The 230,686-nt window shown below is 69.3% G+C and carries 171 protein-coding genes and 22 pseudogenes (1 of these 193 cut by a window edge); 100 read left to right on the top strand and 93 right to left on the bottom strand.

Features of this window, described 5'->3' with window-relative positions; genetic code table 11:
* A protein-coding gene (locus tag OG245_RS00965; protein ID WP_371627769.1) for a hypothetical protein crosses the window boundary here: on the top strand, positions 1-2,414 show its 3' portion. It extends 16,741 nt beyond the left edge of the window; only the last 2,414 of its 19,155 coding nucleotides appear in the window; its start codon lies beyond the left edge, outside the window; the stop codon is at positions 2,412-2,414.
* Positions 2,415-2,626: 212 nt separating this feature from the next.
* Here the strand turns inward: OG245_RS00965 and OG245_RS00960 are convergent, their stop codons facing one another.
* From OG245_RS00960 to OG245_RS00910, 11 genes are all read right to left on the bottom strand, one after another.
* Entirely contained in the window at positions 2,627-4,066 is a 1,440-nt protein-coding gene (locus OG245_RS00960) for an amino acid permease (RefSeq protein WP_371621622.1), read from the bottom strand.
* Between the two features lie 48 nt (positions 4,067-4,114).
* Complete coding sequence (locus OG245_RS00955; protein ID WP_371621621.1) at positions 4,115-5,893, bottom strand: hypothetical protein; 1,779 nt, start codon at positions 5,891-5,893, stop codon at positions 4,115-4,117.
* Positions 5,894-5,964: 71 nt separating this feature from the next.
* Positions 5,965-7,200 carry a kynureninase gene (gene kynU, locus OG245_RS00950; RefSeq protein WP_371621620.1) on the bottom strand — a complete coding sequence of 412 codons (1,236 nt, stop codon included), beginning with the start codon at positions 7,198-7,200 and terminating at the stop codon, positions 5,965-5,967.
* Positions 7,194-8,258 carry a 4-hydroxy-2-oxovalerate aldolase gene (gene dmpG / locus OG245_RS00945; RefSeq protein ID WP_371621619.1) on the bottom strand — a complete coding sequence of 355 codons (1,065 nt, stop codon included), beginning with the start codon at positions 8,256-8,258 and terminating at the stop codon, positions 7,194-7,196. The genes kynU and dmpG overlap by 7 nt, the downstream gene beginning before the upstream one ends.
* Positions 8,255-9,172 (bottom strand): acetaldehyde dehydrogenase (acetylating), encoded by a 918-nt coding sequence (locus OG245_RS00940; RefSeq protein WP_371621618.1) that lies wholly within the window; start codon positions 9,170-9,172, stop codon positions 8,255-8,257. Before OG245_RS00940 ends, dmpG begins: the two co-directional genes overlap by 4 nt.
* Positions 9,169-10,191, bottom strand: a complete 1,023-nt coding sequence (locus tag OG245_RS00935; RefSeq protein ID WP_371621617.1) for an amidohydrolase family protein — start codon at positions 10,189-10,191, stop codon at positions 9,169-9,171. The genes OG245_RS00940 and OG245_RS00935 overlap by 4 nt, the downstream gene beginning before the upstream one ends.
* A complete protein-coding gene (locus OG245_RS00930) occupies positions 10,188-10,760 on the bottom strand; it encodes a 3-hydroxyanthranilate 3,4-dioxygenase (protein ID WP_371621616.1) in 573 nt (190 codons plus the stop codon). Before OG245_RS00930 ends, OG245_RS00935 begins: the two co-directional genes overlap by 4 nt.
* Complete coding sequence (locus OG245_RS00925; RefSeq protein ID WP_371621615.1) at positions 10,757-11,194, bottom strand: RidA family protein; 438 nt, start codon at positions 11,192-11,194, stop codon at positions 10,757-10,759. Before OG245_RS00925 ends, OG245_RS00930 begins: the two co-directional genes overlap by 4 nt.
* Positions 11,191-11,964, bottom strand: a complete 774-nt coding sequence (locus OG245_RS00920) for a 2-keto-4-pentenoate hydratase (protein ID WP_371621614.1) — start codon at positions 11,962-11,964, stop codon at positions 11,191-11,193. The genes OG245_RS00925 and OG245_RS00920 overlap by 4 nt, the downstream gene beginning before the upstream one ends.
* Positions 11,961-12,806, bottom strand: coding sequence for a 2-keto-4-pentenoate hydratase (locus OG245_RS00915; RefSeq protein ID WP_371621613.1), 846 nt, complete (start codon positions 12,804-12,806; stop codon positions 11,961-11,963). Before OG245_RS00915 ends, OG245_RS00920 begins: the two co-directional genes overlap by 4 nt.
* Positions 12,803-14,230: a 2-hydroxymuconic semialdehyde dehydrogenase gene (locus tag OG245_RS00910; RefSeq protein ID WP_371621612.1), complete on the bottom strand. Its 1,428-nt coding sequence runs from the start codon at positions 14,228-14,230 to the stop codon at positions 12,803-12,805. The genes OG245_RS00915 and OG245_RS00910 overlap by 4 nt, the downstream gene beginning before the upstream one ends.
* Positions 14,231-14,401: 171 nt before the next feature.
* On the opposite strand from OG245_RS00910, the gene OG245_RS00905 reads away from it, so the two are divergent.
* Positions 14,402-15,349 (top strand): LysR substrate-binding domain-containing protein, encoded by a 948-nt coding sequence (locus OG245_RS00905; RefSeq protein WP_371621611.1) that lies wholly within the window; start codon positions 14,402-14,404, stop codon positions 15,347-15,349.
* A 189-nt stretch (positions 15,350-15,538) separates the two neighbouring features.
* Here the strand turns inward: OG245_RS00905 and OG245_RS00900 are convergent, their stop codons facing one another.
* The 3 genes from OG245_RS00900 to OG245_RS00890 all read right to left on the bottom strand — a co-directional run bounded on the left by OG245_RS00900 (position 15,539) and on the right by OG245_RS00890 (position 21,346).
* Entirely contained in the window at positions 15,539-18,865 is a 3,327-nt protein-coding gene (locus OG245_RS00900) for a BTAD domain-containing putative transcriptional regulator (protein ID WP_371621610.1), read from the bottom strand.
* Between the two features lie 214 nt (positions 18,866-19,079).
* Positions 19,080-20,663 carry an MFS transporter gene (locus OG245_RS00895; protein ID WP_371621609.1) on the bottom strand — a complete coding sequence of 528 codons (1,584 nt, stop codon included), beginning with the start codon at positions 20,661-20,663 and terminating at the stop codon, positions 19,080-19,082.
* A gap of 98 nt (positions 20,664-20,761) precedes the next feature.
* Positions 20,762-21,346: an NADPH-dependent FMN reductase gene (locus OG245_RS00890; protein ID WP_371621608.1), complete on the bottom strand. Its 585-nt coding sequence runs from the start codon at positions 21,344-21,346 to the stop codon at positions 20,762-20,764.
* A gap of 652 nt (positions 21,347-21,998) precedes the next feature.
* On the opposite strand from OG245_RS00890, the gene OG245_RS00885 reads away from it, so the two are divergent.
* On the top strand, positions 21,999-22,409 hold the full coding sequence (locus tag OG245_RS00885; RefSeq protein WP_371627768.1) for an SsgA family sporulation/cell division regulator: 411 nt from the start codon (positions 21,999-22,001) through the stop codon (positions 22,407-22,409).
* 199 nt (positions 22,410-22,608) lie between these two features.
* On the opposite strand, the gene OG245_RS00880 is transcribed toward OG245_RS00885, so the two are convergent.
* Positions 22,609-22,917, bottom strand: a complete 309-nt coding sequence (locus OG245_RS00880) for a glycosyltransferase (protein WP_371621607.1) — start codon at positions 22,915-22,917, stop codon at positions 22,609-22,611.
* Between the two features lie 411 nt (positions 22,918-23,328).
* Here OG245_RS00880 and OG245_RS00875 point away from each other — a divergent pair, with 411 nt between their 5' ends.
* Together OG245_RS00875 and OG245_RS00870 are read left to right on the top strand one after the other, a co-directional pair.
* Positions 23,329-23,628, top strand: a complete 300-nt coding sequence (locus tag OG245_RS00875) for a hypothetical protein (RefSeq protein ID WP_371621606.1) — start codon at positions 23,329-23,331, stop codon at positions 23,626-23,628.
* Between the two features lie 221 nt (positions 23,629-23,849).
* Positions 23,850-24,194, top strand: a complete 345-nt coding sequence (locus OG245_RS00870; protein WP_371621605.1) for an SflA family class IV lanthipeptide — start codon at positions 23,850-23,852, stop codon at positions 24,192-24,194.
* 52 nt (positions 24,195-24,246) lie between these two features.
* Here the strand turns inward: OG245_RS00870 and OG245_RS00865 are convergent, their stop codons facing one another.
* Positions 24,247-24,411: a hypothetical protein gene (locus OG245_RS00865; RefSeq protein WP_371628099.1), complete on the bottom strand. Its 165-nt coding sequence runs from the start codon at positions 24,409-24,411 to the stop codon at positions 24,247-24,249.
* On the opposite strand from OG245_RS00865, the gene lanL reads away from it, so the two are divergent.
* Entirely contained in the window at positions 24,334-26,865 is a 2,532-nt protein-coding gene (lanL, locus tag OG245_RS00860; protein WP_371627767.1) for a class IV lanthionine synthetase LanL, read from the top strand. The two genes, OG245_RS00865 and lanL, sit on opposite strands and share 78 nt — an antisense overlap.
* Positions 26,866-27,042: 177 nt before the next feature.
* Here lanL and OG245_RS00855 read toward each other — a convergent pair whose 3' ends face one another.
* Positions 27,043-28,668 carry an ISAzo13 family transposase gene (locus tag OG245_RS00855; RefSeq protein WP_371621604.1) on the bottom strand — a complete coding sequence of 542 codons (1,626 nt, stop codon included), beginning with the start codon at positions 28,666-28,668 and terminating at the stop codon, positions 27,043-27,045.
* A gap of 1,479 nt (positions 28,669-30,147) precedes the next feature.
* Between OG245_RS00855 and OG245_RS00850 the strand changes: the two genes are divergently transcribed.
* Positions 30,148-30,543 carry a contact-dependent growth inhibition system immunity protein gene (locus tag OG245_RS00850; RefSeq protein ID WP_371621603.1) on the top strand — a complete coding sequence of 132 codons (396 nt, stop codon included), beginning with the start codon at positions 30,148-30,150 and terminating at the stop codon, positions 30,541-30,543.
* A gap of 47 nt (positions 30,544-30,590) precedes the next feature.
* Here OG245_RS00850 and OG245_RS00845 read toward each other — a convergent pair whose 3' ends face one another.
* On the bottom strand, positions 30,591-31,445 hold the full coding sequence (locus tag OG245_RS00845) for an IS5 family transposase (RefSeq protein WP_371621602.1): 855 nt from the start codon (positions 31,443-31,445) through the stop codon (positions 30,591-30,593).
* Between the two features lie 54 nt (positions 31,446-31,499).
* On the bottom strand, positions 31,500-32,267 hold the full coding sequence (locus OG245_RS00840; RefSeq protein WP_371621601.1) for an SDR family NAD(P)-dependent oxidoreductase: 768 nt from the start codon (positions 32,265-32,267) through the stop codon (positions 31,500-31,502).
* 1,199 nt (positions 32,268-33,466) lie between these two features.
* Between OG245_RS00840 and OG245_RS00835 the strand changes: the two genes are divergently transcribed.
* The gene (locus OG245_RS00835) at positions 33,467-34,348 is read left to right on the top strand and encodes a SigB/SigF/SigG family RNA polymerase sigma factor (RefSeq protein WP_371621600.1); all 882 of its coding nucleotides are present in this window, start codon (positions 33,467-33,469) and stop codon (positions 34,346-34,348) included.
* A 1,273-nt stretch (positions 34,349-35,621) separates the two neighbouring features.
* Here OG245_RS00835 and OG245_RS00830 read toward each other — a convergent pair.
* The 3 genes and pseudogenes from OG245_RS00830 to OG245_RS00820 all read right to left on the bottom strand — a co-directional run bounded on the left by OG245_RS00830 (position 35,622) and on the right by OG245_RS00820 (position 37,393).
* Positions 35,622-36,068 carry a hypothetical protein gene (locus OG245_RS00830; RefSeq protein WP_371621599.1) on the bottom strand — a complete coding sequence of 149 codons (447 nt, stop codon included), beginning with the start codon at positions 36,066-36,068 and terminating at the stop codon, positions 35,622-35,624.
* 253 nt (positions 36,069-36,321) lie between these two features.
* Positions 36,322-36,584 (bottom strand): annotated as a pseudogene (locus tag OG245_RS00825) (amino acid permease); the annotation flags it as partial.
* A 20-nt stretch (positions 36,585-36,604) separates the two neighbouring features.
* Positions 36,605-37,393: pseudogene (locus OG245_RS00820) on the bottom strand (IS5 family transposase).
* A 252-nt stretch (positions 37,394-37,645) separates the two neighbouring features.
* On the opposite strand from OG245_RS00820, the gene OG245_RS00815 reads away from it, so the two are divergent.
* Positions 37,646-38,227: a hypothetical protein gene (locus OG245_RS00815; RefSeq protein ID WP_371621598.1), complete on the top strand. Its 582-nt coding sequence runs from the start codon at positions 37,646-37,648 to the stop codon at positions 38,225-38,227.
* Between the two features lie 219 nt (positions 38,228-38,446).
* Positions 38,447-38,806, top strand: coding sequence for a hypothetical protein (locus tag OG245_RS00810; protein ID WP_371621597.1), 360 nt, complete (start codon positions 38,447-38,449; stop codon positions 38,804-38,806).
* A gap of 75 nt (positions 38,807-38,881) precedes the next feature.
* On the opposite strand, the gene OG245_RS00805 is transcribed toward OG245_RS00810, so the two are convergent.
* Positions 38,882-39,679: a relaxase domain-containing protein gene (locus OG245_RS00805; protein ID WP_371621596.1), complete on the bottom strand. Its 798-nt coding sequence runs from the start codon at positions 39,677-39,679 to the stop codon at positions 38,882-38,884.
* A gap of 499 nt (positions 39,680-40,178) precedes the next feature.
* Here OG245_RS00805 and OG245_RS00800 point away from each other — a divergent pair.
* The 3 genes and pseudogenes from OG245_RS00800 to OG245_RS00790 form a co-directional block, all read left to right on the top strand.
* A pseudogene (locus OG245_RS00800) lies at positions 40,179-40,540 on the top strand (transposase); the annotation flags it as partial.
* Positions 40,533-41,188, top strand: a pseudogene (locus OG245_RS00795) (transposase); the annotation flags it as partial. The pseudogenes OG245_RS00800 and OG245_RS00795, both read left to right, overlap by 8 nt.
* A 427-nt stretch (positions 41,189-41,615) precedes the next feature.
* A complete protein-coding gene (locus OG245_RS00790) occupies positions 41,616-42,770 on the top strand; it encodes an oxygenase MpaB family protein (RefSeq protein ID WP_371621595.1) in 1,155 nt (384 codons plus the stop codon).
* 492 nt (positions 42,771-43,262) lie between these two features.
* On the opposite strand, the gene OG245_RS00785 is transcribed toward OG245_RS00790, so the two are convergent.
* A complete protein-coding gene (locus tag OG245_RS00785; protein WP_371621594.1) occupies positions 43,263-43,406 on the bottom strand; it encodes a hypothetical protein in 144 nt (47 codons plus the stop codon).
* Positions 43,373-43,855, bottom strand: a complete 483-nt coding sequence (locus OG245_RS00780; protein WP_371621593.1) for a hypothetical protein — start codon at positions 43,853-43,855, stop codon at positions 43,373-43,375. Before OG245_RS00780 ends, OG245_RS00785 begins: the two co-directional genes overlap by 34 nt.
* Before the next feature lie 1,614 nt (positions 43,856-45,469).
* Here OG245_RS00780 and OG245_RS00775 point away from each other — a divergent pair.
* Together OG245_RS00775 and OG245_RS00770 are read left to right on the top strand one after the other, a co-directional pair.
* Entirely contained in the window at positions 45,470-45,967 is a 498-nt protein-coding gene (locus OG245_RS00775; RefSeq protein ID WP_371621592.1) for a transposase, read from the top strand.
* A 43-nt stretch (positions 45,968-46,010) separates the two neighbouring features.
* The gene (locus OG245_RS00770; RefSeq protein ID WP_371621591.1) at positions 46,011-46,514 is read left to right on the top strand and encodes an SMI1/KNR4 family protein; all 504 of its coding nucleotides are present in this window, start codon (positions 46,011-46,013) and stop codon (positions 46,512-46,514) included.
* A 549-nt stretch (positions 46,515-47,063) separates the two neighbouring features.
* On the opposite strand, the gene OG245_RS00765 is transcribed toward OG245_RS00770, so the two are convergent.
* Entirely contained in the window at positions 47,064-47,453 is a 390-nt protein-coding gene (locus tag OG245_RS00765; protein WP_371621590.1) for a hypothetical protein, read from the bottom strand.
* A gap of 544 nt (positions 47,454-47,997) precedes the next feature.
* Here OG245_RS00765 and OG245_RS00760 point away from each other — a divergent pair.
* Positions 47,998-49,179, top strand: coding sequence for an alpha/beta hydrolase family protein (locus OG245_RS00760; protein WP_371621589.1), 1,182 nt, complete (start codon positions 47,998-48,000; stop codon positions 49,177-49,179).
* A gap of 322 nt (positions 49,180-49,501) precedes the next feature.
* Here OG245_RS00760 and OG245_RS00755 read toward each other — a convergent pair whose 3' ends face one another.
* Together OG245_RS00755 and OG245_RS00750 are read right to left on the bottom strand one after the other, a co-directional pair.
* On the bottom strand, positions 49,502-49,798 hold the full coding sequence (locus OG245_RS00755; protein ID WP_371621588.1) for a hypothetical protein: 297 nt from the start codon (positions 49,796-49,798) through the stop codon (positions 49,502-49,504).
* A gap of 1,492 nt (positions 49,799-51,290) precedes the next feature.
* Positions 51,291-51,807 (bottom strand): annotated as a pseudogene (locus tag OG245_RS00750) (transposase family protein); the annotation flags it as partial.
* On the opposite strand from OG245_RS00750, the gene OG245_RS00745 reads away from it, so the two are divergent.
* Positions 51,746-52,465 (top strand): DNA glycosylase AlkZ-like family protein, encoded by a 720-nt coding sequence (locus OG245_RS00745; protein ID WP_371621587.1) that lies wholly within the window; start codon positions 51,746-51,748, stop codon positions 52,463-52,465. The pseudogene OG245_RS00750 and the gene OG245_RS00745 overlap by 62 nt on opposite strands.
* 228 nt (positions 52,466-52,693) lie before the next feature.
* Here OG245_RS00745 and OG245_RS00740 read toward each other — a convergent pair whose 3' ends face one another.
* Both OG245_RS00740 and OG245_RS00735 read right to left on the bottom strand, forming a co-directional pair.
* The gene (locus OG245_RS00740; RefSeq protein WP_371621586.1) at positions 52,694-52,987 is read right to left on the bottom strand and encodes an STAS domain-containing protein; all 294 of its coding nucleotides are present in this window, start codon (positions 52,985-52,987) and stop codon (positions 52,694-52,696) included.
* Complete coding sequence (locus OG245_RS00735; RefSeq protein WP_371621585.1) at positions 52,987-57,141, bottom strand: SpoIIE family protein phosphatase; 4,155 nt, start codon at positions 57,139-57,141, stop codon at positions 52,987-52,989. The genes OG245_RS00740 and OG245_RS00735 overlap by 1 nt, the downstream gene beginning before the upstream one ends.
* Before the next feature lie 245 nt (positions 57,142-57,386).
* On the opposite strand from OG245_RS00735, the gene OG245_RS00730 reads away from it, so the two are divergent.
* The gene (locus OG245_RS00730) at positions 57,387-58,709 is read left to right on the top strand and encodes a PP2C family protein-serine/threonine phosphatase (RefSeq protein ID WP_371621584.1); all 1,323 of its coding nucleotides are present in this window, start codon (positions 57,387-57,389) and stop codon (positions 58,707-58,709) included.
* Positions 58,706-59,062: an STAS domain-containing protein gene (locus OG245_RS00725; RefSeq protein WP_371621583.1), complete on the top strand. Its 357-nt coding sequence runs from the start codon at positions 58,706-58,708 to the stop codon at positions 59,060-59,062. Before OG245_RS00730 ends, OG245_RS00725 begins: the two co-directional genes overlap by 4 nt.
* Positions 59,063-59,229: 167 nt before the next feature.
* On the opposite strand, the gene OG245_RS00720 is transcribed toward OG245_RS00725, so the two are convergent.
* The gene (locus OG245_RS00720; RefSeq protein ID WP_371621582.1) at positions 59,230-59,802 is read right to left on the bottom strand and encodes a MarR family winged helix-turn-helix transcriptional regulator; all 573 of its coding nucleotides are present in this window, start codon (positions 59,800-59,802) and stop codon (positions 59,230-59,232) included.
* Positions 59,803-59,869: 67 nt separating this feature from the next.
* Here OG245_RS00720 and OG245_RS00715 point away from each other — a divergent pair, with 67 nt between their 5' ends.
* Entirely contained in the window at positions 59,870-60,589 is a 720-nt protein-coding gene (locus OG245_RS00715; protein WP_371621581.1) for an SDR family NAD(P)-dependent oxidoreductase, read from the top strand.
* Positions 60,590-61,929: 1,340 nt separating this feature from the next.
* Here the strand turns inward: OG245_RS00715 and OG245_RS00710 are convergent.
* The 3 genes from OG245_RS00710 to OG245_RS00700 form a co-directional block, all read right to left on the bottom strand.
* Entirely contained in the window at positions 61,930-63,045 is a 1,116-nt protein-coding gene (locus OG245_RS00710; protein WP_371621580.1) for a hypothetical protein, read from the bottom strand.
* Between the two features lie 10 nt (positions 63,046-63,055).
* On the bottom strand, positions 63,056-63,280 hold the full coding sequence (locus OG245_RS00705) for a hypothetical protein (protein WP_371621579.1): 225 nt from the start codon (positions 63,278-63,280) through the stop codon (positions 63,056-63,058).
* A gap of 208 nt (positions 63,281-63,488) precedes the next feature.
* Complete coding sequence (locus OG245_RS00700) at positions 63,489-66,743, bottom strand: glycoside hydrolase (RefSeq protein ID WP_371621578.1); 3,255 nt, start codon at positions 66,741-66,743, stop codon at positions 63,489-63,491.
* Positions 66,744-68,123: 1,380 nt separating this feature from the next.
* Between OG245_RS00700 and OG245_RS00695 the strand changes: the two genes are divergently transcribed.
* On the top strand, positions 68,124-68,729 hold the full coding sequence (locus OG245_RS00695) for a hypothetical protein (RefSeq protein ID WP_371621577.1): 606 nt from the start codon (positions 68,124-68,126) through the stop codon (positions 68,727-68,729).
* Between the two features lie 135 nt (positions 68,730-68,864).
* On the opposite strand, the gene OG245_RS00690 is transcribed toward OG245_RS00695, so the two are convergent.
* The 10 genes and pseudogenes from OG245_RS00690 to OG245_RS00645 form a co-directional block, all read right to left on the bottom strand.
* Complete coding sequence (locus tag OG245_RS00690) at positions 68,865-69,632, bottom strand: helicase associated domain-containing protein (protein ID WP_371621576.1); 768 nt, start codon at positions 69,630-69,632, stop codon at positions 68,865-68,867.
* 85 nt (positions 69,633-69,717) lie between these two features.
* Positions 69,718-70,011 carry a hypothetical protein gene (locus tag OG245_RS00685; protein ID WP_371621575.1) on the bottom strand — a complete coding sequence of 98 codons (294 nt, stop codon included), beginning with the start codon at positions 70,009-70,011 and terminating at the stop codon, positions 69,718-69,720.
* 170 nt (positions 70,012-70,181) lie between these two features.
* Positions 70,182-70,280: pseudogene (locus OG245_RS00680) on the bottom strand (extradiol dioxygenase); the annotation flags it as partial.
* An 836-nt stretch (positions 70,281-71,116) separates the two neighbouring features.
* Positions 71,117-73,096 carry a PA14 domain-containing protein gene (locus OG245_RS00675; RefSeq protein WP_371621574.1) on the bottom strand — a complete coding sequence of 660 codons (1,980 nt, stop codon included), beginning with the start codon at positions 73,094-73,096 and terminating at the stop codon, positions 71,117-71,119.
* 434 nt (positions 73,097-73,530) lie between these two features.
* Positions 73,531-74,358, bottom strand: coding sequence for an aldo/keto reductase (locus OG245_RS00670; RefSeq protein WP_371621573.1), 828 nt, complete (start codon positions 74,356-74,358; stop codon positions 73,531-73,533).
* Between the two features lie 138 nt (positions 74,359-74,496).
* The gene (locus OG245_RS00665) at positions 74,497-74,775 is read right to left on the bottom strand and encodes a ferredoxin (protein ID WP_371621572.1); all 279 of its coding nucleotides are present in this window, start codon (positions 74,773-74,775) and stop codon (positions 74,497-74,499) included.
* 8 nt (positions 74,776-74,783) lie between these two features.
* Positions 74,784-75,986: a cytochrome P450 gene (locus OG245_RS00660; RefSeq protein WP_371621571.1), complete on the bottom strand. Its 1,203-nt coding sequence runs from the start codon at positions 75,984-75,986 to the stop codon at positions 74,784-74,786.
* 75 nt (positions 75,987-76,061) lie between these two features.
* Entirely contained in the window at positions 76,062-76,826 is a 765-nt protein-coding gene (locus tag OG245_RS00655) for a class I SAM-dependent methyltransferase (RefSeq protein ID WP_371621570.1), read from the bottom strand.
* 94 nt (positions 76,827-76,920) lie between these two features.
* Positions 76,921-78,111 (bottom strand): YcaO-like family protein, encoded by a 1,191-nt coding sequence (locus OG245_RS00650; protein ID WP_371621569.1) that lies wholly within the window; start codon positions 78,109-78,111, stop codon positions 76,921-76,923.
* Positions 78,111-79,085, bottom strand: a complete 975-nt coding sequence (locus OG245_RS00645; protein ID WP_371621568.1) for an HEXXH motif-containing putative peptide modification protein — start codon at positions 79,083-79,085, stop codon at positions 78,111-78,113. Before OG245_RS00645 ends, OG245_RS00650 begins: the two co-directional genes overlap by 1 nt.
* Before the next feature lie 820 nt (positions 79,086-79,905).
* On the opposite strand from OG245_RS00645, the gene OG245_RS00640 reads away from it, so the two are divergent.
* The 5 genes from OG245_RS00640 (at position 79,906) to OG245_RS00620 (ending at position 86,325) form a co-directional block, all read left to right on the top strand.
* Positions 79,906-81,054: a glycosyltransferase family 4 protein gene (locus OG245_RS00640; RefSeq protein WP_371621567.1), complete on the top strand. Its 1,149-nt coding sequence runs from the start codon at positions 79,906-79,908 to the stop codon at positions 81,052-81,054.
* Entirely contained in the window at positions 81,051-82,445 is a 1,395-nt protein-coding gene (locus OG245_RS00635; RefSeq protein WP_371621566.1) for a N,N-dimethylformamidase beta subunit family domain-containing protein, read from the top strand. The genes OG245_RS00640 and OG245_RS00635 overlap by 4 nt, the downstream gene beginning before the upstream one ends.
* Before the next feature lie 305 nt (positions 82,446-82,750).
* Complete coding sequence (locus OG245_RS00630) at positions 82,751-84,067, top strand: nucleotide sugar dehydrogenase (protein ID WP_371627766.1); 1,317 nt, start codon at positions 82,751-82,753, stop codon at positions 84,065-84,067.
* A 21-nt stretch (positions 84,068-84,088) separates the two neighbouring features.
* Complete coding sequence (locus tag OG245_RS00625; protein ID WP_371621565.1) at positions 84,089-85,030, top strand: NAD-dependent epimerase/dehydratase family protein; 942 nt, start codon at positions 84,089-84,091, stop codon at positions 85,028-85,030.
* A gap of 77 nt (positions 85,031-85,107) precedes the next feature.
* Positions 85,108-86,325 (top strand): glycosyltransferase family 4 protein, encoded by a 1,218-nt coding sequence (locus OG245_RS00620; protein ID WP_371621564.1) that lies wholly within the window; start codon positions 85,108-85,110, stop codon positions 86,323-86,325.
* A gap of 15 nt (positions 86,326-86,340) precedes the next feature.
* Here the strand turns inward: OG245_RS00620 and OG245_RS00615 are convergent, their stop codons facing one another.
* Positions 86,341-86,685, bottom strand: a complete 345-nt coding sequence (locus OG245_RS00615; protein WP_371621563.1) for a hypothetical protein — start codon at positions 86,683-86,685, stop codon at positions 86,341-86,343.
* Positions 86,686-86,852: 167 nt separating this feature from the next.
* Here OG245_RS00615 and OG245_RS00610 point away from each other — a divergent pair.
* A pseudogene (locus tag OG245_RS00610) lies at positions 86,853-87,017 on the top strand (LLM class F420-dependent oxidoreductase); the annotation flags it as partial.
* Between the two features lie 713 nt (positions 87,018-87,730).
* Here OG245_RS00610 and OG245_RS00605 read toward each other — a convergent pair.
* The gene (locus OG245_RS00605) at positions 87,731-88,594 is read right to left on the bottom strand and encodes an LLM class flavin-dependent oxidoreductase (RefSeq protein WP_371621562.1); all 864 of its coding nucleotides are present in this window, start codon (positions 88,592-88,594) and stop codon (positions 87,731-87,733) included.
* A 507-nt stretch (positions 88,595-89,101) separates the two neighbouring features.
* Between OG245_RS00605 and OG245_RS00600 the strand changes: the two genes are divergently transcribed.
* The 11 genes and pseudogenes from OG245_RS00600 to OG245_RS00550 form a co-directional block, all read left to right on the top strand.
* Positions 89,102-89,299, top strand: a complete 198-nt coding sequence (locus OG245_RS00600) for a hypothetical protein (RefSeq protein ID WP_371621561.1) — start codon at positions 89,102-89,104, stop codon at positions 89,297-89,299.
* Positions 89,300-89,970: 671 nt separating this feature from the next.
* Positions 89,971-96,165, top strand: a complete 6,195-nt coding sequence (locus OG245_RS00595; RefSeq protein WP_371621560.1) for an amino acid adenylation domain-containing protein — start codon at positions 89,971-89,973, stop codon at positions 96,163-96,165.
* Entirely contained in the window at positions 96,165-99,101 is a 2,937-nt protein-coding gene (locus tag OG245_RS00590; protein WP_371621559.1) for a type I polyketide synthase, read from the top strand. Before OG245_RS00595 ends, OG245_RS00590 begins: the two co-directional genes overlap by 1 nt.
* The gene (locus tag OG245_RS00585; protein WP_371621558.1) at positions 99,098-103,543 is read left to right on the top strand and encodes an amino acid adenylation domain-containing protein; all 4,446 of its coding nucleotides are present in this window, start codon (positions 99,098-99,100) and stop codon (positions 103,541-103,543) included. Before OG245_RS00590 ends, OG245_RS00585 begins: the two co-directional genes overlap by 4 nt.
* Positions 103,540-104,421 (top strand): phytanoyl-CoA dioxygenase family protein, encoded by an 882-nt coding sequence (locus OG245_RS00580; protein ID WP_371621557.1) that lies wholly within the window; start codon positions 103,540-103,542, stop codon positions 104,419-104,421. Before OG245_RS00585 ends, OG245_RS00580 begins: the two co-directional genes overlap by 4 nt.
* 5 nt (positions 104,422-104,426) lie before the next feature.
* Positions 104,427-105,785, top strand: coding sequence for a cytochrome P450 (locus OG245_RS00575; RefSeq protein WP_371621556.1), 1,359 nt, complete (start codon positions 104,427-104,429; stop codon positions 105,783-105,785).
* Positions 105,782-108,349 (top strand): non-ribosomal peptide synthetase, encoded by a 2,568-nt coding sequence (locus tag OG245_RS00570; protein WP_371621555.1) that lies wholly within the window; start codon positions 105,782-105,784, stop codon positions 108,347-108,349. The genes OG245_RS00575 and OG245_RS00570 overlap by 4 nt, the downstream gene beginning before the upstream one ends.
* On the top strand, positions 108,346-108,567 hold the full coding sequence (locus OG245_RS00565; protein ID WP_371621554.1) for an MbtH family protein: 222 nt from the start codon (positions 108,346-108,348) through the stop codon (positions 108,565-108,567). The genes OG245_RS00570 and OG245_RS00565 overlap by 4 nt, the downstream gene beginning before the upstream one ends.
* 113 nt (positions 108,568-108,680) lie before the next feature.
* The gene (locus OG245_RS00560; protein ID WP_371621553.1) at positions 108,681-109,934 is read left to right on the top strand and encodes an ATP-grasp domain-containing protein; all 1,254 of its coding nucleotides are present in this window, start codon (positions 108,681-108,683) and stop codon (positions 109,932-109,934) included.
* A gap of 114 nt (positions 109,935-110,048) precedes the next feature.
* A complete protein-coding gene (locus OG245_RS00555) occupies positions 110,049-111,329 on the top strand; it encodes an MFS transporter (protein ID WP_371621552.1) in 1,281 nt (426 codons plus the stop codon).
* 345 nt (positions 111,330-111,674) lie between these two features.
* Positions 111,675-111,839, top strand: a pseudogene (locus tag OG245_RS00550) (IS5/IS1182 family transposase); the annotation flags it as partial.
* A 280-nt stretch (positions 111,840-112,119) separates the two neighbouring features.
* Here OG245_RS00550 and OG245_RS00545 read toward each other — a convergent pair.
* Positions 112,120-112,389 carry a hypothetical protein gene (locus tag OG245_RS00545; RefSeq protein ID WP_371628098.1) on the bottom strand — a complete coding sequence of 90 codons (270 nt, stop codon included), beginning with the start codon at positions 112,387-112,389 and terminating at the stop codon, positions 112,120-112,122.
* A gap of 12 nt (positions 112,390-112,401) precedes the next feature.
* On the opposite strand from OG245_RS00545, the pseudogene OG245_RS00540 reads away from it, so the two are divergent.
* The 9 genes and pseudogenes from OG245_RS00540 to OG245_RS00500 form a co-directional block, all read left to right on the top strand.
* Positions 112,402-112,905 (top strand): annotated as a pseudogene (locus tag OG245_RS00540) (transposase); the annotation flags it as partial.
* 525 nt (positions 112,906-113,430) lie between these two features.
* The gene (locus tag OG245_RS00535; RefSeq protein ID WP_371621551.1) at positions 113,431-114,288 is read left to right on the top strand and encodes an RNA polymerase sigma factor SigF; all 858 of its coding nucleotides are present in this window, start codon (positions 113,431-113,433) and stop codon (positions 114,286-114,288) included.
* 111 nt (positions 114,289-114,399) lie between these two features.
* Complete coding sequence (locus OG245_RS00530; RefSeq protein ID WP_371621550.1) at positions 114,400-114,843, top strand: DUF2267 domain-containing protein; 444 nt, start codon at positions 114,400-114,402, stop codon at positions 114,841-114,843.
* A 635-nt stretch (positions 114,844-115,478) separates the two neighbouring features.
* Positions 115,479-115,994 (top strand): hypothetical protein, encoded by a 516-nt coding sequence (locus tag OG245_RS00525; protein WP_371621549.1) that lies wholly within the window; start codon positions 115,479-115,481, stop codon positions 115,992-115,994.
* Between the two features lie 198 nt (positions 115,995-116,192).
* Positions 116,193-116,357 (top strand): hypothetical protein, encoded by a 165-nt coding sequence (locus tag OG245_RS00520; protein ID WP_371621548.1) that lies wholly within the window; start codon positions 116,193-116,195, stop codon positions 116,355-116,357.
* A 130-nt stretch (positions 116,358-116,487) separates the two neighbouring features.
* A pseudogene (locus OG245_RS00515) lies at positions 116,488-116,816 on the top strand (plasmid stabilization protein).
* Between the two features lie 56 nt (positions 116,817-116,872).
* Positions 116,873-117,541: an HAD family hydrolase gene (locus OG245_RS00510; RefSeq protein WP_371621547.1), complete on the top strand. Its 669-nt coding sequence runs from the start codon at positions 116,873-116,875 to the stop codon at positions 117,539-117,541.
* Between the two features lie 195 nt (positions 117,542-117,736).
* Positions 117,737-118,717, top strand: coding sequence for a TIGR03557 family F420-dependent LLM class oxidoreductase (locus OG245_RS00505; protein ID WP_371621546.1), 981 nt, complete (start codon positions 117,737-117,739; stop codon positions 118,715-118,717).
* A 225-nt stretch (positions 118,718-118,942) separates the two neighbouring features.
* On the top strand, positions 118,943-119,338 hold the full coding sequence (locus OG245_RS00500; RefSeq protein WP_371621545.1) for a VOC family protein: 396 nt from the start codon (positions 118,943-118,945) through the stop codon (positions 119,336-119,338).
* Between the two features lie 104 nt (positions 119,339-119,442).
* Here OG245_RS00500 and OG245_RS00495 read toward each other — a convergent pair.
* Positions 119,443-119,948, bottom strand: a pseudogene (locus tag OG245_RS00495) (isochorismatase family cysteine hydrolase).
* Between the two features lie 154 nt (positions 119,949-120,102).
* On the opposite strand from OG245_RS00495, the gene OG245_RS00490 reads away from it, so the two are divergent.
* From OG245_RS00490 to OG245_RS00465, 6 genes are all read left to right on the top strand, one after another.
* Complete coding sequence (locus OG245_RS00490; protein ID WP_371621544.1) at positions 120,103-121,287, top strand: alcohol dehydrogenase catalytic domain-containing protein; 1,185 nt, start codon at positions 120,103-120,105, stop codon at positions 121,285-121,287.
* Between the two features lie 48 nt (positions 121,288-121,335).
* Positions 121,336-122,382, top strand: a complete 1,047-nt coding sequence (locus OG245_RS00485) for an SDR family oxidoreductase (protein WP_371621543.1) — start codon at positions 121,336-121,338, stop codon at positions 122,380-122,382.
* 114 nt (positions 122,383-122,496) lie between these two features.
* The gene (locus tag OG245_RS00480; protein WP_371621542.1) at positions 122,497-123,384 is read left to right on the top strand and encodes an SDR family oxidoreductase; all 888 of its coding nucleotides are present in this window, start codon (positions 122,497-122,499) and stop codon (positions 123,382-123,384) included.
* Positions 123,385-123,435: 51 nt separating this feature from the next.
* A complete protein-coding gene (locus OG245_RS00475; RefSeq protein ID WP_371621541.1) occupies positions 123,436-124,911 on the top strand; it encodes an aminotransferase class I/II-fold pyridoxal phosphate-dependent enzyme in 1,476 nt (491 codons plus the stop codon).
* Positions 124,912-125,006: 95 nt separating this feature from the next.
* Positions 125,007-125,606 carry a flavodoxin family protein gene (locus tag OG245_RS00470; protein WP_371621540.1) on the top strand — a complete coding sequence of 200 codons (600 nt, stop codon included), beginning with the start codon at positions 125,007-125,009 and terminating at the stop codon, positions 125,604-125,606.
* A 70-nt stretch (positions 125,607-125,676) separates the two neighbouring features.
* A complete protein-coding gene (locus tag OG245_RS00465) occupies positions 125,677-126,075 on the top strand; it encodes a VOC family protein (protein WP_371621539.1) in 399 nt (132 codons plus the stop codon).
* 107 nt (positions 126,076-126,182) lie between these two features.
* Here the strand turns inward: OG245_RS00465 and OG245_RS00460 are convergent, their stop codons facing one another.
* A complete protein-coding gene (locus tag OG245_RS00460; RefSeq protein ID WP_371621538.1) occupies positions 126,183-127,268 on the bottom strand; it encodes an FUSC family protein in 1,086 nt (361 codons plus the stop codon).
* A 284-nt stretch (positions 127,269-127,552) separates the two neighbouring features.
* On the opposite strand from OG245_RS00460, the gene OG245_RS00455 reads away from it, so the two are divergent.
* A complete protein-coding gene (locus tag OG245_RS00455; RefSeq protein WP_371627765.1) occupies positions 127,553-128,326 on the top strand; it encodes a SigB/SigF/SigG family RNA polymerase sigma factor in 774 nt (257 codons plus the stop codon).
* Positions 128,327-128,555: 229 nt separating this feature from the next.
* Here the strand turns inward: OG245_RS00455 and OG245_RS00450 are convergent, their stop codons facing one another.
* Positions 128,556-129,344 (bottom strand): VOC family protein, encoded by a 789-nt coding sequence (locus tag OG245_RS00450; RefSeq protein ID WP_371621537.1) that lies wholly within the window; start codon positions 129,342-129,344, stop codon positions 128,556-128,558.
* Positions 129,345-129,660: 316 nt separating this feature from the next.
* On the opposite strand from OG245_RS00450, the gene OG245_RS00445 reads away from it, so the two are divergent.
* A complete protein-coding gene (locus OG245_RS00445; RefSeq protein WP_371621536.1) occupies positions 129,661-130,548 on the top strand; it encodes an RNA polymerase sigma factor SigF in 888 nt (295 codons plus the stop codon).
* Positions 130,549-130,790: 242 nt separating this feature from the next.
* On the opposite strand, the gene OG245_RS00440 is transcribed toward OG245_RS00445, so the two are convergent.
* On the bottom strand, positions 130,791-131,132 hold the full coding sequence (locus tag OG245_RS00440; RefSeq protein ID WP_371621535.1) for a hypothetical protein: 342 nt from the start codon (positions 131,130-131,132) through the stop codon (positions 130,791-130,793).
* Positions 131,133-131,229: 97 nt separating this feature from the next.
* Positions 131,230-131,628: an ATP-binding protein gene (locus OG245_RS00435; RefSeq protein ID WP_371621534.1), complete on the bottom strand. Its 399-nt coding sequence runs from the start codon at positions 131,626-131,628 to the stop codon at positions 131,230-131,232.
* A 787-nt stretch (positions 131,629-132,415) separates the two neighbouring features.
* Here OG245_RS00435 and OG245_RS00430 point away from each other — a divergent pair.
* The 3 genes and pseudogenes from OG245_RS00430 to OG245_RS00420 all read left to right on the top strand — a co-directional run bounded on the left by OG245_RS00430 (position 132,416) and on the right by OG245_RS00420 (position 135,461).
* On the top strand, positions 132,416-132,742 hold the full coding sequence (locus OG245_RS00430) for a MerR family transcriptional regulator (RefSeq protein WP_371621533.1): 327 nt from the start codon (positions 132,416-132,418) through the stop codon (positions 132,740-132,742).
* 557 nt (positions 132,743-133,299) lie between these two features.
* Positions 133,300-134,376: a PP2C family protein-serine/threonine phosphatase gene (locus tag OG245_RS00425; RefSeq protein ID WP_371621532.1), complete on the top strand. Its 1,077-nt coding sequence runs from the start codon at positions 133,300-133,302 to the stop codon at positions 134,374-134,376.
* Between the two features lie 243 nt (positions 134,377-134,619).
* Positions 134,620-135,461: pseudogene (locus OG245_RS00420) on the top strand (IS5 family transposase).
* Between the two features lie 26 nt (positions 135,462-135,487).
* Here OG245_RS00420 and OG245_RS00415 read toward each other — a convergent pair.
* A complete protein-coding gene (locus OG245_RS00415) occupies positions 135,488-135,889 on the bottom strand; it encodes a hypothetical protein (protein WP_371621531.1) in 402 nt (133 codons plus the stop codon).
* 438 nt (positions 135,890-136,327) lie between these two features.
* Between OG245_RS00415 and OG245_RS00410 the strand changes: the two genes are divergently transcribed.
* From OG245_RS00410 to OG245_RS00400, 3 genes are all read left to right on the top strand, one after another.
* Positions 136,328-136,939 carry a TetR/AcrR family transcriptional regulator gene (locus OG245_RS00410; RefSeq protein ID WP_371621530.1) on the top strand — a complete coding sequence of 204 codons (612 nt, stop codon included), beginning with the start codon at positions 136,328-136,330 and terminating at the stop codon, positions 136,937-136,939.
* Between the two features lie 183 nt (positions 136,940-137,122).
* A complete protein-coding gene (locus tag OG245_RS00405) occupies positions 137,123-139,339 on the top strand; it encodes an MMPL family transporter (RefSeq protein WP_371621529.1) in 2,217 nt (738 codons plus the stop codon).
* A 70-nt stretch (positions 139,340-139,409) separates the two neighbouring features.
* Positions 139,410-140,120, top strand: coding sequence for a response regulator transcription factor (locus OG245_RS00400; protein WP_371621528.1), 711 nt, complete (start codon positions 139,410-139,412; stop codon positions 140,118-140,120).
* 325 nt (positions 140,121-140,445) lie between these two features.
* On the opposite strand, the gene OG245_RS00395 is transcribed toward OG245_RS00400, so the two are convergent.
* The 5 genes from OG245_RS00395 to OG245_RS00375 all read right to left on the bottom strand — a co-directional run bounded on the left by OG245_RS00395 (position 140,446) and on the right by OG245_RS00375 (position 147,630).
* Positions 140,446-140,892, bottom strand: a complete 447-nt coding sequence (locus tag OG245_RS00395; RefSeq protein ID WP_371621527.1) for a hypothetical protein — start codon at positions 140,890-140,892, stop codon at positions 140,446-140,448.
* A 188-nt stretch (positions 140,893-141,080) separates the two neighbouring features.
* The gene (gene tsrT, locus OG245_RS00390) at positions 141,081-142,781 is read right to left on the bottom strand and encodes a tryptophan 2-C-methyltransferase (protein ID WP_371621526.1); all 1,701 of its coding nucleotides are present in this window, start codon (positions 142,779-142,781) and stop codon (positions 141,081-141,083) included.
* Positions 142,778-144,142: a tryptophanase gene (locus OG245_RS00385; protein ID WP_371621525.1), complete on the bottom strand. Its 1,365-nt coding sequence runs from the start codon at positions 144,140-144,142 to the stop codon at positions 142,778-142,780. The genes tsrT and OG245_RS00385 overlap by 4 nt, the downstream gene beginning before the upstream one ends.
* Positions 144,143-144,584: 442 nt before the next feature.
* Positions 144,585-145,904, bottom strand: coding sequence for an APC family permease (locus OG245_RS00380; RefSeq protein ID WP_371621524.1), 1,320 nt, complete (start codon positions 145,902-145,904; stop codon positions 144,585-144,587).
* Positions 145,905-147,126: 1,222 nt separating this feature from the next.
* Positions 147,127-147,630 carry a hypothetical protein gene (locus OG245_RS00375; protein WP_371621523.1) on the bottom strand — a complete coding sequence of 168 codons (504 nt, stop codon included), beginning with the start codon at positions 147,628-147,630 and terminating at the stop codon, positions 147,127-147,129.
* Between the two features lie 119 nt (positions 147,631-147,749).
* Between OG245_RS00375 and OG245_RS00370 the strand changes: the two genes are divergently transcribed.
* The 4 genes from OG245_RS00370 (at position 147,750) to OG245_RS00355 (ending at position 151,573) form a co-directional block, all read left to right on the top strand.
* Positions 147,750-148,970, top strand: coding sequence for a hypothetical protein (locus OG245_RS00370; RefSeq protein WP_371621522.1), 1,221 nt, complete (start codon positions 147,750-147,752; stop codon positions 148,968-148,970).
* Positions 148,967-149,566, top strand: coding sequence for an N-acetyltransferase family protein (locus tag OG245_RS00365; RefSeq protein WP_371621521.1), 600 nt, complete (start codon positions 148,967-148,969; stop codon positions 149,564-149,566). The genes OG245_RS00370 and OG245_RS00365 overlap by 4 nt, the downstream gene beginning before the upstream one ends.
* A gap of 554 nt (positions 149,567-150,120) precedes the next feature.
* The gene (locus OG245_RS00360; protein WP_371627764.1) at positions 150,121-150,522 is read left to right on the top strand and encodes a cyclic nucleotide-binding domain-containing protein; all 402 of its coding nucleotides are present in this window, start codon (positions 150,121-150,123) and stop codon (positions 150,520-150,522) included.
* A 532-nt stretch (positions 150,523-151,054) separates the two neighbouring features.
* Entirely contained in the window at positions 151,055-151,573 is a 519-nt protein-coding gene (locus OG245_RS00355) for an SET domain-containing protein-lysine N-methyltransferase (RefSeq protein ID WP_371621520.1), read from the top strand.
* A gap of 75 nt (positions 151,574-151,648) precedes the next feature.
* Here OG245_RS00355 and OG245_RS00350 read toward each other — a convergent pair.
* The 5 genes and pseudogenes from OG245_RS00350 to OG245_RS00330 form a co-directional block, all read right to left on the bottom strand.
* Positions 151,649-151,814: pseudogene (locus OG245_RS00350) on the bottom strand (ISL3 family transposase); the annotation flags it as partial.
* Between the two features lie 128 nt (positions 151,815-151,942).
* Positions 151,943-153,130 carry a PP2C family protein-serine/threonine phosphatase gene (locus tag OG245_RS00345; RefSeq protein WP_371621519.1) on the bottom strand — a complete coding sequence of 396 codons (1,188 nt, stop codon included), beginning with the start codon at positions 153,128-153,130 and terminating at the stop codon, positions 151,943-151,945.
* A 141-nt stretch (positions 153,131-153,271) separates the two neighbouring features.
* Positions 153,272-153,595 carry an STAS domain-containing protein gene (locus tag OG245_RS00340; protein WP_371621518.1) on the bottom strand — a complete coding sequence of 108 codons (324 nt, stop codon included), beginning with the start codon at positions 153,593-153,595 and terminating at the stop codon, positions 153,272-153,274.
* Between the two features lie 819 nt (positions 153,596-154,414).
* Complete coding sequence (locus tag OG245_RS00335) at positions 154,415-154,648, bottom strand: hypothetical protein (protein ID WP_371621517.1); 234 nt, start codon at positions 154,646-154,648, stop codon at positions 154,415-154,417.
* A gap of 1,521 nt (positions 154,649-156,169) precedes the next feature.
* Positions 156,170-156,934, bottom strand: a complete 765-nt coding sequence (locus tag OG245_RS00330; RefSeq protein ID WP_371621516.1) for a hypothetical protein — start codon at positions 156,932-156,934, stop codon at positions 156,170-156,172.
* Positions 156,935-157,042: 108 nt separating this feature from the next.
* On the opposite strand from OG245_RS00330, the gene OG245_RS00325 reads away from it, so the two are divergent.
* The 4 genes from OG245_RS00325 (at position 157,043) to uvrA (ending at position 162,838) form a co-directional block, all read left to right on the top strand.
* A complete protein-coding gene (locus tag OG245_RS00325) occupies positions 157,043-157,825 on the top strand; it encodes an IS5 family transposase (protein ID WP_371621515.1) in 783 nt (260 codons plus the stop codon).
* Positions 157,826-158,445: 620 nt separating this feature from the next.
* Positions 158,446-159,579: an erythromycin esterase family protein gene (locus OG245_RS00320; protein ID WP_371621514.1), complete on the top strand. Its 1,134-nt coding sequence runs from the start codon at positions 158,446-158,448 to the stop codon at positions 159,577-159,579.
* A gap of 52 nt (positions 159,580-159,631) precedes the next feature.
* Positions 159,632-159,913 (top strand): hypothetical protein, encoded by a 282-nt coding sequence (locus OG245_RS00315; protein ID WP_371621513.1) that lies wholly within the window; start codon positions 159,632-159,634, stop codon positions 159,911-159,913.
* A 456-nt stretch (positions 159,914-160,369) separates the two neighbouring features.
* Positions 160,370-162,838, top strand: coding sequence for an excinuclease ABC subunit UvrA (uvrA, locus tag OG245_RS00310; RefSeq protein ID WP_371621512.1), 2,469 nt, complete (start codon positions 160,370-160,372; stop codon positions 162,836-162,838).
* A 542-nt stretch (positions 162,839-163,380) separates the two neighbouring features.
* On the opposite strand, the gene OG245_RS00305 is transcribed toward uvrA, so the two are convergent.
* Positions 163,381-165,249: a glycosyl hydrolase family 18 protein gene (locus OG245_RS00305; protein WP_371621511.1), complete on the bottom strand. Its 1,869-nt coding sequence runs from the start codon at positions 165,247-165,249 to the stop codon at positions 163,381-163,383.
* Between the two features lie 643 nt (positions 165,250-165,892).
* A complete protein-coding gene (locus OG245_RS00300) occupies positions 165,893-166,345 on the bottom strand; it encodes a GyrI-like domain-containing protein (protein ID WP_371621510.1) in 453 nt (150 codons plus the stop codon).
* Positions 166,346-166,825: 480 nt separating this feature from the next.
* Here OG245_RS00300 and OG245_RS00295 point away from each other — a divergent pair, with 480 nt between their 5' ends.
* Both OG245_RS00295 and OG245_RS00290 read left to right on the top strand, forming a co-directional pair.
* The gene (locus tag OG245_RS00295; protein WP_371621509.1) at positions 166,826-167,140 is read left to right on the top strand and encodes a hypothetical protein; all 315 of its coding nucleotides are present in this window, start codon (positions 166,826-166,828) and stop codon (positions 167,138-167,140) included.
* 338 nt (positions 167,141-167,478) lie between these two features.
* Positions 167,479-168,150 (top strand): annotated as a pseudogene (locus tag OG245_RS00290) (IS5 family transposase); the annotation flags it as partial.
* Positions 168,151-168,462: 312 nt separating this feature from the next.
* On the opposite strand, the gene OG245_RS00285 reads toward OG245_RS00290, so the two are convergent.
* Positions 168,463-168,708, bottom strand: a complete 246-nt coding sequence (locus OG245_RS00285) for a hypothetical protein (protein WP_371621508.1) — start codon at positions 168,706-168,708, stop codon at positions 168,463-168,465.
* Between the two features lie 686 nt (positions 168,709-169,394).
* Here OG245_RS00285 and OG245_RS00280 point away from each other — a divergent pair.
* The 7 genes and pseudogenes from OG245_RS00280 (at position 169,395) to OG245_RS00250 (ending at position 173,094) form a co-directional block, all read left to right on the top strand.
* Positions 169,395-169,811: a phage holin family protein gene (locus tag OG245_RS00280; RefSeq protein WP_371621507.1), complete on the top strand. Its 417-nt coding sequence runs from the start codon at positions 169,395-169,397 to the stop codon at positions 169,809-169,811.
* Positions 169,808-170,263, top strand: coding sequence for a DUF3618 domain-containing protein (locus tag OG245_RS00275; protein WP_371621506.1), 456 nt, complete (start codon positions 169,808-169,810; stop codon positions 170,261-170,263). Before OG245_RS00280 ends, OG245_RS00275 begins: the two co-directional genes overlap by 4 nt.
* Positions 170,260-170,526 (top strand): DUF4235 domain-containing protein, encoded by a 267-nt coding sequence (locus OG245_RS00270; RefSeq protein WP_371621505.1) that lies wholly within the window; start codon positions 170,260-170,262, stop codon positions 170,524-170,526. Before OG245_RS00275 ends, OG245_RS00270 begins: the two co-directional genes overlap by 4 nt.
* A gap of 218 nt (positions 170,527-170,744) precedes the next feature.
* Positions 170,745-170,861: pseudogene (locus tag OG245_RS00265) on the top strand (HNH endonuclease); the annotation flags it as partial.
* 383 nt (positions 170,862-171,244) lie between these two features.
* Positions 171,245-171,469: a hypothetical protein gene (locus tag OG245_RS00260; RefSeq protein ID WP_371621504.1), complete on the top strand. Its 225-nt coding sequence runs from the start codon at positions 171,245-171,247 to the stop codon at positions 171,467-171,469.
* Between the two features lie 305 nt (positions 171,470-171,774).
* On the top strand, positions 171,775-172,473 hold the full coding sequence (locus OG245_RS00255) for a GAF and ANTAR domain-containing protein (RefSeq protein WP_371621503.1): 699 nt from the start codon (positions 171,775-171,777) through the stop codon (positions 172,471-172,473).
* 408 nt (positions 172,474-172,881) lie between these two features.
* A complete protein-coding gene (locus OG245_RS00250) occupies positions 172,882-173,094 on the top strand; it encodes a hypothetical protein (protein ID WP_371621502.1) in 213 nt (70 codons plus the stop codon).
* Between the two features lie 673 nt (positions 173,095-173,767).
* Here the strand turns inward: OG245_RS00250 and OG245_RS00245 are convergent.
* The 4 genes and pseudogenes from OG245_RS00245 to OG245_RS00230 all read right to left on the bottom strand — a co-directional run bounded on the left by OG245_RS00245 (position 173,768) and on the right by OG245_RS00230 (position 177,082).
* Positions 173,768-174,409, bottom strand: a complete 642-nt coding sequence (locus OG245_RS00245) for a hypothetical protein (protein WP_371621501.1) — start codon at positions 174,407-174,409, stop codon at positions 173,768-173,770.
* 411 nt (positions 174,410-174,820) lie between these two features.
* The gene (locus tag OG245_RS00240; protein ID WP_371621500.1) at positions 174,821-175,528 is read right to left on the bottom strand and encodes a B3/4 domain-containing protein; all 708 of its coding nucleotides are present in this window, start codon (positions 175,526-175,528) and stop codon (positions 174,821-174,823) included.
* A gap of 43 nt (positions 175,529-175,571) precedes the next feature.
* The gene (locus OG245_RS00235; protein ID WP_371621499.1) at positions 175,572-176,216 is read right to left on the bottom strand and encodes an FMN-binding negative transcriptional regulator; all 645 of its coding nucleotides are present in this window, start codon (positions 176,214-176,216) and stop codon (positions 175,572-175,574) included.
* A gap of 28 nt (positions 176,217-176,244) precedes the next feature.
* Positions 176,245-177,082 (bottom strand): annotated as a pseudogene (locus OG245_RS00230) (EamA family transporter).
* A gap of 122 nt (positions 177,083-177,204) precedes the next feature.
* Between OG245_RS00230 and OG245_RS00225 the strand changes: the two are divergent.
* Positions 177,205-177,789: a helix-turn-helix domain-containing protein gene (locus OG245_RS00225; RefSeq protein WP_371621498.1), complete on the top strand. Its 585-nt coding sequence runs from the start codon at positions 177,205-177,207 to the stop codon at positions 177,787-177,789.
* Positions 177,790-178,342: 553 nt separating this feature from the next.
* On the opposite strand, the pseudogene OG245_RS00220 reads toward OG245_RS00225, so the two are convergent.
* A pseudogene (locus OG245_RS00220) lies at positions 178,343-178,805 on the bottom strand (transposase); the annotation flags it as partial.
* A 655-nt stretch (positions 178,806-179,460) separates the two neighbouring features.
* On the opposite strand from OG245_RS00220, the pseudogene OG245_RS00215 reads away from it, so the two are divergent.
* Positions 179,461-179,796 (top strand): annotated as a pseudogene (locus tag OG245_RS00215) (transposase); the annotation flags it as partial.
* Here the strand turns inward: OG245_RS00215 and OG245_RS00210 are convergent.
* Positions 179,790-180,386 carry a hypothetical protein gene (locus tag OG245_RS00210; RefSeq protein WP_371627763.1) on the bottom strand — a complete coding sequence of 199 codons (597 nt, stop codon included), beginning with the start codon at positions 180,384-180,386 and terminating at the stop codon, positions 179,790-179,792. The pseudogene OG245_RS00215 and the gene OG245_RS00210 overlap by 7 nt on opposite strands.
* Before the next feature lie 125 nt (positions 180,387-180,511).
* On the opposite strand from OG245_RS00210, the gene OG245_RS00205 reads away from it, so the two are divergent.
* The 3 genes from OG245_RS00205 to OG245_RS00195 all read left to right on the top strand — a co-directional run bounded on the left by OG245_RS00205 (position 180,512) and on the right by OG245_RS00195 (position 181,692).
* Positions 180,512-180,706: a hypothetical protein gene (locus tag OG245_RS00205; RefSeq protein ID WP_371621497.1), complete on the top strand. Its 195-nt coding sequence runs from the start codon at positions 180,512-180,514 to the stop codon at positions 180,704-180,706.
* Positions 180,703-181,413 carry a hypothetical protein gene (locus OG245_RS00200; RefSeq protein ID WP_371621496.1) on the top strand — a complete coding sequence of 237 codons (711 nt, stop codon included), beginning with the start codon at positions 180,703-180,705 and terminating at the stop codon, positions 181,411-181,413. The genes OG245_RS00205 and OG245_RS00200 overlap by 4 nt, the downstream gene beginning before the upstream one ends.
* A gap of 84 nt (positions 181,414-181,497) precedes the next feature.
* Positions 181,498-181,692, top strand: a complete 195-nt coding sequence (locus tag OG245_RS00195; protein ID WP_371621495.1) for a hypothetical protein — start codon at positions 181,498-181,500, stop codon at positions 181,690-181,692.
* 280 nt (positions 181,693-181,972) lie between these two features.
* Here the strand turns inward: OG245_RS00195 and OG245_RS00190 are convergent, their stop codons facing one another.
* The 3 genes from OG245_RS00190 to OG245_RS00180 all read right to left on the bottom strand — a co-directional run bounded on the left by OG245_RS00190 (position 181,973) and on the right by OG245_RS00180 (position 184,626).
* Positions 181,973-183,277: a hypothetical protein gene (locus OG245_RS00190; protein ID WP_371621494.1), complete on the bottom strand. Its 1,305-nt coding sequence runs from the start codon at positions 183,275-183,277 to the stop codon at positions 181,973-181,975.
* Positions 183,278-183,604: 327 nt separating this feature from the next.
* Positions 183,605-183,919 carry a hypothetical protein gene (locus OG245_RS00185; protein ID WP_371621493.1) on the bottom strand — a complete coding sequence of 105 codons (315 nt, stop codon included), beginning with the start codon at positions 183,917-183,919 and terminating at the stop codon, positions 183,605-183,607.
* Between the two features lie 473 nt (positions 183,920-184,392).
* The gene (locus OG245_RS00180; protein WP_371621492.1) at positions 184,393-184,626 is read right to left on the bottom strand and encodes a hypothetical protein; all 234 of its coding nucleotides are present in this window, start codon (positions 184,624-184,626) and stop codon (positions 184,393-184,395) included.
* A 454-nt stretch (positions 184,627-185,080) separates the two neighbouring features.
* Between OG245_RS00180 and OG245_RS00175 the strand changes: the two genes are divergently transcribed.
* From OG245_RS00175 to OG245_RS00145, 7 genes and pseudogenes are all read left to right on the top strand, one after another.
* Positions 185,081-187,354, top strand: a complete 2,274-nt coding sequence (locus OG245_RS00175; RefSeq protein ID WP_371621491.1) for a hypothetical protein — start codon at positions 185,081-185,083, stop codon at positions 187,352-187,354.
* A 133-nt stretch (positions 187,355-187,487) separates the two neighbouring features.
* A complete protein-coding gene (locus tag OG245_RS00170) occupies positions 187,488-187,898 on the top strand; it encodes a hypothetical protein (RefSeq protein ID WP_371621490.1) in 411 nt (136 codons plus the stop codon).
* 119 nt (positions 187,899-188,017) lie between these two features.
* Complete coding sequence (locus tag OG245_RS00165) at positions 188,018-188,404, top strand: hypothetical protein (protein WP_371621489.1); 387 nt, start codon at positions 188,018-188,020, stop codon at positions 188,402-188,404.
* Positions 188,405-188,443: 39 nt separating this feature from the next.
* Positions 188,444-188,950, top strand: coding sequence for a hypothetical protein (locus tag OG245_RS00160; protein WP_371621488.1), 507 nt, complete (start codon positions 188,444-188,446; stop codon positions 188,948-188,950).
* The gene (locus OG245_RS00155; protein WP_371621487.1) at positions 188,947-189,939 is read left to right on the top strand and encodes a hypothetical protein; all 993 of its coding nucleotides are present in this window, start codon (positions 188,947-188,949) and stop codon (positions 189,937-189,939) included. The genes OG245_RS00160 and OG245_RS00155 overlap by 4 nt, the downstream gene beginning before the upstream one ends.
* Before the next feature lie 384 nt (positions 189,940-190,323).
* Positions 190,324-190,709, top strand: a pseudogene (locus OG245_RS00150) (Ku protein); the annotation flags it as partial.
* A gap of 61 nt (positions 190,710-190,770) precedes the next feature.
* Entirely contained in the window at positions 190,771-190,998 is a 228-nt protein-coding gene (locus tag OG245_RS00145; protein WP_371621486.1) for a hypothetical protein, read from the top strand.
* A 280-nt stretch (positions 190,999-191,278) separates the two neighbouring features.
* Here OG245_RS00145 and OG245_RS00140 read toward each other — a convergent pair whose 3' ends face one another.
* The gene (locus OG245_RS00140) at positions 191,279-191,686 is read right to left on the bottom strand and encodes a hypothetical protein (RefSeq protein ID WP_371621485.1); all 408 of its coding nucleotides are present in this window, start codon (positions 191,684-191,686) and stop codon (positions 191,279-191,281) included.
* Between OG245_RS00140 and OG245_RS00135 the strand changes: the two genes are divergently transcribed.
* On the top strand, positions 191,681-192,094 hold the full coding sequence (locus tag OG245_RS00135) for a hypothetical protein (protein ID WP_371621484.1): 414 nt from the start codon (positions 191,681-191,683) through the stop codon (positions 192,092-192,094). The genes OG245_RS00140 and OG245_RS00135 overlap by 6 nt on opposite strands.
* 38 nt (positions 192,095-192,132) lie before the next feature.
* Here OG245_RS00135 and OG245_RS00130 read toward each other — a convergent pair whose 3' ends face one another.
* Entirely contained in the window at positions 192,133-193,020 is an 888-nt protein-coding gene (locus OG245_RS00130; protein ID WP_371621483.1) for a pentapeptide repeat-containing protein, read from the bottom strand.
* Positions 193,021-193,672: 652 nt separating this feature from the next.
* Positions 193,673-194,020 (bottom strand): hypothetical protein, encoded by a 348-nt coding sequence (locus tag OG245_RS00125; protein ID WP_371621482.1) that lies wholly within the window; start codon positions 194,018-194,020, stop codon positions 193,673-193,675.
* 441 nt (positions 194,021-194,461) lie between these two features.
* On the opposite strand from OG245_RS00125, the gene OG245_RS00120 reads away from it, so the two are divergent.
* From OG245_RS00120 to OG245_RS00105, 4 genes are all read left to right on the top strand, one after another.
* Positions 194,462-195,025 carry a papain-like cysteine protease family protein gene (locus OG245_RS00120; RefSeq protein WP_371621481.1) on the top strand — a complete coding sequence of 188 codons (564 nt, stop codon included), beginning with the start codon at positions 194,462-194,464 and terminating at the stop codon, positions 195,023-195,025.
* Positions 195,026-195,035: 10 nt separating this feature from the next.
* Entirely contained in the window at positions 195,036-195,917 is an 882-nt protein-coding gene (locus OG245_RS00115; RefSeq protein ID WP_371621480.1) for a hypothetical protein, read from the top strand.
* Between the two features lie 583 nt (positions 195,918-196,500).
* A complete protein-coding gene (locus OG245_RS00110) occupies positions 196,501-197,052 on the top strand; it encodes an EF-hand domain-containing protein (protein ID WP_371621479.1) in 552 nt (183 codons plus the stop codon).
* A gap of 294 nt (positions 197,053-197,346) precedes the next feature.
* Positions 197,347-197,523, top strand: a complete 177-nt coding sequence (locus OG245_RS00105; RefSeq protein ID WP_371621478.1) for a hypothetical protein — start codon at positions 197,347-197,349, stop codon at positions 197,521-197,523.
* Between the two features lie 786 nt (positions 197,524-198,309).
* On the opposite strand, the gene OG245_RS00100 is transcribed toward OG245_RS00105, so the two are convergent.
* The 7 genes and pseudogenes from OG245_RS00100 to OG245_RS00070 form a co-directional block, all read right to left on the bottom strand.
* Entirely contained in the window at positions 198,310-198,483 is a 174-nt protein-coding gene (locus tag OG245_RS00100) for a hypothetical protein (protein ID WP_371621477.1), read from the bottom strand.
* A 74-nt stretch (positions 198,484-198,557) separates the two neighbouring features.
* Positions 198,558-199,142 (bottom strand): TniQ family protein, encoded by a 585-nt coding sequence (locus OG245_RS00095; protein WP_371621476.1) that lies wholly within the window; start codon positions 199,140-199,142, stop codon positions 198,558-198,560.
* Positions 199,143-199,243: 101 nt separating this feature from the next.
* A pseudogene (locus OG245_RS00090) lies at positions 199,244-199,531 on the bottom strand (ATP/GTP-binding protein); the annotation flags it as partial.
* Positions 199,532-199,759: 228 nt separating this feature from the next.
* The gene (locus OG245_RS00085; protein WP_371621475.1) at positions 199,760-200,803 is read right to left on the bottom strand and encodes a TniB family NTP-binding protein; all 1,044 of its coding nucleotides are present in this window, start codon (positions 200,801-200,803) and stop codon (positions 199,760-199,762) included.
* Positions 200,797-202,911, bottom strand: coding sequence for a Mu transposase C-terminal domain-containing protein (locus tag OG245_RS00080; protein ID WP_371621474.1), 2,115 nt, complete (start codon positions 202,909-202,911; stop codon positions 200,797-200,799). Before OG245_RS00080 ends, OG245_RS00085 begins: the two co-directional genes overlap by 7 nt.
* The gene (locus OG245_RS00075) at positions 202,908-203,645 is read right to left on the bottom strand and encodes a TnsA-like heteromeric transposase endonuclease subunit (RefSeq protein ID WP_371627762.1); all 738 of its coding nucleotides are present in this window, start codon (positions 203,643-203,645) and stop codon (positions 202,908-202,910) included. Before OG245_RS00075 ends, OG245_RS00080 begins: the two co-directional genes overlap by 4 nt.
* Before the next feature lie 190 nt (positions 203,646-203,835).
* Positions 203,836-205,233 carry a DNA-binding protein gene (locus OG245_RS00070; protein WP_371621473.1) on the bottom strand — a complete coding sequence of 466 codons (1,398 nt, stop codon included), beginning with the start codon at positions 205,231-205,233 and terminating at the stop codon, positions 203,836-203,838.
* Positions 205,234-205,421: 188 nt separating this feature from the next.
* Here OG245_RS00070 and OG245_RS00065 point away from each other — a divergent pair, with 188 nt between their 5' ends.
* Positions 205,422-206,030, top strand: coding sequence for a hypothetical protein (locus OG245_RS00065; protein WP_358728159.1), 609 nt, complete (start codon positions 205,422-205,424; stop codon positions 206,028-206,030).
* Positions 206,024-206,794 carry a hypothetical protein gene (locus tag OG245_RS00060; RefSeq protein ID WP_371621472.1) on the top strand — a complete coding sequence of 257 codons (771 nt, stop codon included), beginning with the start codon at positions 206,024-206,026 and terminating at the stop codon, positions 206,792-206,794. Before OG245_RS00065 ends, OG245_RS00060 begins: the two co-directional genes overlap by 7 nt.
* On the opposite strand, the gene OG245_RS00055 is transcribed toward OG245_RS00060, so the two are convergent.
* The 7 genes from OG245_RS00055 to OG245_RS00025 all read right to left on the bottom strand — a co-directional run bounded on the left by OG245_RS00055 (position 206,765) and on the right by OG245_RS00025 (position 215,417).
* Positions 206,765-210,283 carry a Helicase associated domain protein gene (locus tag OG245_RS00055; protein WP_371627761.1) on the bottom strand — a complete coding sequence of 1,173 codons (3,519 nt, stop codon included), beginning with the start codon at positions 210,281-210,283 and terminating at the stop codon, positions 206,765-206,767. The two genes, OG245_RS00060 and OG245_RS00055, sit on opposite strands and share 30 nt — an antisense overlap.
* A 132-nt stretch (positions 210,284-210,415) precedes the next feature.
* The gene (locus OG245_RS00050; protein WP_371621471.1) at positions 210,416-210,973 is read right to left on the bottom strand and encodes an XRE family transcriptional regulator; all 558 of its coding nucleotides are present in this window, start codon (positions 210,971-210,973) and stop codon (positions 210,416-210,418) included.
* A gap of 3 nt (positions 210,974-210,976) precedes the next feature.
* Complete coding sequence (locus OG245_RS00045; RefSeq protein ID WP_371621470.1) at positions 210,977-213,088, bottom strand: helix-turn-helix domain-containing protein; 2,112 nt, start codon at positions 213,086-213,088, stop codon at positions 210,977-210,979.
* A gap of 287 nt (positions 213,089-213,375) precedes the next feature.
* Complete coding sequence (locus OG245_RS00040) at positions 213,376-213,864, bottom strand: hypothetical protein (protein ID WP_371621469.1); 489 nt, start codon at positions 213,862-213,864, stop codon at positions 213,376-213,378.
* A gap of 125 nt (positions 213,865-213,989) precedes the next feature.
* On the bottom strand, positions 213,990-214,427 hold the full coding sequence (locus OG245_RS00035) for a hypothetical protein (RefSeq protein ID WP_371621468.1): 438 nt from the start codon (positions 214,425-214,427) through the stop codon (positions 213,990-213,992).
* 301 nt (positions 214,428-214,728) lie between these two features.
* Positions 214,729-215,058 (bottom strand): DUF6233 domain-containing protein, encoded by a 330-nt coding sequence (locus OG245_RS00030; protein ID WP_371621467.1) that lies wholly within the window; start codon positions 215,056-215,058, stop codon positions 214,729-214,731.
* A gap of 2 nt (positions 215,059-215,060) precedes the next feature.
* Positions 215,061-215,417, bottom strand: a complete 357-nt coding sequence (locus OG245_RS00025; protein ID WP_371621466.1) for a hypothetical protein — start codon at positions 215,415-215,417, stop codon at positions 215,061-215,063.
* A 174-nt stretch (positions 215,418-215,591) separates the two neighbouring features.
* Here OG245_RS00025 and OG245_RS00020 point away from each other — a divergent pair, with 174 nt between their 5' ends.
* Both OG245_RS00020 and OG245_RS00015 read left to right on the top strand, forming a co-directional pair.
* Positions 215,592-215,957, top strand: coding sequence for a DUF4440 domain-containing protein (locus tag OG245_RS00020; protein WP_371621465.1), 366 nt, complete (start codon positions 215,592-215,594; stop codon positions 215,955-215,957).
* A gap of 40 nt (positions 215,958-215,997) precedes the next feature.
* Positions 215,998-216,759 carry a transposase gene (locus OG245_RS00015; protein WP_371627760.1) on the top strand — a complete coding sequence of 254 codons (762 nt, stop codon included), beginning with the start codon at positions 215,998-216,000 and terminating at the stop codon, positions 216,757-216,759.
* 1,053 nt (positions 216,760-217,812) lie between these two features.
* Here the strand turns inward: OG245_RS00015 and OG245_RS00010 are convergent.
* Positions 217,813-223,976: pseudogene (locus OG245_RS00010) on the bottom strand (RHS repeat-associated core domain-containing protein).
* 895 nt (positions 223,977-224,871) lie between these two features.
* On the opposite strand from OG245_RS00010, the pseudogene OG245_RS00005 reads away from it, so the two are divergent.
* Positions 224,872-230,686: pseudogene (locus OG245_RS00005) on the top strand (RHS repeat-associated core domain-containing protein); the annotation flags it as partial.

Genomic DNA, 230,686 nt, shown 5'->3' with positions numbered 1-230,686 from the left:
CGGGCCGGGACCCGCGCTTCACCGGCGGAGTGGTGGGCGCGCCCACCCCGGGCGAGGCATACGGTCGAGCACTCAGCCACACCCAGGACAACGCGCGGCGCGGACCGTTGACACAGGCCGCCGCCCGTGCCGGGGTCAACCAGTTCGCCTGGGCGGAGGTCGGCGAGGGCTATCTGATCCAGTCGGTCAGCACCACGAACGACGGCGGCGCCCAGCTGTTCACCCACAACCACGCCAAGCCCGGCGACCCGGTCGGTCCGCACGCCCCGTACCACTTCGCCCAGGTGGTGCTGGCCGCCGAGGACGGTACCCACCAGATCACTCTGGAGAACGAGACCCACTCCCGCACACCGATCCCGGCCGACCAGCTCGACGCGGTCGTCGACGAGAACCTCGACCGCTACGACGAGGCCCGACTGAACCGACTGGCACAGGAGTCGGAAGGCCGCGCCGCGACCGCCCGGCGTGACGGGGCGGCCCCGGCGGAGGTCGCCCGCCTGGAATCGTTCGCGCGCACGGCCCGGGCCCTGGCCGCCGTCCACGAGGCCGAGCACGTGCGGTGGTACTTCACCGAGGACCGTCCCGAACACGCCCTGGCCCAGCGTGAGGTGGACCAGGCCCGCGCCCGCGCCCGGGACGCCGTGCGGTCCGCCGCACCGGTAGGGGAAGACAAGGACCAGTGGTTCTTCCGGGCCTACAGCAAGCGCCCCGGCGAGTCGGCCCACGAGGTCAACGCGGCGCTGCTGTCGGAGCGTTCACCCGCCGTCTCCAATCCGCTCACCACGGTCGCCCTGCACGGCCACGCGCTCCGCCCGGACCAGCGGACCGTACGGTTCGCCGAGCAGCAGCACACACCGTCGCCGGACGCCGACGAGAACCTGGACGCCCTGGCCCTGTCCCTGGCCCGCACCGGCCTGTGGAACCACGCCAACGGCCTGCCCCTGCCCGCGGTCACCGTCACCGGACACGGCAACCGCTCCCGGGTCGGCGGCCAGAAGCGGGCCGAGGCGGTCGGCAAGGCGCTCGCGGACCGGCTGGGCCGACTGCTGAGGACCTTCCAGGAAGGCACCCCGGGCCCGCACGTCCGGCTCGCCGACTTCACACTCACCCTGGACGCCCGGCGGGTCCGTCGCGCCACCGACCCGGACCGGGGACGGCTGGTGACCGTCGACATCGATGACCACCGGCACACCTCGCCACCCGCACCGGGCCGCCCCGCGCCCGCCGGAGAGCCGCCCCGCACCGAACCGCCCGCGCCGCCCCGACCGACCGCGGAGCCCGCCCCCGGGGTCCCGCGGCCCGCCGGTACGGACCCGGCCACCGGGACCCCGCCCACGCGCCCCGACACCACCGCCTCCGTTGCCACCCCTTCCGGCCGGGACTCCTCCCGCCCCGCCCGCCGCTCCGCGACGCCCAGCCCCGACCGGGGTGTGCCGGTCCCCGCATGGGTCCGGGCGCGCATCCGGTACGCCGAGGAATCCGTCGCCTTCGAGCGCCGACTGGCCGAACACCTCGCCGAGAACGAGGCGGTGACGGAGGAGTTCCGGAAGATGGCGCGCGCCGCGTGGGACCGGGCGCGGCAGCAGTACCCGCGCGCCCTCGACACCTTCGGCAGCGAGAACCCGAGCATGCCCGGAACGGTCGGAACCAGCAGGCCCGTCCTCCAGCAGATGCTGCGGACCGGCAACCTGAGGGAGCTGACGACCTTCCTGTTCCAGGGCATCTCCAGCGACCTGGTGCCGGAGATGCTCGGGGGCAGGGAGGACCCGAACCCGGTGATCGAGGAGGAGCGGCCCAGCCGCCGCCAGGCGGAGGGCCGCGCCGAACTGGAGCGGCTGGCGGCGGAGTTGAATCTGGACGACACCCTCTCCGTACCGGAGAAGCAGGCGGCGCTCGCCCGCGCCACCCGTCGGCACGCGGTCCAGACCGACCCCGACGACGTACGCCCGCCGCTGAGCCGGGCCGAGCGCCCCTACGCGGTGAACGAGCTCGGGCTCACCTGGATGCCCGCCTCCTCCGTGTACGACCTCGCGATGGCGTCCGGCCTCCAAGGGACGTCCGAGGACACGGGGGGCCTGGTCCTGACGGGCACGGCGGGTTCGACGTACCGCTTCCTGGTGCACGCCGCCCGGATGCGGGACCGGTGGGGGATCGACCTGGACCTCGGCCTGATCCGGGCCGGCATGATCGCCACCTCGCTGTCGGCCGGTCACCACTCGTTCCACGAGGTCATGCGCGGCGCCCAGTTGGCGCTGGACTCCCTTCCCGGCCACGACCCGGCGCTGGACTACCAGGACAACTGGGGCCGGTACTGGAACGTCCACCCGCTCACCGAACGGGAGCTGCGCGACCACGTCGCCCGGGACGGCCTCTTCCCCGACGAGCACGCCCGAGCCGCGCTCGACCTGGGGTGATCTTCCGCCACGCAGGGACGATCCGTGTGTCCGGTCGACCCGGGCGAGGGTCGGGAAGGGGGCGCGCCCACGGAACCGACGATCCGGGACCTCGTGGTCGGGACGTCCCGCGGGGCGCCGCCGGTGATGGCGACGCCCCGCGGGGTGTGAGAGGTGAGGCGTTCAGCTGTCGGGGGTCGGACGAGCAGGGGAGTGCCGTTCGGGCGGCCCCTCTACTCCTGCCGTGTCCGGCGGTAGGTGAGCAGGCCGTGGCAGGCGAAGAGCACCGCGGTGAAGGCAAGGCCGATACCGGCGGCCTGGCGCATGTCGGGAACCTTCACCGCCGTGGCGGCGACGGCCAGCACCCCGGCCACGGCCACGACCGCCAGCTTGCCACCGCCCGGAACGCTGAATCCGGTGAACTCCTCGGGGTTCGCCCTGCGGTGGCGTCGGAAGGCGATGTACGAGGCGACGATCAGCAGCCACACCAGGAGGACGGCGAAGATGGCGATCGACATCATGATGGTGAAGAGGCCGCTGACGTCGTAGAAGGCCAGCAAGGCGGCGGCGGCGATGCCCAGGGACGAGACGGCCAGGGCGATCGCGGGGACGCCGCGCCTGCTCAGCTTGGCCGTCGGCGCCGGGGCCAGGCCGTCGTCTCCGAGCGAGTGCAGCAGCCGGGACGCGCCGTACAGGTGGGCGTTGGCGGCCGACATGGCCGCGATGAGCACGACCGCGTTGGTGAGGGTCGCCGCGGCCGGCACCCCGACCTCGGAGAAGACCCGCACGAAGGGGCTCGCCTCGACGCTCCCGTCGCCCTCCGCCAGCTTGCGCCACGGGATCAGCGAGAGGACCAGGGTGATGGCGAGAAGGTAGAAGAAGCTCAGCCGCCAGGCCAGCTGGCGCATCGCGGTACGGATGGTGCGCTGCGGGTCGACCGCTTCCGCGGCGGCGATGGCGACGACCTCGAACCCGGCGTACGCGAACATCACCACGGACATGGCCAGCCAGATGGATTCCACGCCGTGCGGCATGAAGCCACCGTCGTCGGAGAGGTTGGCGAAGCCGGAGGCCTCCGTGTCGGGCAGGCCGAAGAAGACCAGCAGCGCGGCGCAGAGGATGAACGCGCAGAGAGCGACCACCTTGACGCTGGAGAGCCAGAACTCCGTGGTGCCGAAGGACTTCACACTGATGATGTTGACCGCGAGGACGATCGCGGCGATCACCAGGATCGCCGCGGACATCGGCACCTCGGGCCACCACCAGCGGATGTAGAGCGCGGAGGCGACGACCTCCGTCCCGATGACGACGACGGCGCTGAACCAGTACAGGTAGCGGCTGAGGAACCCGGCCCACGGGCCGAGGTAGCGGTGCGCGATGGTGCCGAAGGAGCCCTGGACCGGGTGGGCGGCGGACATCTCGCCGAGCAGGACGGCGATGATGGCGACCAGGACCGCGCCGATCGCATACGCGATGATCACGGCGGGGCCGGCCACGGATATCGCGGTGCTGGAGCCGAGGAAGAGTCCGGTGCCGAGCGCGGAGCCCAGCCCGATCATGGTGGTCTGCCGGTGGGTGAGGGAGCGGACCAGCCCTCCACCGGCGGGCGACGGTCTGGCGCCGTCGGCTTCGGAGGGAGGGGCGAGCGGTGTGGAGTCGCTGGGTGCGGCCATGGCGGTGGGGCCCTTCTGGAAGGTGACGGGGGTGGGAGGGGAAGCGACTCAGAACTCGCTGGTGCGGAACGGCTTCGCCGGGGCGTTCAGGTCCGGCTTGCCCAGGACCTTCGGCGAGGACAGTGCGTAGATGCCGTGGTTGGTCAGCGTCCATGCGATGTTGCGGTCCCACTCCACGTACACGCCGTGGGTCTGGTTGCCGTACGCGTAGTCCGCGGTGGAGGGGCCGTACGCCTTCGGGACGAAGTACGCCGATATCTCCGGCGAAGCGGGCTTGGAGACGTCGAAGAACTGCACGCCCGCGTTGTAGAAGCCGTAGCTCAGGACACCGGAGGTGTGTCGGCCCGGGTTGGTGTAGTAGCCGGTGCGCTTGGGGCCGAAGCTGCCGCGGCGCTGGCAGTAGTCGTCGATGCCGGCGGCCTTCGGCGGGGTCGGGCGGGGGAGGACGCCGACGACGCGGGGCTTCTTCGGGTCCCGTGCGTCGATCTGGTAGATGTCCTTGTAGGGCTCGTAGCAGTCCTCGGTGAGCGGGTAGCCCGAGTAGTAGATCATGCCGGTCTTCTCGTACTGGGAGACGTCGATGTTGTCCCCCTCGGTGCCCGCGACGGAGGCAGGGAGGTCCAGGTGGCTGACGGTCCTCATGTCCGAGGGGTTCGAGACGTCCAGTACCGTCAGGCCGTAGCCGCCCATGGCGGCGAAGGCGTAGCGTCCGCCCCGCTCGACGGGCTTGGGGAGGAAGAGCGGCATCCGGGCGCCCATCCAACTGGTGCGGTTCCCGCAGCGCGGGTTGTTCCGGTACGCGGCCTCCTCGCCGGTGCGCTGGCCCGGCAGGTGCCAGGTGTCGAGGAGCTTCGGGCGGGCCGGGTCGGACATGTCCCAGGACTGGTAGCCCGCCGAGTGCAGATTGGTGGGGTACTCGGTGCCGGAGTAGGTGTCGTTCGGTGCCGCGGCGATGAACATGTACTTCTCGCCGGTCCAGTGCGGCACGTCGATCGAGCCGGAGCCCTGCTGTGCCGTGGCCGGGTCGGTGTTCAGGGGGTTTGCCTGGGTGGAGTCGGTGGAAACCGTCGTCAGCAGCTTCCAGTCCTTCTTGCGGGGGCCGTCCAGGCGGAACACCTTGAACCCCTTGAGCCCCGGCTTGGCCCGCAACTTCGCGACGCCCTCCGGGTTGTTGAACTTGTCCTTGGGCGGGTGGTCGGAGAGTTCCGAGATCTGGCGTCTGCTCTCGAAGCTCTGGACCATGACGTACGCGTTCAGCTTCTTGTTCCACTGGATGGTGGACGCGCCCCAGTAGTCGTGCGCCGCCCAGTCGCCGTTCGCCCGGGTCTCGTCGCCGCCCACGTCCCCGCGGCTCATCCTCTCGACCACCTTGACCTTTCTGACGTCGGTGATGTCGTAGACGCGGCCGTCGGAGCGGCTGTACTGGAAGAGGTAGCGGCGGCCGTCGAAGTCGACGATGTTCTGCCAGGTGTGGAAGTAGTCGGGGGTGAAGTCGGCGCCCTCGTAGGCGGCTTCGACCTTCATGTTCTTGATGTACGAACGGGTGTCGTACTTCTTGTTGCGGCCCGGGAAGGAGTGCTCGTTCTGTTCGTCGACCGGGGTGAGCGCGGGATGCCGGAAGCTGCCGTCCAGTTGCATGCCGTACGAGCCGGGGTCGGCCGGCCCGGGGCGGCGGTCCTCGCACGCGTCGAGGATGTCGGGGTCGGTGGCGGCGACGGTCGTGGCACCGGTGGTGTCCGCGCCGGAGACACCGGGAGCGAGGAGTGTGGCCGTGGTGGCGGCGGCGACCACCGCGGCGAGGGCGGCTTTTCTGCGGAGGGGACGCATCTGACGGTCCAATCGGAGCTGGAGGGGAGCGGGACGTGCCGTGTGCCCCTGGGGCGGGCGCGCGGGCCGAATCAGGTGACGGTGGGGCGCTGCCGGAATTCGGGGCTGTGGTGGTCGCCGTCGGTCACGACGGAGAGCAGTTCGCGGACGGCGTGCAGGACGTCCGCGTGGGTGACGTAGAGGGCGTTGAATCCGAACCGGAGCAGGTCCGGGGCACGCATGTCGCCGATCACACCGCGGGCGGTGAGCGCGGCCACCAGCGGGTACGCCTCCGGGTGGCGCAGGGCGACCTGGCTGCCGCGGCGGGCCGGGTCGCGCGGGGTGGCCATGGTGAAGCCGAGGCCGTCGAGGAGTTCGTCGGCGCACTCCTGGAAGAACCCGGTCAGGGAGAGGTTCTTCTCCCGTACGGCCGTCATGTCGACTCCGTCGAAGGCGGTCAGCGCGGCTTCGAGGGCGAGGAGCGACAGGAGCGGCGGAGTGCTGATCCGGGCCCGGCTGATGTCCGCCCCAGGCGTGTACGTGTCTGCCATGGCGAACGGCTTCGCGTGTCCGTGCCAGCCGGTGAGGGGGTGGTCGAAGTCCGGCTGGTGCCGCCGGGCGACATAGGCGAACGCGGGCGCCCCGGGGCCGCCGGAGAGGTACTTGTAGCCGCAGCCGACCGCGAAGTCCGCCTCGATGGCGTCGAGTTCGACGGGGAGGGCGCCCGCCGCGTGGCACAGGTCCCAGTGCACCAGGGCACCGGCTGCGTGCGCGGCGGCGGTGAGCGCGGTCATGTCGTACAGCTCGCCGGTGCGGTAGTCCACCGGGGCGTAGGCCGCCACGGCGACGTTCCCGGCCTCGGCGGCCAGCACCGCGGCGGCCTCGCGGGCCGGTATGCGGCGGACGTCGAGCCCGAGGAGCCGGCCCACCGAGTCGGCGATGTACTGGTCGGTGGGGAAGTGGTCGGGATCGGTCAGGAGCAGTCGGCGTCCGGGGCGCATCCGGGCGGCGGCCAGCAGGGTGTTGAAGAGCTGGACGCTGGTGGAGTCGCCGACGACCGTCTGTCCGGGGGCCGCGCCGATCAGCCGGCCGAGTGCGTCGCCGGTCCGGGTCGGCGCCTCCCACCAGCCGTTGCCGTTCCAGGAACGGATCAGGTCGGTGCCCCACTGGCGGTGCACGGCGTCCTCGACGACCGCCGGGACGGCGGCGGGGAGGGCGCCCAGGGAGTTGCCGTCGAGGTAGACGACGCCTTCGGGGAGGAGGAAGCGGGCGCGGACGTGGGCGAGGGGGTCGGCGGCGTCGAGTGCGGTGGCGCGTTCGGTCAGCATGGAGTGTCTCCGTCGTCGTGTGAGGGGGCGCGCCCGGGGGCGGGGGAGGAATCGCGGTGCCCGGCGAGATCGAGCGCGATGTCCGTGAGCAGGTCCTCCTGCCCGCCGACCAGCCGCCGCCGTCCGGCCTCGACCAGCAGGTCGCGGGTGTCGAGCCGGTGGCGGAGGGCCGTGTTCTCGGCGTGCCGCAGGAAGCTGGAGTACACCCCGGCGTACCCGAGGGTGAGGGTCTCCCGGTCGACGCGCACGGGTCGGTCCTGCGTCGGTCGTACGAGCTCCTCGGCGGCGTCCATGAGCGGGAACAGCGTGCAGCCGTGTTCCCAGCCCATCAGGTCGAACACCGCCACCGTCGGCTCCAACGGCGCGTTGCCGGCGCCGGCGCCCTGCCCGGCGAGGGAGGCGTCGACGCGGTACGCCCCCGCTTCCACCGCCACGATGCTGTTGGCCACGCCCAGGCCGAGGTTGTGGTGGGCGTGGATGCCGATCTCGGTGGCCGGGTCGAGGGCGTCGCGGTAGGCGAGGACCCGGTCCCGTACGCCGTCCATGGTCAACCGGCCGCCGGAGTCGGTGACGTAGACGCAGTGTGCGCCGTACGACTCCATGAGGCGGGCCTGTGCTGCCAGTTCGGCGGGCGGGGCCAGGTGGGACATCATCAGGAAGCCCGACACGTCCATGCCCAGTTCGCGGGCCAGGCCGATGTGCTGGGCGGAGATGTCCGCCTCGGTGCAGTGGGTGGCGACGCGCACGGAGGTGACGCCGAGGGAGTGGGCACGGCGCAGATCGTCGGCGGTGCCGATGCCGGGCAGCAGCAGGGTGGTGAGCCTGGCGCGGTCGAGCACGTCGGCCGCGGCTTCCAGCCACTCCGCGTCGGTGTGTGCGCCGGGGCCGTAGGTGACGGACGAGCCGGACAGGCCGTCGCCGTGGGCGACTTCGATCGCGTCGACACCGGCTGCTTCGAGAGCGGCGGCGATCGCCCGGACCTGTTCGAGGGTGTAGCGGTGCGACACGGCGTGCATGCCGTCCCGCAGGGTGACGTCCTGGACGTAGACCTTGGTCATCGGGGGGCCCGGTTCCGTTCGGCCAGGCGCTCGGCGGTGCGCAGCGCGGCGGAGGTCATGATGTCGAGGTTTCCGGCGTAGGCCGGGAGGTGGTGGGCGGCGCCCTCGACCTCCAGGTAGACGGAGACGAGGAGCCGCCCGCCGGGGCCGAGTGCCGTCAGCGGATCGCCGGACGCCAGGGCGCGGAACTGGGGCTCCTGCTTGAGCCGGTAGCCGGGTACGTAGGCGGCGACGGAGTCGACCATCGCGTGGATGGAGGCGGCCACCTGCTGGGGATCGCAGTCGTTGACGACGCAGTGGACGGTGTCGCGCATCAACAGCGGTGGTTCGGCGGGGTTGAGCACGATGATCGCCTTGCCACGGGTCGCGCCGCCCACCTGTTCGAGGGCGCGGGAGGTGGTCTCGGTGAACTCGTCGATGTTGGCGCGGGTGCCCGGGCCGGCCGACCGGGAGGAGATCGAGGCGACGATCTCCGCGTAGTGGACCGGTGCCACCGCCGATACGGCGGCGACGATGGGAACGGTGGCCTGGCCGCCGCAGGTGACCATGTTGACGTTGGGTGCGTCGAGGTGCTCGTCGAGGTTGACGGACGGTACGACGTACGGGCCGATCGCCGCGGGGGTCAGGTCGACGATCGTCTTGCCGTACGGCGCGAGGGCCGCGGCGTTGCGGTGGTGGGCGGCGGCGGACGTGGCGTCGAAGATCACGTCGATCTCGTCGAATCCGTCGAGGGCCAGGAGCCCGGCCACTCCGTCCGCGCTGGTGGGCACGGAGAGGCGGCGGGCCCGTGCGAGCCCTTCCGACTCCGGGTCGATGCCGATCATCGCGGCGGCGGTGACGTTCCCCGACCCTCTGATGATCTTGATGAGGAGATCGGTGCCGATGTTGCCCGATCCGATCACGGCTGCCTTCATCGGACGGTCTCCTTCGCCTGGGGGGCCAGACCGAAGAAGCGGACGGCGTTGCCGCCGAGGACGGCGGTCCGCTCCGCCGGGGAGAGTTCGCTCTCCCGCACGAGCCGGCCGATCTCCTCCTCACCGAGCGGGAAGGGGTGGTCGGAGCCGAGCATCACCTGCTCCCCTCCCATCACGTCCACGAGGAGCCGTAGTGCGCCCGGGTCGAAGACGGCCGAGTCCACGGAGAAGCGGTCGGTGTAGTACGAGGGCGGGTGCGGACTGTCGGCGCGTACGAGGTCCCGGCGGCGCCAGGCGTTGTCGGCCCGTCCCAGGAGGTACGGGAAGCTGCCGCCGCCGTGGGCGAACATCAGCCGGAGCGAGGCCGGGAGGCGTTCGAAGGCGCCGGAGAGGATCAGCGAGAGGATGGTCAGATGGGTCTCGCCGGCCATGCCCGCGAGCCAGGCCAGCATGTACCGGGAGAACCTCGGCCCGGACGGCAGGTCCCAGGGGTGGACCAGGACGGCCGCGTCCTCTTCGGCGCAGTGGGCGAGGAACTCGATCAGCGCGCCGTGGTCGAGGTCCTGATCGCCGAGGTGGTTGCCGATGTGGACACCGCGGAAGCCCTGCCCCATGGCATCGCTGACCATCGCGCAGGCGGCTTCGGTGTCCTGGAGGGGCACCTGGCAGAGCGGGGCCAGCCGGTCCGGGGCGTGTGCGGCGTACCGCAGCAGATGTGCGTTGACCGTCCGGCACCACTCGACGGCGCGCCCGGGTTCGAGGTCGTAGCCGAACAGCATGGGGGTACTGGACAGCACCTGGACGTCCACGCCGAGCCGGTCCAGGTCGGCGACGCGCTCCGCCGGGTCCCACAGGGTGCGGCTCACCGGCCGGTACTCGGTGGGACCGGCCATCATCATCCCGGTGCCGGGTCCGTCCGTGGTGCGCAGCCAGGGGCCCTCGTCGGAGCCGGTGAGCTGCCGGGATTCGGCGCGGCCGATCTCCGGGAAGACGTGGGCGTGCACGTCGACGACGGTCACGCTCCTGCCTCCTCGTCGCGGCGGGTGCGTGGACGCAGCCGTTCCGGCCAGTCCCGGCCGGGGTGCACGGCGGCGCAGCGGGGGCAGGCGCGCGCGGCCGTGTCGGCGTAGAAGGTGTCGAACACCGGGGGAAGGTCGTCGACGATCGAGGTGAGCTGGAGCTCGCTGCGGTGCACCAGGTGGTGGCACTCCATGCAGTACCACTCGAATGCGTCGCGGTGTCCTTGCGGTCGGGCGAACTCGACGACGAGGCCGATGCTGTCCTCCTCCGGCCGCTGCGGCGAGTGCCGCAGGTGTGCCGGGGCCAGGAAAACGTCTCCCTCGCGGATGTGGATGTCGCGCGGCGGCCGGCCGGCCTCCTCCATGACGCGGAGCATCATGTCGCCCTTGAGCTGGTAGAAGAACTCCTCGATGGGGTCGTCGTGGAAGTCGGTGCGCCGGTTGGGGCCGCCCACGACCGTCACCATCAGATCGGCGTCCTGCCAGATCTGGACATTGCCCACCGGCGGCTTGAGCAGGTGCCGGTTCTCCTCGATCCAGGACTGGAGGTTGAACGGTCTCATGGTCATCGGTGCTGTTCCTTGCTCTGGTGGTGGTGGCCGCTTCGGGGAAGGTGGGCCACGCCGCTGATCTCGATCAGGAGGTGGGGATGGGGCAGCTGGTGGACGGCGACGGTGGTGCGGGTCGGCCCGTGCTCGTCGAAGTACTCGGCGTAGACGTCGTTGTAGCCTCCGAAGTCGTTCATGCTGACGAGGTACGTGGTGACCGACACCAGGTCGTCGAGGCCGCCGCCGGCCGCGGCGAGCAACGCCGCGATGTTGTCGAGCACGGCCCTGGTCTGGGCCCGGACGTCGAGGTCACTCACGCCCATCGGGTCGACGTTCGCGCCGACGAAGGTGCCGTCGGGGCGCCGGGAGCTGGTGCCGGAGACGAAGACGAAGTCGCCCGCGCGCCTCAGATGCGGGAAACGGCCGCGGGGCGGCGCGGCGCCGGGGACGATCACGCGTCCTCCTCGGTGACGGCCGGGGCGGTGGTGGCGGTGAACTGGACGGCACCGAGTCCCGTGACCGACGCCCGTACATGCGCACCGGGTCGCAGCGGTACGGCGGCGGTCGCCGCGCCGGCGAGGATCACGGTGCCCGGCTCCAGCGAACCGGCGAGCCGGGCCGCCGCCGCGAGGGCGCGCAGCGGATGTCCGAGGATCGCCGCGGTGGAACCGGTCTCCACCGGGCGTCCGTCGAGTTCCAGCAGGACGCCCAGGTTTCCCAGCGCGCTCGGGGGGCCCGGTTCGCTCCACGGGCCCACGGCGTAGGCCGCGGCCGAGGTGTTGTCGGCGATCACCTCGGGCAGGGAGAACCGGAAGCCGTCGTACCGGGAGTCGATGACCTCCAGCGCGGGCGCCACCGCCGCGACGGCCGCCGACGGATCGGCACCCGGACGCAGGGTGTCGCCCAGGAGGAACGCCACTTCCGGCTCGACCCGCGGATGGATCAGCCCCGAGATGTCGCACTGCCCCCCGTCGGGGATCTCCATCCGATCCGTGAGCCGTCCGTGGATCAGGTCCGCAACGCCCATCTGCCGCATCTTGGCGAGACTGGTGAAACCGAGCTTGAAGCCGGTGAGCCGGTCGCCGCGGTCCAGGCGCCGCACGATCAGGGCGTTCTGCACTGCGTACGCCTCGGCGGTGTCGGCCAGTCCGGTGGCACCGCCCGGCAGCGGACGTGCGTCCAACGCCGCACGGTCGATGGACTCGGCCAGGGCTGTGATGTTCATCGGAGCGCTCCTTCCGCGTCGGTGCGCCCGAATGCCGCGCGCACCGATCCGAGGCCGTCGATCCGGGCCTCGAACACATCACCCGGCTCGACGGCGGCCATGGGACCGAGCGCGCCGGTGAGCACCGTGTCCCCGGCCCGCAGCGGACTGCCGAGCCGGACGAGCGTGTCCGCCAGCCAGACGGCCGCGTGCAGTGGGTTTCCGAGGCAGGCGACACCCACACCGGTGGAGACGGGCTCGCCGCGGCGCTCCAACACCATGCCGGCGGACCGCAGATCGAGGTCCCGCAGGAGTACGGGCCGCGTGCCCAGCACATACGCACCGCTGGAGGCGTTGTCGGCGACGGTGTCCACGGCGGAGATGTCCCAGTCGCGGATCCGGCTGCCGACCACCTCGATGGCGGGCAGCACGAAAGCGGTCGCGCGGATCACGTCGGCCACCGTGTGCCGCTCGTGCACGAGGTCACTTTCGAGGACCAGGGCGACCTCGGCCTCCGCCCTGGGCTGGAGCACCGAGCCCCAGGGGACCTCGGCGCCGTCCGGTACGGCGGTGTCGTCGAGGAGGGCACCGAAGTCCGGTGTTTCGACTCCGAGTTGCCGCTGTACCGCGGTTGAGGTGAGGCCGATCTTCCACCCCGTGACGCGCCGGCCCAGGGCGAGGCGCCTTTCGGTCAGGAGGGACTGGACGGCGTAGGCGGCCTCCAGGTCACCGGGCGGCAGGAGGTCGCGGACCGGTGCACACGGAACGCCCGTGCGGTGCGCCTCGTGGAGCCGCTCGGCGGCATCCGCCACCGGGTCGCGTGGGGTGCCCGTCCCGGGCACGGTGTCGTCCGTCGTACTCACAGCTTCACGCACACATTCATCGGTTCGGAGAAGAAGTCGAGGGAGTGGTCGCCGCCCTCACGGCCGATCCCGGAAGCCTTCACGCCGCCGAAGGGCGTACGGAGGTCTCGCAGGTTCCAGGTGTTGACCCAGGCTGTGCCGACCTCCAGGGCGGGGGCGACGCGGTGGGCACGGCTCACGTCACCGGTCCACACCGTGGCGGCCAGTCCGTACGGGCCGGCGTTGGCGAGGGCCAACGCCTCGTCCTCGGTGTCGAACGGCGCGAGGTGTACCACCGGGCCGAAGATCTCGTCCCGTACCGCCGGGTGGTCCTCCGGTAGTCCGGCCAGCACGGTGGGTTCCACCCAGAAGCCGCCGTCCCGCTCGTCCCCGAAGCGCGGCACGCCGCCGCCCGCCAGGACCTCCCCGTCGGCGGCGGCCCTCTCCAGGTGGCCCAGGACCTTGTCCCGGTGGGCGGCGGAGACCATCGGGCCGTAGCCGGAAAGTTCCTTCGCGCCCGCGGCGAGCGCAGCGGCGAACGCGTCGAAGACGGGCCGCTGCACGTACAACCGCTCGGTGCACAGACAGACCTGCCCGCTGTGGGTGAAGGCCGAGCGGAGGGTGCCCGCGACCGCCTGCTCAAGATCCGCGTCGGCGAAGACGAGTCCGGCGTTCTTGCCGCCCAGTTCGAAGGAGACCGGCGCCAATCGGTCCGCGGCCGCCCGCATGATCATCGATCCGGTGCGCGACTCGCCCGTGAAGGCGACGGCGTCCACCCCGGGATGCTCGGTGAGCCACTGGCCGGCCGCGTCCGCGCCCGGGCCGTGCACGAGGTTGAAGACGCCCGGCGGAACCTCCGCCTCGGCCAGCACCTCGGCCAGCAGACAGGCCGTGCCGGGGGTGAGTTCGGACGGCTTGGCCACCACCGTGTTGCCGGTCGCGAGGGCGGGCGCGACCTTCCAACTGAGCAGGAGCAGCGGCAGGTTCCACGGCGAGATCACCGCGACGACGCCGAGCGGCTTGTGGACGGTGTAGTTCAGCGCGCCGCGGCCGTCCGGGGTGGCGGTGTGCCAGGACCGCTCGCCCCGCCCGGTCAGGAGCCCCGCGTAGGAGCGAAAGTTGGCCACGGCCCGGGGGATGTCGACCGTCGAGGCCAGAGCGCGCGGCTTGCCGGTGTCGGCGCACTCGGCCGCGACGAACTCATCGAAGCGCCGCTCGATCCCGTCGGCGATCCGGTGCAGCAACTGCGACCGCTCGGCCGGGCTCCATACCGCCCAGGGCCCGCGCAGCGCCTCCCGGGCCGCGCGAACCGCCCGGTCGACCACCTCCCGGGACGCCTGCGGTACCTCGCCGGCAACACGCCCGGTGACCGGGTCGACGAGCGGGAGCGGCACGCCGGACGCGTCGAATCCGCCTCCTACGTAATGCCGCACGGGTGAACTCACGCTGTGGACCTCCGTCATCGAGCCAGGGCATGTCCGAAAATTGCCCCCGGGTGTGCCGGTATAGTGCACCCGCCCAGCTATGCCGATCCAATGCCAATCGGCGCGTCAGCTATAACAATCCTGGTATGGCACGGTGGAACCGCCCTCCGTACCCGGAAGGAGCCCGCTGCGATGGACCTCCTGGACGGCCGGTTGAAGTTCCGGCACCTGATCCTGCTCATCGCCGTGTACGAGCACGGGAGCGTCGTACGGGCCGCGGAATCGCTGCACCTCACCCAGCCGGCCGCGACCCGCACCCTCCACGAACTGGAGGTCATCGCGGACCTGCCGCTCTTCGTCCGTGTACCGCGCGGGATGCGGCCCACCGTCTACGGCGAAGCCCTGACGGAACACGCCCGCGCCGTGGTCGCCGAGATCCGCCGGGCCGGGGACCACCTCACCGGACTCCGTCAGGGACTGGACGGCACCGTGACCGTGGGCACCTTGCTGGCCGGAGCCAATGTGCTCCTGCCCCGGGCGGTCGCAGGGCTCAAACGGGAACGACCCCGGCTCACCGTCGTCGTACGGGAGGGGACCCCGGACGTCCTCCACCCGGCACTGCTGGCAGGTGAACTGGACGTCATCGTGGGACGAGTGGGATCGACCCCCACGGAAGGGGACGGGCTGCGCCAACGGAAGCTCTACCGGGAGCCGATCAGGCTCGCCGTCCGCTCGGGCCACCCGCTCCTCGACGCCGTGGTCCTCACACTCGCGGACACCCTCGGATTCCCCTGGATCCTGCCCGTCGAGCAGACCGCCCTGCGCCAGGAACTCGGCGCCGTCTTCGTCGACCGGGGCCTCACACCGCCCGCGGACCGCGTCGAGTGCACCTCCATCCTCACCATGCGGGCGCTGCTGCTCCAGACCGACATGGTGGCGCTCCTGCCCGAACTGGTCCTGCGCGAGGACGAGCACCTCGCCGCGCTCCCGGTCGAACTCCCCTCGGTGGGCCGTACGGTGGGCACCACCGAAGCAGCACACCGGACACGCACCCCCGCCCTCCAGGCGCTGCTCCACCACCTCGACCAGGAGGCGGTTCTGCTGCGCGAGACACTCGACGGGACCCCGGTGGACCGTTGAAGAGGGTCAGTCCTGGCGGGAGCGTCCGGGAAAGCGGTGCTGTGGTGGATGGTTGCGCGGCTCGGGCGCTGCTCCGGAGTCTTCGAGTGCTGACCCTCGCGGTGATCTGTTCTCGTACCCCGCCTGGCGCAGAGCGAGAGCAACACGTTCCGGGGATCCCGGACGAGCTGACCGGGGCGGTTCGCACCGTCACCAGGGCGTTCGCTGACCAGTCGTCGGCGGGTGCTCCCGTATCCGCGCAGCGTGAGGCGGGAGCCCGGGAGGGTCCGTCGGATGCTTCTCCGGGGCCGGTGCGCTGCCCCGCTCGAACTCGGCCTGGTAGCCGGCCTCGCCCAGCGCGTCCCTGACCCGGGTGGTGATGCGGTCCACGTCGAAGCGCTCGCCGCCCCGCAGGGGTGCCTGGACCGACTGCCTGGCCGCCGTGGCCGCCCCGAGCAGGCGGGCCGCGTGCTCGAAGTGACCGGCCAGCGACCGGGCCCCGGCCAGGCCCTCCATCGCCAGCGCCACCGCCCGCGGGTTCCCGGTGTCGCGGGCGGCGGCGTGGGCGTCCAGTTGCAGGGCCAGGGCGGCCGGGGCGTCGCCCCGGGCCTCCGCGACGAAGCCCAGCTCGGCCAGGATCACCGAGGGCCTGGCCGGCTCGTAACCCATCTGGCGGTGCAGGTCGAGTACCCGGGTCAGATGCCGCTCGGCCGCGTCGAGGTCTCCCGCCCGGCGCGCCCCGAGAGCGAGGCCGATCTCGGCGTACTGCTCCCCGAAGCCGTCCGACTGCCCGGCGGCGAGCCGTGCCGCGCGCTCATGGAACTCCTCGGCCCGAGACAGGTCCCCGGTCAACAGCGCGACCCGGCCGAGGCCCGAGAGCTGGAAGGACGCCTGCGGCCAGAGCCCCAGGTCCTCCGCCATCCGCAGGCCCTCCCGGTACAACCGTCCGGCCCGCTGGTAGTCGCCCACGGTCTCGGCCAGCGTTCCGAGCGGCACCGATGCCTGGAGCTGCCCCCACTGGTCGCCCAGCTCACGGAAGAGCGCGAGGCTCTGCTCGCCGTCCCGCCGCAACGCGTTGAGGTCGCCCCGCTGATGCGCGTGGAAGGTCCTGCTGCCCAGGGCCGCCGCCATACCCCAGCGGTCGCCGAGCGACCGGAAGGTGGCCAGCGCCCGGTGGACCAGCTCCTCGCTCGGCCCCACGTCGCCGATCCCGTAGAGGCTGGACCCGAGGAACCACTCGGCCCGCGCCCGCCCGCCCGGATCGTCCAGCTCCTCGTACGGCCGCAGCGCCGTGCGGTACTCCGCCACCGGGTCGGCGACGCCGCCGAGCACCAGCTCGAAGCCCCCCAGCAGGGCCGTGGCCTTGGCCACCGCGGTCGGCGCCGCCCCACCGAGGGACAGCGCCACGGTCAGGGACCGCTTCGCCTCGTTGCTCCGGCCGCGCAGGTACCAGTACCAGCTGAGGGCGTTGGCGAGACGCAGCGCGCAGTCGGCGTCGCCGAGCTGAGCCGCGTAGTCGAACGCGGTCCGCAGATTCGCGGTCTCGGCGTCCAGGCGACGCAGCCACTGTCGCTGGCCGTGGCCCCGCAGATGCGGCTCGGCGCGCTCGGCGAGACCGGTGTAGTAGTCGCAGTGCCTGCGCCGGAGGTCCTCGAACTCGCCCTTTTCCACGAGGCGTTCGACGCAGTATGCGGTGACCGATTCGAGCAGTTGGTACCGGGGTCCGTCCGTCCCGACGGTCATGACGACCAGCGACCAGTCCACCAGCCGGGCGACGACGTCGAGCACCTCCGTACGGTCCAGGTCGTCCGCCGCGCAGATCTCCTCGGCGGCGTCGAGGGTGCAGCCGTCGGCGTGTACGGCCAGCCGCCCGAGCGCCACCCGCTCCTGGTCGCCGAGCAGCTCCCAACTCCAGTCGATCACGGCCCTCAAGGTGCGCTGCCGCGCCGGAGCGCTGCGCGCGCCCACCGCGAGCAGGCGGAACCGGTCGTCCAGGCGCGCCGCCAGCTCGCGTACCCCCAGCGCCCGCACCCGGGTGGCGGCCATCTCCAGGGCCAGCGGAATGCCGTCGAGGCGCCGGCAGATCGAGACGACCGCCTCGACGTTGCTCGCGGTGAGTACGAAATTCGGGGCCGCCGCGGTCGCCCGCGCCACGAACAGCTCCACCGCGCTGTACCGGCGTACGGACTCGGGGTCGAGCTCCGCCGCGGGCTCGGGCCCTCGCAGCGGCGGCACCTCCTGGAGGTATTCGCCGGTGATGCCCAGGGGTATCTGGCTGGTGGCCATGATCCTCAAGGCGGGCGCGGCCTTGAGGAGTTGGTCGGTCAGCTCGGCGACCGGGCCGACCACATGCTCGCAGTTGTCGAACACCAGCAGGGCCGGCCGCTCGCCCAGCGCCTGGGCGGCACGGATGGTCATCGAGAGCGCCGCGCCCCCGGACCCCGGCCCCGAGGCCGTGTCGTCCCGGACCCGGAGAACCGACCCGAGCAACTCGTGCACCGCGACCTGCGTGACTGCGGCACCCTTCCCCCGGTCGGCACTCGACGGGGAGGGTTCGAGCGCACCGAACTCGACCAGCCGTACGCCACCGGGGAACTCGGCCCCGACCTGCGCGGCGGTCGAGAGCGCCAGCTGCGTCTTGCCCACCCCGCCCGGACCGATGAGCGTGACCAGCCTGTTCGCGCCCAGCAGCTCCCGTAGCTCGCCGAGCGCCTCGGCCCTGCCGATCAGGCCGGTGAGGGCGGTCGGCAGGTTCGTCGGCGGGCCGGCCGCGGCACTGTCGGGGGCGGCCGTCAGCGCCGCATCCTGGGTGAGAATCGACCGGTGCAGGGCTGCCAGCTCGGGGCTGGGGTCCAGACCCAGGGTTTCGGCCAGGTGTTCACGCAGGTCGGCGTAGCTGCTGAGGGCCGCACTCTGCCGACCCGCACGGTAGAGCGCCCGCACATGAGCGGCGCGCAGCCGTTCCCTGAGGGGGTGCAGGTCCACCACATCACCGAGTTCGTCGGCCACCAGCGCGTTCTCACCGAGGTTCAGCCGGGCCTCGGCCTGCTCCTCCAGCGCGGTCAGCCGCTCCTCCTCCAGCCGGTCCCGCGCCGACCGGGTGAACTCCTCGTCCGCGAAATCGGCGAAGGCGGGCCCCCGCCACAGCGCCAGCGCGTCCGCCAGCAGGGCGGCGCGCACCCGGAAGTCCTCGGTCGCCCGCGACCGTGTCATCAGGTCGCGGAACCGGTCCGCGTCCACCGCGTCGGCGCCCGCCCGCAGCTGGTATCCCGGCGAGTGGGACACCACGAGGTCCCGGCCGCCCGGCTCGGCGTCCTCGAGCGCCCGCCGCAGCTGCCACACCTTGTTCTGGAGCACGCCTGCCGGGTTGGACGGCCGGGTGGTCCATAGGCAGTCGATCAGCCTGTCCGCGGAGACCGCTCGTCCCTGGTGGGCCAGAAGGCAGGCCAGCAGGGCGCGGACTTTGAGCTCCGGGATCCGGACCGGTCGTCCGTCCCCCGTCCACACCGCCAACGAACCGAGAACCCCGAATTGCATGTGATCACGCTAACTCAGTGCGGCGGGCCACGAACAACAGGGCGATACCGGTTCGGCGGGCGGCCGGGACCGGCCCGTGAGCGCCGACGCCCGGCGCCGCCGAGGTGCCGCTGGCGAGGAGGCGGCGGACCGCGTGCATGTACGGGAGGGCTCCGGCCCGGACCATGGGGTCCCGGGCCGGAGCCCTCTGGTTCCCTGTTCCCGCCGGAGGGGCTCAGGTGGTCGGGAGCGATTCCCCGGCCTCCTCCTGCTCCTTCGTAGCGTCGCCGGACGGGACGGCCCCGCGGCTCTTGCGCAGCAGCGTGAACGCGAAGGTCGCGCTGATCGCGGTGACGACGGCGCAGGCGACGCCGATCGCGTTCAGCCCGCTGGCGTAGGCGTCCGATGCGGCGGCCAGCAGGCTGTCGGCGGCATCGGACGGCAGTTCGCGAGCGGCCTTGAGCGCGCCCTCCATGCTTCCCTCGGCGGAGTCGGCCGCGCCGGGCGGTGTGCCGTCGGGCGCGTCGAGCGAGCTGCGGTAGACGGCGGTGCCCAGGCTGCCGAGCGTGGCGATGCCGAGTGCGGTGCCCAGGTCACCGCTGATGGAGGAGAGCGCCGCCGCGGAGCCGCCCCGCTCCGGCGGGACCGACCCGACGACCAGGTTGGTGCCGAGCGCCCCGAAGGTGCCGACGCCGATGAAAGTGATCACGAAGCCGGTGATCAGCAGGGGCATCCCGCCGACCGGGCCGACGAAGATGAGGAGCACGTAGCCGATCATGCCGATCAGCAGGCTCACCCCGATGACGGTGCTGAGAGGGTGCTGCTTGGCGAAGATCGGCGCCAACTGCGCCGCGAGGATCGATGCGATGGCCGCGGGCACCATCCACAGGCCCGCCTCCAGCGGCGAATAGCCCTCCACCATCTGGACGAACCCGGTGATGAACAGGTAGCCGCCGCCGGTGCCCAGCATGGAGACCATGAGGATCAGCAGTGCGGCGGTGAACGCGCCGATCTTGAAGAGCTTCAGGTCGAGCAGCGGATCGTCGAGCTTGCCCTGACGCGACAGGAACACCGCGCCGACCGTCAGGCCGAGGACGATCGAGATGACCGGCACCAGGGCGAAGCCGTAACGCGCGAGTTCCTTCAGCCCGTAGATGATCGCCAGGATCGACACCAGCGACAGCAGGACGCTGAGCAGGTCGATCCTGCCCGCGTCGGGATTCTTGTACTCCGGCAGGACGAAGGGGGCGACGATCAGCAGCACCACCATGACGGGCACCCCGATGAGGAACACCGAGCCCCACCAGAAGTACTCCAGCATCGCGCCGCCGACGACCGGCCCGAGCGCGGTGCCGCCCATGAAGCAGCTGGCCCACACCGCGATGGCGCGGCCACGCTGGTACGGGTCCTCGAACATGTTGCTGATGAGGGCGAGAGTGGACGGCATCAGGGTGGCGGCGGCGATGCCGAGCAGGGCGCGGGTGGCGATCAGCCCTTCCGCGCTGGTGGAGTAGGCGGCGGCGACCGAGGTGATGCCGACGGCCGTCGCACCGATCAGCAGCAGCTTGCGGCGGCCGATCCGGTCGCCCAGCGTGCCCATGGTGATCAGGAAGCCGGCGATCAGGAAGCCGTAGATGTCCATGATCCACAGGGTCTGGGTACCGGTGGGGTTCAGACCCTCGGCGAGGTGGGGCAGGGCCAGGTACAGCACGCTCTGGTCGAGGGAGATCAGCAGGGTGGGCAGGGCCAGCGCCGCCAGTCCCACCCATTCCCGCGTCCCGGCCTTCCGGACCGGGGCCTCGGGGGCATTCGATGACATGGCTTTCCTTTCTTGCCTGGAACGTGATCAGGCCTGGTTGCTTACGTGCACGGCCGCGAGGGCCCGGGTGCGTCCGGCGGACCAGGACCGGACAGGCCCTAGCCCGGATACGGCTGCCGGGCGCGGGCGTCGCTCAGGACGTAGCCCCACCAGGCGAGTTGGTCGAACATGGTCGTGGCCGCCGTTGCACAGCCCTCGGGGTCCACGGGCCGGCCCTCGGCGTCGAAGTGCTCCTGGTAGTTCGGGAAGCAGACGGAGTCCCGGACGGTGACGCTGTGCAGCCCGGGGAAGACGCCCCGCAGGTCGGCCACCGCGCGCAGCCCGCCGGCCATGCCGCCGTAGGAGACGAAGGCGACCGGCTTCGCCTTCCACGCGTCGACGTACCAGTCGATGGCGTTCTTCAGGGAGGCGGGGAAGCTGTGGTTGTACTCCGGTGTGACGATCACGAACGCGTCCGCCCCGTCCAACCAGGAGGCGAGGTCGATCACGGCCTGCGGCAGCGGGCGGTCGAGGCTCTCTGGCAGCACGTCGGGCAGCCACACTTGGGCCAGGTCGATCACATCGACGTCGAAGTCGTCGCGCTTGGCCGCCTCGGCGGCGATCCACTGGGCGGGGACGGGGCCGAAGCGGCCGGCGCGGGTGCTGCCGATGAGTACGGCCAGGTTCAGTCTGCGTTCCCGCATCACGGTTCCTTCTCGGGCTCGGTGCCTGCACCTCGTACAGTGCGCGGCGCCCCTCGTGATGCGCTCTCGGTCCGCTCTCGGTTTCCTTTCGGCCTGGATATCGCTGTGTCGCGCAAGTGGAACGGGGGGCGGGGGCGCGGGATTGCGGGACAGCCCTTAGGCCCCGGCCTTGTCCTGTCGACGTGGAAGCCGGGCGCCCGTGATCTTTCTCAGGCAGAGAAGCAAGCGGCGCAGGCTTGAAGCCTTGTTCTCCCCGCATTCCCACGGCAGGAGCACGATGCCCACCGCGTCCATCCACGGTTGCCACTTCAGAAGAGGCGTGCCGGTCGGTCGGCCGGCCTGGACGGTGAGACGGCACACATGCACGACAGCCTGGGTTACTTCCTCGCCTCGATCGCCTTGGCCCAAGACGTCCCGATCGGCGAGCTGTCACGTCGGCTGGGCCACCGATCGGTCAAGACCACGATCGACATCCACGGGCATCCGCCGCCGAGCGCGTGGGGCCGCTGTCCTACGGTCCTGCGGACCAGTGCGCCACGTCCGTAGCCGACGCCGAAGACGACCACGGCGACCGCACCCCGACTCAACTCGTGCACCGCACGAATGACCCCTACGCGGTCACGGCTGTCCTTACGCGGCAGCGGAAGCGGAGCTGGAGTGGATCTTCGTACGCGAGCTCCGGGTCGACGGACTGCACACCGGCATCTGTCTGGGCGATGCCATCGTCTGGCCCGGGCCCGAAGGACCCGGCGACACCCAGCGCATCGTCATCCGGCTGCGCCCGCCGGGCAACACCGCACTGCTGTCCCTGGCCCGCGATGACACCCTGGAGTTCCTTGCAGCCACTCGCCCGCTCCCACAGAAGCCCAGCACCAACGCACGAACAGCCGCCCTCGCCTCATGGGAACTGGAACAGCGAGACCTCACCTGCCCAGCCCCGGCGAGTAGAACACGATGCCCCCGCTGCCGCGCCGAGGCAGCACCGTCGAAGCAGCCCGCCCCCGCCGTGCCCGCTCACCGGCAGCAGACTGCCCTCGCTCCCCGGCACGACCGTGGGCGGTGAGAGGCGGGTCCCTTGGCCCCGTCGTGGCGGATCAGCTCGGAGGGCGGGACCGGCAGGCATCGTTGTTGCGGCACCCAGCTGCCGCCCGTTCCTCGGCGCGGGTAAGTCCGGACACCCCGCCGCCCTCCACGATGACCGCACCCAGCTGCGACGGGCCGCTCCGAGGCAAGGGGTCTCGGCCCGGAGCCGTGCGGGTGCGTCAGATCTGAACCACGGCCTCTTCGCGCATCCAGCCCCGGCCGTCGGCTGCCGCGTCGGTGGTGACAAGAACGTAGCCGTACTCGTTGTAGCCGGCACCCTCGCAGGTCGAGGCGCCGACTATGTCACCGGCGTGCTTGGTCTTGACGACCACGCTGTTCGGGTTCGGGTTTTCGTACACACCAGCGGTCGGCCACACGACTTTGTACTGGCATCCCACTGGGGCGGAAGCGCCGGCCGCGGGGCCTGCGGCGAGGGCACCGGCGCAACCGAGCGCGGCGGTCAGGACGATGGTGATGGGACGGTTCATGCGCATGGTGGTGATGCCCTTCAGGAGCCGACGATCTGTCAGCGAACAGAATCGCAGGACCGCCGCGGGACTGTCGCGCGCCCTCACACGTCTTCACCGGTTGCGCACCACCGGGCGGACTCGCCGCGCTCGATGCCCGAGCAACTGGGCGCGGTCGCCGTATTCCGGGCCGGTCCGGCCTCGCTGCCACGATGGGCCGGGCCCACAGAAGAGAGCACTGACCGTCCTCCCGGAGCCCACGTGCCGCACAGTGGACAAGGCATCGACGCGGGAAAGAAGATCGCCGGTCGTGAGCGCGGACGTGCAGGGGGACCGGTGAGGCAGGGACGAGTACGTCGCCGCGGCTCGTCTGGCGAGGACCGACACGAGCCGGCTGAACGTGGCCGACGGGCTCGGGCACGTGCTTTCGACGTGATCGATGTCGTCGGCGACAACGAGATCGGCCAGGAGGAGTGCATCCGTTTCCTGACTGACGCGTGGGGCCTTGAGGAGGCCGACGGCCTGCAGGCGTTCAGGAGACTGGACACCGACGGCGCCGACGACATGGTCTCCCGCCCGGAGTTCCTCCGGACGATTTGCCAGCACTTCCTGCACAACGACCCGGACAGCCCCGGGCAGCCACTTCTTCGGCCCAGCCTGACCACCACTGCCCCGGCCGCCCGATGGCACTCTGACCAGCCCGCCGGGGCGCTGCTGGGTTCCGGATCATGAGCCGCTCACCCGCCCCACATCGGTCCGCCGCCGCCCGCCCCACACCGGGCGCGGCCAGCTGCTTGCGCTGCGCCGCACATGGTTCTTCGGCTGGTATCAGCGGTTGTGCGGGTCGGTAGTGATCGTTCTGGGTGGGGTGTAGCGGATCAGGCCAGCAGGGGTTCCTGGGGTCAGTGCCGCCGGGACGGCGCATGCCGATACCCCGGATACCAACCGTGAACATGAGCGCCCTCAGTGCGCGGGCCGAGGAACTGGAGAAGAGGATCGCCGCGGCAACGGCGAGTGTCACCCAAATGGCGGAGTCGGAAGTGTCGGCCCAGTTCTACGCTGATGGGTCGTGGTGGGGGTTCGGCACTCGCCGACTGGCATGCCCACCTTCCTTCTTCGCAGAGGAAAGGACCGTCATGAGCTCCCTGGCAGTGCAGATCCGCGACGCCGGCCCACTCGACGTGGCCGTGGAGGAAGAAGAGATCCCGTTCGAGGACCAGTCCGACCCCGGCCGCGGTATCGAGGCGTGTCTGCCTGAGCCGTTCCCGACGGCGACTACCCGCGTTGGCTGCGACTAGGCGAGGACAGCGCACGTCGGCCCCGGCCGGGGCCGACGTGCGCACGGTCTCGTCACATGGTGCTGTCGAGCCCGGCGGCGACCGCGGTATCGGGCAGCGGATCGAGACGCTGCTCGCCGACCGCGACCGGCGTCTCGTCATGGACGGTCAGTGGCTCTGCCTGTTCGCCCCGCGCCCTCTCGGGGGCGAGCTCCCGGATCACGGCTGGAAGCTGCATGTCTCCGCCCGCCCGGATGACCTGTCGCCACTCGTGGATCTGGTTGTTCCCGTGCTGCTGCGTTACCTCTGCGACGCCAAGTTCGCCCGTGACGCCGAGGTGCTGGGCGTCATGAACAGCGGTGATCGGGATCCGGCGCTCGTCGGGAAGGCGATCACCGTCTATCCGCGTGCTGAGGATGTGACGGCACTCGGCGGTGAACTCGCCGATCTGCTGTCCGGGCGGCCGGGCCCCCGAGTGCTCAGTGACCGGCGCATCCGGCCCGACGCTCCCGTCTACTACCGCTACGGCCCGTTCAGGGCCACGGGTGTCGACGATGCCGCGCTCGCCATGACCGGTCCTGACGGAGTGCGTTTCCCCGGGCGCGCCGGTACCCGCTACCGTCAGCCGCCGTGGGCCGCCGACCCGTTCCGGCCTGCCGATCCGCCCACCGGCCGCCCCACCCGTCTGATCGGCGGTCGATACTGCCTCACCAAGGGCATCACCCGCTCTGCCCACGGCGACGTCTACCGCGCGGTGGACAGCGCGACCGGCGAGCATCTGATCGTCAAACAGGCCAGGGCCCACGCCGGTGTGGACGCCAACGGTGTCGATGCCCGCGACCGCCTGCGCCACGAGCACACGGTCCTCGCGGCGCTGACCGGCGTCGACGGCGTTCCCCGGGTTCGCGAACGCATCCGGCACGGGGACGACGAGTACTTGGTCACCACCGACTGCGGTCCCCGCGACCTGCGCCGTGACGTACTCGCCCACGGCCCTTTCCAGCCCGTTGCCGCGGCCGTGCCTGCGGGCTCAGGCACGGCCGGCGGGATCGCGACCGGCCGCGGAGTCGCCGAGCTGGCACGCCGTCTGCTCGCCGTACTCGACAGCGTGCACGCCCGAGGCGTCGTGGTCGGCGATCTCAAACCCTCCAACATAGTGCTCGGCGACGACGGTGCCGCGCACCTCGTGGACTTCGGCGTCAGCGCACTGCACGGCGACCGGCCTTCCGGTGCGACACCGGGCTACTCGATGCCGGTGTACCGCGCCGGGCGGCCGTCCGGACCCGCCGACGACCTGTACGCGCTCGGAGCGACCCTCCACTTCGCTCTGACCGGCATGGACCCTGTCGTCGTCGACCGCGACGACGAGGTCAACCGCGACCGCACTCTCGCATGTCTGGCCGCCGTACTCCCGGGTGCCGCGCACCGGCCGGTACGCGAACTCATCGCCGGGCTCATGCACCCCGACCCGGTACAGCGCGCAGCCTGTGTGCGACGGGGCCGTGCGCAGACCTCTCCCTTGGCTTCTGAGCGCGGGACTCCACCCCCGAGGGTCACTCCAGGCATGCTGGAAGACCTGATCGCGCACACCGTGGCGACCTGTGTGAGCGCCGCCGCCCAACTCCCGACAGGACCAGCGTCGCGAGCTGGGCAGCAAGGCTTCGGCCTGACGCTCTACGACGGATCCGCAGGCGTGGGCCTGGAACTCCTGCACCACACGCAACAGCCCGGCGTGCCCCAGGCTGTGGCCGGCCTTGCCCACCGGACCGCACACCACCCCGCGCTGGCGACATTGACCGCCGCGCTCCACACAGGCCGTACCGGAGTCGACCTCTTCCTCGACTTCGCCACCAAGCTGAACGGCGCACCGGCATCTGCCACCCCGCACAGCGTGCCCTCCTACGACGACACCGGTGACCAGATCAGCGGCGCGGCCGGCGTCGGGACCGGACTGCTGACGCTGGCCCAGCGCGCCCGGACGGCGGGGCGCGAAGAAGAGGCTCGCGCGCGACTGGCCGCAGCGGAAGAGTGCGTCCATGGACTGCTGGCCGCACGGGCCGTGAGGGAGCGCGCCGAACCGCAGAGCTCGGCGGCGGACTCCGAGGCGGCGTTCACGTTGGGTTTCGCGCACGGCCGTGCGGGTGTGATCCACTTCCTGCACGCCTACCACCGCTTCACCGGCCATCCGGCTGCCGGTGCGGCCGCACGCGAGGATCTGGCCGAACTGATCTCGCACGCACCGAGGTTGCTGGCACTGGCGGCCCGTCCCGAAGCCCACCGGCGCTACGGATCCTGGTGTCGCGGACTCGCCGGGATCGGCGCCCTCCTGATCGAGACGGGCAGGTATGAGGGGGACCCGCCCACAACGGATCTGGGCGTACAGTGCGCCTGGGCGTGCCGTGATCTCGCGCCCCGGATGAGCCCTGTCTCCCAGTGCTGCGGACTGTCCGGCGTCGGTGAACTGCTCATCGACGCTGCGGCTGCCACCGGCGACGAACGGTTGCACCGAGCCGCCGAGGACGTGGCAGGACTGATTATGGCCCGCAGTGGTGGCACCATGCGGAAGCCGCTGTTCCCCGACAACACCCTTGCAGCATCAGGACCGGGCTGGGCGACCGGAAGCGCAGGCGTTCTGTCCTTCCTGCGCCGCCTGCGCGATCGGGGCGGCCCGCGGCTGTGGAACGACACCTAAGGGCTGTCCCGTCATCCCTGGCGGGTGCGCGACGTCAGCTACGGCGTCTCGCCGCGTTGTCGGAACGTCCTCATACATCCAGTATGCGGACGTCCCTCCGCCTTGCGATGCACCGCATCCGACGCCGCACGCTGATCCACCAGTGATTACGGGACAGCCCTTAGGGCTTGCAGATCATTAACACGTCGTCTTGATCTTGTTGTCCTCGCTGGTCTGTGCCTGGGCCCGGGCCTGAAGGGCGGCGAGGGCCGTTGGTGGGGTTGTCGCCGGTGGGATGGTGATGCCGTGTGCATCGAGCAGTCGCCGGTTCTTCAAGAGGGTGCGGTGCATCGCGGTGCGGCTCGTACCGAACAGCACGGCGAGGGGTTCCGCGGCCAGGGCGGCCCGTAGGTGGAGCACGGTGGCCAGGACCTGGTCGGGGAAGGCCATCCGGGGCGGGCGGCCGCGCCGGATATCCCCGTCCGGGGCCAGGGTCTCGGTGAGGTCGTTCAGTTGTTGGAGGGTCATCCCGGTCAGTGCGGGATCAGAGAGCAAGGCCTGGTTCCACTCCGGATCCGGCGTCTGCGGGGCCCGGGCCGCCGGGATCACAGGTGATGGCTGAGGGTGCAGTGCATAGTTCCAGGCGCCCTGGAACGCGTGCCGGGTCAGTGGCAGGGCGGCCATCTCCGCGTCTTTGATGCGGACTCCGGTCGGGTAGGTGTTGGTGTCGAGTTCGGCCCTCACGCGCAGTCCGGTGCGGGTGGTGGTCGCGGCGATCGGCTGAACGATGACTTCGTGGCTGGTCAGCGGGCGGCCGCTCCAGTTCATGGTGATGTGCGAGAAGAGCCGGTGCTCGATCTTGTTCCACTTCGATGTGCCCGGTGGTAGGTGGCACACGGTGATCGTCAGCCCGGTTTCAGCGGCGAGTTGAGCCAGCTTGAGCTTCCATGCCCGGGTGCGGTATCCGTTGGATCCGCCGGCGTCGGCGGTGATCAGGAGCCGTGTCGCTCGCGAGTAGGCAGCCTGGCCCTGGCCGTGCCACCAGCGGCGGATCGATGCCACTGCGAACGCGGCGGTGTCGTGATCGGTGCCGACGTTGACCCAGCCGGTGTTCGCGGTCAGATCGTAGATCCCGTAGGGGACGGCCTTGCCCAGCTGCGGATCGGCGAAATCATGGACGCTGACCGGGACAGGCTCGCCGACGGGACGCCACTGGCGGCCGCTGTTCTTGAAGTCGCCGACGAGCTCCTTCTTCTTGGTGTCCACGCTGATGACCGGCTGGCCGGCGTCCCGGTAGTTGCGGGCCTGCTCGTTGAGGTAGCGGAACTGGGCGTCCCGGTCCGGATGCTGACTGCCCTCGAGCGTCTTCGCGTTGGCCTGAAGGCTGAAGCCTTCCTCCCGCAGCAGGTCGCCCACGGTATCGGCGCTGATCCGGTGCCCGGCCCGGGCCAGCTCCGCCGCGAGCGTACGGGTCGATTTCACCGTCCACCGCAGCGGCGACATCGGGTCGCCTCTCTCGTCGGGCTCGACCAGGGCCAGTAGTGCCGGCCGCAGCCCCGGATCCAGATCGGCAACCCGTTTGCGTCCTCCGCCGGGACGCCGGACCCGCCCCAACGGCTCCTCTCCGGATTCCAGCTCGAACACACCATTGCGGACCGTCGTCTCGCTGACCTGGGCCGCCCAGGCGACAGCGCGGATGCCACCATGCCCCAGCAACCGGGCCTCGGTTCCCATCAGCAGCCGTCGCTGCCGCTCGTCCAGATGCGGGAACAACACCGCGAACTTGGCGGAGAGTTGGTTAAGGGTCTCGTCCGGGATGCGCATACCAGACCAACGAGTCCCAGATCGGGAAGCAACACCTTGATGATCTGCAATCCCTAAGGCGGAAGCGCCCTCCCAGCCCGGCGGCGGCGCGCCAGACCGGCACCCTTTCGGACGCTACCCTGCCCCACCTCACCGCACATGGAACCGTCGCGACGCGGGCTGCGGGCGGTAACACTGGGAGGGGGGTTCGTTGGTGTACGACGAGGGGGTTGGCCTGTGGTGTTGCTGGTTCGCTGAGAGGTGAAATCGGCGGTCTGGGCAACCAGATGGGGGCTTCTGATCTGGCGCTATGTGCTGTGCGTCGAGTGGGGCTGGGTGTGTTGTAGGTAGTTCTGGCGCGTAAAGGACCGATTGGTGTTTGTGCTGGTCAGGTCCTGTTGCCTGTCTGGTGGGTGGGCTTAGCGGGCGCGGGTGCGGGGGCGGTGGTGGGTTTCGGCAAGGGTGGTCGAGTCGTACCGCGTCGAAGGGGGCTTGGTGAAGCGCTCGTGCCGTCGAAGATGGCGGCTCGGCAGACGAGTCCGGTGAGGGATCCGATACGGCCTGTGGTGCGCTGGTGGAGGGAGGGGGCGTACCGGAATCCTTGCGAAGGACGGACACGCCAAGGCCCGCGCCTGGGCCGACCTGTCCCTCCAGGCCCGCGCCGGAGGCCGCCACCGCGAAGCCCCGACCATCAACCGCCCCGCCCTTCAGACCCGCCACGCCCGCCAGGACCCCCGTATCGCGGCGCTGCCTCACTCCCGGCTCGCCATTGGCCACGCCCGTCTCGGCGACCACGGCGCCTGCGCACGCGCCCTCCTCGCCGCGCAGAAGGCCCATGACCGCTTCGATACCACCGCACCTCCACCACCGTGGATGCAGACCCCCCGTGCGGGGGATCTGCCCCAGCTGGCGGGGAGGCCGAGGACTCGGTGCAGGCTGTTTCCTCGTGCCGGCCACAAGGGCTGCACACCGCTCCACGGAGCGATCGTCACTTTGCGTGCCGCTGGGGTAGTCCCGGGTGGTCACGGGTCCATGGGGCCGGCAGCGGGGGGTACTCGTCGCGGCTTCGCATCACCACCCTGAAGGTGTGGGCACAGGACACCCCGAACGGTGAACCCTTCGACATGTACGTCCAGATCCAGGTCGACCTGGGCGTGGGCCGTACGCCGCAAGGACACGGATGTGCGTCCTGAAGCCCACGTCGTTCGGGGCGGGCCTGCGGCGAACCGACCCGGATGCGGCCAATGCCACCGTCCTCATTGTGCGCATCGGCCGAAGAAGAAGTACGGGTCCCGGTTCTCTGCGGCGAACAGGTCCTTGATGATCCAACCTGGACGGCCGTGCACAGGCCGCGGCACATGAGCCTGGAAGACCGGACAGAGGTACGTGGGGGCCAGTTCGCCCTGATTGCCTGTCTGGATTCCTTTGGCCTCGTGCTGCCCATCGCGTGAGGAGTTGTCTTAGACCGCGTTTGAGATCTGCTCGTAGGACAATCGACCGGTGACGCACCCCTTGAATCGTGACCGCTCGCTTGAAGAGCTTGAACGCGACCGCTGGCCAGCCCCGACAGCCGACGACACCCGTCTTGTCTCTACCGCACACGCCTTGCGGCGTCGGCCGATCGGCGAGCTGACCGTCGAGGACAGGCGCTTGTTGATCGGGCAGGACATCGGCCTGCCCTACCTCCTGCCACTGGCAGTGGAGGTACTGCGGGAGAACCCGATGGCAGAGGGGCACATGTACGAAGGTGATCTGCTGTCTGCAGTCCTCACCAGGAACCCATCGGTCTGGGTCGAGTTCCCCGAACTCGGCAGAGAGCTTCGCGGGATGGTCTCGAAGTTGACTGGCCTGGACACTGACCTGCAGCAGAAGGTTGAGCGCTTCCTGGATCCATAGAGCACCGACGAAGGAGGTTCCCCCTCGAAGGGACGGTCGGCGCATTTTTACGTAACGTTTCGCAGGAGCGAGCGCGCGCTGGGACGCGTCGCCGGTCCGCCACGGGTGAGTCGGCGGACCATGATGCCGATCATTGCCCAGCGGATCATGGTCTCTGAGCGGGCCGGGCTGGTCTCGTAGTCACGTGCGAGGCGGCGGTGGGCAGTGAGCCATGAGAAGGTGCGCTCGATCGCCCATCTCTTGGGCTGGACCTGGAATCCGCGCTGGTCCGGGGCCTTGCGCACGATCTCCAGCTCGCGGCCGAGGATCGTGCGTGACCACTCCACGAGGCGGCCGGCGAAGCCTTGGTCCGCCCAGATCCTCTGCACGCCCGGATGGTCCAGGCGTGTCCACAGCAACGAACGCTTCGCGCCGTCGCGGTCCTGGATGTTCGCCGCGACTACGTGAACCGCCAGCAGCAGGCCCAGGGTGTCCGTGACAATGAACCGCTTGCGACCCTTCACTTTCTTACCCGCGTCGAAGCCCCGAGTGCCCGCCGGGACCGTATCGGCCGTGCGTACGGATTGTGAGTCGATCAGCCCGGCGCTCGGCTCCGCGGTACGGCCATCAGTCTCACGGACCCGGCCGCGCAACGTGTCGTGGACCCGCTCGACGGTGCCATCGTCGTGCCACCAGGTGAAGTACCAGTACACAGTGGGCCAGGGCGGGAAGTCCTTCGGCAGCTGGCGCCAAGCGCACCCGGTCTGCACCACATAGAAGATCGCGTCCACGATCCGCCGGCGTGGGTGCTTCTCCCTCCGCCCGCCCTTCGGCCCGACCCTCGCCGCCGGCAGCAACGATTCGACCAGCTCCCACTGCTCCTCCGTCAGATCCGACGGGTACCCACCCCCAGAGTCACTCACGCAAGGCTCAACGCCCCCTCCCGCACCGGGACACGACAGATCTCAAACGCGGTCTTAGAGCCAGTGCCCGCCTGCTACCTGGATGATTTGACCGGTGATCCACCGTGCCTGACGTGAGGCGAGAAAAACGCAGGCGTCCGCGATGTCGGTCGGATGTCCCACTCGGTTCATGGGAATGCTGGGGACAACCTTGTTGACGAGTTCGTCGTCCATCCAGCCAGTCTGGATCGGTCCGGGGGCGACGGCATTAACCCGGATTCGAGGCCCGAGGTCGACTGCCGCGCCCCTGGTCAGGGATTCGAGGGCTGCTTTCGACATCCCATAGGAAACCTGGTTGGGGAAGCCTCGGGCTGCGTCGGTAGAGATGTTGACGACGTTGGCAGAGTTGGCCGGAGCGTGCTCTGGTAGGCGCCTGGACAGTTCCGCGATGAGCAGGGCGGGGGCCAGAGTGTTGACGCGGAGGGTCTGCTCTATGGCGGTGTCGTCGATGGCGCTGAAGGTATCGGCGTCGTTGGCCAGCGCGGCATTGTTGATCAGTACGTCCACGGGGCCGATTTGATTCTCCACCGTGTCCATCAGCTTGGCTGCGGCTCCGGGTGTAAGGAAATCCTCTGAAATGCCGATCGCGTCAGGGAGTGAGGAGACGAAGGCAAGGGGATCGGTGGCCGCGCGTCCGTGATGTCCCCAGGCTGTCTCGCCGGGTGCGTAGTGGACTACGACGCGTGCGCCTTGTTCGGCGAAAGCTCGCGAGATGGCTGCACCGATGTTGGCTGCACCGCCGGTGACGAGAACGGTTTTCTGCGAGAGTCCTGGATCGATCATAGTCCGGCATTTTAGGTGCTGGTTCGTTCTCTCAACTCCCGGCCCGACCTGCTGGTGTAGCAGCCGAGAAGACGAGTAGCGGATGCGGGTCGAGAGGCATAGCCCTTTCGTCCATCGTGCCTGATGACTTCCGCGGGTGATTCTGCGGATCATGAGGGTGATGAGTGTCCAGGCAAGATGGGCTTCCGAGGGTTGCGGAAGGCGTTCGTATTCGCGGACGTTGCGCCGGGCTTTCATGATCCAGCCCAGGGCCCGTTCGACTTTCCAGCGCCGGGGCAGGATGACGAAGCCTTTCGGTCCGCGGGGGGCGGGACACCGTTTTGAGGGTCATGTTGAGGAAGCTGCCGGACCAGTTGATGTGCTGGCCGCCGTAGGCGGAATCGACCCATACCTGCGCGATCTGCGGTTGCATGACCCGCAGTCTCCAGAGGAGTTGTACGACTCCTCGACTGTGAACAGGTCGTCCGTCTCCCTGGGCACTGATCCTCCCCCGGTCGCATCGGTTCGATGAGCAGGGCCTTATCGCCCAGTGCGAACTGCGCCTTCGTGACCTGAGCGATCAGCTCGCGTGCTTCCGCGACGAGATCTTCGTAACGCGTCCGTGAGACGCTCCCGACCCGATCCGACATGACGTCACCGCCCTCCTGCCCCGGACCGGGCCGGCCACCGGTGGTGGCCGGCTCAACGCTGCGGGGCGCGTCGTCAACCCGTCGTACCCCTCTGCGAAAGGGCTGTGGCAGGCGGTTCACGTGCGGCGTTCGGTTATAGCGGCACCGTGACGGACTCCGGTGACGCCTTCGACCGCCAGGCCCGCGTCCGGCACCGCGAGGAGCAGAACACCGCTGATCTACGCAGTTCGACCCCGACCGTCCACCCACGACCGCACACCGGACAGTGTGCTCTTTGGCCCCGCTGGAATCTCCGTCACCCGCCGACGGGCATGCTGCACGGCTCGCCACCGTCCTGACCTGCACCTACCCGAACAGAACTCCGCTGCCGTACTCCACACTCCGGGCAAGACCGCCGCACCATCCCACCCGAGCCCATACCGCCGGCATCACGACTCCGAAGCCCTACGACCAGGGACTCCCATCAGGCTCTGAGACCAGAGCGGTCGCTCTCGTACGTGTGATGTCCCGTCGGCAGGGTACGCGCGCCCGTGCACGGGGGCTGACGGTATCTACGGAGAGGGCAGTGTCATGTCGATACCCACGGGAACAGCGGTCGCCACCGCTACCGCTACTCGTGCCGCCGGTGCTGCTGTCCCGGCGAGCCTCCCGCAGATCGACGATCCTCAGAAGGTGGCTCCGAAGGATGCGCGAGCCCTGGGGGCTCTGTTCTTCGAGCAGTTGCAGTTTCTGGAGGAGGGCACGCACGAGTATCAGTACGCGCGGAACACGTTGATCGAGATGAACCTGTCGTTGGTGCATTTCGCGGCGAAGCGGTTCCGCAACCGTGGCAGCGGTGAGATGGAGGACATCGTCCAGGTCGGGACGATCGGTCTGATCAAGGCGATCGACCGGTTCGAGCTGAGCCGCGAGGTCGAGTTCACCTCCTTCGCGATCCCCTACATCGTGGGCGAGATCAAGCGGTTCTTCCGCGATTCCACCTGGGCCGTCCACGTGCCCCGTCGACTCCAGGAACTCAGGGTCACCCTGGCCAAGGCGAAGGAAGAGCTCTCCGGCCGCCTCGACCGCGACCCCACGGTCACCGAACTCGCCGCACACCTAAACCTCGGCGAGGACGAGGTCGTTGAGGGCCTCATTGCCTCCAACGGCTACACCGCCGGCTCCCTGGACCTGCCCGTCGGCGCCGACCAGCACAGCTCCGAGACCGTCACCTACGGAGACATCAAGGGTGATCTCGACCCCGCCATGGAACTGTTCGAGGACCTCCACGCCCTGGCCCCGCTCCTGGAGGACCTCGGCGACCGGGACCGCGAGATCGTGGCCATGCGCTTCGGGCAGGAAATGACCCAGGCCCAGATCGGTGAACGTCTCGGCCTGTCCCAGATGCACGTCTCCCGGCTCCTGAACCGCCTGCTCACCCGGCTCCGCGAGAACATGCTCACCGAGCACTGACCACGGCACCGGACCCTCAGGCATTCCGGGCGGACGATCCGGTAGGAGCATGTGCAGGCCTTGCACGGCTGACTGCTCCAACCGGATTTTCACAGGGGCCGGAACCGGTTGTCAGTGTCCCCGGCGCCCTGTGCACGTTCCATTCGTACGACTGAGCGAACCCGCCTGTACGGGCGGCGTGCCCACCACTGCGGCACAGCACGGTGCGCAACGCTCTTCACCAGTCTCTCCGAACGGCCAACCCGTCCTGTGCAGCACGGGTTGGCCGTTCGGCGGGAGCGGCCGGGAATCCGCAGAAGGCTCCGTCGCCGGCGGGGAGTGTCGGCCCGGCCGTGCGGTTGGTGGCAATGGAGGGTCCCCTACTCGTTCCGGCCGGCGTTTCCCGACATCGGCCATGCTTGGACCGACTGGCTGGACTTCCTGCCCGGGCGGCGGGCCGGGCGGAGGGTGGGCTATCCCCGCCCGGCGAGCTGTCGGCCTGTCGGAGGCCGGAAGAAGCCGTAGGCGCACCTGGGTCTTGCACGTCGGGCCTTCTCTCGCAGTCAAAGAACGGTGCATTCGAAGGCTCGTACTCGACCCTGCACCGCAGGGTCACCGACGTGATCGCCTTATACCAGACACCGAACCTTTTTAGGTCCGGCCGATCCACCCAGGAGTTTCTGGGCCAGCCACCCTTCTCCATCTGATGACCGAGACGTCCAGGTCCCCGACACGAGCCGACTCGCCTCACCACAGCAGGGCGTAGCGCGAGCAGGGAATATCGCGAGCATGGCCGCTATGCCCTGCTCGCGCTCGGTGGTGGGTGAGGGCTGTCGGCTGGTGGCTGCGGGTCCCGAGAACGGTAGAGGGTCGGGCGGTGGTCAGCGCTCTGGAAGCCGCCCGACCAACCTGACACTCCCGTGGAAGGACCGGCCGGGCCAGCAGGTGGGCCTTGACCTGCCGGGGCGGCTGTCCGTCGGGTCCTCACGGTGGCCGCGTCGCCCGCCCAGCCCACGAGTCGGGGTGCATACTGTCCCGTCGCAGGAGGCGGACTCCGGCACCTGGCCACCGGCCACACAGGAGCGCTGTCCTCCGATGCGGGCCCGAGACCGCGCAGACCGTCGCGCCCGCGCCGACACCGTGGCAACCCGGCCGCCGCGCGTTTCGCTTTCCGTGACAGTGCCGTCCCGCGGGCTCTTGCCCAGCTGCTCGTGTCGGCCTCCAGACCGTGCCGAGCACGGACGGTTCGGCTGCAGTGCCCGCCCGGAGAGCGTACGCACGCCACTGCTCCTCATCATGCCCTCAGGTCCAGTTCGATGGGGTTGGTGGCGACGACGAACAATCGGTGCTTCAGCAGCCAGGCTTGCTCGCGGTCCGAGTCGGCCGCACGGTAGGCGATATGCGTGAGAGAGGGGACCACCACCCCTTGGATGAGCGTGCCGGTTGCCAGCGCCCGCACCCGGTTCCACCCCCTGCGGCCATCGAGGTCCTGGGTGAGTGCCCCGGTGTCGGCGACGGCACACCCGGTCGGCACGATCCAGCCCCGGTCCTGGGCGTACGCAGCAAGGTCGTCGAGGGTCAGGTGCGCGACTTCCTGTAGCGGCACCACGGCGTACAGAGCCACTGCGGGGCACGGCCCGATGGCCGGTGCGGCTTCGGCCGCCGGAGCGCTGCGGTTGCGTCTGGTCAGCGGATTCAGCAGTGAGTGCCAGGTGGTGCGCTTGCTCGGTAAGGGCGGCATAGGGCTCTCTCCATCGCGGTGTGCTGGGTCTGCTCCCGGACAACTGCTGTTGCCGCAGGCGGGACAGCGTGGAAACAGGTCAACTCTCGTCAGAAAAGCGGTCAGTTGAACTGCGGAAGACCGGAGGTTCTCGGGCGAGGCCGCGACGCCTCGCTTCGGTGAGGATGGCGTCGCGTCCTCGCCATTTCGCGCAGAACGTGCCGCGGGTCCGGGGCCGGGGCCGGGGTGGAGGAGTGTGTCACCCTCCCGTTCCCGTGACGAAGATACGGCGGTAGTCCCCACCGAACCCGCGAGCCAGTCCAGCTGTGGATACGATGCCTGCAGCCAGCATGCAGAAACCCGTGAAGAACCCCACAAAGGTATGGAAAGCCAACAAAGTTGGTGCGAGGCTCCACCAGCCCGCGGATACTTCGTGGCGAGTTCCGCATAGGACGAGGCCGTCAACAGAGCCAGGCCAAGGGCCACCACCAGGGGGACCCACACCGCGCCCCCGGACTTCGCTGCCACCTGTCCCACCGAGGGCTGTCGTCAAAGTGTCACGCCCACATCAGGAGTGAGGCGATGGCGACGGCGGTTCGGTAGGACTCGACGGTCTTGTCGTACCGGGTGGCGATTCCGCGCCACTGCTTGAATCGGTTGAAGCACCGTTCCACGACGTTGCGCCGCTTGTGTAGATCTGCTTGTCGAAGGTCGGCGGGCGGCCGCCTCGGCTGCCACGCCGGGCCCGGTTGCCGGCCTGGTCGGCCCTTTTCGGAATGGTGTGCGGGATGCTTCGACGCCGCAGCCACGTACGGATCGCCTTCGAGCTGTAGCCTTTGTCGCCGACGACGTGGCCGGGCCGGATACGTGGCCGTCCCGGCCCGAGCCGGGGTACACGTATCGCCTCCATCACGGCGGCGAACTGGGTGCAGTCATTGGGGTTGCCACCCGTGACCACCAGAGCGAGAGGGCGACCCAGGCCGTCGCCTGATGAATCCTGCTGGTCGGACCACCTCTGGAGCGACCGAGCGCCGGGCTGCGGTGCCTCCTTATCGGGCCCCAGCCGCGTGCTGGTGTGCCTGGACGATGCTGGAGTCGACCGACACCAGCCAGTCGAGGTCCCCGGCCGCGTCCGCCCGGGCCTGCGCGCTCTGCAGCATCCGGTCAAACGTGCCGTCCGCTGCCCAGCGGCGGAAGCGGGTATGCAGGCTGGCCCAGGATCCGGACCGCTCGGGCACGTCCCGCCAGGGCACCCCGGCCCGGAACTTCCCCACGATCCCGTTGAGCATCGTCCGGTCATCCAGCCGAGGGCTCCCCTTTGATGTCCCAGGCAGCAATGGCCGCACGAAACCTCACTCGGCAGCCGTCAGTTCATGACGACGCATCACCCGATCATGATCCACCAGCCGAGATCGTATAGACGACAGAACCTAGCAACCCGCCTCGGTACCGCTGTTCACGTACGAGTCGGTGCCGACCGAGTAGCTGGCCCCGGTGGTGAGGTCGGGGCGGCTTCCGTGACTGTCCTCAAGTGGCCGGAATCCTATGAGTACCATCATCGCCACACGCTCCCCATCGCATCGAGAGCTGAGGACCACATGACTGGAACCCTTCCCGCCCCAAGTGTCACGGACGACTATGCCCAGCGGGTCACCAAGGACTTGTCGGAGAACAGGGGCGAGCAAGAGCGCGTACGCGCTGAACTGGCGCGCCTGCAGAGCGAGCTCGCTCGGCTCGAGGACAGCGAGGTGCTCCTGACGAAGATGCAGGAGGTGCTTGGCGGTGCGCCGAAGCCACCGACGAAGAAGAGGAAGAGCAAGGCCGCCGCCGTTCCCGCAGCACGCTCCACCAGCGAGACCCCACCGGTGAAGGGGCGGAACAGCGGACGTAAGGCAGGCGCCCAGAAGAAGGCCTCGCCGAGGAAACCCGGAGAGCCGACATGGCTCGATCGCACTACCGCCTATCTCGCTGACCAGAGTGAGCCCAAGTCCGCGGCGGAAGTGACATCTGCGCTTGCCGAGGCACACCCGGAACGCACGGTACCCGCTGCCCTCGTACGCAATTCTCTGGAGCAGGGGGTTGCGCAAGGGCGGGTCGAGCGCAGCAAGCAGGGGCGGTCGGTCTTCTACTCCTCCATTGCCGCCGCGGCCCCGCAGAGCCCCGATCCCGCGCAGTCGTAGACGGCCTTCGGGCCGGGGTGGTGGCAGAGCTGAGTACCCGGAAGGGCAACAAGGGGCCTGCCAGGGGGCGTCGCTCGTAGCAACCCGACCACATCCCCGAGCGCCCCACCGTCCCGGCGAGTAGATCGACTTCACCGGTCGGCCTGCGCGGTAGCCCTTGGCACGGTCAACGGCCCCGACTGCAGCGCCCTCCTCGATCTCGGCGCCGAGGTGGGTGAGTTGAGACAGCAGGTTGCCGTTGCGGCCGGGGTGATGCCGTCGCCGAACGGGTACCGGCAGGGGCGGCATGAGGGCCAAAAGCATCAGCGACGGATCGAAGCCGGCGTCCAGGCCATCCGGCAGATGGTCGGCGACCTGGACCTCCGGACCGAACAGGGTGACCGCACGAAAGCCCTGCTGGTCATGGTGGGCGAGGCGAACTGCCCCGAGCCAGAGCCCGAGCCCGAGAAGGAGGTGAGCCGGGGACAGTCGGAGAAGATCTGTACGACGTTCCTGATCACCCGGGACGACGAACCGGCGGCAGTTGAGCTCATCCAGGGCTGGCACAGTGATCTACCGGAGTGGCCGCTCAAGAAGTGACAAGCTCCAGCAGCCCCGCCGCCACTTGGCGGTGACACCTCTGGTAAATGCGGGCGAGGCCAAGGAACTTCGCCGTCACCGCACGTAGTCCCACGGGTCGCGGTCGGTCTCCTCGCCCAAGCCCGCACAGCCCTCGTCCGCTGACCCGGCCGCTTGCAACAAGCCCTCCGGTACTCCCGTGACCTCGAACCCGCGCCTATCGGGGCCGGTGCCGGGAGTGATGTCGAACCCAAGGTCCCGCAGATCGCTCGCGAGCGCGGCCCGGCCCACTGCACCACCCTCGCGGGTCAGGGTCGGCTCGTGCAGCTCACCGTAGTGCGGACTGCGCAGCGCACCGGCACCGTCGAGCACACCGACGAGATAGGCGTGCTCGTGCAGCAGAGGTGGCGGAGGCTGTGACCAGGGCGCTGGTGTGCCAACGGCGTGGAGTGTCAATGCGGCGGCGTATCCCCGGCCGGGTTCAACGCCGTCGACCAGCGGCCGGGTCTGAACGAGGTGGTCGACACACCGGCCGGCGGCGGCCAGGACCGCTCGTTCCAGGTCCGCGCGCAGCTCGGAATTCCCCTGGGCCCATACCCAGGACACTGAATCCGGAGCGCGGAAAGCCAGGTCGTACGCATCACCGTCCGTACGAACCCGCACCCGTCTCTGTACGTGCCGCCCGGCTATCGCCGCTTTGAGGCAGTGGGCCGTCACCTCGCCTCCCGGCCGAAGCCCCAGGGGCTCCAGCGCGTCGGCCGAGCCGGCCCAAAGGGCGTGCTGCCTCTGATCCGGCGGGTCCTGCGCCCGTGTGAATGCCGCCGGGAATACCGAAGGCTCCACGACACGGTCGGCTTCGTGTCCTGCCACGTCGAGCACGCGGATCGTCAGCATGCGACATCCTTTCGCCGGTTAGGAAGCGGTCAATGTTATCGAACACGCTGAACGTGTTGGGGGTGGCTGCCGATTTCGCCGCATCACCTCGCCCAGTCAAAGGCGTCGTCGAGGCCGACGACACCCCTTCCTTACCGAGCGGTTGAAAGATGACGAGTGCAGCACGTACGCACCTCGCCCGCGGTCCACCAGCCACCTCGGTCAGGTCGCCGAACGCCCGGCGGATGCAGAGTGGAGAACACGCCCCGCCGCTTCCGCGGCCGTCTCGGCGTCCGTGGTGGTTCCGTGGTTTCGTCTCACTTCCCGGCATGCCTGGCCGTCACGGCCACCGGGCCTTGAGATCCGGTACATCCGGCCCCACACGGCCGTGTCCCAGCCGGGGTCCGCCGCTGTATGCGATGGCGCGACCGACCGGCGCGTCACCGCGTGCGGCGACGCGACCAAGTGAGTTGAGCTGCGAGCCTTGTGTTCGGCGATCTTGGTCGGCAAGGTGTCCGGGGTGCTTGCTGATCTTGTTTCTGACGATCTGTGGGAGCGGGCGGCCTCACTGCTGCCACCCGCTCCCGAGCGACGTCACCACTATCCCGGACGGCTGCGCGTTCCTGACCGAGTGGCACTCGCCGCCGTCCTGTTCGTGCTGCGGACAGGTGTCGCGTGGCGTGATGTTCCCGCGGAGACGGGGGGATCACGTCGGCCCCTCACCCGTCGACCGCGCCCGCCCCGGCTCCAAGCACCACCTGATCGTCGACCGACACGGACCCCCCCTCGCCGTCACCCTCACCGGTGGCAACCGGGGACGACGTCACCCAGCTCCTGCCGCTACTCGACGCCGTCCCGCCGGTCCGGGGTCTGCGGGGACGCTGACCGGACCATCCGTCGAGGCGTCAAAGAATGGGCTGAGCAGGGGATATCCGCAGTGGTGCACGTTCTCCCGCTGGAAGCGTACGACCGGATGATCGGCCTGGAACTGTCCGAGATATCCGCGGGCGATGGCATCATCAAGGCGCCATGTGGCGACCAGAGAGCGGGCCGGTCCCCGGTGGGCCGCTGGAAGCAGGGCCTGAAACGCTCGGTCGCCACTGACGCCCGAGGCGTCCCTCTCGGCTTGGTCGCGGCGGGGGCCACCGCCACGATTCGCCCCTGCTCGGACCGACTTTCCATGCAGCCCTGGACCAGGTCGGGCCACTGCCGGACGCGGTGAATGTCAACCTCGACCGGGGCTATGACAGCAACGCGTCCCGCGCTCTGCTTCGGGAGCCGGGCTTCACCGCTGAGATCGCCCGCAAGGGCGTGCCCGCCCCGATCCAGGTCGGCAAGCGGTAGGCCGTGGAGCGAACGCACTCGTGGATGAGCAGCTACGGCAAGTTACGACGCTGCACCGAGAAGAACAGCACCGTCGACGAGTTCTACCTCCACCTGGCTGCAGCACTCGTCACTCTCCGCATGCTGATCCGCCACGCCACCCACTACCGCTGGGATCGGCATCCCACGACACGCCGCCTCAATTGATTCATTTGCTGGTCGGCCTTAGGCGCAGGGGCCTGCTGGGTCAGGCCTGTTCGCCGCCAGCGCTTTGACGACCCCGTTGGACCGGCGCAGCCCCGTAGGCGCGCTGCCCAGTCCGCCTGGCTCGCATCTGGGGGCCAGAGGTGCGGCCTGAGCGCACTCCCTGATTCACGCGGGGGCGCACGCCTCCGTACTCCTATTGGGTGACCATTTCGGGGCACCGTCTGCGACAAGATCGAGATCGGTGATCTTGCCCCACACGAGCATCTCCCGCTGGTGCCGTCGGCCGGAATTCCGCGATCCGCTCAGTACGAGGTAGCCGGATTTCAGGGTCGTCCCGCGGAGCCTGGCGGGATTCCAGCGGGAACCCGTGTGTGCGCAAGCCACACCTATTTCACGTAGTCAGAGCGACGAAACGAGGAGTACTGACATGGCGTTGACATCGGCAACGGTCGCGGCTGAGTTGGAGGCTGCGAGCAAGGTCGGGGATCCTGCGGCTGACACGCTCGTCTCGGATCTCCTTGAGAGCGGGGAGGTCGACGGGGTCAACGCGCTGTTCCGGACGATCGGAACGCTCAAGCCCGACACGGATATGTCGCGGCTTCCCGATCGGCTGGCTCAATTCCTGCGGGAGGCAGCCGCCCCGCCGCCGGACTGGAGCGAGGCAGACGTCAAGGCCGCCGAGGGCTTCTTCGGCCACCACCACGGCACCGTGTCGATGCTGCAGGGCACCGTCGGCCTCATCGGCACCTACCTCGCACCCACCGGGGCGTTCACCCTGCGCTCCACCGGCCGCCTGGGAGGTGTCGAGGGACCGGGCCGACGGTTGTCCCAATCCTCCCGGCTGTTCCTCGACATGGGTAACAAGAACGCCATGCGCGACGGGACCCTGTCCGCCACCGTGACAAAGGTGCGCCTCGTGCACGCCTCGGTCAGGCAACTGCACAAGCGGAGCGGCCAGTGGGACTACGACAAGTGGGGCGAGCCGGTCTCCCAGAAGTACACCACCGGCGCCGCCTGCGTTTTCAGCACCCAGATTCTCCAGGGCATGAGGAACCTCGGCATCGATGTCTCCGCCGACGACGCCCGCGGCTTCATCTGCGCCTGGCACTACGTCAACCACTACCTTGGATCGCCGGAGAAATGGCAGCTTCCCAAGGACGCCGACGAGACCGAGCGGCTGTGGAACCAGGAGCGGGACAAGGAATGGAAGAAGACCGACGACGGAGTCTTCATGACCGCCCAGGCCATCAAGTTCTACCGCGACCTCCTCAAGCCCGGAGCCAGTGACGCCTACATCGCGCTGACCCGCGTCGCGCTCACCGACAAGTACGCCGACATGGCCGGCTTGCCCAAGAGCCCCCTCGACCTCGCGGGCAAACCGCTCGCCGCAGGCCACAGCCTCGTCAGCGGAACGGCCGGCGGCCTCTTCGGCGGAGCCGCCCAGCGGACCGTCGGCGTCAACCCCTACAAGGACCTCCTGGGAGTCGCCTCCAAGGCCTTCAACGAGATCGAGAAGTACGCACTGACCCACGACCAGGACGACCAGCCCCAGATGCACCAGGAACTCAACGACAACCGCTGAAACCCGGCCCCACCGCCCCAACGGAACTGCCAAGCGCACGTGAACACCGTGCGCTTGGCGCCTGCGGCTCCTCACCCGGTTCCGGGGCGGAGATATCTGAACACCCAACCCAGCTCAACACGCTGAACTCGACGGAGAAATCGTCGTTGACGGCCACGCCCAGCACGTCCAGGAACAGGACCTGGGAGGAGGGCCAGGTACGCGCGATCGTGGACCTCCCGGCGCCGGAGGCGCCGATGAGGACCACCAGGCTGTGCTCGGGCATCTCCTAATAGACGAGCTCGGTCATGCGGATCGCCTTTGAAGACAGGGGCGCCGGGCAGCGCGGATCAGGGCGCTGCCCGGCGTGATGGGGGAGTGGGACGGCAGCGTCGTGCAGCGCCCTCAGCGGACGATCATGTGGTGGGGGTGGCCGTTCTTCATGTGGTCCACGCACTGCGGACCTGCGTGCGCTCGCCGCGGGGCGGGCTCATCGCCCTCTCGTTCGTCATGTCAGCGGGCTCCGGGGCGGGTGGTGAGCCAGGTGGTGACGGCGGCCGCGCCGATCCCGACAGTGCGGTGGAGCACCGCATCGAGCTCCATCCACGCGGTGCCCGGCCCGTTCACCTCGCGGGCGAGTGTGCCCTCGTCGTCCATGCGGACCGTCTGGCAGTGCTCGATGTAGCCGGCCTTTCCGGTCCTCTTCGCCAGCCACAGCCACAGCCACAGCAGCAGCAGCGCACGCGGTCGATCGCGGCGGGCGTACCGGCGTTGATGGCCGATCCGGCGAGCAGGGCTGCCGGGGTGACCCGGTAGCCGAGCGCCCGGGTGATCGCGATGGTCGCCCCGAGCTGCGTGGCGGTGTACGAGGCGACGTGGCGGGCGACGGCTCGCCGGCCGAGGGTGCTGGTGGTCATGGCCGGGCGGGTGGAGTTCGGAGTTGCGGGGGTGCCGTCGGTGTGGACCAGGTCCTCGCCGTACAGCCGCTTCCGCGCGGCGGTCTTCGAGGCCTGGGCCCAGTGGTCACAGTCGGGATGCAGCTCGCCGAACGTGGCCAGAAAGGTGACGAAGAGGGCCAGGCGCTCGATCGTGTGGCGGTGGGGCATGCTGGTGGGTCTCCTGATCTCGAAATTGCGGGCGAAATGAGGTTGGGTGGCCGGCCCTTTGCCGATGCGCGGCCACCCGGCAGCCCTCGCTCCGGCCCCGTGCGGCCGGGGCGAGGGCTGTGTCCGTTCGTCGGGTCACGGCCGGCTCAGACCGTCGGGCGCTCGCGCAGTACGGGCCGCCGGTGTCGCCGCTGTGCACCGCGCGCCCGCCGGCGGAGCGCAGTTCCCGGAGGAGCTCCAGGAGGTCGTTCTCGTCGTCGAGGAGCGAGGGGACGTAGCTGTGGCCGCAGTCGCAGGGCATGAGCAAGGTGAGGACGTCGCGGTAGTCGGCGAGGCCGGGAATGGTGTGGTGGAGCCACAGCCCGCCGTCGGGGTGGGCCGCCCCGACGGGCTACAGGCCATGGCCACGCAGGGCCGGGAAACCGGTCAACCCGTCGTGGTCGATCGCCCGACCCAGCGTGTTCGGGTAGGCGGTGTAGACGTGGTCGGCGGCCGCGGTCGCCGCCATGTCGCGCTCTTCGTCCTGGATGATGCGGGAGGTCTGCTGTGCGGCGGTGGTGATGTCGAACAGCAGCGCCAGCGGGAGCCGGCGGCGGGCGTGCGAGGGTCTCGGTCATCGTGTGCTGCTCCTTCGATAAGTGGTTGTTCAGGCGGCGAGCCGGTGCGTGACCGGCGTGGTCGTGGACGTAGGCGCCGGGGGTGGGTTCGTATCCCTGGGCGCAGGGGTCGCAGGAGCCCACGGTGCGTAGGGGGAGGCAGTAGTAGTACCGGCGCGAGCATCAGGAGCAGGTGCTTCGGGCGGCCATCGCGCGCTCCAGCGCCAGTTCCTGAGCGAGCGTCGGGACGCGCTTCTGGCGTGCCAGGTCGATGCGGATGGCATTGTCCACGAGATCGGGTTCTGGCTCACTTTCCGTGGATCACCATGCTGAGTGACGTTCGTCGGGCGGGCGGGTTTCTGGGAAGCTGCCTGAAAATGATCCGTCGCCAATGCTGCGTGGCTGACAGTTCGGCCCGTGGAAGAAGCAGTGCTCCAATTGGAGGAGTTACTGTTCCCGTCGATCGCGGACGTGGCTGTGCTGTCGGTCGACGGGAACGACGAGGCGGTACGCATCAAGGCCAAGAGCCCGGTGGCCGGGTCCGATCGCCTCTGCTGTGGAGGCTGGTCGCGGCGAATTCACAGCTCCTGCCTGCGGTTTCCCGCTGATGTGCCCAGCGGTGGCGGACGGGTCGTCCTCTGCCTGTGTGTCCGCAGGTTCCTCTGCCCGGTCGTCTCGTGCGGGCGCCGGACCTTCGTCGAGTAGATGCCGGGGTTGACTCGTCGATACGTTGGAGAAGTTCAAAGACCCGTCCGGCTCGCCCTGGCCAAGGGACACCGCTTCGCCGACCGAACCCGAGCCAACCAGGCGACTGTCCACGAACTGCTGACCGCCGGACTCAGCCGGAGGGCGATTGGCCGCCAACTCCGCATGATCTCTCGTACCGTCAAACTCTTCGCCGACGCATCCACCCCGGAGGACCTCTTCCGCGGGCAGTGGCAGGGCCGGCCGTCCAAGCTGGACGCGTTAAAGCCCTCTGGATGATCGCTGGAACCAAGACTGCACGAACGCCTGGACCGTGGGGGAGGAGATCGTGCCGCTCGGCTATCAGGGCGGCTACCAGAGGGTTCGCGCCTACTTCCGGGAGAAGCGGACCTCTCCCAACCCGATCACAGCCCGGCCACCATCACCTCGCGTCGTCGCCGGCTGGATTCTCCGGCGCCCCGAGACCCTCTCAGAGACCGACGACCCTCGGCTCAAGGCCGTCTTGGTCCACTGCCCCGAACTCGACGCCCGCACCACTCACGTCCGGTCCTTCGCCCAGATGCTCACCGAGTGCCAAAGCGAAAGGCTGGCGGAGTGGATCGACGCCGTCCGGCACGACGACCTCCCCAACCTCCACACCCTGGCCGCAGGCATCGAACGTGACCGTGATGCCGTCATCGCCGGGCTCACCCTGCCCTGGAAATCCGGCGTCGTCGAAGGACACGCCAACCGGATCAAGACGCTCAAACGCCAGAAGCTCGGCCGCGCCGGCTTCGCTCTCCTGAGGAAGAGGGTTCCTCTGGCCAGTTGACCACAGCCACCCATAAGGTGATGGGGACGAGAGAAGATGCACCATGGATCCCCGCATACCCCGCCTGCGTCGCAAGCTGGCCGCGATCCCGTTCCAACCCCTGCGCAGCCACTCCTTCGGAGAAGAGCAACACAAGTTCCGCCTCGGTCCGAAGCTGGCAGAAGCACGCGTCACTGAGTTCGAGGCCGAGCACGACCTCGCCCTGCCCGACGCCTACCGGCAGTTCCTCACACTCGTCGGCGGCTCAGGCGCGGCGCCGTTCTACGGCATCCTGCCGCTGGAGCAGTGTTCCCTGCTGGTCATGAACCCGCGTGAGGAACCGGGGACACCCCGCGGATTCGACGACGCAGAACCCGGGGGTCAGGGACGCGACCTTTTTCTCCACGTCATCGAAATGGGCTGCACCGACGTATGCGTCATCGCGGTAACCGGTCCCCTCACCGGCCGCGTCCTCATCGGCAACAGCGACGGGTTCTGTGCGTCGATCTGCATGACCAGCACCATCACCGCTCACAACGATCCACAGCAGCGGCAGGCAGACACCTGAGGGAGCGTCAATTCCGATCGTCGGACAACAAGGCGTACGCGGTCTCGCGCGAGCCTGCCTCCCCGCAATCGAACGCCGTGGTCACGCTCCGCAACGACTCCCCAAGATCTGTGCCAGAACCCACAACTCGTGAACAAAGCCAATGCGGAGCAGGTAGCCCCGGGCGGGGTGGCGGCAGGACCAGTTCGGGCGGGTGGGGCACAGGCGGCACCGCAGGATCGCGACCGGGTCCCGGTTATCGGCCGCCGTCGATAAACTGGTGCGAGGCCTGGTCGTGTAGTTGGCCCACTGGCGGCAGCCGATCGGCGAGCTGGGCCGCGCGCACACCACGGCAACTGAAGGCCGACCGCTACCCGGCTGGCCCACCGACGCCGACCGCACCGAGAACATGTGGGTGGCGCCAGGCCCGCACCGCGCGGCTCGAGGCCGTCGCACGCCACCACCACGCTCACATGCTCGCCGCCAACGCCGAGCTCGGCGATGAACCGGAGCTCCTAACCACCCGGAACGGGCGCTTCGGGGGCGCGGCCATCCCAGAAGGCTGCGCGGTCAGCGCCGGCCGCCGCCGATCCGGCGGTCGTCGGCCAGTCCGGTCAGCGGGCCGAACTCCCGGGCGAGCTCGTTCCACGTCAGAACCTCGCCACAGCGGGCAGGGAACTCCTTCGGGGCGAACTCGGGCATGGTCCAGGTGCCAGTGCCCCGGTCCCGCAGCCACAGGTCCCCGTCACCGTCGACCACAGTCGGCGGGACCGGTACGGGCTCGGCCTGATCGGTGGGCTCCCAGGTGACCCGGCCCGGGTGGGAAACGCGGCGCAGCTCGGTGGTGGCCAGCCGCGCGGCCAGGTCACGGGTGGACTCTTCGGCGTCCTTGACCGACGCCAGTCGGAATGCGTCGTCAAGTACGGGCAGGGCTGGATTCTTGCTGCGCTTTGAACTCATACGCTGACTACCTCCGGTAGGGGGCGTCACATCCGTTGTGGCGCCCCGCAGAGGAACACGGTATCCGAGGCAGGGGCCGGGCCGGCTACGACCAATGTGTCCAGGTGGAGGCACACCGGGCGGTGGGGCTGGGCGGTGAGCTGGTCCTGGACCTGGTGCAACCCGTCGTGGCAGCGCTCAGGTATGGCGGTCCGTGTGGTTATGACTTTCCAAAGGGCCACCCAAGCACAGCTGGTGCCCCTTCGCTCACCCCGCCGCCTGCCCAAGGGTCTGTCTGGCCGTTCCAGGCCGCGTGACCCCGACGGAGAGGTGCCCTGCCCGGCAGAGGCAATGTGACCTCGCTGAGTTACCGATGCTTCCGGAAGCGGTGGACGTGCTCGGTGTCGTTCGGCTCACCTCCACGCGAGCGGAGGTGAGCCGAACGACTGATCGTGCCCTCGGGCGGATCGGCAAGCGCGCGACGGAACCCCTCCCGCTATTGGTCCAGACCAAATATGGTGTGGCTGGATTCCTCCCCCGATCGCCCTCCTCCGAGGAGATACCGGTGTTCACCCGACGCGCAGCGCTCACCGTCGCCCTCGCGGCCCTCGGCTCCGGCGCACTGCCGACCGCCGCCGCCGCTCTCCCTAGCTCCCCGGCCACCACCCCGCCGGTCACGCGCGCCGTGCTGCCGCGTCCCACCGGCAGGCACTCCGTCTCCACCCGCTCCCTGCCGCTCACCGATCTCGGGCGCACTGACCCGTTCGGCTCGCGTCCCGGCCCCCGCAGGCTCATGGTGCAGCTCTGGTACCCCGCCGGCTCCCGGGCTCCCTCGCCCCACCGCCGTAACCCCGTCGCCCCCTACACCGACCCGGGCACCGCCGCGGCGCTGGAGGGTGACTGGGGAATGCGGCCGGGCGTGCTGAAGGACGTCGGCACGCACGCCCGTTCCGGAGGCCGCCCGGCCCCCGGGACCCGTTCGGCCGTTGTGCTGAGCCACGGACGCGGCGCCTCGCGCATCCTCACCAGCGGCCTGGCCGAGGAACTCGCCTCCCACGGTCACCTCGTCGCGGCCGTCGACCACACCTACGATGCCGCCGCCGTCCGCTTCCCCGACGGCCGCTTGGTGCTCGGCGCCCTGCCGGCCGAACCGGAGGACTGGGATGCCCAGGACCAGTTGGAAGTCGCCGTGCGCGCCGCGGACCTGCGCTGCGTCGCGGATGCGCTGTGCCGTCGCACCCGCCCCCTCGCCGGGGTCGCCGTCCGGCGCATCGGACTGCTCGGCCACTCCCTGGGGGGTGCGGCCGCAGCCGAGGCCATGCGGACCGACCGCCGCTTCGTCGCCGGGCTCGACCTGGACGGCGGCCTGTTCGGCACCACGGTGGCCGCGACCGGGCTCGACCGGCCCTTCCTGCTGCTGACCTCCTCACCGGACCACGAGACATGGGCGCGGTGGCGGGACCACCATCGAAGTTGGGGCCGTCACTTGCATCTGGCGGGCGGCGGCCACCTCTCGGCCACCGATGTGCCCGCCCTCGCGGCCGCCGCCGGGCTCCGGGAGCGGTGGCCCGAGCCGCTGTTCAGCGACTACCTCGGCACGATCGCACCGCACCGCGCAGCGACGGTCACCCGCGCCTGTGCCACCGCTTTCTTCGACCGGTTCCTGATCGGGCTCCACCGACCGCTGCTCGACGCCCCCACCCACCGCTATCCCGAACTCCGGTTCCTCTGGGCGCAGGAAGCGTGAACCGGCCGGGAGGCCGTGTCCAGGAGCACAGCTCCGGGGCTTGAAGGGGCGCGAGGGGATTCCTGGCCGATCCCGGTCGGCGGGTCGCGCTCGGATGCCGTCGTCGCCGAACGGGAGGAAGGCACCACCTGGGTCCAGCCGGCCGACGCTGTCGGCATCAGCAAGCAGGCCGCCCACGAGCGCTGGACTGTAACCGTGAGCACCTGGGCCGCCAACAGCCGAGCCGTGTACCCGTCGGACAATGAGGACTCCGTCCTGACAGCCGCCCACGGGCTGGACCGGCTGCACGCTGACCGACATTCCGGTTACCGTCGGGACGGGGTCATTTCCGGCCTGGACGCCGTGCGTTTCCCGGGCGGCCTCGGCGGCCGCCGAGGCCGCCCGCCGGGAACGCGCTGCTGGCGCCGCTCCAAGAGCAGCTCGCCCCCTGGACGACGAACTGCGACTGTTCTCCGAAGGAGGCGCCCGCCCGGATGCCCGCCCGGATGCCCGCGCGGCGGTGCCGGTGCGGCAGGCCGATCTGGACGACGAGACCGCCGCGCTGTACGAGGAACTCACCGGTGCCGAGCCGCAACTTGCCGAGGAGCACCGCTACAGCGCCGAGCGCGCCCGTGCCCACGCCGCGGCTGAGCGGGAGTACGCCGAACCGCTCGCCACCCGGGCTCCGCCGACGTCGGCCGCTGCAGCGCGGGGTGCTCGGCCTGCTCGGCACTCACGCCGGCGGCGCGGGCGTGCATCATCGCCGACCTCTCGTCACCACCGAGGTCATGGCAGGCCTTGGCCACGTGCCAGGACAGCAACGTGGCCAGGATGTGTGCGGCGGGGGATGCGAAGGGTGTCCTTCGCGCTGGGCGTACTGGGCGACCGCGGCAATGCCCCGCCAGCACACATCCTGGCCCCCATCCGGGCCGGGGCGCTCTCGGTCCGGGCTTGAGCCCGAGTGCTTCCAGGTGTGTGTGCTGCTCGGGGTCCCGCGACGCCCGTGCAGGTCGCCACCTTTCTGCCGCGGATCATCGAGGAGGTAGTACGGCGCATCCAGGCCGGCCTGAACGCTGAGGGCGCAAAGATCGCCTTGGTGGGCGACGGCGGCGCTCCGCCTGGGGTCGAGGGCTGCGTCACCCCAGCGTGACCGACGTGTACAACCGCGTGTTCAATTCGAATCAGCAGAAGAGCGATGACCTTTTGCCCATGGACACGGGCCGGACTGGCGGTTGGTGAGCTGGCGCAAGGCACGGAAGAGGGGGAGGGATTCGGTGATCTGGCCGATGGGGCCGATGGCGTCGCGCAGGGCGACAGTGCCGAAGGCTGCGTCCTCGATCAGCGGGGCGGTGGGTGTGGGTGTGGTCGATGACCTTGTTCCGCTTGATGGTCCAGGCATAGGCGGCCGGTAAGAAACGGCTCTTGTCGGCAGGCCCTCAATAATTGGTCTGTACCTATCGGGGCAGAAGAGCGGCATGAGCGACAACATCATCTCGATAGCGGTCGAACTGCACGGCGGACCAGTGGATGGGCCACCTCCGTGACCCTCACGGATGATGAGGACCCCTGGGTTGCGCTTCCCGACGACGGCTGCACCTTCCCGGGCGGCAGCGGCATCTATGCGCCCGACGTCGACGGCCGCTGGTGTGGCAGGACGACCAGCCAGCGATACCCCGTGACTCCGCCCGCATACCCCCGGCACCACGTCAGCACCCGGAGGAAAAGTGGTGAACCGCATTCGCATGACAGCTGCGTGGCTGACTGGCCTCGCGGCAGCTTTGCTGCGCAGGGATGAGGAGGTACTCCTCGGAGTCCTTCAGCAACCTGACTACCCCGCGCTCGTGTCATGTCCGATCTGTGACGAGCGCCCGGAAAGCGTCGTGTCATGTGTCGAGGACCCCACTATCGACGGGCGCTCTGCGGTTCTCGTGGACTTCAGGCCCTGTCGGCATGGCATTTGGGTGCCCACCGACCACTAGCGGACCGCCTGAGCGCTCCACCAGGGCGTCGTGTTCCAACTCGGGGCCCAGAGCGACCAGGCCCCCGCTTAGCACACAGCGCGGCGGCAGCCGACTAGCGAGCTGGTGCGTGATTGCGTTGGAGAACATGGGGTGCCTGACCTGGGGTTTTTGTCAGCCGGTGGTGGTGCGGTCGGAGACGAGGCCTGCGATGGCCCGGTAGGTGGCGGGCAGGTTCTCTCGGCGGTGGGTTCAGCGGGTCAGTTGCTTCCAGTGTTTGTGGTCGGCGAGGGCGTGTTCGACGGGTTGATCTTGTTTCCCGTCCTGGGCGGGGTCACCGCTTGGCCGGGTTGATCGCGACGGAGCCCGAGGTAGCTGTCGTCCAGGAGCACCTCCACGTCGGAGAAGTGTTGGAAACAGGTACCGATGCCTTCGTTGCGTGCGACGGTCGCGTCATGCATCCGCCCTGGTCGCAGGGCATCGGTCCAGAGTGTGCGGCCCACATCGTGCGCGACGACAGTGGCCTTCATCGTGTTCTGCTTCTCCTTCCCCGAGACGAAAGCCCGGCGTCCGCCGCGGCTGGCCGGGGACGGCGGACCTGGACCTCGGTGGCGCCCAGCCGCAGCTCTATGCCTTCGGCCTGGGCGTGTGCGAACACATCCGTCAAGGTTCGCAGCCGCAGGCCAGGCCGACGAGAATCCGACCGTGCGTGCCTGACCCAGCTCGTGGGCCACGCCGGAGCAGCGCTCGGCGCCGCCACCGTCGACGACCTGGCCGACTGCTTCCGCATCCCCGTCACGGTCGCCGCCCCGATCCTGCCGGACACCGGCCTCGTCCCCGTCCGGGTCCAGGGCTGGGGTCCTGCCTGGGCGGCCCCGGACGCCCTCCCCCGCACGCCGCGGCCGCACCACGCACCTGTGATGCTCGGCCCGTTCGACAACCTCATCTGGTACCGGCCCCGCGTCCAGCGCCTCTTCGACTTCAACCAGGTCTTCGAGGCCTACAAACCCGCCCACCGCCGCCTGCACGGCTACTACGTCTGCCCCCTCGCCAACGGCCGCCTCCTCGGCCGCGCCGACCTTGCCCGCCGCGGCGACACCCTCACCATCCGCAGCACCAGCCAGGAACCACACGCCGGACCCGACACCACACACCACTTCGCCCCCGCCATCACGGAACTCGCCCGGACCACAGGACTGACCCGCCCGAAACTCACCGGGGAATCAATGGATCCAGCATCACGTGCGCTGAGCGCGAGCCAGCTCGGGCGCCCCCGCGCTGCTCGCCTCTGTTGCAGCCGTCCAACGGCCTTGGCGCCGCGGCACGGCGGCGCTTGTGTGACCCTCTGAGCACGCCCGCGCCCGGCCTCAATCAGAGTGGGATGCCGCCTAAGGGCTGTCCCGCAATTCCCGGCGGGCGCGCGGCGACAGCTACGGCACCTCGCCGCGTTGTCGGAACGTCCCCATACGTCCAGTATGCGGACGTCCCTCCGCCGTGCGATGCACCGCATCTGACGCCGCACGCTGATCCACCGGGATTTGCGGGACAGCCCTTAGCCATGATCCGAAAGAGACGCCCTAATCGCCCGGGCCGTGAGTGGTGGTGAGATCCGCGAGTCCGGAGACCGTCAGGACAGGCGTCAGGAGGGGGCCCGCGATGAGTTCGAGGCGGTCGGCGTGAGCGAACAAGACGCTCAGTCCGGCGCTGTCGAGGTACTCGACTTCGGTGAGGTCGATGATGAGTGGGCCTGTGGTGGCATCGAGAGCGGCGGTCAGCGCGTCGGTGTTGCTCATGTCGATCTCGCCGACGGCCTTCAGCAACGGTGTCCCGTCGGATCGATTGCGGGCTGTGAGGGTGAGCGGTGTGGTCATCAGGCGATCCTCGTATGCATGCCGACGGTGGTGCCGTTGGGGCTTGGGGTGATGGTGACCTGCTGCATGAGTGCGCGCATCAGCGTGACGCCTCGGCCGCGGTGGGTGTTGAGTTCGGGCTGCGGGGGTTTCCAGTTGCCGCTGTCCACTACGGACAGATGTAGATCGTCCACGAGCGCTTCAACCCGGAGGCGGATCGTCTCTCCCGGGCTGTGGCGGTGGCCGTGCTCGATGGCGTTGGCACACGCTTCACCGGCGGCGACCAGGACGTTCTGTACGGTGTGGGGCGGCAGGTCGCACTGGTCCAGCCAGGTGCGCAGCGCCTTGCGGACCGGGGCAAGCTGTTCCGACTCGGCGGGAAAGGTCACTTCCAGCGGGGCTGGGTGCCGGTACAGCAACAGGGCGACGTCGTCGTCATAGCCTCCGGTCGGAGCAAGGCGTTCCATGACCTGCGTGGCGAGGTCGTCGACGGCGCTCTCGCGGCCTGCCTGGACGGCTTCGCCAGCTTGGTGGATGCCGGTCGTCAGCGGACGCCTTCGGCGTTCGACGAGACCGTCGGTGTACAGCAGCAGCGTGGCCCGGGCGGGGACGTCGCATTCTGCCTCCGGGCGGGCGGTACCGGGTCGGACGGCGAGAGGGGCGTACCTGCCGCCCTCCAGCAGTGATGTTGTGCCGTCGGGGAGAGCAAGGATGCCCGGTGGGTGGCCGGCGCTCGAGTACGTCAGATGGCCGGTGTTGGGGTCGAGGACACCGCAGAAAACGGTCGTGCACAACGCGCCGGGGACGCCGGCCGCGAAGTGGTCCAGCGCCATGAGGGCTCGGGCGGGGCTTCCGTCCTGGAGCAGCAGCGCGCGGCAGGCGCTGCGCAGCTGGCCCATCACGGTGGCCGCGCCCAGCCCGCGGCCTACGCAGTCGCCCACGACGATGCCTATGCGCCCGTCAGGCAGGGACACCGTGTCGTACCAGTCCCCACCGACCTCCAAGGGGCGGGTGGCCGGTTCGTAGCGAACGGCGAAGCCTTCGGGAAGTTGGGAGGGGCCGAGGATCGCGCGCTGCAGTACGAGGGCGATCTCGCGCTGCTGGTCGATCTGGTGAGCTCGGGTCAGGCCCTGGGCGAGGTGTCCGGCCAGCAGCGACAGCAGCAGCTCGTCCTCACTGGTGAAGGGCCGCTCGTTGCCGAGGTCGACCCACAGTGCCATCGGGCCGTCGGGGTGCTCCAGGATGATACCGGCCCCTGTGCTGTCCACGGTGGGGGTGAGAAGAGGGCGCTCACGCAGAACGGTGAGGGCTTGGCGGCGGTCCGCAGACAGCTGTTGCCAGTGCAGGCCCTGTTCGGTGGTGGTCAGGGTGGGTGTGTCGCCGCGGTCGAAGACTGCGGCCAGCACGGACGAGGCGTGCCACAGTTCCTTCAGTTCGGCCAAGGCGGTGCTCAGCGCTTCTGGCAGGTCCTCGGCCTGGGTCAGACAGGTACTGAGGGATGCGAGGGCGGTTTCGCGCTGGATGGCGTAGTGGTCCGCGGTGGCATCGCGGAAGGTTCCGACGGTGACGGTGCGCCCGCTGTCGGGGTCCTGGGCCGGATTGAATGTGGCACTGATCCACAGGCGGTGTCCGTCGCGGTGTGTGACGGGGATGGTGTGGTTGCCCTGGCTCTGGTCGAGGAGGCCCGCGAAGGCGTCGGCGACCTGTTGGTGGGCTTCCGGTTCGGTTTCGGTGTCCGGCCACCAAGGGTGCGTCGGGGCGTAGGGGAGGTTTTCGGGGCCGTACCCGAGGATGTCGGTGAAGGCGGTGTTGATTTCGATGACCGCGCCGTCCTCGTCGCAGACGAAGAACGCTTCCTGCAGGGAGTCGACGAGCGCGGTGCGCCAGCGGGCGTGGTGGTTGCGCAGGCGCGCCAGTTCGACGTTGGCCCGGACCCTGGCGAGGAGTTCGGCGGCGGCGAACGGTTTGACGAGGTAGTCGTCGGCTCCGGCTTGGAGTCCCTCGATCGATGCTTCCTGCCCGGCCCGGGCGGACAGCAGCAGCACGGGGACGGCTGCGGTGCGAGGGTCGGTCCGCAGGGCCGCGACCAGGGACAGGCCGTCCAGGCGCGGCATCATCACGTCGCTGACCACCATGTCGGGGGCTTGGGTGCGAATCGCGTCGAGTGCTTCCATCCCGTCGGTGACAGCCCGGACGTCGTAACCCGCTCCTGACAGCAACCGGGACAGGTACTCACGCATGTCGGCGTTGTCGTCGGCGACGAGCACCTGGGCAGGGATGCCAGGTCCGGTGACCGGTTCGGTGACGGTGTCGCCGCTACCGGCCGTTGCGCGGGCGCGTTCCTCTCCCGGTAGCCATCGCATGGCCTCCTGCACGTACGGGGCGGCGGCGGAGGGCGACGCAATGGTGCCGGCCGGGGGAGTGAAAGCGTCGGCGGGCAGGTGGGTGGTCCCGAACGGAAGACGGATAGTGAAGCTGGTGCCTTCGCCCTCGGTGCTGTCGGCAGTGATTGTGCCGCCGTGCAGGCCCACGAGCTCCTGGACGAGGGCGAGGCCGATGCCACTGCCCTCGTTGGAGCGGGAGCGGACGTTCTCGATACGGTGGAAGCGTTCGAACAGCCGGGGCATCTCCTGCGCCGGGACGCCGATGCCGGTGTCCTTGACGGTCACCACCGCCTGTCCGTTCGCCGCTCGGACCGACACGGCGATCGAGCCTTCGAAGGTGAACTTCAGCGCGTTGCTGAGAAGGTTGAGCACCACCTTCTCCCACATGCCGCGGTCGATGTACACCGGCTCGTCGAGGGCAGGGCAGTCGACGGTGAAACCGAGCCCGGCTCGGTCGATGGCGGAGCGGAAGACACTGGCCAGTTCGGAGGTGACGGCGGCAAGGTCAGCGGGCTCGTAGGTCGCCTGCATCCGCCCGGCTTCGATGCGGGAGAAGTCCAGCAAGGTGTTGACGAGCTTGCCCATCCGAAGTCCGTTGCGGTGGATCGTCTCGAGTTCCTGACGCACCTCCGGACCCTCCTGCGCCAGCAGGCCGCGCAACTCCTCGAGTGGGCCCATGATCAGGGTGAGCGGAGTGCGGAACTCGTGGCTGATGTTGGAGAAGAAGGTGGTCTTCGCCCTGTCCAGCTCGGCAAGTTCCTCGGCGCGCTGCTGCTGAGCCCGGTAGCTGCGGGCGCTCGCGATTCCTGCGGCGATATGGCCCGCTACCAGTTCGACGAAGCCTCGGTAGACTTCGTCGAGCGGCCGGTGCCGGTTGAGTCCGGCGACGAGGAATCCGTAGGGCGCGCCGCCTTGTTGCAACAGCGGCACCACAAGCGCGTGGGTGGGCGGTTCGGCCCAGACCCCCGTTGGGAGCCCGGCGAAAGGCTTCGCCTCGAGTGCGACGAGCGTCGATTCTCCCTGGGAGAGCGCGGCTACGGGCCACGGTCCATCGGTCCCGCCCGCCGGCAGACTCGCCGGGGCAGCCGGGTGCCCGGCCGCGATGCCGACGGTGTTCGCCAGCCGGGCGCTGCCGTCGTCGTCGTAGAGGTAGGTCAGCGCGAAGGGGAGGTCGGCCTGGTTACGGCTGAGCTGTCGTCCGGAGAAGGCCAGCATCTCTTCTTCGGTGCGTACCACGCTGGGGTCCGAACCCAGGTCCCGCAGCGTGGCCATCCGCCGCTCACTGATGACCCGTTCGGTGTCCTCACTGACCACGCACAGCATCCCGACCACATGGCCGGTGTCGTCGCGCAGGGGACTGTAGGAGAAGGTGTGGTAGGACTCCTCCGGGTAGCCCGACCGCTGGACGAAGAGCAGCAGGGCCTGATCCCAGGTGGCGTCGCCCGTGCCCAGCACAGTGTCGATTCGCGGGCCGATATCGTCCCAGATCTCCGCCCACACCTCGCTCGCCGGCCGTCCCAGCGCCCAGGGGTACTTGCTGCCCAGCGTGTCCCGCCGGTAGGCGGAATTGCAGAAGAACGTCAGTTCCGGCCCCCACGCCATCCACATGGAGAAACGTGACGAGAGCAGAATGCTTACCGCGGTCCGCAGACTCTGCGGCCAGAGAGCCGGCAGTCCAAGAGGGTGCGTCGCCCAGTCCACCGCGCCAAGGTCCTTCCCGACTTCGACGTCCGCGGAGAACACATCGTCCCCGGCCGCCGCCCGGCCCCCGGAGCCTTCCGATACCGCCACTCTGCACCCCTTCCTCCAGTAGGCGGCTACCCGAAGCCCCCATACGTACTCGACGCGCTCACAACCAGGTCACCAGCACCCGTGGTCCTCGCGGCCCGGGGCGGAGCGGGAAATCCGTTCGCCTCCGGCGACGCGACGCCCCCATCCCGGCGGAGCCGTCACCTCTACCGAGTCACGTGGCCGGATCAGTAGGATAAGACAGTCGCCCTGAAAGTGGGCACGCACAGTGACTTGAGAGGGCGACGGTGACACAGACCGGCACTGCCTTGCGCCCGGACCCGGCACCCCGGCCCACCGACGAGACGCGGCGCCTTGCCGCAGTACACCGCTATCACGTACTGGACACCCCGCCCGACGGATCGTTCGACAGAATCGCCACCCTCGCCGCCCAGATCTTCCACGCGCCCGCCGCCGCCATCACCATCGTCGACAGCGACCGCGTGTGGTTCAAAGCCACTGACGGACTGGGCAACGTCACCGAGACCGGCCGCACCCCCGGGCTGTGCTCCTCCGCCATCCTGCACGGCGCCCCCTACGTCGTCACGGACACACTCACCGACCCCCGCACCACCACCGCCACCACCCTCGGAGAACTGGACGTGCGGTTCTATGCCGCCGCTCCCATTACCACCCCCGACGGCTACCACCTGGGCACCGTCAACGTGCTCGACAGCCAGCCCCGCCAGCCGACCGAAGAGCAACTCGCAGCCCTGGCGAACCTCGCAGCCCTGGTGATGGACCAGCTGGAGATGCGTCTGTCGGCCATACTCACGGTCGCCGCCGAACGGCAGATGCGCGCCGCCGCCGAACGCCTCGCGCGCACACTCCAGCGAACCCTCCTGCCCTCCGCGCTGCCCAAGGTCCCCGGCCTCCACGCGGCCGCCGCCTACCACACCGCTTCGGCCGACGAGGTCGGCGGCGACTTCTACGACCTGTTCCCCCTCGACGACGGCCGCTGGGCCTTCTTCCTCGGCGACGTCTGTGGCAAAGGCGCCGGAGCAGCAGCCCTCACCTCACTCACCCGCTACACGCTGCGCGCCGCCGCGATCTACGACCCCGACCCCTGCACGGTCCTGTCCAACCTCGACAGCGTCCTGAAAGGCGAGTACCAGGGAACCGACCCCCGCTACTGCACTGCGATCTTCGGCATCCTGCAGCCGGCGGAAGACGGCTCCTTCACGCTCACGCTCGCCGGCGGAGGCCACCCCCCGGCCCTGGCTGTACGCGCCGACGGCAGCATCAACCCCATATCCACCGTCGGCGGCCAACTCATCGGCATGCTGCCCGAACCCCGCTTCACCCAGACCTCAACACGCCTCGGCCCGGGGGACGCCCTGCTGCTGTACACCGACGGTCTCACCGAAGCCCGCACACCGAGCGGGGACAGACTCGAGGACGAGGGTCTGGCCGCGCATCTGGCAGCCGGCACCTGGCACGACGCGGACGATCTGCTTGCAGGAATCCAAAGACTCCTGGACCACTTGGGTCCGGGCGTCAACGATGACACGGCCCTACTGGCCCTGTCCGTCCCCATACCCCGTACCGCACCCGCACAGGAGACCCGGTGAGCGACCAGACCCTGACTTTGACCACCCACCATCACCCCGCCGGTGTCTTCGTCCTGACCGTCTCCGGCGAACTCGACCACCACACCTCTCCCAGCTTCCGGGAAGCCCTCAACGAGATCGCTCTCACTCCCGACACCGGCCTGGTACTCGATCTATCCGGCTTGACCTACTGCGATTCCACCGGCATCACCGTGCTGGTGACCGCCTACCAGCGCGCCCAGGCAAGCGGCACCCAACTGAACGTCGCGGGGGCGAGCACCCATCTGCTGCGCGTCTTCAGCATCGTCGGTCTGGACCAAGTCTTCACCCTGAAGCCAACCACCGAGGATGCCATTACCGCTCTGCGCACCTGATGTCCTTTCCAACCCCACGGACTCGGTGATTCGGGCGATGCCCAGAACCGGGCCGGTGACCAGATCGCGCCAGTCCTGTCCGGCCGCTCCCTCATCGGCCTGCTCATCGAGCTGTGGGACACCCGCTTCGCCGTAGCGGGTACCGTTCCCAACGGCCCGAGCGCTCGTCACTCCTCGCCACCCACCTGAGTGATGCGGTCGTCGCCGATGCGCTGCTGTACATCCGTCAGCAGGAGATGGAGCAGCTCTGTCAGCCTGTTCCGCTGGTCGGGCGTGAGCCCTCCGATCAATTCGGCCTCACGCAGCAGCACTTGGTCCACAGTGACCTCGACAAGGTCGTGCCCGGCCGTGGTCAGGGTGACCTGGACAGTACGGGGGCGGCCGGTGCCGGACTGCCGGGTCACCAGGCCTTCCCGCTCGGCACGGGCCACCCGTTGGGAAATGGCTCCCGCCGTGACCAGGGCGCGCCGCGCGAGTTCGCGGGTACTCAGGGTGTACGGGTGGCCGCTGCGGCGCAGCACGCTGAGCAGGTCGAGGGTCGCGGAGTCCACCTCGGCGCGTGCCAGTACCCGGCGCCGGTCGTCGCCGAAGAGCTTGGCGAGCTGCCAGATGGGCGTGACGATCCCGATCGAGTCGGACGGAGTGCCAGGGCGCTCGCGTTCCCATGCGGCGGCGATGTCCAGCGCTGAAGCGCGCTCCGCCCCGTCCTCGCCGTTCGCCGTCCGGGGCTCCTTTGCCACAGTCCCACCCCTGCCTGTACGTTTAGATCTAAATTTAGACCTCAATGAAAAGTATCGGAGTCAGCATATGACACGCACCATCGTGGTCACCGGCGGCGGAACGGGCATCGGCCGGGCGACTGCCCGGCTCTTCGCGGAGCAGGGCGAGACGGTGATCGTCACTGGTCGCCGCCCCGGTCCGCTCCACGAACTGGCAGAGAAGTCCGGCGTGCGCGCGCTGGTGTGCGACCACACCGATCCCCGGGCGCTCACCACCCTCCTGTCGGAGCTGCCGGACCGGATCGACGTCCTTGTGAACAACGCGGGCGGAAACACCGACCTCGACAGCGACGGAGCCACGGACCTGGCCGCCTACGCCCGGGACTTCCGCGCCAACCTGGACACGAACCTGGTGAGTGCCGCACTGACCACGAAGGCGCTGGACGACCGCCTCGCCGCCGGCGGCGCGGTCGTCCACATCGGCTCGATCGCCGCCGACCAGGGCGCCGGCTCCTACGGGGCCGCCAAGGCGGGGCTCGCCGCCTGGAACCTTGATCTGGCCCGCGAGCTCGGCCCACGCGGCATCACCGCGAACGTCGTCTCGCCCGGCTACATCGCCGACACGGAGTTCTTCCGCGACCGCCTCCCGGAAGCCCGCCGCACCTCCCTCGTCGCCGCCACGGCGACGGGCCGCGCCGGCACCCCCGCCGACGTCGCCACCACGGCCGCCTTCCTCGCCTCTTCCGGAGCCCGTCACATCACGGGACAGGTGCTGCACGTGAACGGGGGCACTTACAGAACCCGCTGAGCTGAGCGGGATGCACGAGGAGGGCATAGTGTCGATGACGACGGGCACCGGCGCGGACCAGCGTGCAAGGCCTGCAGGCGTTGCTTCGGGGTGAGCGGACGCCCGTAGCCGCCGCGCCGGCCGTGCCCACCTCACGGCCGGGCGCCGGGACGAAGCCCGGCAGCAGTTCCAGGCAGCGCTCACCCTGCCAGACGCCAGCGCATACGATCTCGAACGCGCCCAGGCCATCCACGGCCTCCAGGCACGTGCAGCCCACAACGAAATGGCCGCTGAATCTGCGGATCCCCGCAGTGAAATGCTGTGCCGCCATGGGCTCTGTGCCGAACTGGTCCGTTGGAACATGACGGTCCGGTCGACGAGGAGCACTGGGTTCGTGCGTCGTGGGTCAGATCGAGACTTCGGTGTCGACGCCCTGGAGGTGGCCCACGTGGAAGGTGCTCACCTCGTCACCGGTATGGGTCCCTGCGTACGGATACGGCGGACGGCGCGCCGAGAAGACAACTCCAACTGGTGGGCGTCGCGGAGGAGGACCTGCTCGTGAGGGAAAGCCGTGGGACCGGCTGGTCAGCGCCGGCCGAGAGGACGACCTCGGCTGCCACGCCGGGCGGCCTCCACGGTCGGCGCGACGACCCACTGGGAGGAACATTTCCCCTCAGCAGCGTGCAGCGCACCCTGCATAACGCCTTGGGCGAGCGGGTCGCGGAGCGTACGGCCCTTCTCGTTGCCCAGCTGAACAGTGCCGACGTGCGGGTGGACGGCTTGACGTTGAAGGCGTTCGTTCGGATCCGGGCGCTCAGCAGCCGGTCCATCCTCAGGCTCATCGGGGTGTTGAGCAGCGGAAGGGTGGCGTGGGTGGCCATCCGGTGCAGGTCGTAGGCGGATCGCTCCCGCGCGCTCATCGCCCGCCGGTGCCCGAGCGACCGCAGCGGCGCTGGTACGAAGGCGTGCCGTGCCCGCCGCCACGTGTCCCAGCCTGCGGCCTGGTCTCGCGCCGCGGGTGTCACCAGCCTGAGGCCGGTGCCGATTCGCGTCATGACCGATCCTCCGCCCGGTCCGGGCCTACCTCCCGTGGCATGTCTTGCCGCTTCGTCGGGCAGCGGGAAGAGGTTGTTGGCCCTGATGGAATCGGCCAGGAGCGGCGGGGGAACGGGGACCGCGGCCATACGGCGGCGGCGCCGGTCTGCCTCCACGCAGGCGGTCGCCTGCCGGTGCAAAGCTCGTGCCTCTTGCGGTGACGGCCCTGGTGGCGGAACCGGTGCAGGCCGGTCAAGGGCGGCGGCACTCGCCCGGGCGAGTGCTCGCGCACGGTCGGTCTTCTGCTGCCGGGTCATCTGGGTCGGTCAGGTATCCACCGGCGTCTTGGCGGCCACCAAGCCGAGGAGCGCCGGCAGCAGTTCGGCATCGCTGCGAGGCTTGAGCCCGGCCTTGGCCGCCTGCCGAAGGCCATCCCCGACGCGGGCGTCGGAAAACGCCGGCACCTCCTCGCCGGGCGGGAGCCCATTCCAAAGCCGCTCCTGCCGGGCCCCGTCCAGCTCGACAAGGATCTGCCGGCAGTCCCGGGGATCGCGGTGCACGGCCCACTTCCCCGCGTGCCGCCCGCCCCGGCCCGACAGACGGCCCCGATACGGTTCGAGGACCGGGCTGCGGGCGCCGTACCAGAGGCCGCCGATCTTCACGCCTCGCCGAGTGTCGATCCGTACGAAGTGCACGGGCAGCAGCTCGTAGTAGAGCTCCGGCGGCGGGATCTCCAGGCAGATCCCCCCATCCCGCGCGGCAGCGGCGGCGAAGAGCGTGCTCGGGCTGTGCCGCCCGCCCGGATCGCAGGCTGGCGCGTACTGGTCGATACGTCGGTTCTGCCAGACCTTCACGTTCCAAGTGGCCAGCAGGTGCTCCGTCTCCGACAGCGTCCAGGTCGCGTCGCCCTCCGGGTCGGCGCCGCGGTAGCCGAGGAGGAGCTCCAGCAGCAGCCGCTGGATTCCGGCGAAGGTCCGCTCGCAGGCGGCTTTGTCCTGCGGCCGCATCGCCCGCGCCGGCAGCAAATCGATCCCCAGCCTCGCCGCAGCCTGGACGAAGTGGTGGCTTTTGTAGACGGCGCCGTGGTCGCTGGTCACCGTCTCCGGAGCGAAGAACGGCAGCCCGGCGACCGGGTGCCCGGCCAGCTCGGCCACCAGCGCCGCCGGGGCGCCGGGGTAGGGCCGTTCCGTCTCCGGGCCCCAGTCCGGCCGCATCGGCAGCAGCACGTCCCGCAGCGGCATTGCCACCTCCACCGACGACTCCGCCACCGCCGCTGCGACGAAGGCCGCCGACACCGCCCGGGAGCGCGCTGCCGAGTACCTGCTGTCGACGTGGCTGAGGCAGCTGTTCGGGCAGGCCGCCGCCCGGACCGAGCAGGCCGTGGCCGCGCTGTGGACGGAGCGGCTGCCCGAGCTTGCCGCCTGCCCGCTGGATGTCGGCATGTCCGGGCGGTCATCGCATGACCACCGAGCCGAGCGGCGTCGATCTCGCGCGCCAGGCACTGCTCGCGGCCCGGGAAGCGGCGAGGAAGAACGGTGCCACCAGCAAGAAGCCGAAGCGGCGCACCACCACCGTGGTACGCCGTGACGGGTGCGAGCCGCTCGGGCTCGACACCCCGCTCGGCCGGCGGACCTTCACCGTCCCCGGAACCACCGGCACGCCCGGCGTCTGGTTCACCGACGACCAGGCCCTCGCCCACTGCCCTGACCTGCACCGGACCATCGGCGGTCCGATGCAGCCGCCCCCGGGTGCGGACGCATCCGTGTCGGGAGGCACCCGCGGCGGGAGGCACCCGCGGCGGGACGCACCCGTGCCGGGACGCGCCCGTATCGAACGCGACGGCCCGGACACGGACTGCCCGGGCCGCGCGTTCAGCGGGTTGCCGCTACCCCGCGTTTCTGAGGAACACGGAGGTGAGCGGTGCGGTGTGGGTGGAGTCCACGCCCGCGCCCGCCGTGAAGTCGGCCTTCTCGCGGCCGTTCCAGTCGGCGATCGGGCTGCCGCCCTGAGTCAGGTGCTGGAAGCGGGACGGGTCGCCCGGCGCGGAGCCGAACTGGTAGACCGGCTGGGCGCCCGCGCCAGTCCTCCCGTACGGCAGGTAGTCCGTGTACGGGCCGCCCGGGGTGAGCTGCTTGGACAGGGTGTTGTTGTGGAAGACGTTCTGCGGGCCGGAGGAGCCGGACCACTTGAGCGCCTTGGCCCCGGCGGCCCACCAGATCGGGTACCAGGTCCCGGCCTCGACGTCGCCGCCCTCGCCGCCGCAGCGGGCGGTGCAGTTGCCCGAGTAGTGCTCGTACGGCACGCGGACGGTGTTGTTCTCGAAGAGGTTGCGGCGTTCCCAGCCGCCGTGGAGGTTCAGGTCGGAGTCGAAGTCGTTGCCGTAGACCACGTTGCCCGAGGCCGACCACTGGAGGGTGAAGTGGCGCAGGTTGCGGGTGGTGTTGAGGGCGTAGAGGGAGTCCCAGACGCGGCTGCCGCGGAAGTAGCCGTTGCCGCCCTTGCCCTTGTTCCATGCGCCGTCGAGGTGGTTGCGCTCGAACTGGAGGTTCTTGGCGACCTCGGTGACGATCGGGTGCGATCCGGTCATCTCCGCGCGGACACCGCGGGCCCAGGAGTCGGCGGCCCACTTGAAGACCAGGCCGTGCATGGCGTAAGCGGGGGCCAGGTTGCCGTAGTTGTGCCGGGCCTGCTCGGGGGGCATCCCGGGCATGTCCTGAGTGAAGGAGAAGTTCTCGAACCCGACGCCGACCACCATCTTCAGCGGGGTGACCTTGCTGGGGTAGACGGTGCCGTCGATCGCGGCGGAGCCGTCCGAGGTGGAGTCCACCGGGAGGTCGAATTCCAGCGGCTTGTCCAGGGTCAGCGTACGGTTCGCCACATCGACGGAGCTGATGCGGAAGACCTGCTGGCGCATGTGCAGGTTCTCGTACCGGCCCTCGTCCGTGGCGCTCTGGAGAGCGTAGAACTTCCGGCTGTTAGCAGCGCCCACCCACACGTGCCCGCCGACCGGGAAGCGGGCCGGGTCGGCCTTGGCGTCGAGGTGGACGACCCGGTCGCCCTCCTTTGCGGAGAAGCCCGGCGCGGCCGCGGAGGTCCGCAGCTTCACGCCAGAGGCCCAGTGCTGGTTGACCGAGCCCTCGAAGAGGTCCTTGCGGTTGGCGGGGGCGGCGGCCAGCTCGTCCGCGTACCGGGGGGCGACCTCGCGGGTCGAGACGCGGAACAGGCCGCGGCCGGGCCACATCCAGCCGCCCTTGCCGGTGTCCGCGCCCGACCCGTAGGACATGGCGTCCTGGTCCCAGCGGCTGCCGTCCGAGGTCAGGGTGTCGTACTTGGTGCTGTCGTCGGGGCGGAACACGATCCGGGTGCCCCCGGGCCGGGCCGGGTCGCTGCCCTGACCGCGGATGGTCAGGTAGCTGGCGTCCACGGAGATCTGGCGGCTGACGTTCAGGTTGCCGGCGGGCAGGGTGATCAGCGACAGACGCTCGAACTGCGCGGCGCCCCCGCACCGGGTGCGGATGTCGTCGATGGCCCGCTGGAGGCCGACGGAGTCGTCGGCCTCGTCGTCCGGCTTGACGCCGTAGGTGCCGTCGAGCTCTTCCGGGGTGATGCGGCATGCCTCGTCACCGGTGTGCTGCGCCTCGCCGGGCAGCGGGCTGCCGCCGCGGTAGCCGGCGGCCGACCAGTTCGGCATGCCGGGCAGCTGCGCCTTGCGGTTGTAGGCGCTCAGCAGCTGGGAGGGCGGGTTCGGGTTCGCGGCGGCCTCGGAGGTGTACCGGTGGCGGCCGATGGTCTCGATGGCGCGGTGGGTGGAGCCGCCGAGGGGCAGCTCGTAGAAGTCGACGGCGACGTAGTTGGGCGTCTTGCGGGCGGCCGGGCCGCAGATGTTCAGCGCCCGGTCGACCAGGGAGCCGCCGTTGTCGATGGCGGCGGTGATGACGGTGGGGGCGTCGCGGAACTGGTTCATCACGAACAGCCGGGTGAAGCCGGGCTCCTGCCGCGTGAGCGGGATCTCGTCCCAGCGGGTGTAGCAGTCCTTGTTGCCCGCGAGGCCGCCCATGCTCCAGAAGTTCTCGACCGTCCAGTTGCGCTGGAGGCGGACCCCGACCTCGGGGACGTCACTGTGGTCCGAGAAGATCAGTAGCCGCTTGTCCAAGCCCTTCATTTGCGACAGGGTCGGCCAGCCGTGGGTGGCCACCCCCTGCACCTCGGGGTCGAAGACCAGCTCCTTCAGGCCGGGTATGGCGGCCATCTCGCCGGCCATCTTCGCCCGGTCGGCGACCCTGTCCTCGATGAAGACGGTGACTACAGCGTCGGCGTCCTTCTGCAGGAACGTCACGATGTCGGCCAGTCCGTCCTGGAAGACGCGGTTGCCGCCGACCACGCAGGTGCCGTGGCACATGCGCAATGGATCCTCGGGTTCACTGCCGTCGTAGACGTCCAGCATCATGCCGCGGACACCCTCGTCCAGCTGGGTGGCCATGCTGCGGGACTGGTTGGGGAAGACGAAGCCGTCCCCGTAGGAGTTGAAGGCGTTGTGCGTGGTGAGGAACGTCGCCTGGTCGAGCCGCGGGTCGGCCGGCGGGGTGTACTCCTCCAGCACCAGGTCGGTCAGGTGCCAGTGGCCGCGGCCGGTGTCGGCTTCGGCGCGGCCCCCGAGGGCGAGCTGGACGCCGCTGTTGGACTTGCCGCCCGCCGTGGTGGGGGACGTGAGGTACTGCTCGCCGCCGGGAGTCTTCAGCAGGTAGGTATCGGCCTGGACCTGGTCGAATTCCCAGGTCGTACCGTCGCCGCCGCACAGCTTCAGGACGGCGAGCGTGCCGTCGAGGCCGATGCAGTAGGCGCCGTTGACGTTGCTCTTGAGGTAGTACGAGGAGCCGGTCGCGGCCTCGAACCACCACTGCTGCCCGTGCCGACCGCCGTACGTGAACTGGAGGATCTTGCGACCCTCCTCCATGTCCCCGGCCTCGGCGTCCACGGCGAGGCCGTTCAAGGCGTTCTGCATCTGGACCGGTCCGAGCCGGTTGGGCGGTCCCGGCGCGGCGACGGCCGCCCCTGGGAGGACGGAGGCGACGAGCGCGGCCGTGAGCGCGGCCACGGCTGCGAAGACCAGCCGCATGCTGCGGCGATCTCTGTTGAACATGGAAGGAGGCACTCTCTCTCGGAACGGCAGGTGGGACCCCGGCCTGCCGCCCGGGCCGCGGGCCCGGCTCGGCGCGAGCACACCGGCTGGCCAGGCGGTCCCGCACCTGAACCGGACGGAAATCCTCAAACCTGGGAACGAGCACTCTAGCGCCGTAAAGTGACCGGGTTTTACCCCGAGGTGAACGAAAAGTGATCAAGCCGCCTATAGCCGCCGTTCGGCCGTCACGCGGTTCGGCCGTCATCCCGCCGCGGGGTCAGTGACGGTGATGAAGCGGGCGGTGCTGGGCACCCCTGGGCGTCCAGGGCGAAGAGCATGTACGTGCCCGGCAGGACCAGACCCATGTCGGCCGGGAGGACACCGTGTACGCGCCGGTGCCCGCGGGCGCTCAGGTCAGCGGGACGCGCCGCTGATCGTTGTCCGTGGAGTGGGTCGCGGCCGCGGCCCGATTGTCGCGTCATTGCGTGGCTGTCGGGCGACGACAGCGACGGTTCGCCGGACGGTCCGGGGTAGTCCGTGCCGTATGAGTGTGCGGGTCAGGGCGGGTCTTTCGGAGTACGACCTGAATCGACGGTGCCGGTGACGTTTCGTCACCGGCACCGGGCCCCGACCTGTGTGCGGGTCAGGTCGACGCTGCTCCACCCCAAGCGTGGCGAGTTGCTCAGCGCTTGGGTCTGCCCCGAGTCCTCGTCGTGCCACCGAGCTGCGCCGCCGTCTGGTCCTGCGATCGGTCCGGATCGAGTGGCATCCGTTCTGGTCCACTCCGGCCGGTTGGACGCCTGCGGCCCGGTTGAGGCGGTGGGCCAGGGTGGGGGTGCCGGTGGGCCGCGTGATTGGCGCGGCCGGGTAGGTGCGCGAGGCTGCGGTGGCACTGCTCGCGAGAGCCCGCGGAGCTTGGGGGCGGCGCTGTCCATCGGTGGGTGGGGCGGTCGAGCGCCAGGAGGTTGAGGCCGGTGAGCAAGTCGGGCGTCATGAGGGCAGGCCGTCCGTCAGCAAGTGGCGGGAAGCTGTTGCCCGGTGTCCTGAATTCTTCTAAGAATTCATTGTAGATGAAATGGCGACCATTGAGAATTGAAATTCTTCCCGCAGTCGGGGTGTGCTGGTCAAATCATTCCCGGTCATCATCCCTTCGGGTGCTTACCTGCCCTGAGCTGCGTGTACCGGCAGGTGCGGGTGGCGGGAGCGGTCCGGTTCGGGGTAGAAATAGTCCCGTATTTCGCAGGTCCTTTTTCCGTTGCAAAACAATACGGTTCAGCCGAAGCCGGGCCGGTAATTCGTTCGGACTTCCAGAGGGAGAAGTCCTGGAAGTCCGACGCTGCCTCTGCCCCGGGGCCAGCCGTGCCCTCAGCAGCTGAACAGCCATCAAGAGACAGGTGAGTCATGACCGCTCAGACCTCCGCTGCCACGCAGCTGACCAACGATGAGTTCGACGACCTCATCGACCGGATCAACGCGCACCACCAGGCATCTCTCGCCGCGCTCACGGCCGGCGGGCCGAAGCCGGCACCCTTCGTCTGGCCCGAGGGGTTCGACGGCGGCAGCAACGACGACTACACCGACCTGCCCCAGGACTCCATCGACGCGTTCGCCACCTCCCGCCAGGCCAACTCCGATCAGGCCGACGGACAGACTGACCACATCGCCAGCATCTCGGAGGACTACAAGAACGAGAAGCTCAGCGGGGACGCGTTCGACGACCTGATCGACAAGCAGAAGCAAGACAACATCGACAAGTTCACCCAGGACCAGAACGACACAGCCAACAAGCTCAAGGCATCCGGCCACGCGCACCCGGGGAAGCAGAGCAGGATCGCTCAGGCCTTCTACGACGCCGGTGACTGGATCGTCAACAACCTCTGGGGCGCGGTGAAGGACTTCTTCACCAAGCTCGCCGAGCAGATCAAGGAGTGGTGGGACAGCGTCGTCAGCTGGTTCGGCAAGGCGGTGGACAGCCTGAAGACCTGGTGGAACAGCCTCTTCGGCTAAACCCTGCCGGATAGGGTTCGGAGTAGTCCGTGCCGTATGAGTGTGCGGGTCAGGGCGGGTCTTTCGGAGTACGGCCCGAACCGACGGTGCCGGTGGCGGAAGCCACCGGCACCGGACCCTGCCCCTGCGGGTGTGTCAGGTCGCGGTCGCCCAGTCGACGTCGAGCGCGGCGAGCTGCTCGCTGGTCAGCTTCTCCCGCCGGCTGCGGGTGTTGCTCATCCAGGTGCCGAGCCGGACGGGTCCGTGGGGTGTCTCCTCGATGTGCGCCCTCGATACGACGACCCGCCCCTCCGGCGCCGCGTACTGGGTGAGCGCGGCGATACCCCGCTCGAACGCCCCGGCCCCCTTCCCGGCCGGGGCGGCCGGGGCACTCCGGAGGGTGAGCCCGAGTGCGGTGAGGCGCTCGGACTGCTCGGGAAGCAGGGTGTTCCAGACGTCGGGGTCGGTCTGCCGGTGGATCCAGGTGCCGATGTCGAGTCCGTTGACGGTGACGCCGGGCAGGACTTCGGCCGGGCCCTGCTCCTCACCGAGGAGGACGCGGGCGGCGGCGTAGTGGCGCCGCCATTCGACGGGCCACCGCGGGTTCCAGTCCGGGTCGATCGCTTCCAGGGCCCGGCGCCGGGTGTCGGCCCGTACGGGGTCGCTGCCGAGCCCGCCGGCCTTGCGGAGATTGGCGATCCACTGGCCCACCGCCACCCCGTCCCACACCGCGCCCCTGGGGCAGGCGAGGCTGCCGTGCGCCGCGTAGTAGTCGCGGGCCGCGGTGAGGTTCTTCCAGAACGAGGCGTCCGCGACCGGCCAGATCGTCCCCACCTCGTTGAGCAGGTCGGCGCGCCACGGCTTGAGGGTCCCGGCCTTGAATGCGCGGCGCTGCTCGGTGACCCAACTGCCCAGCCCATACACGCCGCCGTCGCCGTCGCCCGGCTCGATGGTGGTGGCTGCGCGCCGCCACTGGTGGTGGCGGAACCGGACGCGCCCCTGACGTTCGTCAGGATCCGCCGGTGGACACGCTGCGCAGCCCGAGGGGGAAGCCGGCCAGCTCCTGCTGATCGTCCGTGATGATCCGCAGAACGCTGTCGGCGAGCTGCTGCGGGTGGGCGGTCTTGAGGTTGACGCTCAGGGCCTCGTGAGCGTCGTAGACCGCAGAGCCGTCACCGAGGTCGCGCCCGTCGGAGTCCTTGACGATCGACCACGCGCAGTCGCCCCGGTAGAAGGTGTACCCCCCTCGGCGGCGTGGAGCGTGATGTCGCAGTCGCAGTCGCAGTCGCAGTCGCAGTCGCACCCGCACCCGCACCCGCACCCGCAGCCGTCCTCCGGGTCCTCGTGCGCACCACGGTCCCCGAGGAAGACCCCTCCGACGTTCTAGAAGCCGCCTTCAGGCGGAATCCTGACGGCACCACCATGAACCACCCGTAAACGTCCCATCCTGTAGACAGTCAGGGAGACAGGCCCTAGCCCGAGGCCGGTGTTGCCGATGCGCAGGCCGAGGTAGAAGGCGGCGCCTTCCTTCGGCACCCGGAAGATCTCCTCAGCGCCGAACGGGTCTGTCAAAAGAGCGGTGTAACTAGGGTTGTTGAGGGCTACTGACGGGCTGCGGAGAGGCGGCCGTCGAAGGTGATATCGAAGGCGTTCAGGGCCGGTCTTCCAGGACTCGGACCGCGGTCGTGGACCGAGGCCGATTGTCCTACGGGTCGGACCGAGGAGCGGAGCGGGAGGCCCGGTAGGAGTTCCAGTCGGCGTGCCCTCCGGTGCCCAGGACGGCGCCGCGGGAAGACCTCGCCCCGCCGGAGTGGGCCCGTAGGTCGCGGCGGGTGGTGCGGGCGACGAGTGCCGGCAACAGGGGCCGGAGGGGCTGGCACCAGCGTAGCCAAGGCGAGGCGTAGGGGTGACGGCTGCTGAAGATCCAGACCACGGCCTTCGCGCTGATCCTCTACCTCTGTGACGGAGCACAGGGATCAGTCGAAGGCCGCCGTCCGCTGAACTGCGAAAACGCCGATCAGGTTCGAGCCGCTTTCGACGCCGGACCTCAAGCGACAAGCCGATCTTGTCCTACGAAGCGATCAAGTTGCGTATCCCAATCAGCGTTCGAGTCGTCGCGGGGCTCCTGGCGGCCAAGTTCTTTGAGCTAAGGGCTGTCCCGCAATTCCCGGTGGATCAGCGTGCGGCGTCAGATGCGGTGCATCGCAAGGCGGAGGGACGTCCGCATACTGGACGTATGGGGACGTTCCGACAACGCGGCGAGGTGCCGTAGCTGTCGCCGCGCGCCCGCCGGGAATTGCGGGACAGCCCTTAGCAAGCGGCGACAAGCTCACAGCCACGCCCGGAACTCCTGGGCTCCCCGATCCTACGAATGATCAGATCCGACGCGCTTCAAGGGTAGGACAAGCTCAGACGCGGTCCTGGAAGACGGTGTACCACGGGTATGTCCCCACGACGGTGCCGTCGGCCGTCACCGCCTCAAGCGTGTAGAAGTACGTGTTCCCCTTCGTCGCCGTGGCGTCCTGCCACGTCCGGGAGCCCGTTGGGAGCAGTCCGTCGTGCTGGGGTTCGTATGTCTTGGCCGCCGGGTTCCACCGGCTTACACGGTAACCGGTGACCGTGGGGCAGCGGGTCGTGTCGGTGCACTGCCAGTCGACGGACGGACGAGTGGCCGTACGGTTGTGGCCCAGAGTGCCGAGGCTCCAGTCCCGGGTGACGGTCACGGAGGGCCGGACGTCGAGTTCGCTGACCTCGGCCACGGTGACCTTCGGGTCGCGCGGGTGCAGCGTGTTGCCCCAGTGGTCCTTGGCCACCACCGCGTACACGTGCGTCTCACCGTCCGGCAGGTTGCCGCAGAGGATCGCGAGCCAGTTGCTCGTACCCTCCGAGCAGGTGTCGGGGCCGAGCCACTTGACCGTACCGTCGGCCTGCCGGACGCCCTTCCACACCACGTACTCGTCGATGTCGTCCTCGGGTGAGGCGGCCCAGCCCACCAGCATGCCGTCGTTGCGCGGGGTGACCGTCACGCCGGTGACCGGTCCGGGTGCCACGGTGTCGCCGGTGCGGACGACGAGCGGGGCGGAGTACGCCGACTCGTTGCCGTACGGGTCCACCGCCGTGACGGCGTACGCCACGTACGTGTTCGCGGGCATGCCCATGTCGTAGCAGTTGCCGCCATTGCCGGCGTCGTCGCTCTGCTCCGCGACGCAGGTTACCTGGGTGCGCGCTGCCGGGTCGAACGTCTTGCCGGGCGAGCGGTACACGCGGTAGTCCCCGCCGTTGTCGTAGTCCTCGGAGAAGCTGTCGGGCTGGTGCCAGTGCAGGTCGGTGTAGCCGGGGCGGGTGACGACGTTGAGACCGGTCGGGGACTGCGGGGGCATCCGGTCGACGCCGTCGCTGGTGACCGACGCGTACGCCCCCGGGTTGCCGGCCGCATCGAGGGCCCGGACCCGGTAGTACGTGTTCTTGTTCACGGCGCCATCGGTCCGGTACGACGTCGCGGTCGTCGTACCGCGCAGCTCGAACGGTCCGGTGGGCACGAGCGAGGCGTACACCTCGTACTTCGCCGTGTCGGCGGCCTTCCGCCAGTTCAGGGTGTCGTACCACCCGTCGCCGGTGGTGACCACGAGTCCGGTGGGGGCGGCCGGCCCGGTGCGGTCGATGGTCGTCGCCGTCACGTCCGGGCTGCCGGTGGACTCGCGGCCCGCCTTGTCGACGGCGCGGACCTCGTACAGAAAGGTCTGGCCGGTGGCGGGCGGGGCGTCGGCGAAGGACCGGGTGGTCAGCAGGGACGTCCCGCTGACCTTGGCCCAGCTGGTGGTGCTCAGTCGGCGGTACACGCGGTACCCCGCGAGGTCCATCTCCTTGTTCGCGCTCCAGCGCAGGGTGGTCCTGGTCGTCGCCCCGTCGTACGCGGCGGTGAGGCCGGTCGGGGCGAGCGGCTTGACCGTGTCGACGGCGGCCTCGGTGCGCGGGGTGTACGTGAAGGCGGCGTTGGCGACGCCGGTCCAGGCGACGTAGTCCACGCGGATCGTGTGCTTGCCTGCCGGGATGGTCAGGTCGACGGTCCTGCGGGCGGTGGTGGAGACGTTCTTCCACAGGTCGATCTTCCGCACACCGTCGACGTAGACGCGCATGCCGTCCTGTGTGGCGGCGGAGAGCCGGAAGGGTCCGCCCGAGCCGAAGTCACGTTCGAGGGACCAACGGACGGAGAAGTTGTCCTTGGGTAGCGTGACGCCGGCCGGGTCGCCGCGCCCGTAGCTTTCGCTGATGGCGGTGTCGCAGGCGGTGCGCTTCGGCGTGCCGCTGAAGGTGGAGTTGCCGAAGTACTGCGCCTTCCAGACGGGAGAGATGCAGGTGACCGCCGCGGTGGCGGGGGCGGCAGTCATCAGGCCGGCGGTAGTAGCGAGCGCGGCTACCGCGGCCAACGCGGACAGCCGGGTACGAGTCATCACAGAGAAGAGGCCCCTTTCGGACCGAGGCAGATCACAAGAAGAGTGAGACGACTGTGTGACTCGCAAGCCGGAGGCAGGGTTGTCCAGACTCACGCACGTATTTTCGGGCAACGTGCCAGCGTGGCGTCGCCACACAGGCCGGAAGCCACCCGCACTTCCGGCTGGCTGGTAGACCGCGAGAGCGGACTCGTTTACACCCTTGCCGCCTGACCCGCCCGCCCGCTCCGCATGGCCACCCTCCACTTCATCGAGTGCAGCACGATCGCCCCTTCCCGGACCCGCAGCAGGCCCAGGCGCTCACGCCCCGCAGGGCGGTCACCCGCGAACCCGACCAGACCACGTCGGCGGCGACAAGGCGGCTTGGCTGGTCAGCCGCGTCGGTTGAACGTGTCCGGGTCGGGGCCGATCCGGCCGCCGTTGTCGAAGGCGGCGATCGCGCTCATCTGTTCATGGCTGAGCCGGAAGTCAAAGACCGTGATGTTCTCGGTGATTCGGGAAGGGTTCATGGACCGGGGGGTCACCACGTGGCCGAGCTGAAGGTGCCAGCGGATGACGACCTGGGCGGGTGATTTCCCGTGTTGCTCGGCGATTTGCATCAGCGCGGGCTCGTCGAGGAGCGCTCCGCCCTGTGCCAGAGGGCTCCACGCGCCGGTGGCGATGGACTGCCTGGCGGAGAGCTCTCGCATGCGGCGTTGCTGGAAGTAGGGGTGAAGCTCGATCTGGTTGAGGGCGGGCAAGATGTCGGTCCGGGACAGCAGGCGGTCCAAGGTCGAGGCGGTGAAGTTGGAGACGCCGATCGCGCGAACGCGTCCGTCGAGGTGGAGTCGTTCCAGCGCCTGGTACGACTCGACGTACAGCTGCTGCTCGGGCACGGGCCAGTGGATCAGGTAGAGGTCGAGGTAGTCCGTGCCGAGTCTTTGGAGGCAGGCGTCGAACGCGCGCAGCGCGGCCTCGTATCCCTGGTCGGCGTTCCAGAGTTTGGTGGTGAGGAAGATGTCCTGCCGGGGGATCCCGGCATCGCGGATCGCGCGGCCGACGCCCGCCTCGTTGTCGTACACCTGGGCGGTGTCGATGTGCCGGTAGCCGGCTGCCAGAGCGTGCGAGACGGCGTCGTACGCCTGCGCGTCGGTCAGCGGCCAGACGCCTAGGCCGAGCTGGGGAACGGGGACTCCGTTGTTGAGGGTCAGGCTCCGCATGCGCGAACCTTCCAGGTGCGGGTATTTCGGCCTGCTGCGGGGACGGGCAGCCGTAGGCGGGCTCGACGAAGCGTCCGCACTCCGGCCGGGGGAGCCGGGCCCGGCCGTGCGGACCGTGGGCGGAGATCGCACGTCTCGTCAGGGGCCGGGTGGTGCCGGGGGCGGCGCGGGCGGTCTTGAGGTGAGGAGGCCGATCGCCTCCATGGGGCACAGGGCGACCGCGTCGTCGGCGGACTCGTCCGCAACCGGGGCTTCGGGCCTCGCGCGGGAGCGGTGGTCCCCGGCGGACTCGAAGTGCCGCGGCGCGGTGGCGAGGCAGATGCCGGAGCCGATGCAGAGGTCCGGGTCGACGACGACCCGTGAACCTGTTTCCGGGTCCTCCGCGTGAGTCGTACGGGCCTTGTCGTCATGAGACACGCCTCGGTTCACCAGGCCACGGGCAGGCTGCGGGGGGCCCTGGTCTTGAGGCCGGTCTTCCACTGGGGCGGTGCGGCGGCATGCAGTCCGGGGAACCGGCGTACGAGAGCGGAGACCGCCTCCTGGAGCTGGACGCGCGCGATCGGGGCCCCGACGCAATGATGGACACCGTGCCCGAACCCCAGGTGCGGATTGTGGTCTCGCGCGAGGTCGAGGATGTCCGGGGTGTCGAAGACGGTCTCGTCGTGGTTGGCCGACGAGTTGACCGCCATGACGGCCTCGCCCGCGGAGACCCGGACGCCGCCGATCCGCACGTCCTCGGTGGCCACCCGGAGGTTGGCCTGGACGTTGGTCTGTGCGTAACGCAGCAGCTCCTCGACGGCACGGGGAATCATCGCCGGTTCGCGGAGCAGCCGCCCCCACCGCTCCGGGTCCTCCAGCAGGAGGTGTACCGAGCCGGCCAGCCGGTCGGCGGTGGTGCCGTAGCCTCCGGCGAGCAGGACGAGAGCGAAGGAGACGAGCTCGTCCTGGCTGAGCCGGTCACCCTCGTCCCGTGCGGCGATCAGCGTGCTCAGAACGTCCTCACCCGGCCGTCGGCGCTTGGCCGTGACCAGTTCGGTCAGGTACCCGGTCATCTCCGCTACGGCCGTCATGACCTCGGCGTCGGCGGTGGCGGTGAGATTGCGCAGGGCGTCGCACCAGGCGTCGAGACGATCGCCGTCCGCTCGCGGAACGCCGAGCAGATCGCAGATCACGGCCAGCGGGAGCGGCCGGGCGAGCAGCGGAACGAGGTCGGCCGGCCGGTCGTGTGCCGCGAGCCGGTCGAGCAGCCCGTCCACGAGCCGGGCCACGTCACACCGCATGGCTTCGGCGCGCCGGGCGGTGAAAGCGGGCGCGACCAGCTTGCGCAGCCGGCTGTGTTCCGGCGGGTCCGCTGCCAGGATCGAGTCCGGCAGGGTCGTGACGCGCGCCATGCGGGGACCCGCGCCCCTGGTGGCACGCGTACGGCTGAAGCGCGGATCGGCCAGCACGGTGCGCACGTCTCGGTAGCGGGTGACCAGCCACGCCGGGTCGCCGCTGGGCAGGACGATCCGGGCACACGGCGCGTCCCGCCGCAGGGCCGCCAGCTCCGGGAGCGGACCCAGCCCGTCGTGGTGCGGGAAGGGGAAGTCGGCGCTGGGGGCCGGGCCACCGGCATCTGAGTCTGTCACTGCTGCTCCAACGGGTTCTCGGTGGTGAGGACGCAGGGCGTCGGCGACCGTGAAGTGTGGGGAGAGGAGGTGCCGTCAGCGGCGTTCGTAGACGGAGACGTGATATGCGCTGTCGCGCGTGAACGGGCCTTCGGCCCAGGAGCCCAGGCGCGTACGGAGCCGCAGCCCTGCCCGCTCCGCCATCAGGTCCAGCTCTCCCGGTGACGCGTAGTGGAAGCGGACCCGCAGGTGGTGAGTGCGATTTGCCTCGTGAACGAGATAGTGGGACTGGTAGGTCGCGGTGGACGGGTCGATCCGGCGGTGGCAGAGGATCAGGTGCTCGTCCGTCTCGGAGACGACCTCGGGCACCCCCGATGCGGCGGCGACGGCCAGGGCTTCGGGCACGTGAGCGTCGAGAACGAGGACCCCCGCCGGTTCGAGGTGGTCCGCCACGGCGATCAGGCAGCTCTGGAGGTCTTCGCGGGACGCGAGCTCGAACAGAGTGCCCCCCACGACAAGGATGAGGGAGAACATTCCCTCGACGGGCACCTCGGCGAAGTCGCCGAGGGTTATCCGGACGCGGTCCCCGCCAGGTTTCGCGCGGAGCCGGGCCGCCATTGCCGCCGACGCCTCCACGCCGTGGACGTCGAAGCCGCGTCGGGCCAGTGGCAGCGCGACCCTGCCGGTGCCCACCCCGAGTTCGAGCACCCGCCCCTCACCGGCGAGCTTCATCAGGGTGTCCACGGTCGCCGCGGTGATGCCGGGTTTGGCGAACCACCGGTCGTAGTCGGCCGCGTGGTCGTCGGCGTACCGGGCCGCCGGGGCGGCCGCGGGGGCCGGACGGTCGTGGGAGATGGTCATGCCGGGGCTCCTCGGCCTGCGGTCGGTCCGGTCGCCGTACTGAGCGGGCGGCGACGCGGACATGGCTGTGGGGCGGGCGGTACGGGTCGCAGGGTCATCCGAAAGGGTGTGGGCCCGGCGTGGCCGGGAGGCCGCGTTCGCCGTCCGGGCCCGTCGGCAGGGCACGGGCCCCGGGAGCCACGACCCGTACGACGGTCCAGCCCAGGGACGTCGCCGGTCCGCAGGTGGTGTCCACGACGATGAGGTCCCCGCCGGTGTGCTCGGACAGCGCGACCGCTCCGGGTGTGCCGGCCACCCCGGCAGCCGGTGCCCGGCGGACACCGCTCCGCGGGGGGTGTGACGTCCACAGCCGGAGGCTGTCCTGCCGGTGGAAGGTCCACAGCGCGTGCTCGACGGCGGAGCCCGGCGGGCCCTTGCCCCGCCAGCGCGTCCACGCATCCTTCGCCACCGCCGTGTTCATGCTCCAGCGCACCATGAGCGCCTCGTAGGCGGCCTTCTCGGTCAGCGGGCCGACGTCACCCGTGTCCGGGCCGCAACGCGCTCCGAAGGTCTGCCGCGTTCCGTCAGCGGCGTGCAGAGCCACGACGACGCAGCGTGCGCCGGCGGGGGCCGGCAGGTCGAGCGCGGTCGCCGTCGTCCCGGTGCCGTCCAGCAGTTCTGCCAAGGCCTCGGGCAGCCGGGCCGACGCCACCACCTGAGGGCCCGGAAGGAGGCCGTACCAGCTTCTGCGGACGAGGTCGCGTTCCAGCACTTCCCAGGCGGCGTGTTGCGTGGCCGCCTCCGGATCGGGATGGGCGGCGAGACCGGTGGAGCCGGCGCGCGGCCCGGGGGCGCATCCGGTCGGGGCCCGGTGGTGGAGGAAGACGGCCCCCGCGGGTACGTGCACGTCGGCCCCGGAGCGCAGGGAGCGCCCGAGCACCCAGAGGCGGCGGGTCCCCCGCACGTCCTCCAGCGCCGTCGCTCCGCCGTCCGTCGTGAGTTCGGCGGGATCGACGGCGGGGATCTTCTTGCGGCGTAGCTCTCCGTGGGTCGCGACCACCACCGCGGCCGACTCGGCCGCGCGACCCGCCAGGACGTTGCCCACGCGTTCGAGGAGTTCGCCGCGCGCGCTCGCAGCGACGCGTTCCGTGTCGTGTCCGGCCGCGCTCCCCACGATGACGGGGCGGTCGCCGGCGGCGCAGACGGCGTCGAACTGCGGTGAGCGCGCCGCGACCCGGGCGAAGACGACCCGCGGCCAGGAGGCGTACGGGGTGAAGACCTGGGGTGCCCATGCCGACGCACCCATCAGACGCGCACCTGCGCCGCCACCTGCGCGGCGTCCTCCAGAACCGCCGTCCCATGGTCGGTGAGGGCGTCACGGTGCCGCGTCATGGTGCTGACCGCCTCGACGGCGGAGCGGGCGAGCCGGTCGTGGCGGGCCTGCACGGCGGGGTCCGTGCCGAGCGCGCCCGTGTCCTCGGCGAGCAGGCGCCGGTACAGCAGGACACTGCGCGCCAGGACCACCATCTGCTGGAACAGCCCGGTGAGCGGCCTCGGGTCGAGCCTGAGAGGGGTGGTGACCATCGGGCCGCCGCCCTCCACGGGCCGCAGAAAGGGCGGGGCCGCCACGGATGCGGCGTTGCACCGGGTGTGGGCGCCCTCGTGGACGAGGGCTTCGGCGAACCGGACGGGGCCGGGCAGCCCGTCGGCATCCGGTGTGAGGCGGTCGCGCCGGATGAAGACGGCGCCGTGGACGGTGAAGTCGGTGAAGCCGTCGATGGCGGGTCCGTCCAGCAGGGCGATCTGGACGAGGACGGCGCGCAACTCGGCCGCCGCACCGGGCCAGGCCGACTCCAGCAGGGTGACCGCTCGGCGCGCGGCATCCTTCTCGGCCGCGCGCCATCCGGCCACCCCGGACCCGTGCGGGACGCCGGATGCGCTGTCCTGATCGGGTACGGATTTCAGCGCGCGGGCGACGCTGCGCTCCAGATGGGGCCCCGGCACAGCGAGGTCGGTGGGCCAGGGAAGTCCAGGCGCGGGAGTTGCCGCTCTGTCGGCCCGGGCGCGGTCGAGCATGCCGGTCAGACGGGCAAGACGCTCGGGCGCGGGCGGGCCGGACCGCAGGACGTGCTGGGCGACGTGCGCCGCCTCGACGACCGCTGGATGCGCGGCCTCCTGCGGGGAGACCTCCAGCCCCGCCCGCTCCAGGGCCGTCCGGGCGATGAGCGCCAGGGCGGAGCGCTCCTCGGCGCTCTCACGCGCGTCGGGTTCCACTCGCACCGTGCGTACCTCCGTGCTGCCGTAGGAGCGGGGAGCCGTGAGCGAGCGGGCGGCGGGCCGGGTCGGCCCGCCGCCCTGGGTGGTGCCGGTCAGCTGGGGACGTCGACCATCAGCGCCAGCTCGGGAAGCTCTTCCTCGGGAACCTGCTCGATCTCCTCGTTCATGTCGATCTCCCTTCGACGACCGCCTCCTCCGATATTGACGGGGAGTCACGGCGCAACCACGGTAGGCACGGGCCGGAAGCGCGCACAAGGTGCGGCCCGTTCGCCATGACGTACGCACGGTGGCCGCTCGACAGAGGTGGACCAGTGCCGCAACCGCACCGCCGCCAGAGGCGCCGGACGATCGGTGCCGACGCCCGTGCGGCTCCCCGGCCTGCGGGTTCCGGTCCGCCGGTCGCACCCGCCCGGCCCGCAGGGGCCACCCGCCGCCGGTCCGGGGCGACACATCCGCGCCTACCGTGGCCCGCTGTGTCACCCGCTTCCTCTCGGACACATTTCTGTCCGGAACATGCCGAGAGGTCGGGCCCCGCCGGCGTCGGACCGAAAGTTCGGGCTTCCGGCGTCGGACCGACGTTCCAGGCTTCAGACATCGGCCGCCGACGTGCGCCCGGCGTGGGCGAACGCAACAGAAACAGGACAGTCGAATGGGCCGAAAAGCCATTCTTGGAAAGCCCGTCACCACCGCCCAGGATGATGCTTCGTCAGCTGCCCGCCCCGAGGAGACGCCTGTGAATCCGACGCAACCCACGTCTCACCGACCTCCCGCCGCCCTCCACCGGCGCGCGCCCCGCACCACGGTCGCGCGGGGCTAGCCCGGCATGCGCATCGCCTACCTGCACGGGGGCGGCATGCCCTCCCCGTTCGCCAACGGTGTACATGTCATGCGTATGTGCGACGCGTTCGCCGCCGCCGGGCACGACGTGACCCTCTACTCCATGCCGGGCTCGGACGAAGACCCGTACACCTACTACGGGGTGCGCCACCGCTTCCCGATCCGCCTCGTCGCCTGTCCCGACTACACGCCCGCCGGCTACCGGAAGCGCGCCGAGGACGTCCGGACACTCATGGCGGACGGCCCGACCCCGGATCTCGTCTACGGGCGAGACCCCTACGCCCTGGCCGCCCTCAGGGACGTGGCGCCCCTGGTGTACGAGATCCACCAACTCCGCGAGGACCTCTTGCCCGCCGACACCGAGGAGGAACTGCTCGGCGCGCCCCGACTGGCGCGCGTCGTCGTGATCACCCACGCCCTCGCCCGCGATCTGCGGGACAAGTACGCGGCCCTGGGCCCGCTGCCCATCGTGGTCGCACCGGACTGCGCGGACCCGCCCGGCCCCGCCACGATGGCAGGGCTGCCGCTGCCGGGCCGCCCGGACGCCCTGCGCGTCGGCTACGTCGGCCACCTCTACGACGGGCGGGGCATCGGACTCGTCCTGGAGCTCGCCGAACGATTCCCCTCACTCGACTTCCACCTGGTCGGCGGCACGGACGAGGACCGCACCCGGTGGCAGCGGGCGTGCCGGTCTCCTCATGTGTACTTCCACGGCCATCGGCCACCGGCCGCTCTGGGGGAGTACTACACCCGCTTCGATGTCGTCCTCGCCCCGTACGAGCGCAAGGTGTACACGTGGGGAAGGCTGGGGGAGACCGGGCGCTGGGCCTCGCCCATGAAGGTGTTCGAGTACATGTCCCACAGCTGCCCGATGATCGCCTCCGACCTGCCGGTCCTGAGGGAAGTCCTCCAGGACCGGGTCAACTGTCTCCTCCGCCCGCCCGAGGACCCGGACGCCTGGGCCGGAGCACTGGACGAACTGATCACCGACTCCGCCCTGCGCCGCAGGATCGGCGCAGAAGGGCGGCGGCAGGTCCTGGAGCGCTACACCTGGCGCCGGCGGGCCGATGCCGTCCTCGCGGGGCTCGCGGGGCTCGGCGCCCCGGAGACCTCCCGAACCGGGCCCATGGCATGACGGAGGCCGTGCCCCCGCACCGGATGGTGGACGGCTATCCCGGTCGGGCGAGTGTGCGGGCCGGGGAGGCCCTGCGACTGCACGTCTCGACGCGGGCCGACCGGTTCCGGGCCGACTTCTATCGCTGCGGCACGCTTCCGCGGCTGATGGGCCACATGGTTGGTCGGGGCGCGTACGCGGAGCCGGGCAGCCACGACGAGGACTGGAACTGGCCCGCACACGAGTTCACGATCCCCGCGGACTGGCCCTCGGGCGTGTACGTCGCGGTGCTCGGCCCCGGCACCGGACCCCCGGACGTCCGAGCGCCGGCGGATGCCGCTGTGCTGGACGCCCGGCACGCGCGGCTGCTGTTCGTGGTGACGGCCCGCGACCCCGGCCGGACCGCCCGGATCCTGTACAAGCTGCCGCTCTTCACCTACCACGCCTACAACCGCAGCGGTGGAGCGAGCCTGTACGGCGCGCTTTCCCGCGCGGAGGACCGCCGCACCGTCACGCTCCGGCGCCCCGGGGGCGGGACCGGCGGCCCGGTGAAGGGCAAGCCCGACGCGCATGACCCCCGAACTCCCCGCCAGACCTTCGCGCACTGGGACGCGCCGTTCATCGCGTGGCTGGAGGCATCGGGATTCACCGCCGACTACTGCACCGACCTCGACCTGGACGAGACCCCTGAACTCGCCCACCACTACCGGCTGCTGCTGTCCGCGGGACACGACGAGTACTGGAGCGAGCGCGTCCGCCGACACGTCACCGCCTACCGCGACCAGGGGGGCAACATGGCGATCTTCGGAGCCAACACCTGCTGGTGGCGAGTGACACCGAACGCGGCCGGCACCGCTATCAGCTGCGACAAGTACCCGCCCGGAGTGCCCCAGGGCGCCGACACCGACCAGATGCGCGGCGCCCCCGACCACTGGTGGGAGACCGAACCGGAGAACCTGCTCATCGGTGTCAGCTATCGCAACGGCGGCGGACACTGGGACGGGCCGCGCGAGCCTCTGGGCTTCACCGTTCAGCACACCGGGCACCCGGTTTTCGCGGACACCGGCCTGCGCGAAGGCGACGTCCTCGGGGCCGGGCACCACCTCGTGGGGTACGAATGCGACGGAGCTGCCTACCGGCGCGACCAGAACGGCCGGGCGGTGGCGACGGGGGAGGACGGGTCTCCCGACGGCTTCACGATTCTGGGCGTCGCGGATCTCCCCACGGCCCCCGGGTCCGGTTGGCACACTGCCGCACGCGAGAACGACGACCCGCGGCGGGCCGCCACCTTCGGGCTCTGCACGCGGGGCGGAACTGTCTTCAACGCGGCCACCACCGACTGGCCGCGGCTCCTGTCCCTGGACCCCCGCATACGGACCATCACCCGCAATGTGATCACCCTGCTCAGCTGAGGCAGCCGCGGCCGTACCGCTTCGGGCGCCCGACACCCACACCCACCCGCCCACCACCGCCGACGCACCGGCCCCGCGCAGGACGAACGGCCCGCGCCACTCGCAGGCGGGTGAACAGCCCAGAGGGGACCACTTATGCCTGTACGGCCGTGCACGACCGGTCGCACCGCTCTCGCGGCGACCCCACGCACCAGAACCCGAAGGGGGCGCTGCCACGTGCCGGGCAGACCGCGGCCGGGGACGAACGGCGCGTGGCCGTACGTGTCCGGAGAGAAGAGATGAACCCGGCCGCCCCGGGCGGGGCGATGCCGCGCGACACCGCGACTCCCACTCCGAAACCCCGCCCGGTCCGGGGCCGCGCGGTCGTCGTCGGACAGGGCTACGTCGGTCTGTCGCTGGCCGTACGGGCCGCCGAGAGCGGATACCAGGTCGTCGGCTACGACGTGGACAAAGAGCGGGTGAGCCGCCTGGAGGCCGGCGACTCCTACGTGGAGGACGTGTCCGACGCGCAGCTCCTCCCGCTGCTGGCCTCCGGCGCCTACCGCGCCAGCCGTGACCCGGCCGACTGCGACGGCTTCGACATCGCGCTCATCACCGTGCCCACGCCGCTGAAAGACGGGCTGCCCGACCTGTCGCACATCGTCGAATCGGCCCGGATGCTGGGCGAACACCTCCGGACGGGAACCACTGTCGTGCTGGAGTCGACCACCTACCCGGGAACGACCGAGGAGCTCGTCGCACCCCTCCTGGAGCAGGTATCCGGACTCGTCGCCGGCCGCGACTTCCAACTCGGATACAGTCCCGAGCGCATCGACCCCGGCAACACCCGCTGGCGGCTGGACAACACGCCCAAGGTGGTCTCCGGTGTGAACACGGTCTCCCTGGAGCGGGTCACAGATTTCTACCGGTCCATCGTGGACACCACGGTGCAGGTCAGAAGCTGCCGGACCGCCGAGATGGCCAAACTGCTGGAGAACACCTTCCGCCACGTCAACATAGCCCTGGTCAATGAGCTCGCCACCTTCGCCCACGACCTGGACGTCGACGTGTGGGAGGCGATCGACGCGGCGGCGACCAAACCTCACGGCTTCCTCCGCTTCGTCCCGGGACCGGGAGTCGGAGGGCACTGCCTGCCGATCGACCCTTCCTACCTGTCCTGGTGGGCCGAGCGCACCGCGGGCCGCACGCTCCGCTTCGTCGAACTCGCCAACGATGTCAACGGCCACATGCCCGACTACGTGGTGCGGCGGCTCACCGACGGGCTGCGGCAGCGCGGCAAGACGGTGGAGGGCTCCCGCGTTCTGCTGCTGGGCCTCGCCTACAAGGCCAACACCAGCGACGCCCGGGAGACCCCGGCCGCCCGCGTCGCCGAACTCCTGCTCGCCCTGGGCGCGGACGTCAGGGCCGCGGACCCGCACGTCACCCGGTCGGTGCCGTCGGCCTCCGGGGTACTGGACGGGGTCCTGCGGGTGACGGCAGGGGAGCAGGAGCTGTCGGCAGCCGACGCGGTCGTCCTGCTCGCGGACCACGACGCCTTCGACTACGGGCTCATCGCCGGGAGTTCCGCCTACGTCCTGGACTGCCGTCGACGGCTCGGCGGCGACAACATCGACGTCCTCTGACCGCGACCTCTACCAGGAGTGATGAGCGTGAAGATCATGATCACCGGTGGCGCCGGCTTCATCGGCAGCAATCTCGCACACGCCCTCACCCACTGCGGCGAAGTGTCCGGGATCCGGGTCCTTGACGATCTCTCCACCGGCTCCAAGGACAACCTCGCCGGAGCCGACGTCCACCTCGTCGAAGGCAGCATCCTCGACGGCCCGCTCCTGGACCGGGCGTTCCGAGGCGTGGACACCGTCATCCACCTCGCCGCCCTGCCCTCCGTGGCCCGGTCGGTGACCGACCCCCTCGCCAGCCACCACGCCAACGCCACCGGAACGCTCATGGTCCTGGAGGCCGCCCGACGCGCGGGCGTTCCCCACGTGATCGCCGCCTCCTCGTCCTCCGTGTACGGCTCCAACCCCCATCTCCCCAAGCACGAGGACCTGCGCCCCGCCCCCCTCAGCCCCTACGCGGTCAGCAAACTGGCCACCGAGTCCTACCTGGCCGCCTACCACCACTGCTACGACCTACCGGTCCTGCCCTTGCGCTTCTTCAACGTCTACGGGCCCCGGCAACCGGCGGGACACGCCTACGCCGCGGTCGTACCCGCCTGGATCGACGCCGTGACGACCGGTCAGCGGGTCCTCGTCCACGGAGACGGCCTCCAGAGCCGCGACTTCACCTACGTGGAGACCGTCTGCCGCGTCCTCACCCGGGCGGCACTGCGCCAGGTCGTCTGCGCCGACCCCGTGAACCTCGCCTACGGAACACGCACCTCGCTCGCAGAGCTGATCACGGAGCTCGAAGCGGTGCTGGGAACCCCCCTCGACCCGCTGCACCTGCCGTCCCGCCCGGGCGACGTACGCCACTCGCACGCCGAGAACTCCCGACTGCTGAGCCTCTTCCCCGACGTCGTTCCGGTCCCGCTGCGCGAGGGACTGGAACGGACCGTCGAGTGGTTCCGGGCGCATGCCCGGTAGGACACCTCACACCACAGGAGCCGGCCCGGGGAGGCCCGCGACCGAACCACCCGCCCCGCACACGATCGGAGCCGGACATGACGGAACCCTGCCCCGCCCCGGCGGACAGGCCGCCCGAAGAGGAACAGCCGCACCCACCGGGGCCCCGGGCGGGGGCAGGGGTACGCATCGCGTATCTGCACCCCGGGAGTGTCCCCTCGGTCTACGCCAACAGCGTCCACGCCATGCGGATGTGCGACGCGTTCGCCCGGGCCGGACACGAGGTCACGTTGTACACGGCACCGGGCACGTACACCGTCGACGACCCGCACGCCTACTACGGAGTACGCCACCGCTTCTCCGTAACGCCGGTTCCGAGCCCCGACTACTCACCGGCCGGGTACCGGGCACGGGCCGAACGCGTCCGCTCCCTGCTGACGCGCAACCCGCCTGACCTGATCTACGGTCACGACCTCTACGCTCTCACCGCAGCGGCGGGGGTAGCACCGCTCATCTACGAAACCCACCGCCTGCGGGACGACCCCAACACCCTGCGCATCGAGGAGGACCTGCTCCGGGACGCTCAGCCGGCCCGCATCGTCGTGATCACCCACGCGCTCGGGCGGGACTACCGGCGCGCCTACGGCCGCCTGGGCACCCTTCCCATCGTCGTAGCCCCGGAGGCCGCCGAGGAACCCCGCCCGCCCACCCGTCCACAGTCCCCGATGCCGGGGAGGCCGGACGTGCCGAACATCGGATACGTCGGGCACCTCTACGAAGGGCGCGGCATCGACCTGGTCCTGACGCTGGCCGACCGCCTCCCCGCCTTCGACTTCCACCTGGTCGGCGGCGCTTCCGAGGATCTCGCCCGGTGGCGGAAGCGGGGCGGGCCCCCGAACGCGTACTTCCACGGTCACCGGCCGCCCGGTGCCGTTCACGCCTACTACCCGCTGTTCGACGTCGTTCTCGCGCCGTACCAGGCGAAGGTCTACACCGCCGGCGGGCATTGCGAAACGAGCCGCTGGGCGTCCCCAATGAAACTCTTTGAGTACATGGCACACGGGCGGGCCATCATCGCCTCCGACCTGCCCGTTCTGCGTGAAATCCTCCGGGATCGGGTCAACTGCCTCCTGTGCCCGCCCGACGATCCGAACTCCTGGGCCGACGCCGTCACACACCTTGTCGCCGACGCGGTCCTCGGACGCTCGCTCGGCGACGCGGCCCGTCAGCAGTTCCTCCAGCGCCATACCTGGCGCCACCGGGCCAACCTGGTACTCGCGGGCCTCGACACGACCGGCGTCGCCGAGACGCGGTAAATGCCCCAGCAGGTCTCACATTGGCCATACAGCATCCGTGAGAGCGCTTCTCTGCGGCACTGCTTGCATGAGGCGGTGGTGCGTAGAACGCCGTACGGTTCCCGTGATCACTGGATCGAGCGGTGCCCAGCCGGACCGAAGCAGGTGGCTAGGTCTCAGCAAGGCCGACGAGATCGAGGCGTCAGCCTGCCGCGCCGCCTCGATCTCGTCGGTGGGCTGGTCACGGCGGGAGTCCTGCATGATCCGCTCCAGGGCGTAGATACCGCCGAGCCGCACGTCCATCTTGTCCTCGCCGAGGTTCCCCACCGCCGCCGTGTACCGGTCGGTGATCTGCCCCTCCTTGCGCCAGCGCCCGGTCATCCCGCGCCTGGGCGTTGGCCTCCCGGGCCTGCTCATCGGCCTGCCGGGCCTGGATGTTCGAGTACCAGAGAGCCACCACCGCCACCACAGCGGCGACCACGACGGTGACCAGCTCGATCCGCCGCGCCCAGTCCATGCCCTCCCCGCGTTCACCGTGAGCAGGAAGAGCGTCCGCCGGCCGCCCGTGCTACGGCGAGGTTCCGATGGCCCGGGCGCCCAACGCGCACACCGCCGCCCGCGCCGCTCTCGAGACGTCGCGGTGGGCGCTGACCGGGTGGAAGGTGATGAGTGAGCTGCCTAATCCGGTCAACGTTCGGATTGCACCCGGCACCCAAGTCGCGCCCGGCGGCGGCCGTTCCTCCGGCGCCGACGGGCGTTTCCCGGACCTGGCCGCGGATAGGCGTAGCTCCAGTCGCCGTGGAAGCGGTGCCCGGTGATGGGCAGGACGCCGCTTCCTGCCGGTGCCCCGGGGCCGCCCGGGTCGTCAAGCAGGTGGCCGGGGCGCGCTGGCAGCTCACCCAGCGCGGGTTGGGCCAGGGTGTACCGCAAGACGCGGGGGCGGGAGCGGTGCTGTCCGCGCCGGACCACTTCCACGCCTCGGTTCGACCAGTGCCGCGATGATGATGCTCGTCTCGACGGCTCCCGCGCGGGCGTCCCGGCGGCGCAGCGGCCGAGACTCGGTGATGGCCTCCAGGGCACATCGCGTCCCAGGACGAACAGGGTCGACACAGTGGGGCCCGCCGAACCTCCACGCGGGCCGAGGTGCACGTACCCGGCTTCACAGAGCGCGTGCACCTCTACATGCACCTGCCGTGCGGGCGGCTTGGCCGACCGCGCGCAACAACTTGCGCCGGGGCAGCAGGGCGGGGGTGTCGTAAGCGGGTAGGAGACGGAAGCTCAGCGTGCGCGAGCCGCGCTGTTGCGCCGGAGGCTGCGGCGGCGGCCACGACACGCCGGGCGCGCTGTAGCCAGTGTCCGTTGACGACGCTCGCGTCACTCGTAAGTTCCTTCTCGTGGAAGGTCCCGACGATCGCTGCACCGTGGTTCAAGGGCGGGCGGCCGGAGCACTCCGGAAACGATTGATCACTTCGTCCTTGAGGCCGATGATCTCGGCCTTCCAGTCCGGCACCGGGCGGGCGGGCACGAGAATGACATGTTCGACGCCCGTCTCCACGAACTCGGCCACTCTGGCCCGCACCGCCTGGTATCCGCCGATGGCGTACAAGTCCCGGATGGTGGCTCCAGGTCTGTGGGCGGCGACCTCGGCGTCCAGTTCGGCGCGGACCCGGGGGGTGTCGATGGACGACGGCAGATAGACCACCTGGACGGCCAGGGTGACGGACGTCCGTCGCCCCAGCCGCTCCAGTTCCCCGAGCAGGACGCCCACGCGGCGGCGGTACTCGGCGGGGGTGATGAACGCCGGCACCCAGCCGTCGGCCAGAGCGGCGACCCGCTTCACCGTCCGGTCCCGGTTTCCGCCCAGCCAGACCGGGTACGGCCGGGGCACTCCGGTGGGGTCGGTGGCGATTTCGCGCAGGATGCACTCCAGTTCGGCCGCGGCCCCGCGCTGATCGTCCATCAGCAGTTCCCGGGCTCCGCCGATGCCTAGCTGGGCGACGAACCTCCCGCCGGAGATCTGGTGCAGCCTGGACAGCTCACGGGCGAGCGCGGTCCTCTCCAGCAGCCCCGGGGCCACCAGCGCGTGCGGGCCGAACCGCAGGGACGACGTCCTGTGGGCCACCTCCTTCGCCAGTTCGAGCGCCGGAGGCATGGCGTCCCCGTTGTCGTTGTAGAACCAGAACGAGTCGTACTGGCACCGCTCCACCGTCTCGAGGAGCGGCCACAGCTCGTCCTGGGTGACATGGCTGCGCAGCGCGGTGCCGAAGCAGAACCCGAAGTGAAGCGACATGATCTCTCCCAGTGCGTTGGGGTCCTTCGCCGGCCGGCCCGGCCAGGATGTGCCGTGCCGTTCGCGGTCTTCGCCCTCATGCGTCCGACACGATGGCGTGCCGTGTCGGAGGGACGGATGCACGGATGTGACTTTGTCCCGCCGGTCTCCATGCGCCGCTGAGAACAGGTGCCGGCGGTTGACGTCGTGGATGAGGGGCAAGGGGGCGCGGAAGGCTGTTCGATCGGCAATTCTCGGTCTGCCGATATTTCGCGGGCGACGCCTCAGGTAAGGAACTGCCAGGAGGAACCTTTGGCGCGAATTTGCCAGCACTGCTGCAAAAGTTTCCTCGTAAGAGTGAAGCCCTGCGAATCGGCGATCCATGATCTCCTGCTTGTTCGGCTATAGATCACCGCACGATTCCCGCAGGGGCGCCGCGCGGCTGCCGCAGACCGCACGGAAAATATCACAGATGCGGTCGTGCTGAGAAGCGCTACCCGTGTTCGGCGGATACGGAGGCCGACTCCGATGTTCTGGGAGCTGTCGTACGCCGAGGAGGCGCTTCGTCCTGCGCAATCTCTCCGCTGCGGCCACCCGTTCATTCCGGAAATCTGTCCGAAAGAAGTCACCGAATGTGGCGGAAAGCGGATCGCCTCGCCCGGCGGCCACGACATCCGAGGAAAACGGGTTCTCGCGGAACCCGTCAGTCTCGTGCGAATGCGTTGACCGGAAACCGTGCACGGTGGCGGGGTGTGGCCCGCTGCTCTCCGGTACGCCTGGGGAGAGTTCGGCGCTCACGCCGGGACTTGGTCCCGATCGGCGGCGCATGCCCCGCTCCCGTCCCTGTTGAGCGGCGTTTTCTCGGAATCCTGAGCATGTCCTTGCCCTGCTTGCCCGCAAGGCGCCGACCGTGCCCCGCACGGCGGGACGGTCGAGTTTCCTCGCCCGGCCCAAGGGCGGCCTGGCTATATTCAGTCATTCTCGAAAGAGACACTGCCGGGATGCCGGGAGCACATGCACACTTGTGTCCGGCGGCCGCCCTTGGAACGCCAGTACCCCGACACTGGATAGAAAATATCCAGCGGATCAGTGCTGCCCAGTACCGACGCATACTGCGATCAACGGGGAGGGTGAGTGAAAACTCGCACCGCTAGCGGTCGCATCCACCTTTTCTGCTTCAAACGTCACCGTGAAGCTTTCTCCTGACTGCCCGTCAGTTCTGCCTCCCTCAGTCGATCCTTTCGGTGTCACATTCCTCCGTGACGTGGCCTACGCCTCCACGGTGGACCGTCGTGAAGAACGAACGACGCGCGGCGATCTCCGTCGGTCTTTCGCCATCCTCGCCCTTCGGAGTCATTGATCACGCGGTATCAGGAAGTCGAGAAAGGGCGACCGAAGTGAACAGAACCGAGCAGATTGCGGCAGCGGAGTCAACTTTCCGTACTGGGCTCCGGCAGGCCCTCACGGCCCCCGAGTTCGGTATCTGGCTCACCAGTCGTGCCCAGCCGGAGGCCTTCAATGTCCACCGGGTCTGGGAGCTCCGTGGCCCGCTCGACGAGCGGGCCCTCAGGGAAGCGGTGCGTGATGCCGCAGCCCGCCATCCCGTCTTCGCCCGCCGCCTCGACAGCGGCGGCGAGGTGCCGTCCTGGGCTCCGGGACCTGCCGAGCCGCAATGGGCAGTGGACGACCCGGGCACCGCCGACGTCGACCAGTGGCAGGCGGTGGGCGGGCACGCATTCGACCTCGCCCACGACTGCCCCCTGCGCGTGAGCCTGTTCCGACAGGGCCCGGAGCGTCGTCTCCTCTCGCTGCTGGTGCACCACATCGCCTGCGACGGCGCTTCCCTGGACGTCCTGCTCGCGGACATCTCCACCGCCTACCGCGCCCGCACCGTCACTGGTGCGCCCCGTCTGGCCCCGCCAGCGTTCTCCGCCCCGCCGTCCGAGTCCGTGGCGCCGACCGGCTACTGGCCCCGTGTGCTCGCCGACGCCTCCTGGCCGGACACTCTGCCGCGCAACCCGCAGCCGCGCACACCGTACGGGGAGACCCTCCGCCTCCCGCTCTCCGAAGCCGAGGTGCGGCTCATCCGCGCCGGGGCCCGCGCGCTGCGCAGCACTCCTTTCCTGCTCGGCCTCAGCGCCCTCTACGCGTCTTTCGCCACCTACGGCAACGCGACCGATCTGATGATCGCCACCCCCTTCGCCGCACGGACGCCGGCGAACCTGTCCACGGTCGGTTCCCTGGCGCGCATGGTGCTGCTGCGCCAGTTCTGGCGGGCGGGTGCCTCGGGCACCGAACTCGCCGACGCCGTCCGGGGAACCGTGGCCGAGGCGCTGACCCACCTGGCCGAGCCCCTCCGGGAGAACTCCGACCTCTTCGACACGGCGACCTCCGGACTCACGACCAGTTTCCAGGTCCACGGCTCCCCTCCCGTCCCCGTGCTCGACGGCGTCGAGGTGATCCCGGTGGAGACGGGCAACGGCCTCACCCGCTTCGACCTCGAATTCGATCTCCATCTGGACCAGGGCGGCGGTTCGCTGTCGGTGATCCGCCGTACCCGGGGAGGCACCACCCACGAGGCCGCTACCGAACTGCTCGATCTCGTCCGCCGCACCCTGCTTGCTCTGGCCAGGGAACCGGGCATCCTGTTGCCCCGGTCGCCGGGCGCGTCCACCGCATCCCTGATCCCTCCGCCGCCGCAATCCCGCCCGTCGATCCCTCTCATGGAGCGGTTCACCGCACAGGTCGCCGCTACGCCGGACCGGCCCGCAGTTGTCCGCGGCACGGACGTCACGACCTTCGCCGCCCTCGACCGCGAAGTCCGGGCGCTCGCCACCGCGCTGCGGGCGGCCGGAGCGGGCCCGGGCTCCCCGGTCGGCGTCCTCTGCGAGCGCGACGCCTCCCTGGTGGTATCGGTGCTCGCGGTCTGGCGGACGGGGGGCCACGTTGTCGCGCTCGACCCCGCGCAGCCCCCTTCCCGCCTGACGTACGTCCTGGCCGATGCCCGAGTCGGCACCGTGATCTGCGCTCCCGGACTGCGCGAACGGCTCAGCGGGACGTTCACCCTGGTGGCTCCGGGCGGCTCCGGCTCGGCCGGGCCGGAGCCGGACACTCGCCCCGGCCATCCGGCGGCCCCCCACGACCTGGCGTACGTCCTGCACACCTCGGGAACCACCGGCAGCCCCAAGGGGGTGATGGTCGAGCACCGGGGCCTGGAGATCCTCGTGGACGTGCAGCCCGCGGGCGCCGGGGCGGCCAGGGTGGGCGTGACCGCAGCCGTCTCCTTCGACGTCTTCTTCCAACAACTCCTGTACCTGTTCCGGGGAAGCTGCCTGGTGATCGCCGAGGAGGAGGTCTACCGCAACCCCCAGGCCGCTGTCGCCTGGCTGGAACGGCACGACGTGCGGCTGTTGAGCACCTCGCCGTCGATGTTCGCCGCGATGCGTCGGTTCGGCCTGGACGACGTGCTGCGGCGTACCGATCTGGAGCTGGACCTCGGCGGCGAGGCCGTCGACCCGACGACCTGGCGAGACCTGCGTGCGCTCGGCGTCCGCGGCTCCAATGGCTACGGACCCACCGAGGCCACGATCCAGACCACCTGGTGCGGGTTCGACGAGCACGAGACCCCGAGCATCGGTCGGCCCGTCGGTGGGACCGCTGCCCATGTTCTCGGTCCCGATCTGCGGCCCGTACCCGTCGGCGCTGCGGGCGAGCTGTACCTCTCCGGCCCCCAGGTCGCCCGCGGCTACGCCTCCGCCCCCGCCCTGACTGCTGAACGCTTCCTCCCCGACCCCTTCGCCACCGCCCCCGGAGCCCGGATGTACGCCACCGGAGACCGGGTGCGGCTCACCGCCGCCGGACACCTGCTCTACCTCGGCCGCACCGACCACCAGATGAAGGTACGTGGCCAGCGGGTCGACCCGTACGAGGTCGAAGAGGTCCTGCGGCGCGCCCCGGGCGTCCGGGACGCCTATGTAGCGCGTAGCGGCCGGGCCGGGGCCGAGGGACTGCGCGCCTACGTCGTGCCCGAGCCGTCCGGCCCCCGTCCCGAACCCCGGCGGGTGCGGGCCGCCGCAGCGGGCGAACTCGCCTCCGCCGCTGTGCCCGCGCACGTTCTGCTGGTGGACGTCTTCCCCCTCACCCCCAGCGGCAAGGTGGACGAGCACGCCCTGCCGCTTCCCGCGCGGACGAGCGGCCCCGTCGGCTCCGCCGACCCGGTCGGCGCCCTGTGGGCGCAGACTCTCGGCGGCCCGCCCCCCGCCGGGGACGACAACTTCTTCGCCTGCGGCGGCAGCTCCCTGGACGCGGCCCGGTTCATCGCCGAGCTGAACCAGCTCCACGGCGCCGCCGTCGACCTCGCTGCTTTCTTCGGGGACCCCACGCCGGACGGTGCACGCGCGCGGTTCGAGGCCGCGCGGCCGGGAACTTCGCCGGAGGCGGGCACGCCACCGGACGCCGGGAAAGCGGAGTTGTCGGCCGCCCAGAGCCGGTTGTGGCTGTTGCACCGCGCGGAACCGGACAGCCATGAGTTCACCGTGTACTGGGCGCTGCGCCACCGGGGTCCGCTCGACCGGGCGCGGCTCGGCGCCGCCTGGCACGAGGTGCTCGCCGCCCATCCCGAACTGCGGCTCCGCGTCGTCGACGGCGACCGCGGCCCGGCTCGCGCCGAGTGGCCGCTTGACGCCTTCACCGTGTCGGTGGACACGGCCGCCGAGGAGGGGCTCACGGCCCGGCTCCAGCGGGCGGCCCGCCGGGCGTTCGACCTCTTCGGTGAACCCCTCGCCGCCCTGGCGGAGTTCCGGATCGCCGAGGACGAACGCGTTCTGCTCTTCACCGCGCACCACATCGTCCTCGACAGGCACTCCACCGAGCTGATCACTCGACAACTGCTGGACAGGCTGGCAGGCGGACCGGCGCCGTCCGCTCCACCCCACCGCGCCTTCGACGCGCCCGCGCCGGCACCCGAGGAGACCGAACGGCTACAGAAGTTCTGGGCCGGGGAACTGCGCCACGTCTCCACGGAACCGCCGATCGCCCTCGGCGACGAGCCCGTCCACCGCCACTGGGCCGGTGACGCCGTCTCCGAGCCGATCGACGCCGCCGACTGGGCCCGACTGACCGAGGCCGCCCGCACCCACCGCACCACCCCGCTGGTCCTCGCCCTGGCCGCCTTCGCACTCACCGCCGACCGGTACGGGGCCGGAGGCGATGTCCTGGCCGGCACCACTATGGACGTCCGGCCGCCGGGCTTCAGCGAGGTCGTCGGCCTCTTCGTCAACCCGGTGCCGGTCCGGCTGCGCCCCCGGCCCGACTTCACCGGCCGCGAACTGATCGCCCACACGCACCGGGCGCTGCTGCGCTCCCACGCCCACCGGGCCCATCCCTTCGACGCCCTCGTCCAACAGCTCGGTGTCCGCTCCGAACCCGGCCGTGCCCCCCTCTTCCACGTCCTGGTCGACCACGAACCGCTGCTTCGGACCGCATCCGAGCACCTGGGGCAAGCCGCGAGCCTCCCGGTCGAGATTCCCGCCGACGTGGCCAAGTACGACCTGGAGATCATCCTGAGGGAGACCTCCGACGGCGGCCGGCTGGACGTCGTTCACCGTACCGACCGATGGCCGACGGCACGGGCAGGGCAGTTCGCCGAACACCTCCTCGGCGCTCTGCTGGCACTCGTGTCCCGCCCCGCCGCCCGCGCCGCCCTGCCCGAGGACCAGGACCCCGCCCGGCCCACCCTGGACTGGACGTACCGCCCCGCCCCGGGCGGCCCTCCCGACCCGGTGAGCCGGCGGATCGACCGGGTCGCCCGACGCGTCCCCGACCGGGTGGCCGTGTCGGCAGTCGACGGCGAACTGACCTACGGGATGCTGCGGGAACGGGCGCTCGCGATCGCCGCTCGGCTCACCGCCCTGGGCGCGGGGCCCGGCACCCGGGTCGCGGTCCTGGTGGAACGCTCCACGGCGATGCCCGCCGCACTGCTCGGTGTGCACTTCGCCGGAGCGGCCCAGGTTCCCCTCGACCCCGGACACCCCGACACCCGCATCCACGCCGCACTCGCCGACTGCACAGCCGCCGCGGTCCTCACCAGCGGCCCGACCGCCGGCCGGATCAGTGCGTCGGGCCCGCCGATCCTCGACATCGACCGGATCGACCCGCCCGCCGCACCGTTCGCCCCGGTCGTGCCGGGCCCCGGCGACCCCGCATACGTGATCTACACCTCCGGGACGACCGGGCGCCCCAAAGGAGTGGTGATCGAGCACGGCGCGCTCGCCGCCTCGACCGCCGCCCGCCGCGCGGTCTACTCACGGGAGCCGGTGTTCCTGCTGCTCTCGCCGCCCGCCTTCGACTCCTCGGCGGCCGGGATCTGGGGCACGCTCTCAGCGGGCGGACGGCTCGTCGTCGCCGACGCCGACGACGTCCGCGACCCCGAGCGGCTCATCGCTCTGATCACCCGCCACCAGGTGACGCACCTGCTCTGCGTGCCCTCGCTCTACCGGGTGCTGCTGGCCGCCGCCGAGCGGGCGGGCGGCCCGGCAACGGCGAGCCTGACCGAAGTGATCACCGCCGGCGAGCCGCTGCCGCAGGATCTGCTCCGGGACCACTTCGCCCTGTTGCCCGAAGTGGCGCTGGTCAACGAGTACGGTCCCACCGAGACGGCCGTCTGGGCGAGCTACCGCCGCTACCGCGCCCCCGGGCCCGTCGACATCGGTGGCCCGGTGCCCGGCTACCGCCTCCACGTCCTCGACCACGCGCTGCGCCCCGTCCCGCCGGGAGTCGAGGGCGAACTCTACGTGGGCGGCCCCGGCGTCGCCCGCGGCTATCTGGGCCGCCGCGCCGAGACGGCGGCCGCCTTCCTGCCCGATCCCTTCTCCGGCGCACCGGGGGCAAGGATGTACCGCACCGGCGACCGGGTGCGCTGGCGGGGCGAGGGCGCACTGGTCTTCGCCGGCCGGACGGACGACCAGGTGAAGATCCGCGGCCACCGGGTCCAGCCCGCCGAGATCGAGGCGGTGCTGCGGAACGCCGACGGGGTCCGGAACAGCGCCGTCGTGGTCGACGACGCCGGCCTGGTGGCCTTCGTCACCGGAACTGCTGAACCCGACAGCCTCCGTGGGGACATCGCCGAACGGCTGCCGGGCTACTTGGTCCCGCGCGAGATCCACCGCGTAGAGAGGCTGCCGCTCACCCCCAACGGCAAGGTCGACCGGCGCGCACTGGAGCGCGAGGCCGTCGAACGCCGAACCGCGTCCGCGGCGCGGCCCGCCGGGCCCGTGCCGCCCCGGTACGCCGACGTCGTCGCCGCCTGGCGCGAGGTGCTCGGCCTCGCCGACGTCCCCACCGGGGTGAACTTCTTCGACGCCGGCGGCCACTCCCTGCTCGTCCCGGCGCTCCAGGAGGCGCTGCACCGGCACACCGGAGTGCGGCTGCCGATCCTCGACCTGTTCCGGCACAGCACGGTCGCCGACATCTCGGCCCGGCTGGAAGTGCGGGACCGCGACCCAGTCGCCGGCCCCGCGGCCGACGAGACCCGCAACCGCCGCGATCAAGCGGCCCGACGGCTGCGTGAACGCCGTGCCCAGGAGGCCGAGTGATGACCCGTGACCGATCCCTCGACATCGCCGTCACCGGAGTGTCGGGCCGCTTCGCCGCAGCCCGCGATGTGGGCGAACTGTGGGCCGCAGTCCGTGAGGGCCGGGTCCTCACCCGCCGCCTCGACCGGGCGGAGGTTCTCGCCGCCGGGGTCCCGGCCGAACTCGCCGACGATCCGTCCTATGTGCCCGTGCACGGCTCGCTGCCGGACCAGGACCGGTTCGACCACGCCTTCTTCGGAGTCAGCCCCCGCGAGGCCCGACTGCTCGACCCTCAGCACCGGCTGCTCCTCGAATGCTCCTGGTCCGCGCTGGAGGACGCCGGGCATCCGCTCGGCGCCGACCGCTCCCCGCGCACCGGGGTGTACGCCGCGGCCAGCGGCAGCGGCCACCTGCGGACGCTGCTGGCAGCGGGAGCGCTGGAGCCGCCGGAGTTCGAGGAGGCGATCCTTGCCAACGAGCGTGACTTCCTCGCCACCCGGATCGCCTACAAACTCGGGCTGACCGGCCCCGCGCTCACCGTGCTGACCGCGTGTTCGTCCTCGCTGGCCGCCGCCCACACGGCGATCCAGGCGCTGAACAACGGCGAGTGCGACCAGGCCCTCGTCGTCGCCGCCTCCGCCAACGCCCCCCAGGCCGGCCATCTGCACCTGGCGGGCGGGGTGATGTCGCGCAGCGGACGCTGCCGCCCCTTCGACGCGGAGGCCGACGGCACGCTGGCGGGCTCCGGCGCGATCGGCATCGTCCTGCGCCGTTACGAGGACGTGGAGGACGCGTCACCGCCGCTGTACGGGGTACTGCTGGGCTCCGCGCTCACCAACGACGGCTCCGCCAAGGCAGGCTTCCTCGCACCCTCCGCAGAGGGCCAGGAACAGGCGATCCGCGCGGCCCTCGCCACCGCCGGTGTCGGCGCCTCAACCGTCGGCTATCTGGAGAGTCACGGCACGGGCACGTCCCTGGGCGATCCCATCGAATGGTCGGCCGCCACAGCGGCGTACGGCTCCCTCGGCGCACAGCCCGGCACGATCCACGTCGGGGCGCTCAAGGGCACCATCGGCCACCTCGACGCCGCCGCCGGTCTCGCCGGACTGGTCAAGGCGTTGCTGGTGGTCGAATACGGCCTGATCCCGCCCGTGCCGGGCCTGAGCGACCCCAACCCTCTGCTGGAACAGCACGACACCCCCCTGCGCCTGCCCCGCCGGGCCGAGCACTGGACGCGCCCAGGCCCCCGCCGGGCCGCGGTCAGCTCCTTCGGCGTCGGCGGAACCAACGTCCACCTGTTGGTCGAACAGGCCCCCCGGACGACGGCCCCGGCACCGCCCGGCCGCAGCCCGCACCTCATGGTGCTCTCCGCCAAGGACCACGCGGCCGCCGACCGCATGCGGACCCGGCTCGCCGACCACCTGGATCACACCACCCCCGCCCTGGCGGACGTCGGCCACACCCTGGCGGGCCGGCCGGAACTCCCGTACCGCTCCGTCGCCGTGGCCGGCACCGTCGAGGAACTTACGCGCGAACTGCGCACGCCCGCCCCGAAGTCCAGTCCCGTCGGGGCCCACCCCGTGCCACTCGTCCTTCTCTTCCCAGGGCAGGGGACCCAGGTCCCCGGCATGGCCCGCCCCTTCGGTGCCATCCTGCCCGGATTCGCCGACGCGCTCGACCGCTGTCTGCGATCCTTCACCCCCGACCTCGCTGCGGAAGTCGAACGTGCCCTGCACGACGGGGACTTCTCCGCCGCTCGGCTGGCCGAGACCCGGCTCGCGCAACCCGCGCTCTTCGCCGTCGAGTACGCGGCCGGAACCGCGCTGCGCGCTCTCGGCCCGGAGCCGAGTGCCCTGGTCGGCCACAGTCTCGGCGAGATCAGCGCGGCAGCCGTGGCCGGCTCGCTGCGGCTCTCTGCCGCCGCCCGTCTCGTCGAACACCGCGGCCTGCTGATGCAGCGGTGCGCCGCCGGCGCGATGCTCTCGTTGAGCTGCGGCGAGAGCCAGGCGCGGGCCCTCATCGAGGAGCACGGTGCGGAACTGGCCGTCGCCGCGGTCAACACCGCCGCCGACACCGTGGTCGCGGGAACGCCCGGAGCCGTAGCCGCCTTCCAGGCGAAGACCGCCGGACTGCTCAGGACCCGCGCGCTGCGCGCCGACCGAGCCTTCCATTCCCCGCTGATCGAGCCGGCCGCCGCCGCGCTGCGCGAAGCGCTGACCGTGGACGATGTCCAGCGCGCGGAACTCGCCTGGGTGGAGAGCGTGAACGGCCGGCTGTTCGCCGGGGGCTCCCTGGTCGACGCCGGACACTTCGCCCGAGCCGCACGGGCGCCCGTGCGGTTCGCCGCCGCGCTGGAGACGGTGAAGGCGACATTCCCCGGAGCCCACGCCGTGGAGGCAGGGCCGGGCCGGGTGCTCAGCGCGCTCGCCGAGTCGGCCGGGCTGTCCGCCACACCGCTGCTCGCCTCACCCGCCGGACCCTCCGGCGACCGAGCGGTGCTCGCCGCACTCGGCGCTCTGTGGGTCGCCGGTCTCCCGGTGGACCTCGACCGCCTGCGCCCGTCCGGCCGCCCCGTACGACTGCCGACCTATCCGTTCGCCGGGCCGCGCTGGAGCGTTCCCGCCGCCCCGCCGCCCCCCACCCCGGGCCCGCGAGAGACCCCCGTGGTTCCGGCGCAGACCGCCTCAACGGCCCCCGAGGCCAACCCCGACCACATCATCGAGCGGTTCTGGCACGAGCAGCTCGGCGTCAGCGACCTTCCCGTCGGCGCGGACTTCTTCCAGCTCGGCGGGGACTCCCTGACCGTGGCACGGCTCGCCCGCGGGATGAGCCGGGTGTTCGGAGTCGACATCCCCGTCCGCGATCTCCTGGCAGTCCGGACCGTATCCGGACAGACCGCTCTCGTGGAGCGCCTGCTCGTCCAACAGATCCTCGACGAGGCGGGGGAGGGGCGATGACAGGATCCCGGCTCGACCGGCTCACCCCGCAGCAGCGCGCGGAGCTGGCCCTACGGCTCGCGGGCCGCGGCCGCGTCACCTCCCTGCCCGCTCGGTCCGTCGAACCCGCCCCGCCGTCCGCCCCGTCCGGCAGCCACCCCCTATCGGTCACCCAGTACCGCATGTGGCTCGCCGAACAGGTCGCCCCCGCCGCCTCCCCGGCGTACACCGTGCCTCTCGCCCTCCAGCTCACCGGCCCGCTGGACCGTTCGCGGCTCCGGACCTGCCTGAACCTCCTCGCCGAACGCCACCCCGCACTGCGCACCCGGTTCGTGCGGGAATCCGGTGTGCCCCGGCAATGCGTCGAAGCCCTGGCGAGCATTGCGTGGGAGACACGGACCGTGTCCGGCGGCGAAGCCGCGCTCGCGTCCGCGCTCGCGGATGAGACGGCCCACGTCTTCGACCTCGCCGGACCACCCCCCGTCCGGGCCGCGCTCCTCGTATCGGGACCGCACCACCACGTCCTGGTGCTGACCCTGCACCACGCGCTCTGCGACGGATGGTCCCTGGGCATCCTCGTCGAAGAACTCCTCCATGCCTACGCCGCGCCCGGCGCGCCCGTCCTTCCCGGACCGGCGCCCACCGCATCCCACCTCGACTACGCCCGCTGGGAGCACTCCACCGAGGGACGGGCCCAACTCACCGCCCATGCCCGGTACTGGGCCGAGCAGCACGTCGGCCACCCCGCCGAAGCCGCCGAGCTGCCGTTCTCCCAGGAAGCGGCTCCCGGCGACGGGGAGCACATCGCCCCGGAGACCGCAACGGTCCTCCCGCCGCGCCTGATCCAGCGGGCCGGCACACTGGCGGGCCGCCACCGGGCCACCGTCCACGCCGTCTGGCTCGCCGGCTTCGCGGCCACCTGGCATCTGATCACCGGCGCCCGCCGCGTCCCGCTGGACGTCCCGGCGGCCAACCGGGCCTCGGAGCGCTACGACCGCACGGTCGGGGCCTTCGTCGCCGCCATGCCGCTCGACATCCCCGTCCACCCCGCGACGACCTTCGCCGCCCTGGTGGAGCAGACCACCGAGCAACTGCTCGCGGGAGACCGGCACGCCGTCGTCCCCACGGACTCCATCGCCCTCCCCGACGCGCCGCGGCCCGCCGCGTTCGTCCTGACCAGCGAGGACAACCGGCCCCGGCCTTGCGGACAGCTCACCGCCACACCGCTCCCCGTCCGCGTCCAGGGCAGCCAGAGCGACCTCACCGTCCAACTGGCGGCGGACGGCGAACGGACCGTCCTGAGACTTACCGGCTCCCCGCAGCGGTACACCGAGGCGGGCCTGCACCGACTCGCCCAGGCATTCCTGCGCTGCCTGGAGGCTGTGCTCAGCGATCCCGGCGCGGTCCTCGCCACGGTGGACGTACGCGATCCCGGCGACCGAACCCGGATCGGGACCGTCGCCGCAGGCCCCGTCGCGCCCGCCCCACCGCTGCCGTACGACGCCTTCGCGCATTGGGCGGAACGGACCCCCGACGCCTTCGCCGTCCGCGACGCGACCGGCGACCTCGACTACCGGGCCCTGCGCGCCAGAGTCCGCGACTTCGCCGCTTTCCTGCACACGGCCGGAGTGCGCCACGGATCGGCCGTCGCGCTGGTGCTTCCCGCGAGCGCCGACTACCTCGCCCTGACCCTCGCGGTCTGGCACCTCGGCGGCTGGACCGTGCCGCTGCGCCCCGACGACCCCTGGCAGCGCAGGCGTGCACTGCTGCTCGGGGCTCGTGTCCGCTTCCTGGTGCACGAGCCCGGCGACGCACCGCCCGAGACCCTCGCCGGACTCATCCCGCTCTGCGTCGCGAGTCTCCGCGCCGCGCCCGACGCGCCGCCCGCTGCCCGCACCCGCCCGGCGGACCTCGCCTACGCGGTGTTCACCTCCGGGACCACCGGCGCCCCCAAATGCGTGGCCGTGCCCCAGGGAGCGCTCGCCAACGAACTCGCCTGGCGGCGGCGGGAGATCGGCCTCGCCGCCCCCGACCGGGTGCTCCAGACGATTCCCCTCTCGTTCGACCCGTCCTTCTGGCAGTGCTTCGGCCCGCTCGTCGCCGGGGCGGGCGTCGTCTTCCCCGGCCTCGACCTGGGTGCCCGTCCGGCCGCCTTGGTGGACGCTGCCCGGGAGCACGCGGCCACGGTCGTCGACGTCGTCCCCTCCCTGCTGGCCTCGCTCACCGACGACGACCTGCGCCGCCTTCCCGCACGCGTGCTCTTCTGCGGCGGCGAGGCGCTGCTCGCGACCCAGGCCGAACGCTATGCGCGCACGGGAATCGGAACGCTCTACAACCAGTACGGCCCCTCCGAAATCTGCATCGACGCCACCTCCCACCCGTACACGCCCGGCCGGGCCGAGGGAGTCGTCCCCGTGGGCCGCCCCCTGCCCGGCGTCCGACTCCACGTCCTCGACCCGTCACTGCGGCCCGTCCCGTACGGCACGGCGGGAGAGCTTTACGTGGGTGGGGCCGGGGTGGCCCGGGGCTACGTGGGACGCCCCGCCGCGACGGCGGACCGCTTCCTGCCCGAACCGGGCGGCCCGGTGGGCGCCCGGATGTACCGCACCGGAGACCGGGTGCGGTGGAACCCGGACGGGCGCCTGGCCTTCCTGGGCCGCAGCGACCACCAGGTCAAGATCCGCGGCCACCGGGTGGAACTGGAGGAGGTCGACCGGCACCTGGCGGACGTCCCCGGCGTGCGCGAGGCGGGGACGGTCGTGGTCGGCGAACGGCTCGCACGGCTCGCCGCCTTCGTCACCGGCGACCCGGGACCCGACCCGGCGGCCGTACGCGCCGCGCTCGCCCTGACGCTGCCTCCCCACATGATCCCCGCCGAGATCCGAGTCCTGTCCGCACTGCCCGTAACCGCCAACGGCAAGGTGGACCGTCGCGCACTCACCGGACTCGTCCACCGCTTCCGTACCGCGTCCGCCCCGTCCCGGGACCGGGTGACTGCGGCGGTGCTGGACGCCTTCGCCGCCGAACTCGATCTGCCGTCGGCCGGGCCGGACGACCACCTCTACGACCTGGGCGGCGCGTCCCTGGGCGCGGCTCGGATCGCCGCCGCGTTGAGCACTGCTCTGGAAGTCGACGTCCCCGTCCGTACCGTCCTCACCCGGCCGCGCGCCGCCGACCTGGCCCACGCGGTCGCCGAACTGCTCGACGCCGCCCCGGCGTCGGACGCCGCACCGGCCCACGACGACGGCCCTGCCCTCACCGCCGAACAGCGTCAGGTTCTGACGCTGGAGCGGCTCATCGGACACCCCGCGCCACCGATCCCGCTGCTGCTCCGGCTCGACGCCCCCGCCCGTCAGGCCGACGTCGAGCACGCAGTGCGCGCTCTGGTGGCACGTCACGGCGCCCTCGGCCCCCTGCCGGGGGCCGCACCCGAGCCCACCCCGTGGCAGCCGTGCGTCCTTGCCTCGCTGCCCGCCGACCCCGCCGCGGTCCACCGGCGGAACGACCTGGTGGAGCAACCCCTGCCCGACGGATCACCGGGCCTGGCCACGACCCTCCTGGCACCCGACGGGGCGCGGTCCGGCCGCCATGTGCTGCTGAGACTGGCCCGCAACCGTGGCGACGGCCCGTCCGCGGGCATCCTCGCGGACGAACTCCTCACCCTGCTCGCGGGCGGCCGGCCGACGAGCCCCGCCGCCGACTACGGCGTGTACGCCCGCGTCCGCCGCGGGCGAGCGGACGCGCGCCGCGACACGCTGGAGCAGTGGTGGCGGGAGACCCTCCGCACCATCCCCAAGGACCCTTTCGCCGCCCGCCGCGGCGCTCCGCGCGGCTTCCGCGCCCACGGCGCCCTGACCGTGCTCCCGGCCGCCGCCCACGAGCTGCTGACGGCCCGCGGCCGGGCGTCGGGAACGACTACGACCGCTGTCCTGCTCAGCGCGTTCGCGAACGCCATCGACCCCCACGGGTACGGCGTCATCATCGGCCTGCCCGTCTCGCACCGCTCGGCCGCCGAGGGTTCCTCACTGGTCGGCCGCGCCGTCGATCTGCTCCCGGTAGCCGTGACGGCGGCCGGCCCCGGAGAAATCCGACGGGCGCTGACGGCCGCGCTGGACCACGCGGATCTGCCCCTGTCGCGGATCGCCGAACTGGTCGATCCGGTGGACCCCGCCGTCCGGCCGCCGGTCTGCGCGGCCGGGCTGATCGTCCATGAGGGCAATGGACACCGGGCCGCGGTGCCGGACACGCCCCCCGGGGACTCTCTGTCCGAACACTGGTCCGATCTCGACCTGGTGCTCCACGCGGCACCGGCCGGGCACGGCGGACTCCGGCTGGCCCTCACCGGCGCCACCCGCCTCTTCGCCCTGCCCGAACTGCGCGCCCGGCTGGAGGCGATCCGCGTCGCCCTCGGAGCCGAACCAAGCCCCCTCGCCCCACAACCGGACACGATGGGAAGGTCATGAACGAAGAGGAAAAATACCTGTTCGACCTGCGCGGATATCTCGTCGTCGAGGACGTCCTCAGTCCCCGGCAACTCGCCGACGCCAACGCCGCTCTCGACCACCACGGCCTCTGGGAGGGCGAGAACAAGCTCGACTACCGACTCCTGAAGCAGTACAACCCCTACATCGCCAACGCGGGCCCCCTCCACACCACACCGCGCCCGGTCCGGAGCCTGATCGGCCATGACCGGGTGCTGCCCTACCTGGAGGAGATCCTCGGCTCGGATCTACGGTACGACGAGGGCCAGGTGCTCTACGCGCGCAAAGGAGCGGGCGCGTTGATCCTCCACAACGGGAACACACCCTGGGAGTACCCTCCCCTCTCCTACCAGGTACGGGACGGCCGTATCTACGGCGGTCACCTGATCGCCGCCTTCTGCCTCACCGACGCCCTGGCGGAGCACGGCGGGTTCGCCGTCGTCCCCGGCAGCCACAAGTCTGCCTTCGACCTTCCGGACGCTTTCCAGAGCTGGGAGAAAACCGGGGACTGGGTCACCCGGGTCCCCGTCCGGGCAGGTTCGGTCGTCCTCTTCGCGGACACCGCCACCCACGGGAGTTGGCCCTGGGCCGCCGACTTCGAACGCCGGGTCGTCTTCTGCCGGTACACCGCGGGCATGGTGCAGCACACCTCACCCGCGCCCGTCCCCGAAGACCTCCCGGACGGCGACTGGACGCCGGTCGAACGCCGCCTGCTGCGCCCGCCGTTCGCCTGGCACTTCCAGCAGGACGCCGACGGCTACGCGGAACGGCAGCGGACCTCGGTGCGCTCGGCCGAGGGATGGGTCATGACCGATCATTCAGGCCAGATCATCCCGCGCGCCGACGACGGTACGGAGTGATGTCCATGGCGACCGTCACGCCCAGTTCCCTCGACTACGCGACCTTCGACAAGGAGATCGGCGACGACCCCCTCGGGCTGATGATCCGGATGCGCGAGGAGGGCACGGTCTGCGCCGTCCCTGTCGACGACGGACAGCGCCTTCTGGTCGTCGCCGAACCCGCAGTGGCCGCCGCCGCCCTGGCCCACGGCACCCGTAACCACCGCGGCCTGCTGCGCGAACTGGTCGGCAGCGGACTCTTCGTGGTGGCCTCCGGAGAACGGTGGCGGCAGCGGCGCGGCCTGCTCCGCCCCCTGTTCGCACCGCGCGCCGTCGCTGAACTGCACACCCTGGTCCTGGACGCCGCCGAGGACTTCGTCCAGCGCGAACTGCTTCCCCGCGCCGGTGCGGAGTTCGACCTCGCCGACACCCTCCAGCGCCTGAGCATCGAGATCATCCTCCGCCTGGTGGACCCGACCATGAGCGGCGCCGAACTGCACCGCCTCACCGGGACGGTGCACCTGGCAGTGACCCATCTGGACCGTCGGCTCTTCGCCCCCGACCGGGTCCAGGAAGGAGAGGACCTCGCGTTCGCCGACAGCAAGCGGACGCTGGAGGAGTTCATCGCCCGCAGGGCCGGGGAACAGCGCTGCCCCGTCGCCGAGCCGGGGCTGCTCCCCGCCCTGGTCTCCGCTCTACGGGAGCAGAGTGAGCCCGAGGACACCGAACTGGTTCTGCGCGAGGAGCTGCTCTCCATCTTCGTCGCCGGAGTCGAGACCATGGGCACGCTGCTGACCTGGATCTTCTTCAATCTGACCGGGGATCGGGAAGCCTACGACCACACCTGCCGGGAGGTGCGGGAGACCGATCTCCAAGCCCTGGGCGCGGCCGGGCCGATGCCGCCCGGTCTCCTGCCGTACACCCTGGCCGTGGTCGAGGAGTCCCTGCGGTTCCACCCGCCGGCCTGGGCGCTGTTCCGCCGGATCGAAGCACCGCTGGAGGTGGCGGGCGTCCGGCTCGACGCGGGCGATCTCGTCCTGGCCAGCACCTACGCCATCCACCGCTCGCCCGCCCTGTGGGAGGAGCCCGAGGCGTTCCGGCCCGAACGGTTCCTCTCCGGCCGTCCGCCCGTGGCGCAGTACTTCCCCTTCGGGGCGGGCCCCCATCAGTGCTTAGGGCGGCAGTTCTCCCTCTTGGAAGCCCAACTGGTCACCGCCGTGATCTCCGGCCACGGACGGTTGGAGCTGACCGAGGACCGCGCGGCCACCCGGCTGCGACCCGCCATCGCGCTCGCGCCCGACCCCGCCCCCCTCGCGGTGTTCGTCCCCCACGGCCGGCCTGCGGCGTACCCCCTGGAAACCGTGCACCGTGGCGGCGCGGCATGAACGACGCACCGTACACACCGAAGACGCCGACCACCCGGATCGAGGCACGGTTCACCGAGGTCGCCGAGGCGTTCCCCCGGCGCATCGCCCTCACCGATCCGGAGGGGGACGTGCTGTACGGAGAGCTGCTGGCCGGGGCCCGCGCTGTGGCGCACGCCCTGCGGGGCCTGGGCGTCACGCCCGGCGACGCCGTGCTCCTGGTGGGCCACGGCGGCCGGGACACCGTCCTGGGTATGCTCGGCGTGCTGCTGGCGGGAGGGTGCTACGTACCGGTGGACCCCGGCTATCCGGCGGAGCGGGTACGTACGATGGCGGAACGCGCCCGCGCCGTGCTCACCCTCCACACCGGCGAGACGTCTCCGAGCGGCCTTCGCATTCCCAGGTTCGAGCCCCGCGCTCTCGCAGAGGCCGCAACCGCCCCTGGCCACGTCGGTATGCCGCCCGCGCCCTCCGGACCGGATGACCTTGCTTACATCATGTTCACCTCCGGCACCACGGGAGAGCCGAAGCCGGTCGGGGTCACCCACCGCGGAGTGGTCTCCCTGGCCCTCGACCAGGAACTCCTGAAGCTCTCCCCGGAGGACGGGATACTGCTTCACTCCACCTTGGCGTTCGACGCGTCGACCTATGAGATCTGGGCCCCGCTGCTGGCCGGAGCGAGGATCACGGCGGCCGGCCGCCACCCCCTCGCCCTGCACGAACTCGCCGCACTGCTCTCAGCGCCCGAGGTGACCACGGCGTGGCTGACCGCCCCGCTCTTCCCTCTGATGACCCACCACCACGGAGCGGCTCTGGGCACCCTGCGCACCCTGATCACCGGAGGGGACACCGTCCCTGCGGTCGCGGCGGCCGACTTCCACACCGCGTACCCCGGCACCCGGCTGATCAACGGATACGGCCCCACCGAGAACACCACCTTCAGCACACTCGGCCCGGCCTCCGCCTGGCAGGGCCCCCGCAGAACCGCGTTCCCCATCGGCACGCCGCTGCGGGGTACGTCGTGCTACATCCTCGACGAACGGCTCGCCCCCGTCCCTCGGGGGACTTCCGGAGAACTCTTCCTGGGCGGCGACCGGTTGGCCCGTGGCTACCTCGGCCTGCCCGCCGCGACAGCCGAACGCTTCCTCCCCGACCCCTTCGCCTCCGGCCCAGGTGCGCGCATGTACCGCACCGGCGACCGGGTACGGCAACTCCCCGACGGCGCCCTGGACTTCCGCGGCCGCACGGACGACGAGGCGAAGGTCCGGGGCCACCGCGTCCATCTGGCCGAAGCGTCGGCGATCCTCGCGGCCGACCCCGCCGTCCACGGTGCCGCGGTACTGGCGCATCCCGGCCCCGACGGCACCGCCCTCGCGGGCTTCGTGACCCCAGCGGCCCTGGATACCGCGGCCCTGCGCGCCCGCGCCCGGCGACGGGCCCCCAGCCATCTTGTCGCCGACCGGATCACCGCCCTGGACGCCCTCCCACTCGCCACCAACGGCAAAGTGGACCGCGACGCCCTGCGCGCCCTCCTCGCCGCCGTCCCACCGCCGGACGCACCCGGTGCCGATGCTGCGACGAACGCCCCCACCGTGGGCGAGCCTGCCTTGGCGGAGGCGTGGGAGGCGCACGCCGGACTTCCCGCCGGCCCCGACGCCGACTTCTTCGCCGGCGGAGGCACATCGATCGGGTTGATGCGCCTGGTCGAGGAGGTGCGGACGCGCCTGGGCGTCACCCTCGACTTCGCATCCGTCTACGCCGATCCCACGTTCGCGGGCCTGATGGGTCAGCTCCGCGCGCTGCGCGCCGCTGCGGCCCCGGCCCCGGACAAGGCCGCGTCCCAGGATACCGACCGGACGCCTGCCGCCCAGCCGACGGGCAACAGCCTCGAACGGATCGACGGCCTGTGGATTCGCGTCGTGGCCGCGCCCTCACAGGACCGCGTGGACCGGGACTTCACCGAGGTCGACACCTGGCTGCGGGGGTACGTGGGCCGTGCCCACCCCGAGCTGGGCCGTACCGGGCCCGTCTGCCCGTTCGTACCGCCCGCTCTCAACGGCAAGACCGCCCAATTCAGCCTCCGGTACGACACCGACGGGCGCTCTGCGGACGAACTGCGCACCCTGCTGAAGGCCGAGATGGCCGACTTCGCCATCGTCACCGACGCCCGCCCCACCACCGGCGCGCCTCTGGAATGCCGTGTCGTGGTGCTGCCGGGCACCGGGTCCGAGGGCTGGCGCAACCTGGACAAGATGTACCCGGGGCTGAAGAGCGCCGCAGTGACCGACGGACTGATGATCAGCCAATTCCACCCACACTGCGACCAGCGAGCCGTGCGCAACTCCGCCTTCCCCGTCTCCGTCGCCCCCCTCGGCATGTTCGCGATACGCCGCATGGCCCCGCACGACGTGCTGTTCCTGCACACCGACCACGTCTGGATGAAGACCTACGACCGGCTCTTCCGGGCGCACTACGAACGGGGCAGGATTCGCGACCCTCTGCTGCGCAAGCTCTATCTGACGGCCCTCGACCGCCATGGACTGGGCCCCCTCACCCTCACGACGAAGGAGAACGCCACCCCATGAACGAGGATCTCTATCACGTGGTCGTCAACCACGAAGAGCAGTATTCGATCTGGCCCACCTACCATGACGTTCCAGCCGGTTGGCGCATCACGGGCGAGCCCTCGACACGCGAGGAGTGCCTGCGCCGCATCGAGGAGGAGTGGACCGACATGACCCCCAAGTCCGCGCGGACCGCCCCGGCGGACGGCGCGCGGGTCGCCACCGGCACGGCTGGCTGAGAGGCTTCCATGAACACCGACCAGCGATCCGCCCGTCCGTCAGCGCCGGTCGGCTCCACCAGTGCCGCGCACCCCGTTCCTCCGAGCGTTTCGGACGCGGCGGAGGTACGCGGATGAACGCGCTTCCCGCGTCGGATCTTCCGACGGTCGCCGTCGTCTACGGACTGGGTTCCGCCGGCCCCGCCGCCGTCCTGCGCGCGGCCCGCGCCCTGTGCGAGATCGTTTTCGTCTGCGACACCGCTGTCCCCGGGGTCGCGCCGCTGCTCCCCGGAATCCGACGGCAGGCACGTGTCTGCGAAATCAGCGGGATGGACATCCGAGAGGCGGCGGAGGTCCTGCGGGCCGAGCGGCCCGACGCCGTCGTCACCTTCAGCGAGTTCTGTCTCGGGGTCACCGCCCAACTCGCCGAAATCCTCGGACTGCCCGGCCATCGCCCCGAGACGGTACGGCTGCTCACCGACAAGACGGCTCAGCGCGCGGCGCTCGCTGCCGCGGGGGTCGACGACACCTCGACGTTGGAGGCGTCCTCCGCCGCCGGAGTGTTGGCCGCCGTGGAGCTCCTGGGCCATCCGGTGGTGGTCAAACCGCGAGTGGGGGCGGGCAGTCGGGACACCTTGCGTCTGGACGGCACGGAGCAGCACGGCCGACTCGCGGAGATCATGTCCGACGGCGACGAGCGGGTCTTCGTGGTGGAGAAGTATCTGCCGGGGGACCCCTCGGCGGCGGGTGAACGCTGGGGCGACTACGTCTCCGTCGAAGCCGTGGTCGTCCGTGGCGAGGTGCGGACGATCTGTGTGACGGGTAAGTTCGCCCTGGCCGACCCGCTCCGGGAGACGGGGCTCTTTCTGCCCTCGACCCTGTCTTCCGGGGCCGAGCGAGATGTCGCCGCCCTCGCGGCAGCCGCCGTACGGGCGCTGGGCGTGCGCACCGGGGTCACGCACACGGAGGTGAAGCTGACGCCGGACGGACCGCGTGTCATCGAGGTCAACGGCCGGGTCGGCGGCCGGGCCGCCGACCTGCTCCGGCGGGCCCATGGGGTGGACCTCCTTGCGACCGCCTGCGAACTGGCCCTAGGGAGAGACGTCGAACCGGCTCCCTCCCCGAGCGGGGCGGTCGTCTTCGAGTACTTCATCGTGCCGCCGCGCCTCGTCGGCGAACTCCGGTCGATCGACGGCGCCGACGCGGTGCGGGCGATGCCCGGAGTGCGCGAAGTCGATGTGGTAGCCGCGCCCGGGCAGCCAGTCGACTGGAGATTTCCCGCACAACGCCTCGGCTTCGTCCGTGGAGAAGTGAAGAACCATGACAGCCTGCACGGGCTCATCATGGAATTAAACAAGAAATTCCATCTGGAGTATGCGGTTCAGTGAATAGTGCGACTGACAGCAAAGACGCCTCCCTCGCCCGGTTACACCAAAGAAAGCGAGTAATCACCCTCAACCACCCGACCTCCGACCGAGCAGGGGCAGACCATGCTGGATAAAGTGCGCCAGCCGCTTCTCCACCGCCCTTTCCGCCGGGTCTGGCTGGGTGAGACCCTGTCCCTGGTCGGGGACTACAGTTTCGAAGTCGCGTTCATCTGGCTGATCCTCCAGGAGACCGGGTCCGTCGCCACCCTCGCGGCGGTGTTGCTGGTGCAGGCGGTGCCGCGTGGCGTGCTGCTCCTGGTCGGCGGTGCCGTGACCGACCGCATGTCACCCCGTACCGTCATGTTCCTCTCGCACCTGACCAGGGGCTCCGCGGTCACTCTGCTCGGCCTCATCGCCTTTGCGGACGGCGTCCAGGTCTGGCATCTGTACGCACTCGGCGCGCTGACCGGAGCCGCCGAGGCGTTCTTCTGGCCGGCCACCGCGAGCATCATGCCCTCGCTCCTTCCCTCCGAGCACCTGGCCCGCGGAAATGCGCTGGTGGGATTCGGCGAGCAGGGATCCCGGCTCCTCGGCCCCGTCCTCGGCGGCGCAATGGTCACCCTCTTCGGTTCGCCGACGGCCATTCTGCTGAACGCCGGTACCTTCTTCCTCGCCGCGCTGACCGTACTCGCCGCGCCGCGGAAACAGCCGTCCGGAACCGCGGGGGAAACCGCCAAATCGATCGCCGCGATCCGTACCGAGATCGTCGACGGGCTCCGCTACGCCGCCCGGAGCCGGGAGATCCGTATCGTTCTCATGCTGATCGGCGCCGCCGCGCTCAGCTACAGCGGGCTCTTCAGCGTAGGGCTTCCCGCACTCGCCGGCAGCTTCCCGGAAGGCTCACTCGCCCTCGGGGCTCTGCTGTCCGCCTGGGGACTTGGCCAGTTGCTCGGCACCATCGGTGCCGTCTTCACGGGCCTACCACGACGCTGGGGCATGTTGATCATCGGGATGACGCTCTGCGAGGGTATCGCCTTCATGCTCCTGGGTTTCCTGCCCAGCCTCTGGCTGGCGGTGACGGTGCTGGTACTGCTCGGCATCGGCGTTGCGTACTCCAGCGACGTTGCCCTGCCCACCTTTATCCAGACCAGGGCCCCCGCCGAGGCGCTCGGCCGGATCAGCAGCGTGATGGACCTGCCCCGGGTCACGCTGGAGCCGCTCTCGATCGCGGCCATGGGCCTGCTGGTCGGGTGGGACATGCGTTGGGGGTTCGCCCTGGCGGCGGTCCCGATGCTCCTGGTCGGCATCACCCTGGTCCTCGACCGGGAGGCCCGCTCCCTGAGCACCGCGCCTCCCCACCCTCAGCCCCAGCCGGAACCGAAGCCCGACCCGGCAACCAGAAGCACCTCCGCCTGACCGTCGTGCCGGCGCCTGGACTCGGCCGCCTTGCGTACCTCCGCCGACCGGGCCCCACTGGACGGCAGTAGCCCGTCGCCTCCGAGCGCGCCAGGAGGCGACGGGGCTCACTCGTCCCGGTCGATCGGCGAACAGCCCCTCGCGCAAAGCGCGTCGACGCTCGAACGACTGGGTGCGAACCGGCTGCCGCTCGACTTGGAGGACGTCGAACGCCACGAGTTCCCTGTTGGATCTGCGTGTTGAAGCGGATCCGACAGGGATGGGCACATCTGGTCCTCGAGGCCGCTCCCTCGCCGGGGCGGCGAGGGAGCGGGGAGTGCCAGTCGGTGAAGACCTGTTCGGCATCGGCCCCTCCTGACCGAGCGGGGGCGCGCGGTCCCCGACCGTGCTGCCCTTCGCCGTCGGATACTGGCGGACGTGTTCGCCCGTGCCCAGGCCGAGGACGTCGTGCTGCGGCTGGATACCACCGAGATCCAGGTCCGCAGGCCACCGGCCGGCCGCGGAGGACGGCACTTTTCCGACCGGATCACTTCCTGCGAGGCGGCGATGGTCATCGCGTACCCAGCGACAGGGCCCGCCCGCGATCTGGTCCGGGGTGGGCCACGCGGACACGTAGGCGGCGTCGTGCCCGCGCTCCTGGGTGCGCCACGTGACCTCGACCCGCCCGTTGTCGGCGAGCTGGCTGACGACGGCCCGGTACCCGTTGAGGAGGTCCGGCCCTTCTCCGCGGCTGGACCGGTAGTCGTTGGCGCGGCTCCGTACGGCGTCGCCCTCGGCGAGGGTGACCCGGTCACCGCTGGGAAGCGCGTACGTCCGCTCGGTGCCGAGGTCGTCGGCGGCGCGGCGGATCTGCTGCGCCCCAGTTCTTTTGGGCGTCCACGTCCGAGTTCCTCGCGGCGAGGACGACCCAGTCGTCGAGGAGGTCGTGGGTGTCGGGCCGGCGGCCGCGCCGGAGCTCGCCCCACGTCGTGAGGATCTGGAAGCGCGCCTCGTTGGGGTGGACGCGGCCCCGATCGGCGAGGAGCCGGAGCGCCTGGTCGTGGTCCTCGGTGCGCCACACCTCCCTCCTCGACTTTTCGGTGTGTCGAAGTCAGCCGCAGACCGGATCATCGACCATCTCGGGCCGATGATCGCGCTCCGCCCCCGCAAGTGTTTCGCCAACGACACCGTACTGATCGTGGACGGAACGCTCGCGCCCCCCCGGTGACCACACCAACGCCGAGCGGTCCAAGAACTATCGATCCTCCACCAACCACCAGGTCGTCATCGACGCTGATACCCGCCATGTCGTCCTGGCGGGCCGCCCGGAACCCGGTAACCGCAATGACTGCGAGGCATGGGAGGAGTCAGGAGCCGAGGCTGCCGTCGGCACGACCACCACCCTCGCCGACGGCGGCTGTCCGGGCATCGGACTCGTATGCCTTACCGGCGCCGCAAAGCCGAGGAACTGCCCGGTCGGAGGCAGGCCCGCAACAAATCCCACAAGCAGGTTCGCACCCGCGTCGAGCACGTCTTTGCCCGCATGAAGACCTGCAAGATCCTCCGCGACTGCCGCCTCGAACGCGATGGTGTCTAAGGGCTGTCCCGCAATTCCCGGCGGGCGCGCGGCGACAGCTACGGCACCTCGCCGCGTTGTCGGAACGTCCCATACGTCCAGTATGCGGACGTCCCTCCGCCTTGCGATGCACCGCATCTGACGCCGCACGCTGATCCACCGGGAATTGCGGGACAGCCCTTACCACGCCATGCTCGGCATCGTACGCATGCACAACCTCAACCTCGCCGGATGGACGAGGTCAAGACCCGACGCCAGATGTGAGCACGGGCAGGTTTGAGTACGCCGATCAGGGACACACGAAGAATCAGCGTGCTTAGGCAGACAGGCACACTCACGGGAGCGTCGTATAGAGCCGCCCTGAGGTGTGTCTGGTCATGGCCTCCCGTGCTGTAAACAATTTGCAGTAGTTGGGAGACGTGCATGCGTGGCGCATCGCAATACCCTCGGTTTTCCGAAGACGCAGCGGAACAAGAGGGGCGGACTCTGCCCGCTACGCAGTACGCGCAACTGCCTGCGCGAGGTGGTGACGTCAGGGGACGTGGCATGCCGATAACCTCAACAAAATCGGGCGTGGTTGATAGCACTCCTCCCTGGCTTCCGTGGATCGAGGATCCGTGGAAGGTCGCTCCCAAGGACGCGCGGGAGCTGAGCTCCCTATTCTTCGAGCGATTGCAGATGCTCGAAGAGGGCACGCCCGATCACCAGTACGCCCGGAACACTTTGATCGAGATGAACCTGTCGCTGGTGCACTTCTCAGCCAAGCGCTTCCGCAACCGCGGCAGCGGTGAGATGGAGGACATCATCCAGGTCGGCACCGTCGGCCTGATCAAGGCGATCGACCGCTTCGAACTCAGCCGCGAAGTCGAGTTCACCTCCTTCGCCATCCCCTACATCGTCGGGGAGATCAAACGGTTCTTCCGCGACTCGACATGGGCCGTCCACGTGCCTCGCCGCCTGCAGGAACTGCGGGTCACCCTTGCCAAGACCCGCGAAGAGCTCTCCGGCCGGCTCGATCGCGACCCCACCGTCGCGGAACTTGCCAAACACCTGGACCTCGTGGAGGAAGAGGTGATCGAAGGCCTCATCGCCGCCAACGGCTACACCGCCGGCTCCCTCGACCTTCCCATCGGCACCGAACCGAACAGCGCCGAGACCGTCACCTACGGCGACATCAAGGGCGACATCGACCCCGCCATGGAACTGGTCGAGGACCTCCACGCCCTGGCCCCGCTCCTGGCGGAACTCGACGACCGGGACCGCGAGATCGTGACCATGCGCTTCGGACAGGAGATGACCCAGGCACAGATCGGCGAGCACCTCGGCATATCTCAGATGCACGTCTCCCGACTTCTCAAACGCCTGCTCACCCAGCTACGCGTGGCCATGCTCACCCAGCACTGAACACGGTCAGCTCACCGCCCACCCCACCCGAAGCGGGCCGGCGAATCCCCCGCCTGGTGCTCGCTGAACTCGGGCACCCTGCACTCCCACAACTGAAAGGCATGTACCGCAGTGATCACCGAAGCGCGCGGACCGCGAGAGCACCAGCAGCCGTACTCGACCGGGTACGAGCAGCTGCTGGAGATGATTCGCTACGAAGGCGCCTACCCAACCCGTGAGCGGGCCGACGAAGCCGTTCGCCTGGTGCTCGCCGGACTCGGGCGCCAACTGACCGGTGACGAACGCGTCGATCTGGCACGCTGCCTGCCCCATGAGGCGGCACGCGTACTGACCTCTCAGATTCCCGGCCCCCAGCCGCTCACCGGATGGGACTTCGCCAAGGACGTCGCCACCCGCTCCGGCGCGTCCCTGGCCACCACCCGCTGGGACATCGGCGCCGTCTTCACCGCAGTTTCCGCTCAGGCCGGCCCCTTGTTGATCACCCGCATCCTCCACCAGCTCCCCACAGGCTGGGCACTGCTGTTCGGCCAAGCCGATCTCACCCCAGCCGCGTAGACACCAAGAACACGGCAGGAGAGCATCCGGAAGTACTCAAGCACCACGGTTGTCCTTCCGCCTCGCCCTTGGTGGCGGGGTCGCGGAGAGCGGCTACCTGACCACCCGGGATCTGGACGCCACCCGCGAGAATGAGGGAGCTGACGGAGCTGTGGGGGAACCGGGAGGCGGCGCTCGCCGCGCTGGAGCCCGCCGGGATCGGCGCCGCCTCGGTCCTCACGGTGGGCACCGCGACGTACATGGTCCTCACCCGTGAGCGCCGGGAGCTGATGCGCGAGTGGGTGGGCCCGCTGCACGAGGCCTGCATCAGCCGCTCGGGCTGGCGGAGCAGACCGACCCGCGCCGCTACCTCCACATCCCGAAGAACTTCTCCGACGACGACGCACAGATACGCATCGACCTGCCCGCCCGGCTCGGGTTCTTCCGCGACGTGGTGGCCGACCTCATCACCCAGGAACTCGCCCTCCAGGGCGTCACGTTCTCCTGGCACCCGGAGGGCCGCAAGCCGTACGTGCTGGTGAAGAAGACCCGCAAGCCCCCGGCCACAGCCCTCTTCAAGGACCCCAAGACGCGGGAGCTGGTCGCCAAGGCGAAGGAGTCCGCCCCGCTCATCGGGTTCGGGACCGGCGGGCGGATTGTCTCCGTCGACCTGGACGCCGCACATCCTCGTCAACGCCTCCACCGGCGGCGGCAAGTCGGTGATCCTGCGGTGCATCGCCTGCCAGATGCTCCACCACGGCTCACGCGTCTTCGTCCTGGACACCAAGCGGATCTCCCACCTCTGGGCGCGCGGCCTGCCCCGCGTCACCTGCTGCGCCGACGTCGCCGACATCCATGACCAGCTCATCGCCCTCGGCATCGAAGGGCGGCGCCGTACGCGGGTCGCTGACGAGCTCGGTATCGGCGCCGATCCGAAGGCCATCGGCCCACGGTTGTTGATCCTCCTCGAAGAGGTCAACGCGACGATGAAGCAGCTGGCCCGCTACTGGGAGAGGATCCGCGAGGCCGGCGACCCGAAGGTCTCCCCGGCCGGCTTGCCGCCCAGCGCGGTTCGGCCGAACCGTCAGCCGCCTCCGCCTCCGTCGCTGGTGTGGTCCGGACCGAGGTCTTGTTTCCGGCTCCGGTTCGCGCCGGATCCCCAGTGCTCGTAGCAGATGAGCCCCGCCCCGGCGAGCAGGACGATCCCCGTAGCTATCAGCGATATCCATGCGCCGGCATCCATGCTTGCGGATGTACCCACCGCTGTCGGTGCGAAGCCTCACACGGGACTTCCATCGATCCGGAGCGGTTCAGTGCGCGGTGTCAACTTGGCTGACATGCCGGGTGCCTGAGAAAACCCTCTCCACCTCGTGCGGACGGACCACGGCAACGAGGCGGCAGCGGCCGGTGCTTTTGAGCGCGGCGAGCTGGGTGCGGCAGATAACGAGTTCGGCGATCAGGCTGCTCCGGCGCTCGACGAGAGCGCTGCGGAGCTGACCGTCGCCCTGCTGGCTTCAGGGAGTGACACTTCTTGATTCTGCCTCCAGAGGCGCAATCCCTTGGTGCGTTGTTTAGTGGGGTCCGTAGAGGAAACGCGGTGGGTGTTCCGGCCTTCGTGACGGACTCCGGGCCCGCCACACCGCCGAGACGAGTGAGGAGTATGTCGTGCCGGCCGGGTCCAGCAGGAAGCGTGAAGCGGCAGTACGGGCACATCAAGGAGAGCCAGGAGGAACAGGGCGCGTCGGAGGGTCGTGCGAAGGAGATCGCGGCCCGGACCGTCAACAAGCAGCGCGCCCGGTCCGGCGAGTCGACGACGGCGAGCAGGACGTCGACGCAGGCCGGGAAGGTCCGCCTACGAACGCGGCGGCGAACGCTCCCACAAGGGCGCGCAGGGTCCCACGAAGGACCAGCTGTGCGCGGAGGCCAGGAAGAAGAACATCGACGGGCGTTCCTCCATGAACAGGGAGGAGCTCCGCAAGGGCCTCGGACGCTGACGCCCACCGGCGGGTCCAGGTGCGCAAGGCCTGACAGCCACTGAAAGCGGGAGACCATGACGGGCGCGGCGATCTTCGATGTGGACGGCACACTTACCGATACCAATCACCTCCACGTGGTGTCGTGGTGGGAGGCTTTCCGGCAGGCCGGGCACACAGTGCCGATGCCGGACATCCACCGGGCGGTCGGCCTCGGCTCCGGTGATCTGATCGAGCGACTGCTGGGGTTTGACAGGGACCCCGAGCAGGATGCGGCCATCAGCTCCGCCCACACCGTGCTCTACGCGACGTACTTCGACCGCCTCCCTGCCTTCGCGGGCGCGGGCGACCTGTTGCGCGCCCTGGCCGGACGCGGTTGGCGGGTTGTCCTCGCCACGTCGGCGGGCGGGGCGGAGCTCGCGGCTCTGCGGCGGGCGGTGGACGCGGACGAGGCGATCCTGGCCACGGCGAGTGCGGATGACGTCGACCGGGGCAAGCCCTCACCGGAGCCTGTCGAGCTGGCGTGCCGGCTGGCCGGAGCCAGTGCGGAGCGGGCGGTGTTCGTGGGCGACACGGTGTGGGACATGGAGGCGGCGGGGCGGGCCGGGGCGACCGCGGTTGCTCTCCTGTCGGGCGGTATCCCTCGGACGGACCTGGAGCGGGCTGGAGCGGAAGCGGTGTACGGGGATGTCGCCGATCTCCTAGACCGCCTCGACGACAGCCCTTTCGGCCCAGGTCCAGGCTGACGCGCGGACCTCGAACCTTCAGTCGCGCAGCCGGGCGGGCCGGACATGACGGCCGCGGTACCGCCGAGCATCACCCGGAGGGGCCAGGTCCGGGCTGCATCCCGCTCTGCCTCTGCTCGCGATCGTTACGTACGGAGATCAGGGGGTACCTCTGTGCGGAAGATGCGGCCACGACACGTGCGGAATGAGGACCACATGCAGGTGGGATACAAGCTGGCGGCGGAGGCATTCGGCCCGGCGGAGCTGGTCAGGCAGGCTGTGCTCGCCGAGGAGGCGGGATTCGACTTCGTCGAGATCAGCGATCACTACCACCCCTGGCTCGACAACCAGGGGCACTCACCGTTCGCCTGGACAGTGCTGGGAAGCATCGCGGCCAGGACATCGCGGATCGGTCTGGCGACCGGAGTCACGTGTCCCACCGTGCGCTACCACCCCGCCATCATCGCTCAGGCCGCCGCGACACTCGCCCTGCTCTCGGAAGGCCGCTTCGTCCTGGGCGTCGGCTCCGGGGAGCGGCTCAACGAACACGTCGTCGGCCCCGGGTTCCCGGACGCGGTCCATCCCCGGCACGAGATGCTCACCGAAGCCCTGGAGATCATCCGGCTGCTCTGGAGCGGTGGGTACCGGTCCTACGAGGGCAAGCATCTGCGGCTCCAGGACGCCCGGGTCTTCGACCTCCCCGACGAACTTCCCCTGATCGCCGTGGCCGCCAGCGGTCATTTGTCGACCCGCATCGCCGCCGAGCTGGGTGACGGCCTGTTCGCCACGGAGGACAAGCCGAGCATCATCCAGCACTACCGTGACGCCGGGGGAGCCGGCCCGTGCTACGGCGAGGTCCCGATGGCCTGGGCGCCCGACGCGCACACCGCCGCCCGCGCCGCTCTCGAGACCTCGCGGTGGGCGCTGACCGGGTGGAAAGTGATGAGTGAGCTGCCCAATCCGGTCAACTTCGATGCCGCGACCACCACCGTGCGCGAGGAGGACATCCTGAAGAAGTTCGCCTGCGGAGCAGACCCTGGACGCTACATCGAGGTCGCCCAGAGCTACGTCGACGCGGGCTTCGACAGGCTGGTCATGCAGAACGCGGGCCCCGACCCCGACGGCTTCATCGACTTCTACCGACGTGAGCTCGACGGACGCATCCGACAGCTCAGGCCGAACGACGCGCGATCCTGAAAGCTGAGGAATGTACACGCCGGATCTGGTGCCGATGTCCGCGCAGGAGGAACGCCCGCAGACTGCGCCTGGAAGAGGAGTGCCTTTGCGGCTACCCGTCCGATACGAAGTAGCCCGGCCGCGTATCGAGTCGGCCAGACTGCCGAGATCGGTAAGCCCAGCGAGTCATTGTCGGAAGAGGGGACCGCATTTCCGCGAGGTCGCCCGGTGACACAGGATCAAGGCATGACAGAAGCACCTCCGCAGATCGACACCCTCGTCATCGACGCCGACAGCCCCGAGCGCCTCGCCGCGTTCTGGTCGGAGCTGCTCTCCCGACCCATCGTGGACCGCACGGGCCCCTATATCTGGCTGCGGCGGAAGAACGGCCTGGGACTGGGCTTTCAGCAGGCCGGTGAACCCAGGCCAGGGAAGAACCGCATGCACCTCGACCTCGCCTCCCCAGATCCGGCGGCCGAGCAGCGGCGGGTCGAGGCACTCGGAGGAAGACGCCTGGAGGAATACACCGATGGCGGCTTTCTGGTGATGGCCGACCCCGAGGGCAACGAGTTCTGCATCATCCCGGAGGGATCCGGCTCCGTGGGCCTCGACGACCAGGGGCATGCCCACTACCTCGACTGATGTGAGGCCGTGCTCCGGCCGAGGCGAAGAGGCCGGAGACGGACAGCGCCCGGGAGAATGTGATCGCCTCGGAACGGTACCCCGGCACCCTTCTTGCGGCGGCCTCAGAAGGTGACATCGTCCGCTGAAGTGATCCTGGCCCCCATGATGCGTTCCATCATGTGCAGCGCAGCGTCGGCCAGGTCGCTGTGGATATGGGCCACCGCGTTTTTGGGGACGGTCGCGTGCAGATGGCGGATATGGGCATCGAGTGCTGAATACAGCACGCACTGTTCGGTGACCTGCCCGCACAGCACCACATGGTCAGCACCCAGCTGGGACAGCAGGTAGCTCATCGGCGTTTCGTAGAAGATCGAGTGCCGTGCTTTGACCACGAACAGGGAATCGTCGTCCGGCAGAACGGGCTTCATTAGCTCTGCGTTCTTCCTCGCGAGAGTCTTCTCGATGATCTCTCCGTGGTGGGATCGCCATTCTCCGAAGTTGTCGTTCGCGTAGATGACGGGAATATGTTCCGAGCGGGCGCGGGCGATGAGCCGGGCGATGGGGGCAGTGCCGTCCGGACAGAGAGAATGAGCAGGTCGGCGTCGGGGTGATCGTATGTATTGACCATGTCGACCACGGTGAGAGCGCTGTTCCTCGTGTCGTCATCATCGCAAATGGCCGCTCGTGCTTCGCCTGCCGGTCTGCTTGCGTGTTTCATGGGGCGGCTGATGGGAACCCGGCACACTCGTCCACGAATAGCCGGTGACGGAGGGAGCGGCGCCATGCGCGCACTGACCTACCAGGGAAAGCGGGATGTCCGGGTGGAGACGGTCCCGGACCCACGGATCGAGGATCCGACGGACATCATCGTCAAGATCACGTCCACCGGGATCTGCGGCTCCGATCTGCATCTCTACGAGGTCCTCGGGCCCTACCTCGACCCGGGCGACATCCTGGGACACGAACCCATGGGAGTCGTCGAGGAGGTCGGCCGCGAGGTGACCGCCGTCGCTCCGGGGGACCGGGTCGTGATCCCCTTCAACGTGTCCTGCGGGCACTGCTACATGTGCGGGCAGGGGCTGCACTCGCAGTGCGAGACGACCCAGGTGCGCGAGCGCGGCACAGGTGCGTCCCTGTTCGGGTACACCAAGCTCTACGGGCAGGTGCCCGGAGGCCAGGCCGAGTACCTGCGGGTCCCCTTCGGCAACGACCTGCCCATCAAGGTCCCGCACGGCCCTTCGGACGACCGGTTCGTGTATCTCTCCGATGTCCTGCCCACCGCCTGGCAGGCCGTGGAGTACGCGGACATCCCGCCCGGCGGCAGCGTCACCGTCCTGGGCCTCGGCCCGATCGGCGCCATGGCCGCACGGATCGCCCTCCACCGCGGCGCCGGTCTCGTCATCGGCGTGGACCTGGTCCCCGACCGGCTCGAACGGGCGAGCAGGCACGGCGCCACCTGCCTCGACCTGCGCCGCTTCGGCGAAAACCTCGGGGATGCCGTCCGCGACCTCACGGGTGGGCGCGGCACCGACGCGGTGATCGACGCGGTCGGCATGGAGGCCCACGGCTCACCCGTGGCCAAGGCGGCACACACGGCGGTCGGCCTGCTGCCCGACGCCCTCGCCCAGCGCATGATGGAGACAGCGGGCATCGACCGCCTCGCCGCGCTGCACGCGGCGATCGACCTGGTGCGCCGGGGCGGCACGATCTCCGTCTCCGGCGTGTACGGCGGCTCCGCCGACCCGATGCCGATGCTGACCATGTTCGACAAGCAGATCCAGCTGCGCATGGGGCAGGCCAACGTCAAGCGCTGGGTGGATGACCTGCTGCCCCTGCTTACCGACGACGACCCGCTGGGCGTGGACTCCTTCGCCACTCACCACCTGCCGCTGGAAGAGGGACCGAAGGCTTACGAGACGTTCCAGAATAAGGCGGACGGCATGATCAAAACCCTGCTCGTCCCCTGACCGGGTCACGGAGACCTGTCCGCAGCCACGGAGGAAGGAAACCCCGGCATGAAGAACAACGGCCCCCATCCCGGCAAGCGGGTCGTGGTCACGGGAGCCACCGGCAACGTGGGCACCAGCGTGGTCCGCGCGCTCGCCGCCGACCCGGGCATCGGCTCGGTCCTGGGGCTGGCCCGCAGGCGGCCCGGGCTTCAGATCCCGAAGGTGGAGTGGGACACCGTCGACCTGTCCCGGACCGACAGCGAGGGCCGGCTCGCCGGTCTCGTGCGCGGCGCCGATGCCGTCGTCCACCTGGCCTGGCGCTTTCAGCCCACCCACGACCCGGTCGTGACGTGGCAGAGCAACGTGCTGGGCTCCCGGCGAGTCTTCGAGGCCGTGGCACGCAGCGGGGTTCCCGCCCTGGTGCACGCCTCGTCCGTCGGCGCCTACTCCCCGGGACCGAAGGACGAACCCGGCGTCGACGAGGAGTGGCCCACCGACGGCTGGCCGGACGCGGCCTACTGCCGGGAGAAGGCTTACCTGGAACGGGTCCTGGACACCTTCGAACTGCGCCACCCACAGATCCGGGTGGTCCGGCTGCGCCCCGGATTCCTCTTCAAGGAGACGGCCGCCCCCGAGCAGCGGCGGATCTTCGCCGGCCGCTACGCCCCGGGCCCCCTCCTGCGGCCCGACCTGCTGCCCTTCGTGCCCGACCTGGACGGACTACGTTTCCAGGTCCTCCACACCGACGATGCCGCCGATGCCTACCGGCTGGCCGTGCTCGGCGACGTACGGGGCCCCTTCAACCTGGCGGCAGACCCGGTCATCGACGCCCGCAGGCTGGCGGACCTGCTCGATGCCCGGATCGTGCGGATCCCCCGGGCCCTGGTGCGCACCGCACTCTCGGCCGCCTGGCGGGCCCACACCGTACCGGCTTCCCCGCACCTGTTCGACGCGGTGCTACGCCTGCCCGTACTGGACTCCGGCCGGGCCCGCGACGTACTGGGCTGGCAGCCCACCCGTACGGCGGAGGACGCACTGAACGCCTTCCTGAGAGGAGTACGTGAAGGCACCGGCGAAGACACGGCACCGTTGGCCGGCCGAAAGATCGGCTGACAACAGCAGCTCCGCACGGGTGCCGCCGATGCCGAAGCCCGGCCCTCCCGGTACGGACGGCCCGGCATACCGGATCCCACCGTGCCTGTTCGACAACGTGAGAAAGCGACAATCATGGCAAGCAGCGAACAACCGCAGGACCCCAACCGGGCCCACCCCCGCCCCGACTTCCCTCAGCAAGACCAGGAGCACCCGGGCTGGACCGGCCCTATGGACCCGCCACCCGACCACGGCGAGGAGTCCTACGTCGGCTCCGGCCTGCTCGACGGGCGTAGGACCGTCATTACCGGAGGCGACTCCGGTATCGGCCGCGCGGTCGCCCTGGCCTACGCCCGCGAGGGTGCGGACGTGGTCTTCACCCACCTCCCCGAAGAGGGGAAGGAAGCCGCGGAGACTGTTCGACTGGTGGAGCAAGCGGGCCGCAGGGCGGTCCCCGTCGTCTGTGACATCCGGGACGAGAAGCAGTGCCGCTCGCTCATCGAGGACGCCGTTTCCGAGTTCGGCCGCATCGATGTCCTGGTGAACAACGCTGCCTACCAGATGTCGCAGCCCGACGGGATCTCCGCGATCTCCACCGAGCAGTTCGACCGGGTGATGCGCACCAACCTCTACGGCACGTTCTGGCTGTGCAAGAGCGCCCTGCCGCACATTCCGCCAGGAGGGTCGATCATCAACACCACCTCGGTGCAGGCGTACAAGCCGAGCCCTCATCTCCTCGACTACGCGATGACCAAGGGGGCGATCGTCACCTTCACCCAGGGCCTGGCCCAGATGCTGGCCTCCGAGGGCATCCGCGTCAACGCCGTCGCCCCGGGCCCCGTCTGGACCCCGCTTATCCCGGCGACGCTGCCCGACACCGCCGAGTTCGGCAAGCAGAGCCCGCTTGGCCGGCCCGCGCAGCCTGCGGAGATGGCTCCCGCCTACGTCTTCCTGGCCTCCGCGAACGCCTCGTTCATCACCGGCGAGATCATGAACGCCACCGGCGGCACGCCTCTCCCCTGATGCCGGAAACGAGGCTGATTTGGCCGCGCGGCGGCCGGAAAGGCGTGTCGTATGACCATCAACCATCACGAAGCGCCGGTTCTCGACGCTCTCGCGGCCTACCGCGACAGGGACGAGCTGGGCTTCTCCCCGCCCGGTCACAAACAGGCGCGAGGTGCCTCCCCATCTGTGCGCGCCGTGCTGGGCGACGCGGTGTTCCTCGGAGACGTCCTCGCCACAGGAGGTCTCGACGACCGTCAGGAAGAATCCTCCGTACTACGGAGGGCCGAAGGCCTCATGGCCGACGCCGTCCACGCGGATCACACCTTCTTCTCCACCTGCGGCAGCTCCCTGTCGGTCAAGGCCGCCATGCTCAGCGTCGCCGCACCCCACCAGAAGCTGCTGGTCGGCAGGGACGCCCACAAGTCCGTCATCGCCGGCCTCATCCTCTGCGGCATCGAGCCCGTCTGGCTGGAACCACAGTGGGACACGGAACGCCACCTCGCACACCCGCCCTCCCCCTCCACCCTGGAGAAAGCCTTCGCGGACCACCCGGACGCACGCGGAGCCCTGATCACCAGCCCCACCCCCTACGGCACGGCGGCCGACCTACGCGCCATGGCCGACATCTGCCACCGGCGCTCCAAGCCACTGATCGTCGACGAAGCCTGGGGCGCCCACCTGCCCTTCCACCCGGACCTGCCGTCCTGGGCCATGGACGCCGGCGCCGACGTCTGCGTCACCAGCATCCACAAAATGGGCAGCGGCCTCGAACAAGGCTCCGTCTTCCACCTCCAGGGCGACCTGGTGGACCACGACACCCTCGCCTCACGGGCCGACCTCCTCGGCACGACCAGCCCCTCGGTGCTGCTCTACGCCGGAATCGACGGCTGGCGCCGACAGATGGTCCTGGAAGGACACGGACTGCTCTCCCGGGCACTCGACCTCGTAGCGACGGTGCGCCGGCGGATCGAGGAGATCGAGGGAATGCACGTCAACGGGCCAGACGACTTCTGCGGACCCGGCGCCGCCGCCGAGTTCGACCCGCTGCCCGTGATCATCGACATCGAGGCCACGGGCACCACCGGCTACCGGGCCGCCGACTGGCTGCGCAAGCACCACCACATCGACATGCACCTCGTGGACCACCGCCGGATCAGCGCCCAGTTCACCCACGCCGACGACAAGGACACCGCCGACCGGCTGCTGACGGCCCTACAGGACCTGACCCGCCACGCGCACACGCTCCGCCACGCTCCCGAGGTGCACGTGCCCACACCCGCCGAGCTCCGTCCCGACCAGGTATGCCTGCCGCGTGACGCCTACTTCGCCCAGACGCGGGACGTCCCGGCGTCGGAAGCCGTGGGCCGCGTCGCCGCCGAGATGCTCACGCCCTACCCTCCCGGCATCCCGGCCGTGCTGCCCGGCGAGCGGATCACCGAACCCCTCCTGCGCTACCTGCGCTCCGGCGTCGAAGCCGGCATGAACATTCCCGACCCCGCCGACTCCACCCTTCAGACCATCCGCGTCCGCGCCGAAGACAACTGACAGCCTCACCCCGGCAGCTCCGGGCAGGCCCAACGCCGCACCCGACAAGGCCCGCGCAGGACCCCCAACCCCAAGACAAAGGAGAAACCCCCGCCATGCGTGCTCTCGCCCTCGTCTGCACCCTGAATGCCTCACCCGCGCCCTCCAGCAGCCAGTATCTTGCCGAGCAGGTCATCGCCCAGTTCGCACGCCATGACGTACAGGGAGAGATCGTCCGGGTCGCCGACTACGACGTCCGCCCGGGGATCGGGGTGGACATGGGCGACGGCGACGCATGGCCGGCGCTGCGGGAGAAGGTTCTGGCCGCCGACATCCTCCTGATCGCCACGCCCATCTGGCTCGGCCACCCCTCCAGCGTCTGCCAGCGGGTCCTGGAACGCCTCAACGCCGAGTCCTCCGAGACCGACGACCAGGGCCGCCCGCACACCTACGGCAAGGTCGCCGCCGTCGCCGTCGTCGGCAACGAGGACGGCGCGCACAAGGTCAGCGCGGACGTGTTCCAGGGACTCAACGACGTCGGCTTCTCCCTCGCGCCTGGAGCAGTCACGTACTGGGTCGGCGAAGCCATGCACGGCACCGACTACCAGGACCTCGACGAGACACCCGACGCCGTCGCCTCCACCACCAAGGCACTCGCGGCCAACGCCACGCATCTGGCGCGCCTCCTCGCCGACAGCCCCTACCCGGCAGCCTGACGGCCCGGGCCCGCACATCAGCGGGCTGCGCAACGAACCCCTGATCCAGCGAACGACAGCGGACTCTCCCATGCTGAGAATCGGAATTCCTGTCCTGGGCGTCACAGACGTTGGCCGCGCGGCTGCCTTCTGGACCGCAGCGCTGCACCTGGACGTCTCCCCGCAGTGGTACAGCGAAACATGGCGCGCCCTCAGCCACCGCGACGGCAAGGGCCCAATCCTCGGCCTGATGCACAGCACCACCCCACCCGAGCCCCGCCCCCGCCTTCACCTCGACCTCTTCACGGATACCGTCCAGGAACAAAGTCGAGAGGTCCGACGACTGGTCGGTCTCGGCGCGCGCGCCGTCGACTGGGCTCTCTACCCGCCGGAGCCCGACTTCGTCGTTCTGGCCGACCCGGATGACAACCTTTTCTGCGTGGTGGACCTGAGCCACGCTCCCAGCGGCGGTGACCAACCGGCTTTCTGACGGGCCTGGGCTGTCCGTGAGTCGAGCGTGGCCGGCCCATCGAGCCACGCGAGCGGTCCGGAGCCTGGTCCGTGCAGGTGACGGGGGTGAGGTGGGCCGCCCGCTACTCAGGCAGAGGGTGCCAGTTCCGTCATCAGCTGGCGGGCTTCCAGCAGCAGTTCGCCCCCGACGGCCGACGCCGATGGTTCCTGGCGGTGGAAGGCGTCGGTGAGGGAGCCGACGGTGCCCCAGGCCTCATGGAACGCCGCGTCACGGCGTTCACACAGCTCTCCGGTGCCGGACCCGGTGAGCAGTTCGGTTTCGATGGAACAGATGTGGCCGACCTGGCGCAGCACCTCGGACAGCAGCCGGAGGAAGTCCGGCGACGGCGGGGGAAGCTCCGCGTCGTCGCTGATCGTCTTCAGCGTGCGGGTGAGGGCAAGGACGCGTGTGCAGACACGGCTCCACCGCATGTCCTCGGCGAACGGAGGGGGCTTCGGGCCCGTGCGGCGCAGTCGGCCTCCTGGGTTCCAGCGTGATCCCTCCATGGCCCAGCGGCGGGCCTCGCTCACGTTCTGCAGCGAGACAGTGAGGCCGCCGGCCCCGTGATGCCAGACCTCGGATTTCTCCAGCCCGTCCTCCTCGCGGAGGCCTTCCGCCATGGTGCCGAGCACGTCCGCCGTCTCCCGCACGAGACGGACGAGGCGGTCACGAACGCTGCGCAGGTGAACCGGCGGGAGAACGAACGCGTTGACCAGAAGACCGATCACCGCACCGATCAGCGTCTCCAGGAGCCGGTGCCCCACCGTGGACGTGCTGGACACCCCACCGGTGATGACGAAGAGCGCTGTGGTGGCACCGTAGATGCCCTGGCTCCCGAAGCGCCGGTAGTTGCCGAGCAACATCATGAACGGCAACGTGAGCAGCATGGCGGTCATGGTCTGATCACGTGTGAAGGCCATCGCCGCGGATGCCCACAGGGTGCCCAGGGCGATGATGGCGAACTGCTGGATCCCGGTGCGCACCGACTGGTACACCGTGCTGCCGACCATCGCGATCGCCGTCCACGGAGCCAGCAGGGCCATCGGCGCCTGGAACCACCACCCACTCACCGCCCACGCGGCTATCGCCGCCCCCGCTGCCTTCAGTGACTGGACGAGCGTGTCCCGCTCCGGACCGGCCTCGATACACGCGCTGCGGACCGACCGGCGCACCTCCGCCCACTCCCGAACCAGCCACCGCCGCGCCCGCTCCGGCCTCACTTTTCCTGTCAATTTCTTCCCCTCTTCGATGATCACCTCAATTCCAGCAGGCCCTCTCGTCGACCCCGAGCTGTGAATCCGGTGCATTCGTGGCGGACGTGTGACCGCCGTCGGCTGCGCGGGTGATTGCCGCCCTCACCGGCTTATGCCACACCCCTCGGGTGGGACGCCACACCAGAGGCACGGAACGCTCGGCGTCCGCCGACAGAACCATCTTGCGCCGAGGAGCTGGACGCGTGGCCGTGGAAAGCCAATACCCCGAGGACCTCGACACGCACGCCCGGCTCAGCCGGCTGGCGGGCCTTCCCGAGGGGCCCGAGCGGGAACAAATCCGCAGGGAGATCATCTGTGCCTGGCTTCCCGTGGCCCATCGTCTGGCCCTCCGCTACCGCGACCGCGGTGAGACGCTCGAAGACCTGCGACAGGTCGCGGCGGTCGGCCTGGTGAATGCCGTGGACCGGTACGATCCGGCTCTCGGCGGCGCCTTTCTCCCGTTCGCCATGCCGACCATCGTCGGTGAGATCAAGCGGCACTTCCGGGACCGCATGTGGTCCGTGCACGTCCCTCGCCGCGTCCAGAACCTTCGCAACGTCGTGCGCCGGGCCACCGCCGACCTCGCAGCCGAGGGCAGGCCCGTGTCCCTCGCCCGGCTCGCGGAGCACACCGGGCTGACCGAGGAAGAGGTGCAGCGGGGCAACGAAGCCCTGCACGGCTTCCGAGCCATCTCCCTCGACGCGAGTCTGCCCGCCGAGGGCGCGACCCTGTGCCTCGGCGACACCCTGGGTGCAGACGATGACGCCCTGGACCTGGTACTCGACCGCGAGGCCGCCAAAGCCGGCATCAGCAGCCTCCCCGAGCGCGAGAAGCGGGTGCTCTTTCTCCGCTTCTTCGCGGGGATGACGCAGAGCGCAATCGCCGCCGAACTCGGCATCTCGCAGATGCACGTATCACGCCTGATCGCTGAGTCCTGCCGACGGATCCGGGAGGACGCGAAAGGCCGAGACTCCTGAGGACGCCAGAACTGTTCTTTCGGGTTGGTGCCGGTCAGTGACCGGTTCGGGGCCCGCCCCTCCCGATAGCGCATACCACCGGGATCCCGCAGAGACCCCCGTCACTCCGGCAACGACCCGAAATACTCAGCAACGATGCCGGGCCGGCATACGTGGCACCGCCGATGATCGGTCGCGGCTGCCTCGGACTTCGGTTCGACCTTCCCTGCTGACTGCCGGGGAACGAGGGTCAGGGCTCGCGGTGGGCAAGGGTGAACAGGCCGCCGTCGGGGTCCTGGAGAGTTCGGGAGAAGCCCTTGGCGGCCCAGGCAGTAGGTGGAGTCTGGGGTTTGCTGCCTCCTGCCCTCATGGTCGCGGACACAGCCCGCTCGACGTCGTCCACGGCGAAGTTCACCAGCCAGCGGGGTCGCAGATGAGCCAGAGGGGAGGTCTGCACACCACCGCCCCGCAGAGACAGGATCACTCTGTCCTTCAGTTTCACCAGCACATGATCTTTCCGGTAGTCCATGTCGATGTCTTCCTCCGCGGCCCAGCCGAGGATTTCCCCGTAGAACACCGCGGCCTCGAACACGTCGCGCGTCTGCAGATCGAGCCGGGTGGGAGCCCGGCCCTCTCCTGGCAACCAGGCCAGTGTGTAGCCCTCCCAGAACCCGAACATCGCCCCGTCCCGGTCCGCCGCCAAGCCGGCACGACCATCGCCGAAGGCCATCGGACCAACCGCCACGGTGGCACCGCGCTCACGGATCCGCGCGGCCGTGGCGTCGGCATCCCGGACAGCGAAGTACGGCGTCCACACCGAAGCCGACGTCAGCCCGGGCCTGCGGGCTGCGAGCCCCGCCACCGGATCCCCGCCGGCCGTCGCCACAAGGAACTGGTCATCCAGCGAACTGGACCGGAACTGCCAGCCGAGAACCTCCCCGTAGAAGGCTCTGGCCACATCCAGATCAGCGACCATGAGGTTGACCCAGCACGGAGCACCCTGCACCGGCACATGCTGCCGCTCATCCGGCCCAGACACCTGTCTCTCTCCTCTCAACACCTGCCGGCGACCGTTCACCAGCACCCCGCGGTCCGCTCTCACCCGCTCGATCAGCAGACGGCGCCCTGCCGACCCTGTCAGCAAGAGCACCTGCCCGGCCTCGCACCACACTGCCGCTCCCCGCCCGCGCAGTGCACACCGCGGTCATCATGCACCAGACTTTCCACGCCGCAGGACGAGAAGCGACCGACTCGCCCGAAGCTCGAAGTGGTCGCTCTCGTAGGTGTGGTGCCCCGTCGGCAGGGTATGCGCGCCCGTGCGCGGGGGCCGAGGCACTTACGGAGAGGACAGCGTCATGTCGATACCCACGGGAACCACGGTCGCCACCGCCGCCCGCCGAGCCGATGCCGCTACCCCTGCCGCCAGTACTGCGGGCCTTCCGCAGATTGAGGACCCCCGGAAGGTGGCTCCGAAGGACGCCCGTGCTCTGGGCGCGTTGTTCTTCGAGCAGTTGCAGTTTCTGGAGGAGGGCACGCACGAGTATCAGTACGCGCGGAACACGTTGATCGAGATGAACCTGTCGTTGGTGCATTTCGCGGCGAAGCGGTTCCGCAACCGTGGCAGCGGTGAGATGGAGGACATCGTCCAGGTCGGTACGATCGGTCTGATCAAGGCGATCGACCGGTTCGAGCTGAGCCGCGAGGTCGAGTTCACCTCCTTCGCGATCCCCTACATCGTGGGCGAGATCAAGCGGTTCTTCCGCGATTCCACCTGGGCCGTCCACGTGCCCCGCCGACTCCAGGAACTCCGCGTCACCCTCGCGAAGGCGAAGGAAGACCTCAACGGCCGACTCGACCGTGACCCCACGGTCGCCGAACTCGCCGCGCACCTGGACCTCACCGACGAAGAGGTCATCGAGGGCCTCATCGCCTCCAACGGGTACACCGCCGGCTCCCTCGACTTGCCCATCGGCACCGAACAGAACAGCGCCGAGACCATCACCTACGGAGACATCAAGGGTGATCTCGACCCCGCCATGGAACTGTTCGAGGACCTCCACGCCCTGGCCCCGCTCCTGGAGGACCTCGACGACCGTGACCGCGAGATCGTGGCCATGCGCTTCGGACAGGAAATGACCCAGGCCCAGATCGGCGAGCGCCTCGGCATATCCCAGATGCACGTCTCCCGGCTCCTGAACCGCACCCTCACCCAGCTTCGCAAGAACATGCTCACCCAGAACTGACCACAACACAGGACCGCGAGGATGAAGCGGCATCCGGTCTGCCTGCGGGAGCAGCACACAGCCCTTCACGGGTGACCGCTCCTGGACGATGCCACGCGGGGCCCGGGCCCGGTAGCCGGCGGCCGGACGGAGGTGAGGGCGAAGCAGCGGGCCGGTGGGATCGTCCTCACCCACCAAGTTCGGCCGGTCCTGGAGGCCATGGCATCGCTGCGCCAGACCGAAGCGGCTTCGTCATACGGAAGCTATGGCTTGTCAGTGTCCGGCAGGGAGCGCGGCCTGCGGAGCATGATCATCAGGAAAGCAGCGACGGCGAGGGCGGTCCCGAGCAGGATGGACACCAGGGCCGCGTCGGCGACGGTCTCCCATGCGGTGCTGGTCGAGGATCGGCACGTCGGATCGCAGTCCCACGAGGTCGCGTGGTGACTTCGGGCAGACCAGCCGGCGGCCAGACCGAGGCCGAAGAACAGGACTCCGCACCAGAACATTCTGCGGACCAATAGCAGGTACCTGCGTGAATGGGTATCGACCATCGCACCACGGTCCCAGGCATCAGAGGTCCTGGGCAATACGGTGAAGGCAGCCATGGCCGGGTTCGGAACCTCCTGCGTGACCGCAGTCGCATCAAGCCGCGGAGACCGTCGTCTGTTGCGACATGAGGTGGAGGCGTCGGGCGTCGTGGTGCTATCGGGCGAGGAAGGCGCTGACAGTTTTGCCGCCGGTGGGCCGGTGGACGACCGCGGTGGTACGGGCGAGGTGGGTGATCATGCGCCAGCCGAAGCCGCCGGTGGTGCCGGTCAGGTCGGGGGTACGCATGCGCGGGGCCTGTGGGCTGGGGTCATCCACCGCCACCTCGATGAGGTCGGGGTGGGCGGTCAGGCGAAGGGCGTAGGTGCCGCCTGCGTGCCGCAGGGCGTTGGTGACAAGTTCCGAAGCGACCAGGAGTATGGCGTCGGCTGTGTCAGGGGCGACGTCCGGCCGGAGGGCTTCGAGGAAGAGGCGGGCGCTGTCGCGGGCGTCGGCGGCGGTGGGCGCGGGGCGGGTGGCGGTGGCGTCGACGCGCATCGTGTTCGTCAGGTTCATCCCTGGTCTCCTCGGCTCGTCGTTGCCTGGATGCCGCTTGTGCCCCGTCATGACCGCCTCAACCCGGCGGTACGCGATTACCTCACTTACTGGACAGTCGAAAATCTCTCCTGGCCAAGGTAGGTATTCGGTTTGGGCGTGGTTATGGTTTCTCTCGTAGCTGAGATCGGCAGGGCCCGGCAGAGACGAACTGGCGGGCAGCGGTACACAGTTGCCGTGCGCATGACGGTGCGGTGGTGGAGTTCCGGAGCCAGGGCTGTTGCAGGAAGGCGACGGGACTGACGACCGGACCGGGTGGCCCGCCGTGATCAGGGGCCGCCGCGAGAAGTACCGCAGTAAACGCAGCGGTGGTACCCAGCAGTGAAGCAGGAGCAGTACCTCGGTGAAGGCGTCGGCTGCGGGCGCCGCACCGGGAGGTTCGGCAGCTGGGTTCCAAGCCGGAGCAGATGCAGGACGGGCGACGGGGCAGGCTGCCGGAGAGTGACGCTTGTTCAGGTCACCAACAGTACGCAAGCAGTTGACGAAGAGGGAAGAACGGAGGAGTTGGTCGCCATCAGGATCGCCCGGGTGCGAGACGTGGGCTCGGGTACCGCAGGACATCGATAGTGAGGTGGTCTCCGGTCGAGCAACCGCGATCCCCGCAGCCCCCGACCTCTCCCGGGGCGGGCATGCGGAAACAGAGAGCCGGCGCAGCCGATCACGGCCGGCCGATGGTGTAGCAGTTCCTTCGGGGCCCTGATGCCAATGGCACCAGGGCCCCTCCAGTGTGTTCCACAGAGAGGTGCAAGTGACAGCAGACGACTCGTTCGGCCGTCTCGACGACGACGACTACCCCGCCTGCACCATGGGCCGGGCCGCCGAAATGCTCAACACCACACAAGGGTTCCTCCGCGCCATCGGGAAAGCCCGCCTCATTACCCCCCTCCGCTCGGAGGGCGGCCACCGCCGCTACTCCCGCTACCAGCTGCGCATCGCCGCCCGCGCCCGCGAACTCGTCGACCAGGGCACTCCCATCGAGGCCGCCTGCCGCATCGTCATCCTCGAAGACCAGCTCGAAGAAGCCCAGCGCATCAACGCCGAGCACCACCGCACGGCCAAGCGGCGGCCAAACTGACAGTTCGCGCCCGACTCCACTTCGGTCGCCCGCAACCATCATCTGTTGATCCCACCAAGAGCAGGAAGTCTTCTGGCCGTCCGTGCGCCCGCCCGGGCAGCCAGAGCGAGGTGACCCCCACCAGTGTGGATCGCAAATGCTCGGTCCGCCGGCCGGACCTCGGGTAAGTCCCGGCACCCGGCGACAGGTCCCCAGCCACCGGTAATGGTGCTCACTGATCCCGAGCTGGCCGGCCGTCACCGTCTGTATGCCAGGGCCGTCGCCAAGCGCCGGATCCGCGCCGGGCAGGCAGCGGCCGGCCGCCATCTCTTGAGTAGGGCGCGCAGATCGCACACCACGGTCCGATGACGAAGAGGCTCTCGCCGTATGGCTGCCAGCCCACTGCTCTGCATACCGTCCCCGAGCTGCCCTTGCGCGCCGGTGCCGGATCTGGTTTGCCTCTCGAAGAGGGAGGTTGGAAACTGGGATCGGTGGGGGCGGCTGTCGTCCATAGTTGCGGGGACTGAAGGATGGATCGCCTGACTGCCCGGTGGCCTTGTGCGCGCTGGTTTCCCCTGGTGTTGATCGTCGTCGCGGCGCTCGGTGACGCGCTGACGCCGATCGGTTACACCTGGGTACCTCTGATCGCGGCCGCGTGTGTGCTCGCGGGCGTGATGATGTCCTTCCGCGGCGCGGCCTGGACGGGGGCGTTCGCGCTGGCCGTCACCGTGCTGCTGGACTGGCGGGTCGGGATCCTTGACAGCGGCACCGGCTGGGTGGAAGAGGTCACGGTCTTTCTCGCCGTGCTCATCGGCCTGGACGTGCACTGGATGCTCGAGCGCCGCGACCGCCGCCTGGCCGCCGCCTGGTCGGTGGCCGGGGCGCTGCAGCGCGCAGTCCTGCCCGCCCCTCCCACCCGGATCGGGCCGCTCCGGGTAGCTGCCCGCTATGAGGCGGCGGATGCCGAAGCCCGGATCGGCGGGGACGCCTACGCCATCCAGGACACCCCCTTCGGAATCCGTGTCCTCATCGGCGACATCAGAGGAAAGGGGATCGGCGCCGTCTCCATCACCACCACGCTGATCGGCGCCTTCCGCGAAGCCGCCCATCACACATCCAGCCTGGATGAACTCGCTGAACGGCTGGAACAGTCCCTCGGACGCGACCAGGCCCCGCACGCTCACACCAGCCACGACGAGGAGTTCACGACAGCCCTCATCGCCGAGATCGACCACGCGGGCCGCACCCTACGACTGCTCAACCGAGGCCACCCTGCCCCCTACCTCATCCGCTCCGGCCGCGTCACCGAACTGCAGCCAGCCGACCCTGGCCTTCCACTCGGCATGGGAGACCTCGTCTCCCAGCCCGCCACAACCGACACCATCTCTCTTGCCGCCGGTGACGTTCTGCTGTTCGTCACCGACGGGGTCACCGAAGCCCGCGATGCCGACGGAGCCTTCTACGACCCCACCCAACTCACCTTTCCTGACGGAAGACCTGCCGCTCCCACCGAGGTGCTCGACACGCTCGCCGAAGCCGTCTACCGGTGGGCCGGCGGGCGACGCGACGATGACATGGCCACCCTCGCCATCAGCGTCACGACCACCACCTCCGACATGCCATCCCGCACGGACGCTCCCGGCTTCGCCGGATAACGCCCCACGCCTCCACCCCCAACTAAAGGAGCGTTTTGTCCCGACGGGGGTGCTTCGTTGCCATTCAGGTGGCGGACCACTTCGGGTTGGTGGAGGCGTTAGACGCTTGTTGTGGCTGATGGGGCGGGTGACGGCCTTCGAGGGCCCGGTTCGGTCCCTTCGCACCTGTCTGATCCCAACGCGCCCCCGGGCATACCTGTTTACGCCCTGTGGCGGGACGGCGGCCATCGGTACTACAGAAACATGCCTCTCCGAGAGCGGTCGTACCCGAGCGAGCTGTCCGATGCCCGTTGGAAACTGCTTGAACCAACCCTGACAGCCTGGCGACCAGAACGCAGAGGGAAGGGCCTGGACATCGGCCGGCCACCCGAACACGACCTGCGCCGGATCATGGACGCCATCCTCTACGTCGACCGCACCGGCATCCCCTGGCGCTACCTCCCACACGATTTCGCCCCGTGGGAAACCGTCTACGGATACTTCGCCGCCTGGCAGAAGGGCAGCGTCTTCGACCAGCTCAACGGACTCCTGCGACATCTGGTCCGCAAGGCCGAGGGCCGAGACGCCGAGCCCAGCGCCTGCATCCTCGACGCCCAGAGCATCAAGACCTCGGCCAACGTGCCCGCGACCGGCCAGGGCATCGACGCGGGCAAGAAGATCGCGGGCCGCAAACGCCACATCGGCGTCGACACACTCGGCCTCCTTCTGGCGGTGCTGGTCACCGCAGCCAGCGTCTCCGACAACGTCGGCGGAATCCGCCTGCTCTCGAACATCGCCGAAGGCCACCCACGCGTCACGAAGGCGTGGGCCGACAGCGGCTACCGCACCAAAGCCATCGACCACGGCGCCCGTCTCGGCATCGACGTCGAAGTCATCCGCCGCGACCCCGCCCAGAAGGGCTCCAAGGTGATCCCGCGACGATGGGTCGTCGAGCGGACGTTCGGCTGGCTCATGCACCACTGCCGCCTCACCCGCGACTACGAAACCCACCCCACCGCTCCGAAGCCATGATCAACATAGCGATGATCGACCTCATGAGCCGCAGACTCACCCGCGAATCAACCCACAACTGGCGCGACAGCTGAACGGCCGCAGAGCCGACTCCTGTGAATCACAGCAGGTAGGGCCACAGGCTGACGCTGTTCCGCTCCACGCTGATCTCGACCCACGTTCCATCGACAGCAGTCGATGGGGGCGGGTCGGCGAGGTCGAAAAGGATGTGGGTTCCGGCTACTTCCAACGTGGCTCCGCCATCGCCCGTCAGGCCCAGCCGCCCGCGAAAGGCGATCCGGTCGCCTTCCTCCTCATCCACCCCGGGTGAGAAGAAAGTGGACGGTCGGGTGTTGCCGCCCCAGGACACATCCTCTTCAACAGTCCACTCCACATGATGTTTGCGGCCCACTCCCGTCGGACCGCCGCACCAGAACGCCACGGCGGCACCCACCTCCGAGCGCACCCGAACCGTCGCGCGCCCGTCTGCGATCTGCCCTACCGCTTCCACCTGGACCAACACCCCGCAATCATCCACGACAGCACTGCGTTCCCAAACACTCCCGCCAGGACAAAACGCTCTTTTACGGCCGTGGGCCTGGACGGCGCCGACCGCGGGCTTCGAGGAGCGGGAGTACCTGTCCTTCGCCTCCGCGATGGGCCGGGACTGGGACCGGCTGACATGGAGAAGGGGCGAACAAAGGCGTGGCACCCCGGTCTTCCTGAACCCCGGAGAAGACGTCTGACGCTGCCCTCGGCCCTCCGCCGCAACGCCCCACCCTGCTCCTGGCGCGGCCAGGCCTCACGGTGTTCCGTGCTCGGCCCCGCCCGCGTTGGTGGAGCAGGGTCCCGCCCTGAGCGAAAATCTCAGTGTCGAAAACTATAGTTTCGAAAACTTGATTTTCTGTTCGTGGAGTGGCTACAGTTCCTGTATCAGCCAGGGACCGGATCAGGAGCAGCCATGACCGTGGAACCTGCGGTATCGCGCCGCCGCAAACTCACTCCGGAGCGGGAGCGTGAACTGCTGCTCGTGACGGCCGAGCTTGTCGGCGAGGTCGGTTATGAGCAGGTGACCATGGCCGCTGTCGCGCAGCGGGCGAAGTGCAGCACGGCGACGCTCTACCGGCAGTGGGAAAGCAAGCCGCGCCTGGTGATCTCCGCGTGGAAGGCTCTCAGCACGGAGACCAAGAAGGACTTGGCCACCATCGATACCGGCAGTCTGCGCGGCGATCTGATGGAGGTCGCGCGGTTCCGGGTAGCCGACGATCCGGCCACGGAACCCTTCACCTCGTTGCCGGCGGCGATCGCCCAGGACGAAGCACTGATGGAGATCGTGCGCGAGATCCTGATCCACCCGGTCCTGCGAGATCTGGCCCAGATCTTCGAGCGCGCCGTCGCCCGGGGGGAGATCGCAGCCGGAAACCCGGTCATCGAGCTGGCGGACCAGATCCTGCTCGCTCCGTGGATCGCACACATGATTGTCCACGGGACCGAGGCGACCCCTGAGCTGATGGAAGCCATTGTCGAGCTGGTGCTCTTGCCGGCTCTCACCGCGCAACCCGCCACCGCCTGACCAGACCCAGCCCACCCACCGCCTGCGGTCGCGACTCCCCGCGCTACCGGCGATCCCGCACATCCCTGACGACGGACTGACGCCGATCGTCCCCTTCCGCACGCCCTCAAGCCCTCGTCATTCACGGGCCGGGCTCAGGGCACCTCACGTCCGAAAACACCCTCGACCCGGAGCATCTTCCTCATGGCCACTTTCCTGCACAAGATCGGCGGGGCCGCGTTCAAGCGGCGCTGGCTGGTTGTTCTCCTCTGGGCGCTCACTCTGGGCGCCGTGGGAATCGGCGCCTCCACCAGCTCGGGACCCGCCAGTTCCAGCATCACCCTGCCCGGCACCGAGGCCCAACGCGCCTTCGACCTCCTGGGCGAGAAGTTCCCCGCAGCCAACGCCGACGGAGCCACCGCCCGCGTCGTGCTGCGCGCACCCGACGGCGAGAAGATCAGCACCCCGGAGAACAAGGCCGCTCTCGAAGCGACTCTGGCCCGCGTCAAGGACTCTTCGTCCCGCATCGGGCAGATCAGCGACCCCTTCACCTCCAAAGCACTCAGCGCGGACGGCACCACCGCCTTCGCCCAGGTCGCCTACACCGCCACGGACGCCGACCTCACCGACGGCGACCACACCGGCCTGGACAAGGCACTGGAATCGGGCCGCGACCAGGGTCTGACCGTGGAAGCATCCGGCACCGCGCTGGCCACACCCGAGGAGAGCCACACCGCCGAGGCCATAGGCTTCGCCCTGGCAGCCGTCATCCTCCTCATCACCTTCGGGTCCCTGATCGCCGCAGGCCTGCCCCTGCTCACAGCTCTCGTCGGAGTCGGGGTGAGCATGGCCGCCATCACCGCGCTCAGCGGCCCACTCGACCTCAACAGCAACGCCTCGGCCCTCGCCACGATGCTGGGCATCGCCGTCGGCATCGACTACGCCCTGTTCATCGTCTCCCGCTACCGCTCGGAGCGCGCCGACGGCCACGACGCCCGGGAGGCCGCCGCCCGCGCGAACGGCACAGCGGGTTCCGCCGTCGTGTTCGCCGGGCTGACCGTCGTCATCGCCCTCGCGGGCCTCGCGGTGGTGAACCTGCCCATCCTGACCGCGATGGGCCTGGCCGCCGCAGGCGCCGTCGTCATCGCCGTCCTCGTCGCCACCACCCTGGTCCCCGCCCTCCTCGGCTTCGCCGGAGAACGCGTCCGCGGCAAGAACCGGAAGAAGCCCGCACCCGTGGCCGACCCGGCCAAGCCAGGCCTGGCACAGCGCTGGATCTCCCACGTCCTGCGCAATCCGACCCGGATGCTTCTCCTGGCCGTGGCCGCTCTCGGCGTGGTCGCCCTCCCCGCCACCCAGCTTGAACTCGGGCTGCCGGACGACGGCTCCAAGGCCACCTCCTCCACTCAGCGCAAGGCATACGACATGCTGTCCGAGTCCTTCGGACCCGGATTCAACGGCCCTCTCACCGTGACCGTCGACGACCAGGACCCGGCCGTCGCCCGCGGCGGCGCCGAGGTCTTGGGCAAGTCCCTCGCCGGCCTTCCGGACGTGGCCGCCGTGACCCCGGCCGCCTTCAACGAGAGCGGCGACACCGCGATCATCACCGTCATCCCCAAGAGCGCACCGGGCAGCGACGCAACCAAGAACCTTGTCACCGACATCCGCACCCTCGCCGGCGACCTCCAGCCCGACACCGGCGCCCGCTCCCTCGTTACCGGCACCACGGCGCTCAACATCGACATCTCCGACAAGTTCAGCGCCGCGATCGTGCCCTACCTCGCCCTCGTTGTCGGCCTGGCTGTCCTCGTGCTGATTCTCGTCTTCCGGTCCATCCTGGTCCCCCTCAAGGCGGCCCTCGGGTTCCTGCTCTCCGTCCTGGCCTCTTTCGGAGCCTTGGTCGCGGTCTTCCAGTGGGGCTGGCTGAAAGACCTCATCGGCCTGGAACAGACCGGCCCCGTCATGAGCCTGATGCCCGTCCTCATGGTCGGCATCGTCTTCGGCCTGGCCATGGACTACCAGGTCTTCCTGGTGACCCGCATGCGCGAGGCATACGTCCACGGAGCCGACGCCCGCACCGCCGTCGAGGCGGGCTTCAAGCACAGCGCCACCGTCGTCACCGTCGCAGCCCTCATCATGATCAGCGTCTTCGCCGGCTTCGTCGGCTCCCACGACGCCATGATCAAATCACTCGGATTCGGCCTCGCCGTCGCCGTCGTCTTCGACGCGTTCGTCGTCCGCATGACCATCATCCCGGCAGCCCTCGCCCTTCTCGGCAAGCGCGCCTGGTCCCTGCCCGCCTGGATCGACCGCATCCTGCCCAACGTCGACATCGAAGGCGAGAAGCTCGCCAAGCACGCCCCCGCCACCCCCACCGCACCGGAACCGGCCTACGCCAACTCCACCCACCACAACCACTGACAACACCACCCCACGGGCCCGCGGCCGCCACGGCACCGCGGGCCCGCCCCCTGCCCCAAGGACGCCGCCGATGCACCGAGTACTCCTCACGGGCGGCCCGACTCTCGTCCGGGACGCCTACGCACGCGTCATCGCCGCGTCCCCCGCCTTCGCCCACCCAGCCCAAACAGCCACCCTCACCGATGCCCTGACCGGACTGACCACCTGCGACCTTCTACTCGTAGACACGCAGGAACTCAACCGAGGCCCGTCCGCCGCAGCCCAGATGCGACTGCTCCACGCCACCGCCTGCACCCGGGTCGCCATACTCGGGCACGTCACACCGGCCGAACTGCCCTTCCTCACCAGTGCTGGAGTGACCGGCGTACTCGGCCCCTACCTCGCACCCGACGACTTCCTCACCGCACTCGACGCCATCTGCGGCGGTGCCATGGTCATCTCACCCGCACCAGCCCACACAGCTCAGCCGCCTATCAGCCGCATCCAGCCCAACAGCGACCACGGAACACTGACTCCACTGACACAGCGCGAACGCGAAGTGCTCACGCTCATCGCCACGCAGCCCGACAACACTGCCATCGCCAAGGCACTCGACGTCAGCCCCCTCACCATCAAGTCACACGTCAACCGGATCATGCACAAGCTCGCAGCGTCCAGCAGATCTCAGCTCGTCGCACTCGCCTACGAAAGCCGCCTGATCACCCCAGGAAATCCGGCCGTCACAAGGGCTACAGACGCCGAGAGCCGTGCTCGGACTCCCCGCCCTGCCCAGGCCTCTTGATGAGGAGGCGGGCGTGCCGGTGGCAGTGGGCAGGAGTCCCCAGCGCGAAGTTGGTTAAGCTTCCTCAGAACCGCCCAACGACGCTCCGCCCCGCCCGGCCGGGAACGCGGTCCCCATGCGACGAGCGCCATCCGATGCCGGATACGAGGCGATGGACCGGGCCGGGCTCCACGTCTCCCCCCACCTCGATGGCGTGGCTCGCATAGGAGCGCAGCCCGAACAAGGCGAACCTGGCTCGCCGTCTTCGGCACCATCACCGCGCGAGCCGCCTGACCACGCGACGGCCGGTCCACGGGCCCTGGGCGCGGGGTCTGCGCCGTGGCGGTCATGGGCTCCGATCCCATTCGGCGGGGTCGGTCGTGATGACGAGAAGCCCTTGCCTGAGCAGCCAGGCCTGTTCGCGGTCTCCGTCCGCCGAGCGGTAGGCGATGTGTGTGAGAGAGGGGACCACCACCGCTTGGATGAGGCTGCCGGTTGCCAGTGCCCGCACCCGGTTCCACCCGCTCCGGCTTTCGGGGTGCTGGGAGAGATTTCCGGTGTCGGCGACCGCGCACCCGGCCGGCACGATCCAGCCCCGGCCCTGCGCGTAGGCGGCAAGGTCGTCCAGGACCAAGTTCTCGACGGACCGTAGTGGCACTACGGCGTACAGAGCCACGGCGGGGCACTGCCCGATGAGCGTTGCGGCTTCGGCCGCCGGGGCGCTGCGGTTGCGTCTGGTCAGCGGATTCAGCAGTGAGTGCCAGGTGGTGCGTTTGCTCGATAATGGCGGCATGGGGCTCTCTCCATCGCGGTGTGCTGGGCCTGCTCCCGGATAACTGCTGTTGCGGCAGTCGGGAGAGCGTGGAAACAGGTCAACTCTCGCTAGGAGAGAGGTCAGTTGCCTTCATGCGTACTGGGGCGGGCGCGCTTGGAAGGCCGAGTAGCGGTGAGGGTGTGCGTACGACTGCGGAGACCAGGGGGTCAGGCGATGCCGCGCCTTTTCGCTTCGGTGAGGATGGCGTCGCGCTCTCGCCATTTCGCCCAGAACGCGCCGCGGTATCCCAGGGCGGTGAGCGCGGTGAGGAAGGGGTTGTCGGCGTAGTTGTTGTCGTCCTTGGAGCTGCCGGGTGCGGTGGGCAGCATGACGCGGGGGTAGTCGGCGGGGTCGATGTGGTCCCACATCAGCCGGACGGTGTGGAGCCAGCGTCCGGCGGGGTCGGCCATGGTGGCGGGGTCTTCGGGGAGCCCGGTGGAGAAGTAGCACACCGGGCGGACGGTGCCGTCGGGCTGGAACATGAACTGCCGTTCGTATTCCACGGGGGAGCGGCACTGGTCGGCGGTGCGCAGCACGATGGGTTCGGTGGCGGTGTCCGACTGGGTTCCGGGTACGTGCCGTACGCCGGCGCTCTGCTCGGCGAGCCATTGGCCCAGAGGCTGATAGGGGAAGCATCGCAGGCCGAGGCTGAACCCGGAGACGGTCGCGTCCAGTGCCAGGGTGCGGTCGATGGCCTCGCGCAGGGTCGGCCAGGTTTCCCCGGGCATCCCTGCCAGGACCTCGACCATGCAGGCCATGTCGTACTTGTTGCAGAGCTTCACCAGGTTCTCGGTGTCGGACCAGGTGTAGTAACGGGTTCCCTTGGCGGTGACCTTCCAGCCGTCCAGCATGTCGTCGCGCACGTGGTCGGGGGCCACGTTCACCCCCGCGCATCCGGCGGCCGCCAGCAGTTCGGCGAACTCGTCGTCGAAGGGTTTGGGCTGTGCGTAGATCCACAGGCGCAACTGGTGCAGCGGGGAGGCGGGGGAGCTGTTCTTGCGGCGGCTGATCTCGCGCAGTACTGCTTTGGTGTTCGCGATGGCGAGGTTGAACTCGGAGTCGGCGGTGTGTACGTCGCGCACGCCTTGGTCGACCAGTTCGGTCAGTTCGTCGACCACCGCGTGCACGGACCGTTTCGCGAAGGCCGTGCCCTTGGCGTCTGGTTCCACGCAGTGCGCACAGGCGTAGGGGCAGCCGCTCTTGGTGAGGATGTTTCCCAGGCCGCCGCGTTCGTAGTAGCCGAGGTTGTCGACCTTCCAGCGGTCCCCAGAGCGCCGGGTGTAGGAGGAATCGGTGTCGACCTGCCAGGCACGTGACTGGCCGGCTCCGACTTCGCCCACGCCGCCCAGAGCGGTGTCCGGGTCCGGGGTGGAGGAGCGTGTCACCCTTCCGTTCCCCCGATTGACGAGCAGGCCCGGCACCGCGGAAGGGTCGGCGCGGGCGGCCAGCCGGTCGGCGAGTTCCACCAGGATGCGCTCCCCGGGGCCTTTGACGCCGTACTCCAGACCGAGGTAGTCCACACACGCGAAGGGCATTGTGCTGAATCCCACCCCGCCCCCCACCAGGGGTGCTGGAGTCAGCGAGCGGATCTTCTGCGCGATCTGCCGGTGCTCGGGCAAGAAGACGCGCTGCTGCTGCGCGTAGAGGGTGTCGGTGTTGCGGACAGACATGCCCACCAGCAGCGGTGCCGGGTGCGAGGTGAAGTACTCCTCCAGCAGTTCCGGCCAGGCATCCCGCGTGAAGCACAGGTCCACGACGTCAGCGGTGTAGCCGTGCTGTTCCAGCTGGGTGGTCAGGACGTCCAGCGCGTACGGGGTGATCGGGGGATGGACCTTGTTCGGGTTGATCAGGGTGATCAGGCTGCTCACGGGGAGTCCCTGCCTTCCTGAAGCGGGATGAGCTTGACGGTGAAATGGCGCATGGGCGGCTGCGGACCGGTGATCGTGAAGCCGGTCAGCTCCCTGGCCCGGCCCACGACGTCTCCGACCGCGTCCACCACGTACTCCAGGTGCGAACGGGTGTAGACCCGGCGCGGCAGTGCCAGGCGCACCAGTTCGTTGGGCGCCTGCCCGCCGTCCTGGCCGAAGGCCAGCGTCCCGAACTCGGTCGTGCGCACCCCCGCGAGGCGGTACAACTCGCAGACCAGCGCCTGACCGGGAAAATTCTCGGGAGGGATGTGCGGCAGCAGCTGTCCGGCATCGGCGTAGACGGCATGGCACCCGGCCGGCCGCAGTGTGGGAAGCCCGGCTTTCGTCAGCGCGCCGGCGAACCACGCCGCGGTATCGGCCCGGTGCGCCAGGTAAGCGGGGTCGGTGACCTCCTGCAGCCCCTGCGCCAAGGCTTCCAGGTCCCGCCCCGCGAGGCCGCCATAAGTCGGGAACCCCTCCGAGATGGTCAGCAGCTCCCGGCAGCGCGCGGCCGTCTTCGCGTCGCGCAGAGCGATGAGGCCGCCGGTGTTGGACATGCCGTCCTTCTTCAGCGAGGCCCAGCAGCCGTCCACGAGGTCGAACATCGCCCGCGCCACCTCACGTGGGGTGCGGTTCTGCTGGCCGGGCTCCCGCGTGATGATGAGATACGCGTTCTCGGCGAACCGGGACGCGTCCAGCAGCAGCGGGATCTCGTACCGACGGCATATCTCGCGCGCGCCTTGGATGTTCTCCAACGACACGGGCTGGCCGCCGCCCCCATTGTTGGTCACCGTCAAAATCACTACGGCCACCTGCTCACCGTCCGGTCCGACCAGCAGCTTCTGCAGCCGGCCGAGATCGATGTTGCCCTTGAAAGACGCCTCGCTCACAAGCTCCGCGGCTTCGGGGCACGGCAGATCCTCCGCCTGGCAGTCCACCTGCTCGACGTTGGCGCGCGTGGAGTCGAAGTGGCCGTTGGCAGCAGTGATCTGCCCGGGACGCAGCAGGACGGTGAAGAGCAGCCTCTCGGCCGCACGCCCCTGGTGGATGGGAATGACCTCCGGGAAGCCCGTCAGTTCCCGCACGGCACGCTCGAACCGCTCATAGGACGAAGCCCACGCATAGGACTCGTCACCCAAGAACATGGCCGCCCACTGCTTCGACGACATCGCCGTCGTCCCCGAGTCGGTCAACAGATCGATCGTGACGTCAGCGGAATGCACCCGAAAAATGTTGTAGTCAGCTTCGGCCAGTATCCGCTGCCGCTCCTCCGTGGTGCGCATGGGGATAGGCTCCACGGCTTTTATGCGAAACGGTTCCATTGTCGCACTCCAATCCGCCGAACCGAATTCCCGGATAGGGGTGATGGCACCCAACGGGTAAGGTGCAGGGGTAGGTATGAATTTCCCCGTTCGAATGTACGCCTGATCTGGGCCTATCACCTGCCGGAGATGTCGCGTCACGGCGTAGCCGCGATCCTGTAAATCGTCGTGACCAGTAGAAACGCTCCGTTTCCCTTCGTGCGCGGTCTGGGTGCGCTCAACGCTCCCCTCACATCGAAGGTGCAGCATCCAGTTGAACGATCACGCATAATTGATAGCTGATCCTGCACGTCGGGGTGGCGCTGTCATACTTTGCATCCGTCTCCTCTTTCGTTGGAGTGCTGACGCAAAATTTAATGTCCTTTCTCTGCCCTCTAAGGATTCTGATCCGTGCGAAGTGAGGCTGAGGTGTTACCTCAAAAAACAGACGTGGGCCTTTGCGCTACCTGCCGTGGTGTCCGCGGGTGGCGACCCGGGCGAGCAGTGCGCCGACGGCCAGCACAAGCAAGCCCCGGACCCACACCTGTCCCTCGAACTGGGTGGCTAGGAGTACGCACGAACCAGCGCCGAGCACGGCAATGCTGGTCGGGGTGGTGAAGTGGTCGCGCGCAACGGTGTCGTTGCGCAGCCGCAGGACGGCTGTATTGACCAGGAAGAAGACGACGAGGAGTAACAGCACGAGCGTCGAGGCGAGCGTGGCTACGTCCCCCGTCACCGCGAGCAGCACAGAGAGCAGCGTTGTGGTCGCGATGGCGGCCCACGGGGTGCGCCGGCCGGGCAGCACTTTCGCCAGGAACTGCGGCAGCAACCCGTCACGAGCCATGCCGTACGCCAGCCGGGAAGACATGATCCCCGTCAACAGCGCACCGTTGGCCACCGCGATCAAAGCGATCACGCTGAAGAGCTGAACCGGCACGCCGCCCGCGATCTCCACGACGCTGAGCAACGGGCCGCTAGACCGCACGAGTGAACTCGTCGACACCGCAGAACTCGCCGCAGCGCCAACCAGCGCGTAGACCACGCCCGCCGTGGCCAGAGCGCCGAACAGAGCGCGCGGATAGGAACGCCGGGGTTCACGCGTCTCCTCGGCGACGTTGACCGACGTCTCGAAGCCGACGAAGGAGTAGAAGGCCAGGAGAGATCCGCTCAAGACGGCGGCGGCCGGAGCGTTCTCGGCCGTACCCAGCTGCGCCAACCGTCCCACATCACCGTCACCGCGCAGCACCACCCACACACCGAGGCCCACCACCAACACCAGGCCTCCGACCTCAACGACGGTCGCGGCCACGTTGACCCGGGTTGACTCGCTGATCCCCCGGGCGTTGAGCAGAGCAAGGGAGCCGAGAAACAGAACGACCACCAGAGCCACAGGCAGGGAGACGAAGATACGGAGGTAATCCCCACCGAACCCGCGGGCCAGACCAGCTGCGGACACGATGCCAGCTGCCAGCATGCAGAAACCCGTGAAAAACCTTGCAAAGGGACCGTAGGCCAACAAGGTGTAGTGCGAGGCACCACCGGCCCGCGGATACTTCGTGGCAAGTTCCGCATAGGACGAAGCCGTCAGCAGAGCCAGCCCAAGGGCCACCACCAGAGGAACCCACACCGCACCCCCGGACTCCGCCGCCACCTGCCCCACGAGCACATAGACGCCAGCGCCCAGTACATCGCCCAGGATGAAGAAATACAGAAGCGGTGTGGTCAGCGTGCGATTGAGCGGTGTCCCGGGCAGTTCCCTGCCGTCTTGCGTGCGACTGCTCATGCTCACCCGTTCCGTGGCACGACGTGAGGCAACACAGCGTATGCCTGCAGGACTGCGAGAGCTGACCGACACAGCCAGCCGCCCAAACAACTGATCGGGTGACATTGAAGTCATCCGAGGAACGCTCCTTCGCCGCCCGGACTTGGACCACGACGGCCCTCTGCATCGGCAGGACAAGCGACGGCTCGCCGACCGCCAACTCGACGCCTACCAGCTCATCCACGATGGCGCGCCGTGATCCGGCCGTCGGCCCACCGATGGTGGACAGCACGGGTCACACTTCAGATCGAGGCCCGGGTACTGGGCCGCGGGCGTCATGCCGGAGGGGCCAGTTTTGCGGGCCGAAGTGTCAGGTAGAGGAGGAGGCCTCGGGGGGCGGGCGCCTCGCCATGACGGACGTCGACCGCGTCGCCGCGACCATCGGCCGACTCGACGCGCATTTCACAGCCATCGGCGGCGGCGGGCGGTTGACGTGCCGCCGCGCTCCGCTCCCCACGGCGGGACCGCCCGGCCGCTCGGGGCAGCGCTCCGCGCCGCCCCGAGCGCGCAGTGACCGAGGGCCCGGCGGTGCTGCCGCCGGCCGGGCCCTCCGTCCCGGGGTGCGGTACGTGCTCATGCGGGTCAGGGCCGGGGTGTGGAGTACCCGATCCGGCCCGCCCTGGCACACACGGCACCGACCGGCACCGTGCCTGAGGCCGCGGGCAGCAGCCCCGGCGCGCGTTCACCCGCACCGCTCCGGCCCACCGGATGTTCGGGGGTGCGTGGAGGTGATTGCGGTGGTGAGCCCCGGGGCGGTGTCCTGCCGGAGGGCTGTCCGGCGGAACCTGTGGGGCGCCCCGGGGCTCTCCACTCCGTTTACCCGCCACCTTTAGGTCTAGACCTTTCTTCGTCGGTGGTGATCTCCCGGCTTGCCCGTGATCAGCTGGTCGGTGCGGCGTTGAGTCGGTCGAGAGGCGGTTCACCGCTTCCCGCAGCACCGCCATGGTCAGCGGGCGCAGTTCGCTGTCCGCGGGGAGTGCCTCGTACCGCTGGCGGAGGTCGGCGGCCACGCACCGTGCGTGTCCGGTGAGCTGGAGGCCGATCTGGGCAGAGTCCGCCGCCCGCACGCCGGCCGGGGTGGGGCCCCAGGCCAGGACCGCGACGACGAGCGCGAGGTGCGGGGCACGGTCCAGCGGCAGCCCGCCGGTCACCGCACCCGAAGGGTCGTACACCACGGTGCTGCTCATGCCCTCAGCTCCTCGGGCTTCAGGCCTGACTGGAGTTCGGTGGGGTCGGTCGCGAGGACGAACAGCCCCTGCTCCAGCAGCCAGGCGCGCTCCCTGTCCCAGTCCGCGGCACGGTAGGCGATGTGCGCGAAGGAGGGGACGACCAGCCCGTGGACGAGGCGGCCGGTTGCTGCTGCCCGTACCTGCTGCCACCCGTCCCGTAAGCTCGGGGCTTGGTCGAGCGGCCCGCCGTCGGCGACGGCGCAGCCGGCCGGGACGACCCAGCCCCGGTCCTGGGCGTAGGCGGCGAGGTCGTCGAGGACCAGGTGCTCGACGCCGCGCAGTGGCGCGACCGCGTACAGCGCGACCGCGGTGCCTGGCCCGACGACCGGCGCCGCAGCGTCCGCCGGTCCGCGGTGGCTTCCGCCCAGCAGGTGCGGCGGCTCGGTGGTGGCATGGCGCTCTCCCGATTGCATGTAGTGGTGGCCGATGGCCCTCTCCCAGACAACGCGTTCACACACGGGTGGGATCAGGTCAGAACGCGGGCAGTTACCAGAGGGGAGGCGGACAGTTTTACCTGCGCGGAACCAGATGCCTGGACTACCGTCGCCGTCTCGAACAGCAGCCACCCGGGGGCCTGATGGCCACACCGACCAACACCACCCTCACCGTGCTGCTCGGTGAGTACGGCTTCACCCACCGGTCCCTGGCCGACGAGGTCGACCGGGTCTCCGGACGCATCTTCGGACGCCCCGGGGCGGCCACCGACCGGGACGTACGCCGGTGGATCTCCGGCACCGTGCGGTGGCCGACCGGCCGCTACCTTCTGCCTCTCGCCGAGATTTTCGACCGGCCGCCCGAGGCCATGGGATTCGTGCCGCGCGGCCGCACCAGCCGCCTGCCCGCCCCACCCTCCTCGGTGCGGCCAGGGCAGGAGGAACCCGTGAAACGCCGCGCATTCCTGACCGCTTCCACCGCCGCGACCCTCACCCTCGCGCTCCGCCTGGAGGAGACCCCGGTGCGCGGGCGCCTGACCATGGCGGACATCGACCGCATGACCACGACCATCGGCCGACTCGACGCCCACTTCACCGCGATCGGCGGCGGCGCCCTCCCGACCGTCGCCACCACCTACATCGACCGACTGCGCGAAACGGCCGACTACTACACCTACGGCCCTCGCGTGGAGCAGGCCCTGCACCGCGCGCTCAGCGGCCTGCACTCATCCGCCGGCTGGGCCGCCTACGACTCCGGCGACAACGCAACCTCCCGACTCCACCACGCCGCAGCCCTCCAGTCCGGAGTCCTCGCGAAGGACGGACACGCACAGGCCCGCGCCTGGTCCGACCTGTCCCTCCAATACCGCGCCGAAGGCCGCCACCGCGAAGCCCTGACCATCAACCGCGCCGCCCTCCAGACCCGCCACGCCCGCCAGGACCCCCGCATCGCAGCGCTGCTCCACTCCCGCCTCGGCGACCACAGCGCCTGCGCACGCGCCCTCCTAGCCGCGCAGAAAGCCCACGACCGCTTCGACACCACCGCACGCCCACCACCCTGGCTGCGCTTCCTGGACGCCGCCGAGATCGCCGGACTCGCCGCCATCGCCCACCGCGCCACCGGCCGACTGCCCGACGCGGAGAAGGCCACCGCCCAGGCCCTGCACCTGCTCGGCCCCTCCACGCACCGCAACCGCGCCTACTACGGCATCCAGCTCGCCCAGCTCCAGCTCGCCCAGGGCGACACCACCAGCGCCAAGGCCACCGCCGCGACGGTCGACACCGCGGCGGTCAGCAGCCCCCGCATCGCCCAGCGCCTCGCCACCGTCCACCGCCACCTCGCCACCGCCCAGGAGACGCCGTGACCACCGGCATAGAGATACGCCACTACACCGGCGACCAGGCACCCGCACTGCGCCCGCTGCTCCTCGACGTGTACACCGAGGTCTACGCGGCCGCCGCACGAACAGACCCGTTCGCCTCCCCGGACCGCTTCGCCGAAGGACTCGACCACTGGACCGCACGACCCGGCTGGAGCTGCGTCGTTGGCTACGACGGCGACCAGCCGGTCGGCTACGCCTACGGAGCACCCCTGCCCCCGCGGTCACGCTGGTGGGGCGGACTGCTCACCCACCTCCCCGCCGACACCACTGCCGAGACCGGAACCCGCACCTACGCACTCTCCGAACTGATGGTCCGTGAACCGTGGCGCAAGACCGGCACCGCCCGCCGCCTCCACGACACCCTGCTCACCCACCGCCGCGAACAGCGTGCAACGCTCCTCGTCGACCAGGACCACCCCAAAGTCCACGCCCTGTACCAGTCATGGGGGCTGGACCACCCTCGGAGACCTACGCCCCCGCCTCCCAGACGCCCCGCCCTTCCACGCCATGCTGCTCGGTCTGCCCCAGGCGTCTGGCCTGCCTCGCCACACACGCGAAGCGTGACGGAAAGTCACTAGGGGAGGACGAGGCGTGGTTGCAGTTCAGGATTCAGCGCCGTGGGGTCTGGCTCGGATCGACCAGAGGGCCAGGCTCAGCCTGGCTAGGCTCGCCTACGACTACGAGCCGCAGGACGGGACGGGCGTGAACGTGTATGTCCTGGACACCGGCATCGACACTGCGCACGGCGACTTCGGGGGCCGGGCCGAGTGGGGCCCGGACACGGTCGGCGCCCGGCGTGGCCTGGTCCGGCTTGGTTGCCAAGACGGTGTCCTCGGCGAGCCCCGCCGCCCGGCAGGCGCCTCGGATGCCGCATGTCTGAGGGGAGAGCCGGGAGACGGAGTTCGCCAGGCTTGCCGAACCCCGCCGGGCCGACCGCGGCTGCGGGGATTGTGGCGCTTCTCGGGTTCACGGCGGCGGGCCTGCGTGATCATCTGAAGGCTGTTCGGCCTGGGCCGCTCCGGCTCTTCACGAGGGACACTGGAGAAGGGGGAACGAACGGAGGCCCTCGATGCGTACCCTTTCCCCGGCCCGACTGGCCAACACGCTTGCGACGCCCGATCGGGAACGGCTGATGAAGCACGGCCACGAGGTCAACTTCGCCGAGGGCACTCGGCTCTTCGAAGAAGGCAGCACCGCCGACCGTTTCTGGATCGTGCGATCCGGCACCGTCACGCTCGACATGCGTGTCCCCGGCAGGGGACCGGCCCTCATCGAACGGCTCGGGCCCGGTGAACTCGTCGGCTGGTCCTGGCTGCTTCGGCCCTTCACCTGGCACAACAGCGCTGAGGCGGAAACACCGGTACGAGCATATGAGTTCAACGCAGTCACTGTCCGTATGGCCATGGACGCGGACCCGGCCTTCGGTGCCCTGATCGGCAACTGGGTCACATCAGTGCTTGCCTACCGTCTGCAGGGCACCCGGGTCCGGCTGCTCGACGCGTACGCCCTTCACGGCGACGTCGACAACGTCTGAACAGCGCTGCAGCGTGACGTCGGTGAACACCCGAAGTTCGAGCATGCGCGTCCATCGGTGAACGGAGTCCTCCCCTCACCGACTGCACGGTTCGGGGGCAGCGGGTCCGCCACGCGGCTTTCCGTGAACTCAGCCCCCGGCCGACACCGAGCTGCGCCGCCGTTCGCTTGGGTTCGGCTCACTGTCGCCTCATGGGCGATTCATTCCTCTGGAGCCGTACCTGCGGGTCGTCCCGGTGGGAGCTGGGCTGCGGAGTTCTGCCCGTCCGGTGGGTCTTGTCTGATCCGCTGAGACCCAGCCGCAGAGGCAGGCCACGGCCGGAGACCGGTGGCGGGCGGCGACGTGTCTGCGCATCACGATTGCGGTACTGCCACCAGCGAGGGCGTGATCGTGAAAAGGCCATGGCCGGTCGGGTGTGGTGCAAGGATCGGTAGACCACGGTCGAGGAGCCCCTTGGCGGTGGGTCGATTCAGCCGTGCCCGCAGTTTGATCACCCGCGGGGTGATACTGATCCCGCAGAGAGCAGGCGACGATGGATGACGGCTTCGAACTACGGGGAACCCCCGGCAAAGGAGAAGGCATTTTCGCCACCCGGCCCTTCCGGGTCGGTGAGACGGTGATGGTAGGTGTCATCGACCGTGAACTGGACCGCAACCACTCCCATGCCTCCCAGGTCGGTGCACAACGTTTCGTTCTGCACGGCGGGCTCGTCCCGAAGGTGAACCACTCGTGTGAACCGAACTGCGGGATTCGCCTCAATGCCAGCGGTGCTCACGATTACGTCGCCCGCGCACCCATCGCAGCCGGACACGAGATCAGTTTCGACTACGCGATGCGGAACTACGCGGTCGGTTACTTCGCCGCTTACTGTCGGTGCGGCTCGCACAACTGCCGCGGCCGTATCACCGGCTGGCAGGATCTACCGGCCCGCCGCAAAGCGGACTACGAGGGCTTTGTCGCCCCCTATCTCATCGAGATCGACCACCAGGCCGCACGGCCCCGGCCGGCCGCCGAGACTGACACAGGTAGTCCGCCCGGCCGTGCGGCGTGAGACCTGCACGGCCACGAGCAAACGACCCGGTGTCCCCGGGTTGACCGCGGGCTGCCGTAAGCGGCCGCTCAGGGGGCCATTCACCGGCACATCCGTCCGGACGTGATACCCGTGCACCTTCCCTGTCACCACCCTGCAGACCGGGCAGGGCACTGGAACATCTCGAGTCCGCGCGATCACCCGGGCCCCCACCGTCATCCGGCACATCCTCGATGCCCGGCGCCGAGAGCCCGGAATGCACCATTGCCGTCAGGTCACCTGTCGTCACCACCGACTACGGGACGGAGCCGATCGTCCTGCAGTCCCCTGCCGACGGGCTCGTGCGGTCGCTGCGCGACCGCGCGGGTCTGGCCGGGGCGTTGGTGTTGTCTAGCTGTTGTGGTGGGTTCGGGGTCCGTGCCAGTCGAGGCAGAGGACGGTGGCGTCGTCCTTGGGCGGGTGTCCGTTGTAGGCGTCGGCGACTGCGGTGACCATGGTGCGGACGACCTCGCGTGGGTGTTCGGCCGAGGTCTGTCGCAGGAGTGCGGTCAGGTCGACGGCTTCTGCTTCGCGTTCCTGCATGCCGTCGGTGTGGAGGAGGAGGCGGTCGCCGGGTTGCAGGTCGATGTCCTGGACCTGGTAGGCGCCTTGGAGGGCGACGCCGAAGGGCATGTTGACCGCCAGGCGGAGTTCTTCGGCGGTGTTGTCGCGGAGGCGGAGGGGGCGGGGGTGGCCGGCGTTGACGATCTGGGTGCGGCTGCCGTCGAGGGCGATGCGCAGGAGCTGGCCGGTGGCGAAGGTCCGCTGCCCGTGTTCGAGGAGGGCCTCATGAATGTGGCGGGCCTGTTCGGCGAGGTCGGCTCCTGAGCGGCGGGCGCCGCGGGAGGCGTTGACCGCGAGGGTCGCGATCAGGGAGGCGTCGACGTCATGACCCATGGCGTCGGTGACGGACAGGTGCAGGGTGTCGTGGTCGAGGCTGTAGTCGTAGGTGTCGCCGGCGATGTCGGAGGCCGGGACCAGGGCGCCGGCGAGGGTGAACTGGGGTGCTTCGCAGGAGGGGGCGGAGGGCAGGAGCTGGCGCTGGATCTCGGCTGCCAGGCTGACGGTGGTGGTGCGGTTGCCCCAGTGGTAGAGGTCGGTGAACCGCCGGTCGGTGACGATGATGTAGGCCAGTGCGTGCGCGGCGTCCTCAACCTGTATCAGCACATCCTCGGTCACCTGGTGGAGGAACAGCTCCAGCACGCCGATGGTGTCGCCGCGGTTGGTGACCGGGGCCAGCACCCGGAAGCCCTCCGTTCCCTCCGCGACATGCACGACTTTCTGCGTTCGGAGGGCGTCGTCGTAGATGCTGCTGCGGGCGAGGGGGACCTGTTCGGCGCGGTCGTCCTCGGGCTCGGCGGCGGCGGTGTCGTTGACCCGCAGTAGGCGCCTGCCGACGACGTCGACGAAGAGGAACGACACGTATCGGGCACCGAACCGGGCACGGAGATTACGCGCCACCACGTCCAAGGACTCCACCGGTGCGGCATTCTCCGCCGCCGCCAGCACTTCGGACAGCGCGATCCGGTTCCGCGACACGACAGCCTCCAGCGTTACAGGGGGGTTCCGACCGCCAGGGAGTACGTGCCGGGGTCGAACAGCCCGACGACATTACCTGTCCCTGCCCTCTGCCCCCATTGCCTGTCCTTGCTTCTGCGGGGCTGCGATGGGCGTGACGGTTCAGGTGGTGCGGGCGGCGTCCACGGTCGGGTAGAGGTTCAGGACGTTGTCGATGCCGTAGATGCCGAAAAGGCGGGTCAGTCTGGGGTGCAGGTTGGCTATGCGCAAGTGGGTGCGCTGGTGGGTCATCAGGATCAGCGTGAGGACCGTGGAGTCGATGAACGTGATCCCTCCCGCGTCCAGGATCACTCCGCCGTGTTCGTTGGCGGCAGCGTCGATCTGTTCCTGCAGCCAGGGCACCGTGCCGTAGTCGAAGTCACCCTGGGGTGCGATCACGGGCAGGGGCCCGGTACCGGGGTGGTGGGGGCTGGCAGGAGAGGTCATGGGGCAAGTATGACCCCGTGACGTCCCGCGGAGGCGTCCGAAGCGCCTGGTCCGGGCCCCACCGCCGCGAAGGGATGCCGGGCGGGACGGTCGGGCGAACGCGATCGAGTGGAGATCCGGCTGCGCCGTGAGCCTCATCCACCTTCCATCATGGCCCGGCGCCCGGGCCCACGCACCCGGCCAGTGCCCGGCAGGCCGTCCGAAAGTCCTCTGACCAGCCTCCTGGTGTGCTGCTAGGTTCCGGATCATGAGCCGCTTACCCGCCCCGCCCGCCGTGCCTCCCGTGCCCGCCCCGCCTTGCCCGGCCGCACCTTCACCCGTGCCGGTCCCGTGCGAGGTTGCTGTGCCCGAGCCCGCAGTGCCTTGGGGGCCGGAGGTGCTGGAAGCGGTCCGGGCGACTCCGGCGCCCTGGTACGCGGTGGCTTACCCCGCAACGCGCGGCGGGTGGCACATCAACCTCCTTCAGGCCGGGGGGATCGTCCGCGACTCCTTCACGGCCGCCGGTCTGGATGCCGGCGACCGCGGGCTTGAGGACCGCGGGTACCTGTCCCTTGCATCCGCGATGGGCCGTGACTGGGACCGGCTGACGCGGAGGAGGGATGAGCAGGGGCGTGGCACCCCGGTCTTCCTGGACCCCGGAGCGGATGCCTGAAGCAGCCCGCTCTCATGCAGGCGGTACATCGCATCGGCCCGCGCTGGGGTTGCTCAGGGAGCGAGCGCGGTCGCGTGTGCTCCCTGAGCGTCCTGGGCGGGTGCGGGAGCGCGTGGTTCGTGCACGGGGCAGCGGGCGCGCGTAACATGCCGTTGACGCCCCTCTGTCTATTTCGCGGTGTAGACGGCGAATCCGCGCTCGGGTGTTCTGCCGGTGTGCTTGAGGGCGGTTTCCTTGGCGAATTGGGTGATGACGCCGGCGGGGTCGGTGAGAAGCTGGGCGCGTTCGCGGTGAGGGAGGGCCGCCCAGAGGGTGCGGAGGCCGAGGGTGCGGGCGGCGACGCGGCCGAAGTTCCACAGTTCCTGGGGGCCGGGGTGCATGGTGTGGATCTTCTCCACCATCAGCGGGTCGACCTGGCGGAAGACCTGGACGTACCGGTCGAGCTGGGGAACAGACGCGCGCCTTGACCTCGAGGAACTTCAGCATCAAGACGAAGCCCAGCCGATTCGCCCCGGTCTTGTTCCGTCTCCACGGGACGGGAAGCGCTGAACCGCACCCCAGGACCATCACGTTCTGCTACATGACGGGTGGCGGCAGCTATACCAGAACACGGCCGGTACGAGCGGGCCCGGGTCGCCAGCCTCGCCGTCCAGAACGCGATCCGCGCCGCCCGACCCGCAGGACGACGCCCCGGCAGCGACGGCTGCCGCGCACTCCGGCGACCACCAGCCCGACCGGACGTCGGACGCGCCGTACGCAGTCGACCTCACGGGCCTGGATGCCGCGCTCACCCCGGCCCAACGAGCCGCCGCCAGCAGGCCGCGATGCCCGAGGAGTACCTGGTGGGCCGTACGGTCGGCCCGGCGACGTCACGCACACCGGAGGACCTGGAGGGCCGTACGACCGACCCGGAGACGTGGCTGCGCACACCGGAGAACCTGGAACCGTTCGCGGCCTTCACCCGAGAGGCCAACGCCCGCCGCCGCGCCATCGAGGAGCGGGAGATCCCCGGCCGCGGCCGCCGACCCGTCGGGACCGGTCGACCAGCGCCGCCAGGAGCACGAGCAGCAGCACCAGCAGCCCGGCCAGCACCAGGGACTCCAGCCGTGAGAGGCCGCCTGGGCCCGTCGGGCGGGACGGGCGGCGAAGTCACCGGGCCAGACGCCGGGACGCAACCGGTCCGCCACCGCCGATTTCACCCAGGAGCAGAGTGGGTGCGGGGGACCGCTTCCTTCGAGCACGGAGACCTCATGGTTGCCCCGATGCTGCCGAACCTGTCACCTGCGCAGCGTGAGCGCCTGGTGCAGCTCGCCGACGCGGCCCGGCTGCGCACAGCGCTCTATTCGGTGCCGAAGCCACCAGCCGTCCAGCGACGTTCCCGCTCACGGCAGTACCCCTCGGGCCGGGCGAGCCGGCGGCGCACCGGGCGCGGCCGCTGCCGTGGATGAGTGGCCACGAGGGCTACGCCGTCCACTCGATGCGCTCGGGCAGTGTCCGAGGCTAGTGGAGCCGCAGTGGCGCGTCGGGTGACTCCCACCCCCGGTGGCACCGAGTGGAAGTGGAGCCCACCGGGAGTCACTCGGAGAGCGGACAGATCAGGCGGTCAAGGGTGGTCAAGGGGCGAAACGGACACCCCCACCCGATGGAACCCACCGAGCGGAGGCCACTCCGCACGGCGGACTCCACTCCGGTGACCGGACGAGGGGGTGGCTCCCACCCGATCCATGACACAGGACGCAGGCAGGTGACCGTTCTCAACGAAGTCAGCCGCCGTCTCATCCGATCCCGTAGCCCCGGGCGAACTCGGCCTGGTTGACGATGGGCTTCGGCCTGCGCCCGTCTACATGCTGCGGACCCTCTGGCGAGGCGAGCCTGTCGTTCGTGTTCCAGGGTCAGCTCGCGCTGGCGCTCGGAGAGCTCTCCTACGTGTTCTCCCCGGTGCCTTCGGCGAGGACCGCGGGGTCTTCGCTGGGAGGGGCCAGTTCTTTGAGTGCGATGGGGGTTTCCGAGTCTTCGAGAGGGTGCCACGTGTTGCCGGCCTGGGCTGTGAGCACGATCAGACCCGCTACGAAGGCAAGCGAGGCCAACACGAAGGAGCCCTGGAGGACGTAGGGGTCGCTGTGCTCGGTGCGGCGCAGTATGAAGAAGGCGTGCACGGCGGGGGCCGCCGCGCCGAGGCCGTAACACCAGAGGGCCAGGTTGTTGATCGTGGTGCCCAAGTGACGGCGGGTAGCGGGGGCATGGATGAAGAGGTCGTTCAGGTGAGTGCGGACGGCCGTCTGGAAGACGGGGTCGCGGCCGATGTCGCCAACGCGTGGGCGGCCGCCGACGGTCTGGTAACGGCTGATGGCGCGGAATGCGGCCGCGGTGACCGGGTGGGCCGGCTCAGCCGCAGTCTCCGCCAGCTTCATGTTGTGCCTGTCGAGCAGCTTGTCCTCACTCATCAGCCGGACGGCCACCGAGGCTGCGCGAGAGGAGTTCAGCAGTAGTCTGCCGGGCTGGTGGTCAGTTGAGCACAGCGGTTCGGGGGTGCTCAACAGGTCCGCGTGATACGCGTCGAGTCCCGGCCAAGCCCGCACCTGCCGGACCATCCGAGCCTCCACCGACCGCCGCCACGGCCGAGTCGCCAGACCCAGCACGATGTTCACACTGGCCAGTGAGACCAGGCAAGTCATCAGCATCTCCATGGATACGACGATCGATGACGCGATGTGCGGCCCGCAAGACGCAGGTTCTCGTCGGCACACCAACCGGGCCTGCACTCGGACTACGAGGATGTCTCACGTGGCGCTTCGGTGGTGCGGCATGAACTGTGGGAGCTGACAGCTCCGTTGTTACCGAGATTCACGTCCCGTCCGCAGGGCGGGGGTACTGCTCCGGTGGACGAGCGGGCAGTGTTCGCGGCCGTGGTGTACGTGCTGACGAGCGGGTGCGCGTGGCGGTATCTGCCGGAGTCGTTCGGTGTCTCGCCGGCCACCGCGCACCGTCGGTCCACCGCGTGGACCGAGGCCGGGCTGTGGCGCAGGCTGCACCGGGCGGTGTTGGACGAGCTTGGTGCCAGAGGTGAGCTGGGCTGGACGTCCGCGATCGTCGGTGCGGGCGAAAAGAGGGGCTCGCTGACTGGGCCGAATCCGGTCGATCGCGGCAAGAAGGGCAGCAAACTGCACGTGCTGTCCGAGGCCCAGGGCCTGCCGCTGGCCGTCGCGATATCCGGGGCGAACGTGCACGACAGCCAGGCGTTCAAGCCGTTGATTCTCGGCATTCCCGCCGTCCGCTCGCGGCGCGGACCACGTCGGAGAAGGCCGGTGAAGGTCCGGGCGGACAAGGCGTACTACTCCGCGGAGCACCTCCGCTGGCTCCGCAGCCGGAACCTCATCGCGCGGATCGCTCGTCCCGGTATCGAGTCCGGCGAGCAGCTCGGTCGGCACCGCTGGAAGATCGAGCGGTCGATCTCCTGCCTCTTCGGCTACCGCCGACTCACCGTCCGGTACGAACGAAAGAGCAGCCACTTCCTTGCCTTCCTCGGCCTCGCCGCAGCCCTGACCTGCTACAAAAGACTTGCGAAACTCGCCACGTGAGACGTCCTCTTAGACTTGGTCAAGGACGACCTGGTCATCCTCTGTGAGTCGTCGCCAGAACGTTCCTTCGGATTCATGAACAGACTTCATGGCCTGAACAGCATCCGGCGTCTCCAGGATCAGCTCCCAGTCTTCGTCGCCAGGAGACCCCTTCGCCGTCCCGTACACGCGATACATCCCGCACCTCCTGTTCCCACAAGGCTATGAGCTGCGCCAAGGACGGCACAGCCCTTTCACTGCACTTCTGATACACGCCTTAGTGGGGTAACCCCCGCAAAAAGCTGGGGGTCAGCCCCAGTGAGAACCTTGGTAACCCGCGACATGATCATTCCACTGCCCAGGCGGGCCACATGCACCAAGGAGTGATCAGGATGACCACGAATGACCAGATGATCAGCCGCCGCAGGCTGCTCACCGCCACCAGCGCACTCGCCGCTTCGGCGGTAGTTGTTCCCGCAGCATCCGCACACTCCGCGATACCACCCGCACTGTCCGCGCCTGTGGTCAGGCGGCCGAGCAGCGAGTCGGCGGCTGTCCGGAGAGCCCTGGAAGGAGCCTCCCACCCCCTTAGACCCACGGAGCCCCACGGACGTTGCCATGACCTCCAAATGTTGGGGTTGATGATTGGCGACGCCGAGGTGGTCGGTCTTGGAGAGGCCACGCACGGCTCGCACGAGTTCTTCGCCATGAAAGAACGTGTCTTCCGTTACCTTGTCGAGAAGAAGGGCTTCCTCGCCTTCGCGCTGGAAATGAGCTGGACAGCAGGCTTGCAAATCGACGAGTACCTTCAGGGCGGTCCTGGCGACGCCCGGTCCGTTGCTAGGGAGGCGTTGGCGGGATCGCCCTGGGAGCGCGAGGAGTTCGTCAGCCTTCTCACCTGGATGCGCAGACATAATGAAAGGCAGCCTGGCCGACGCGTTCACTTCATGGGCAACGACATCGGAGCACCCAGGCTGGGCGACGCCATCTTCGCGCGTGTCGTCTCGTACATTCGTGTGACCCGGCCTCGGGATTCCCCGCGACTCGAAGCTCTGTACGAAAACCTGCGCCCCATGCACAACGTCTTCGCCTACCTCGCCAAGCCCCGCGCTGAACGACTCCGCGACGCCACTGCCGCGCAGGAGGCACTCGATCTGGTCGTTGCGACCAAGGGCGCCGGTGGTGACGCATACGTGTGGGCGGAGCAGCACGCCCGGAACATCGCCCAAACCTTCGCATTCACTTCCCTCGACCTGTCCGATCCTCGCTCTGTCTCCGATGCGGAGCACCTCCGCGACGAAGCGATGGCCGCGAACATTATTTGGTGGTATCGCCGTACGGGCCACAAGATGCTGCTGTCGGCGCACAACGGGCATGTCGGCTATCTGTCCACCGATCCCGTGATGTACCCCAAGACACAGGGGGTCTACCTCCGCGAGGCCATGGGGCTGCGTTACACCGCCATCGGGTTCACCTTCAACCGCGGTTCCTTCCTCACGGCCACCACGCTCGGCAGCGCATGGAGCAAGGTCACTGTGCCCCCGGCCACCTCGGACATGCAGGAGTACCTCCTTGATCGAGTACGCCACCGCGACTACTACCTCGACCTGCGTACACTCCCCACCGCAGCCCGCGACTGGCTCTCCATCGCACGCCCTGTCTACGACGCCGGCTCATCTTTCAAGGACGACCCGCTTCCTACCTTGGCCATCAGCAAGGCCTACGACATCCTTATCCATTTGCACCAAGTTCGGGAGGCATTCCCGCTCCGATGACTGCGTTGTTCCGGTCCGCCTGCTGCGTATCCGCAGACTGACCGGCTTCGGCGTGGCCCTCGCGGACGTCCCATCGGTCGAAAGCGGTGTCGAAAAGGCACGGCAGATCCTTCGGGACCTGGACGCCGAACGCGCTGCGGACATCGAATGCCGGCAGCGGATGCGGCGGGAGCTGGCGGCCGTCATGGAGAACCGGGCCGTGGTCGACATGCCCCAGGATTTCAGGACGCTCGCCGACGACCTGACCGAAACCCAGCGGCCCCCTGCTGATGGCCTTCTCCGGCACCTTCACACCAGGGGCGATGGACGCCCTCCATCTGCCCTGGTCGGCTGAACCGATGTCGGCGCGGAAGGCAGACAAGCAGCTCGATTCCACCACCGGCTTGCCAGACCGGACAGCCCAGGCTGCACCAAAGACCAGCATCACTCAGAGTCGTGACCACCCACCCGTTCTGGAAGACCGTGGAACCGGGCCTCGTCGCCACGCGGGAGGCAGGCACGCGCCGGCCAGGTACAGGCGACGCGGCCAGACCTCCTCGATGTCCAGCACGGGCTGCTTTCGCTACCAGGGTCACGATCGCGTGGGTCACCGCGAACACCCGCTCACGTCTGTACTGCCTACCGCGCCACCGGCTACCCGTCCGGTGCTTCCAACCTGGGAGGACGGATCGATCGTGTTCGCTGCACGTCAGGCAACGGCAGACTCCGAACAGCGATTCGGACGCTCGGGCGAGCGAAGCCCGATGGTGCCTGTCGCGCGGTTCCCGGCGCGATCAGGTACTCAGGAATAGTGAACAAGGACGCGACCGACCCCTTTGTCCATGTCCGGGGTGCGAATGAGAACAACCTGCGGAACATCGATGTCGACGTTCCGCGGGACATGATGGTCGCCTTCACCGGCGTCTCCGGTTCCGGCAAGTCCTCGCTCGCATTCGGCACGCTCTACGCTGAGGCGCAGCGGCGCTACTTCGAGTCCGTAGCACCCTACGCCCGACGGCTGTTGCAACAGGTCGGTGCACCGCACGTGCAGGAAATCACCGGACTGCCACCGGCGGTGGCCCTGCAGCAGCGACGAGGGGCGCCCAGTTCACGCTCGACGGTCGGCACCATCACCACGCTGTCCAACCTGCTGCGTATGCTGTTCTCCCGCGCCGGCACCTATCCGCCCGGGGCCGCTCGGCTGGAAGCCGAGTCGTTCTCACCCAACACCGCGGCCGGCGCATGCCCGAAATGCCACGGACTGGGAGTCGTCCACGACGTCGCCGAGGACCTGCTCGTCCCGGACCCCTCACTGAGCATCCGTGACGGGGCAATCACCGCCTGGCCGGGCGGCTGGCAGGGCGCCAACCTGCGCAGCGTCGTCCATGGCCTGGGAATCAACATCGACCGACCGTGGCGCAAGCTGAGGAAGAAAGACCGGGACTGGCTGCTGTACACCGACGAGCAGCCCTCCGTGTACATCGAGCCGGAAGAGGACCGCGTCGACTACGGCTACCAGGGCAAGTTCTGGAGTGCCCGCCAGCACGTCATGCACGTCCTTGCCGACTCCAAGAGCGAGAAGATGCGCGAACGGGCGCTCCGGTTCGTCAGGAGCGTGCCGTGCCCTGAGTGTCACGGCAGCGGACTGCGGCCGGAGGCGCTCGCTGTGACCTTCACCGGACGTTCCATCGCAGAAATCAACGCGATGCCGCTCACCGCATTCGCTGCACTGCTGCGGCCCGTCACAGGGCGGTCCGAGGTCGACGCCACCACATCGACGGCCCGATCCGGCGAGACGACCGAGGCCGCGGTCCGGATCTGTAGCGATCTGGTCGCGCGGGTCGACGTACTGCTCGACCTGGGCCTCGGATATCTCAGCCTCGGGCGCCGCTCGACGACTCTGTCGCCCGGCGAGGCGCAGCGCCTGCGGATCGCCACGCAGCTGCGCTCGGGACTGTTCGGCGTCGTCTACGTCCTCGACGAACCCTCCGCGGGCCTGCACCCGGCTGACGCGGAACCGCTGCTGGACGTACTGGACCGCCTCAAGGCAGCGGGTAACTCGCTGTTCGTCGTGGAGCACGACATGGACGCCGTACGGCGGGCGGACTGGGTGGTCGACATCGGCCCCGGCGCGGGCGAGGGCGGCGGGCGCGTGCTGTACAGCGGCCCCGTCGCCGGTCTTGAGCAGGTGGAGGAATCGGCCACGAGCCAGCACCTGTTCGGGCGCATCAAACCCCTCGATCACCGGCCGCGCACACCGGACGGCTGGCTGCACCTGAGCGGCGTCTCCCGCCACAATCTGCACGACGTGTCCGTCGACGTACCGCTGGGCGTACTGACGGCGGTGACGGGCGTTTCCGGTTCCGGGAAATCGACACTGGTCACGCAGGTGCTCGCCGAGGTCGTCCGCAGCCACCTCGGCCTCGTACCCGAGGAGCCCGATGAGGCGCAGCTGGAGGTCGACGTCCAGGACGCGTCGGGGGTCGAGGCGTTCGACCGGCTGGTCCGGGTCGACCAACGGCCCATCGGCCGTACTCCCCGGTCCAATCTGGCCACGTACACGGGGATGTTCGACGCAGTGCGCAAACTGTACGCGGCGACGGATGAGGCCACGGCGCGCGGTTACTCGGCCGGCCGGTTCTCTTTCAACGTGGCCGAAGGGCGGTGCGAGACGTGCCAGGGGGAGGGATTCGTCGCGGTGGAACTGCTGTTCCTACCTGGTACCTACGCGCCGTGCCCGACCTGCCAGGGCGCCCGGTACAACGCCGAAACGCTGGAAGTCACCTACCGCGGCAAGAACATCGCGGACGTACTGGCGCTGTCCGTCGGCGACGCCGCCGAGTTCCTGTCCGCCGTCCCGGCCGCCGCCCGCAGTCTGGAGACGTTGCGCGAGGTGGGATTGGGGTACCTGCGGCTGGGGCAGCCCGCGACGGAGCTCAGCGGTGGTGAGGCGCAACGCATCAAACTGGCCACCGAACTGCAGCGAGCCCGCCGCGGTCACGCGCTCTACCTGCTCGACGAGCCGACGGCGGGACTGCACCCCTCGGACGTCGCACTGCTGCTGCGACAGTTGCACCGGCTCGTCGAGGCGGGCAACACGGTCGTCCTCGTCGAGCACGACCTGGACACGATCGTCACCGCCGACTGGGTCATCGACCTCGGGCCGGGCGGCGGCGACGCCGGCGGGCGGGTAGTCGCGACGGGCCCGCCTGCCAAGGCGGCGAAGGCCCGCCGCAGCGCCACCGCGCCCTATCTCGCGGCCAGGCTCGCGCGCCCCTGACCAGAAGAAGCCGGGACAAGAGGCCCCTGCAGCCCGTCGAGCGTTCGGCACGCTGTCAGGCCGGTGCGACACGGATTGCATGGGCCTGGCGCGGACTGGCGCCTACGAGCGGCCGCAGCGGGTGCAGGGACTGGCCGATCCCACGGCGCACACCAGAGATCATCGGCATCGGGTCCGCGCCGTCCTGCACCACTGCCGATGGACTGCAACAGCCTCGGCGCAGCGTGATGGTTCTGAAGAGCTGAGGCTGGGTCCCCGCCGGTGCGACTGGTGCCGCTGCTCTCCCTCCTACGCCCGACCGGCCAGAGCGGCTACCGTAGCTACCTTCGCCCTTCTCGACGGGCAGTGCTCGTCGACGGCCCTCGCTGACCGGTATGCGCGCGCTCGTCCTCGTCAAAGGGGCAGGGGCTCCGAGCGGCGGGCAGACGAGCAGGGTTCGGGGCATGAGCCGTTCAGGACGCGCCGCTCCGCCTGCCCCGAACAGTGCCGTGCCCGCCTGCCCCTGTTCTCGGGGTGGGCGGGCACGGGGGCGTACCGGGGGACTACTTCAGGCCGCTGCTGATGGCCGTCACCAGTTCGCCGTTTGCCGTGTCACCGTTGAACTCCCAGAAGAACGCGCCGCCCAGGCCCTGGCTTTTGGCCCACGCCATCTTGGTGCCGACGGTCGCCGGAGTGTCATAGCTCCACCAGTCCTTCCCGCAGTGGGCATACGCCGTGCCTCCGACCGTGCCGGTGGCCGGGCACGTCGTCTTGAGGACCTTGTAGTACTGGTTGCCGGGCTCGACGCCGGCCGCTGGGCCCGTCGCCGTACCACCCGGAGCCGACTGAGTTACACCCGTCCAGCCGCGGCCGTAGAAGCCGATACCCAGGAGCAGCTTGGAGGCAGGGACGCCCTTGGCCTTCAGCTTGGCGATGGCGTCGGCCGAGGTGAAGCCCTGCGCGGGGATGCCTGGGTAGGAGGTCAGCGGGGAGTGCGGGGCCGTCGGGCCCTGCGCTGCCCAGGAACCGAAGTAGTCGTACGTCATTACGTCGTACCAGTTGATGTACTGCGCGGCGCCTCCGTAGTCGGCGGCGTCGAGTTTGCCCCCGTTGGAGCCGTCTGCGGTGATGGCCGCGGTGAGGAGGTTGTTCGGGCCGAACTTGGCCCGCATGGCCTGCATCATGTTCTTGAACGCGGCCGGACCGCTGGTGTCACAGCTCAGACCGCAGGCGTTGGGGTACTCCCAGTCGAGGTCGATGCCGTCGAAGACATCGGCCCAGCGGGGGTCCTCAACCAGGTCGTAGCAGGACTGGGCGAACGCGGCCGGGTTCTGGACGGCCTGGCCGAAGCCGCCCGACCAGGTCCAGCCGCCGAAGGACCAGAGGACTTTGATGTTCGGGTACTGGGCCTTCAGCTTGCGCAGCTGGTTGAAGTGGCCCCGCAGCAGCTGGTCCGAGGCATCAGCCTTGCCGTCGACCGACTGGGCGGCGCTGTAGGACCTCTGGTAGTCCTCGTACGCGTCGCCGACGGTGCACTTGCCGTTCTGCACGTTGCCGAAGGCGTAGTTGATGTGCGTGATCTTCTCGGCAGAGCCGGAGGTCACGAGGTCCTTCACCGTGTAGGAGCCCCAGTTGGTGAAGTAGCCCAGGTTGATCTTCCCGTTGCCGCCGGGGTTCTCGCCACCCCCACCACTACCGGTCGTGCGGACCGTCGTGGCGGCCGAGGCCGGGCCGGTCTGGTCGGCAGTGTCGCGGGCCACCACGGAGTAGCTGTAGTCCGTTCCGGCGGTCAGGCCGGTATTGGTGTACGTGGTGCCGGTGACGGTTGCGACCGTGGCGCCGTCGCGCTTGACGTCGTAGTTCTTGATGCCCTTGTCGTCCGTGGCGGCCGCCCAGGAAAGCTTCACCGAGGAGTTGGTGATGTCGCTCGCGGTGGGCTTCCCCGGGGCGGAGGGGGCGTTGTCACCGGGGTTGGTGGAGCCACCGTCGCACGGGTTGCCGTTGAGCTTGCAGCCGGAGGGCGCGGCAGTGCCTGAGCCGTTGAATCCGAAGGAGACGGACGCACCGGGGGCGAGGGAGCCGTTCCAGGCGAGGTTCTTGGCGGTCCAGCGATTCGCGGAGTTGGTGACGGTGGCGTCCCAGGCGGATGTGACCTTGGTGTCCGCCGGGAAGTCCCACTCGACGGTCCAGGTGGAGAGCGTGGTGGTGCCGGTGTTTTTCACCGTCCACTTGCCTTCGAAGCCGCTGCCCCAGTCGGATGCCTTGGTGTAGACGGCGGTGGCTGAGGACGCTGCCTCTGCCGGGGTCGCCAGGCCCACCATCGCGGCCAGCGGAACGAGCAGCGCCGTGGCTCCCGCGAGGGTCTTGGACCGCCTGCCCGGGGAGGCGCTCTGGGAGGATCTGGCACGGCGCCATCGCGTTTCTGTACTCAAGGCTGCACCATGAGTGGGGGGCTCCAAGGGGTCGCAGGGGGATCCCTGGCCCGTCAGTCAACACTGCGCGGCCATGAGCACCGAGATCGCTCTCGGAACCCTCGCAGTGTTGCCGCGACCTTAAGAAGGCCTAGACCAATCGTCAAGAGGTCTGGACCAAGAGACAGTTGATGAGGGCCCGGCAGGGGACTGGATCCTGCCGGACCCCATCGTCAGCGAGGGCCGTCCAAAAGGATCCGACCCTGGGGAAGCCTGGGCTCTTCATGAGGGGCCACCCATGTCAGCCCTCCGCGCACGGTCAACGCGGGCCAGTCGTCCTCGCCACGTCGGCCATCAGGCTCAACAAGGCAGCGGCCTTGCTCCAGAGCGTCCGCGATCTCGTTGAGCCACTCCTGGAGTGGCCAGCCCGGGGAGTTGTCCGGAATGAGTTTCGGTTCACGAGGTAGTGCGCGCTGGTTTCACAGGCTGAACTTTGCGATCTCGATGGAGCTCGCGTTGTCGTTGAGCCAGACGACCTTGTGGCCGCCGAAGGCTTCCTCACGCTCCCAGATGAGGACACCACTGACAACCTGACAGCACCCCGCCCGCTGACGGGAGCTATGCGGGACCGGGGTGTTCCACGGGTGGGCTGTGTGGTCCTGAGTCAAAGGACGGGGACGCAGATCTCGCAGAGGTGTTGGGCGAGCAGGCGTGGCCGGTAGCGTTCGAGGACGGGACGGGTGGTGTCGAAGGCAAGGCCCTGGGTGGTGAGCCTTTCGAATAGACCGGCCCAGGCGTCCACGAGTCCCTCAGGGGTGTGCGCGGCGGTCAGAACCGCATGGGGGCCGCCGGCGAGGTGATTTTCCCTGACGCCTGGGTGACTCAGCTCGACATCTTCGGGCACCACGAGGCAGGTGTCGTAGCGGCAGTCACCGGGAGGAGTGCGGGCGGGGTCGTCGAGGGCGATACCCAGAACGGCGGAGTCGGGGCGCAGCAGGCCGTTCGCAGCAGCCCAGGACTTTATTTTCTCTATCTGGATTATGTTCGCCACCCCATACGGGCCAGTCCTTCTGAGATAGGCGATGCGTGATTCGGGAATTTCTTCCAGGGTGAACATCTGATTCCTTCCTGTGTGAACGGCGTGAAAAAGAAGATAGCAGGGTATAAAATATCTTTTTTTCCGCAGTTTTAGCGGCAATGGTGCTTTGTGGGATGCTGAAGTTCCGCGAGATCCCCCGCGGGGGCCGATGCTCGCCCCGCCGTGTCGGCATCATCCGACTGGGTGACGACGGCGACGCGCACGGACTGGAGGCCTGGGCCAAGGAGCAGTGACGCGTGTTCAGGACCGGGGCGCTCAAGCCGTAGTCCTTGAGCAGTCAAAGGCCGTTCGTCATAGCCTCGGATTTTCGCACAATGCGAGTCTCGGAGGGGGCTCGTCCCGGTTTCGAGTGAGAGCGGGTTCTGCGAACGAATCCAGGTCCGGCGGGGGGTCTGGCGGGCCGTTTTTGATCTTGCTCTGGGAAAGGATCGCTTGTGGCAGTCCAGACGTCACGCCGACGGCCGTGGGCTCTTACGGTGTGGTGCCTGACTGCCCACGATGAGCGACATGTCGCCTGATGCCTCCCTGTCCTCCGTCTGGCCGGTCCTGCATTACGACGACACGAAGGCGGCGCTGCGCTTCCTGGTTGACGTGCTCGGGTTCGAGCAGGTTGTCGCCGTTCTGGATGAGCACGGCGGGAGCGGGCACGCGGAGCTGCGCTGGCCTGGCGGTGGTGCGCTGGCGTTCGGCTCGACGAGGCACACGGACAGCGTGCACGGGCGGATGCGGGCGGGCACCAGCGCGGACTACGTGGTGAGCGACGAGAGTGCAACGTGCGGCGCACCGCGACCACCACGGCCCACGCCATGGTGAGCCGACTGAACGGCACCGACCGTGCTCCAGCCACCTGGGCCACCGGCACGGCCACCGCCTCCCCGCCCATGTCCTTCGACCAGGCGGCCTGCACCTGACCGAAGGAGGACTGGACTTCCAGCCCGGCGACACCGAGGGCATCCTCCTCTTCACCGACCTCCCCCCACGACAGCCGGAGCTGGAGATACGCGGCCCTGGCTCCCACTGCCGCCAGGCTCACCGAACTCGAAGTCCGGCTCACCGCAGCGCTCTGAGTGGACAGCGCACGCGGATGACTTGCGTGGCATCAGGCAACACAGAAGGGCTAGCACGGTCGACCCCGCCCTTACCCAGCATGAATGCTTCGATGGACAGATGGGCTAGAGCGTGTCTCTTTGACCGGTTGGTCGGATGGGTCCGTCCGGTTAGTGATCACTGATGCGATCTGGGTCGGATCGAGCCGCTGATGCCGGCCGATCCGGCCCGCGGTCGGCGATGGGCCGATCACCGCCGAACCTTGGAGGCCATCGCGTGGAAGTACCGCACCTGCTCGCCCTGGCGGGACCTGTGGACGAGCTCGGCTCGTTTCAGACCGCCCACAAACGGCTGGTCCGGTGGGCCGTGGGCGGCATCTGGGAACGAATCTTTGCCGCGGTCCCGGCAGCGGCGGAGGGTGCTGACGACATTGGCTGGACTGTGTCGGTGGACTCCACCGGCTGCCGGGCTCACCAGCATGCCGCCGACGCCAGGAGAAAGGGGCTTCAGGCTGGGCCGAACCCGACGACCGTGCGCTCGGACGCTCCCGAGGCGGTCTAAGCGTGAAGGTTCACCTCGCCAGCGACAGCCATGCACGCCCCCTGGCTCTCCGGGGCACCGCATGCCAGGCGGGCAACTTCCCGGCCTTCGCGATCGCCATGGCCGGCATCCGTATTTCGCGAAGCGGACCTGGAAGACCGAGGACTCGACCCGATGCAGTCCTCGCAGACCGGGCGTACTCATCCCGCGCGATCCGAAGCCACCTCCGCCGACGCTCCGAAGCCACCTCCGCCGACGCGGAATCCGCTACGACCCCACGAGCAGACTCCGGTATACCGGAGTCTGCTCGTGGGGTCGTAGCACCGTCCTGCCCCGCCCGTTCGCAACCACTCTGCCAGCCCGGCTGGGCCCGGCGGGGAGGAGCATCCGTGGACAGGCGGACGTCTCCGCCGCCCGGGGCATCAAGACCGCAGTTTCGATCCTCGCCCCGGGTCGGACAGCCGGCATCTCCATCCGCGCATGCCACTGAGGTGGTCACGCCTGGCCACGTGAACGGCTGAGGGCCTCATTGCGGAACGCTGAGCGGGTCAGTGGGTGATGGGGCGCAGGAGGTCGTGGTCGCGCTCGTAGTTCGCCAGGGCGAGGCCGAGGGCGAAGAAGGTGGGTGCCCATTCGCCCACGAAGATGCCCCACCGGTCGGCCCGCGCGGTGCCTGCCGGCTCGACTTTCATCGATCCGCACCAGGACACGACAGACAAACCGATCGAGGCGAACGCCGCGGTGTAGGCGTGCTCAGCCTTCAGGCCCTTCTCATGCAACATCTTGACGATCATGACACTCCAGTCGACGCAGGTAGACGGTCCCTCCATCCACCGTCGCTTCCGGACACCGACCCCGCATCTTGGCTCATGAGCACGACCACCCACAGGCGGGCATAAACCAGCCTGTCGCCCGTACGCGCCTCATTCGTACGACCGAGCTAACCCGCCCCGTGCGCACGGCGCGCCGATCCCTGGGACGTACCACCGTGCGAACTCTCCCAACCAGGTTCTCCGAACGGCCACTCCGTCCTGTGCGGCCCGGCTGTTTGGCCGTTCGGTAGGAGCCGTGCGGGGCTTGGAAGGAGTGGCGGTAAGGCGGCCGCCTCTACCGCCTCCAGGTGGTCCAGGCGGCCGGTTGAACGACCACCGAACGGTGCGCGACGGGATTCCGTTCCGGATCCCTACCAGTGTGGCGTGACCTGCTGGAACGTTGCGGCTCGTGGAGGACTGTCTGCGCGCGGCATTGTCGCTGATCGGCGAGATGGCACTTGGGTCCCCGATGGTACGTGGACACCCGCGCTTGGAGCGACGGGGCTGCCGCCCCCTTGGAGCGCTGAGCGGCACCTCGCCGTGGGACGGGTGCGGGCCGTGTTGCGGGGTAGCCGGACGTCAACGGCGTACACATCCGGATGCGGAGGTTCCGTCACAGCGGCCAACTTCCAGGTGATTCGGCGGATCGAGTAAGGCTAGGTGACCACATGAGCACATCAGAAGGGCGGGAACCCACAACCGGCAATGAGCCGGCAGGGGTTCTGATCTCGCGTGCCTCGCAGCAGATCTCGGAGCTGGTCCGCGAGGAAATGCAGCTGGCACGTGCGGAGATGACGCAGAAGAGCAAGCGCTACGGGAAGGGCGGCGGCCTCTTCGGAGCCGCAGGTCTTCTCGGCCTCCTGGCAGTCCAAGCCCTGGTTGTGACCTGCATTGCGGCACTCGCGCTGACACTGCCCGTGTGGGCAGCGGCCCTCATCGTGGCCGCGGTTCTGGCGGCGATAGCCGGTGTGGTCGCCCTAGCCGGCACGAAGCAGTTCGCCCAGGCGGGCACCCCAGCCCCGGAAGGGGCCATCGACAGCGTCAAGGCCGATCTGGCCGAGGTCAAGGAGAAAGCACACCGATGAACGACGAATCGCACAACACGATGGGCACACCCACCCCCGAGGAACTGCGCGAGCAGGTCGAGCGGACACGCGACGAACTCGGGCAGACCGTCGAGGCACTGGCGGCCAAGGCCGACGTCAAGGCACAGGTAAAGGAGAAGACCGCAGCGGTGAAGGAACAGGCTGCCTCCACCTCCTCGCAGATCCGTGAGAAGGCGGCGCAGGCCGCACAGCTGATAAAGGACAGGACTCCGGAGGCCGTACAGGAGAAGACAGCACAGGCCGCCGCGCAGGTGCGGGAGAGCGCGGCCCGCGCGGGGCAGTTCGCGGCGGACAGGACCCCCGACCCACTGCTGGAGAAGGCAGACCGGGCCGCGCGGGCTGCCCGTGCCAACCGCACCACGCTCATCGCGGGCGGCGCGCTGCTGATCTCCCTCCTGTTGATACGTCGCAGCCGCGGACGCAACCGATGAAGGCGTCCAAGCTCGCCTACAAGCCGGTCGGGTTCGCCCTCGGGGCGATCAGCGGCATGATCGCGGGCGCGGCGTTCAAGCAGGCGTGGAAGCTGATCGAGGGCGAGGGCGACGCACCCGACGCCCTCGACAAGGATCGTTCATGGCAGCAGATTCTTCTCGCCGCCGCCGTTCAGGGGGCGATCTTCTCCGTGGTCAAGGCCGCAGTCGAACGCTCGGGCGCCCAGGCAACCCGGTACGTCACGGGCACCTGGCCCGCGTGACCCGCCACGGTGCCGGGCCTCCTGCGGATCAAACACCGAGCGTCTGGAACGATCACGCGTGAACCGCTGCGGACGGGAAACGGACCCGGCATGGAAATCGTGACTGTGCTGCGCGACGGCGATCGGCGACTGACCCGGTGGATGGCTGCCTGGGACTCCGACTGGGCCCGCCGGTGGCTGTCGCGGGTCGAGGAGGCAGTCGAGCACACGAAGCTATGGTGGGCAGCCGGCTCCGCTGGCAGCTCACCGCCACCGACCGCGAACTCGAAGCGCTCAAGGTCTACGCCGACGGACCTTGCGGAAACACCATCGTCCGTTACACACCGGCTGCCTGACCGAGTCGCGCGCCGGAGCGCCCGGCCCGCCTGATGTTTGTCCGGTGGGCCGGGCCCTCCCGCCAGCCCGCACCGGCCCCTGCGCGGTGAGCGTGGCTCCGTCGACCTTGACTGAGTGAACGGCCCCCGCAGCCGTGACGGGGCCCCTGCCCGACTGGTTGTGATGATCATGAACCGAATGATCATCTCTACCGCCGTCCTGGCCACCGTGCTCGTCCCGGTGGCCGCCGCACCGGCGCGACGTCAACGCCCACCGCCGTGCGCGCCTCGTCGAGACCCGCGTCCGTGACTGCGCGGGCAGCGGCTCCGGGTGTCGTCCGGGTGTTGTGGTCCACCACCGGCACAAGCGCGGGTCATCGGCCCGTGGGGTGGGCTGGGTGTGCGTGTCCCGTGAGGGTGTCCGGCCCGGCACGGCCCGCTGGCTGGTCAAGAAGCCCGGTGGCACGTGGAAGACCGGCGGGAAGTTGAAGAGCACGGCCCGGGTGGGCAGCCACGTGGAGACGTCCTGGGGCCGGGGCGGTCACACGGGCCCGAAGTACCCGCGCAACACCAAGCTCTGTGTCGAGTTCCGAGGTTTGTCGACGAAGGCGTTCGTGACGCTGAAGTGAGCCCGGCCGACCGGCCCTTCAGGGGGGAGGCGGGGCGCGGACGACGAGTCGTTCTTGGCACCTGCCAGGTGGTGGAGACGCTGGGTGGGTCGGGCTGTCACGGCACGCTGACCACGGCGCGGGTCCGTTGAGTTGGTGTGCGTGTGGTAGAGGGGTGCGGGCCCTTGGGGTGTTCGGCGTGGCCCGGTGGGGGGCGATTGTGACCGGGAGCACTCGCGTGAGGGGCTGTGTCTCGGGGCAGGTGCTGGGTGGCTGGATCAAGAAGACCGGATCTTGCGGGAGGCTGGGTCGGGATGAGTATGGGTATGGACTGGCAGTGCTTTGCACAGCGGATTGCGGCGATGGCGCACGACTTGCTGGAGCAGGACTCGGTTGCCGGGACGCTGGGGCGGATCGCCCAGTCTGCGACGGAGTTGGTCGAGGGGTGCGACGCCGCCGGGATCCTGATCCTGCGTGACGGTCAGGTGCAGACGCTGGCGGCGACCGGGCCGATGGCCGAGGAGAGCCACCGGTTGCAGGAGCGCATGCGGGAGGGTCCGTGTTTCGATGCGGCGCGACGCCGGGACGGGGAGCGGGTTTTCCGGATCGGTGACATGACCGCCTTTCAGCAGCGGTGGCCCGCCTTCGCCCCGCGGGCTGCCGAACTCGGGATCGGGAGCATGATGGGCTTCCTGCTGTTCGCCGACGAGGAGAACCTCGGTGCCCTGAACTTGTACTCGCGGCTCCCGGGTTGTTTCACCGAGACCAGCGAGACCGCGGGCTGGGTTCTCGCCTCGCACGCCGCCGTCGCGTTGTCCAGCGCCCGCCATCAGGCTCAGCTGACCGAGGCCGTCGCGACCCGGCACGTGATCGGCGAGGCCATGGGCATTCTCATGGCCCGTCACCGTATCCCCGAGAACGAAGCGTTCAACGCGCTGCGCCGCCACTCGCAGGACTCCAACATGAAGCTCCGCGAAGTCGCCCGCCAGGTCACCGAACGCGGGTCCCTTGCCCGCTCGGAGTAGTCGGCGGGCAAGGGGCCCCGGCGCGTAGCCGGTCTGGGGGAGCCTCGGCCGGACCGGCCCTCTGGGGAGCGCCGCCGTATCCGGCCTTGACCACCGGGTTTCCCGCAAATCGTGGATGACACATCCACCACCGCGTCGTGTCCGAGGTGACCGGGCCCCGCGCATCGGCCCCGACCGTCACCGGCTGCCACCTCACCGCCTGACTCCCCGGAACGAGTGTCAGAAGGCCTTCGCCAAACCCCGCACCGTGACAGTGCGGGGCCGGGCGCGGTTGGAGAGTCATGACGCTCTCGCATCTGCCCGTCCCCGCCGGGCCTCCCGACGACGTGCCGTATGAGCCGTGGGAGGGGCAGACCGCAGTGATTGCCGCGGCCGGACCCACGCCGCCGCGCGGCGGCGTGGGTCCGCTTGCTGCTGGCCCCGCCGGTTCCGGTCCCGGTCGGTGCCTGGCTCGCCGGGGAGCTGCCCGCCGCGATCGAGACGGCGATGGGCGGTCTGGACCCGCAGAAGCGCGACCACATGACCCCGGACGGCCGGGTCATCGACGCCACCGGCGGCGCCGACGCCGGAACGGTCAACACCCTGACCGCTGTCTCCGTGGTGGTGGCGGAGGCTGGCTGACTCGCCCCGGATCAGCAGGCGCGCCTCCTGGCCGTCACCTCCGCCGTGACCGGAGCCGTACGGCTGATCGCACCGGGACCCGGGCACCGCGATCCTGCACGGCCTTCTCACCACGCCGCACGCCGGACGGCGTCGCCTGGACACCCGCCGGGGCCGGTGAGCCCGAAGTGGCACCTAAATTCGAACACGGGTTCTCATCGATGGATGAACCGCTTCCGCTTTCCCGACGACCTGATCCGCGCCCAGCAGGAGTGGCGCGACACCTACCGTGCCCTCGCCGTGCCCCCGCCGCACCCTGCTGCGCCGCCGCCTGCTCCATCTGTCGGTCCGGATCGAGGCGCATCCGTTCCGGTCGACTCTGGCGGGGACGCCTGCGGCGCGGGTGGAGCTGAGGCGGCGGGCCGGGGGAGAGTGGCGGTCGGAGGGCGCTGCGTGATCCGGCCGGTTCGGCGGCCGTGGGCTGGATAGGGTCGGGGGCAGATCGTGCTGTATGGGTGTCGGGTCAGGGCGGGTTTTCGGAGTACGGCCCGAACCGACGGTATTCGGTGGCGGCCCTCCTCGTCGGCACCCGGCCCGGTCGGCTGACCCTCCCTCGCGTCACAGTGCCGCAGGCCCCGGGCAATCCGCACCGCCGGGACCTGCGGCGTCGCTCTTCCTGGGCAGATGCTTCGGGTCAGCCCGTTGACGCGCCACACGAAGCAGTCCGGCTTAGCCGTGGCATACGGACAAACCCTCCAGTCCCGTGCGTGTTCGCGTTGTGCACTTCCCATGACCCGTTGGGGTTACTTCCTGGCTTTCCGTCCTGCCACCACCATGTCCTCTGCGAGTGGTCCTTGTAGCCGAGGACGACGACAAAGAGGCCATCTGGACGTGGCTGAGGCTTCCAGTCGGCCTCGGCAGGCAGAGACGGGTCGGGGCTGGGCACATCGGTCTCATGGTTTTCGGTGTACTTCCAGTCGCCAGGGTCGAAGATCATTTTGGAGCAGGGCGGGAGATCGAACGGTCTCAGGCTGTAGTCGACGCGCAGGTCCACCTTCTCCTCGATGTCGGAGGCGTAGAATGGGTCCCCGTCCCGGCCCTGGACCGTCGCCTGGATGACCATCTCGATGGACAGCACCGGATCAGGGGTCGGGTTCGCCAGGTGCAGTCGGATACCGCCGTCCGGTGCGTACTCGACCCACGTCCCCACCCGCGACGCCTGATCAAGTCGCTTGCTCTCGGCATCCTCGCGGGACTGCTCCAGCTGGTTACGCGAGACCATGGCGCCGTAGTAGGTCGCCACGCCGGTGAACATGAGCGTGCCGATACCGGCCACGACCCCCATCGCAGTGGCGAGCCGAACCCAATCAACGCGATGCCATAAGGAGCCACGTGTCGCAGGCTCCTGACGTCGCACCCTGCGGCGTATGATATGCGGTGCTGCCCGCTGTCGCGCCAGTCGCACCTTCCAACGGCGTTCGCCGCTCGTGCTGTTCACGTGTGTTCCTCTCAGGCGCAGACGAGGACGTACCCCCTATAAGAAAAGACTGCGTTTCGTGCCCCACGGTTGCCGTTGCGGATGTGCGCCATCCTCACCTGCGCCGCCCGCCCGGACGGTCCGCGTGTGTCCTGTGCCATTCAAGCTTGATCGCGTGCCATCGAAGTTTGGGTCGACTTCTGGTGGCGGGTCTCGGGCGTGGTTCAGGCCGCGCCACCGCCGTGCTCGGCCCGGCTGCGTGGGTGTGGTCTAGGTGGTGGCTTGAGGCTGCTTCGGAGTGAGGTAGTGGACCGTGGTGGCTCCGGCGTGCGGGACGAGCAGGCCGTGCAGTTCGTCTGCGGCGGCTTCGAGGAGGTGGCCGTCGCGGGTGGCGTTCAGGGTTTCGAGGACGAAGGCGACGTGGGTGGAGTCTTCGGTGACGCGGGTGCGGTGGGCGTCGCGGTGGTTCCAGTGCCGGGTGAGGACGTCGGTGGTGTCGGTGTAGATGATCTCGCCGGGCTTGGGGTTCTCGGTCGTGTCGGGTTCGCCGAGCGGGGTGAAGGATTCGGTGCCGTCGGCGTAGCGGATCTCGACGTCGCCGGTGATGTGGTCGAGGTCGAAAGCGCCGGCGGGCAGGCCGTGGCGGACGGAGACGGTGTTGTAGGAGTCGACGGCGGGGTTGATGCGGGGCAGGTTGCCCTTCTTCGCCAGGCGGCGGCCAAGGGCGTCGACGCTGGGGCGGATGCGGCGGGGGTTGGTGCCGAAGGAGCGGTATGCGGTGTGCCACGCCTCGATGCGTGGGTCGGTTTCGTCGGCGGGGGCCCAGGTGCCGTCGGCGAGATCCTGCTCCAGGTCTTCCAAGGCGGTGGAGGTGTGGGGCCAGGGCTCGTGGCCGTTGAGGCCGGTGGCGGTGACGACGGCGATCAGGGTGTCGGGGAAGGCGTCGGCGACTGCGGGGCTGATGCGGAAAGTGGTCATGGTGTGCGGCTCCGTTCCGGGAGGGCGGGCAAGGGGGCGGGGGTCAGGACTTCCAGGTGCCGGCGCGGTCGAGGCGGCGGAGCTGCTGGGCGGCGGTGGGTGCGTCCGGGGTGGTGCCCCGTTCTGTGAGCCGACGGGCGGTGCCGGTGCGCTGCTCGACGGTTCTGTGGTCGTACGTGAACTTCGCCCGGACGTCGGCGACGTCGAGGGGCAGGCCGCGGATGCCGGGCAGCATCCGGCCGTAGGGCGGCTGGGCGGGATCGATTGGGGGCGTGGTCGCCATCGGGCTGGAAGTGGGCCATCTGCCGGCGCAGCAGCTCCGCCTTGGCCGCCGGGTCGTCGACGATGCTGGCCTGGCAGGTGACTGGACGGCGGCGTAGTAGCTGGTGGGGACGCCGTCGGTGTGTTCGGCGCCGGGCTTGGCGCGCCAGGGTCCCGGAATGAAGGCGTAGTCGCCGGTGATGGTGAAGGTGACGTTCGGGTCGGTCTCGATCGCCTTCCACACGGGGTTGGGGCGGGCGAGGTGCACGAGCAGGGCCGTGCCGTCGACGGTGGAGTGGGTGGGCACGACAGCCGGTGCGTGTCCGGGCGGGCCGTTGACGCTGAGGATGCCGAAGTCGTGTCCCTCGGCGATCCAGGTCTGCCATTTGGCGTCGTCGAGGGCTGCGCCCCAGGGCTGGATGAACATGCCGGGCTCCTTCCGTGGGGGTGGTGGTTCAGGTGAGGGCGAGGAGGCTGACGGCGACGGCTGCGGCGCCCAGACCCACGAGTTGGCCGCGGTGGATGCGTTCGGAAAGGACGTTCCGGGCGAGCAGGACGGTCCCGGCGGGGTACAGGGCGGTGATCACGGCGACGACGGCCAGGTCACCGCTGCGGGCGGCGAGCAGGAACAGCATGTTGGCCACCGAGTCCAGGACACCGGCTGCGGCCGAGATCCCGTAGGCGGGCTTCTCGGCGCCCAGGCGCCGGAACATCACCTCGGCGGCGGTCAGGGTGACGGCGGAGGACACGGCACGTCCGATGATCAGCGGTCCCACCCCGCTGTCGGAGGGAGCCTGGTGCAGGAAGACCAGTTGCAGCGCGATGGCGGCCCCGGCACCGAAGGCCAGCAGCAGCGCGGTACGTGAGGGGCGGGCCGCCTTCGCGCCGTGCCCGGCGCTGACCAGCACCACGGCCGCCAGCGCCAGCGGCAGGCCGAGAAGCCCGGCCAGGCCCAGGTGCTCTCCCTGCGCCAGCCCGACGCCGACCGGCAGCATCGCCGAGATCAGCGCGGTGACTTGGGGACAGCACGCACATCGGGCCGATCGCCAGGGTCCTGTAGAGCAGGGCGAACGCGGCGGCCGACGCCACGCCGGGCGCGGCGCCCCAGGCGATGGTGGCCGGGGCGAAGGAGGCACCGAGCACGGGCCACAGCAGCAGCTCGACGGTCAGCGAAGCCGGGGCCGCGATCATCACCGTGCGCAGGACATGGGCTTTGCGGGCACCCAGACCGCCGAGAAAATCGGCGCATCCATAGGCCAGAGAACTGCCCGGGGCCAGCAGCAGAGCGAACACAGGTAGTACATCCCTTACTATCAATGGAACGACTACACCGTACAACGTACCGACCGCAGGTCGTCAACCGAACGACCGCACGGACCAATGCAGTGACCGACCTTGTTGGAGGGGTGATAACGATGGTCGAGACCGAGGATGCGCTGCGGACGCTCGCGCGCAACGTCCGCGCGGCCCGCAATCGTGCAGGATTGTCCCTGGACGAATTCGGCCGCCGGGCGAAGGTCAGCAAGGGAGCTCTGGTGGCCCTGGAAAAAGCGCAGGGCAACCCGAACTTCGCCACCCTGGTCCGTCTCGCCGACACCCTTGGCGTCTCGGTATCCGCGCTGATGGAGGCACCGGCCGAGGGTCGGTTCCGGGTCGTGTCCGCCGACACCGTCATGCCCTTGTGGGCCGGGGAGAAGGGCGGCGAGGCGCGGCTGATGCTGACGACCTCGGGGCCGGCTCCGGTCGAAGTCTGGCGCTGGAAACTGGAGCCCGGCGAGAAGTACCCCAGCCACCCCCACCAGGCCGGCGTCGTGGAAACCGTCAGCGTCACCGCCGGACGGATGGTCCTCGTCGCCGACGGCACCGAGCATCCCGTCGAGGCCGGACAGACCGCCACGTTCGACGGCGATGTCCCCCACACCTACCGCGGCGCGGGCACCGGGACATGCCACCTGATCATGACCGTTCACCTCCCACCCGCCCAAGGGCTGCCCACGTGAGTCGCGACTCCGCCGCGGGCCAGGCTGGTCGGCACCGCTCGCGCTTCACTGGCACGACGCGAACTTCGCTGACACAGGACACCGTCCGCAGAGGGAGGGGCCCGAAGTGACACCGAAATCGAACTAGCAGTGGCGCGGCGTAGTCGGCCCTGCGGCGGCGTGCCGGTATCGGGCCGGCTCACCGGTCGGTCGGACCGCTGCCGGAACCGGTGGCCGTGCTGCAGGGGATGGCCGCCGTGCCGGTTTCCGGGGGTGCCGAGGGGCGAGGCGATGGGTCATCAGGGTGATGGACGCTCGCTCAGCGGCGGTTGCAGCGGCAGGTCACCACCCAGACTCCGCTGCATCTGAACTGCGGAGCGGGTGCCGTCCGCGCTCGGAAGCAGGGCGACGCCAAGCAACCTGGTCGTAGACGAATCTCTTGTCGTGACGACGTGCACAGATGCATGGCCCAACTCCGCGGCCGCTTTTTCGGTGCTGCGCTTGCCAGCGCTGACCTCGTCTGAGTGATTCGTCCCCGCAGCCCGTAACGGGGGGGGTGCCCCTATGGGTTTGGTCAAGCTGATCGGGCGGGCTGGGGTTCGTAGAAGGTGCCGTCGCGGAGCATGGCGAAGAGGACGTCGGCTCGTCGTCTTGCGAGGCAGAGGAGGGCTTGGGTGTGGTGTTTGCCCTGGGCGATCTTCATGTCGTAGTAGGCCCGGGATGCGGGGTTGCCGAGGGCTGCGAACGCGGAGAGGAAGAAGGCCCGTTTGAGCTGCTTGTTCCCTCTTCGGGATGGCTGTTCGCCGCGGATCGAGGAGCCCGAGTTGCGGGTCGCCGGGGCGAGTCCTGTGTGGGCGGCGAGGTGGGCGGCGGAGGGGAAGCTGCTGCCGTCGCCGACCTCGATGAGGATCCTGGCTCCGGTCCTGATGCCGATCCCGGGCATCGAGATCAGGACCTGGGAAAGAGGGCAGTTCTTCGATCCGCCCGGCCAGGAGTTTGCGCTGGTCGAGGACAGCCTGGAGCGAGGAGGCCAGGCGTGTTGCGGAAGGACAGAGGGGTCTTCTCGGTGGCTGAGGTCGGGTGGAGGCCTTTGGGAATGAGCAGGTTGGGCCAGCCCAGCTCGTTCAGGATCCAGTCGGAGAAGACGGCAGCTGCGATGTCGTCGCCGTTGATGCCGATCTTGCCCATTCGCCCATGAGTGAAGTACCTCGTGAGTGTGAACGGCCGACCATCGACCCGCAGGTCCGTACTGACTTCGACGTGCTCACTGGCGACGGCGGCCTTGAGAGCATCAGCTGGGCTTCCCCGGTCTCCCAGGCAGTAATCGATCACCTTGAGGGTCGTGGTCTTCGAGCTGTTCCGGACACCGGTGAGGACGTTGAGTTTGCCCGATTCGAAGGCGTACTCGTCCAGCTCGCCGCCGTGACGGACCAAGGACACCTTCTCGATCCGCAGGCCGCGCTCGGATGTACGGGGCTCACTCATGGTCGGATCTCCTGGTGGAGCGTCGCGTTGCCGACCTCGTCCGGGAACAGGTCGTAGATGAGTTCTTTCAGATCGGAACCCGACATCGTCGCCAGGTTGTCCTGCATGGCTTCACAGAGGCGCACTAGCTTGACTCTGTCGGGGATCTTGGAATTCCTCGGTGCAGCAGCATGATCAACGGGCATGCTCGGGTAGTTCCGCCGACCGATGCAACTGTCGAGGTGCCCGTTGTCCCTTCGCCCCCGTTCCGGTGAGCAAGTCCCTTCTCTGACCGCGCAGATCGCGCGGGCGAGCAATCCGGGCGGTACGACGGCGATATGGGTACGCGACCGCCTCGATGGGCTGTGGAGCGACGAAGACTTCGCCGACTGGTACCCACGGGATGGGCGGCCGGGGCTCTCGCCCGCTCAACTGGCCACCGTCTGTGTGCTGCAGTTCCTGCTCGGCCTGTCGGACCGGCAGGCCGCCGAGGCAGTCCGCTGTCGCATCGACTTCAAGTACGCCATGGCGATGGAACTGGAGGATCCCGGGTTCCATCACAGCGTGCTGGCCGACTTCCGCGACCGTCTCGCCGAAGGCGACCGCGCTGACCGCCTCCTCGACCTCGTGCTGGCCCGTCTCAAGGAGGCCTTGCGAGCCTCCAGGGCAACAGCGTCGGCGGTCAGGGCGCCGGCCCGCAGGGCGGTGGCCAGTCCCGCGACGACATGCTCGTGGGCGAGGTGGCGGTTCAGCAGCAGGACCTCGATCAGTGCCCGGGTGCCGTCCCGCTCGCCGTGGACCTTGCGGGCCTGGGCCCACCAGGCGTCATGGACCGGAGTGAACTTGCCCGCCGACCGGGCCTGTTCCAGGGCCGTCGCACCGGGAAAAGCGCCAGGCTTGCGAATCAGAGCTTCGAGATAGTGGTCCAGGTCCAGGCACAGCCCGCCCTTCGCGATCAGCCTCTCGTGCCGGGCCACCTTGACGTTCCTGTCGTAAACCACCAGGTGAGAGGCGTGCAGGACAACGCGCACCCGCTTGCCGATGAAACGGGTCGGGACCGAGTAGCGGTTGGTTCGGACGTTGATCTGGCTGTAGCGGTCGACCCTTGGCGTGAACAGCCGGCCCGTCTCGAAGGGCTCCTGGGGCAGCGGCATCAGCAGCGGCTGCTCGACGGCGAAGTACTCATCCACGGTCCGCGGCCGCGAGCCGATCCGGCGGTGCCCGTCGCGCTGGTCCCACTGATCGACCATCTCGTTGAGCTCGGCGAGTCTACCCGGCGATGTGCAAGCTCTCCCCGCGCCAGTTCGACGTGGTCGTGCTCAAGGCCATCGGCAAGTACGACACCAACCACATCGCCTGGTACATGGGCCTCACCCCCAGCACAGTCACCCATCACTGGCGCAAGGCCCAGGAACGCCTGGCCCCCATCTACCGCCGCGCCACACGCCCGATCCACCGGAGGGACGCCACGTGAACACCACACCCTGGGAGCAGCTCCTCGCGGACGCCGGCCGGCGCGAGCCCCGCCGGCCCTTCGACGTCGGCGCCGGGCTCCGGCGCCTGGCCCACGACGACGGCCGCACCCCGGCCGCCGCACGGGCCGCCACGGGCCCCAACGCCCGCCGCCGTCTGGGCGCCTGGGCGCAGTGCGTCGTCAACCACCCCGGGGCGACCGCCCACGTGGAGCGGCTGACCGCGCTGCTCGGCCACAGCGACGAGAAGGAGGGCGTCACCGAGTTCGACGGCTGGACCGGCGGCGTCGACATCGACGGCGTGCAGGCCTTCGCGTGCACGCTCTACCTCGCCCGTCACCCCGAGAGCGCCAGGTTCTGGTGGAGGTTCGCCGCCGGCGCCGGACACAACGGCGCCGCGTACTGCCTCTACCTGGACCACCTCAGCCTCGGCGAAGAGCGCGAAGCCCGGTTCTGGAAGGAGCAGGTCACCGCCACCCTGGTCCGCTCCAGCCCGCGCCACACCGATCCGGACCCGGAGGAGATCGTGGAGGCCCTGGACACCTGGACCTCGTACTCCGTCCGCAACCCCACCAGCCGGTCCATCACCACGACCGGGCGCCTGGAAGCCGATGTCGAACGCGTGGTCGACCGGTTCACCGACGGCCTGGTCTGCCGCCCCGACGCCCGGATCGCCGACCACATCCACACGCTGGCCGGCCGCCCCTGAAACCGGAGACCAGCGGGGCCGAAGGTTCCTACGCCGCCCAGCCCCGCCGGACTCCACCAGCACCCGAAAGAACGGAGCACCACCATGCACACTAACCGCCGACCCGAGCCCCCGGACGGCTCCTCAAAGAATCCGCCCGTACGCAGCTGGCTCGCCCGCCGCCACGCCCTGCTCTCCAGCGCCCTGCGCGGCGCCGCCTACGCCACCGGAGCCGGCCTCGTCGGACTCGCCTTCTGGCTGACAGCAGCTGTAGCCTCCTCTGCCGGCTTGGACGCCTAAGACCCTCACTGAGGGAGAGCCATCCGTTCCACGGTGAGGTCCAACGGACGGGGAAGGCCCGGCAGGGCGACGTCGTCCGGTCCTGTTCCCAGACGGTCTGCCGGGCGTACGCTCCGGCCGTGACACCCACCACAGCGTTCGCAGACTGTCAGGAACCGGATCCCGGCTGAGTCTTCACCCTCGCACTCTGACTAGCAGGAGGCCCTCACCGCGATCGGTGAGGGCCTCCTGCTAGTCGGGAGGATGGCCGGTGCGTGACCACCCTGTCTGGTGCCTGTGGTCAGGCGTCGGAGGTGTCCCCGGTGTGCGGGGTGCGGTCGTCCAGGGTGATGGTGACCAGTGGGCCGTCGTCGGGGGAGAGGGCGGCGAGGCTGTTGCCGATGCGTTGGTAGACGGCTTCGGCGAGTTCCCGGTCGCCGTCGCCTTCGGCAGCGGTGTTCCGCAGGCGGGACAGGCTGATGAGGACGGCGATGAGTGAGCGGCCGGAGATGTTCGCCGCGATGCGGTTCTCTCCTTGGTCCGCGATCTGCGGAGGCATCCGGAAGTGGGGGTGCCCGCCCGCCCAGCCGGACAGGAGCTCCCACAGGTCGCGGTGGCACACCATGACGGCGGAGGAGATCCCTGCAGCCTGCGTCAGCACTTTGCTGTGCTCGGGATCGGCGGCGGGCCGCCCCTGCTCTTCGGCCTCGCCCTGCGGGGTGGCCGGGAGCCGCTCTACGAGGTCTGCGACCTCCGCGCGCAGGGCGGCGATCTGCCCGCCCAGCTCCGAGACGGCGGAAGGCGCGTCGTCGGCCTCGAGGCCGGGGAGCGCGGCGGACAGTGGCGCAAGCTCCTGGGCCACCACCTCGCGGACCACGTCGGCCACTTGGTCTCGCGTGAGAGGAGCTTGCGCTTTTTCTGCCAGCACCTCGCGGATAGCCTCAGCCACCTGTTCGCGCGTCAGCGGGACCTGGGTCTCCGGTCCGGACTGCGGCGCGGCTTCATCGCCAGGCCCGCTCTCGACCGCAGTATCGGGTTCGACAGCAGGCGCACCAGCCGTATCCGTGCGGTCCGCCGGGGCGGGGCTTTCCCCGGCCGCAGGGGCGCCAATGGTGATGCTGTCCGCCCGCTGCTCCGGTACTCCGTCCAGCAGCGACCTTCCGGCGTGCGCGGTCTCGGCCGGCGGCCTGTCGTATCCGTTGCCGTCGCCGGTTGTGGCCATCGCGGGAACCGGTACCGGCACCAGGGCCGTGACCTCCTGCGCGACGTCGAGCAGGGTTGCCTGTACGGCGGTCACAAGGTCTCGCAGCTGGTGGACTTGCTCAGCGGTAGCGCTGTCTCTGTTTGAGTCCCGTGCCGAGTACGGCAGCGGCAATAGCTTCTGTGTGTCCTGGAGCGCCCTGGTCATGCGGGCGAGTTCCTTGGTCACAGCGGCGTGGGCGTCGGTGTTGGTGCTCTTCACGTCCGTGAGTCCCCGGTCGAGGGTCTCGCTTAACGTGGTGCTGGTGTGCAGCATCGCCTGATGCAGCATGGTCAGCCCGCTGGGAGCTTCGTCGCGGTCGCCGTTGCCATCTGCGTCGTCTCCGCCGTTCTTGCCGAAGAACACATCACCCTCACTTTGGGTATGCATACAGTTACACGCGCAGTCTTCCGTGCGGCTGTCACTGGTACAGCCGATTCCCGCAGGTCCGGGGCGAATGGCCGGATCCCCGCGTAACGGCTGATAGGCATACGGATCAACTTTCGCCGGGCGGGCCTGAACACCCCTCCCTGGCCGGGCCCCCGGAGGGTCGTCTGCGCCGACTTCCCGATCGCTGAGCCCTGCACGGCCGATAGCGAGATCCCGGACCGGCCCGGCCGACATGCCGAGAGTGACGCGGGGGGAACCAAGCCCGCCGCGGCCACGGTGCCGCCGCCGGTCACTGCCGGGATGTCAGGACGCGCCGCTCCGGGGCCGGTCGTGGTGGGCGTTGTGGATGTGGCGTCCGAGGAAGAGGGCTGTGTACTCGATCTCCTGCTCGGTGGTGGTGGAGTAGTCGATGCGGCCGGTGCGGTGGCCGGGCTCCCGGTACAGGCAGCGTGCCAGGCCCCGGCACACGAGATGACGGTGCCGGTTGGGGGTTGTGGTGCCGGCCGGGACGACGATCGCGGTGCCGCCGCCGGGCCGGGACTCCAGCGCCCCGTTGATGATGCTGTCGTTCTCCCTGGTCACCACGGTGATGGAGTAGCCCAGGCGCTCCTCGAACACGGCGACCAGGTCCCCGAGCGGGCCGTGGGGTCCAGGGGCGGGATCCGCAGGTCCCGGACCGTCGCCTGCACCCGCTTCACGAGCTTCCGATGGGTGTTCCACCGCACCGCCGCCACCTCATCCCGTCTCGCCCGGCCGCACCGTCCCTGCGGAGCACACGCTGCACTGAACTCGTGGGCGGGGCCGTCGCGCCACTCCACCCAGTGCGGGTCGTCCAGAATGCTGTCCGGCTCGGTAATGCCCGCGCCTTCGAGGAACACGACCAGGTCGTGGTCGCTGTAGGTGGTGCCGAGGATCTCGTCCCGGCCTCTGCGCACGGTGACCCGCCGACGACCCGAGCCAGAGGGCCGGTGCACGACGATCGGCGCATGGAGTCACGCCTCCAGCTTGGCCCGGTCCAGTACGGCACGCGAGTCGGACCAGTGGCTTTGTTCACGAGCCGCGTCCGCACCGGACGTGGACCGTCGGCGGGCCTACATCAGCAGAGCCTGTACCCGCCCGTCGTCGTCGCCGGAGCGGCCGAACGCGGAGAACGCGCGTTCCTCCCGCTGGGCAGCGGCGACGCGCCCGCTGCTCCAGTCCAGCATCTGCCGCGCCCTGTCCTGGGTCTGGTGGGCGGCGGTGCGGGCCTCGGCTGGGGCGTCTCCGCGCTCCTGGACGAGAAGGTCGTAGATCGGCGTGGTCGTTGATATTGCTGAAGTACTCACGACGGACCCTCCTGCCCGCTCTTCGACGTTTCACCGGCTCGTGCGTGCCGACAGGGTGCCGCCAGGGCGGGGAGCGGCACTCCGGGAGCGGCGGACAGGCCCGACTGAAGCCGTTCTGTCGGAATCCTTAGGGGGAACTTGAGGTTCCGAGGTACCCGGTATCAGCCTTTCCCGGTTCTGGCCCGGCTTCCCATTGGTATAGGCAATTCCGGGTTGCCCCATTAGGGTATGTCGGCTTCTTGCGACTTGTCTGTTTCGTCGCCGCGGGGGAGTTCAGCCATACACCGGTAACGCCCTGGCAGGGCGAAGAAACGGGCGGCTAATGTCTCGGTACCTCCGGAAAGCGTTCGGAGAAGCGGGGCCGGCGCACTGGTTTCCAGGCCATCGATATGCGCCAGGACCCGCTCCGTTGAACCGAAAGGCCATCATAGTGAATCCCTGGTACCGAAGAAAGATGCCCAAGGCATCTTCGCCTCGTCGCCTCGCGCTGAGCGCCGCCTGCGCTTCAGCCCTCCTCGCGACCACTCTCACCGTGCCGACCGCTTTCGCGGACGCTCCCACGCGAGCGGTCGAGGGGGCGCGCGAGGGTGTGACGGCACAGGCCTGTGCCAGCGGAATCGCCACCTATGTCCACGACGTGAGTGGCGACGAGGGGGTGCTGCGGAAGTTCCTTGACTGGGACCCGCTGACCGGCAATGCCATCGGCGCGCTTCACGACACGGGTGTGAGCACACCGCTCGACACGCACAGCAGGTTCTTCACCGGCGGCCACGGCATCATCTACGTGGTCACCGGCGAGGGCGCGCTGAAGACCTACAAGGACAACACCGCGACCGGCGGAAGCCTCCTGACCTCGGTGCGCGACTACGGCGGCGGCTGGAACAACTACGCGACCATCGTGTCGGGCGGCGCGGACCGGATCTTCGCCCTGAGCTACACCGGTTCGCTGGACATCTTCTCCGTCGCCGACCCCGCCTCCGGGACCGGAGCCATCACCAAGGTCAAAACCGTCGCCGCCACGAACGACGCCGTGATCGCCATGGACGGCGCGAACGACGTATGGGCCCAGGGTTCCACGATCTATACGCTCAAGCGCGGTATCGCCGACCGGCTCGGCGAGGTCAGGCAGTGGACCTACAGCGAGGCCGCGGGCGCCGCGCCCTTCAGCGCCGCCACCGTGGTCGTCTCGGGCGTCGGCACCAAGACCCTCACCGGCTGGAGCCCCGGACCCGGCACCACCTACACGGTGGGCGCCACCCCCGACCACTCGGGTGTCGCCAGGAGTTACACAGGATCTGGCTTGACGGAACTCGCCAACGGCGATGTGGGCAGTGGCTTCCACGGTGACGTCCACGCCGACATCGCCTCCTGCCTCGCAAGCCCTCCCGCCGATGCCAAGCCCATCTTCGGGAGCGCGCCGCCTGAGGAGCCGGCTCCTCAGGCGGTGACGGACGCATCACCCGACCCCGCGCCGCAGAATCCTGCGGAGTTCACCGGCAGGTTCACCCTGGGGAACGGCAGCCCGGCCGCCGGGCTGCCGGTCAGGGTCGAGGCCATCGACATCACGAGCGAGAGCACCGTAGAGGAGGAGCTGACCACGCTGGGCACAGCCGTGACCGCGGCGGACGGCACTTGGAAGGTCTCCCTCCCCGCCACGCTTCCCGCGGATGTGAGTCAGGCCGCCACCGCCAACGGAGGTGCCATCAACGCCGTGGCCCATCTCGACGGCCAGACCGCCTCCGGCCAGATCATGCGCGGCACCGACTTCGTCATGGCGGCACCGGCGAGCGCACCCGCGGCTGCCCGTGCCCTCGTGACCTCCGCGGCGGAGGACGACACTCCCTCCAAAATCCGCCCCGTCACCGAAGCGATGATGCAGGAGTCACCGCAGCCCAACGAGGTTCAGACTGCGCACAGTTGGGCCTCCAGGGACGAGCGGAACTCCGTTGACACGCTGGGTGAGCAGCCGCTGCCCGAGTACCAGAGCGACACCTCCGGGCTCCCGCAGGGCGACCCCTACATCGTCAAGGGGGTCGACACCAAGGCTATGGAGGTCCGCCCCATGGACGGTGGATGCGACAGGACCAAGACGAAGATCATCGACAGGCAGATCAGATACACGGCGGTCGTCGAGGGACACGCTGCCTGGGATTCCAAGGCCACGGTGGAATACGATTCCAAGCTGTCCACGAATGTCGAGGTCGCGGTCAAGACCGGTTCCGACTGGACGATCGAGGGCTCGGTGACGCTCGGCTCGGCCATCTCGGCATCGACCGGCTACACGAACAAGGGCCCGAACTACGGCAAGCAGTGGAAGGTCCCGATCGAGTACAAGAAGTACAAGGAAACGTGGAAGTGCAACTACGGCAAGGACACGTACATCCGCTACCGGATCCAGGGCGGTAAGTACAAGGTCCCGAGCGGCGGAGCCGTGGGCAAGTACGGCAAGGACGTAAGCAACAAGGACGGATCCGGCGGCTACTACAAGTCGCCCCACAGCCACCGCGCCTGGGTCGCCAGGGGATCCAACTTCCAGCTCGGCAAGAACCGCAGCATCAAGTGGTCCGGTGCCGTCAGCGCGTTCGGCGTGAAGCTGGGAGCGTCGACGCAGTACGACACCGACCACAAGCAGCGGATCACCGCCGGCACCAAGAGCAACGCGAGACATGACATCTGGGGGAAGAATGACAGGGTCTCAGGCAAGCCCGGTGTCTTCTACTCGTTCTAGAGCCCTTGTCCTTCTCGCCGCTCTGGCTCTGGCTCTGACCGCCTGCTCACCCGGAGGCCAAGGCGGAGGCGGTGCGGCCGCGAGCAGGCCGGGCACGGCGCTGGCGAGCGAGGGCACCCAGTCCAGCGGGGTCGTGGGCAACGAGAACACGCGGGTGGGCGAGATCTGGTACTTCGCCCTGCCGGTGCCGTACAACACCTCCTCGCAGCCCATCGAGATCACGGATGTCGCCATCAAGCGCGTCCCTTCCGGGATCAAGGTGCTGGAATACGGCGCCTACCACCTGGAGGACACCGGTGGCCTCCCACTGCTGGCGGATCACGGGGGACCGCACACCCCCGACTTCGGGAAGCTGAAGAACTACGCGCTGAAGCCGGTCAAGGTAGAAGCCGGCAAGGAGAGCGACATCTTCTACCTGGCCAAGCTGAAGATCACCGCACCGCCGAAGGAAGCGGCCCGCTGGTGCCGCTTCGACTACCGCCAGGCCGGCCAGGCGTACAGCCAGACCATGGACTGCGAAGTCGAGCTGAAAGTCGCCAAGTAGGCGCGCTCCGTACACCGACGCCGAACTTCCGGTGCCCGCGCGCTCTGAGGGGCACCGGAAGCCAAGCCACGCCCGGGACTCGGGCGCCTCGTACTTCCTCCCAGAGAAAGACATGACCCATGAGACGTTTCAGTACCACCGCGCTGGCCATCGGAACCTGCCTCACCGCTGCCGCGCTGACTTTCTCCAGCCCAACCGCAGCCTCACCGAACGCGGCGACATCGGCCGTCGCCGCGGATGAATCGACGCTGACGTGCACCCAGAAGGTGTTCACCGGGCTCACCGGCAAGCTGTACATGTGCCCGTGGGACGACGGCCGCATCCGCGTGTTCGGTCACCTGCGGGACAGCACACCGGCCAACGGCAACACCCGGCTGCGTGTGCAGATGGGTAGCTACTCCCAGGAGTGGAATATCTGCGCCACCGACAGGCCGATCGACACCGACTACCAGTACGGCGGCGCGGTAGAAACCAGCGTCGTGTCCTCGACCACGATCACCTGCTGATTCCCGCCCCTGAAGGGTCCGCACCCACACTCCCTGTGGGTGCGGACGGCAGCACAGCTGGTCCGTGCTCTGGCCGATCAGCATGCTCGCGTCGTCGCTCAGGACCATGACGAGGGTGTTCCGGACGAGGCGTTCGACGTCCTGATGGAACGTCCGCAGACGCTGATGGCGTATGAGACGCAGATGCCGGCGCTCCTGGCCGAACCGGAGCGGGTGCGTAGCGAGACGGTCATCTTCTGGTCCTGGCGGGCCCAGAGCGCGGTGGCGGTCGCCCTGATCCTCGCCTTCCGCCTGTTGGGGTACTCGAACGGCTGGTACGCCCTGGTAGTGCCTCACCTGGTTGGCACCTTCTTCGGCTGGCCGCTCAAGGCGACCGTGAAGAACCACCTCTCACTCCGCACCGCGTCCGTCGCCCTGCACGCGGTGGGGGTGCTGCTCGTCCTGATCGTCCTGGGCGTCCTGTCGCCCTGGTTCATCATCGCCCTGCTGATCGGCTGGGCCTTCGTGGGAACGGCTGCCGCGGACGGACAGGAGACGGGGAAGTGAGCGACGCTCTGAACTCCCAGTTCCGGGACACCGACCGGCGGGTCCGCGATACCGACCGGCGAGTAGACGATCTCGACAGCCGTCTGGACGACCTCGAGGGCGCGTACGAGCGGTTGAAGTCCCGGTTCGGCTACACCGAGGACCTGGACCACGAGCTGCGTTCCCTTCGCGACGACGTCTCCGGCCTGGAGACCACGACCGAGGAAGCCGACGGCCGGGTCGACGAGCTCGACGACCGCGTCGACACCGCGGAGCGGACGGTGAAACGGCTCACCCAGCACGTACGGCTGCTGGAAGGCCAGATCATGGCCGTCGGGAACATCCCACCGGCGGACCTGGACACCTTCACCAAGGACCAGCACGCCCTGGCCGCCACCATGAAGTCCGGCTGGGACGCCGCCGACGCCCTCCTCACCACCGCCCTCCGAACCCACCACCAGCATCGGGTCCAGCGCTTCCGTAACGCGCAGGCCCAGCACCGGGCCACCCGGGAGGAAGCCGTCACCCTGACCGGCGCCCTGCTCTCCACCCGCTACAGCACCCAGCCCCACGCCAAGGCCGCCACCAAACTGCGCTCCGTCATCGCGCGCGAGACGACCGAGCGACAGGGCCTCACCCGGCAGGCCGCTGAAGCCCGCACGTCCACCGCAGCCCTCGCCGCGGACCGGGCGGCCACCGCCGACAAACAGCCGGCCATCGCCGCCGGCCAACGCGCGGTACAACGCCTCATCCTGGCGCTGCGCAGCAAACTGACCGATGCCGTCAGCGACCGCCTGCTCCTGCCCGCGTGGTTCGCCACCGTCCTCGGCCCGGCACCACCAGCACGAGAAACCGAACGCTGGCTCGAATGCGCGACCCGCGTCCTGCTCTACCGCCTCACCTACCGCGTCGACGACCAGGTCCTCGCGCTCGGCCCCAGCCCCGACCCCGAAGACGAACACCGCCACGAGTGGTGGGAGGAACTGGCCACCGAACTCCGCCTTTGGTAACCCGCACTTCCAGCAGACACCCACGCCGGGCGCCGTCGCCGGCCTCTCAGTGCTCCGTTGATGATGCTGCCGTACTCGGGTCACCTGACCGGGGCTTCCCCGGCCGCCCGGGAGCGAATACCCGTACCGGTGAACAACCGTCGGTGGAGCTGGCCCGCCTACCCCGTGACGAAGTACGACGTTGCCTGTCGAACGGTGCGGGCCCCGGCCCGGTGCCCGGGCAGAGGCGCGCGGTGGAGATGCGGGCGGCCCTGCCCGGCGTGAGGATCAAAGGTGCGGGCAGCACCCCGGGGCCACCTCAGCCCGACGGGTGACCTCGCCTTTTCGGTGTTTCCGGTCCGCTTCCCGCTCCGACACCGCCGTGGGGGCCTGGAGGTAGAAGAGATGCCGCGACCGTTGTGGGCCGGGCCATCAGCTTCGGGCTGGTCACGATCCCGGTGAAGGTCGTGTCCGCGACCGAGGACCACGACGTCCACTTCCACCGGGTGCACCTGGCGGACATGGGCCGGGTGCGGACCCTGAAGGTCTTCGAGCTCGACGACCAGGTCGTCTCCCAGGACGAAATCGGCAAGGGCTACGAGATCGCGAAGGACCAGACGGTCCCGGTGACCGACGAGGAACTTGAGCAGATGCCGTTGCCGACGGCGAAGGCGATCGAGATCGCCGCGTTCACCGACGCCGACAGCATCGATCCGGTGCGGATCAGCGACTCCTACTACCTCGCCGCCGACGGGCAGGTCGCCGCGAAGCCCTACGCGCTGCGTCGGCGAGACCGGCGAGCTCTCCTTCGCCATGCGAGCCCTCAGCCGCTATGTCTCCACCTCCGTCGTCATGCTGGAGTACCTGCTCAAGACGGACCCGGCCGAGCGCGCTGAGCGGGAGAAGGCGGCCATCGTGCGCGAGTGGCAGCAGCTGCGGGCCACCGCACATCCCTTCAACCACCGCGAAGACTTCGACTGGGACTACTGGTGGAACCCGCTTGAGCACTACGACGCCACCGGCGAGGCTGCCTTCCGCGCCCGGATCGCCGCTGCGGCCGAAGAGGTGGGCCGGTCATGACCGGCCAGCTCCAGCCGTATGAGGACCACGTCACTGCCGAGCTCGTCGGCCCGCCTGCACCCGGCGGCGCTGGCCCGGCACCGTACGACAGCGCGACCGCCGCGGTGCTCGCCGCGCTCGACCAGGGCGCCGAGGAGCACCTGGCGGATGCCCGGCCGAAGAAGACCCGTACCTCCTATGCCCGAGACTGGGAGCTCTGGGCCGAGTTCCACCGCTGGCTCGCCGGGCAGACCGGCCACGCGCTGCCGCTGACCGCGGTCACCAAGGGCACGCTGGTCGCCTACGTGGTCTGGCTGGACGGGATGAAGAAGGCCGCGCCCAGCACCATCGACCGCCGCATCACCGGCGTCACGGTCACCGCTCGCCGGTACGGCACCGAGGTCCCGAAGCAGGCGACGAAGGCGGCCCGGGAAGCCCTCAAGCCGATGAAGCTCGACCCGGCGCGGACCGTGCGCGGCCGCGGCAAGGCGATCGCGGCCACCCCCGCGCACCTGAAGGCGATGAACACCGCGACCGCCGCCCGCCCGCAGCCCGCCGTCGGCGCGGTACCCAGGAACTGCCCGAACTGGCCCGGCTGCGCGACCGGGCGCTGGCGACGCTGGCGTTCGGCATCGCCGGGCGCTCCGAGGAGGTCTCCTCGCTCGACACCGAGGGCATCACCCAGGTCGCCGAAGGACTGGAGGTGCACGTCCCCTCGGTCAAGGGCCGCCCGCCCCGCGACGTCGCGGTCGCCTACGGAGAGAACCCCGACACCTGCCCGGTCCGCTGCTGGCTCGCCTGGAAGGAAGCCGCCGGCCTCACCGCGGGCCCGGCCTTCCTGCCCGTCGACCAGAAGGGCCGCCTCGGCACCCAGCGGCCGGGACCCGACGGCTGCCGCCTCGCCATCACCCGGGCCGCCGAGCGCGCCGGCCTGGACGTGAAGCTCACCGGGCACTCCGCACGCCGCGGCCTGGTCAGCACCGGCCGCAAGCGGGGCAAGCGCGCCGAGAAGCTCCGGAAGCAGGGCGGCTGGGCCGCCAACAGCCCGGTCATCTGGGAGTACGTCGACGAGGGCGAACGCTGGGAGGACACCGCCACCGAGGGCATCGGCCGGTAGCTGCCGAGGCGGAAACGACCGATTTCGCCCCCTCGGAGTTATGGAACAGGGGGCAGCCAAGCGGAAGGGATGACGACCGTGGCAGGGACGGGTATGCCAGCTGCAGCAAAAAGCCCTCGGGGAGCCGACCCCCTCGCGAAGCCAAAGTTCACCATGCCGCCGGTGAACGTTGCGCCGTGGAAGTCCACCGTGCCGCCGGTGAACCTCGCGCTACCGAAGTTCACCGTGCCGTCGGTGAACCTCGCGAAGCGGAAGTCCACCGTGCCGCCGGTGAACGTTGCGCCGTGGAAGTCCACCGTGCCGCCGGTGAACGTTGCGGAGCGGAAGTCCATTCTGCCGCCGGAGAACACCGCGCCCTGGAACTTCACCGTGCCGCTGGAGAACCTCGCGCCGTGGAAGTCCACCATGCCGCCGGTGAACCTCGCGTCGCGGAAGTCCACCCTGCCGTCAGAGAACACCGCGCCGGCGAAGTCCATGTCGCTGTCGATGGTGACGCCGGTGAGGTCGAGGTCGGAGCCCTGCCAGGAGCGGTGGGTTCCTTGAGGGCGTCGGTAGTGGTCACCGATGAGGCGCAGGATGGTATGCCGGACCTTGCGGAAAGCCAGGTAGCGGTGGTGTTCCTCCTGATGGGCCGGGTCTTCGCCGGGGTCGGGTGTGAATGGCAGCTGAAGGTAGCCGCACAGGACGTCGATGCAGGTCTGACGTAGGTCTTGGGTGGGGGCGTCGTCAGCGAGACCGGCCAAGGCGTGGACGCCACCGAGTCGGACGGCCGGTGAGTCGGAGCCGAGTTTGTCGACGGCCTGGGAGAAGCGTTCGGTGTGGAGGCGGGTAGCTTCGCGGTGGGCGCCGGTCTCGTCGACGCGCTGGCGGCGGTAGGCGACGACCAGTGCGACGAGCGCGCCGGCCCCGGCCGGCCCCGGCCACAACGCCGAAGGAGAGCTTCACCAGATCGAAGAGCGTCTTCGCGTCGAGCTTCGCGGTTGAGTCGATCTCCTTGAAGTCGAGCAGCACCACCAGGCCGTAGAAGATGCCGCCCGAGACCAGCACCGCGGTGCCGAACGTGAGGCTGAAAGCCCACCCCGGCTTCATCAGCCGCAACTTCTGTTCGCTCGGTGAGGACCGCGGCCTTCGGCTGGCTGTCATGACGATGAAGACCAGAGACAGAAGCCTGTGGTTGCAGCAGGTCCGGGTGGTGCTGACATGTGTTGATGTGTCAGGAATTCGACCGTTTCCCCCTCCCCGGGTGAACGGATTGGAGAGTGGGGCTGGTGCCCGCTTTGGGAGGCGGGCACCAACTGAAACTCAGTCGCTGAAGTCGGTGGTGGCTTCACCCGGGGGTGCCGTGAAGTACGGGGTTGTCTCGATCGATCCTTTGCACCCGTCTTCTGGGCACGCGCGAGTCTCCACCGTCTGATCGTCGTTCAACTCGCCCGGAGGGAACTGCGGGAGGCGGTCACATTCGGGGCACGGCGGACCCATAAAGGGGAACGGGATCCACTTGCCGTACTCATTCGTCGTCATGTCCCCAACCTGGCATCCCATGAGGCCCAGCGGGCACGGCCGGGCGAAGAGGCTGGACTATGCGTGGCCGAGCAGAGCGGTGATCAGCTGGCGGGCCCTCGCCTTGGTCAGCCGCTTGGCGGCCGTCGCGCAGTGTTGCCGGGGAGTGCGGGGCTCGATGTCGCTGCCCTTGATCACCTTGGCGAACTCGGCGTCGAACCGCTCCTTGCCGACCTTCTCCGCGAGCGTGGTCAGGTACTCCACCTGCTTGGGGGTGGCCTTCTCCGTCTTCGCCTTCTCAGCGCGCTCGCGCCGTGGAGCGTAGATCCGCTCGTTCTCCGTCTTACGGGCAGCCTCGGCCTCCGGGCTGCGGCAGGTGATGTGCACGCTCTTGAACCAGGTCTGGGTGCCCGGCTTGCCGGTCACCGCCTCCCATAGCGCGTCGGCCGTCAGCTTCTCCTCGTCGACGCCCTCGGTGAGACCGGGGCCGACGAGCCCGTAGTAGCCGGACTTGCCCCGAGGGATGACGGTGAACCCAGCGGGGACGGCAGACGGACCCTAGTGTGCTGCCCCGGTACGGCACCCGGTCCTCGCTCCCAGCAACTCCGCGCAGGTTTCCCTCCGGTGCTGCCGTGTCCACGCGCGGGGCGCCTGGAATTCGCCGAGGGCCGGCAGGTTGTGAGCATCACACCTCGCTTTGGCAGAGAGCCGCGAGCCGTAAGTGCCGACTCTGATCATTTGCCGAAAAATAATCAATAGGGAGTAATCTCCTGCAAGTCTCCTATGCGGTGAAGATATGGTGAGTTGTCATATTCGTAACGGATTGCCCCGCTCATCTCGTTGTACCCATCAGGGGAAGGCAGGAAAATGGGCAGGTTCAGGTACAGAGCCACGGCGTCGGCCATCGCGCTGGCCGCCTTGGGATCGCTCGCGACCGCGGGAGGCACAGCCCACGCCGAAGCGGGCCAGGACAACATCAGCATGCTGAAGCAGGAGAAGACCCAGTGGTGCTGGGTCGCCTCCGGGCTGACCATCGCCAAGTTCCAGGGCTTCGGCTCCACACAGACGGACTTCTGCGACCGGGCCCAGCCCCAATACGGTTGCAACAACCAGCCCGCCACGCTCGGTGACATGGCCAAGGGCTGGAGCAGCCTGGGCATGACCCACACCGGCTCCGGCCTGAGCAGCGCTGCCACGTTCGACCAGGTGTACACCGACGTCAAGGCGGCCCGGCCGATCGGTGCCCGCATCGGGTGGACGTCCGGAGGCGGCCACATGAACGTGGTCTACGGCTTCGACACGTCGAACAACAGGATCGCCGTGGCCGACCCGTGGCCGGACACCACCACGTACACGTGGTGGAACTACAACGACTACGTGAGCAACGGCTCCTCCAAGTGGACCCACTCCCGCATCGGTATCTCCCGCTAAGGCAGGCGACATGAGCGACACCAGCGGAACCAAGAAGTCCAGCAGGCGGGCAGCCTCTCGCTCCTCCCGCCTGTCCCTCCTTATCGCCGTGAGTGCGTCCGCGCTGCTTTCCGTCGCCGGTCCGGCACACTCAGCCCCCGCCAAGGACCCTCTCCCCGCCGACATCCCTGACTACCAGGCCGCCCTCGACGCGGTGAAGTCAACCGAGGTCCGCAACACCGTCTGCAACTTCCTGCGCACTCCGGTACCCACCGACGGCGCCGACGGGCCGGTGCAGACGATTCCCGAAACAGCCGAGCCCTGCCAGGGCCTCCCAGCCTTCACGATCAAAGACCCGGTGGCACTGAACGAGATCACCCCCGAGTTCGTCGCGGGCACCGCAAAGCCACTGCCCACCGACGCGATCAAGCTGACACAGCTGGTGTCCTCGCTCAGCGCCACCGTCAACGGCCGCAACGCCACCGTCATGCTCGCCCCCACCCAGGGCGGTGGCTGGCACCTGGCAGCCGTGCGCGACGGCGACCACGACGCCGCATACGCCAGCAAAGCCACCCTGGGCACACTGGTCTTCACCGAACCGCAGATCCGCGGCTGGTACCAGCTCAAACTCACCACCGTGGAGCCCCTCAACGACCAGGCCCGGCAAGGACTCGGCGGCCAGGCATCGGTGTCACTCGGCGACTACCAGAAACTGGTCAAGGACCGCTACGCCGACAAACTGCCCGGCTCGGAGTACGACACCACCGGCTACTCCAGCGGCTACAACCTCCATCAGACGCAGGACGACACCCCGTCCTCCACCCTGCTTCTTGCCAGCAGTTCCAGCGCGGCACTCGTCCTCGCGGGCGGAGCCGTCGTGCTCCGCCGGCGCCGCCGCGCAAGCACCCACTGAGCCCAACCCCGGACCGCTACTACGCTCGGTCCCGCCAGCTAGCCGGGACCGAGCGCGTGGCTGTCCGGCTGTGAACGGGCGCGTGGCTGTCCGGCTGTGAACGGGCGCGGCGGAGGCATCAGGTGGGCGTCAGCCATGATGGCCACGGTTGTCCCTGCCCATGCAGCCCAGCCGTCGTGCTCATGGCCGTCACTTGGTGACCATGCTGCTCCCGTGGGTGCCGGCCCCGAAGACAGCGGGCTGGCATGGAGGCGCCCGTTCACACAGGCGCCCGGCATTCACGTCACAGCGACCCACCCACCGTCCAGCTTCCGCAACGCGTCCATGGACGTCACCGGATCATTCCTCGGCGGGGCCGACGGATGGGGCACCCTCATCCTGTCCCTCCTGCCGTGCTCCTTCCCGGCCCGGTAGAGACGTTCCGGTGACCGAAGGCCCCGCCCCCGGTGCCATGACCGGTGGGTGCGGTGAGTGCCATACGTCTGAAGGGGTGACACAGGGCCCGTCTGCCCGATACCGCACTGTCCGGCACGTGACGATGATCCTTACCCGCTGTTCCAACTCTTCGCAGAGGACCACCGCCATGGGCACCGCCGCACCCGACATCATCGCCACGAAGGTGGGCCGCTCCTTCGCCGCCCTGGACAGCGACCGTGACGGTCACCTCGACTGGTCGGACTACCAAAGGCTTGCCGACCGCTACCTCAACGCCTACCACCTGGGCCCCGATGACCGCCGGGCCCGCGCCCTGCACGCCTTCTTCCAGTCCTACTGGCTGGAGCTGCTGCGCCACGCCGGTGTTCAGGGGGACCGGCTGAGCAGGGACCAGTACGTCGCCGCTGTCCGTCTGGCGAGCGCTGATACGAGCCGGCTGAACGTGGCCGACGGGCTCGGCCACGTGCTCTTCGACGTGATCGACGTCAACGGCGACAACGAGATCAGCCGGGAGGAGTACACCCGCTTCCTGACCGACGTGTGGGACCTGGAAGAAGCCGAAGCCCTGCAGGCGTTCAGGACACTGGACACCAACGGCGACGACGCGGTCTCCCGCCCGGAGTTCCTCCGGGCGATCCACCAGTACTTCCTGCTGAACGACCCGGACGCCCCGGGCAGCCTCTTCTTTGGCTCCGCCTGACCACCACACCCCGAACCGTCCGAAAGCCCTCTGACCAGGCCGCTGGCGCACTGCTAGGTTCCCGATCATGAGCCGCTTACCCGCCCCGCCCGCGCCCACCGTGCCCGGCCCGCCCCTCCCTGCCGCACCCGTACCCGCGCTCCCACCCGCGTCCGTGCCCGCCCTGCCCGAGCCCGCAGCGTCTTGGGGGCTGGAGGTGCTGGAGGCGGTGCGGGCACTCCGGCGCCCTGGTACGCGGTTGCTTACCCGGCCTCCGGTGGCGGCTGGCACATCAGCCTCCTCCAGGAGTCAGGCGTGGTCCGCGACTTCTTCACGGCCGCCGGCCTGGACGCCGCCGACCGCGGACTCCAGGACCGCGGGTACCTGTCCCTCGCGTCCGCGATGGGCCGGGACTGGGACCGGCTGACACGGAGAAGGGACGAACAGGGGCGCGGCACCCCGGTCTTCCTGGATCCCGGAGAAGACGCCTGAGCTGGCTCACTGCCATGAAGGTGGTACCTGATCCCAGCTATGACCCCTAAGAAGCTCCGTACTGCTCCCGGCTGACCCTGCCGTGCATGGCTCAGCCGACCATCGAACGGCTGGGTAGCGGCGGCCAGCTACCCGGCCAGTTCCCCCGAAAGCCCCGGCATCACCGAACTCGCCGTCCTCCTGCGGGGGGCCGCCCGGCTCGGCGGCCTGCTCTCTGCGGTCACGTTGTGGCACCTGCAACGCGCCATAGACCAGGAACACACCGCCCGCCAGCAGCAGTAGCCACCCGCATGCCCTGAACCGGCCAGGAGCCCGGTGCCCTCCGGCGCCACCGGAAGGCACCAGGGCCTCCCGGGATGCGTACGCGTGAAGGTTCTCGCCCTTGCGCCATGTGCACCTGGCGACAGCGCGGTCAGCGAGAGGAGTTGACCTCAACCGAGGTCGAGGTTCTAGTTTTGCCCCCATGGACACCATGAACTCCACTCTCTCCGCCAGCGACGCTGACGAGCAGCGGATCCGCGAGTTGGTTGTGACGGATCGGTGATCTTCAGGGGGTTGGACTGCGTTGGTCTGGTGTCCCGTCTTTGGGGTGGGACTCAGGACGGCTGAAGCTGCTGTGTTCGGGCGTGATGGGCGTGGCTTGCTGGCGTGTTCGGTTTGGTTGTTCGGGCGCTTGGCCTGTGGTCCGGTAGTTGTGTGGGATTGATCTTGGGTTTCTCGTAAATGTGGTGGTGCGTCTATAGGCGGCTGCGTTCTCTGGAGGGTTGGGGTTCCGGACGATGCTGGTCAGTGGCGTGTGTGGGTGAGGAAGACGCGGAGGGGATCGTTCGCGTTGCTGGCCAGGCGGGACAGGCCGAGTCGGTGGGCGATGAGGCTGAGGGCGTCGTCGGTGGTGCGATGTGGCCGGTTCGGCAGAGTGGCGAGTATGCGGGCGAGGGCAACGGTTTCGGGATAGGTCACCAGGTCGCGGGTCAGCAGGGCTGGGGAGGCGTTGCCCGTGGTGGTCAGGTGGGGGTTGGTCGCGCAAAGCCGGGTCAGGCGGGTGTGCCAGCGGTGGGTGATGTGTTGCTGGTGGTGATGGCGTGTGCTGCGGTCCAGGCGGTGTCGGCACGTGGGTGCTGTAGGAGGCGCTGGTGGCTGTGGTGCGCGGCGGCGAGTTCGGGCACCCCTTGGGTGTGGACGGTGGAGGTGAGTCGGCGGTCGGGAGCGGCTTGCTGATGCCGTGGGCACACCAGCCGTTGCGGCGCCGCTTGCACCCATGCGGTATCGGTGGCGCCGTCGCTGCGGTGGCGGGTGCACAGGGTGCAGGCGCGGACGGGCTGCTGTGCGGACTCGAGCCGCTTCCAGCGTGCGGCCGCCCCGGTGGCGTGGGCGTCGTCGTTGGCGGCGAGGCAGGGCAGGGCGCGCGTCAGGTGGGGGAGTGGGGTGCTGGTCAGGACGGCGAAGTGCTGGGCCGCGTTGCGGCTGAGGTGGAGTTCAGCCGCGGGTGGGGCACCGTGGCCGTGAAGGGCGATGCCAGCGCCGTCGAGGAGCTGGGGCAGCGTCAGCCAGTAGGCATCAGCGAGACGCTGAGTGTAGGAGGCGGTTGCTTCGCCCCGCAGCGGCCGTACACGGAGCACGCCCGGTGCGGCTGACGGGACTCGAAGCCAGGCCCCCGCGACGACGATGCGCCGTGCGGCGCCGGTCCCTGTTGCGGCGCGGGTTGTGACGTTTGACCGGCTCACGAGGTGCTGGTACTCCGGCTTCGCGGCCGCGTGTAGGGGCGGTGGTGCTGTTCGGCGAGGTGGTCGAGGCGGATCGCGTCGAGGGTGGTTTTGGTGATCCGTTCGGTGCCGTCGATGAGGGCGGTGATGGCGGCCTGGCGGATGAGGCGGGCGAGGCTGCCGAGGCGGCCGGCGGTGCGCTCGTGCAAGTAGGGAGCCAGCTTGGGGAGGGTCCCGGGCCGGTGGTGGCGCAGGTCGAGCGCGCTTTCCATCGCGGTGATGAGATCGCGGAAGGGCTCTTCGTTAACGCTGGGAGGGGGGTTTGTTGGTGTGCGGCGGGGCGGCTGGTCTGGGGTGTTGCTGGTTCGCTGAGAGGTGGGATTGGCGGTCTTGGCAGCTGGGTCGGCGTATCTGAGCTGGGGTTATGTGTTCTGCGCTGAGGGCAGCTGGGTGTGTTGTAGGTAGTTCTAGCGTGTAAAGGCCCGATTGGTGTTTGTGCTGGTCAGAGCCTTTTGCCTGGCTGCCAGGTGTGCCTATCGGCCTCGGCGCGGGCGGTGTTGGGTTTCGGCGAGGTGGTCGAGGCGGATGGTGTCGAGGGTGGTTTTGGTGATGCGTTCGGTGCCGTCGTGGATGGCGGTGATGGCGGCTTGGCGGATGAGTCGGGTGAGGGATCCGATGCGGCCTGCGGTGCGCTGGTGGAGGTAGGGGGTGTGGCGGGGGAGGGTGCCGGGTTTGTGCTGCTGGAGGTCGAGGTGGTTTTCGATGTCGGTGATGACGTCGCGGAAGGGTTCACGCTTGCCGTGGCGGGCGGAGAGGGGGCCGCAGTCGACGAGGGTGGCGCGTCCGGCGAGTTGGGCGCCGCGGGTGCCGGTGAACAGGGGGGTGTCGGTGACGTTGATGCCGGCGTAGACGAATGTCGCGGGGAGGCGTTCGCTGAGGTCTTTCAGAAGGTCGGCGGTTTGGGCGCCGGTGGTGGTGCGGGGGTTGAGGCGGTGGATCTCGTCGATCATCACCAGCTGGATGCCGGCTTGGGTGTAGGTGTGGCAGACGGCTTCGGTGATCTGGGTCTGGGTCATGCGCGCGGTTACGGGGATGCCGAGGTAGCGGGCGAATTCGGTGATGAGGGTTTTCGCGGTGGCGCCGGGCGGGACCAGAACATACGCGACGGGTACCGCGGCGTGTGCTGATCCCGGTGGCGGTGGGTTTTTGCGTGTGTGGGCGAGGTGGCAGGTACGTCCGACGTTCAGGAGGGCGGTGGTTTTCCCGGCTGCGGCGGGTCCGGTGACGATCAGTGAGGGCCGTGCGGTGGTCTGCTGATGGCGTCCGAGGATCATCAGGGTGCGGACTTGGGTGGCCAGGGTGTGGATGGCGGGGGTGCGGATGGTGACGAAGCTGGAGTGGTAGGCCAGGCGTTCCTCCGTACTGCGGGGCCGGTCGCCGGGCCGGGGAGGGACGACGGGGTCGGCGGTGGCGAAGCGGTGCCAGCCCTGCCAGGTGGTCAGCGGCCAGGACAATTCGGCCCCGCCGCTGTCGCCGGCTGGTGTGCTGCTCGCGTTTGGCGGGCTCGGGTTCACCACTTGTCGGCTTCCTCGTGCGCGTTGTAGAGCCCGAATCCGGCGGCCGGGGCAGGGCTGACGTCGTCGTCGGGCAGGTCATCGAGGTCGTCGATGCAGTCGTCGTTGCCTTCGTTGCCTTGCTGCGCCAAGTTGTCGGCGGGTGCTTCGGTGCGGTGGTCCTCATCGCGGGCTTCGGGGAGCGGGAGGTGAGCGGTGCGGGCGAGGAGTGCCTGCTCTGTTGTGGTGGCGTGGCCGCTGTGGACGCGGCGCATGAGCTGGTCGAGGGCGTCGGCGAGGCCGGCTTCGTGCTGCTCGGCGTCGCTGTGGTTGCCGTCAACGGCCTGGGTGCGGATGTGCTGCCAGGTGCGTTCGTCGAAGGGCCGGTGGACGTGGTCGCGGTGGATCCACGGAATCTCGGTGAGTTCACCGTCGGGGAGGCGGACCCAGATCTGGCGCACGTCGTGGGGGTTGTAGTGGATCTCCCATTTCCCGCCGCGGCCGGCGACGGGGGATGCCTGGCCGCGGTGCGGGGCGAGGAGGTCCGCGTCGTAGGTGCGGTGGTGGATGGTGATGCCGCCGGGGGTGATGGCCTGCCAGCGCACGGGGAGCAGTTCGAGGTAGTCGCGCCCGGTCAACGGGACGGGCACATAGGCGGCGACGGCGACGAGCGCGGCCCACATCTCGTTCGGCGTGAGTGCCTTCCTGGGCATCATCGGGTGGCGCAGCCCTTCGTGGGGCCGGTGGTGGTAGTGCACCAGCCACTCATCGAGGAGGTCCTGCAGCTGGGCGACGCTGTAGCAGGCGTCTTTCTCGGTGTCGGGGCCGCGGCGGGTGACGTCGGAGCCGGTGTAGCCGGGCAGGTGCTGGCAGAACAGGGCGTTGATGGAGCCGAAGGTGCGCTCGACGATGCCCTTCGCGGTGGGGGCGCGGGGCGGGGCCGGCTGGACACTGATGCCGAGGCTCTCGCAGGCGGCGGTGAACGCGACGGAGACGAAGACTTTGCCACGGTCGACGACGATCGTCTCGGGCAGGACGACCGGCCGGGCCGCCGCACCGGCAAGACGCTCATCCAGCGTGACCAGCCGCTGGTGGGGGAGTGCGCGGGCGTGGTCCATGCGCAGGATGTCCGGCCAGGTTGGCCTGGCCGGGTGCGGGACCGCCATCTCCGCGAGCAGCAGGGCCGCGTCGACGGCTTTGGTCGCGCTGGGGCACAGCACGGCGGCCAGGATGGCGCGGGTGGCGACGTCGACGGCGATGGTCAGCTCGGGCCGGGCCAGGCGCCCGTCGTCGAAGAGGGCCAGGACATCCAGGCGGGTGGTGTCGATCTGGACCTGCTCGCCCGGCCGCAGCGCCGTGGCAGGGGCGAAGGCCCGCCCCTCGACACTCGCGGGCACCTGCCGCACCGGACCACTGGGCAGTTCGCCGGGGCGGGCGAGGGAGGTGACGAGCCGGTACAGCGTCGCCTGGGACGGCACGGGCACCGCGCCGGGGCCATGCTGATCTTCGAGGATCTGGTTGATGAGCGGGAACAGGCCGTTGATGGTGCCTTTGGAGCGCCCGCGCCGACGGCGCAGCGCTTCACGGACGGCGGCGACGACCCGTTCGTCGGACCGCCCGGTAGGGCTGGAGGCACGAGTGGTGCGGTGGTCCAAGAGCCCCCACAGTCCCTGCTTGCGATAAGCGAGCCGCATGCGCTGCACCGTGGTGCGCGAGATACGGCCGAACCCGAGCGCGGTCAGCTCCTCGGCCTTGGCCTGCTCCCGCTCGGCCAGCGTGTGCCGCTCTGGGTCGTACTGCTCCCGCACCGCTCCAGCACTGCCGGGCCCGCCGGCAAGGCCGCATTCGACTTCCCTCACGTGCCGCTGCCAGGCCAGAGCCTTCTCCCGCGCCGCGGCGGGGGCGGTCTCGAACAGCCCCCACTGCGGGACCGCCTGCGGCACATCGGCCCCGATGACGCTGAAGCCGGGATCGGCGAACAGGTACCCGGCGAGCACCGCCTCGCCACCGCCGCCCGGGCCGACGAGGTGAATGGTCTGCCCGGACAGGGCGACCACCTGCCACTTCACACCGCGGAACCGGACCTGCGCCCCGACCTTCACCGATGGCCGGGCATTGCGCCGCGCGGTCACCGAGCCCCTCCCGCCATGCCCGGCCCCGGGCCACTCCAGCCCGCAGGACCGACCAGGACACGTTCATGCAGCGGCGCCTCCAGGGCTGCCGTCACCCGCCCGTGCCACACGGCGTGGAAGACCACCGGCAGGACCTCGATCGGGTCACCGGCCGCTTCGGCACCTTCGATCAGCGGCCGCGGCCGCGCGAACGCCTCCACCACCGCGGGCATGAGGCCGGTGCGGCCGGCGTTGCGGGGGTGGCGGTAGCCGGCCAGCCATTTCAGATTGGCGGCCCGGACGTCGTCGAGCGGCGCAAGGCGCCGGTAGGTCCAGCCGATCTCCTCACACGCCGCGCTCACCGCTTCGGCGGCCTTCACCGCCCGGTCGCCGCCGGCCTCCGGGTGGCTGGGGCAGTCGGCCAGCAGACCCGTGCCGTCGCGGTACCGGGCGAACAGCTGCGGCACCCAGGAACGCACCCGGCCCCGCTCCTCGCGCCACAACACGCGTACCGGACGCCCCGCGAGCCCGGTCACATCGGGGTCGCGGTCCAGGACCATCAGCTGGGTACGCATCGCGTTCGAACCCGCGGCCACGTGCCGCCCGGTGGTTGCCGACCACCACAGACCCGGCCCCCAGCGGCGCCCCGGGATCACCGGGAACGCCGACACCGGTCGCAACTCCTCGAATCCCACGGTCATGGCGGCATCCGCCCACCGCTGCTGAACCGGCTGCCCCACCGGATCGAGGAACATCGCCTCGAACCCGCTCCCACGATCCACGGCCACTCGCCTCGCCCGGCCCCCGGGCCGGGCGGCCTCTCCTGTGCTGATCACCCGCGTCAGCCAAGCCGCTCCCGCCGACAAGCATCGTCGTTTTCAGGGTTTCTGCCACAAACGAGTGCTGTATCAGCTAACAGGCGATGCGCCCGGGCCCACCTTGATCTCAGCCGTCCTCTTCCTGCCCGCCTGCCGTCAGCATCCTTCTCAGTGTCCCGGGGGACATATCCGCCCACCGGGCCACCTCCTCCAACGGCACCCCGCCGTTCACCGCCGCCACCGCGGTCCGCTTCCAGGCCGCCTCGACCAGACCGGCACTGTGACCGAGGCCTTGCAGCAGCTGCCGGGCGACCTCGGCGGTCGGCCCGCTCTGCACGCCGCGCAGCTGCAGCAACTGCTCCTCGGCACTGCCGATGAGACTGCCGATCCGCATCCGCTGCTCGGCCGGCACCACCGCCCGCCACATCGTCCCCGAACCGGGTGCCTTCTTCTCCTTGCCCAGCACCCGCAACTGCCCCGCCATCGTCACCGGCTGATGCTCCCGGCGCAGCCACCAGGGGTCGTTGTCATATCCGGGAGGCCCACCGGCCCCGCGGCGCAGCCGGATCACGCTGCCCATCCACGCGATCAGCGGACCGCCATGATCCGCCGCAACCAGCGGCCCCAGCCAGCCCCGGCCTACCCGCTCACCGAGCCGACGGCAGAACAACCCGTCGACGGGCAACGCTTGCGGCCGCCCGGCACCGCTGTCCACCCACACCAGCTCGGCCATGCCCGGATCCAGCAATGCGTCGGCTACGGCCACCACCTCGGGAAAGACCACCGCGTCCCGCCCCACGATCCGCCACCACTCCAGATCACCCCCGGCATCACCGCCCGCGACCCGATGCAACCGCCACGGCCAGACCTTCTCCCGCTCCCAATGCAGCGCCTGCTCCCACCACCGGGCCACCACCGCCTGCGCCAGCGCGAACACCCTCTCCGGCTCGGCCCCCGCCCGCACCGCACGCCGCACCACCCCCGCCCACCGCCGCTGCGCCGCGCCCACCTCCGGCAGACGCCGCACGTCCAGATACTCGTGAGGCTGGTCGGCATCCGCATCAAGGAGCCACCGCCCGTGCCGGACACACACACGGTCCCACCGCGAGGCGTACAGCACCGACCGCCCAGCCGCCCCCGTACGCCGGGCCGTGCACAGACGACAGCCGAACGCCACCGGCCCGGCAACCGCACCACCGATCCGCCACGCCGCCACCGGCTCCCCGGCATCCGCGGCCGGCAGCCTGGCATCCTCCCGCCCCCAGGACGGCAACGCCCGCGCCAGCACACCGTCCTCGACGCCGCACAGGCCTGCCAGGAGCCGCCGCCCCGCCGTGTTCAACAACACCTCGGCGTCTGCCCGCGCGCCCCCTCCGTCGTGCCGAGGCTGGTGGCTGCGCCACTTCCAGCAGGACCGCAACGCCGTTGCTTCGAGACCGTAGCGGCCGGCGATGCGGCAGATCAGCGACGACGTCGTCTCTCCGTGCAGGGGAGCGGTACGCAGAAGGCCGGGAGGAAGGATCACTCCACCACGGTCTCGTGTCCGCCGATCAAGGAGGGCGTCTTCGCGGCAGTTCCTTCCATCCTGCGGCCGTCCTTGGCTCACTTCCTCAGGGCCGCAGCTGCCCCTTCCTGAAGCCAACGGCCGCAACGCGACGGGAGATTAGCCCGTTCGAGCACACCGTGATGATCCGATCGCACTAAGCTACGCCTGTGGTGGTTGGTGAAGACGCTCAGGTGAAGGGCTTCTCGGGGGCTCGAAGAGCCAAGCAGTGGCTCGAGGGCACGATGCGCATCTTCGGTGCGTACGCGAACACGGACTCGGAGTCCTGCGGCCGTCGGCTGACCCTCGCCTGGCCGTACGGAGGTCGGACCTTCTCCTTCGATCTGGGCGGCGCCATGCGCGGCGATCCCTACCAGAACGACATGTTCTGCGCCGAGGTCAAGAACTACGCCCAACCCAGCGACCAGGGCACGCAGTTCGACGAGTTCCTCGCCAAGTGCTATGTCGCCGCCCAGGCCCAGCACCATCTCAGCGACCACTTCATGTGGATCACCTGGGCACCGTTCCGGGCGAACTCCTGGTCCACCCTCAACTCACCTGACCAGGTGGAGAGCGCAGTCCTTCAGCACAGCAGCCGCGTTTTCGGCACCAGCGACCCCGCGGAAGCCCGAAAAATCCTGGACAGCGAACTCGCCCAGTCGGTCGCCGCACGCCTGTGGCTGATCGTCCTTTCGGACAAGCAGGAAACCCTCCTGCCGCTCAAGGACTGGGCAGCCATCGTCGCCGCCGAACTCACCCGCAGAGAGGGCTCGTGGTGAACCTCGTCGAACAGTCGATTGCCCAGGCCATGGACGAGCCCGACGACCGGATGATGTTCACCCAGGTCAAGGACATCGTCGCCCGGCACCTGCGCCGCATGGACCCCGGCGCCACCGTCACCAAAACCGAATTCTTCAACCACACCCACGTCCCCGACATGGTCCTGGAATGGCCCGGCAGACCCCGCACACCCCGCCGGTTCATCTACCTGCGCACCACATCGGACCAGCGCGAACTCGAGGACGACCTGCAACGTCTTCCCCGTGCAGACCGGCCGGTGCTTCTCGCGCTCGGTCAACTGCCCTCCACGCGGCAACGAGGAGACCTCCCCCCGCTACCCGGCAGCAGCACGTCGCTCCTCCTCGACGCTTCCGCGCTCGGCGCCCTCCAGCCGGCCGACGACTCTCCCGGCATCCCTCAGCTGGTGTCTCGCTCCGTCCTCGAAGGCGGCCGCGGCACCCTCGACAGACCGGCCACCGAGGAATTCCTGAATACGGTCGTCCAGGGAGCGGAAGCCGCCCGCGCGGGAGAACGCGTTCCCACCCGCGATGCTGTCGACGCCCTCACCGCACGCATGACCACCGACGTCGCCGACCGGATGTCAGCCTTCCTCGCCGCGCTCTGGCACTACTCGCCACCCGATGCCAGGGCAGAGCCGTCCCAGACACGGACGGCTACATTGCCGTGGCGGGCAACCACTATCTGGTGGGCCCGTGGGGCGCGCGACGCAGTCTCACTGTCGAGCTCTCCGAAACAGAGGTGACGATCCGCAGTAGCGGTTACCACACCGGCGGATTCCACGTCGTGACCTATGCCCGCAGTTGGGCAACAGGCATCCATCACACCCTCCCGCAGTCTCACACCGTGACCGGGCTCGGGAGCAGCCGCAGCCGTGAGGAGGCCGGGCCGTAGCTGCCGGCATGACGGGACGCCGCCTCCGCGCGGGGTTTCCACATCCGGCTGCCCTTTCCGCTGGCTCGGCTTCTGCAGGCTGAGTGGCCACGGCGTGCTGTGAGCGTGCAGCAGGCCGAGTAGGGCTAGCTACGGAGTCCCAGAAGCGCGTGCTGTGGTCAGTCGAATCAGCGCTGTGGGTGAGGAGGTGTTGTTGGTGGGGGTGGAGGGTGTGCCAGCGGGCGCGTTGCTGGGCGATCCAGCGGTGGAGTGCGTCGGGGAGGGGCGTGCTTCCGTTGATCGCGGTGCGGTATTGCTGGTAGGTGCGGTGCCAGGTATAGGGCCAGGGCGGGTTCCACCACGGGTCCAGGCTGGCGAGGGCGGCTGCGGTGGTGGCGGAGAGGGTGCCGGCGCGAGCGTTGCGGCGTTGGCGGCTCAGCCATGTGCCGAGGGGGAAGCCGTCTTGTCGGGTGTGTTTGTCCGGGGTGAGGTGGCCGTGCTGGACGGCGTAGGCGCGTGCGTGGTCGAGTCCGGGGCTGACGGGGTAGGAGCGTGTGGCCGGGGCGGGGCGTTCGCCTACAGGAGTGTGGGGTGTGATGCCGAGGGCGGTCAGGAGATCCTGCTGGCCGGGGTGGAGATGCTCCCAGGACTCCTGCTGGACACGGATCCAGCGGTAAAGGCCTCGGGGGTGGTTCGTGGGCGTTACGCCGTCGGCACCCGCAGCTGCCGTGCACAGGCGGTGGTAGGCCTGCTGCCACTGCAGGGGCCAGGCCGGATTCCACCACGGATCGATCATGGCCAGGGCTTTGGCCCGGGCAGAGGAGAGGCGCCCCTGATGGGCGCGCCGTCGTTGCCAAGCCAGCCACTTTCCCAACCGGAACCCGTTGAGGATGGTGCTGGTGGGAGCGGCGATGTGGCCGTATCGGGCGGCGTAAGTGCGGGCGTGTGCGAGCGCGGTGTCCAAAAGATCGGGCTCGGTGGAGGGAGCCGGTGGCTGGGCGGCGCGGGCTGTTTCGGCGGTGATGCCGATCCTGGCCAGCAGATGATGCTGTTCGGGGTGGAGCGTGCCGTAGCCGGCGCACTGACGCCTCAGCCAGCCGGCCAGCTCCTCCTCAAGGTCCGCAATGCTCGTACTACCGCCGTCGTCGACTGCGTACGCGGACTCTGACCGCTTCCGCACGCGACTCCAATTGCGTTGCCACTCCAAGGACCAGGTCGGACTCCACCAGGGGTCGAGCGCCGCCAGGAGCGTACTGACTGGCCACGTACCGCCCGTACCGCGATGGTGCTCCCGCGCCTTGCGGCGCTGTTCGCTCAGCCACCGGCCCAACGGAAACCCCTCGCAATACGCACTCCGGGGAATGGCGAGGTGGCCGTGCTGGGCGGCGTAGGTGCGCGCGTGGGCCAGCCCGGGGGCCGTACCGCAGAGCTGCGCGATGACCTCGTGGGGGCGAACAGCGGCGGTTTCGGCGGTGATGCCGATCTCCGCCAGCAGATGCTGCTGCGGCGGACGCAACTGCTTGTAGCCGATGCACTGTACAGACAGCCACGTGGCCCAGCCGTCACTGCCGTCCGGCCAGTGCCCTCCCGCAGCCGCCTGGCGCCGGTCTCGGACATGAGCGCGGATCCGGTGCCAGGTCCGCTGCCACGCCAAGGGCCACGGCGGGTTCCACCACACGTCGATCTCGTCGAGTACCTGCAGGTGCGGGCCGGCTTCGTCCTGACGGCGACCGAGGGAACGCTGGGCATTGAGCCACTGCCCCAGCGGAAATCCCTGGTAAGAGATGTTCTTGGTGGCCAGAGCAAGGCATCCGTGCTCGGCGACGAAGGCGCGCGCACGGACAAGAGCCGTATCGATGCCCGCTGTCCGGCTCGTTCGGCGTGGGCGTGCGCTGGCGGCCGCCTGGGCCGTGATGCCGATGACGGCCAGCAGACGGCGCTGCTCAGGATGGAGTGAGTCGTAGTCGGTGCACTGCAGATACAGCCACTCCCCAGTCAGCACGTGGGTGGCGGGGAAGCCATCGGCGGCGGTGAGGGGGCCGTGGCGCCTGGCGTGATCGCGGGCGCGGTAGTAGGAGCGCTGCCACTTCACCGACCAGGGGATGTTCCACCACGGATCCACATCCTTCAGGGCGGCGGCCTTCTCTTCCGGCAGGGCCAGGGCATGGGTCTGCTGGTTGTGCACCCATTTTCCCAGGGCGAAGGAGCCGACGCGGGTGTCGCGTTGGGTGGCGAGGTGGCCGTGCTGGGCGGCGTAGGTGCGCGCGTGGGCCAGGCCGGTGGCGAAGGCGCTCTCGGCGTGCACGCTGTGGCCCCGAAGCCGTTTCTGAGCCGGCAGGCCCTCTGTGCCTGCGGTCTGCCGATGCTGGTAACCCGCCAGAGCGTCGGCGAGAGGCCGGGGCCGGAACGCCAAGGGGACCTGCCACAGCCGCTGTTCGTCGTCTACACCGCCGCCCTTGGTACGGATGCACTGGTACGCCCAGGCAAACAGCGGTCCGTGGGTACAGGCGGCAAGACGCTCGGTGAGCCACGGCCGCCACAAGCGATGGCCTAGCTCGCAGGGCACGCAGGGCACATCAGCTAACCGGTAGGGCAGGTGACCACCACCGCCAGCAGCGACACGGAGCCGCCAGGCCGGGCTGGCCAGAAGCGTTGCGAGGGCGACGGCCTCGGGATAGGTGACCAGATCCCGCCCCAGGATCCGCCACCGCTGCGGATCCTCGCCCGCGGGCATGGCCGCATCCAGCCGCATCGGCCACAGGTGCTCCTCAGGCCACTGCTGGGCCCACCACCAGGCTGTGACCGCCTCAGCGACCTCGAACGCCGAACCAGCGACGGGGGAGCGGCGCAGCAGCTTCCGGTGATCCTCCTGGGCCTGGACCACCTCCGGGCATCCGGCCAGCTCGACGACACGGCCCCCGCTGCCAGGCACGCTCATCAACCAGTACCGGTGGCGTAGGCAGACTCGTTGGTGCGCCGCCAGGTACACCCGGGCCGGTGCAACGCGACCGGTCCGCGCAGCCACACAGCCCGGGCACGCCGGACCCCAGGCAGCAACCGTCTCCACCCCGTTGTGGAGCCGCGCCGTCGGCCTCTCTTTCGAGGGGCCCAGCGGCTCCTCTCGCATCCAGGCTGGCAACGCGCGGCCTAGATCCACCTGCGGCACCCGAGACAGCGCTGCGACCCGGTCCCGGGCCGCAGCGTTCAAGAACACCTCACTGTCGCCCTGCAGAGCCCCGGCCACGCCTTGGCGGCCGGCCACTTCGGTAACCGACGACAGCAGACTCCGCACTGACAGGCCGTACCTGTCCGCGATCCGCTCCAGGAACGACAGCGTCATCTCACCTTGCAGAGGAGCCACCCGAAAGGCGCCCGCGGCCAGCAACAGCTTCCCCACCCCCGTCGCTTGTGACAGCTATCGTGCTTCGGCTCAACAGTGTGATCCGGCTACCCGACCACAACAGGCAGTGCCGGGCCCGCGGCCGGTGTCCGGTCAGTAGTCGAGGTCGAGGTAGTCGATGTCGTTGAGGGTGACGTCGGAGAGACCTGCCGCTCGGTCTCCGCCGTCTTGGAAGTAGATCTCTTTGAAGCCTTCGGCGATGATGCCGCGCATCTCCTGCTCGCTGACTCCGGATTCACGGGCGTCGAAGAGGCGTTGTGCGTACGTCGCGGGGAGGTGCACGGTGAGTCGCCGGAATCGTCCGTCGTCGGTGGTGCCGACCGGCGCGGTGTAGCCGAACCGGGCCCGGGTTTCCACGGTGATCCCGCCTGTGGCGGCGGCTTGCTTCTGCCGACGCTTGCGGACCATGGGCTGCCAGCGCTGCCGTACGGCGTCATCGATCTTCGCGGCGACGTCGGCGCGGGCGTGCTTGCGGGCGCCGCGCCGGTAGCGGTTGACGGAGTCGGCGGTGACGCCGAGCTCCGCCGCGACGGCCTTGGCGCTGCCCATCTGCTTGAGCAGGTAGCCGATCTGGCCCTTGAGGGTCTTGGGCGGGTCCTTGGTGAAGCTCTCGCGGTCGGCACGCTCGATGGCGTCCTCGATCTCCCCCACGGCTTACTTCCCTTCGTCCAGGACGGCGTCGTGGCCGTCACCCTTGATGTGGCGGGCCGGGTTGAGGCCCTTCTCCATCAGGTCGACCGCCCAGGACATCTCCTGGACGCCCTCCAGCTTCGCCAGGCCCGGCGTGGGGCCCAGGCGGAAGGCTCCGGGCTGCGGCTTGCCGGACGCCGCGTAGGGGAGGAAGTCGAGGGGGCTGGCGCTGGGGGCCGGGTAGACGACGCAGTCCGACAGCACGGCCAGCGGGTACATGCCGGTCATCTTCGCCATGTTCGCCAGCTTGCGGTGCATGTTGACCCGCGCCTTGCTGATGACGGCGGCCCGGATGTCGGGGCGCCAGGTCGGGCGCATCATGGCCGGCCACGGCTCGCCGTCCTTGTGGCCCTTGCCCTGCGGGTTCTCGAACAGCTTCCCGATGCCGCCCTTGATGGTGCCCTTGATCGCGGCGAGCACAGCGGTCAGCACCGGGTCGACCTGCTTGTGCTCCTCCATCGCGGCCAGGAACTGGGCGTCGGTGAGGTCCTTGGTGACGCCCATGTCGGCGAGGGTGTCGACGTAGGCGGCCTTGAGCCGGTCGTGCCACGGGTCCAGGTACGCCCCGGTCTCGCGCCGCAGGTACGCCTCCAGGATCTCCACGTTGTAGCCGAGCTCCTGGGCGTAGGCGACGGTGTGCGTCTGGTACCAGGCCGGTCCCGACGGGCGCTCGCCGTCCGGTGTGAACGGCGAGGGCAGGCGCTCGTCGATCTCCACGTGGGAGAGGTCGACCAGCCAGGACCCGGGAATCTTCGGGTTGAACTTCGGGGCCACGAAGTGGTCGGGGGCGGACAGGCCGACGTTGAGCCGGGCCGCGGCCGCGAGGAACGCCGTGTTGAGGTCGAGGCCCACCGCGTACGGGAGCAGGCACTCCTCATCGGACAGGGTGTCCACCGACCGCACCCACTGGTACGCCTCCTCCTTGAGGAAGCCGCCCTTCCAGCCGATGTTGAAGACGGCCGGGTGCTCGATCTGGCCCTCCGGCGGGGCCGGGTCCATCGGCTCCGTGCCCAGGCTGCCGGGGTTGTGGCCGGACACCCAGTTGCCGGTCTCCTCGTCGCGTACCGGGCGGGTCGGCGGGCGCAGCGCGGTCATCAGCTCCAGGCCGGACACGGCGGTACTGCCGCGCGGGGTGCTGACCCGCTGGGCGTAGATGCCGAGGACCTGGGCGATGGCGGCCGGGTCCATGTCGGCGACGCCGGGCCAGGAGCGGGTGTCGAGGGCGTCCCAGGGCAGGATCGCGAGCTGCACGCACTGGCGCTGGGCGCCGGTGGCCTTGCGGTAGATCCGGGCCCACGGGCCGAACCCGCGTTGGGTGAGCTGCCACTTGGCCTTGACGATCTGCTTGACGACCGGGTGGTCCTCCTCCAGGCGCAGCCCGCGGCGGTCCTCCAGGCGCTCGGGCAGCCCGAGCTTCACGGCGGCCGCCGTGGTCAGGACGATCAGCGGGTCGGCGTCCTTGCCGTTGCGGTGCAGCTTCGGCGCACCGAGGCCGGCCTCGCGCAGCGTCCACTCCACCAGCTCCACGACCGTGGTCGCCGGGCAGTCCAGCATGATGCCGTCGACGCCGTACGCGGAACCGTCGCCGTCCAGCACGGCGAGCGGGCCGTTGGGGAAGCGGGGGTCCACCGCGGGCTTCGCGGCCTTCTTCGCGGCCGGGCGGCGCGACGACGTCGCCGGACGTGCTGCCGGGCGCTCCGGCGCAGCCGGGGCGGCAGGTGCCTGGGCCGGTGCAACGGCCTCCGGCTCGGGTACCTCAGACGCGACCGAGCCGGTGAACGTCTCCGGCACCGGCTGCGGCGCGGCGACCTGAGCAGGATCGGCGTGGGCGGGGTACTTCGCCGCCCAGCCGTTCAGCAGCCGCTGGTACGCCGACAGCCGCGGCTCCTTGGGCTCGCTCCTGCCGTTCTCGTAGTTCTTCACCGTCTGCACGGTCGATTTCAAGGCGGTCGCGAGCCGGGCCTGGGTGATCCCGGCGGCCTCACGCAGCCGGGCGCGCTCCGCCGGGGGCGGCAGCTGCGGCTCCTCCGCCAGCAACGCGTCGACGGACGCGAACAGTTCTTCCTCGGATGCCATGGGTGGGTCTCCTTTCGTGCCCTCACCCTAGCAGTGTTTACCCTAGCTTTTAGCCTCTTTTTTTAACCCGTTCTGATTTATTGGCGGGCGAGGTGTGGACACGCGGAAGGCCGTCCAGCGGATGCCGGACGGCCTTCGGTCTCACATCTCACAGACTCGCCAGAAGGACTTTCACCTGCGGAAACACCCCAAGAGGCTCACAGGCGGACGGACTCGGGCTCTGTGCCCCTGACCTCGGCCAGACCGTGAGTCCACGGTGCAGCCCTCCGGAGTCAGCAGAGCGTGGGCTACACCTTCTCGGGGATCGTGTCGTCGATGACGATCTCCGGCTCCGGATCATCCGGACTCGTGGCGGCCTTGATCCGGTCGATCGCGGGGGCGATAGCGTTGTACACCCGGCGGGAAGCCGCCGCGTTCTCCGGGGTGTTGTTCCACTTCGACGTGTGAGCGTTGGCGTCCAGTTCCTTGAGGTAGGCCACGAGGTTCGTGCCGGTCATCGACACCTCCACAAGCCCCCGGTTGGCGCGCGGGCCGGTGGAGATCCCGGACACCGTCGCCTTCACCGTGATCGTGGGTCCGTTGCTGGGGTTCACACCGTCCGGCTTCGTCTCGTTCCACAGGTCTTTCGAGCAGACGATCGTGACCCGGGCAATGCCGGCGGCCTTGGTGAGCCGGTCGTCGTGCTTGGCCGGGGACTGGGTGCAACCTGCCAGCGCGAGGCCGGCGACAGCGGCGACGGCCAGGGCCGTACGCGGTGAGCGAGAGGGTTTCGACATATTCACCACGTCATCCTTGAGCAGCACCGCAACCCAAACCGCCTCATGACGGAAAGACGGCTGAAAGTGCTACTTAAGGCCGATTTCCGTGTGTGCGGGCGCCACCTCGACGGTGGCCGCCCTCCTCAGCGGCGGCCGACAGCGATCCGGACGAGGACGTTCGGGATGAGGCAGAACGCAGCGAGGCTGCAGACGACGAGGAGCGTGAGGAACAACCAGTAGGTGAACCCGTGTCCGGTGGACTGCGCGGCGAGCGAGGCGTAGGTCAGCGTGATCAGGGACGCGGTCAGAGCGAGCCCCGCCGCCCAGCCTGTGCAGCTCAGGCCCAGCCCCAGCCCGATGAACGCCCAGAACAGGGCGGGGCCGAGCATCGCCACGACCGCGGGGACCGGCGAGGCAGGCACATCATGCGTGGCGATCAGGGCGTTGAGGGACGGGAAACAGACAACCCCCCAGAACAGGCTGTACGCACCGAGCAGACCAACAAGGGCGAAGCCGGCGGCTCCCAGAGGCCGACGCGCGGGGGCCGGGGCGGGACGATCGGAACGGGGAAGTGTGGTCACGGCCTGATGGTGGGCGGTCCTGCCCCTGTCCGAGAGGGCTTTCGCCAGCGGTCACCGGAACGGGTGTCCCACCATCACGGCGACCCCATGTCCCGACTTCTGTCCCCGCGACCGACGACGGAACGGTACCGTCGTCGGTGCGCGGTACCCGGTCGCGTGTCCCGGAAACGGGCAGAGGTCTCTTGAGAGGCCCCGGGCCACCTCCCACCCACTGCACCAGTGACGCGGATGACCGACGACGGCCCCGGCCTCGGCACCCGACGGCCCGTTCGGCGTGAACATCTCCACGGAACAGCCGCTCCTACTCCTGACCGAGCCCTGCACCCGGCCGGCACGCCTCACACGACTGGATATCCGGCATCGTCACCGCGACCAGCGCATAGTCCCGGTCGATGAAACCGATCCGGGCCTGGTAGAGCCCACAGTCCCCGCGGTGCAGCAGTGCTGGCGACGTCGGCGTCTTCTGCTGGATCTTCCACCGCAGCGCGGCACGCTCCTGCTCCTCCAGGTCCCGGATGCGTTTCTGAACCTGCCCGAGCTGCCAGCGCAGCCACTCCTCCAACGCCCTGTTCTTCTCCAGCAGCGATGGCCCCTCGGCCGGCCGGCCCTCCGGGGCGTCATCGTCGGGCACGACTACGCCTCGGCTGCCGACTCGTGGGCGTGCTTCAGCCGCATCCTGGCCTCGACCACCTTGCCGTTCTCGACCGTCTCCCAGAACGGGTGCGTGGACACTACGGCGGACAGCCGCAGCACCTCCGCACGCAGACGGGCCACCTCGGACCGCTGGTCGTCGGTGTAGCCGGGACTGTCCGGCTTGCCGGACCGGTAGGAGGAGTGCAATTGCCTGTCGGCTTCCCACCCGGCCATGGGCTCGGCGGACCAGGGGAGGGTGCGGGCGTATTCCTCGGAGGCGTGGCGGGCGCGGTGAAGAGCGACCTGGGCATCGAGGAGATCGCTCGGGAAGTCGAAGACGGTCTCGTTCTTGGACACCCCCTAATGGTACGTCTGTTCGATTTTCGGATGCGAGCAGCCGCACCGGGATCCGGCCGCCGCTCCCCCGGCCGACGGAGTGCGTTCGCGAGTTCTGACGGCACCGCGGTGCCGTCGTCGCGGCGAGCGATCAATCAACTGTGCCTTCGCAAGCAGCGTCCGTAGGGTTTGCGCATGACGGATGAGAGTGAGCGGGCCATGCAGGCGGCCATCGACGGGGAGATGCGGCTCCTCGATCCCGAGGTGCGCGCCTCCCCGGACCGTGTCCTGGAGCTTCTGGATCCGGAGTTCATCGAGTTCGGGGCTTCCGGGCGCCGGTGGGACGTGGAGTCGATCCTCACCGTGACGAGCGGAGACTCGGTGTCCCCCGAGTCCCCGGTCAAGGTCAGCGAGATGACCGGCACCGCCCTCGCTCCAGGTGTCGTTCATCTGACGTACCTCGCCGACAACCAGGGCCGCAGGGCATGGCGGAGCTCTCTGTGGCGTCTGACAGCGTCGGGCTGGCGGATGTACTTCCACCAGGCCACTCTGACCGGTTGAGGCACCCCACCGACCGCCGAGCGGGGCGGCGGGCTGGGCGCTGCGCACCCGCCGGGCGAGCGGCTGCTTCACCGCCTGGTCCGACTCCGGTTCGGGTCGAGCTCTGGCGGACCGGGATCTGTATCTACCGAAGTCCTGGACCTCCGACCGTGACCGCTGCCAGGCGGCGAAGATCCCCGACGAGCGGGGCTTCGCGACCAAGGGGGAGCTGGCCAGAGACATCGTGCGCCGCTGTCTGGCCGCGGGTCTACCGGCTGCCTGGGTGACCGCGGATGAGGCGTACGGGCAGGACTGGAACTTCCGCCGCCTGCTCGAACAGCTTGGCCTCGGTTACGTGGTGGCGGTGCTCAAGTCCCAGCAGATCAAGTCCCTGGCCGGGATCTGGCGCATCGACGAGCTCATCGACGAAGCCCCCCGTCGATGCCCGGCAGCGGCTGTCCTGTGGCGACGGGGCGAAGGGCCCACGCGTCTACCACTGGGCCGCGGCGAAACTGCCCGCCAACATCATCTTCGATCCGGATCTGCCGACCCATCACCGCTGGGTGCTGGCCCGCCGCAGTCTCTCCGACCCCGCCGAGATCGCCTACTACCTCGCTCACGCGCCCGTCGGCATCGAGACCGAAGAACTCTCCCGGGGCGCCGGCAGCCGGTGGGCGGTGGGCGGTGGGCGGTGGGCGGTGGGCGGTCAAGGAATGCTTCCAAGCCGCGAAGAACGAATGTGGCCTTGACGAGTACGAAGTCCGCCGCTACCCCGGCTGGTACCGGCACACCACCCTCGCCATGCTCGCCCACGCCGTTCTGACCGCACTCGCCGCCCAGGCCGCCGTCGAGGCCGTAAAAGGGGCTGCAGAAACGGATCAGCTCTCGTCCCGCTCACCGTGGCGGAGATCCGGCGGCTCCTGGACACTCTCCTGCCTCATCCCCGAGCCGACCACGATCCCGTCACCCACGCACTGAACTGGTTCGCCTGGAGAAGACGCCGCTAGGCCATCGCCCGCCACTGTCACGACCGAAGGTTTTCCGATCGGGCCAGTTTCCTCACCCTTGCCATCTAGCCGGTCGAGGGCTTCAGCAGAGGGCTCCGGACTACGGATCAGCCACCATGTGCCTAGAAGTCCCCCGCTCAGAGCTACGAGCGTGACTGTGGCAGCAGAGAGCCGGAGCCACCCATCGTGGTCAACAGAGAAGACTGCTGCGCCAAAGCATATGAGCCACCAGAACCCAGTTCTGCGCAGCCACAACTCAATCCCATCTGACACAGAATACTCCTTAAAGTAACTTTTGACCGGAATCATCGCGTCCGGCTCTGCTTGGCGAAGTGTGCCTGCCGACGATCTCGCAGCGCGCACTCAGATCGCATCGAAGTGTCCACTCTTCGCCGCTGGTTGAGGCTTTCTGGCAACCTTTGTCCTGTTGTGCGCGTCCGAGCCTACTTGAGGAAATCCGTGGCGGGCACGGCAAATTCTTGATGCGCGGGCTTCGGGACTGACGGTGATGCCGGCGTAGGCCTATTGCGCAAATCACTCATGAATTATCGCGACCCGGATCATCTTTTCGCAAACCGGACCGACGGAGCGTGATTGATTTATGTATGAGGAATGGAACGGCAAGTGAAGCGACTGCGGGGGGGATGAAGAGTAAGAAGATTTCCAGTCTTTGCGTTATGGCTGCCCATAGTGCGCAAGCGTGAATTAGTACGACTAGCAGCGAGGTGAGCGTTGATTCTCTTTTGGAATTCACCATTTACACTCAAGTGTCACGGGGGTAATCCCTCTCGGGCGAGGCCCGTCTTCGCCCTGCCTCGGCAGGGCGAAGACGGGCCTCTCGGCTGAAGTTTATTGTCCGATGCGAGCCGTCAGAATCGGCCACGCCACCTTCGGATGGTGTATTTCGGGTACCACCGGGGGGTGGCGCGATTGTAGATGTGGGCCATACCGTTCCAGGCGAACCTACGGCCGTGGCGAACGACATTCCTCCCGTGCCAGTAGGCGCTGGGTATTCCTGTTACAGAAAGAGCGCTACCCACACAGCGAGACCGTCCCCATCTCCCCCCGCACGACCTTCTGATCTTCCGGATATTCCAGGCATTCTTGGCTGACCGAGCCCACCCTCCAGGGGTGAAGTAGGCCCCGAACATTACCGTTGAATGCAACATGTCATAGCTAGCGTGCTTCCGGCGCTTCTTCTTCCACCAGCTCCATCGTCCGTCGAGGTCGTATTTGTTGAGGGGGTCGGCGGTGACGTATTCGTAGGCGTTGGCGTTGCCTCCGTATACGGGGTCGATGCTGAGGAAGCGTCCGGTGGTGGGGTTGTAGAGGCGGACGCCCATGAGTGTGAGGTTGTTGGGTGTTTCGGTGGAGCGTTGTTTGGCGCCGAGCCAGTTGTAGCGGGTGGGGGTTTGGCCGGTGCGGGGGTTTCCGTATTCGTCGCTGTCGAGTGCGACGGGGGGGTTGTTGATGTCCAGCGGGAGTTGCAGGGCGATGTCGCCGTGGATGGTTGTGAGGTGGAGGACGGTGTCGCCGGTTTTGGTGGTGGTGGCGGCGAGGTCTCCGGAGGTGGATTCGATGTTGCGGGTGAGGGTGCCGGTGGTGTCCTCGGTGATCCAGCGGGGGCTGTCGCTGTCGCTGTCGTAGTGGTTGGTCTTGGCTCCGGTCTGGGTCCAGGTGGTGCCGGTGGCGGTTTCGGTCGTCCAGGAGCGGAAGCGCAGTGCGGCGTCGAGCTGCCAGGTCTGGCGTTCGGTGCTGGTGGTGACCTGGTGGGCGAGGTCGTTGGCGTAGTAGCCGACGGTGCTGCCGGGCAGTGCGGTGGTACGGCCGAGGTTGTCGTAGGTGTAGCCGGTGTCGACGAGCCGGTCGGCGCTGTCGTAGGTGTGGGTGGTGGTGGTGCCGCCGGTGGTGGGGCAGGCCTCGGTGGGCTCGCCGGTGGCGGTGGTCAGGCCGGTGCGGTTGGTGCGTTTGTCGAAGGTGTAGGTGCGGCGGGTGCAGGTCTCGCCGGCGGTGTCGTGGACGTTGGTGAGGCGGCCGGCCTTGTCGTACTTGTAGTTCTGGGCGGACCAGCCCTGGTGGCTGGTGACCTGGCCGTGGGCGGACTCGGTGACGGTGTCGGTGTAGAGGCTCGTGCCGTCACTGTCGCGGGTGTAGGCCCGTGAGACAGCGGCTCCGGTCGGGTCCTCGGTGGCGGTCATGGTGTATCCGCCGGGCAGTTTCTCTGTGGCCAGGGATCCGTCGGCGTCGTAGGACGGGACGAAGTCACCGGCGACGGAGTCGCTGATCTTGGTGGTCAGGCCGCGGGGCTCGAGGTTGTGGTTGTAGGTGTAGGTGGTGGTCGAGGGGACCGTGTCGGACAGCTTGACGGGCCGGTCGAGCAGGTCGTACTCGGTCGTGGTCTTCCCCCGTCGGCGTCGGTGTAGGTCGCCTGGCGGCCGAGCTTGTCGTAGGTCTTGGTGATGGTGCCCGCGGTCGGGGAGGTGATCTTGGTGATCTGGCCGGTGACCGTGTCGTACTCGTTGGTCGTCTCGGGGACGGCCTGGCCCAGGCCGCCGGTGACGGTGGTCTTCAGCGGGCGGGCGGCCGAGTCGTGGGTTGTGGTGGTCGTGCGGGTGGTGCCGTTGGCGGTGTCGGTGGCCTGGGTGACCTGGCCGAAGTACCCGTACTCGGTCGTCGTGTCGGGGAGATTGGCGGGCTGGCTGCCGCCGCCGGTGATGGCGCCTGCGGGACCGGTCCAGCAGGGCTGGTCGGCCCACTCGGGGCGGCCCTTGCACCATCCGGTGCCGTCCGCTGCCCAGTACTCGGTGATCCGGGTGGCGGCGTCGCTTCCGGTGCTGCCGGGCAGCCCCTGGGAGATGACACGGCCCTGGGCGTCGTAGCCGGTGGAGGTTCCCAGGTTCAGGCCTCCGGCGTCCTGGAGGGACAGCACGGGCAGGCCCTTCACCCAGTCGTACTGCGTCTGGGTGACGCGCTTCTCACCCATGAGGGAGTAGTGGTCCCGCACCCGGGCGCCGGTGATTTCCAGGGTGACCTGGTCCTTGACCGTCGCAGTTCCGTTGGTGGGGCGGCCCTCGTCGTATTCCTTGACCGTCCAGGAACGGGCCGGAACCGAGGTGCCGGCCGGAACGACCGTGGTGGTGCCGTCCTTGAGGTCCTCGGCCAGGTCCACACGGTGCAGCGGCCCGAACTCCTCCAGCTCGCGGGTACCTGTCTCGTTGTAGAGCGAGGTGGTCGACAGCACCTGAGCACGCTCGGACGAGGACTGGGCGATGATGCCCAGGTCGGTGAGGGTCTCCTTGTGCGCGTCGGTGGCGCCGAGCGCGAGTTCCCGGTTCCCGGCCGTCAGCTCACGGACGGTGTTGCCGAACCGGTCGTACTCGGTCGTGGTGATGTTCGCACCCGGGCTGAGGCTGTTGACCTGACGGCCGGAGACGTTCAGGTAGTTCACTGCGGCCCGCGCGTAGTTGCCGGGCGCCAGGTCCTCACCGGAGTTCGAGGTGGGAACGACGTCGGCGGGAAAGACGGCGGTGGCGTCGGTCGGGGCGTCGAACTGCCCCCACGCGGCCACGTTGCCGGCGCCCATCGCCACCGGAGCCTTGGCCCCGGTCAGCGGCACGCCGTAGACGACGGTGCTGACAGCGGTGCCTTCAGTCTGGTCGAGCGTGCCCTGCTTGAGTCCGGCACGTGAGACGTTCAGCAGCATGCCGTCGTTGGGGACCGAACCGCTGCCGGCGTTGCCGTAGTCGAAGGAGTAGGGCAGCTGCCCGTCCGATTCGGTCCATGTCACCCGGTCGCCCCAGTAGGCGTACTGGGTCTGGGCCTGCCGGCCTACCCGCGGGTCCCAGGACTGGCGCAGGGCGCCGGTGGAGTCGTAGCGGTAGCCCGCCACCGCGGTCGCCGTCGCGGCGGCGGCGCCGGGCGCGGTCGCCCACAGCTTGATCTGCTTGACCTGTCCGGTGAAGTCACCGAACTGGGCGTCCGAGCCGGTGCCCGTCGCCGTGGTGGCGGTGGCGTACTCGAACTCCAGCACCCGGCAGCCCTTGGTCGCCGGAGCGGTCTCGCAGGCCGCAGTCGTGACCGCGGAGGTCGGGGCGATGACCCGCTTGGGCCGCGCGAGCTTCTTGCCCGCCACGGTCACCGTCTCAGAGACGATCTTCGTGGTGGAATGCGTCAGCCCGTCCACCAGCGTGCTGGAAACCTGCCACGTCGTCGCGGCCGGATCGGGCTTGGTGAACGTGGTCACCGAGCCTTCGGTGTCCGACAGGGTGAACGTGGTGCCTACCGTGCCCTTGAGCGTCAGGCTTTCCAGCCCCGGCTCCGATACCCAGCCGGTCTTGGCGGCGTTGGCGGTGAAGTGGAGCGCGTCGCCCTCGAGCATCACCACGTCGACCGCGGTGTCGGAGACCCTGCGGACGTGGGAGTACTCGGACTCGCTGAGCTCGGCGACCGTGCCAGCCACCCAGTGCTTGCCGAAGATCGGGGCCTGGCCCTCCTGCTTGGCCGCCTTGTCCGGCACCCGCGAGGACGCCGTACGCGTGACCGACATCTCGAAGGCGGAGGCGTCCGTCTCGGAGAGGGTGTAGTCACCGGTCAGCAGGTTCAGAGAGCCGGGTCCGACCTCGGTCGTGGCCGCACCGTCGGCGTTGCGGTCCACCACCAGGTTCAGGGCGGGAGACGCGCTGGCCGCCGAGTTGGGGCCGGTGAAGTCGGCCTTCAGCTGGATGCTGCCGTCAGGGTTGACGGTGTCGGTGGTGTTCCACACCAGCGGAGCGTTCTTCCCGTTGACCAGCGGAACCGGCCAGGCCGTCAGCGCGGTGCCTCCGGAGGTGACGTCACCTGCGGGGATCTTCACCCACGGGTCGGCCTCCGAGCGGCGCCAGGAGAAGGACACCTGGTTGTATTTGCCCGCTTCGGCCTCGGCCACCAGCGGCAGACGCCGCGCGGTGCGTTCTCCCTCCGAGGGCTGGGAGAACCCGCCCGAACCGGCGTGGAAGATGTACTCGCGGGCCTCGGACTTGTTGTCCGCCTTGTCGGCCGACCGCACCTGCAGGGTGTGGGTGCCGTTACGGGGCGGGGTCACGCTGATCGCCTTCGCCGCGGACGAGCCGCCGGTGACGACCTTCGTCCAGGTCACCCCGTCCAGCGACCACTCCAGCCAGTTGTGATCAGCGGCCGGCGGCGTCACCGTGAACGTGCCCGGCTGGCCCGCGCCCTTGACCCACTGCCCGGAGGGGTAGTCGGTGGAGGTGATCTGCGTCGGCGCCGACGGTGCGGAGGTATCGACCGTGAACGTCTTCCACGCCGACCAGCCGGTGTTGTAGTGCGCCCCGTCGTAGGGGCTGGTGCGGAACTTGTAGGTCTTCCCGTTGACCAGCACGCCGGCGGGGACCGTCACGGACGCGGCCTGGCCCGATGCCACGTACTTCGAGACGATCGGACTGCCGACCTGCGTGTTGGTGACGTTGTCGTAGACCTGGAAGGTCCCGTTGACCTTGTCACCGTTCGCGTCGACGAACGTGTCCCGCAGCGTCGGTGTGAGGGTGTTCACGACGTAGTTGCCGGCGTAGGAGAAGAACGGAGGACCGGCCTCCTGCTTGGTACCCGTGCGCGGCCGGTGGTTGTAGGTCACCGACAGCTTCGGCGGGTTCTTCGCCGCGTTGGCGGAGTTCACCCGCTTCCACTGGGCCGTCACCGTCTCGCTGGTGGCCCGCAGACCCGTGTGCCCGCGGGTCGCCTTGGCACTGGCCCACTCCTGCGCCAGCGCCGTCACATCGGCGTTGATCCAGCCGTCCGTGACCGAGCCGCAGGCAGGGTTGCCCTTTGTCTCAGTGGAGGTGGCCTTCTTCGCCGTCCAGGCCGGCTGCGCGGTCCAGCGCGACGAGGTGGCCGGAGCCCCGGTGGACCACACCTCCCACGGATACGCCTTGCAGTCGGTGTTCGCAGAGTGGAAGTTCCACAGGCTCAGCTTCGCGCTGGAGACCAGCGAGTCCGCGATCGGCGCCGTGTTCCAGGTGATGAAGGAACGGGCCGTCCGGGGTGTCCCGTTCGCGTTCGTCGTGCCCGGGTTGCCGAGGTCGAGCTCGGTATCGGTGGACAGATCGGTCGTCTCACCCTGCTGCACATAGGTGTCGAACAGGTTCCCCAGCGCCGAGGTCGAAGGATCGACCGTGACCGGGTACTGCGTCTTCGGGTCCGCCAGGAACTCGGCGTCTGGCGTGACCACCAGGTCCACACCGCCCGGCGACTTCACGACCTTCATCGCGACGGGAGAACGCCGGGTGTGCTCGCCGGAGGCCTTGTCGACGCTCGCGTCCCACATCACCGGCGCCGGCATCACGGCCGTCTTCTTCGACTTCTTGTCCGTGAAGAGGACGCTGCCGTCCTTCTGCTGCTTGACCTTCAGACCCTTGGTCCTCAGCGGAAGCGTGTAGGAGAAACCCGCGGCAGGCGGGTTCTTCAGCTCGACAAACTGCTCGAACCCGGTACGGGTTGCCTCGACAATCACGTCGGCACCGGGCACCGCGTTGACATACGTGGCACGCGTCCCGTCAAGCTCGGGCGCCGGCAGACCGCCTCGCCACTGCAGCGTGATCTGCCCGTCACCCTCGCCCAGGGTCACCAGGTCAGTAGCGGGCGCCGCCTGAGAAGCCTTCAGCGACGAAGCTCTCTTCCCAGTCTTCCCTGACAGCCGCAGCCCTTCCGGATGAGCATGCGGGGCGACCGACCCGTCGGGCAATGCCTCCAGATCCACATTCACATCGCGCCACTGATCGGAATCATCCCTGAACCGGACAGGGCCAGCCGCGATCTCCGTCGTGAGGGAACCGTCCTTATTCACCCACGTCGTGGAGGAATCGGTCCTCTCCGACAGAGCTTCCACCCGTTTGCCCGACAAGCGGGCAAGGACACGGGCCGACGAAAGATCCCCTGCCTCCGTCGCGTACTTCCGCGATTCCTTGTCCGCAGGCTGGGCACTCTGCCCGGCAGGACCGGCAATCGCCGTCTCCGCCCCCTGCAGCACCGTAACCGCCATGGTCAGCGCGATGGACGTGGCAACCCCACGCTTCCACGCACCAGGCGCAGGCCGGGCAACACGGTGCCAGGCCGTAAACCGTTGATTCATCGAGAGAAACCCCCCAAGAAAAGCTGCCTTTTGGCAGCAAGGGGAAACTAACCAACGTCAAAAGATGGCAAAGAGGGCTAACTGACCACAAAGGAGATCTTCACACAACGGTCACGAAAAACTTGTCTGGAAACAGCTCCACTCACAGGGAACTCTGAAACCAGACAACAAGCACGAAACGAACCTCCCCAAGCGGCACCCCCACCTCAACAAAACCCCACGAGGTAGCTCGCAGGCTCTGGCCTTGCCTCAAGCCGCGACCGTCACGCGCGTCCCCTCCCGCACACGGCAGGACGCGGATGCCTTGCGAACCGAAGCGTCCCGCCTACAACTGAGGGGCATCAACTTCCTTCACTCGAGTGAAGGAAGTTGATGCCCCTCAGTTGTAGGCGGGACGCTTCGGTTTGCAAGGCATCCGCGTCCGGCCGCGTGCGGGAGGGGACTCCGCGTGACGCGTCGCTTCGCGCGGCACGGCCAGATCCTGCGAGCTACCTCGTGGGGTTTTGTTGAGGTGGGGGTGCCGCTTGGGGAGGTTCGTTTCGTGCTTGTTGTCTGGTTTCAGAGTTCCCTGTGAGTGGAGCTGTTTCCAGACAAGTTTTTCGTGACCGTTGTGTGAAGATCTCCTTTGTGGTCAGTTAGCCCTCTTTGCCATCTTTTGACGTTGGTTAGTTTCCCTTGCTGCCAAAAGGCAGCTTTTCTTGGGGGGTTTCTCTCGATGAATCAACGGTTTACGGCCTGGCACCGTGTTGCCCGGCCTGCGCCTGGTGCGTGGAAGCGTGGGGTTGCCACGTCCATCGCGCTGACCATGGCGGTTACGGTGCTGCAGGGGGCGGAGACGGCGATTGCCGGTCCTGCCGGGCAGAGTGCCCAGCCTGCGGACAAGGAATCGCGGAAGTACGCGACGGAGGCAGGGGATCTTTCGTCGGCCCGTGTCCTTGCCCGCTTGTCGGGCAAACGGGTGGAAGCTCTGTCGGAGAGGACCGATTCCTCCACGACGTGGGTGAATAAGGACGGTTCCCTCACGACGGAGATCGCGGCTGGCCCTGTCCGGTTCAGGGATGATTCCGATCAGTGGCGCGATGTGAATGTGGATCTGGAGGCATTGCCCGACGGGTCGGTCGCCCCGCATGCTCATCCGGAAGGGCTGCGGCTGTCAGGGAAGACTGGGAAGAGAGCTTCGTCGCTGAAGGCTTCTCAGGCGGCGCCCGCTACTGACCTGGTGACCCTGGGCGAGGGTGACGGGCAGATCACGCTGCAGTGGCGAGGCGGTCTGCCGGCGCCCGAGCTTGACGGGACGCGTGCCACGTATGTCAACGCGGTGCCCGGTGCCGACGTGATTGTCGAGGCAACCCGTACCGGGTTCGAGCAGTTTGTCGAGCTGAAGAACCCGCCTGCCGCGGGTTTCTCCTACACGCTTCCGCTGAGGACCAAGGGTCTGAAGGTCAAGCAGCAGAAGGACGGCAGCGTCCTCTTCACGGACAAGAAGTCGAAGAAGACGGCCGTGATGCCGGCGCCGGTGATGTGGGACGCGAGCGTCGACAAGGCCTCCGGCGAGCACACCCGGCGTTCTCCCGTCGCGATGAAGGTCGTGAAGTCGCCGGGCGGTGTGGACCTGGTGGTCACGCCAGACGCCGAGTTCCTGGCGGACCCGAAGACGCAGTACCCGGTCACGGTCGATCCTTCGACCTCGGCGCTGGGGAACCTGTTCGACACCTATGTGCAGCAGGGTGAGACGACCGATCTGTCCACCGATACCGAGCTCGACCTCGGCAACCCGGGCACGACGAACGCGAACGGGACACCCCGGACGGCCCGTTCCTTCATCACCTGGAACACGGCGCCGATCGCGGACTCGCTGGTCTCCAGCGCGAAGCTGAGCCTGTGGAACTTCCACTCTGCGAACACCGACTGCAAGGCGTATCCGTGGGAGGTGTGGTCCACCGGGGCTCCGGCCACCTCGTCGCGCTGGACCGCGCAGCCGGCCTGGACGGCGAAGAAGGCCACCTCCACTGAGACAAAGGGCAACCCTGCCTGCGGCTCGGTCACGGACGGCTGGATCAACGCCGATGTGACGGCGCTGGCGCAGGAGTGGGCCAGTGCCAAGGCGACCCGCGGGCACACGGGTCTGCGGGCCACCAGCGAGACGGTGACGGCCCAGTGGAAGCGGGTGAACTCCGCCAACGCGGCGAAGAACCCGCCGAAGCTGTCGGTGACCTACAACCACCGGCCGCGCACGGGTACCAAGCAGGAGGCCGGTCCTCCGTTCTTCTCCTACGCCGGCAACTACGTCGTGAACACCCTCACACCGACGCTGCGGGACACGTTCGTCGACGCGAACGGTGACAAGGTCAACGGGACCTTCCAGGTCTACGACAACGTCACCAACACGCAGGTCGGCAGTCCGATCGTCTCGAAGTACGTGGCATCGGGCCAGGCCGCGTCCGTGACGGTCCCCGCCGGCGTGCTGGTCAACGGGAAGACCTACAAGTTCCGCACCAGCCCCTACGACGGGGCGCACTACAACACCGGCTGGTCGGCGTGGAAGACGTTCACGGTCGATACCTCCGCACCGTCGGCGCCGACGCAGATCACCTCCACCGACTACCCCTCCGGGCAGTGGGTCAAGGGCGCGGGCCAGCCGGGCACGTTCACGGTGACGCCGCCGGCCGCTGATCACAACTGGCTGGAGTGGTCGCTGGACGGGGTGACCTGGACGAAGGTCGTCACCGGCGGCTCGTCCGCGGCGAAGGCGATCAGCGTGACCCCGCCCCGTAACGGCACCCACACCCTGCAGGTGCGGTCGGCCGACAAGGCGGACAACAAGTCCGAGGCCCGCGAGTACATCTTCCACGCCGGTTCGGGCGGGTTCTCCCAGCCCTCGGAGGGAGAACGCACCGCGCGGCGTCTGCCGCTGGTGGCCGAGGCCGAAGCGGGCAAATACAACCAGGTGTCCTTCTCCTGGCGCCGCTCGGAGGCCGACCCGTGGGTGAAGATCCCCGCAGGTGACGTCACCTCCGGAGGCACCGCGCTGACGGCCTGGCCGGTTCCGCTGGTCAACGGGAAGAACGCTCCGCTGGTGTGGAACACCACCGACACCGTCAACCCTGACGGCAGCATCCAGCTGAAGGCCGACTTCACCGGCCCCAACTCGGCGGCCAGCGCGTCTCCCGCCCTGAACCTGGTGGTGGACCGCAACGCCGACGGTGCGGCCACGACCGAGGTCGGACCCGGCTCTCTGAACCTGCTGACCGGTGACTACACCCTCTCCGAGACGGACGCCTCCGCCTTCGAGATGTCGGTCACGCGTACGGCGTCCTCGCGGGTGCCGGACAAGGCGGCCAAGCAGGAGGGCCAGGCCCCGATCTTCGGCAAGCACTGGGTGGCTGGCACGGTCGCCGAGCTCAGCGAGTCCGAGTACTCCCACGTCCGCAGGGTCTCCGACACCGCGGTCGACGTGGTGATGCTCGAGGGCGACGCGCTCCACTTCACCGCCAACGCCGCCAAGACCGGCTGGGTATCGGAGCCGGGGCTGGAAAGCCTGACGCTCAAGGGCACGGTAGGCACCACGTTCACCCTGTCGGACACCGAAGGCTCGGTGACCACGTTCACCAAGCCCGATCCGGCCGCGACGACGTGGCAGGTTTCCAGCACGCTGGTGGACGGGCTGACGCATTCCACCACGAAGATCGTCTCTGAGACGGTGACCGTGGCGGGCAAGAAGCTCGCGCGGCCCAAGCGGGTCATCGCCCCGACCTCCGCGGTCACGACTGCGGCCTGCGAGACCGCTCCGGCGACCAAGGGCTGCCGGGTGCTGGAGTTCGAGTACGCCACCGCCACCACGGCGACGGGCACCGGCTCGGACGCCCAGTTCGGTGACTTCACCGGACAGGTCAAGCAGATCAAGCTGTGGGCGACCGCGCCCGGCGCCGCCGCCGCGACGGCGACCGCGGTGGCGGGCTACCGCTACGACTCCACCGGCGCCCTGCGCCAGTCCTGGGACCCGCGGGTAGGCCGGCAGGCCCAGACCCAGTACGCCTACTGGGGCGACCGGGTGACATGGACCGAATCGGACGGGCAGCTGCCCTACTCCTTCGACTACGGCAACGCCGGCAGCGGTTCGGTCCCCAACGACGGCATGCTGCTGAACGTCTCACGTGCCGGACTCAAGCAGGGCACGCTCGACCAGACTGAAGGCACCGCTGTCAGCACCGTCGTCTACGGCGTGCCGCTGACCGGGGCCAAGGCTCCGGTGGCGATGGGCGCCGGCAACGTGGCCGCGTGGGGGCAGTTCGACGCCCCGACCGACGCCACCGCCGTCTTTCCCGCCGACGTCGTTCCCACCTCGAACTCCGGTGAGGACCTGGCGCCCGGCAACTACGCGCGGGCCGCAGTGAACTACCTGAACGTCTCCGGCCGTCAGGTCAACAGCCTCAGCCCGGGTGCGAACATCACCACGACCGAGTACGACCGGTTCGGCAACACCGTCCGTGAGCTGACGGCCGGGAACCGGGAACTCGCGCTCGGCGCCACCGACGCGCACAAGGAGACCCTCACCGACCTGGGCATCATCGCCCAGTCCTCGTCCGAGCGTGCTCAGGTGCTGTCGACCACCTCGCTCTACAACGAGACAGGTACCCGCGAGCTGGAGGAGTTCGGGCCGCTGCACCGTGTGGACCTGGCCGAGGACCTCAAGGACGGCACCACCACGGTCGTTCCGGCCGGCACCTCGGTTCCGGCCCGTTCCTGGACGGTCAAGGAATACGACGAGGGCCGCCCCACCAACGGAACTGCGACGGTCAAGGACCAGGTCACCCTGGAAATCACCGGCGCCCGGGTGCGGGACCACTACTCCCTCATGGGTGAGAAGCGCGTCACCCAGACGCAGTACGACTGGGTGAAGGGCCTGCCCGTGCTGTCCCTCCAGGACGCCGGAGGCCTGAACCTGGGAACCTCCACCGGCTACGACGCCCAGGGCCGTGTCATCTCCCAGGGGCTGCCCGGCAGCACCGGAAGCGACGCCGCCACCCGGATCACCGAGTACTGGGCAGCGGACGGCACCGGATGGTGCAAGGGCCGCCCCGAGTGGGCCGACCAGCCCTGCTGGACCGGTCCCGCAGGCGCCATCACCGGCGGCGGCAGCCAGCCCGCCAATCTCCCCGACACGACGACCGAGTACGGGTACTTCGGCCAGGTCACCCAGGCCACCGACACCGCCAACGGCACCACCCGCACGACCACCACAACCCACGACTCGGCCGCCCGCCCGCTGAAGACCACCGTCACCGGCGGCCTGGGCCAGGCCGTCCCCGAGACGACCAACGAGTACGACACGGTCACCGGCCAGATCACCAAGATCACCTCCCCGACCGCGGGCACCATCACCAAGACCTACGACAAGCTCGGCCGCCAGGCGACCTACACCGACGCCGACGGGGTAAGACCACGACCGAGTACGACCTGCTCGACCGGCCCGTCAAGCTGTCCGACACGGTCCCCTCGACCACCACCTACACCTACAACCACAACCTCGAGCCCCGCGGCCTGACCACCAAGATCAGCGACTCCGTCGCCGGTGACTTCGTCCCGTCCTACGACGCCGACGGATCCCTGGCCACAGAGAAACTGCCCGGCGGATACACCATGACCGCCACCGAGGACCCGACCGGAGCCGCTGTCTCACGGGCCTACACCCGCGACAGTGACGGCACGAGCCTCTACACCGACACCGTCACCGAGTCCGCCCACGGCCAGGTCACCAGCCACCAGGGCTGGTCCGCCCAGAACTACAAGTACGACAAGGCCGGCCGCCTCACCAACGTCCACGACACCGCCGGCGAGACCTGCACCCGCCGCACCTACACCTTCGACAAACGCACCAACCGCACCGGCCTGACCACCGCCACCGGCGAGCCCACCGAGGCCTGCCCCACCACCGGCGGCACCACCACCACCCACACCTACGACAGCGCCGACCGGCTCGTCGACACCGGCTACACCTACGACAACCTCGGCCGTACCACCGCACTGCCCGGCAGCACCGTCGGCTACTACGCCAACGACCTCGCCCACCAGGTCACCACCAGCACCGAACGCCAGACCTGGCAGCTCGACGCCGCACTGCGCTTCCGCTCCTGGACGACCGAAACCGCCACCGGCACCACCTGGACCCAGACCGGAGCCAAGACCAACCACTACGACAGCGACAGCGACAGCCCCCGCTGGATCACCGAGGACACCACCGGCACCCTCACCCGCAACATCGAATCCACCTCCGGAGACCTCGCCGCCACCACCACCAAAACCGGCGACACCGTCCTCCACCTCACAACCATCCACGGCGACATCGCCCTGCAACTCCCGCTGGACATCAACAACCCCCCCGTCGCACTCGACAGCGACGAATACGGAAACCCCCGCACCGGCCAAACCCCCACCCGCTACAACTGGCTCGGCGCCAAACAACGCTCCACCGAAACACCCAACAACCTCACACTCATGGGCGTCCGCCTCTACAACCCCACCACCGGACGCTTCCTCAGCATCGACCCCGTATACGGAGGCAACGCCAACGCCTACGAATACGTCACCGCCGACCCCCTCAACAAATACGACCTCGGACG

It is taken from the genome of Streptomyces sp. NBC_01116, from assembly GCF_041435495.1.
Classification (GTDB): Bacteria; Actinomycetota; Actinomycetes; order Streptomycetales; family Streptomycetaceae; genus Streptomyces.
Note: the sequence above shows the minus strand (reverse complement) of the source record. Positions and strands in the feature narration are given on the sequence as shown.

Excerpts from the sequence above, each read along its gene's own strand:
- OG245_RS00960 (WP_371621622.1), bottom strand. The coding sequence starts at position 4,066 with ATGGCCGCACCCAGCGACTCCACACCGCTCGCCCCTCCCTCCGAAGCC.
- OG245_RS00955 (WP_371621621.1), bottom strand. The coding sequence starts at position 5,893 with ATGCGTCCCCTCCGCAGAAAAGCCGCCCTCGCCGCGGTGGTCGCCGCC.
- kynU (WP_371621620.1), bottom strand. The coding sequence starts at position 7,200 with ATGCTGACCGAACGCGCCACCGCACTCGACGCCGCCGACCCCCTCGCC.
- dmpG (WP_371621619.1), bottom strand. The coding sequence starts at position 8,258 with ATGACCAAGGTCTACGTCCAGGACGTCACCCTGCGGGACGGCATGCAC.
- OG245_RS00940 (WP_371621618.1), bottom strand. The coding sequence starts at position 9,172 with ATGAAGGCAGCCGTGATCGGATCGGGCAACATCGGCACCGATCTCCTC.
- OG245_RS00930 (WP_371621616.1), bottom strand. The coding sequence starts at position 10,760 with ATGACCATGAGACCGTTCAACCTCCAGTCCTGGATCGAGGAGAACCGG.
- OG245_RS00920 (WP_371621614.1), bottom strand. The coding sequence starts at position 11,964 with ATGAACATCACAGCCCTGGCCGAGTCCATCGACCGTGCGGCGTTGGAC.
- OG245_RS00905 (WP_371621611.1), top strand. The coding sequence starts at position 14,402 with ATGGACCTCCTGGACGGCCGGTTGAAGTTCCGGCACCTGATCCTGCTC.
- OG245_RS00900 (WP_371621610.1), bottom strand. The coding sequence starts at position 18,865 with ATGCAATTCGGGGTTCTCGGTTCGTTGGCGGTGTGGACGGGGGACGGA.
- OG245_RS00895 (WP_371621609.1), bottom strand. The coding sequence starts at position 20,663 with ATGTCATCGAATGCCCCCGAGGCCCCGGTCCGGAAGGCCGGGACGCGG.
- OG245_RS00890 (WP_371621608.1), bottom strand. The coding sequence starts at position 21,346 with ATGCGGGAACGCAGACTGAACCTGGCCGTACTCATCGGCAGCACCCGC.
- OG245_RS00880 (WP_371621607.1), bottom strand. The coding sequence starts at position 22,917 with ATGAACCGTCCCATCACCATCGTCCTGACCGCCGCGCTCGGTTGCGCC.
- OG245_RS00870 (WP_371621605.1), top strand. The coding sequence starts at position 23,850 with ATGAGCGCCCTCAGTGCGCGGGCCGAGGAACTGGAGAAGAGGATCGCC.
- lanL (WP_371627767.1), top strand. The coding sequence starts at position 24,334 with ATGGACGGTCAGTGGCTCTGCCTGTTCGCCCCGCGCCCTCTCGGGGGC.
- OG245_RS00865 (WP_371628099.1), bottom strand. The coding sequence starts at position 24,411 with ATGCAGCTTCCAGCCGTGATCCGGGAGCTCGCCCCCGAGAGGGCGCGG.
- OG245_RS00855 (WP_371621604.1), bottom strand. The coding sequence starts at position 28,668 with ATGCGCATCCCGGACGAGACCCTTAACCAACTCTCCGCCAAGTTCGCG.
- OG245_RS00840 (WP_371621601.1), bottom strand. The coding sequence starts at position 32,267 with ATGATCGATCCAGGACTCTCGCAGAAAACCGTTCTCGTCACCGGCGGT.
- OG245_RS00835 (WP_371621600.1), top strand. The coding sequence starts at position 33,467 with ATGTCGATACCCACGGGAACAGCGGTCGCCACCGCTACCGCTACTCGT.
- OG245_RS00830 (WP_371621599.1), bottom strand. The coding sequence starts at position 36,068 with ATGCCGCCCTTACCGAGCAAGCGCACCACCTGGCACTCACTGCTGAAT.
- OG245_RS00815 (WP_371621598.1), top strand. The coding sequence starts at position 37,646 with ATGACTGGAACCCTTCCCGCCCCAAGTGTCACGGACGACTATGCCCAG.
- OG245_RS00805 (WP_371621596.1), bottom strand. The coding sequence starts at position 39,679 with ATGCTGACGATCCGCGTGCTCGACGTGGCAGGACACGAAGCCGACCGT.
- OG245_RS00790 (WP_371621595.1), top strand. The coding sequence starts at position 41,616 with ATGGCGTTGACATCGGCAACGGTCGCGGCTGAGTTGGAGGCTGCGAGC.
- OG245_RS00785 (WP_371621594.1), bottom strand. The coding sequence starts at position 43,406 with ATGGACGACGAGGGCACACTCGCCCGCGAGGTGAACGGGCCGGGCACC.
- OG245_RS00780 (WP_371621593.1), bottom strand. The coding sequence starts at position 43,855 with ATGCCCCACCGCCACACGATCGAGCGCCTGGCCCTCTTCGTCACCTTT.
- OG245_RS00770 (WP_371621591.1), top strand. The coding sequence starts at position 46,011 with ATGGATCCCCGCATACCCCGCCTGCGTCGCAAGCTGGCCGCGATCCCG.
- OG245_RS00765 (WP_371621590.1), bottom strand. The coding sequence starts at position 47,453 with ATGAGTTCAAAGCGCAGCAAGAATCCAGCCCTGCCCGTACTTGACGAC.
- OG245_RS00745 (WP_371621587.1), top strand. The coding sequence starts at position 51,746 with ATGCCTTCGGCCTGGGCGTGTGCGAACACATCCGTCAAGGTTCGCAGC.
- OG245_RS00740 (WP_371621586.1), bottom strand. The coding sequence starts at position 52,987 with ATGACCACACCGCTCACCCTCACAGCCCGCAATCGATCCGACGGGACA.
- OG245_RS00715 (WP_371621581.1), top strand. The coding sequence starts at position 59,870 with ATGACACGCACCATCGTGGTCACCGGCGGCGGAACGGGCATCGGCCGG.
- OG245_RS00710 (WP_371621580.1), bottom strand. The coding sequence starts at position 63,045 with ATGCCGACATCCAGCGGGCAGGCGGCAAGCTCGGGCAGCCGCTCCGTC.
- OG245_RS00700 (WP_371621578.1), bottom strand. The coding sequence starts at position 66,743 with ATGTTCAACAGAGATCGCCGCAGCATGCGGCTGGTCTTCGCAGCCGTG.
- OG245_RS00695 (WP_371621577.1), top strand. The coding sequence starts at position 68,124 with ATGACCGCTCAGACCTCCGCTGCCACGCAGCTGACCAACGATGAGTTC.
- OG245_RS00675 (WP_371621574.1), bottom strand. The coding sequence starts at position 73,096 with ATGACTGCCGCCCCCGCCACCGCGGCGGTCACCTGCATCTCTCCCGTC.
- OG245_RS00670 (WP_371621573.1), bottom strand. The coding sequence starts at position 74,358 with ATGCGGAGCCTGACCCTCAACAACGGAGTCCCCGTTCCCCAGCTCGGC.
- OG245_RS00655 (WP_371621570.1), bottom strand. The coding sequence starts at position 76,826 with ATGACCATCTCCCACGACCGTCCGGCCCCCGCGGCCGCCCCGGCGGCC.
- OG245_RS00650 (WP_371621569.1), bottom strand. The coding sequence starts at position 78,111 with ATGGGTGCGTCGGCATGGGCACCCCAGGTCTTCACCCCGTACGCCTCC.
- OG245_RS00640 (WP_371621567.1), top strand. The coding sequence starts at position 79,906 with ATGCGCATCGCCTACCTGCACGGGGGCGGCATGCCCTCCCCGTTCGCC.
- OG245_RS00635 (WP_371621566.1), top strand. The coding sequence starts at position 81,051 with ATGACGGAGGCCGTGCCCCCGCACCGGATGGTGGACGGCTATCCCGGT.
- OG245_RS00630 (WP_371627766.1), top strand. The coding sequence starts at position 82,751 with ATGCCGCGCGACACCGCGACTCCCACTCCGAAACCCCGCCCGGTCCGG.
- OG245_RS00625 (WP_371621565.1), top strand. The coding sequence starts at position 84,089 with ATGAGCGTGAAGATCATGATCACCGGTGGCGCCGGCTTCATCGGCAGC.
- OG245_RS00620 (WP_371621564.1), top strand. The coding sequence starts at position 85,108 with ATGACGGAACCCTGCCCCGCCCCGGCGGACAGGCCGCCCGAAGAGGAA.
- OG245_RS00615 (WP_371621563.1), bottom strand. The coding sequence starts at position 86,685 with ATGACCGGGCGCTGGCGCAAGGAGGGGCAGATCACCGACCGGTACACG.
- OG245_RS00605 (WP_371621562.1), bottom strand. The coding sequence starts at position 88,594 with ATGTCGCTTCACTTCGGGTTCTGCTTCGGCACCGCGCTGCGCAGCCAT.
- OG245_RS00600 (WP_371621561.1), top strand. The coding sequence starts at position 89,102 with ATGTTCTGGGAGCTGTCGTACGCCGAGGAGGCGCTTCGTCCTGCGCAA.
- OG245_RS00590 (WP_371621559.1), top strand. The coding sequence starts at position 96,165 with ATGACCCGTGACCGATCCCTCGACATCGCCGTCACCGGAGTGTCGGGC.
- OG245_RS00585 (WP_371621558.1), top strand. The coding sequence starts at position 99,098 with ATGACAGGATCCCGGCTCGACCGGCTCACCCCGCAGCAGCGCGCGGAG.
- OG245_RS00580 (WP_371621557.1), top strand. The coding sequence starts at position 103,540 with ATGAACGAAGAGGAAAAATACCTGTTCGACCTGCGCGGATATCTCGTC.
- OG245_RS00575 (WP_371621556.1), top strand. The coding sequence starts at position 104,427 with ATGGCGACCGTCACGCCCAGTTCCCTCGACTACGCGACCTTCGACAAG.
- OG245_RS00570 (WP_371621555.1), top strand. The coding sequence starts at position 105,782 with ATGAACGACGCACCGTACACACCGAAGACGCCGACCACCCGGATCGAG.
- OG245_RS00565 (WP_371621554.1), top strand. The coding sequence starts at position 108,346 with ATGAACGAGGATCTCTATCACGTGGTCGTCAACCACGAAGAGCAGTAT.
- OG245_RS00560 (WP_371621553.1), top strand. The coding sequence starts at position 108,681 with ATGAACGCGCTTCCCGCGTCGGATCTTCCGACGGTCGCCGTCGTCTAC.
- OG245_RS00535 (WP_371621551.1), top strand. The coding sequence starts at position 113,431 with ATGCCGATAACCTCAACAAAATCGGGCGTGGTTGATAGCACTCCTCCC.
- OG245_RS00510 (WP_371621547.1), top strand. The coding sequence starts at position 116,873 with ATGACGGGCGCGGCGATCTTCGATGTGGACGGCACACTTACCGATACC.
- OG245_RS00505 (WP_371621546.1), top strand. The coding sequence starts at position 117,737 with ATGCAGGTGGGATACAAGCTGGCGGCGGAGGCATTCGGCCCGGCGGAG.
- OG245_RS00500 (WP_371621545.1), top strand. The coding sequence starts at position 118,943 with ATGACAGAAGCACCTCCGCAGATCGACACCCTCGTCATCGACGCCGAC.
- OG245_RS00490 (WP_371621544.1), top strand. The coding sequence starts at position 120,103 with ATGCGCGCACTGACCTACCAGGGAAAGCGGGATGTCCGGGTGGAGACG.
- OG245_RS00485 (WP_371621543.1), top strand. The coding sequence starts at position 121,336 with ATGAAGAACAACGGCCCCCATCCCGGCAAGCGGGTCGTGGTCACGGGA.
- OG245_RS00480 (WP_371621542.1), top strand. The coding sequence starts at position 122,497 with ATGGCAAGCAGCGAACAACCGCAGGACCCCAACCGGGCCCACCCCCGC.
- OG245_RS00475 (WP_371621541.1), top strand. The coding sequence starts at position 123,436 with ATGACCATCAACCATCACGAAGCGCCGGTTCTCGACGCTCTCGCGGCC.
- OG245_RS00470 (WP_371621540.1), top strand. The coding sequence starts at position 125,007 with ATGCGTGCTCTCGCCCTCGTCTGCACCCTGAATGCCTCACCCGCGCCC.
- OG245_RS00465 (WP_371621539.1), top strand. The coding sequence starts at position 125,677 with ATGCTGAGAATCGGAATTCCTGTCCTGGGCGTCACAGACGTTGGCCGC.
- OG245_RS00445 (WP_371621536.1), top strand. The coding sequence starts at position 129,661 with ATGTCGATACCCACGGGAACCACGGTCGCCACCGCCGCCCGCCGAGCC.
- OG245_RS00440 (WP_371621535.1), bottom strand. The coding sequence starts at position 131,132 with ATGGCTGCCTTCACCGTATTGCCCAGGACCTCTGATGCCTGGGACCGT.
- OG245_RS00435 (WP_371621534.1), bottom strand. The coding sequence starts at position 131,628 with ATGAACCTGACGAACACGATGCGCGTCGACGCCACCGCCACCCGCCCC.
- OG245_RS00410 (WP_371621530.1), top strand. The coding sequence starts at position 136,328 with ATGACCGTGGAACCTGCGGTATCGCGCCGCCGCAAACTCACTCCGGAG.
- OG245_RS00405 (WP_371621529.1), top strand. The coding sequence starts at position 137,123 with ATGGCCACTTTCCTGCACAAGATCGGCGGGGCCGCGTTCAAGCGGCGC.
- OG245_RS00400 (WP_371621528.1), top strand. The coding sequence starts at position 139,410 with ATGCACCGAGTACTCCTCACGGGCGGCCCGACTCTCGTCCGGGACGCC.
- OG245_RS00395 (WP_371621527.1), bottom strand. The coding sequence starts at position 140,892 with ATGCCGCCATTATCGAGCAAACGCACCACCTGGCACTCACTGCTGAAT.
- OG245_RS00385 (WP_371621525.1), bottom strand. The coding sequence starts at position 144,142 with ATGGAACCGTTTCGCATAAAAGCCGTGGAGCCTATCCCCATGCGCACC.
- OG245_RS00380 (WP_371621524.1), bottom strand. The coding sequence starts at position 145,904 with ATGAGCAGTCGCACGCAAGACGGCAGGGAACTGCCCGGGACACCGCTC.
- OG245_RS00370 (WP_371621522.1), top strand. The coding sequence starts at position 147,750 with ATGGCCACACCGACCAACACCACCCTCACCGTGCTGCTCGGTGAGTAC.
- OG245_RS00360 (WP_371627764.1), top strand. The coding sequence starts at position 150,121 with ATGAAGCACGGCCACGAGGTCAACTTCGCCGAGGGCACTCGGCTCTTC.
- OG245_RS00355 (WP_371621520.1), top strand. The coding sequence starts at position 151,055 with ATGGATGACGGCTTCGAACTACGGGGAACCCCCGGCAAAGGAGAAGGC.
- OG245_RS00340 (WP_371621518.1), bottom strand. The coding sequence starts at position 153,595 with ATGACCTCTCCTGCCAGCCCCCACCACCCCGGTACCGGGCCCCTGCCC.
- OG245_RS00335 (WP_371621517.1), bottom strand. The coding sequence starts at position 154,648 with ATGGTGGAGAAGATCCACACCATGCACCCCGGCCCCCAGGAACTGTGG.
- OG245_RS00330 (WP_371621516.1), bottom strand. The coding sequence starts at position 156,934 with ATGGAGATGCTGATGACTTGCCTGGTCTCACTGGCCAGTGTGAACATC.
- OG245_RS00320 (WP_371621514.1), top strand. The coding sequence starts at position 158,446 with ATGATTGGCGACGCCGAGGTGGTCGGTCTTGGAGAGGCCACGCACGGC.
- OG245_RS00300 (WP_371621510.1), bottom strand. The coding sequence starts at position 166,345 with ATGTTCACCCTGGAAGAAATTCCCGAATCACGCATCGCCTATCTCAGA.
- OG245_RS00295 (WP_371621509.1), top strand. The coding sequence starts at position 166,826 with ATGAGCGACATGTCGCCTGATGCCTCCCTGTCCTCCGTCTGGCCGGTC.
- OG245_RS00285 (WP_371621508.1), bottom strand. The coding sequence starts at position 168,708 with ATGATCGTCAAGATGTTGCATGAGAAGGGCCTGAAGGCTGAGCACGCC.
- OG245_RS00280 (WP_371621507.1), top strand. The coding sequence starts at position 169,395 with ATGAGCACATCAGAAGGGCGGGAACCCACAACCGGCAATGAGCCGGCA.
- OG245_RS00275 (WP_371621506.1), top strand. The coding sequence starts at position 169,808 with ATGAACGACGAATCGCACAACACGATGGGCACACCCACCCCCGAGGAA.
- OG245_RS00270 (WP_371621505.1), top strand. The coding sequence starts at position 170,260 with ATGAAGGCGTCCAAGCTCGCCTACAAGCCGGTCGGGTTCGCCCTCGGG.
- OG245_RS00255 (WP_371621503.1), top strand. The coding sequence starts at position 171,775 with ATGGACTGGCAGTGCTTTGCACAGCGGATTGCGGCGATGGCGCACGAC.
- OG245_RS00240 (WP_371621500.1), bottom strand. The coding sequence starts at position 175,528 with ATGACCACTTTCCGCATCAGCCCCGCAGTCGCCGACGCCTTCCCCGAC.
- OG245_RS00235 (WP_371621499.1), bottom strand. The coding sequence starts at position 176,216 with ATGTTCATCCAGCCCTGGGGCGCAGCCCTCGACGACGCCAAATGGCAG.
- OG245_RS00225 (WP_371621498.1), top strand. The coding sequence starts at position 177,205 with ATGGTCGAGACCGAGGATGCGCTGCGGACGCTCGCGCGCAACGTCCGC.
- OG245_RS00210 (WP_371627763.1), bottom strand. The coding sequence starts at position 180,386 with ATGCCGCTGCCCCAGGAGCCCTTCGAGACGGGCCGGCTGTTCACGCCA.
- OG245_RS00205 (WP_371621497.1), top strand. The coding sequence starts at position 180,512 with ATGTGCAAGCTCTCCCCGCGCCAGTTCGACGTGGTCGTGCTCAAGGCC.
- OG245_RS00195 (WP_371621495.1), top strand. The coding sequence starts at position 181,498 with ATGCACACTAACCGCCGACCCGAGCCCCCGGACGGCTCCTCAAAGAAT.
- OG245_RS00175 (WP_371621491.1), top strand. The coding sequence starts at position 185,081 with ATGCCCAAGGCATCTTCGCCTCGTCGCCTCGCGCTGAGCGCCGCCTGC.
- OG245_RS00165 (WP_371621489.1), top strand. The coding sequence starts at position 188,018 with ATGAGACGTTTCAGTACCACCGCGCTGGCCATCGGAACCTGCCTCACC.
- OG245_RS00145 (WP_371621486.1), top strand. The coding sequence starts at position 190,771 with ATGCTGGAGTACCTGCTCAAGACGGACCCGGCCGAGCGCGCTGAGCGG.
- OG245_RS00120 (WP_371621481.1), top strand. The coding sequence starts at position 194,462 with ATGGGCAGGTTCAGGTACAGAGCCACGGCGTCGGCCATCGCGCTGGCC.
- OG245_RS00115 (WP_371621480.1), top strand. The coding sequence starts at position 195,036 with ATGAGCGACACCAGCGGAACCAAGAAGTCCAGCAGGCGGGCAGCCTCT.
- OG245_RS00110 (WP_371621479.1), top strand. The coding sequence starts at position 196,501 with ATGGGCACCGCCGCACCCGACATCATCGCCACGAAGGTGGGCCGCTCC.
- OG245_RS00075 (WP_371627762.1), bottom strand. The coding sequence starts at position 203,645 with ATGTTCCTCGATCCGGTGGGGCAGCCGGTTCAGCAGCGGTGGGCGGAT.
- OG245_RS00045 (WP_371621470.1), bottom strand. The coding sequence starts at position 213,088 with ATGGCATCCGAGGAAGAACTGTTCGCGTCCGTCGACGCGTTGCTGGCG.
- OG245_RS00040 (WP_371621469.1), bottom strand. The coding sequence starts at position 213,864 with ATGTCGAAACCCTCTCGCTCACCGCGTACGGCCCTGGCCGTCGCCGCT.
- OG245_RS00020 (WP_371621465.1), top strand. The coding sequence starts at position 215,592 with ATGACGGATGAGAGTGAGCGGGCCATGCAGGCGGCCATCGACGGGGAG.